The sequence below is a fragment of the Streptomyces sp. NPDC085946 genome, from assembly GCF_044540485.1.
In the GTDB taxonomy this organism is placed as follows: Bacteria; Actinomycetota; Actinomycetes; order Streptomycetales; family Streptomycetaceae; genus Streptomyces.
The window spans coordinates 572,014-794,687 of the sequence record NZ_JBITSF010000001.1 but is presented as its reverse complement, the minus strand read 5'-3'; the positions used below and the strand labels follow the sequence as shown (position 1 = coordinate 794,687).

General features: G+C 74.0%; 199 protein-coding genes, 1 tRNA gene, 1 other RNA gene and 7 pseudogenes (2 of these 208 only partly in view). 110 read left to right on the top strand and 98 right to left on the bottom strand.

Annotated elements, in window-relative coordinates:
• A protein-coding gene (gene cobT, locus ACIF8T_RS03530) for a nicotinate-nucleotide--dimethylbenzimidazole phosphoribosyltransferase (protein WP_400030675.1) crosses the window boundary here: on the top strand, positions 1-745 show its 3' portion. The gene continues 401 nt to the left of window position 1, outside the view; only the last 745 of its 1,146 coding nucleotides appear in the window; its start codon lies off the left edge, out of view; the stop codon is at positions 743-745.
• Positions 746-818: 73 nt separating this feature from the next.
• On the opposite strand, the gene ACIF8T_RS03525 is transcribed toward cobT, so the two are convergent.
• Positions 819-1,583, bottom strand: coding sequence for a hypothetical protein (locus ACIF8T_RS03525; protein WP_400030673.1), 765 nt, complete (start codon positions 1,581-1,583; stop codon positions 819-821).
• A 60-nt stretch (positions 1,584-1,643) separates the two neighbouring features.
• Between ACIF8T_RS03525 and ACIF8T_RS03520 the strand changes: the two genes are divergently transcribed.
• Positions 1,644-2,435: an adenosylcobinamide-GDP ribazoletransferase gene (locus tag ACIF8T_RS03520; protein ID WP_400030671.1), complete on the top strand. Its 792-nt coding sequence runs from the start codon at positions 1,644-1,646 to the stop codon at positions 2,433-2,435.
• A gap of 92 nt (positions 2,436-2,527) precedes the next feature.
• Here the strand turns inward: ACIF8T_RS03520 and ACIF8T_RS03515 are convergent, their stop codons facing one another.
• The 5 genes from ACIF8T_RS03515 to ACIF8T_RS03495 all read right to left on the bottom strand — a co-directional run bounded on the left by ACIF8T_RS03515 (position 2,528) and on the right by ACIF8T_RS03495 (position 9,210).
• Positions 2,528-3,328 (bottom strand): endo alpha-1,4 polygalactosaminidase, encoded by an 801-nt coding sequence (locus tag ACIF8T_RS03515; RefSeq protein ID WP_400030669.1) that lies wholly within the window; start codon positions 3,326-3,328, stop codon positions 2,528-2,530.
• Positions 3,325-3,975, bottom strand: coding sequence for a spherulation-specific family 4 protein (locus ACIF8T_RS03510; RefSeq protein ID WP_400030667.1), 651 nt, complete (start codon positions 3,973-3,975; stop codon positions 3,325-3,327). The genes ACIF8T_RS03515 and ACIF8T_RS03510 overlap by 4 nt, the downstream gene beginning before the upstream one ends.
• Positions 3,972-5,483: a hypothetical protein gene (locus ACIF8T_RS03505; protein ID WP_400030666.1), complete on the bottom strand. Its 1,512-nt coding sequence runs from the start codon at positions 5,481-5,483 to the stop codon at positions 3,972-3,974. The genes ACIF8T_RS03510 and ACIF8T_RS03505 overlap by 4 nt, the downstream gene beginning before the upstream one ends.
• Complete coding sequence (gene pelF / locus ACIF8T_RS03500; RefSeq protein ID WP_400030664.1) at positions 5,480-7,000, bottom strand: GT4 family glycosyltransferase PelF; 1,521 nt, start codon at positions 6,998-7,000, stop codon at positions 5,480-5,482. The genes ACIF8T_RS03505 and pelF overlap by 4 nt, the downstream gene beginning before the upstream one ends.
• A gap of 176 nt (positions 7,001-7,176) precedes the next feature.
• Entirely contained in the window at positions 7,177-9,210 is a 2,034-nt protein-coding gene (locus ACIF8T_RS03495) for a hypothetical protein (RefSeq protein WP_400030662.1), read from the bottom strand.
• A 279-nt stretch (positions 9,211-9,489) separates the two neighbouring features.
• On the opposite strand from ACIF8T_RS03495, the gene ACIF8T_RS03490 reads away from it, so the two are divergent.
• The 8 genes from ACIF8T_RS03490 (at position 9,490) to ACIF8T_RS03455 (ending at position 21,270) form a co-directional block, all read left to right on the top strand.
• On the top strand, positions 9,490-11,034 hold the full coding sequence (locus tag ACIF8T_RS03490; protein ID WP_400030660.1) for a leucyl aminopeptidase: 1,545 nt from the start codon (positions 9,490-9,492) through the stop codon (positions 11,032-11,034).
• A 264-nt stretch (positions 11,035-11,298) separates the two neighbouring features.
• The gene (lpdA, locus tag ACIF8T_RS03485; protein ID WP_400030658.1) at positions 11,299-12,687 is read left to right on the top strand and encodes a dihydrolipoyl dehydrogenase; all 1,389 of its coding nucleotides are present in this window, start codon (positions 11,299-11,301) and stop codon (positions 12,685-12,687) included.
• 59 nt (positions 12,688-12,746) lie between these two features.
• A complete protein-coding gene (gene sucB / locus ACIF8T_RS03480; RefSeq protein WP_400030656.1) occupies positions 12,747-14,570 on the top strand; it encodes a 2-oxoglutarate dehydrogenase, E2 component, dihydrolipoamide succinyltransferase in 1,824 nt (607 codons plus the stop codon).
• A 256-nt stretch (positions 14,571-14,826) separates the two neighbouring features.
• Positions 14,827-15,450: a GntR family transcriptional regulator gene (locus ACIF8T_RS03475; RefSeq protein WP_400030654.1), complete on the top strand. Its 624-nt coding sequence runs from the start codon at positions 14,827-14,829 to the stop codon at positions 15,448-15,450.
• A 37-nt stretch (positions 15,451-15,487) separates the two neighbouring features.
• Positions 15,488-16,540 carry an ABC transporter permease gene (locus ACIF8T_RS03470; RefSeq protein WP_400031476.1) on the top strand — a complete coding sequence of 351 codons (1,053 nt, stop codon included), beginning with the start codon at positions 15,488-15,490 and terminating at the stop codon, positions 16,538-16,540.
• Positions 16,541-16,863: 323 nt separating this feature from the next.
• Positions 16,864-19,566: a pyruvate dehydrogenase (acetyl-transferring), homodimeric type gene (aceE, locus tag ACIF8T_RS03465; protein ID WP_400030652.1), complete on the top strand. Its 2,703-nt coding sequence runs from the start codon at positions 16,864-16,866 to the stop codon at positions 19,564-19,566.
• 77 nt (positions 19,567-19,643) lie between these two features.
• The gene (locus ACIF8T_RS03460; RefSeq protein WP_400030650.1) at positions 19,644-20,681 is read left to right on the top strand and encodes a helix-turn-helix transcriptional regulator; all 1,038 of its coding nucleotides are present in this window, start codon (positions 19,644-19,646) and stop codon (positions 20,679-20,681) included.
• 70 nt (positions 20,682-20,751) lie between these two features.
• Positions 20,752-21,270: a DUF4240 domain-containing protein gene (locus ACIF8T_RS03455; RefSeq protein ID WP_400031474.1), complete on the top strand. Its 519-nt coding sequence runs from the start codon at positions 20,752-20,754 to the stop codon at positions 21,268-21,270.
• A gap of 201 nt (positions 21,271-21,471) precedes the next feature.
• Here the strand turns inward: ACIF8T_RS03455 and ACIF8T_RS03450 are convergent, their stop codons facing one another.
• Entirely contained in the window at positions 21,472-21,702 is a 231-nt protein-coding gene (locus ACIF8T_RS03450) for a hypothetical protein (RefSeq protein WP_400030648.1), read from the bottom strand.
• A complete protein-coding gene (locus tag ACIF8T_RS03445) occupies positions 21,699-22,547 on the bottom strand; it encodes a peptidoglycan recognition protein (RefSeq protein ID WP_400030646.1) in 849 nt (282 codons plus the stop codon). Before ACIF8T_RS03445 ends, ACIF8T_RS03450 begins: the two co-directional genes overlap by 4 nt.
• A gap of 290 nt (positions 22,548-22,837) precedes the next feature.
• Between ACIF8T_RS03445 and ACIF8T_RS03440 the strand changes: the two genes are divergently transcribed.
• Positions 22,838-24,022 (top strand): MarP family serine protease, encoded by a 1,185-nt coding sequence (locus ACIF8T_RS03440; protein ID WP_400030644.1) that lies wholly within the window; start codon positions 22,838-22,840, stop codon positions 24,020-24,022.
• Between the two features lie 15 nt (positions 24,023-24,037).
• On the opposite strand, the gene ACIF8T_RS03435 is transcribed toward ACIF8T_RS03440, so the two are convergent.
• Positions 24,038-24,526, bottom strand: coding sequence for a GNAT family N-acetyltransferase (locus tag ACIF8T_RS03435; protein ID WP_400030642.1), 489 nt, complete (start codon positions 24,524-24,526; stop codon positions 24,038-24,040).
• A gap of 73 nt (positions 24,527-24,599) precedes the next feature.
• On the opposite strand from ACIF8T_RS03435, the gene ACIF8T_RS03430 reads away from it, so the two are divergent.
• The gene (locus ACIF8T_RS03430) at positions 24,600-25,505 is read left to right on the top strand and encodes a TIGR01777 family oxidoreductase (RefSeq protein WP_400030640.1); all 906 of its coding nucleotides are present in this window, start codon (positions 24,600-24,602) and stop codon (positions 25,503-25,505) included.
• A 157-nt stretch (positions 25,506-25,662) separates the two neighbouring features.
• Complete coding sequence (locus ACIF8T_RS03425) at positions 25,663-27,069, top strand: NAD(P)/FAD-dependent oxidoreductase (RefSeq protein WP_400030639.1); 1,407 nt, start codon at positions 25,663-25,665, stop codon at positions 27,067-27,069.
• Between the two features lie 31 nt (positions 27,070-27,100).
• On the opposite strand, the gene ACIF8T_RS03420 is transcribed toward ACIF8T_RS03425, so the two are convergent.
• Positions 27,101-28,585 carry a regulator gene (locus tag ACIF8T_RS03420; protein ID WP_400030637.1) on the bottom strand — a complete coding sequence of 495 codons (1,485 nt, stop codon included), beginning with the start codon at positions 28,583-28,585 and terminating at the stop codon, positions 27,101-27,103.
• Positions 28,586-28,862: 277 nt separating this feature from the next.
• Here ACIF8T_RS03420 and lipB point away from each other — a divergent pair, with 277 nt between their 5' ends.
• From lipB to ACIF8T_RS03400, 4 genes are all read left to right on the top strand, one after another.
• On the top strand, positions 28,863-29,660 hold the full coding sequence (gene lipB / locus ACIF8T_RS03415) for a lipoyl(octanoyl) transferase LipB (protein WP_400030635.1): 798 nt from the start codon (positions 28,863-28,865) through the stop codon (positions 29,658-29,660).
• Positions 29,661-29,780: 120 nt separating this feature from the next.
• A complete protein-coding gene (gene lipA / locus ACIF8T_RS03410; RefSeq protein WP_400030633.1) occupies positions 29,781-30,746 on the top strand; it encodes a lipoyl synthase in 966 nt (321 codons plus the stop codon).
• Positions 30,747-31,019: 273 nt separating this feature from the next.
• Positions 31,020-31,220, top strand: a complete 201-nt coding sequence (locus tag ACIF8T_RS03405; protein WP_400030631.1) for a hypothetical protein — start codon at positions 31,020-31,022, stop codon at positions 31,218-31,220.
• Positions 31,221-31,289: 69 nt separating this feature from the next.
• On the top strand, positions 31,290-31,991 hold the full coding sequence (locus ACIF8T_RS03400) for a DUF4191 domain-containing protein (RefSeq protein ID WP_400030629.1): 702 nt from the start codon (positions 31,290-31,292) through the stop codon (positions 31,989-31,991).
• 141 nt (positions 31,992-32,132) lie between these two features.
• Here ACIF8T_RS03400 and ACIF8T_RS03395 read toward each other — a convergent pair whose 3' ends face one another.
• Positions 32,133-32,600, bottom strand: coding sequence for an RDD family protein (locus ACIF8T_RS03395; RefSeq protein ID WP_400030627.1), 468 nt, complete (start codon positions 32,598-32,600; stop codon positions 32,133-32,135).
• Between the two features lie 209 nt (positions 32,601-32,809).
• Between ACIF8T_RS03395 and glnA (ACIF8T_RS03390) the strand changes: the two genes are divergently transcribed.
• Together glnA (ACIF8T_RS03390) and ACIF8T_RS03385 are read left to right on the top strand one after the other, a co-directional pair.
• Positions 32,810-34,219 (top strand): type I glutamate--ammonia ligase, encoded by a 1,410-nt coding sequence (gene glnA / locus ACIF8T_RS03390; protein WP_400030625.1) that lies wholly within the window; start codon positions 32,810-32,812, stop codon positions 34,217-34,219.
• Positions 34,220-34,360: 141 nt separating this feature from the next.
• Entirely contained in the window at positions 34,361-34,651 is a 291-nt protein-coding gene (locus tag ACIF8T_RS03385) for a hypothetical protein (protein WP_400030623.1), read from the top strand.
• Positions 34,652-34,875: 224 nt separating this feature from the next.
• Here ACIF8T_RS03385 and ACIF8T_RS03380 read toward each other — a convergent pair whose 3' ends face one another.
• Positions 34,876-35,190 carry a hypothetical protein gene (locus ACIF8T_RS03380; protein WP_400030621.1) on the bottom strand — a complete coding sequence of 105 codons (315 nt, stop codon included), beginning with the start codon at positions 35,188-35,190 and terminating at the stop codon, positions 34,876-34,878.
• A 184-nt stretch (positions 35,191-35,374) separates the two neighbouring features.
• Between ACIF8T_RS03380 and ACIF8T_RS03375 the strand changes: the two genes are divergently transcribed.
• The 7 genes and pseudogenes from ACIF8T_RS03375 (at position 35,375) to ACIF8T_RS03345 (ending at position 43,124) form a co-directional block, all read left to right on the top strand.
• Positions 35,375-35,734 carry an arsenate reductase family protein gene (locus ACIF8T_RS03375; RefSeq protein WP_400030619.1) on the top strand — a complete coding sequence of 120 codons (360 nt, stop codon included), beginning with the start codon at positions 35,375-35,377 and terminating at the stop codon, positions 35,732-35,734.
• 317 nt (positions 35,735-36,051) lie between these two features.
• On the top strand, positions 36,052-36,741 hold the full coding sequence (locus ACIF8T_RS03370; protein ID WP_400030618.1) for a hypothetical protein: 690 nt from the start codon (positions 36,052-36,054) through the stop codon (positions 36,739-36,741).
• A gap of 127 nt (positions 36,742-36,868) precedes the next feature.
• Positions 36,869-37,567 carry a hypothetical protein gene (locus ACIF8T_RS03365; protein ID WP_400030616.1) on the top strand — a complete coding sequence of 233 codons (699 nt, stop codon included), beginning with the start codon at positions 36,869-36,871 and terminating at the stop codon, positions 37,565-37,567.
• Positions 37,568-38,050: 483 nt separating this feature from the next.
• Positions 38,051-39,082, top strand: a complete 1,032-nt coding sequence (gene glnII, locus ACIF8T_RS03360; protein ID WP_400030614.1) for a glutamine synthetase — start codon at positions 38,051-38,053, stop codon at positions 39,080-39,082.
• 388 nt (positions 39,083-39,470) lie between these two features.
• Positions 39,471-40,073, top strand: a complete 603-nt coding sequence (locus ACIF8T_RS03355) for a winged helix-turn-helix domain-containing protein (RefSeq protein WP_400030612.1) — start codon at positions 39,471-39,473, stop codon at positions 40,071-40,073.
• 66 nt (positions 40,074-40,139) lie between these two features.
• Positions 40,140-41,141, top strand: a pseudogene (locus ACIF8T_RS03350) (NAD-dependent epimerase/dehydratase family protein); the annotation flags it as partial.
• A 444-nt stretch (positions 41,142-41,585) separates the two neighbouring features.
• A complete protein-coding gene (locus ACIF8T_RS03345) occupies positions 41,586-43,124 on the top strand; it encodes a DUF1996 domain-containing protein (protein ID WP_400030610.1) in 1,539 nt (512 codons plus the stop codon).
• An 84-nt stretch (positions 43,125-43,208) separates the two neighbouring features.
• On the opposite strand, the gene ACIF8T_RS03340 is transcribed toward ACIF8T_RS03345, so the two are convergent.
• The gene (locus ACIF8T_RS03340; RefSeq protein ID WP_400030608.1) at positions 43,209-43,664 is read right to left on the bottom strand and encodes a hypothetical protein; all 456 of its coding nucleotides are present in this window, start codon (positions 43,662-43,664) and stop codon (positions 43,209-43,211) included.
• 135 nt (positions 43,665-43,799) lie between these two features.
• On the opposite strand from ACIF8T_RS03340, the gene ACIF8T_RS03335 reads away from it, so the two are divergent.
• The 4 genes from ACIF8T_RS03335 to ACIF8T_RS03320 all read left to right on the top strand — a co-directional run bounded on the left by ACIF8T_RS03335 (position 43,800) and on the right by ACIF8T_RS03320 (position 48,192).
• On the top strand, positions 43,800-44,300 hold the full coding sequence (locus tag ACIF8T_RS03335; protein WP_400030606.1) for a tetratricopeptide repeat protein: 501 nt from the start codon (positions 43,800-43,802) through the stop codon (positions 44,298-44,300).
• A 50-nt stretch (positions 44,301-44,350) separates the two neighbouring features.
• Positions 44,351-46,273, top strand: coding sequence for a hypothetical protein (locus ACIF8T_RS03330; protein ID WP_400030604.1), 1,923 nt, complete (start codon positions 44,351-44,353; stop codon positions 46,271-46,273).
• Positions 46,274-46,341: 68 nt separating this feature from the next.
• The gene (locus tag ACIF8T_RS03325) at positions 46,342-47,436 is read left to right on the top strand and encodes a PDR/VanB family oxidoreductase (protein ID WP_400030602.1); all 1,095 of its coding nucleotides are present in this window, start codon (positions 46,342-46,344) and stop codon (positions 47,434-47,436) included.
• A 66-nt stretch (positions 47,437-47,502) separates the two neighbouring features.
• Positions 47,503-48,192: a TetR/AcrR family transcriptional regulator gene (locus ACIF8T_RS03320; protein ID WP_400030600.1), complete on the top strand. Its 690-nt coding sequence runs from the start codon at positions 47,503-47,505 to the stop codon at positions 48,190-48,192.
• A 12-nt stretch (positions 48,193-48,204) separates the two neighbouring features.
• Here ACIF8T_RS03320 and ACIF8T_RS03315 read toward each other — a convergent pair whose 3' ends face one another.
• The 7 genes from ACIF8T_RS03315 to ACIF8T_RS03285 form a co-directional block, all read right to left on the bottom strand.
• A complete protein-coding gene (locus ACIF8T_RS03315) occupies positions 48,205-48,561 on the bottom strand; it encodes a 5-carboxymethyl-2-hydroxymuconate Delta-isomerase (protein WP_400030598.1) in 357 nt (118 codons plus the stop codon).
• 49 nt (positions 48,562-48,610) lie between these two features.
• On the bottom strand, positions 48,611-54,025 hold the full coding sequence (pulA, locus tag ACIF8T_RS03310; protein ID WP_400030596.1) for a pullulanase-type alpha-1,6-glucosidase: 5,415 nt from the start codon (positions 54,023-54,025) through the stop codon (positions 48,611-48,613).
• Positions 54,026-54,281: 256 nt separating this feature from the next.
• A complete protein-coding gene (locus ACIF8T_RS03305) occupies positions 54,282-55,655 on the bottom strand; it encodes an alpha-amylase family protein (RefSeq protein ID WP_400030594.1) in 1,374 nt (457 codons plus the stop codon).
• Between the two features lie 235 nt (positions 55,656-55,890).
• Entirely contained in the window at positions 55,891-57,585 is a 1,695-nt protein-coding gene (locus tag ACIF8T_RS03300) for a glycoside hydrolase family 13 protein (protein ID WP_400030592.1), read from the bottom strand.
• A 180-nt stretch (positions 57,586-57,765) separates the two neighbouring features.
• Positions 57,766-58,677 (bottom strand): sugar ABC transporter permease, encoded by a 912-nt coding sequence (locus tag ACIF8T_RS03295; RefSeq protein WP_400030590.1) that lies wholly within the window; start codon positions 58,675-58,677, stop codon positions 57,766-57,768.
• A 13-nt stretch (positions 58,678-58,690) separates the two neighbouring features.
• Positions 58,691-59,695: a carbohydrate ABC transporter permease gene (locus ACIF8T_RS03290; RefSeq protein WP_400030588.1), complete on the bottom strand. Its 1,005-nt coding sequence runs from the start codon at positions 59,693-59,695 to the stop codon at positions 58,691-58,693.
• A 120-nt stretch (positions 59,696-59,815) separates the two neighbouring features.
• On the bottom strand, positions 59,816-61,087 hold the full coding sequence (locus ACIF8T_RS03285) for an extracellular solute-binding protein (RefSeq protein WP_400030586.1): 1,272 nt from the start codon (positions 61,085-61,087) through the stop codon (positions 59,816-59,818).
• Between the two features lie 421 nt (positions 61,088-61,508).
• Here ACIF8T_RS03285 and ACIF8T_RS03280 point away from each other — a divergent pair, with 421 nt between their 5' ends.
• Together ACIF8T_RS03280 and ACIF8T_RS03275 are read left to right on the top strand one after the other, a co-directional pair.
• Complete coding sequence (locus ACIF8T_RS03280; protein WP_400030584.1) at positions 61,509-62,543, top strand: LacI family DNA-binding transcriptional regulator; 1,035 nt, start codon at positions 61,509-61,511, stop codon at positions 62,541-62,543.
• 152 nt (positions 62,544-62,695) lie between these two features.
• A complete protein-coding gene (locus tag ACIF8T_RS03275; protein ID WP_400030582.1) occupies positions 62,696-63,655 on the top strand; it encodes a phosphatase PAP2 family protein in 960 nt (319 codons plus the stop codon).
• 91 nt (positions 63,656-63,746) lie between these two features.
• Here ACIF8T_RS03275 and ACIF8T_RS03270 read toward each other — a convergent pair.
• Positions 63,747-63,944, bottom strand: a pseudogene (locus ACIF8T_RS03270) (LysR family transcriptional regulator); the annotation flags it as partial.
• 30 nt (positions 63,945-63,974) lie between these two features.
• Complete coding sequence (locus tag ACIF8T_RS03265) at positions 63,975-66,974, bottom strand: bifunctional [glutamine synthetase] adenylyltransferase/[glutamine synthetase]-adenylyl-L-tyrosine phosphorylase (protein WP_400030580.1); 3,000 nt, start codon at positions 66,972-66,974, stop codon at positions 63,975-63,977.
• A 136-nt stretch (positions 66,975-67,110) separates the two neighbouring features.
• Here ACIF8T_RS03265 and ACIF8T_RS03260 point away from each other — a divergent pair, with 136 nt between their 5' ends.
• From ACIF8T_RS03260 to ACIF8T_RS03240, 5 genes are all read left to right on the top strand, one after another.
• The gene (locus ACIF8T_RS03260) at positions 67,111-67,719 is read left to right on the top strand and encodes a pyridoxamine 5'-phosphate oxidase family protein (RefSeq protein ID WP_400030578.1); all 609 of its coding nucleotides are present in this window, start codon (positions 67,111-67,113) and stop codon (positions 67,717-67,719) included.
• Positions 67,720-67,753: 34 nt separating this feature from the next.
• The gene (locus ACIF8T_RS03255; RefSeq protein ID WP_400030576.1) at positions 67,754-68,200 is read left to right on the top strand and encodes a VOC family protein; all 447 of its coding nucleotides are present in this window, start codon (positions 67,754-67,756) and stop codon (positions 68,198-68,200) included.
• 229 nt (positions 68,201-68,429) lie between these two features.
• A complete protein-coding gene (locus ACIF8T_RS03250; RefSeq protein ID WP_400030574.1) occupies positions 68,430-69,140 on the top strand; it encodes a hypothetical protein in 711 nt (236 codons plus the stop codon).
• Between the two features lies 1 nt (position 69,141).
• On the top strand, positions 69,142-69,570 hold the full coding sequence (locus ACIF8T_RS03245) for a phage holin family protein (protein ID WP_400030572.1): 429 nt from the start codon (positions 69,142-69,144) through the stop codon (positions 69,568-69,570).
• A complete protein-coding gene (locus tag ACIF8T_RS03240; protein WP_400030570.1) occupies positions 69,546-70,214 on the top strand; it encodes a DUF3618 domain-containing protein in 669 nt (222 codons plus the stop codon). Before ACIF8T_RS03245 ends, ACIF8T_RS03240 begins: the two co-directional genes overlap by 25 nt.
• Before the next feature lie 425 nt (positions 70,215-70,639).
• Here ACIF8T_RS03240 and glnA (ACIF8T_RS03235) read toward each other — a convergent pair whose 3' ends face one another.
• On the bottom strand, positions 70,640-72,001 hold the full coding sequence (glnA, locus tag ACIF8T_RS03235) for a type I glutamate--ammonia ligase (RefSeq protein ID WP_400030569.1): 1,362 nt from the start codon (positions 71,999-72,001) through the stop codon (positions 70,640-70,642).
• A 368-nt stretch (positions 72,002-72,369) separates the two neighbouring features.
• Here glnA (ACIF8T_RS03235) and ACIF8T_RS03230 point away from each other — a divergent pair, with 368 nt between their 5' ends.
• From ACIF8T_RS03230 to ACIF8T_RS03220, 3 genes are read left to right on the top strand one after another with little or no spacing between them, the layout of a single operon-like run.
• Positions 72,370-73,038: a DUF3105 domain-containing protein gene (locus ACIF8T_RS03230; protein WP_400030567.1), complete on the top strand. Its 669-nt coding sequence runs from the start codon at positions 72,370-72,372 to the stop codon at positions 73,036-73,038.
• On the top strand, positions 73,035-73,655 hold the full coding sequence (locus ACIF8T_RS03225) for a DUF305 domain-containing protein (protein WP_400030565.1): 621 nt from the start codon (positions 73,035-73,037) through the stop codon (positions 73,653-73,655). The genes ACIF8T_RS03230 and ACIF8T_RS03225 overlap by 4 nt, the downstream gene beginning before the upstream one ends.
• 39 nt (positions 73,656-73,694) lie before the next feature.
• The gene (locus ACIF8T_RS03220; RefSeq protein WP_400030563.1) at positions 73,695-75,449 is read left to right on the top strand and encodes an NAD+ synthase; all 1,755 of its coding nucleotides are present in this window, start codon (positions 73,695-73,697) and stop codon (positions 75,447-75,449) included.
• 240 nt (positions 75,450-75,689) lie between these two features.
• On the opposite strand, the gene ACIF8T_RS03215 is transcribed toward ACIF8T_RS03220, so the two are convergent.
• From ACIF8T_RS03215 to ACIF8T_RS03195, 5 genes are all read right to left on the bottom strand, one after another.
• Entirely contained in the window at positions 75,690-76,154 is a 465-nt protein-coding gene (locus ACIF8T_RS03215; RefSeq protein ID WP_400030561.1) for a hypothetical protein, read from the bottom strand.
• 191 nt (positions 76,155-76,345) lie between these two features.
• Complete coding sequence (locus ACIF8T_RS03210; protein WP_400030559.1) at positions 76,346-77,563, bottom strand: MFS transporter; 1,218 nt, start codon at positions 77,561-77,563, stop codon at positions 76,346-76,348.
• 141 nt (positions 77,564-77,704) lie between these two features.
• On the bottom strand, positions 77,705-78,757 hold the full coding sequence (locus ACIF8T_RS03205) for an endonuclease/exonuclease/phosphatase family protein (RefSeq protein ID WP_400030557.1): 1,053 nt from the start codon (positions 78,755-78,757) through the stop codon (positions 77,705-77,707).
• A gap of 178 nt (positions 78,758-78,935) precedes the next feature.
• Positions 78,936-79,616, bottom strand: a complete 681-nt coding sequence (locus ACIF8T_RS03200; protein WP_400030555.1) for a TetR/AcrR family transcriptional regulator — start codon at positions 79,614-79,616, stop codon at positions 78,936-78,938.
• Positions 79,617-79,661: 45 nt separating this feature from the next.
• Positions 79,662-81,257 carry an MFS transporter gene (locus ACIF8T_RS03195; RefSeq protein ID WP_400030553.1) on the bottom strand — a complete coding sequence of 532 codons (1,596 nt, stop codon included), beginning with the start codon at positions 81,255-81,257 and terminating at the stop codon, positions 79,662-79,664.
• A 185-nt stretch (positions 81,258-81,442) separates the two neighbouring features.
• On the opposite strand from ACIF8T_RS03195, the gene panB reads away from it, so the two are divergent.
• From panB to ACIF8T_RS03180, 3 genes are all read left to right on the top strand, one after another.
• Positions 81,443-82,318 (top strand): 3-methyl-2-oxobutanoate hydroxymethyltransferase, encoded by an 876-nt coding sequence (gene panB, locus ACIF8T_RS03190; protein WP_400030551.1) that lies wholly within the window; start codon positions 81,443-81,445, stop codon positions 82,316-82,318.
• Positions 82,319-82,479: 161 nt separating this feature from the next.
• On the top strand, positions 82,480-83,499 hold the full coding sequence (locus ACIF8T_RS03185; protein ID WP_400030549.1) for an ATP-binding cassette domain-containing protein: 1,020 nt from the start codon (positions 82,480-82,482) through the stop codon (positions 83,497-83,499).
• Complete coding sequence (locus ACIF8T_RS03180; protein ID WP_400030547.1) at positions 83,496-84,311, top strand: ABC transporter permease; 816 nt, start codon at positions 83,496-83,498, stop codon at positions 84,309-84,311. The genes ACIF8T_RS03185 and ACIF8T_RS03180 overlap by 4 nt, the downstream gene beginning before the upstream one ends.
• 28 nt (positions 84,312-84,339) lie before the next feature.
• Here ACIF8T_RS03180 and ACIF8T_RS03175 read toward each other — a convergent pair whose 3' ends face one another.
• The gene (locus ACIF8T_RS03175) at positions 84,340-87,678 is read right to left on the bottom strand and encodes an AfsR/SARP family transcriptional regulator (protein ID WP_400030545.1); all 3,339 of its coding nucleotides are present in this window, start codon (positions 87,676-87,678) and stop codon (positions 84,340-84,342) included.
• 223 nt (positions 87,679-87,901) lie between these two features.
• Here ACIF8T_RS03175 and ACIF8T_RS03170 point away from each other — a divergent pair, with 223 nt between their 5' ends.
• On the top strand, positions 87,902-88,702 hold the full coding sequence (locus ACIF8T_RS03170; RefSeq protein WP_400030543.1) for a site-2 protease family protein: 801 nt from the start codon (positions 87,902-87,904) through the stop codon (positions 88,700-88,702).
• On the opposite strand, the pseudogene ACIF8T_RS03165 reads toward ACIF8T_RS03170, so the two are convergent.
• Both ACIF8T_RS03165 and npdG read right to left on the bottom strand, forming a co-directional pair.
• Positions 88,692-88,929 (bottom strand): annotated as a pseudogene (locus ACIF8T_RS03165) (hypothetical protein). The gene ACIF8T_RS03170 and the pseudogene ACIF8T_RS03165 sit on opposite strands and share 11 nt — an antisense overlap.
• A 36-nt stretch (positions 88,930-88,965) precedes the next feature.
• A complete protein-coding gene (gene npdG, locus ACIF8T_RS03160) occupies positions 88,966-89,685 on the bottom strand; it encodes an NADPH-dependent F420 reductase (protein ID WP_400030541.1) in 720 nt (239 codons plus the stop codon).
• A gap of 222 nt (positions 89,686-89,907) precedes the next feature.
• On the opposite strand from npdG, the gene ACIF8T_RS03155 reads away from it, so the two are divergent.
• On the top strand, positions 89,908-90,510 hold the full coding sequence (locus tag ACIF8T_RS03155; protein ID WP_400030539.1) for a hypothetical protein: 603 nt from the start codon (positions 89,908-89,910) through the stop codon (positions 90,508-90,510).
• Between the two features lie 138 nt (positions 90,511-90,648).
• Here ACIF8T_RS03155 and ACIF8T_RS03150 read toward each other — a convergent pair whose 3' ends face one another.
• Positions 90,649-90,879 carry a hypothetical protein gene (locus ACIF8T_RS03150; RefSeq protein ID WP_400030538.1) on the bottom strand — a complete coding sequence of 77 codons (231 nt, stop codon included), beginning with the start codon at positions 90,877-90,879 and terminating at the stop codon, positions 90,649-90,651.
• Positions 90,880-90,938: 59 nt separating this feature from the next.
• Between ACIF8T_RS03150 and map the strand changes: the two genes are divergently transcribed.
• Both map and ACIF8T_RS03140 read left to right on the top strand, forming a co-directional pair.
• Positions 90,939-91,796, top strand: coding sequence for a type I methionyl aminopeptidase (gene map / locus ACIF8T_RS03145; RefSeq protein ID WP_400030536.1), 858 nt, complete (start codon positions 90,939-90,941; stop codon positions 91,794-91,796).
• A gap of 152 nt (positions 91,797-91,948) precedes the next feature.
• Positions 91,949-92,596, top strand: coding sequence for a heme oxygenase (biliverdin-producing) (locus tag ACIF8T_RS03140; protein WP_400030534.1), 648 nt, complete (start codon positions 91,949-91,951; stop codon positions 92,594-92,596).
• A gap of 95 nt (positions 92,597-92,691) precedes the next feature.
• Here the strand turns inward: ACIF8T_RS03140 and ACIF8T_RS03135 are convergent, their stop codons facing one another.
• Positions 92,692-92,880, bottom strand: a complete 189-nt coding sequence (locus ACIF8T_RS03135) for a hypothetical protein (protein WP_400030532.1) — start codon at positions 92,878-92,880, stop codon at positions 92,692-92,694.
• A gap of 113 nt (positions 92,881-92,993) precedes the next feature.
• Positions 92,994-93,638, bottom strand: a complete 645-nt coding sequence (locus tag ACIF8T_RS03130; protein ID WP_400030530.1) for a PhzF family phenazine biosynthesis protein — start codon at positions 93,636-93,638, stop codon at positions 92,994-92,996.
• Between the two features lie 111 nt (positions 93,639-93,749).
• Here ACIF8T_RS03130 and ACIF8T_RS03125 point away from each other — a divergent pair.
• Together ACIF8T_RS03125 and ACIF8T_RS03120 are read left to right on the top strand one after the other, a co-directional pair.
• Positions 93,750-93,866, top strand: a pseudogene (locus ACIF8T_RS03125) (iron transporter); the annotation flags it as partial.
• Positions 93,826-94,818, top strand: a complete 993-nt coding sequence (locus tag ACIF8T_RS03120) for a hypothetical protein (protein ID WP_400030528.1) — start codon at positions 93,826-93,828, stop codon at positions 94,816-94,818. The pseudogene ACIF8T_RS03125 and the gene ACIF8T_RS03120, both read left to right, overlap by 41 nt.
• 13 nt (positions 94,819-94,831) lie before the next feature.
• Here ACIF8T_RS03120 and ACIF8T_RS03115 read toward each other — a convergent pair whose 3' ends face one another.
• The 5 genes from ACIF8T_RS03115 to ACIF8T_RS03095 form a co-directional block, all read right to left on the bottom strand.
• Positions 94,832-95,560 (bottom strand): bifunctional DNA primase/polymerase, encoded by a 729-nt coding sequence (locus ACIF8T_RS03115; RefSeq protein ID WP_400030526.1) that lies wholly within the window; start codon positions 95,558-95,560, stop codon positions 94,832-94,834.
• 111 nt (positions 95,561-95,671) lie between these two features.
• Entirely contained in the window at positions 95,672-96,301 is a 630-nt protein-coding gene (locus tag ACIF8T_RS03110) for a TetR/AcrR family transcriptional regulator (RefSeq protein ID WP_400030524.1), read from the bottom strand.
• 50 nt (positions 96,302-96,351) lie between these two features.
• The gene (locus ACIF8T_RS03105) at positions 96,352-97,350 is read right to left on the bottom strand and encodes a small ribosomal subunit Rsm22 family protein (protein ID WP_400030522.1); all 999 of its coding nucleotides are present in this window, start codon (positions 97,348-97,350) and stop codon (positions 96,352-96,354) included.
• Positions 97,351-97,456: 106 nt separating this feature from the next.
• Positions 97,457-98,572, bottom strand: coding sequence for a serine hydrolase domain-containing protein (locus ACIF8T_RS03100; RefSeq protein ID WP_400030521.1), 1,116 nt, complete (start codon positions 98,570-98,572; stop codon positions 97,457-97,459).
• An 11-nt stretch (positions 98,573-98,583) separates the two neighbouring features.
• Positions 98,584-99,888, bottom strand: a complete 1,305-nt coding sequence (locus tag ACIF8T_RS03095) for a multidrug effflux MFS transporter (RefSeq protein WP_400030519.1) — start codon at positions 99,886-99,888, stop codon at positions 98,584-98,586.
• 86 nt (positions 99,889-99,974) lie between these two features.
• Here ACIF8T_RS03095 and ACIF8T_RS03090 point away from each other — a divergent pair, with 86 nt between their 5' ends.
• Complete coding sequence (locus tag ACIF8T_RS03090) at positions 99,975-101,042, top strand: Gfo/Idh/MocA family protein (RefSeq protein ID WP_400030517.1); 1,068 nt, start codon at positions 99,975-99,977, stop codon at positions 101,040-101,042.
• Here the strand turns inward: ACIF8T_RS03090 and ACIF8T_RS03085 are convergent.
• Complete coding sequence (locus ACIF8T_RS03085) at positions 101,029-102,669, bottom strand: alkaline phosphatase D family protein (RefSeq protein ID WP_400030515.1); 1,641 nt, start codon at positions 102,667-102,669, stop codon at positions 101,029-101,031. The genes ACIF8T_RS03090 and ACIF8T_RS03085 overlap by 14 nt on opposite strands.
• Before the next feature lie 134 nt (positions 102,670-102,803).
• Here ACIF8T_RS03085 and ACIF8T_RS03080 point away from each other — a divergent pair, with 134 nt between their 5' ends.
• Positions 102,804-103,595 carry an SDR family oxidoreductase gene (locus ACIF8T_RS03080; protein ID WP_400030513.1) on the top strand — a complete coding sequence of 264 codons (792 nt, stop codon included), beginning with the start codon at positions 102,804-102,806 and terminating at the stop codon, positions 103,593-103,595.
• 323 nt (positions 103,596-103,918) lie between these two features.
• On the opposite strand, the gene ACIF8T_RS03075 is transcribed toward ACIF8T_RS03080, so the two are convergent.
• A complete protein-coding gene (locus ACIF8T_RS03075; protein ID WP_400030511.1) occupies positions 103,919-104,905 on the bottom strand; it encodes an aldo/keto reductase in 987 nt (328 codons plus the stop codon).
• An 89-nt stretch (positions 104,906-104,994) separates the two neighbouring features.
• Positions 104,995-105,321, bottom strand: coding sequence for a nuclear transport factor 2 family protein (locus ACIF8T_RS03070; protein WP_400030509.1), 327 nt, complete (start codon positions 105,319-105,321; stop codon positions 104,995-104,997).
• A gap of 159 nt (positions 105,322-105,480) precedes the next feature.
• On the opposite strand from ACIF8T_RS03070, the gene ACIF8T_RS03065 reads away from it, so the two are divergent.
• On the top strand, positions 105,481-106,026 hold the full coding sequence (locus ACIF8T_RS03065) for a DoxX family protein (RefSeq protein ID WP_400030507.1): 546 nt from the start codon (positions 105,481-105,483) through the stop codon (positions 106,024-106,026).
• 46 nt (positions 106,027-106,072) lie between these two features.
• Positions 106,073-106,417, top strand: a complete 345-nt coding sequence (locus ACIF8T_RS03060; protein WP_400030505.1) for a MazG-like family protein — start codon at positions 106,073-106,075, stop codon at positions 106,415-106,417.
• 7 nt (positions 106,418-106,424) lie between these two features.
• On the opposite strand, the gene rnpB is transcribed toward ACIF8T_RS03060, so the two are convergent.
• The 4 genes and pseudogenes from rnpB to ACIF8T_RS03040 form a co-directional block, all read right to left on the bottom strand.
• Positions 106,425-106,840: RNase P RNA component class A (gene rnpB, locus ACIF8T_RS03055), an RNA gene on the bottom strand.
• A gap of 115 nt (positions 106,841-106,955) precedes the next feature.
• A pseudogene (locus tag ACIF8T_RS03050) lies at positions 106,956-107,702 on the bottom strand (DMT family transporter); the annotation flags it as partial.
• A gap of 52 nt (positions 107,703-107,754) precedes the next feature.
• Complete coding sequence (locus tag ACIF8T_RS03045; protein WP_400030504.1) at positions 107,755-108,585, bottom strand: AraC family ligand binding domain-containing protein; 831 nt, start codon at positions 108,583-108,585, stop codon at positions 107,755-107,757.
• Positions 108,586-108,609: 24 nt separating this feature from the next.
• Positions 108,610-109,179 (bottom strand): Uma2 family endonuclease, encoded by a 570-nt coding sequence (locus ACIF8T_RS03040; protein WP_400030502.1) that lies wholly within the window; start codon positions 109,177-109,179, stop codon positions 108,610-108,612.
• A gap of 108 nt (positions 109,180-109,287) precedes the next feature.
• Here ACIF8T_RS03040 and yaaA point away from each other — a divergent pair, with 108 nt between their 5' ends.
• Together yaaA and eda are read left to right on the top strand one after the other, a co-directional pair.
• Positions 109,288-110,070 carry a peroxide stress protein YaaA gene (gene yaaA, locus ACIF8T_RS03035; RefSeq protein ID WP_400030500.1) on the top strand — a complete coding sequence of 261 codons (783 nt, stop codon included), beginning with the start codon at positions 109,288-109,290 and terminating at the stop codon, positions 110,068-110,070.
• Positions 110,071-110,143: 73 nt separating this feature from the next.
• Positions 110,144-110,791: a bifunctional 4-hydroxy-2-oxoglutarate aldolase/2-dehydro-3-deoxy-phosphogluconate aldolase gene (gene eda, locus ACIF8T_RS03030; protein ID WP_400030498.1), complete on the top strand. Its 648-nt coding sequence runs from the start codon at positions 110,144-110,146 to the stop codon at positions 110,789-110,791.
• On the opposite strand, the gene ACIF8T_RS03025 is transcribed toward eda, so the two are convergent.
• From ACIF8T_RS03025 to ACIF8T_RS03015, 3 genes are read right to left on the bottom strand one after another with little or no spacing between them, the layout of a single operon-like run.
• Positions 110,766-112,154, bottom strand: coding sequence for a bifunctional RNase H/acid phosphatase (locus tag ACIF8T_RS03025; RefSeq protein WP_400030496.1), 1,389 nt, complete (start codon positions 112,152-112,154; stop codon positions 110,766-110,768). The genes eda and ACIF8T_RS03025 overlap by 26 nt on opposite strands.
• An 11-nt stretch (positions 112,155-112,165) precedes the next feature.
• Positions 112,166-112,909 carry a zinc ribbon domain-containing protein gene (locus ACIF8T_RS03020; protein ID WP_400031472.1) on the bottom strand — a complete coding sequence of 248 codons (744 nt, stop codon included), beginning with the start codon at positions 112,907-112,909 and terminating at the stop codon, positions 112,166-112,168.
• Positions 112,906-113,793 carry a Nif3-like dinuclear metal center hexameric protein gene (locus tag ACIF8T_RS03015; protein ID WP_400030494.1) on the bottom strand — a complete coding sequence of 296 codons (888 nt, stop codon included), beginning with the start codon at positions 113,791-113,793 and terminating at the stop codon, positions 112,906-112,908. The genes ACIF8T_RS03020 and ACIF8T_RS03015 overlap by 4 nt, the downstream gene beginning before the upstream one ends.
• Before the next feature lie 198 nt (positions 113,794-113,991).
• Between ACIF8T_RS03015 and ACIF8T_RS03010 the strand changes: the two genes are divergently transcribed.
• Both ACIF8T_RS03010 and ACIF8T_RS03005 read left to right on the top strand, forming a co-directional pair.
• Positions 113,992-115,230: a hypothetical protein gene (locus ACIF8T_RS03010; RefSeq protein ID WP_400030492.1), complete on the top strand. Its 1,239-nt coding sequence runs from the start codon at positions 113,992-113,994 to the stop codon at positions 115,228-115,230.
• A 97-nt stretch (positions 115,231-115,327) separates the two neighbouring features.
• Positions 115,328-115,495 (top strand): hypothetical protein, encoded by a 168-nt coding sequence (locus ACIF8T_RS03005; RefSeq protein ID WP_400030490.1) that lies wholly within the window; start codon positions 115,328-115,330, stop codon positions 115,493-115,495.
• Between the two features lie 204 nt (positions 115,496-115,699).
• On the opposite strand, the gene ACIF8T_RS03000 is transcribed toward ACIF8T_RS03005, so the two are convergent.
• The 3 genes and pseudogenes from ACIF8T_RS03000 to ACIF8T_RS02990 form a co-directional block, all read right to left on the bottom strand.
• Positions 115,700-116,557, bottom strand: coding sequence for a MaoC/PaaZ C-terminal domain-containing protein (locus tag ACIF8T_RS03000; RefSeq protein WP_400030488.1), 858 nt, complete (start codon positions 116,555-116,557; stop codon positions 115,700-115,702).
• 70 nt (positions 116,558-116,627) lie between these two features.
• A pseudogene (locus tag ACIF8T_RS02995) lies at positions 116,628-117,373 on the bottom strand (class I SAM-dependent methyltransferase).
• A 368-nt stretch (positions 117,374-117,741) separates the two neighbouring features.
• Positions 117,742-119,193 (bottom strand): DHA2 family efflux MFS transporter permease subunit, encoded by a 1,452-nt coding sequence (locus tag ACIF8T_RS02990; RefSeq protein WP_400030486.1) that lies wholly within the window; start codon positions 119,191-119,193, stop codon positions 117,742-117,744.
• 171 nt (positions 119,194-119,364) lie between these two features.
• On the opposite strand from ACIF8T_RS02990, the gene ACIF8T_RS02985 reads away from it, so the two are divergent.
• The 4 genes from ACIF8T_RS02985 (at position 119,365) to ACIF8T_RS02970 (ending at position 124,194) form a co-directional block, all read left to right on the top strand.
• The gene (locus ACIF8T_RS02985) at positions 119,365-121,104 is read left to right on the top strand and encodes an MFS transporter (RefSeq protein ID WP_400030484.1); all 1,740 of its coding nucleotides are present in this window, start codon (positions 119,365-119,367) and stop codon (positions 121,102-121,104) included.
• Between the two features lie 105 nt (positions 121,105-121,209).
• A complete protein-coding gene (locus tag ACIF8T_RS02980) occupies positions 121,210-121,860 on the top strand; it encodes a class I SAM-dependent methyltransferase (RefSeq protein WP_400030482.1) in 651 nt (216 codons plus the stop codon).
• A gap of 378 nt (positions 121,861-122,238) precedes the next feature.
• Positions 122,239-123,210, top strand: a complete 972-nt coding sequence (locus tag ACIF8T_RS02975; RefSeq protein WP_400030480.1) for an N-acetylmuramoyl-L-alanine amidase — start codon at positions 122,239-122,241, stop codon at positions 123,208-123,210.
• A gap of 159 nt (positions 123,211-123,369) precedes the next feature.
• A complete protein-coding gene (locus ACIF8T_RS02970) occupies positions 123,370-124,194 on the top strand; it encodes a hypothetical protein (RefSeq protein WP_400030478.1) in 825 nt (274 codons plus the stop codon).
• Between the two features lie 101 nt (positions 124,195-124,295).
• Here the strand turns inward: ACIF8T_RS02970 and ACIF8T_RS02965 are convergent, their stop codons facing one another.
• Genes ACIF8T_RS02965 through ACIF8T_RS02955 form a run of 3 tightly spaced genes read right to left on the bottom strand, consistent with a single transcriptional unit; the run spans position 124,296 to position 127,925 of the window.
• Positions 124,296-125,072, bottom strand: coding sequence for a hypothetical protein (locus ACIF8T_RS02965; RefSeq protein ID WP_400030477.1), 777 nt, complete (start codon positions 125,070-125,072; stop codon positions 124,296-124,298).
• Entirely contained in the window at positions 125,053-126,642 is a 1,590-nt protein-coding gene (locus ACIF8T_RS02960) for a substrate-binding domain-containing protein (RefSeq protein WP_400030475.1), read from the bottom strand. The genes ACIF8T_RS02965 and ACIF8T_RS02960 overlap by 20 nt, the downstream gene beginning before the upstream one ends.
• The gene (locus ACIF8T_RS02955) at positions 126,639-127,925 is read right to left on the bottom strand and encodes a hypothetical protein (protein ID WP_400030473.1); all 1,287 of its coding nucleotides are present in this window, start codon (positions 127,923-127,925) and stop codon (positions 126,639-126,641) included. The genes ACIF8T_RS02960 and ACIF8T_RS02955 overlap by 4 nt, the downstream gene beginning before the upstream one ends.
• A gap of 154 nt (positions 127,926-128,079) precedes the next feature.
• Here ACIF8T_RS02955 and ACIF8T_RS02950 point away from each other — a divergent pair, with 154 nt between their 5' ends.
• Positions 128,080-128,373, top strand: coding sequence for a hypothetical protein (locus ACIF8T_RS02950; protein ID WP_400030471.1), 294 nt, complete (start codon positions 128,080-128,082; stop codon positions 128,371-128,373).
• A gap of 28 nt (positions 128,374-128,401) precedes the next feature.
• Here the strand turns inward: ACIF8T_RS02950 and ACIF8T_RS02945 are convergent, their stop codons facing one another.
• From ACIF8T_RS02945 to ACIF8T_RS02935, 3 genes are read right to left on the bottom strand one after another with little or no spacing between them, the layout of a single operon-like run.
• On the bottom strand, positions 128,402-129,478 hold the full coding sequence (locus ACIF8T_RS02945; RefSeq protein ID WP_400030469.1) for a prenyltransferase: 1,077 nt from the start codon (positions 129,476-129,478) through the stop codon (positions 128,402-128,404).
• Complete coding sequence (locus ACIF8T_RS02940) at positions 129,475-130,221, bottom strand: class I SAM-dependent methyltransferase (protein ID WP_400030467.1); 747 nt, start codon at positions 130,219-130,221, stop codon at positions 129,475-129,477. Before ACIF8T_RS02940 ends, ACIF8T_RS02945 begins: the two co-directional genes overlap by 4 nt.
• Entirely contained in the window at positions 130,215-131,630 is a 1,416-nt protein-coding gene (locus ACIF8T_RS02935) for a glycosyltransferase family 4 protein (RefSeq protein WP_400030465.1), read from the bottom strand. Before ACIF8T_RS02935 ends, ACIF8T_RS02940 begins: the two co-directional genes overlap by 7 nt.
• A gap of 393 nt (positions 131,631-132,023) precedes the next feature.
• On the opposite strand from ACIF8T_RS02935, the gene ACIF8T_RS02930 reads away from it, so the two are divergent.
• Both ACIF8T_RS02930 and ACIF8T_RS02925 read left to right on the top strand, forming a co-directional pair.
• On the top strand, positions 132,024-132,611 hold the full coding sequence (locus tag ACIF8T_RS02930; protein ID WP_400031470.1) for a TetR family transcriptional regulator: 588 nt from the start codon (positions 132,024-132,026) through the stop codon (positions 132,609-132,611).
• Positions 132,612-132,891: 280 nt separating this feature from the next.
• Positions 132,892-134,247, top strand: coding sequence for an endo-1,4-beta-xylanase (locus ACIF8T_RS02925; RefSeq protein ID WP_400030463.1), 1,356 nt, complete (start codon positions 132,892-132,894; stop codon positions 134,245-134,247).
• A gap of 74 nt (positions 134,248-134,321) precedes the next feature.
• Here ACIF8T_RS02925 and ACIF8T_RS02920 read toward each other — a convergent pair whose 3' ends face one another.
• Positions 134,322-135,185, bottom strand: a complete 864-nt coding sequence (locus ACIF8T_RS02920) for a tetratricopeptide repeat protein (RefSeq protein ID WP_400030462.1) — start codon at positions 135,183-135,185, stop codon at positions 134,322-134,324.
• A 67-nt stretch (positions 135,186-135,252) separates the two neighbouring features.
• Between ACIF8T_RS02920 and ACIF8T_RS02915 the strand changes: the two are divergent.
• Both ACIF8T_RS02915 and ACIF8T_RS02910 read left to right on the top strand, forming a co-directional pair.
• Positions 135,253-135,477, top strand: a pseudogene (locus ACIF8T_RS02915) (ECF transporter S component); the annotation flags it as partial.
• Positions 135,478-135,781: 304 nt separating this feature from the next.
• Positions 135,782-136,198 (top strand): transglycosylase SLT domain-containing protein, encoded by a 417-nt coding sequence (locus ACIF8T_RS02910; protein WP_400030460.1) that lies wholly within the window; start codon positions 135,782-135,784, stop codon positions 136,196-136,198.
• Positions 136,199-137,062: 864 nt separating this feature from the next.
• Here ACIF8T_RS02910 and ACIF8T_RS02905 read toward each other — a convergent pair.
• Complete coding sequence (locus tag ACIF8T_RS02905) at positions 137,063-139,117, bottom strand: phosphatase PAP2 family protein (protein ID WP_400030458.1); 2,055 nt, start codon at positions 139,115-139,117, stop codon at positions 137,063-137,065.
• 383 nt (positions 139,118-139,500) lie between these two features.
• Between ACIF8T_RS02905 and ACIF8T_RS02900 the strand changes: the two genes are divergently transcribed.
• Entirely contained in the window at positions 139,501-140,862 is a 1,362-nt protein-coding gene (locus ACIF8T_RS02900) for an MFS transporter (protein ID WP_400030456.1), read from the top strand.
• Between the two features lie 190 nt (positions 140,863-141,052).
• Complete coding sequence (locus tag ACIF8T_RS02895) at positions 141,053-141,724, top strand: O-methyltransferase (protein ID WP_400030454.1); 672 nt, start codon at positions 141,053-141,055, stop codon at positions 141,722-141,724.
• A gap of 10 nt (positions 141,725-141,734) precedes the next feature.
• On the opposite strand, the gene ACIF8T_RS02890 is transcribed toward ACIF8T_RS02895, so the two are convergent.
• Positions 141,735-142,127: a hypothetical protein gene (locus ACIF8T_RS02890; RefSeq protein ID WP_400030452.1), complete on the bottom strand. Its 393-nt coding sequence runs from the start codon at positions 142,125-142,127 to the stop codon at positions 141,735-141,737.
• 116 nt (positions 142,128-142,243) lie between these two features.
• Between ACIF8T_RS02890 and ACIF8T_RS02885 the strand changes: the two genes are divergently transcribed.
• Positions 142,244-142,681, top strand: a complete 438-nt coding sequence (locus ACIF8T_RS02885) for a DUF1992 domain-containing protein (RefSeq protein ID WP_400030450.1) — start codon at positions 142,244-142,246, stop codon at positions 142,679-142,681.
• Here ACIF8T_RS02885 and ACIF8T_RS02880 read toward each other — a convergent pair.
• A complete protein-coding gene (locus ACIF8T_RS02880; protein ID WP_400030448.1) occupies positions 142,670-143,263 on the bottom strand; it encodes a hypothetical protein in 594 nt (197 codons plus the stop codon). The genes ACIF8T_RS02885 and ACIF8T_RS02880 overlap by 12 nt on opposite strands.
• A gap of 5 nt (positions 143,264-143,268) precedes the next feature.
• Complete coding sequence (locus ACIF8T_RS02875) at positions 143,269-143,940, bottom strand: hypothetical protein (protein ID WP_400030446.1); 672 nt, start codon at positions 143,938-143,940, stop codon at positions 143,269-143,271.
• Between the two features lie 184 nt (positions 143,941-144,124).
• On the opposite strand from ACIF8T_RS02875, the gene ACIF8T_RS02870 reads away from it, so the two are divergent.
• The gene (locus ACIF8T_RS02870; protein WP_400030444.1) at positions 144,125-144,619 is read left to right on the top strand and encodes a GNAT family N-acetyltransferase; all 495 of its coding nucleotides are present in this window, start codon (positions 144,125-144,127) and stop codon (positions 144,617-144,619) included.
• Between the two features lie 17 nt (positions 144,620-144,636).
• Here the strand turns inward: ACIF8T_RS02870 and ACIF8T_RS02865 are convergent, their stop codons facing one another.
• Positions 144,637-146,706, bottom strand: a complete 2,070-nt coding sequence (locus ACIF8T_RS02865) for a DHA2 family efflux MFS transporter permease subunit (protein ID WP_400031469.1) — start codon at positions 146,704-146,706, stop codon at positions 144,637-144,639.
• A gap of 173 nt (positions 146,707-146,879) precedes the next feature.
• Here ACIF8T_RS02865 and ACIF8T_RS02860 point away from each other — a divergent pair, with 173 nt between their 5' ends.
• Positions 146,880-148,022: a peptidoglycan-binding protein gene (locus ACIF8T_RS02860; protein ID WP_400030443.1), complete on the top strand. Its 1,143-nt coding sequence runs from the start codon at positions 146,880-146,882 to the stop codon at positions 148,020-148,022.
• Positions 148,023-148,050: 28 nt separating this feature from the next.
• Here ACIF8T_RS02860 and ACIF8T_RS02855 read toward each other — a convergent pair whose 3' ends face one another.
• Both ACIF8T_RS02855 and ACIF8T_RS02850 read right to left on the bottom strand, forming a co-directional pair.
• Positions 148,051-148,716 carry an HAD-IA family hydrolase gene (locus ACIF8T_RS02855; protein WP_400030441.1) on the bottom strand — a complete coding sequence of 222 codons (666 nt, stop codon included), beginning with the start codon at positions 148,714-148,716 and terminating at the stop codon, positions 148,051-148,053.
• 220 nt (positions 148,717-148,936) lie between these two features.
• Complete coding sequence (locus tag ACIF8T_RS02850) at positions 148,937-149,518, bottom strand: TMEM165/GDT1 family protein (protein ID WP_400030439.1); 582 nt, start codon at positions 149,516-149,518, stop codon at positions 148,937-148,939.
• Between the two features lie 423 nt (positions 149,519-149,941).
• Here ACIF8T_RS02850 and ACIF8T_RS02845 point away from each other — a divergent pair, with 423 nt between their 5' ends.
• The 4 genes from ACIF8T_RS02845 (at position 149,942) to ACIF8T_RS02830 (ending at position 153,875) form a co-directional block, all read left to right on the top strand.
• A complete protein-coding gene (locus tag ACIF8T_RS02845; protein ID WP_400030437.1) occupies positions 149,942-150,592 on the top strand; it encodes an HNH endonuclease family protein in 651 nt (216 codons plus the stop codon).
• Between the two features lie 82 nt (positions 150,593-150,674).
• Complete coding sequence (locus tag ACIF8T_RS02840; RefSeq protein WP_400030435.1) at positions 150,675-152,333, top strand: alkaline phosphatase D family protein; 1,659 nt, start codon at positions 150,675-150,677, stop codon at positions 152,331-152,333.
• Positions 152,334-152,580: 247 nt separating this feature from the next.
• The gene (locus tag ACIF8T_RS02835; protein WP_400030433.1) at positions 152,581-153,030 is read left to right on the top strand and encodes a DoxX family protein; all 450 of its coding nucleotides are present in this window, start codon (positions 152,581-152,583) and stop codon (positions 153,028-153,030) included.
• A 239-nt stretch (positions 153,031-153,269) separates the two neighbouring features.
• Positions 153,270-153,875, top strand: a complete 606-nt coding sequence (locus tag ACIF8T_RS02830; protein ID WP_400030431.1) for a DedA family protein — start codon at positions 153,270-153,272, stop codon at positions 153,873-153,875.
• A gap of 31 nt (positions 153,876-153,906) precedes the next feature.
• On the opposite strand, the gene ACIF8T_RS02825 is transcribed toward ACIF8T_RS02830, so the two are convergent.
• A complete protein-coding gene (locus tag ACIF8T_RS02825; RefSeq protein WP_400030429.1) occupies positions 153,907-154,137 on the bottom strand; it encodes a DUF2277 domain-containing protein in 231 nt (76 codons plus the stop codon).
• Between the two features lie 226 nt (positions 154,138-154,363).
• Here ACIF8T_RS02825 and ACIF8T_RS02820 point away from each other — a divergent pair, with 226 nt between their 5' ends.
• The gene (locus tag ACIF8T_RS02820; protein ID WP_400030427.1) at positions 154,364-154,702 is read left to right on the top strand and encodes a hypothetical protein; all 339 of its coding nucleotides are present in this window, start codon (positions 154,364-154,366) and stop codon (positions 154,700-154,702) included.
• A 53-nt stretch (positions 154,703-154,755) separates the two neighbouring features.
• Here the strand turns inward: ACIF8T_RS02820 and ACIF8T_RS02815 are convergent, their stop codons facing one another.
• From ACIF8T_RS02815 to ACIF8T_RS02805, 3 genes are all read right to left on the bottom strand, one after another.
• Positions 154,756-155,412, bottom strand: coding sequence for a DUF305 domain-containing protein (locus ACIF8T_RS02815; RefSeq protein WP_400030426.1), 657 nt, complete (start codon positions 155,410-155,412; stop codon positions 154,756-154,758).
• 80 nt (positions 155,413-155,492) lie between these two features.
• A complete protein-coding gene (locus ACIF8T_RS02810) occupies positions 155,493-155,888 on the bottom strand; it encodes a DUF6153 family protein (RefSeq protein ID WP_400030424.1) in 396 nt (131 codons plus the stop codon).
• A 54-nt stretch (positions 155,889-155,942) separates the two neighbouring features.
• Positions 155,943-156,014, bottom strand: a tRNA-Val gene (locus ACIF8T_RS02805).
• Positions 156,015-156,282: 268 nt separating this feature from the next.
• On the opposite strand from ACIF8T_RS02805, the gene ACIF8T_RS02800 reads away from it, so the two are divergent.
• The 4 genes from ACIF8T_RS02800 (at position 156,283) to ACIF8T_RS02785 (ending at position 159,869) form a co-directional block, all read left to right on the top strand.
• Entirely contained in the window at positions 156,283-157,128 is an 846-nt protein-coding gene (locus tag ACIF8T_RS02800) for a DUF4097 family beta strand repeat-containing protein (protein WP_400030422.1), read from the top strand.
• Positions 157,129-157,201: 73 nt separating this feature from the next.
• Positions 157,202-158,626: a hypothetical protein gene (locus tag ACIF8T_RS02795; RefSeq protein WP_400030420.1), complete on the top strand. Its 1,425-nt coding sequence runs from the start codon at positions 157,202-157,204 to the stop codon at positions 158,624-158,626.
• 37 nt (positions 158,627-158,663) lie between these two features.
• Positions 158,664-158,888, top strand: coding sequence for a zinc ribbon domain-containing protein (locus tag ACIF8T_RS02790; RefSeq protein WP_400030418.1), 225 nt, complete (start codon positions 158,664-158,666; stop codon positions 158,886-158,888).
• 171 nt (positions 158,889-159,059) lie between these two features.
• Entirely contained in the window at positions 159,060-159,869 is an 810-nt protein-coding gene (locus ACIF8T_RS02785; protein WP_400030416.1) for a DedA family protein, read from the top strand.
• Here the strand turns inward: ACIF8T_RS02785 and ACIF8T_RS02780 are convergent.
• Genes ACIF8T_RS02780 through ACIF8T_RS02770 form a run of 3 tightly spaced genes read right to left on the bottom strand, consistent with a single transcriptional unit; the run spans position 159,787 to position 164,329 of the window.
• Positions 159,787-160,599 carry an HAD family hydrolase gene (locus ACIF8T_RS02780; RefSeq protein ID WP_400030414.1) on the bottom strand — a complete coding sequence of 271 codons (813 nt, stop codon included), beginning with the start codon at positions 160,597-160,599 and terminating at the stop codon, positions 159,787-159,789. The genes ACIF8T_RS02785 and ACIF8T_RS02780 overlap by 83 nt on opposite strands.
• A complete protein-coding gene (locus tag ACIF8T_RS02775) occupies positions 160,599-163,121 on the bottom strand; it encodes a phosphoribosyltransferase (protein ID WP_400030412.1) in 2,523 nt (840 codons plus the stop codon). Before ACIF8T_RS02775 ends, ACIF8T_RS02780 begins: the two co-directional genes overlap by 1 nt.
• Positions 163,122-163,162: 41 nt before the next feature.
• Positions 163,163-164,329, bottom strand: coding sequence for an HpcH/HpaI aldolase/citrate lyase family protein (locus tag ACIF8T_RS02770; protein WP_400030411.1), 1,167 nt, complete (start codon positions 164,327-164,329; stop codon positions 163,163-163,165).
• 171 nt (positions 164,330-164,500) lie between these two features.
• Here ACIF8T_RS02770 and ACIF8T_RS02765 point away from each other — a divergent pair, with 171 nt between their 5' ends.
• Positions 164,501-165,403, top strand: a complete 903-nt coding sequence (locus ACIF8T_RS02765; RefSeq protein ID WP_400030409.1) for a TerD family protein — start codon at positions 164,501-164,503, stop codon at positions 165,401-165,403.
• A gap of 115 nt (positions 165,404-165,518) precedes the next feature.
• On the opposite strand, the gene ACIF8T_RS02760 is transcribed toward ACIF8T_RS02765, so the two are convergent.
• From ACIF8T_RS02760 to ACIF8T_RS02735, 6 genes are all read right to left on the bottom strand, one after another.
• Positions 165,519-166,256, bottom strand: coding sequence for a Tellurium resistance (locus ACIF8T_RS02760; protein ID WP_400030408.1), 738 nt, complete (start codon positions 166,254-166,256; stop codon positions 165,519-165,521).
• A 131-nt stretch (positions 166,257-166,387) separates the two neighbouring features.
• On the bottom strand, positions 166,388-167,530 hold the full coding sequence (locus ACIF8T_RS02755; RefSeq protein WP_400030406.1) for a DUF475 domain-containing protein: 1,143 nt from the start codon (positions 167,528-167,530) through the stop codon (positions 166,388-166,390).
• A gap of 75 nt (positions 167,531-167,605) precedes the next feature.
• Positions 167,606-168,181 carry a TerD family protein gene (locus ACIF8T_RS02750; protein WP_400030404.1) on the bottom strand — a complete coding sequence of 192 codons (576 nt, stop codon included), beginning with the start codon at positions 168,179-168,181 and terminating at the stop codon, positions 167,606-167,608.
• 99 nt (positions 168,182-168,280) lie between these two features.
• Complete coding sequence (locus ACIF8T_RS02745) at positions 168,281-168,856, bottom strand: calcium homeostasis/redox stress adaptation protein (RefSeq protein WP_400030402.1); 576 nt, start codon at positions 168,854-168,856, stop codon at positions 168,281-168,283.
• Between the two features lie 141 nt (positions 168,857-168,997).
• Positions 168,998-169,456, bottom strand: coding sequence for a peroxiredoxin (locus ACIF8T_RS02740; RefSeq protein ID WP_400030400.1), 459 nt, complete (start codon positions 169,454-169,456; stop codon positions 168,998-169,000).
• A gap of 106 nt (positions 169,457-169,562) precedes the next feature.
• Positions 169,563-170,000 (bottom strand): DUF3052 domain-containing protein, encoded by a 438-nt coding sequence (locus ACIF8T_RS02735; protein ID WP_400030398.1) that lies wholly within the window; start codon positions 169,998-170,000, stop codon positions 169,563-169,565.
• 370 nt (positions 170,001-170,370) lie between these two features.
• Here ACIF8T_RS02735 and aceE (ACIF8T_RS02730) point away from each other — a divergent pair, with 370 nt between their 5' ends.
• Together aceE (ACIF8T_RS02730) and ACIF8T_RS02725 are read left to right on the top strand one after the other, a co-directional pair.
• The gene (gene aceE, locus ACIF8T_RS02730) at positions 170,371-173,118 is read left to right on the top strand and encodes a pyruvate dehydrogenase (acetyl-transferring), homodimeric type (protein WP_400030396.1); all 2,748 of its coding nucleotides are present in this window, start codon (positions 170,371-170,373) and stop codon (positions 173,116-173,118) included.
• Positions 173,119-173,189: 71 nt separating this feature from the next.
• The gene (locus tag ACIF8T_RS02725) at positions 173,190-174,002 is read left to right on the top strand and encodes a potassium channel family protein (RefSeq protein WP_400030395.1); all 813 of its coding nucleotides are present in this window, start codon (positions 173,190-173,192) and stop codon (positions 174,000-174,002) included.
• Between the two features lie 59 nt (positions 174,003-174,061).
• On the opposite strand, the gene ACIF8T_RS02720 is transcribed toward ACIF8T_RS02725, so the two are convergent.
• Both ACIF8T_RS02720 and ACIF8T_RS02715 read right to left on the bottom strand, forming a co-directional pair.
• A complete protein-coding gene (locus ACIF8T_RS02720; protein ID WP_400030393.1) occupies positions 174,062-174,370 on the bottom strand; it encodes a small hydrophobic protein in 309 nt (102 codons plus the stop codon).
• 243 nt (positions 174,371-174,613) lie between these two features.
• Positions 174,614-176,233, bottom strand: a complete 1,620-nt coding sequence (locus tag ACIF8T_RS02715; RefSeq protein WP_400030391.1) for an MFS transporter — start codon at positions 176,231-176,233, stop codon at positions 174,614-174,616.
• A gap of 110 nt (positions 176,234-176,343) precedes the next feature.
• Here ACIF8T_RS02715 and ACIF8T_RS02710 point away from each other — a divergent pair, with 110 nt between their 5' ends.
• The 3 genes from ACIF8T_RS02710 to ACIF8T_RS02700 all read left to right on the top strand — a co-directional run bounded on the left by ACIF8T_RS02710 (position 176,344) and on the right by ACIF8T_RS02700 (position 179,216).
• Positions 176,344-177,012, top strand: a complete 669-nt coding sequence (locus tag ACIF8T_RS02710; RefSeq protein ID WP_400030389.1) for a TetR family transcriptional regulator — start codon at positions 176,344-176,346, stop codon at positions 177,010-177,012.
• Between the two features lie 73 nt (positions 177,013-177,085).
• Positions 177,086-178,303 (top strand): alpha/beta hydrolase, encoded by a 1,218-nt coding sequence (locus tag ACIF8T_RS02705; protein ID WP_400030387.1) that lies wholly within the window; start codon positions 177,086-177,088, stop codon positions 178,301-178,303.
• Between the two features lie 67 nt (positions 178,304-178,370).
• Positions 178,371-179,216 (top strand): DUF4429 domain-containing protein, encoded by an 846-nt coding sequence (locus tag ACIF8T_RS02700; RefSeq protein ID WP_400030385.1) that lies wholly within the window; start codon positions 178,371-178,373, stop codon positions 179,214-179,216.
• A gap of 142 nt (positions 179,217-179,358) precedes the next feature.
• Here the strand turns inward: ACIF8T_RS02700 and ACIF8T_RS02695 are convergent, their stop codons facing one another.
• On the bottom strand, positions 179,359-180,375 hold the full coding sequence (locus ACIF8T_RS02695; protein ID WP_400030383.1) for an aldo/keto reductase: 1,017 nt from the start codon (positions 180,373-180,375) through the stop codon (positions 179,359-179,361).
• Entirely contained in the window at positions 180,372-180,845 is a 474-nt protein-coding gene (locus tag ACIF8T_RS02690; RefSeq protein WP_400030381.1) for a MerR family transcriptional regulator, read from the bottom strand. Before ACIF8T_RS02690 ends, ACIF8T_RS02695 begins: the two co-directional genes overlap by 4 nt.
• A 124-nt stretch (positions 180,846-180,969) precedes the next feature.
• Here ACIF8T_RS02690 and ACIF8T_RS02685 point away from each other — a divergent pair, with 124 nt between their 5' ends.
• Positions 180,970-181,788 carry a serine hydrolase domain-containing protein gene (locus ACIF8T_RS02685; RefSeq protein WP_400030379.1) on the top strand — a complete coding sequence of 273 codons (819 nt, stop codon included), beginning with the start codon at positions 180,970-180,972 and terminating at the stop codon, positions 181,786-181,788.
• Here ACIF8T_RS02685 and ACIF8T_RS02680 read toward each other — a convergent pair.
• On the bottom strand, positions 181,785-182,438 hold the full coding sequence (locus tag ACIF8T_RS02680; protein WP_400031467.1) for a pirin family protein: 654 nt from the start codon (positions 182,436-182,438) through the stop codon (positions 181,785-181,787). The genes ACIF8T_RS02685 and ACIF8T_RS02680 overlap by 4 nt on opposite strands.
• Before the next feature lie 62 nt (positions 182,439-182,500).
• On the opposite strand from ACIF8T_RS02680, the gene fasR reads away from it, so the two are divergent.
• The 5 genes from fasR (at position 182,501) to ACIF8T_RS02655 (ending at position 187,404) form a co-directional block, all read left to right on the top strand.
• A complete protein-coding gene (fasR, locus tag ACIF8T_RS02675) occupies positions 182,501-183,706 on the top strand; it encodes a fatty acid biosynthesis transcriptional regulator FasR (protein WP_400030378.1) in 1,206 nt (401 codons plus the stop codon).
• Positions 183,707-183,795: 89 nt separating this feature from the next.
• Positions 183,796-184,710, top strand: a complete 915-nt coding sequence (locus tag ACIF8T_RS02670) for an ACP S-malonyltransferase (protein WP_400030376.1) — start codon at positions 183,796-183,798, stop codon at positions 184,708-184,710.
• 15 nt (positions 184,711-184,725) lie between these two features.
• The gene (locus tag ACIF8T_RS02665) at positions 184,726-185,727 is read left to right on the top strand and encodes a ketoacyl-ACP synthase III (RefSeq protein WP_400030374.1); all 1,002 of its coding nucleotides are present in this window, start codon (positions 184,726-184,728) and stop codon (positions 185,725-185,727) included.
• 77 nt (positions 185,728-185,804) lie between these two features.
• Positions 185,805-186,053 carry an acyl carrier protein gene (locus ACIF8T_RS02660; RefSeq protein WP_030341284.1) on the top strand — a complete coding sequence of 83 codons (249 nt, stop codon included), beginning with the start codon at positions 185,805-185,807 and terminating at the stop codon, positions 186,051-186,053.
• Between the two features lie 79 nt (positions 186,054-186,132).
• The gene (locus ACIF8T_RS02655) at positions 186,133-187,404 is read left to right on the top strand and encodes a beta-ketoacyl-[acyl-carrier-protein] synthase family protein (protein WP_400030372.1); all 1,272 of its coding nucleotides are present in this window, start codon (positions 186,133-186,135) and stop codon (positions 187,402-187,404) included.
• Positions 187,405-187,538: 134 nt separating this feature from the next.
• Here the strand turns inward: ACIF8T_RS02655 and ACIF8T_RS02650 are convergent, their stop codons facing one another.
• Positions 187,539-188,033, bottom strand: a complete 495-nt coding sequence (locus ACIF8T_RS02650) for a DUF3145 domain-containing protein (RefSeq protein WP_400030370.1) — start codon at positions 188,031-188,033, stop codon at positions 187,539-187,541.
• A 258-nt stretch (positions 188,034-188,291) separates the two neighbouring features.
• On the opposite strand from ACIF8T_RS02650, the gene ACIF8T_RS02645 reads away from it, so the two are divergent.
• Both ACIF8T_RS02645 and ACIF8T_RS02640 read left to right on the top strand, forming a co-directional pair.
• Positions 188,292-189,185, top strand: a complete 894-nt coding sequence (locus ACIF8T_RS02645; protein ID WP_400030368.1) for an SGNH/GDSL hydrolase family protein — start codon at positions 188,292-188,294, stop codon at positions 189,183-189,185.
• A 15-nt stretch (positions 189,186-189,200) separates the two neighbouring features.
• Entirely contained in the window at positions 189,201-190,181 is a 981-nt protein-coding gene (locus tag ACIF8T_RS02640) for an aldose epimerase family protein (RefSeq protein WP_400030366.1), read from the top strand.
• A gap of 131 nt (positions 190,182-190,312) precedes the next feature.
• Here ACIF8T_RS02640 and ACIF8T_RS02635 read toward each other — a convergent pair whose 3' ends face one another.
• Complete coding sequence (locus ACIF8T_RS02635) at positions 190,313-192,787, bottom strand: glycoside hydrolase family 3 protein (protein WP_400030364.1); 2,475 nt, start codon at positions 192,785-192,787, stop codon at positions 190,313-190,315.
• Positions 192,788-192,851: 64 nt separating this feature from the next.
• Here ACIF8T_RS02635 and ACIF8T_RS02630 point away from each other — a divergent pair, with 64 nt between their 5' ends.
• Together ACIF8T_RS02630 and ACIF8T_RS02625 are read left to right on the top strand one after the other, a co-directional pair.
• Entirely contained in the window at positions 192,852-193,442 is a 591-nt protein-coding gene (locus ACIF8T_RS02630) for a TetR/AcrR family transcriptional regulator (RefSeq protein ID WP_400030362.1), read from the top strand.
• Between the two features lie 272 nt (positions 193,443-193,714).
• Complete coding sequence (locus tag ACIF8T_RS02625) at positions 193,715-195,073, top strand: pyroglutamyl peptidase (protein ID WP_400030360.1); 1,359 nt, start codon at positions 193,715-193,717, stop codon at positions 195,071-195,073.
• Here ACIF8T_RS02625 and ACIF8T_RS02620 read toward each other — a convergent pair.
• The 3 genes from ACIF8T_RS02620 to ACIF8T_RS02610 form a co-directional block, all read right to left on the bottom strand.
• Positions 195,045-195,659: a LysE family transporter gene (locus ACIF8T_RS02620; protein ID WP_400030358.1), complete on the bottom strand. Its 615-nt coding sequence runs from the start codon at positions 195,657-195,659 to the stop codon at positions 195,045-195,047. The two genes, ACIF8T_RS02625 and ACIF8T_RS02620, sit on opposite strands and share 29 nt — an antisense overlap.
• Positions 195,656-196,450 (bottom strand): EI24 domain-containing protein, encoded by a 795-nt coding sequence (locus ACIF8T_RS02615; protein WP_400030356.1) that lies wholly within the window; start codon positions 196,448-196,450, stop codon positions 195,656-195,658. The genes ACIF8T_RS02620 and ACIF8T_RS02615 overlap by 4 nt, the downstream gene beginning before the upstream one ends.
• A gap of 116 nt (positions 196,451-196,566) precedes the next feature.
• The gene (locus ACIF8T_RS02610) at positions 196,567-197,004 is read right to left on the bottom strand and encodes a MarR family winged helix-turn-helix transcriptional regulator (protein ID WP_400030354.1); all 438 of its coding nucleotides are present in this window, start codon (positions 197,002-197,004) and stop codon (positions 196,567-196,569) included.
• Between the two features lie 104 nt (positions 197,005-197,108).
• Here ACIF8T_RS02610 and ACIF8T_RS02605 point away from each other — a divergent pair, with 104 nt between their 5' ends.
• Together ACIF8T_RS02605 and ACIF8T_RS02600 are read left to right on the top strand one after the other, a co-directional pair.
• Positions 197,109-198,131, top strand: a complete 1,023-nt coding sequence (locus ACIF8T_RS02605) for an NADP-dependent oxidoreductase (protein WP_400030352.1) — start codon at positions 197,109-197,111, stop codon at positions 198,129-198,131.
• Positions 198,132-198,225: 94 nt separating this feature from the next.
• Entirely contained in the window at positions 198,226-198,645 is a 420-nt protein-coding gene (locus ACIF8T_RS02600; protein WP_400030350.1) for an organic hydroperoxide resistance protein, read from the top strand.
• 72 nt (positions 198,646-198,717) lie between these two features.
• On the opposite strand, the gene ACIF8T_RS02595 is transcribed toward ACIF8T_RS02600, so the two are convergent.
• Together ACIF8T_RS02595 and ACIF8T_RS02590 are read right to left on the bottom strand one after the other, a co-directional pair.
• Positions 198,718-199,863, bottom strand: a complete 1,146-nt coding sequence (locus tag ACIF8T_RS02595) for a serine hydrolase domain-containing protein (RefSeq protein WP_400030348.1) — start codon at positions 199,861-199,863, stop codon at positions 198,718-198,720.
• A 319-nt stretch (positions 199,864-200,182) separates the two neighbouring features.
• On the bottom strand, positions 200,183-201,169 hold the full coding sequence (locus ACIF8T_RS02590; protein ID WP_400030347.1) for a hypothetical protein: 987 nt from the start codon (positions 201,167-201,169) through the stop codon (positions 200,183-200,185).
• A 246-nt stretch (positions 201,170-201,415) separates the two neighbouring features.
• Between ACIF8T_RS02590 and ACIF8T_RS02585 the strand changes: the two genes are divergently transcribed.
• From ACIF8T_RS02585 to ACIF8T_RS02550, 8 genes are all read left to right on the top strand, one after another.
• Complete coding sequence (locus ACIF8T_RS02585) at positions 201,416-202,573, top strand: mandelate racemase/muconate lactonizing enzyme family protein (RefSeq protein ID WP_400030345.1); 1,158 nt, start codon at positions 201,416-201,418, stop codon at positions 202,571-202,573.
• On the top strand, positions 202,570-203,574 hold the full coding sequence (locus ACIF8T_RS02580) for a zinc-binding dehydrogenase (RefSeq protein WP_400030343.1): 1,005 nt from the start codon (positions 202,570-202,572) through the stop codon (positions 203,572-203,574). The genes ACIF8T_RS02585 and ACIF8T_RS02580 overlap by 4 nt, the downstream gene beginning before the upstream one ends.
• A 154-nt stretch (positions 203,575-203,728) precedes the next feature.
• Complete coding sequence (locus ACIF8T_RS02575; protein WP_400030341.1) at positions 203,729-204,697, top strand: hypothetical protein; 969 nt, start codon at positions 203,729-203,731, stop codon at positions 204,695-204,697.
• A 140-nt stretch (positions 204,698-204,837) separates the two neighbouring features.
• Entirely contained in the window at positions 204,838-205,950 is a 1,113-nt protein-coding gene (gene chvE / locus ACIF8T_RS02570; RefSeq protein WP_400030339.1) for a multiple monosaccharide ABC transporter substrate-binding protein, read from the top strand.
• Between the two features lie 32 nt (positions 205,951-205,982).
• Complete coding sequence (gene mmsA / locus ACIF8T_RS02565; protein ID WP_400030337.1) at positions 205,983-207,533, top strand: multiple monosaccharide ABC transporter ATP-binding protein; 1,551 nt, start codon at positions 205,983-205,985, stop codon at positions 207,531-207,533.
• Complete coding sequence (gene mmsB, locus ACIF8T_RS02560) at positions 207,530-208,774, top strand: multiple monosaccharide ABC transporter permease (RefSeq protein ID WP_400030335.1); 1,245 nt, start codon at positions 207,530-207,532, stop codon at positions 208,772-208,774. Before mmsA ends, mmsB begins: the two co-directional genes overlap by 4 nt.
• Before the next feature lie 58 nt (positions 208,775-208,832).
• Entirely contained in the window at positions 208,833-209,978 is a 1,146-nt protein-coding gene (locus tag ACIF8T_RS02555; protein ID WP_400030333.1) for an aldose epimerase family protein, read from the top strand.
• 119 nt (positions 209,979-210,097) lie between these two features.
• Positions 210,098-211,822, top strand: coding sequence for a pyridoxal phosphate-dependent aminotransferase (locus tag ACIF8T_RS02550; RefSeq protein WP_400030331.1), 1,725 nt, complete (start codon positions 210,098-210,100; stop codon positions 211,820-211,822).
• A 44-nt stretch (positions 211,823-211,866) separates the two neighbouring features.
• Here the strand turns inward: ACIF8T_RS02550 and ACIF8T_RS02545 are convergent, their stop codons facing one another.
• The 3 genes from ACIF8T_RS02545 to ACIF8T_RS02535 form a co-directional block, all read right to left on the bottom strand.
• On the bottom strand, positions 211,867-213,303 hold the full coding sequence (locus tag ACIF8T_RS02545; RefSeq protein WP_400030329.1) for a family 43 glycosylhydrolase: 1,437 nt from the start codon (positions 213,301-213,303) through the stop codon (positions 211,867-211,869).
• Positions 213,285-214,280 (bottom strand): arabinan endo-1,5-alpha-L-arabinosidase, encoded by a 996-nt coding sequence (locus ACIF8T_RS02540; RefSeq protein WP_400030327.1) that lies wholly within the window; start codon positions 214,278-214,280, stop codon positions 213,285-213,287. Before ACIF8T_RS02540 ends, ACIF8T_RS02545 begins: the two co-directional genes overlap by 19 nt.
• 95 nt (positions 214,281-214,375) lie before the next feature.
• On the bottom strand, positions 214,376-214,879 hold the full coding sequence (locus ACIF8T_RS02535; protein WP_400030326.1) for an ATP-binding protein: 504 nt from the start codon (positions 214,877-214,879) through the stop codon (positions 214,376-214,378).
• Positions 214,880-215,009: 130 nt separating this feature from the next.
• Between ACIF8T_RS02535 and ACIF8T_RS02530 the strand changes: the two genes are divergently transcribed.
• A complete protein-coding gene (locus ACIF8T_RS02530; RefSeq protein ID WP_400030324.1) occupies positions 215,010-215,846 on the top strand; it encodes a Scr1 family TA system antitoxin-like transcriptional regulator in 837 nt (278 codons plus the stop codon).
• Positions 215,843-216,025, top strand: coding sequence for a DUF397 domain-containing protein (locus tag ACIF8T_RS02525; protein ID WP_400030322.1), 183 nt, complete (start codon positions 215,843-215,845; stop codon positions 216,023-216,025). Before ACIF8T_RS02530 ends, ACIF8T_RS02525 begins: the two co-directional genes overlap by 4 nt.
• Positions 216,026-216,061: 36 nt before the next feature.
• On the opposite strand, the gene ACIF8T_RS02520 is transcribed toward ACIF8T_RS02525, so the two are convergent.
• Positions 216,062-216,262: a hypothetical protein gene (locus ACIF8T_RS02520; protein ID WP_400030320.1), complete on the bottom strand. Its 201-nt coding sequence runs from the start codon at positions 216,260-216,262 to the stop codon at positions 216,062-216,064.
• A gap of 203 nt (positions 216,263-216,465) precedes the next feature.
• Between ACIF8T_RS02520 and ACIF8T_RS02515 the strand changes: the two genes are divergently transcribed.
• Positions 216,466-217,320: a helix-turn-helix domain-containing protein gene (locus tag ACIF8T_RS02515; RefSeq protein WP_400030318.1), complete on the top strand. Its 855-nt coding sequence runs from the start codon at positions 216,466-216,468 to the stop codon at positions 217,318-217,320.
• A 312-nt stretch (positions 217,321-217,632) separates the two neighbouring features.
• On the opposite strand, the gene ACIF8T_RS02510 is transcribed toward ACIF8T_RS02515, so the two are convergent.
• Both ACIF8T_RS02510 and ACIF8T_RS02505 read right to left on the bottom strand, forming a co-directional pair.
• Positions 217,633-218,283: a DUF4360 domain-containing protein gene (locus ACIF8T_RS02510; protein WP_400030316.1), complete on the bottom strand. Its 651-nt coding sequence runs from the start codon at positions 218,281-218,283 to the stop codon at positions 217,633-217,635.
• Positions 218,284-218,469: 186 nt separating this feature from the next.
• Complete coding sequence (locus ACIF8T_RS02505; RefSeq protein WP_400030314.1) at positions 218,470-218,928, bottom strand: RrF2 family transcriptional regulator; 459 nt, start codon at positions 218,926-218,928, stop codon at positions 218,470-218,472.
• 75 nt (positions 218,929-219,003) lie between these two features.
• Between ACIF8T_RS02505 and ACIF8T_RS02500 the strand changes: the two genes are divergently transcribed.
• Entirely contained in the window at positions 219,004-221,760 is a 2,757-nt protein-coding gene (locus tag ACIF8T_RS02500; protein WP_400030312.1) for a beta-galactosidase, read from the top strand.
• A gap of 41 nt (positions 221,761-221,801) precedes the next feature.
• Here ACIF8T_RS02500 and ACIF8T_RS02495 read toward each other — a convergent pair whose 3' ends face one another.
• Positions 221,802-222,674, bottom strand: the 3' portion of a protein-coding gene (locus ACIF8T_RS02495; protein ID WP_400030311.1) for an alpha-N-arabinofuranosidase. 645 nt of this gene lie beyond the right edge of the window; only the last 873 of its 1,518 coding nucleotides appear in the window; the start codon falls outside the window, past its right edge — the gene reads right to left on this strand; its stop codon occupies positions 221,802-221,804.

Genomic DNA, 222,674 nt, shown 5'->3' with positions numbered 1-222,674 from the left:
GGTGCGGCGCGGCAGCGGGCGCATCGACGTCGAGGACGCGCTGACCGCCGAGGAGGCCGAGGCCGCGTTCCGGGCCGGGGTCGCGGTCGCCGACGAGGAGGCCGACTCCGGTACGGACCTGGTGGTGCTCGGCGACGTGAGCGTCGGCGGGACGACGGCGGCGGGCGTGCTCGTCGCGGCGCTGTGCGGGACGGACGCGTCCGTCGTCACCGGGCGGGGCGGACTGGCCATCGACGACCTGGCCTGGATGCGCAAGTGCGCCGCGATCCGGGACGCGCTGCGGCGGGCCCGGCCGGTGCTCGGGGACCAGTTGCAGCTGCTGGCGACGGTGGGCGGGGCCGACCTCACGGCGATGACGGGCTTCCTGCTGCAGTGCGCGGTGCGCAAGGTGCCGGTCGTGCTGGACGGCGTGGTCGCGGCCGCGTGCGCCCTGGTCGGCCAGCGGATCGCGTTCCGGGCGCCGGACTGGTGGCTGGCCGCGCACGACAGCGGGGAGCCGGGCCAGGCCAAGGCGCTGGACCGGATGGCGCTGGAGCCGCTGCTCACCCAGGGGGTGACCGTGGGCGAGGGCGCGGGCGGCCTGCTGGCGCTGCCGCTGGTGCAGGCCGCGGCGGCGCTGGCGGCCGAGCTGCCCGAGCAGACGGAGGAGCCGGAGGCGGACGGCGAGCGGGCGGACGCGGAGGGGTCGGCGGGTCCGGCGGGTCCGGAGGCGCCCGGGGTCGCCGGGGAGCCCGCGTCGGCGTAGGGCCCGCGTCGGCGTAGGGCCCGGCGCGGCCGCCCGGCACCCGCTCGCGGCACCGCCCCGGCCCGCCTGGGCGTCAGCGGCGTTCGAGCGGGCGGGCCGGTCCCGGGTCGGGCTTGCCGCCGATCCAGTCCTGGAAGGCCTGCCGGGGGCCGGCCCAGCGGCGGTCGTGGCGGTAGGCGCGCAGGGTCGCCCGGGCCCGCGCCCGGTGCCGGCGGCGGTAGAAGCGCCTGGCCCAGGGCGAGCCCGGGCGGGCCAGGCGCACGGCGCCGACCAGGGCGACGACGGGGACGATCACCCCGAAGACCGCGAGGCGGGTCTTGCCCTTGACCAGGGCCACCAGGGAGAAGAGGAAGTTGGCCGCCGTGGTGAGGAGGAAGCCGGCGCGGTCCTGCTCCTCGTCCGGGGTGACGTCGTTGACGCCGAAGGGCGAGAAGCCGATCAGGAGCAGGCCGACCAGGGCGGCGGTGATCACGACGACCTCGACGCTCTTGCGGCCGGCCTCGGTCCAGTAGACGTCGGCCAGGTGCAGGACCAGGGCGAACTCGTCCAGCACGAGGCCCGCGCCGACGCCGAACAGCACGGCGGTGAAGGCCGCCCCGAACCCGTGGTTGCCGCCGGCCACCGCGCCGAAGCCCCCGACGATCACGAGGACGACGCCCGGCACGACGTGGTGGACGTGCACCCCGCCCGTCTCGACGTTGCCGAACGGCCCCTTGCCCGCCCGGATGAGCCGGGTGACGACCCGGGTCACGACGAAGGTCAGGACGAACGCGGCGAGGGCGAGGAGCAGCGGAAGCTTGCCCGGCTCGATGATGTTCCGCTGCCACCAATCTCCCATATGTGCACTTTATCCGCGGCCGCCGCGGGGCCTCTGCTGACCGCCGGGTAACCTGCGCCGGTGCCCCAGACCTCGCCGACCTCGCCCTTCGACGGCCTCCGTTTCGCCTTCGGCACCCTCACCGTGCTCCCGGTCCGGGTGACCCGCTGGGACCGGGACGCCGCGCGCGGCGGCATGCTCTGCGCCCCGCTGGCCGGACTGGTGGTCGGCGCCGCCGCTGCCGCCGCCGGGCTCGTCCTGCTGGCGCTCGGGGCGGGCCCGCTGCTCGCCGCCGTCGCCACCGCCGCGGTGCCCGCCGTGCTCACCCGGGGGCTGCACCTCGACGGCCTCGCCGACACCGCCGACGGGCTGGGCAGCGGCAGGCCCGCCGAGGACGCGCTCAGGATCATGAAGCAGTCGGACATCGGGCCGTTCGGCGTCCTCACGCTTCTCCTCGTGCTGCTCGCCCAGGTCGCCGCGCTGGCGCAGGCGTACGGCGGTTCCTGGGCCCGGGGCGCGCTCGCCGCCGTCGTCGCGGCGGCCGCCGCCCGGCTGGCGCTCACCCTGGCCGCCCGCACCGGGGTGCCGGCCGCCCGGCCGGAAGGACTCGGGGCGGCGGTGGCGGGCGTGGTCCCGGTGCGCGGCGCGGTGCTCGCCGCCCTGGCCGTCCTGGCGGTGTGCGCGGCCGGGGGCGCGCTGCTCGGCCGGCCCGACGCGGTCCGCGCGGCGCTCGCGGTGGCCGCCGCCCTGGGCGCCGCCGAACTGCTGCTGCGGCACTGCACGCGGCGCTTCGGCGGGGTCACCGGCGACGTGTTCGGGGGGCTCGCGGAGACGGCCGCGACGACGGCCCTCGTGGTGCTGTCCCTCGGCTGACGCCGCCCGGCCGGGGCGCCGGCGCCCCGGGGCCGCGGACGCCGCCCGCGCCACCGGCCCCGGCCGCCGCACTCACGAGCGAGCGGGGACGTTCACGCCGGACAGGTCCGGCGCCAGGCCCCCAGCTCGTACTTCTTGAGCAGCGAACTCAGCCCCAGCCGGCGGGACTCGGCGCAGAAGCGGCCGGTGGGCAGCTCGTACTCGGCGTGGAAGACCGCCTTGCCCGCCTCGACGAACGGGGTGAGGGCGGCGCACTCCCCGTACTGGGCGCACTGCTCGTTGACCGCGAAGTCGAAGTCCCCCACCAGCTCCGGGATCTGGTCCAGGTCGTTCTTCAGGCCGACGGCCAGGCCGCGCTCGTGGGCCAGCTCCGCGATCAGGCGGTTGTAGCGCAGCTGGTCGCGGGCGGTGAGCGGGAAGCCGGTGCGGTTGCGGTAGCCGTCCATGTTGTCCGGCTCGACCGCGTCGAAGCCCTTGTCCCGGCACATGTCGAGCCGGGCCGCCATGAGCGGCTCCAGGACGTCCGTGCGGCGGATGTCCAGCCAGCGCTCGCCCTCCCAGCCGTTGCCCCGGCCCAGCACCGACCGGGGGAACTTCCCGGCGTCCGGGCGCCAGTCCTCGGAGGCGCCGGTGGACAGGTAGCAGATGACCTTGCGGCCGTCGCGGTGCAGGGCGTCGACCGTGGCCCGGGAGTGGTCGAAGCCGTCGATGTCGTACACCGGCACGTCGACGGAGGTGTCGAGCCGGCCTCTGAGCTGCCACTGCCAGGCTGTGCCGGGGCGGGGCTGCCAGCGCGGGCCGCCGCCCGCCCGGTCGTCGGGGTCGTCGGGGGCCGTGGTGCAGCCCGCGAGCAGCAGCGCGAGCAGGGCGGTCAGGAGGAGGGGGCGTCTCACGGGTCGGTCTCCAAGGTGTGCGGCAACGTACCCCAAGGATGATCGCCGGTGCCGGGCACCGCGCAGTGCACCGTCGCGCCCCGCGCCCGGGCCGCCCCGGCGAGGTCGACGCCGGGCGGCACCCCGTACACCAGGTGGCACAGCCGGGCCCCGCCGCCGGCCGGCCACGGCCGCGGGGCCTGCGCGCGGTACGCCGCCCAGCTGCCCTCGAAGGTGACGAGGACGTCGGCGATCCGGGCGTAGGCGGGGTGCGGTGCCGTGCCGTGATTGAGGACGAGCGTGCCGCAGCCGACGCCCCAGGCGCCGACGGCCAGCCGCTGGTAGTGCGGGAACTCCTCCGGCCCGGCGGCGGCCCGGTCGAGGAAGGCGCCGTCGGTGCCGTACCAGTCGCGGTACCGGGTGAGGTCCCGTACGACGTCGGCGTAGGGGCGGCGGCCGTAGCCGGTGTCGGCGTAGCCGAGGACGCGGACGCCCGCGGCGCGCAGGCGGGCGGCGACCCCGGCGAACGCCGGGTCGGGGCGGTCGCCGGGGCCGCTGGCCGGGTTGAGGACCACCCCGTAGAGGCGGGGTGCGGCCGCGACGACGGCGTCCCACTCGGCGGGCCGGACCGAGGGGTGCTCGTAGTAGGGGATCAGGAGTGCGCTCATCGGTGGGCGGTTGCCCTCCCCAGCAGGACGCACACCAGGACGGCCTGGACGGCGGCCGCCGCGCCGTGCACGGCGAGCCCGGCCGGGTGCGGGTCGCCGGTGCGGGTGACGAGGAGCAGGGTCTGGGCGAGGGCCGCCGCGCAGCACACCGCGGTCGCGCCGAGCACCGCGCCGAAGGACTGGAGCAGCAGGCCCGTCCACAGCACCGCGCCCAGCAGGAGCAGTCCGGCGAGCCGCACGCCGCCGGGCACCGGGGCGTCCGGCCACAGGGCGGCGGTGGCGAGGGCCAGCGCGCCCAGGGCGGCGAGGTAGCCGGTGAGGCACTCGGCGACCCCGGCCGCCGTCCGGCGCCGGAAGGAGCGCGGGGTGCCGGCGGTGCGCAGCCCGGCGAGCGCGCCGCTGCGGAAGCGGTACAGCAGCCACTCGGCGGGTCCCATGCTGAGGGTGAGCGCCACCGCGGCGGGCGCGGCGACCGCGCTGTGCGCCCGGCCCGCCAGGACGTCGCCGAGCGCCGCGTACAGCACGAGGACGCCGGTGCCGAGCCCGAACAGGGCGTACGGCAGGGAGCCCGCGAGCCGGGGCCCGGCCGGGGGCGGGACCGCGGGGGCGGTGCCGGGCGCGCCGAAGGGCAGCAGGGCGGTCAGGCCCGCCGTCCAGCCGCCCGGCCCGGCGAGGGCGGGCGCCGCCTCGCGCAGCCCGAGCACGACGACCGCCGCGAGCGAGCCGAGCAGCAGGGCCAGGCGCGCGGCGTCCGGCACGGGGTGGGCCAGGGCCAGGACCGCGCCCGCCGTCATCGGGGCCAGCGCGGCCAGCAGCAGCCGTTCGCGGCCCATGACGAGCAGGACCGTCGCCGCGGCGAGGTAGCAGGACTGCCCGGCGGCGAAGGCGACCGCGGCCGGGGCGGCGGTGCCCGCGCAGGCCAGGGCGACCAGGGCGCCGAGCAGCGCGCCCGCCGGGGCGCCCAGCAGCAGGCAGCGGCGGGCGGCGGCGCGGTCGCCGAGGCCCAGCCAGGAGTACGCCCGGTGGGCCAGGCCCTGGTTCCAGGTCCAGCCGCACAGGGCCCCGGCCAGCAGCGGGACCGTGCCCGCCGGGAGGCCCAGGTCGCCGCGCGGCCCGGTGAGCCAGGGCGCGCCGAGGACGTAGGCGAGGCCGGGCAGGGCGAAGACCACCCCGCGCAGCAGGCAGCCGAGCAGGCCGGTCCGCCAGGGGTCGTGGGCGGGGCCGCCGGGCTCGGGGTGGCGCCGCTCGACCCGCGCGTACAGGGTCTCGGCGAGCGCGAAGGAGTCCCGCACGCCGTACCGCTCGCGTATCTGCTCGTCCGACAGGCCGTCGGACTCCAGCAGCGCGGCGATCTCGTCGGGGTGGACGGCCGCCGCCACGAACTCCTCCAGGCGGGCGGCCAGTTCGTCGACGGGGTCGGGCCGGGCCCAGCCGGGGGCGGCGCGCTGCGGGGGGACGGCGGGCACGGTGTCCGGGCGGGAGTCCGGCGGCCGGACGTTCCCGCTCACCAGCCGGTCCCGTCCGTGGCGACGGCCGCGTACCAGGGGTCGCGCAGTTCGAGGGTCCAGTCGGCGACGGTCTCCACGGCCGGCCGGTAGACCTCCGGCCGGCCGGCGAGCTCCTGGTAGACGGTCCGGAAGGCGTCGACGGAGCGTTTGAGGGTGAAGCGGTCGATGACGCGCTGGCGGGCCGACGCGCCCAGTGCCGCGCGCCGTTCACCGTCGCGCAGCAGGGTCAGCGCGGCGGCGGCCATCTTCTCCGGTTCGCGCGGCGGGACGACCAGGCCGGTGTCGCCGACGGCCTCGCGCACGCCGCCGACGTCGGTCGACACGGTCGTCCGGCCGCAGGACATCGCCTCGATGATCGAGAACGGGAAGCCCTCGGAGATCGACGACAGCATGACGACGTGCCCGGCCGCGTAGGCCCGCCACACCTCGGTGACGCGGCCCTCGAAGACCAGCCCGTCGGTGACGCCGAGTTCGGCGGCGAGCTTCTCCAGCCGGGTGCGGTACGCCTCGCCGCCGGGCGGGACCGGGCCGAACAGCCTCAGCCGGGTCCCGGGCAGCCCGGCGCGCACCAGGGCGTAGGCGCGGATCAGGGTCTCCAGGTCCTTGATGGGGTCGACGCGGCCGCACCAGGTGAGGGTGGGCACCTCCGGTTCGGGGCCGGCGTGCGGGAAGGCGTGCGGGTCGACGCCGTTGTACACGGTCCGGATCCGGCCGGGGTCGGCGCCGCCGCGCTCCTCCCAGCGGCGGTTGTACCGGTTGCACGGGGTGATCAGGTCGGCGGCCCGGTAGCCCAGGGAGTTGAGCGCGCGGTAGAAGCCGAGCAGGCACGCCTTCACCGGCCAGCGCTGCGCCTCGCGGCGGTGTCCGAGGTAGCGCTCGCGCAGGTAGATGCCGTGCTCGGTGAGCAGGAACGGTACGCCGTCCAGGTGGCGGGCGGCGAGCGCGGGCAGGGTCGCCAGGCCGCTGCTGACGGCGTGCGCGACGGACTCCTCGGGGATGCGCACGCCGAGCGGGCGCAGGGCGTGCTCCAGCAGGTCGGTCGCGGTCAGCGCGTCGTGCAGGGTGGGCCGGGCGGCGGCCGTCGGCAGGTGCGGCAGGGTCCAGATCCGCATCAGGGACCGCAGCGCGGACTCGGTGCGCAGGGCCGCCGCGAGGTGTCCGTCCCGGGCGAGCGCGGCGAGGTCGTACAGCGCCTCGCCGAAGTCGCAGGGCGGGGCGGGGTCGAGGAAGGAGAGCAGGAAGCGCTCGTAGGCGTCGGTGAAGCGGCGGCGGGTCCGGCCGTACGGCGGCCGGGTGCGGCCGGGGCGCGGCCCCCAGGTCGGTACGGGCGTGTGACCGCGGACGTTGGCCGGCAGCTCCCAGGTCACGGGTTCGCGGCCGGTGCCGGTGAGCGGGACGAGGTGGAAGTCGACCTCCGGCATGCCCCTGACGAGCTGGTCGCACCAGGTGCTGACCCCGCCGTGGACATGGGGATAGGTGCCTTCGGTGAGCATGGTGACATGACGGCCGGTACGCATCGCTGCGCGGCTTCCCCCTTCGGTGCGGATGACATGCGTGCGGGGAACTGCGGCCCGGGGCCCGGGTGCGGGCCGTCGTGGCCGGTCGCGCCCCCCGGGGGGCGCGGAGCCGCGTCCCGTGCACGGCCCGCGCCCCCCGAGGGGTGCTCCCCCTTACGGCAGCTTCAGCGTCGGCCTCACGGCAGCTTCAGCGTCAGCGCGCTCTGGAGCGCGGCCGGGGCCGCCCAGGCCGAGCGCTCCCCCGCATAGGGGGTTCCGAAGGCGGTCGTGCCGAGCACGAGCTGCTGCTTCGTCCCCTCCGGCGCGGTCACCGGGATCCGGGTGCCGGACGGCGCGGTGACGGTGACGGTGATGCCGATCCGGTACGCCGTGACCCGGCCGCCCGCGAGGGCGGCCTGCCAGGCGGCGCGGCGCTGCAGCTCGGTGCCGACGGCGCTGTGCCGGGGGTTCTCCAGCGGCGTGTTGTCGGCGAACAGGGCCCGGTAGTCGGCCAGTACGCGGTCCAGGACCGGGTAGAGGATCCGGTCCTCGGCCAGGTTGGACTGGTGGACGTAGTGCGGGCGCGGGTCGTTGGCCAGGGCGTGGCCGAGGGCGGTGCGCGCCTCCTGCGGGACGATGTGGGTGGCGTAGCCCGTGGCGGGGTCGAGCGGGGCGTCCAGGCACGTCGAGGCGGGGTTGTCCTCGCAGACGCCGCTGCCGCCGTCGGCGCGGGAGGTGTAGACCCAGTTGTACTCGTCGGCCATCTCGGCCGCGGTGCCCACGTTGTAGTAGACGTTCATCGGGTGGCGCGGCACGGTCAGGGCGCCGCCGACCGCGCGCTGCGCGGGCTCGCGGGAGTTGTCCGAGGCGATCCACTTCACGCCGGTGTCGGCGAGCGCGCCGGCCAGGTTCGGGTTGTCGGCGGGCTGCTGCGGCAGCGTCCGCAGGCCCGAGTGCTCCCCGGTGACCAGCTCGGTGCGGTCGACGGGCAGGCCCTTGGCGGTGGCCCAGGCGTGGTTGTCGCGGATCTGCGCGGCGATCTCGGCGCGGCTCATGTACCGCGTCGAGCCGTCGGCGTTCTCCGCACAGCTCCACGGCACCGTGGAGGTGTCCTGGACGCAGCCGAGGAAGGGGTGGGTGTAGGTGTGGTTGATCCAGCGGTACTGCGCCCGGTCGGCGAGCAGCCGGTCGGTGAGGGCGTCGCTCCCGCCGTGCTCGGCCTTCCACTCCTCGCCGGAGCCGGCGTTGTAGACCATGTCGAGGGTGAAGCCGCGCTCGCGCTGCCACTGCGCGGCGTGCACCGCGTCGGCGGCGGTCATGCGGATCGGCACGGTGGTGTCCTCGCCGCCGCCCGCGCAGTCGATGTCGCCGGGGGTGCAGTTGCGCTCGGTGTCCCAGCGGGCGTCGGGCGCGAACACGTCGTCGACGTGCACGGCGAAGTAGTTGCGGTCCCGGCCCAGGTGCACGCCCTGGGTGAGCCACTCGACGATGCCCCGGGCCAGCAGCCGGAACTGCTGCTGGTGCTGGTTGTAGGCGAACGTCACCACGAGCTCGCGGCGTCCGTCGTGGGCGTACTCCCCGACCAGGCTGCCGCGGCCGGAGCCCGCCGGCACGGGGACGTCGACGTAGCTGGTGAAGCCGCTGCGCGGCCGCGCCACGTACCCGTAGCTCTCCTGCACGCCCGGCGCGTTGTCCTCGAAGGCGACCGCCCCGTCGAGGTAGTCGAAGGGGCCGGCCTTCCCGGCCGCCGTGACGGACGCCTCGCGCCCGTCGAGGGCGCCCGCCCAGCCGCCCTCGCTGGTGTAGTCCAGGCCGACCTCCGGGTGCGCCCAGGTGTAGGCGTCCACCTGCGGGATGCCGTACGTCCGCTCGTACGCCTCCAGGGCGGCCTGCTCGGCGGAGCCGGCGCCGAACGGGGCCTCGTCGGGCAGCACCACGCCCTGGTACTTGGCGCGGGGCCGGCCGTCGACCGTGTCGCTGAGGAACGCGGCCGTGACGGCCGGGCGGCCGGGGTCGCCCAGGTCGACGGTCGTGTACGGGATGCCCGTGCTCCTCAGCTGGGCCGTGATGGCCCGCACGGGGCTGCCGCCGTCGTCCACGACGAGCACCCGCAGATCGATCCGCGGCTCCCCGGCGGCGGACGCGCCGGGCGCCCCCAGTCCCAGGGCCAGCAGGCTCGCCGCCGTCCCGGCGACCGCCGCTCTTCTTCCGCCGCGCGCACGCTGTGCCATGTCCGTCCCTCCCCCACGGCCGGCGAGCGGGGCGCTCACCGGAACGCGACGAGTGTGTCCCACCTCACCGGTCCGGGGATCAAGAAGCGGCGACGACGCCACGGACAGGTGAACACCCGCAGGAATGAGCGAGCACGGGGACGCGCGTAGTCTCGTGCCGGGTGTTTACCTGCCCAGGTAAAGACCACACCGCAGGAGGGCTCTAGGGTCGGTTGTCGGGCCCGGTCGACCCACCCGCACTCGGCCACACCACACTTACGGAAGCGAGATTTCACCACCGTGACTGCTCTCACTCTCAGCACCGCCGCGGCGCCCGGCCTGCGGGCCGACGCGATCGTGATCGGTATCGCCAAGGGCGCCGGCTCCCCGTCCGGGAACCTGGTCGTCGCACCGGGCGCCGAGGCCGTGGACAAGGCGTACGACGGCAAGCTGGCCGGCGTCCTGGAGACCCTCGGCGCCTCCGGTGGCGAGGGCGAGGTGACGAAGCTGCCCGCGCCGTCCGGTTTCAAGGCCCCGCTCGTGGTGGCGGTGGGTCTGGGCGCGCAGCCCGAGAAGGACGCCTCCTACGACGGCGAGGTCCTGCGCAAGGCCGCCGGCGCCGCCGCCCGTGCGCTGGCCGGCTCCGCGAAGGCCGCCTTCGCCCTGCCGGTGACGGACCCCGCCGACACCGCCGCGATCGGGGAGGGCGTGCTGCTCGGCGCCTACACCTTCGACGCCTACAAGGGCAACGGCGGCACCGGCAAGGACGCCGCGAAGAACGGCAAGGCGCCGCTGGCCGAGGCCGTGCTGCTGGGCGGCAGGCCCCGCGACAAGGCGTACAAGGCGGCGGTCGAGCGCGCCACCGCCGTCGCCGAGGAGCTGAACCGCGCCCGCGACCTGGTCAACACCCCGCCGAACGACCTCGACCCGCAGGCGTTCGCCGCGATCGTGCAGGCCTCGGCCAAGGAGCACGGCCTGAAGGTGCAGGTGCTCGACGAGAAGGCCCTGGCCAAGGGCGGCTACGGCGGCATCCTCGGGGTCGGCTCCGGCTCGGCCTCCGCCCCGCGCCTGGTGAAGCTGTCGTACACGCACTCCAAGGCGAAGAAGCACCTGGCCTTCGTCGGCAAGGGCATCACCTACGACTCGGGCGGCATCTCGCTGAAGCCGGCCGGGCACAACGAGACGATGAAGTGCGACATGAGCGGCGCCGCCGCCGTGTTCGCCGCGGTGGTGGCCGCCGCCCGCCTCGGCCTGGAGGTCAACGTCACCGGCTGGCTCGCGCTGGCCGAGAACATGCCGTCGGGCTCCGCCGTCCGCCCGGGCGACGTGCTGCGCATGTACAGCGGCAAGACGGTCGAGGTGCTCAACACCGACGCCGAGGGCCGGCTGGTGCTCGCCGACGCCCTGTGGGCCGCCTCCCAGGAGAAGCCGGACGCGATCGTGGACGTCGCGACGCTGACCGGCGCGATGATGCTGGCGCTGGGCAGCCGCACCTTCGGGATCATGGGCAACGACGACGCCTTCCGCACGGCGGTGTACGAGGCCGCCGAGGAGGTCGGCGAGCCCGCGTGGCCGATGCCGCTGCCCGAGCACCTGCGCAAGGGCATGGACTCCCCCGTCGCCGACATCGCCAACATGGGCGAGCGGATGGGCGGCGGCCTGGTCGCCGGGCTGTTCCTGCGCGAGTTCGTCGGCGAGGGCATCACCTGGGCGCACCTCGACATCGCCGGGCCGGCGTTCAACGAGGGCGGGCCGTTCGGCTACACCCCCAAGGGCGGCACGGGCACGGCGGTGCGCACCCTGGTGCGGGTGGCCGAGCTGACCGCGGCCGGTGACCTGGGCTGATCGTTCGCCCGGGTGCCCGGCCCGGCCCGTTCCGCGGCGGTCGCGGGGGCGTGGGGGCTGGACGCGCAGTCCCCCGCGCCCCCGGGGACGCCGAACGTGGGGTGTCTCACACCCCGGCCCCGCGTCTCGTCCGCCCCCCACAGGTGCGAAGATGGGGCCCGGCAGGACAGGGCCCCACCCAAGGGCCGAAGAACGAGCGGCCGGACACCAGCCGCCGACCGGTCACTGAGGACCGGCGTGGCGCACATGCATGGAGGACGTGACGTGGCGAACGACGCCAGCACCGTTTTCGACCTAGTGATCCTCGGCGGTGGCAGCGGTGGTTACGCCGCGGCCCTGCGCGGGGCTCAGCTGGGCCTGGACGTCGCCCTGATCGAGAAGGACAAGGTCGGCGGCACCTGCCTGCACCGGGGTTGCATCCCCACCAAGGCCCTGCTGCACGCGGGCGAGATCGCCGACCAGGCCCGCGAGAGCGAGCAGTTCGGTGTGAAGGCCTCCTTCGAGGGCATCGACATGCCCGCCGTCCACAAGTACAAGGACGACGTCGTCGCCGGCCTGTACAAGGGTCTCCAGGGGCTCGTCGCCTCCCGCAAGGTGACCTACATCGAGGGCGAGGGCCGGCTGTCCTCGGCCACCTCGGTGGACGTCGACGGCCGGCGGATCCAGGGCCGCCACATCCTGCTGGCGACCGGCTCCGTGCCGAAGTCGCTGCCGGGCCTGGAGATCGACGGCAACCGGATCATCTCCTCGGACCACGCCCTCGTCCTGGACCGCGTGCCCGAGTCCGCGATCATCCTCGGCGGCGGTGTCATCGGCTCCGAGTTCGCCTCCGCGTGGAAGTCCTTCGGCACCGACGTCACCATCATCGAGGGCCTGAAGCACCTCGTCCCGGCCGAGGACGAGAACTCCTCCAAGCTGCTGGAGCGCTCCTTCCGCAAGCGCGGCATCAAGTTCAACCTGGGCACCTTCTTCCAGAAGGCCGAGTACACCCAGGACGGCGTCAAGGTCACCCTCGCCGACGGCAAGGAGTTCGAGGCCGAGCTCCTCCTCGTCGCCGTCGGCCGCGGCCCGGTCTCGCAGGGCCTGGGCTACGAGGAGGCCGGGGTCGCGATGGACCGCGGCTACGTCCTCGTCGACGAGTACATGCGGACGAACGTCCCGACCATCTCCGCCGTCGGCGACCTGGTGCCGACCCTCCAGCTCGCGCACGTCGGCTTCGCCGAGGGCATCCTGGTGGCGGAGCGCCTGGCCGGTCTGAAGGTCGTCCCGATCGACTACGACGGTGTTCCGCGCGTCACCTACAGCCACCCGGAGGTCGCCTCCGTCGGTCTCACCGAGGCCAGGGCGAAGGAGATCTACGGCGCGGACAAGGTCGTCGCTCTGAAGTACAACCTGGCGGGCAACGGCAGGAGCAAGATCCTGAAGACCGCGGGCGAGATCAAGCTCGTCCAGGTCAAGGACGGTGCCGTGGTCGGCGTGCACATGGTCGGCGACCGCATCGGCGAGCAGGTCGGCGAGGCGCAGCTGATCTACAACTGGGAGGCCCTGCCGGCCGAGGTGGCCCAGCTCATCCACGCCCACCCGACGCAGAACGAGGCGCTCGGCGAGGCCCACCTGGCGCTGGCCGGCAAGCCCCTCCACGCGCACGACTGACCCTCGGTCACGACACGCGACGACCAGACTTCCGCAATTCGTTAGGAGCAACCGAAACCATGGCGGTTTCCGTAACCCTTCCAGCGCTCGGCGAGAGCGTCACCGAGGGCACTGTCACCCGCTGGCTGAAGGCCGAGGGCGAGCGCGTCGAGGCCGACGAGCCGCTGCTCGAGGTCTCCACCGACAAGGTCGACACCGAGATCCCCGCCCCGGCCTCCGGCGTGCTGGCCTCCATCAAGGTCGCCGAGGACGAGACGGTCGAGGTCGGCGCCGAGCTGGCCGTCATCGACGACGGCACCGGTGCCCCCGCCGCCGCCCCGGCCCCCGCGGCCGAGGAGGTCGCCCCGCCGGCCCCGGAGCCGGCCCCGGCCGCCCAGCCGTCCACCGAGCAGGCCGCCCCGGCTCCGGCGCCCACCGCCGAGGCCGCCGCCGGCGGCGGCTCCGCCGAGGGCACGGACGTGGTCCTGCCCGCGCTCGGCGAGTCCGTCACCGAGGGCACCGTCACCCGCTGGCTGAAGTCGGTCGGCGACAGCGTCGAGGCCGACGAGCCGCTGCTCGAGGTCTCCACCGACAAGGTCGACACCGAGATCCCGGCGCCCGCCTCCGGCGTGCTCCTGGAGATCGTGGTCGGCGAGGACGAGACCGCCGAGGTCGGCGCCAAGCTCGCCGTCATCGGCGCCCCGGGCGCGGCTCCGGCCGCCGCACCGGCCGCCCCCGCCGCCCCGGCCGAGCCCGAGCCCGCCCCGGCCCCGCAGCAGGCCGCCCCGGCGCCCGCTCCGGCCCCGGCTCCCGCTCAGGCCCCGGCTCCCGCCCCGGCCCCGCAGGCGCCCGCGGCTCCGGCCCCGCAGCAGGCCGCCCCGGCGCCCGCTCCGGCCCCGGCCGCCGCCCCCGCGGCCCCGGCCGCCGCCCCCGCGGCTCCGGCCGCCGCCCAGCCGGCCGACGACGGCGCCTACGTCACCCCGCTGGTGCGCAAGCTCGCCTCCGAGCACGGCGTGGACCTCTCCAGCGTCAAGGGCACCGGCGTCGGCGGCCGCATCCGCAAGCAGGACGTCATGGCCGCCGCCGAGGCCGCCAAGGCCGCCGCCGCGGCTCCGGCTCCCGCCCCGGCCGCCGCCGCCGCCCCGGCCGCCGCGAAGAAGGCCCCCGTCCTGGAGGCCTCCCCGCTGCGCGGCCAGACCGTCAAGATGCCGCGCATCCGCAAGGTCATCGGCGACAACATGGTCAAGGCCCTGCAGGAGCAGGCCCAGCTGTCCTCGGTGGTCGAGGTCGACGTGACCCGCCTGATGAAGCTGCGCGCCCGGGCCAAGGACGCGTTCGCGGCGCGTGAGGGCGTCAAGCTCTCCCCGATGCCGTTCTTCGTCAAGGCCGCGGCCCAGGCGCTGAAGGCCTACCCGGTCATCAACGCCAAGATCAACGAGGCCGAGGGGACCATCACCTACTTCGACACCGAGAACATCGGTATCGCGGTGGACTCCGAGAAGGGCCTGATGACCCCGGTCATCAAGAACGCCGGCGACCTCAACCTCGCCGGTATCGCCAAGGCCACGGCGGAGCTCGCGGGCAAGGTCCGCGGCAACAAGATCACCCCGGACGAGCTGTCCGGCGCGACCTTCACCATCAGCAACACCGGGTCGCGCGGCGCGCTCTTCGACACGATCATCGTGCCGCCGGGCCAGGTCGCGATCCTCGGCATCGGCGCCACGGTCAAGCGCCCCGCCGTCGTCGAGACGGAGGAGGGCACGGCCATCGGCGTCCGCGACATGACGTACCTGACCCTGTCCTACGACCACCGCCTGGTGGACGGCGCCGACGCGGCCCGTTACCTGACGGCCGTCAAGGCGATCCTGGAGGCGGGCGAGTTCGAGGTCGAGCTCGGCCTGTAACCGCCGGTCAGCCGCACGCGTGGGTGCCCCGTCCGGATCCTTCCGGGCGGGGCACCGACGTATCCGGAGGGGCGCGGGAACCACGCGACCGGCCGGCCGTCGGCCCGCCCTCGCCGGGCGGCGGCGGGGACCGGCCCGAGGGCGCCGGAGGCACCATGTGCGACTCGTCTCACCTGCGTGAAAGCACCCCCATCGGCCCCACCCGCGGAGCGAACCGGCCTTATTGTCTAAACGTCAAGCGCCCTAAGGAGCCCTCATGACCGCCCCCGTCATCCACTCGCTGCGCGAACAGATCCGCGAGCACATCCTGGAGGGGATCATCAGCGGGCGCTGGCAGCCGGGCGAGCGGATCGTGGAGCGGCGGATCGCGACCGAGCTGGAGGTCAGCCAGACCCCGGTCCGGGAGGCGCTGCGCGAGCTGGAGTCGCTGCGGCTGATCGAGTCGGCGCCGAACAAGGGCGTGCGGGTGCGCAACCTGACGGCTGCGGACCTGGAGGAGAGCTACCCGGTCCGGGCCGGCCTGGAGGCGATCGCGGCCGAACTGGCGGCGGAGCGGCTGGCGGAGGACTGCTCGGCGCTGGAGCCGCACGTGGCCGCGCTGTACGAGGCCGACCGGGCGTCCGACGGGACGGCGCAGGTGCGGCACACCGTCGGTTTCCACCGGGAGCTGGTGCGCGCCGCGGGCAACTCCGTGCTGCTGCACACCTGGGAGGGCCTGGGCATCGAGGTCTTCACCGCGCTGTCCATCCGCTGGCTGGGCACCGTCCAGCAGTCGTACGCCGAGGAGCACGAGGAGCTGCTGGCCGCGTTCCGCCGCCGCGACCCCCGTATCGCCGAGATCGTCAAGGCGCACGTGCTGGGCTGCGCGCCGCGGGCCTGACCGCCCCACGTGCCCTAATGTGACCGGCATGTCCGACATGCCGCACGGTGGGCACGACGAGCCGTCCCCTCGCGGGCGGCCCTGGCCCCGTTTCAAGGAGTCGCCGTTCCTGCCGGCCACGGTCCTGGTGCTGATCCTCGGCGCGGCGGCGGGACTCTTCGCCTGGTCGTACACGTACGCCATGGCCAACCCGACGCCGCGCTCCATCCCGGCGGCGGTGGTGGGGCCGTACCAGGAGCCGCGGGGCAGGGCCTTCCTCGCCGGGGTGGAGGAGGCGCTGAACGCCTCCGTGAAGGTGCGCCCCTACGCCGGCCCGGCCGCCGCCCGCGCGGCGGTCGAGGAGCAGGAGGTCTTCGGGATCTTCGAGGTCCGCGACGGCGGCCGCTCGGTCGTCCTGGACGTCTCCGCGGCGTCCGGCGCCTCCGTGGCCGAGGTGCTGTCGGAGGCGGCGCTCGGGGCCGGCGAGCGCACCGGCGTCCGGGTGACCGTCCGGGACGTCAATCCCCTCCAGCCGGGCGACCCGCGGGGGCTGGCGATCTTCTACGTCTCGCTGGCGGCCGTGATCATCGGTTTCGTCGGGTCGATCCAGCTGAGCGTGCACGCGCGGGCGCTGAACCCGCTGGAGCGGATCGCGTTCACGGCGGCGTACGCGCTGCTCGGCGGGTTCGCGATCGCCGCGGCGGTGGACTGGCTGCTCGGGACGCTGGACCTGCCGTTCACGGAGTCGTGGCTGATCCTGGCGCTGACGATGTTCACCAGCGGTATGGTCTTCACCCTGTTCAACACCCTCATCGGCCGCTGGGCGATGCTGCCGACCTGGGGCCTGATGGTGCTGGTGGGCAACCCCTCCTCGGGCGGCGCGGTGTCCTGGCCGCTGCTGCCGTCCCCGCTGGGGGCGATCGGCCGCTGGCTGCCGCCGGGCGCCTCGGTCAACGCCCAGCACACGGCGGTGTACTTCCCCGGCCACCAGCACGCCTTCCCCTTCCTGGTGCTGGCCGGCTGGTCGCTGCTGTCCTGCGCGGTCTTCCTCACCTGGTCGCACCGCCACCCCGGCGGCCGGGCCAGGCAGCCCTCCCCCGCGGCCTCGTGAGCGTCCCTCGGGGCTCCGGCACCCTGAACAGCAGAGCGATCCGTCGCTCAGACGCGCCGCGACCTGCGCAAACCCCTCCCCAGAGCGTCACCCGGTGCCACCACCGGAGGCACCGCGTGCCGACTTTCTGGCGATCGGCAAGTTTTCACCCTCAACCCTTTGATCGATCATCGATCAGGGAGTTACAGTCGCCGACGGGCCACGCGGCGCCAGCCGCACGGTGCCACAGCACCAGAGCCTCACGCCCTGTCCTGCCAAAGACCAAGGGCACCCCCGAACCCTTACCGATGAGGGAACCCCCTTCGACTGAGGAAGGCGGCGACATGACCGACCCCCACGCCATCCAGCCGAGCGAGCTCGACCAGCTCCCGGACCGCGACCCCGAAGAGACCGCCGAATGGCAGGCCTCGCTGGACGCGGTCGCCAAGGCGGCCGGCCCGCACCGTGCCGCGTACCTGATGCGACGCACGCTGGAGCGCGCGGAGGGCAACGGCGTGCCGCTGCCGAAGCTCCTGGAGACCGACTACGTCAACACCATCCCCACCGCCGCCGAGCCCGCCGTGCCCGGTGACGAGGAGATGGAGGCCCGGATCACCGCGTGGAACCGCTGGAACGCGGCGGCCATGGTGACCCGCGGCAGCAAATACGGCGTCGGCGGCCACATCGCCACCTTCGCCTCCGCGGCCTGGCTGTACGAGACCGGCTTCAACCACTTCTTCCGGGGCAAGGAGGCCGACGGCTCGGGCGACCAGCTCTACATCCAGGGCCACGCCTCCCCCGGCATCTACGCCCGCGCCTTCCTCGACGGCCGGCTGAACGAGCAGCACCTCGACAACTTCCGCCGGGAGTCGGGCGGCAACGGCCTGCCCTCCTACCCGCACCCGCGCCGCCTGCCCTGGCTGTGGGAGTTCCCGACCGTCTCCATGGGTCTGGGCCCGCTCTCCGCCATCTACCAGGCGCGCTTCAACCGGTACCTCACCAACCGCGGCATCAAGGACACCTCCGCCTCGCACGTGTGGGCGTTCCTCGGCGACGGCGAGATGGACGAGCCGGAGTCGACGGCGGCCCTCGCGCTCGCCGCGCGTGAGGAGCTGGACAACCTCACCTTCGTCATCAACTGCAACCTGCAGCGCCTCGACGGCCCGGTGCGCGCCAACTTCAAGATCGTGCAGGAGCTGGAGGCCCAGTTCCGCGGCGCCGGCTGGAACGTCGTCAAGACGCTGTGGGGCTCGGCCTGGGACGAGCTGTTCCGGCTCGACACCACCGGCGCGCTCGTACGCCGCCTGCGCGAGGTGCCGGACGCGCAGATCCAGACGTACCAGACCCGTGACGCGGCCTACATCCGCGAGGACTTCTTCGGCAAGGACCCGGCGCTCGCCGAGATGGCGAAGCTGCTGAGCGACGACAAGATCCTCGAGGTCTTCCACTTCTCCCGCGGCGGTCACGAGCCGCGCAAGGTGTACGCGGCGTACCGGGCGGCCCTGGAGCACAAGGGCGCGCCGACCGTGATCCTGGCGCAGACCGTCAAGGGCCACACCCTCGGCGAGGGCTTCGCGTCGAAGAACGCCAACCACCAGATGAAGAAGCTGACGGTGGACGAGTTCAAGGCGATGCGCGACCGTCTCGGCCTGCCGATCAAGGACAGCGACTTCGTCGACGGCGTGGTGCCCTACGGCCACCCGGGCGCCGACTCCCCCGAGGTCCGCTACCTCCAGGAGCGCCGCGCCGCCCTCGGCGGCCCCGCCCCGGCCCGCCGCGTCCACCCGGTCGCCCCGCTGCCCGCGCCCGCCGAGAAGGCCTTCGCCTCCTTCGACAAGGGCTCCGGCTCGCAGAACGTGGCCACCACCATGGCGTTCGTCCGCCTGATCAAGGACCTGGTGCGCGACAAGGAGACCGGCAGGCGCTGGGTGCCGATCGTCCCCGACGAGGCCCGCACCTTCGGCATGGAGTCGCTCTTCCCCTCCCTCGGCATCTACTCGCCCAAGGGCCAGACGTACGAGCCGGTCGACCGCGACCAGCTCATGTACTACAAGGAGGCCAAGAACGGCCAGATCCTCAACGAGGGGATCACCGAGGCCGGTTCGATGGCCGACTTCATCGCCGCCGCCACGTCGTACGCGACGCACGGCGAGCCGATGATCCCGTTCTACATCTTCTACTCGATGTTCGGCTGGCAGCGCACGGCCGACCAGATGTGGCAGCTCGGCGACCAGCTCGGCCGCGGCTTCCTCGTCGGCGCCACGGCCGGCCGCACCACGCTGACCGGCGAGGGCCTCCAGCACGCCGACGGCCACTCCCCCGTCATCGCCGCGACCAACCCGGCCGCGCTGACGTACGACCCGGCCTTCGCGTACGAGGTGGCGGCCATCGTCAAGGACGGTCTGCGCCGGATGTACGGCGAGGCGGCCCCGGGCGAGGACCCGGACGTCTTCTACTACCTGACCGTCTACAACGAGCCGCTGCCGCAGCCCGCCAAGCCGCAGGGCCTCGGCATCGACGAGGGCATCGTCAAGGGCCTGTACCGCTTCAACACGGCCGAGTCGGCGGGCATCACCCCGCCCGCGAACGCCCCGCGCGTCCAGCTCCTCGGCTCCGGCACGGCGATCCACTGGGCGCTCAAGGCGCAGCGGATGCTCGCCGACGAGTGGGGCGTGGCCGCCGACGTGTGGTCCGCGACCTCCTGGAGCGAGCTGCGCCGGGACGCGCTGGAGGCCGACGCGGCGCTGCTGCGCGGCGAGGAGCGGGTGCCGTACGTCCGCCAGGCGCTGCAGGGCGCCGAGGGCCCGGTGCTGGCGGTCTCCGACTACATGCGCCAGGTCCCCGACCAGATCGCGCAGTGGGTGGAGCAGGACTGGTCCTCGCTGGGCGCCGACGGCTTCGGCCTGTCGGACACCCGTGAGGCGGCCCGCCGCCACTTCGGCGTGGACGCCGAGTCCATCGTCGTCGCGGCCCTCGCCCAGCTCGCCAAGCGCGGCGAGGTCAAGGCGACGGCCGTGAAGGAGGCCCGCGAGAAGTACGGCCTGTAAGGGCCGGAGCAGGTGAGGGGGGTACGGCGGTCGCCGTACCCCCCTTCGCTGTCGGTGCGGCCCGGCATGATGGCCGCATGCGTGCTGCCCGACTGATCAAGATGGTCCTGCTGCTCCAGTCCCGGTCCCCGATGACGGCCGCCGAGCTGGCGCGGGAGCTGGAGGTGTCCGAGCGGACCGTCCTGCGGGACGCCCAGGCGCTGTCGGAGGCGGGCGTGCCGGTGTACGCGGACCGGGGGCGGGCCGGCGGGTACCGCCTGATCGGCGGGTACCGCACGCGGCTGACCGGGCTGCACCGGGGCGAGGCGGAGGCGCTGTTCCTGTCCGGGGTGCCGGGGGCGCTGCGCGAGATGGGGCTGGAGGACGCGGCCTCGGCGGCCCGGCTGAAGGTGTCGGCGGCGCTGCTGCCGTCCCTGCGGGACGCGTCGAGGACGGCGGCGCAGCGCTTCCACCTGGACGCGCCGAGCTGGTTCCGGGAGCCGAGGACGCCCGAGCTGCTGCCGGCCGTCGCGGACGCGGTGTGGGACGACCGGCGGATCACCGCCCGCTACCGGCGGGGCGGCGCGCGGCCGCAGGAGGCCGACGGGGCCGGGGCGCCCCGCGGCGCGGGCTCCGGTGACGCGGCGGACGAGGTGGTGCGCGAGCTGGAGCCGTACGGGCTCGTGCTGAAGGCCGGTGTCTGGTACTTGTGCGCGCGGGTCGCCGGGCGGGAGTCGTTGCGGGTGTACCGGATCGAGCGGTTCACGGCGGTGGAGGCCGGCGAGGAGCGCTTCGAGCGCGATCCGGAGTTCGACCTGCCCGCCTTCTGGGAGGAGCGGGCCGAGCAGTTCGCGCGGTCCCTGCTGCGGGCCGAGGTGGTGGTGCGGCTGTCCGAGGCGGGCGCGCGCGCCCTGCCGCACGCCGTCGGCCCGCCGTCCGCCCGGGAGGCGCTGGCCGCCGCGGACGGCCCGGACGCGGACGGGTGGGTGACGGTGACCGTCCCCGTGGAGTCCGAGGAGGTCGCCCACACCCAGCTCGCGGCGCTCGGGCCGGAGGTGGAGGTGCTGGCGCCCGCCGGTCTGCGGGCGCGGTTCGCCGAGGACGCGAGACGGCTGGCGGCGCTGTACGGCCCGTGACGGTCCGCCGCACTCCGGGTGCGTCCGCCGGGGTGCGTCCGCCGCCTCCAGGGCCGATGCTGGACCCGTGATGGACGAGACCGAGTTCTGGGAGCTGGTCGACGACACCCGCGAGGCCGCCGAGGGCGACCCCGAGGAGCAGGCGGACCTGCTCGTGGCGCGGCTCCTGGAGAAGGATCCCGAGTCCGTCCTGGACTTCGCCCGTCACTTCGAGGTCCGCTACAACCGCGCCTACCGCTGGGACCTGTGGGGCGCGGCCTGGGTGCTGCTCGACGGGGCGAGCGACGACGCCTTCGACTTCTTCCGGTGCTGGCTGATCGGCCAGGGCCGCGAGGTCTTCGAGGGCGCCCTGCACGACCCGGACGCGCTCGCCGACCTGCTGGAGGAGTTCGACGAGGAGATCGACGGCGACGGCGAGGAGCTCGGCTACGCCGCCGACGAGGCCTACGAGCAGCTCACCGGCACGGTCGCCCCGGATCTGGACGTCGCCCCCGCCCCGGCGGAGCCGGAGGGCACCCCCCTGGACCTGGAGGACGAGCGGCAGCTCGCCGAGCGCTATCCCCGGCTCTGGGAGCGTTTCCGGGGCTGACGGGGCACCGGGCCGCGGCCGCGGCCGGGACGCGCCGCCCGCGCACCCGCGGCGCCCGGTCCCCGGACGGCTCACGCGGCCGGCCCGGTCACACGGCCGATCCGGTCACACGGCCGATCCGATCACACGGCCGGTCCGTCACACGGCCCGGTCACGCAGTCGACCCGGTCACACGGCCGATCCGGTCACGCGGCGGCCCGGTCACACGGTCCGGCGGCGGGTGCCCTCCGCCCGGAGGTACGCCTGCGTCCGGCCGGCCCGCACGCCGTGGTGCAGGGGTGCCGCGTTGGCCTGGTCGAGGGCGGACGCGGTGACCGCGGCCGGTCCGAGGACGACGGCCGCGACGGCGCGGAGGACCGCCCAGGGGCCGTGCGCGTCGCGGTCCCGCCCGGCCGCCCGCCGCGCGCTCCGGGTACCCGTGCTGCTGTTCATGTTCCCCACCTCCGGTCGGCTGACGGGGACGACCGTAGGACGCGGTCCTGCGAGGAGCCTGCGGCCCGGCTGTGGCGTTCCTGTGGGCCGTGCGTCCGGCCCTGCAGGCGGGCCGCGAGCCGCCTGATCTCCGGCAGGCGGGCCCGCAGGGCCGCGCCGGGGCAGCTGGTCATGAAGGCGTCGTCGTGGCCCGTGACGGCGGGCAGCGTGACCGTGGTGCCCCGCGCGTAGCGGCTGTGGGCGTTGCTGGAGACCAGCCGGACGCCCGCCCGCGGGTCGATGCCGCCCAGGCCCAGCTTCCAGGCGGCGACCGCGGCGATCGCGCGGGTCATCGCGGGCGGCACGGCCACCCCCTCGGTGAAGGTGCCCAGGGCGGCGATGCCGGTGGTGCGGTGGTTGAAGCCCTGGGTGTGGGCGCCGGTGACGGGCCGGTCGGTGCCGCCGGCGCGGCCCTCGTAGACGGTGCCGCAGCGGTCGACGAGGAAGTTGTAGCCGATGTCGTCCCAGTCGCGGCCGCCGGTCTGGCCGGTGTACAGGCCGCGGATGATGCCGGGCGCGTCGGCGCAGTCGTAGCCGTTGGGCGAGTCGGTGTGGTGGACGAAGACGGCGACGACCCGGTCGTCGTAGCGCGGCGGCGGCTGGTCGCGGGCGGCGTCGCCCAGCCAGGCCGCGCGCGGCGCGATCCGCGGCCGGGGGGCCTGGTACGGGGCCGTCGCCGTGTGCGCGGTGCTCCGGCGGCCGGAGGGCTCGGCGGCCCGTTCCACGCCGTACGCGCACAGCACCAGTGCGACGGCCGCCGACAGCCCGGGCAGCACGCCCAGCGCGGTCGCCGCGGTGCGCGGCATGCGGGGGACCGCGCGCGGGGCGCCGGCCGCGCGGGGTATGCCAGGTGGTCGGGGGGCGCGGCGCTCGCGCGCTCCCCGCGGTCTTCGGACGACACGCATGGACCCACTGTCGGCCGGATCCGGTCCGTCCGCGATGTGTGCTGTGCCACCTGGTGGAACCATCGTCCGGGTCCGCGGCGTTTTTCGGATGCACGTGCGTGCGACGGCTTCCGGCGGGCACGCGTGCGGGTGGCTGATCACCGGGCCCGTCCCCCGCGTACACAGGGGTCCGAGGAGAAAGGCGGCGGTGCGTGGACCTGCTCGACATCCTGCTGTTGCTGGTCATCGTGGCCTACGCGGCGTCCGGCTACCGGCGCGGGCTGGTGGCCGGCTGCGTCTCGCTCGCCGGGTTCGTGGGCGGCGCGGCCGTCGGCGTGTGGATCCTGCCGTGGGTGATGACCGCGGTGGACCCGGGCACGACGGCGGCGACGGTGACGGCCGTGCTCACCGTGCTGCTGCCGGCCGTGGTGGGCCACGAACTGGCGGGGCGGCTGGCGCTGCGGCTGCGGCGGGAGCTGGACCGGGGGCCGCTGCGGGTCGCCGACGGGGTCGGCGGGGCCGCGGCCAACGCGGCGGCCGTGCTGATCGTGGCCTGGGTCGCCGCGAGCGTCCTCGGCGCGTCCTCGTCCGCGCCGGTCACCTCGGCCATACGCGACTCGCGGCTGCTCGGCGCGGTGCAGCAGGCGATGCCGGACACCACCCCGGCCTGGTTCTCGCGCGCCACCTCGGCGCTGACGGAGGCGGGCTTCCCGCAGGTCTTCAACCCCTTCGAGAACGAGTCGACCGCCGAGGTGGCCCGCCCCACCGGCGACAGCGTCACCCCGGCCGCGACCGACGCCGCCAGGCTGAGCACGGTGAAGGTCGAGGGCGCCGCCGGCACCCAGGGCCGCGAGGGCAGCGGCTTCGTGTACGCGCGGGAGCACGTGATGACCAACGCGCACGTGGTGGCGGGCATCGACGAGCCGACCGTGCGGGTCGGCGGGGTGGGGCGGTCGTACGAGGCGCGGGTGGTGCTGTTCGACCCGCGGAAGGACGTGGCCGTGCTGTACGTCCCGGACCTCGCGGCGCCGGTCCTGCGGTTCGACGACCGTGCCGAGCGCGGCGCGCGGGCGGTCGTCGCGGGCTATCCGCAGGACGGCGACCTGAACCTCCAGGCGGCGACGGTGGCGAACCGGGTGCGGGCCACGGGCCAGAACATCTACAACGACGGCACGGTCACCCGCGAGATCTACTCGATCCGCTCCACCGTCCGCCCCGGCAACTCCGGCGGCCCCCTGCTGACCACCGACGGACGGGTGTACGGCGTGGTGTTCGCCCGCTCCACCTCGGACGCCGAGACCGGCTACGTGCTGACCGCGGCCGAGGTCGCCTCCGAGGCCGAGCGCGCGGCGGACGCGACGGCGCCGGTGGACACGGGCGAGCTGGTCACGTCGTAGGCCGCTCGGGGCGCCTCACAGGAACATGCCCATGGAGACGTCGTCGACGTAGGCGCCGTCGAGGAGGAACTCCTCCGGCAGGACGCCCTCCACCACGAACCCCTCGGACTCGTAGAGCCTGCGGGCCGCCGTGTTGTGCCCGAGGACGCGCAGCGTCAGCCGGCGCGCGCCGCGCCGCCGGGCCTCCTCGCGCGCCGCCCGCAGCAGCGCCCGCCCGACGCCCGCGCCGCGCGCCTCCCGCGCGACGACCAGCCCCTGGATCTGCCGGACGTGGGCGTTGCAGGGCAGCGGCGTCGGGAAGCCCAGCTTGAGGTAGCCCGCGACCACGCCGCCGATCTCGGCGACGAGGTGGTCGCGCGGCTCGGACCGCTCGCCGAAGAAGGACGGGTACGGCGGCTCGGGGCGCGGCTGGACGGAGTGCAGCGTGGACCACTCGGCGCGGTCCAGGCGCCCCAGCGTCTCGTCGTCGTCGGGCCGTGCGGGGCGTATGTGCGGTACGGGCATGCCGGCCACCCTACGACGGCCCGCCGGGGCGCCTTTCGGTGATCGGCGGGCGGTCGCGGGCAGGATGGGCGGCATGGAACGGATCCGAATCGCGGTGGCCGGCGCGTCCGGTCTCATCGGCAGCGCCCTGGTGCGGTCCCTGACCGCGGACGGACACGAGGTGGTGCGCCTGGTGCGCGGCGCGCCCCGTTCGGCGGACGAGGTGCGCTGGGACCCGGAGGGCGGCTCCGTCGACCCGGCGGCGCTCGCCGGATGCGACGCGGTGGTGAACCTGGCGGGGGCCGGGGTCGGCGACCGGCGCTGGACGGAGGAGTACAAGGCCCGGATCCGCACGAGCCGGGTGCACGGCACGGCGGCGCTCGCCGGGGCGGTGGCCGCCCTGGACCCCGGCGAGCGGCCGCGGGTCTTCGTCAACGGCAGTGCGGTGGGCTACTACGGCGAGACCGGCGACCGGGCCGTCGACGAGAGCGCGCCGCCCGGCGAGGGCTTCCTGCCGGAGCTGTGCGTGGAGTGGGAGGGCGCGGCGGCGCCGGCCCGGGAGGCGGGCGTGCGGACGGTGTTCGCACGGACCGGGCTGGTGGTCTCCCGCGACGGCGGCGCGTGGGGGCGGCTGTTCCCGCTGTTCCGGGCGGGACTGGGCGGGCGGCTCGGCGACGGGCGGCAGTACTGGTCGTTCATCGCGCTGCACGACGAGGTCGCCGCGCTCCGGCACCTGATCGACCGTGCGGACCTGTCGGGGCCGTTCAACCTCACCGCCCCGCGGCCGCTGACGAACCGTGAGATCACCGCCGCCATGGCCCGGGTGCTGAACCGGCCGGCCCTGTTCAGCGTCCCGGCGCCCGTCCTGCGCGGCGTGCTCGGCGAGATGGCCGGGGACGTGCTGGGCAGCGCGCGGGTGCTGCCCGCCCGGCTGCTGGAGTCGGGGTTCCGGTTCGCGTTCCCGGAGATCGACGACGCGATCCGTGCGGCGCTGGGATAGCCGAGGGACCGTATGCGACCGTCGTGCGACCGTGCCCTGCCGATGCGCGACTCCCCCTGACCGTCCGGGCACCTACGCTCGACCGGAACTCGGGTATCCCAGGAGCCCGTTGGGGGCATCACGTCTCCAGCGCCGGCACAACCTCGAGGAGGGGCACGTGCTTGAGCCCGCGTATCAGGCCGACGTCGTCGTGGTGGGGGCCGGGGTCGCCGGACTCTCGGCGGCGCACCGGCTGACCAGCGCTGGAGTGACGACCGTGGTACTGGAGGCCGCCCAGGGCGTGGGCGGCCGGATGGCGACCGAGGAGGTCGACGGCTTCCGGCTCGACCGGATCGGGCGGCTGCTGACGGCGCCGTCGGCGTTCTGTCCCGGTCCCCGGCTGACGCCCGCGCTCGGCGGGCTCGCGCTGCGCGCCTTCGCGCCCGGCGTGCTGCTGCACAGCGGCGGCCGCCACCACCGGGCGGGCGCGCGGACGGGCTCGCGGGGCGCACTGCACGCGGTGCGGGCCCTGGCCGGCGCCCCGCGGCCGGCGGCCGCGACACGGGCGGCCCGGGGGCCGGCGGCCGTGCCGGGGCGGCCGGTCTCCGTGCCCAGGAGCCGGTCCGGGGCCCCGCTGGGCACCGGCCTGGACCAGGCCCGGCTGGGCGCCGCGCTGACCCGGCTGGCGGGCACGCCCGTCGACCGGCTGATGGCCCGCCCGGAGCTGCCCGCCGGGCAGGCCCTGGCGGCCCGCGGGCTGCCCGCCCGCACCGTCGACGGCTTCCTGCGCCCGCTGCTCGCCGCGCTGCTGTGCGACCCGGACCTCACCACCTCCAGCCGCTGCGCCGACCTGGCGCTGCGCGCCTTCGCGGGCGGGCGGCTGTGCCTGCCGGAGGGCGGCGCGGGGGCCCTGCCGGAGCTGCTGGCGCGCACGCTGCCGCCGGGCACGGTGCGCACCGGGGTCCGGGTCACCGCCGTCTCCACCACCGCGGTGAGCACCGCCGAGCACGGCGAGATCCACTGCCGTGCGGTGCTCCTGGCGACGGACGCGCGGGCCGCCGCCGAGCTGCTGCCCGGCCTGCGGGTCCCGGACTTCCACCCGGTGACGGTCGTGCACCACACCACGGACGACCCGCCGGCGACCGGGGCGGCCCTGCTGCTCGACGCGGACCGGGGCGGACCGGTGGCGCACACGGCGGTGGTCAGCCGCGTCGACCCGTCCCGCGCCCCCGCGGGCCGCGCCCTGGTCTCGTCGACCGTCCTCGGCCCGCCGCCGCCCGACGTCGACACCGCCGTGCGCCGGCACCTGGCCCGCCTGTACGGCACCTCGACCGCACGCTGGGAGACCCTGGCCGTGCACCACACCGCCGAGGCCGTCCCGGCCATGCGCCCGCCGCACGACCCGCGCCGCCCGGTACGGCTGATGGCGGGCCTGTACGTGTGCGGCGACCACCGCGACACCAGCACGGTGCACGGCGCGCTGCACTCGGGCCACCGCGCCTCGGCCGCGATCCTGGCCGACCTGGGCACGACCGGCTCCCGGCACCTGTCCGACCCGCTCCCCAGCGTCCCGAGGGCCGCCTGAGGCCCCCGCCGGACGGCCCGGCCCCCGCCCGTCAGTTCAGGGCCGCGACCTTCTCGCGGTAACTGCGCACCGGTGCCGCGTCCTTGTACGGCTCCAGGCGGCGCTCGAAGTCGCGGACGTACTCCACCGCCCGGACCGACCGCATCTCCGCCGCCTGCCCGGCCGCCTCGGCGGCCAGCTGGCAGGCCTGGTCGAGTTCGCCGAGGCCGAGGCGGGCGGTGGCGAGGACGACCCGGCAGAACAGGCGGCTGCGGGCGTAGGAGGGGGCGCGCAGCTGCAGGGAGCGTTCCGCGTGCTGGGCGGCGGCGCGGAACTGCTGGAGGTCACGGTGGCAGTGCCCGAACTCGTCGGCGAGCTGCGCCTCGTCGAAGAACCGTGCCCAGTGCGGCACGTCGTCGCCCGGCCGCGCGGTCTCCAGGGCGCGCTCGGCGCGGACCAGCGCGGCGGTGCACGCCCGCACCTCGCCGAGCACCCCGTGCCCGCGCGCCTCGGCGGCGTGCAGCAGCGCCTGCGCGACCGGCGGCACGGAGGTCCCGACGCCCTGCTGGGCCACCCGGGCGAGCTGCACGGCCTCCCGCCCGTGGCCAAGGTAGACGGCCTGCCGGCTCATGGTGACCAGCACGTACGCGCCGTACGCCCGGTCCCCGGCGGCCTGGGCGAGCCGGAGCGCCTGCACGAAGTACCGCTGGGCGAGCCCGTGCGCGGCGATGTCGTACGACGTCCAGCCCGCGAGCCGGGTCAGGTCGGAGGCGGCCGCGAAGAGCCGGCGGCCGGTCTGCTCGCCGTAGGTGCCGCGCAGCATCGGCTCGCACTCGTGCTCCAGGTAGCGCACCAGGGCCTGCCGGGCGTGGCCGCCGCCGTAGGCGTCGTCGAGGGTGCGGAAGAGCTCCCCGACCGAGCGCAGGGCGGCGATGTCGCCGCCGGTGACCTTCTGGCCGGGGGCGCGGTCGGTGTGGCCGCGGGGGCGGGGCGGGAGCGGCACCGCGCCCTCGGCCGGCGCCGCGGGCGCGGGCCGGACGGCGGGGCGGCCCTGCGCGGGGACGCGGGTGAGGGCCGGCTCGCCGCGGGCCACCTTGTCGTCGGGGCGGCCGATCAGCCAGTCCCGGCTGGGCACGACGAGCCCCGCCGGGGTGAAGGCGATCTTGCGCAGTTCGGCGTGGCTGCCGGAGTCCTTGCGCCACAGGCCGCTGACGATGTCGACGGCCTCCTCGGGCGTGGCGGCGAACTCCAGGCCCGCGTAGACGGGGGCGCAGGCGTCCAGGCCGAGGTCCTGCGCGGTCAGGCGGCGGCCGAGGCGGCGGGTGAAGACCTCGGCGATCAGCGCCGGTGTGGTGCCCCTGGGCTGCTGCCCGCGCAGCCAGCGGGTGACGGAGGTCTTGTCGTATCTCAGGTCCAGGCCGTGTTCGAGACCGAGCTGGTCCACCCGACGGGCGAGTCCCGCGTTGGAGAACCCCGCTTCTGCGATGAGCGCGGCGAGCTGGCGGTTGGGGGTGCGCTGCGCGGGTCGTTCCGTCATCTGCGGTGCGGTCTCCTGCCTTCCGTGCTTGCGAGGTGCCCGGAGCGCCTGTGAGCAGCCCTTTTGATCTCGCGGACGGCGCGAATGTAGCGGAGAGTGAGCACCTGGTCGCACACTTCCGCAGGCATTCATCCGATCGTGTGAGGATTGACCGCAAGGCTGACGGGGACGGCCGGCCGAAGGCGGGGCGACCGCCGGAGGACGGGCGGCCCGGGACCGGTCGTACAGTGGCGTGGGCGCGCTACGCGCCTTACGACCTTCTAGGGAGGCGCTTGCCGTGAGTGAGTTGCGGTTCGTCCGCATGGGTTTCGGTGCCGAGGCCGTGGACTACCAGGCGGCCTGGGACGAGCAGCGCCGGGTGCACGCGGCGCGGTTCGCCGACGAGGTGCCCGACACGGTCCTGCTCGTCGAGCACCCCCCGGTCTACACGGCCGGCCGGCGCACCGCGGACAGCGAACGCCCGCTGGACGGCACCCCGGTCATCGACGTCGACCGCGGCGGCAAGATCACCTGGCACGGCCCCGGCCAGCTGGTGGGCTACCCCATCCAGAAGCTCCCGCGCCCGGTGGACGTCGTGGCCCACGTCCGCCGCCTGGAAGAGGCCCTCATCCGCACCCTGGCGGAGTTCGGCCTGGAGACCACCCGGGTCGAGGGCCGCAGCGGCGTGTGGGTGCTGGGCGACCCGGTCGAGCAGCGCCCCGCGCTCGGCGGCCTGTCGCTGGACTTCGACCCCCGGCTGCACGACGACGAGTTCGACCCGCGCCTGAACGGCCCGGAGTACGCGCCCTCCAACGCGGGCCAGCGCCGCGAGGACCGCAAGATCGCCGCGATCGGCATCCGCGTGGCCAAGGGCGTCACCATGCACGGCTTCGCGCTGAACGTGAACCCGGACAACTCCTGGTTCGACCGGATCATCCCGTGCGGCATCCGCGACGCGGGCGTGACCTCGCTGGCGGGCGAGCTCGGCCGGGACGTCACGATCGAGGAGGTGCTGCCGGTGGTCGAGCGGCACCTGCGGGACGTCCTGGAGAACGCGGAGCTCAAGCCGCGGGAGATCGAGGCGGCCCCCGCCTAGGCCCGGCGCCCCGGGGGGGGGGGAATGCACCCCCACGGCCGGGGGTTGGCCCACGCGCAGGGCCGTACACACCACGGGCGTACTCTGGTGTACGCCGAAGAATCGAAGTAGGGAGCCGACGTGTCCGCAGTCGCACCCGACGGACGCAAGATGCTGCGCCTGGAGGTCCGCAACAGCCAGACCCCCATCGAGCGCAAGCCCGAGTGGATCAAGACCCGGGCGAAAATGGGTCCCGAGTACTCCAAGATGCAGAGCCTCGTCAAGAGCGAGGGGCTGCACACGGTCTGCCAGGAAGCCGGCTGCCCGAACATCTACGAGTGCTGGGAGGACCGCGAGGCGACCTTCCTCATCGGCGGCGACCAGTGCACCCGGCGCTGCGACTTCTGCCAGATCGACACCGGCAAGCCCGAGGCCCTCGACCGCGACGAGCCGCGCCGCGTGGGCGAGTCCGTGGTCACCATGGACCTGAACTACGCCACGATCACCGGCGTCGCCCGCGACGACCTGGCGGACGGCGGTGCCTGGCTGTACGCCGAGACCGTGCGCCAGATCCACCAGCAGACCGCGGGCCGCGAGGGCGGCCGGACCAAGGTCGAGCTGCTGGCCCCGGACTTCAACGCGGTCCCCGAGCAGCTCGCGGAGGTCTTCTCCGCCCGCCCGGAGGTCTTCGCGCACAACGTCGAGACCGTCCCCCGGATCTTCAAGCGCATCCGCCCCGGCTTCCGCTACGAGCGCTCCCTGAAGGTCATCACCGAGGCCCGCGACTTCGGCCTGGTCACCAAGTCCAACCTGATCCTCGGCATGGGCGAGACCCGCGAGGAGGTCAGCGAGGCGCTGAAGCAGCTGCACGAGGCCGGCTGCGAGCTGGTGACCATCACGCAGTACCTGCGCCCGTCCGTGCGCCACCACCCGGTGGAGCGCTGGGTCAAGCCGCAGGAGTTCGTGGAGCTGAAGGAGGAGGCCGAGCAGATCGGCTTCTCCGGTGTGATGTCCGGCCCGCTGGTGCGCTCCTCGTACCGCGCCGGGCGCCTGTACCAGATGGCCGTCGAGAAGCGCGGTACGTACGTGGCGGCCCAGGCCGTCTGAGCCGGGGCAACCCGTCCTGGTACCCCGTCGGCGATTAGGGCATGCGTGTGAATTCGCGCACAAGCACCTACTCGCCGGTAGCGACCGATACGACGCGGTCCTGACCGTCCTCGCAGATGAGGGCGTACGTCAGGGCCGCGTCGGCGTTCCCCGGCCGCGCACCCGGGTTTCATGGGCGTTTGACCGGTCGGTCACGCCCTGGTAACACCAGTCAGTGACCCTGGCATCACGCCACGTACCCGTACCCGCCGTAACCGAGGGGGGACCTCCACCATGCAGGCCGCGCCGGTTCGCGCCACCGCGATCCCGTCCTTCACCACCGCACTGCGCGCCGTCGAGTCGCTGCTGATGAGCAGCGGCCAGCGCACCGCCCGCCGCAACGCCTGGACCTCCGTGCTGGAGGACCGCCGCCGCGCCAAGGACCGGGTCGAGGCGCAGCGCGTCCTCGACCAGACCCTGTCGGTCCGTCCCTGACCCGCCCCCGGGCGGCCCGCGCGGGCACTGCCGTCGTCGGCGCCCGCGGGGCCACGTAGACTTCGTGGCATGGCGAGGAAGGAAACCGCAGCGGACGCTGCGAACCCCGGGCGACTGAAGCAGATCGCTCTGACCTACAAGATGACCCGCAGGGCCGACAAGAAGATCGGTCTTGTGCTCGCGGCTGTCGGAATCGTCACCTTCGGTGTCTTCCTCGCGATCGGTTTCTTGATCGGTCACCCCATCTATCTCGGCATCCTGGGCCTGCTGCTCGCCTTCCTCGCGACGGCGATCGTCTTCGGGCGCCGGGCCGAGCGGGCGGCCTTCGGGCAGATGGAGGGCCAGCCGGGCGCCGCCGCGGCGGTGCTCGACAACATCGGCCGGGGCTGGACGACCACCCCCGCGGTGGCGATGAACCGCAACCAGGACGTGGTGCACCGCGCGGTCGGCAAGGCCGGCATCGTGCTGGTCGCCGAGGGCAACCCGAACCGGGTGAAGTCCCTGCTCGCCGCCGAGAAGAAGAAGATGAACCGGATCGTCGCCGACGTCCCGGTGCACGACCTGATCGTGGGGACCGGCGAGGGCCAGGTGGAGCTGAAGAAGCTCCGCACCACCATGCTGAAGCTCCCCCGCGTCCTCACCGGCCCGCAGGTCACCGCGACCAACGACCGGCTGCGCGCCCTGGGCGACCTGATGAGCAACATGCCGCTGCCGAAGGGGCCGATGCCGAAGGGCATGAAGCTGCCGAAGGGCGGACCGCGGGCCCGCTGACGGCCCGCACCGCCGCAGGACATGACGAAGGGGCGCCCGGATCACTCCGGGCGCCCCTTCGTCATGTCCTGGCGGGAGTCGCCGTGTCCTGCGGGAGCCGCCGTGCGCCGTGGAGATTCGCCGCGCCCCGCGGGAGAGGAGCTACATGCGGACCTCGACCGTGCGGGCCAGCCGGTCGTGCAGGCCGCGGCCGTCGCGGTCCCAGATCAGCGCCGGGACGGCGAGGCACAGCAGGACCGAGCGGAGCAGGGCGCGCAGCGGGTTCACGCGGCCGGTGTCGACGGCGAGCACCCGCAGGCCGAACAGGCGCTTGCCGGGCGTGAAGCCGACCGTGCCGACGGTGAGCACGCTCAGCACGAAGAAGATGAGCAGCGCCCAGTTGCTGGTCGCCTGGTCGTAGCCGTGCGTGAGGAGACCGTATGCGATCAAGAGGCACAGGCCCCAGTCGACGGCGAGCGCCCCGAGCCGGCGGCCGGGGCGGGCGATGGAGCCCGGTCCCTCCTCCGGCAGACCCAGCCGCTCACCGCGGTACCCGAGGTCGGCACCGGCGTCCTCGATGGCCGCGCGCGGTCCGGAGAGCCACGATCCGATTGCTTGCCTGTTGTCCACCCGTCCACGGTACTGCGCCCCCTCATGCCCGGGGGACGCCGGGGTGCGTCGGGGCTACCGTGGGAGGTGGGCCGGTTAACTTGTGCGAAACAAATGGGTCACGCCCGAGAAATCACCCGTCCCTAGGGTCGGAGTCAGCGTGTGCCACCCGCACTGGCCGCACGAACGATTACCACCCCGGCGGGACGGTCGGGAGTAGGAGGAGCTGGATGTTCCAGAACGCCGACGAGGCCAAGAAGTTCATCGCGGACGAGGACGTCAAGTTCATCGATGTCCGCTTCTGCGACCTGCCGGGCGTGATGCAGCACTTCACGATCCCGGCCACGGCGTTCGACCCGGACGAGGAGCTCGCCTTCGACGGATCGTCGATCCGCGGCTTCCAGGCCATCCACGAGTCCGACATGTCGCTGCGCGCCGACCTGTCCACCGCGCGGGTCGACCCGTTCCGCCGGGACAAGACGGTCAACATCAACTTCTTCATCCACGACCCGATCACCGGCGAGCAGTACTCCCGTGACCCGCGGAACGTGGCGAAGAAGGCCGAGGCCTACCTCGCCTCCACCGGTATCGCCGACACCGCGTTCTTCGGCCCCGAGGCCGAGTTCTACGTCTTCGACAGCGTGCGCTTCAAGACGTCGGAGAACGAGTCGTTCTACCACATCGACTCCGAGGCCGGCGCCTGGAACACCGGTGCCCTGGAGGACAACCGGGGTTACAAGGTCCGCTACAAGGGCGGCTACTTCCCGGCCCCGCCGGTCGACCACTTCGCCGACCTGCGCGCCGAGATCTCCCTGGAGCTGGAGAAGGCCGGCCTGCAGGTCGAGCGCCAGCACCACGAGGTGGGCACCGCCGGCCAGGCGGAGATCAACTACAAGTTCAACACGCTGCTCGCCGCCGCCGACGACCTCCAGCTCTTCAAGTACATCGTGAAGAACGTCGCCTGGCGCAACGGCAAGACCGCGACCTTCATGCCGAAGCCGATCTTCGGTGACAACGGCTCGGGCATGCACGTCCACCAGTCGCTGTGGAGCAACGGCGACCCGCTGTTCTACGACGAGCAGGGCTACGCCGGCCTGTCGGACACCGCCCGGTACTACATCGGCGGCATCCTCAAGCACGCCCCGTCGCTGCTGGCCTTCACCAACCCGACGGTGAACTCGTACCACCGCCTGGTGCCGGGCTTCGAGGCGCCGGTGAACCTGGTGTACTCGCAGCGCAACCGCTCCGCGGCCATGCGCATCCCGATCACCGGCTCGAACCCGAAGGCCAAGCGCGTCGAGTTCCGCGCGCCCGACTCCTCCGGCAACCCGTACCTCGCCTTCTCGGCCCTGCTCCTCGCGGGCCTGGACGGCATCAAGAACAAGATCGAGCCGGCCGAGCCGATCGACAAGGACCTGTACGAGCTGGCTCCCGAGGAGCACGCGGGCGTCCCGCAGGTCCCGACCTCCCTCGGCGCGGTCCTCGACTCCCTCGAGGCCGACCACGAGTTCCTCCTCCAGGGCGACGTGTTCACGTCCGACCTGATCGAGACGTGGATCGACTACAAGCGCACGAACGAGATCGCTCCGCTGCAGCTGCGTCCGCACCCGCACGAGTTCGAGCTCTACTTCGACGTGTGACCGAACCGGCTCACCGCGTTCCGGGGCCGCCTCCCATCAGGGGGGCGGCCCCGCCGCCGTGTGGGCCCGATCCGCTTCCCCCCCGCCCGCCGCGGGCGAGCATCATGGGGTGGGGACGGCTGTTCGAAAGGGGTCACGGGGATGTCCGGACGGGACGACGACGAGCGGGAGTTCGACCTGCGGTGGGCGGACGAGGCCGCGCACAAGGAGCCGTCCGCCCGGGCCCGGATGCTCGCCGCGCGCTGGAAGGACCGGCCGCCGGGGCCGGTGCCGTTCCGGGCCGCACCGGAGCACACGGGGTCCCGCCTCAGCCGGTCGCGCCGCCCGGGGTCCGGCCGCCGGTCGCCGTGGAGGTCGACGGCCCTGGTGCTGACCTGCCTGGCCGCGCTGATCGTGCTGCTGGGCTGCCTCGACATCCGGCCGCCCTACTAGGGTCTGTCTGACCATTCCCGCCTGTCTCGCGACGCCCTCCGGGTGACGACGGGAAGGGTCAGACAGCCCTTGGAGCGCTCCGGCCCGGTCGCGCCGGTCGGTAATGGAGGCGACCGGCCCGTGCCGTGCGTCCTACGATCGCCGCTGGAACGGCGGGCCGGGCGGGACCCCGGGCGGTGGCGACGTGGGTGCCGGGTCCCGTGGCACGGGGCCCGGCGGGCGGCTCAGCGCGCGTACCGCATCAGCGCGCGCACCATGTGGCACGTCGTGTCCGACGGCGGGTGCACGCCGATCGTCTCCGCCGTGCTCCGGATCGTCTCGTTGCGCGCCTGGTTCGGCACGTAGACGCCGGAGTCGAGCAGGGCGATGGCGAGGCGCATGGCCTTCAGACGGCGGTTGTGGGTGACGTACCACTCGCGCGGACGGCCCGGCGGCAGCGGCCGCTTCTCCACGGGGGCGTACGGCTGGTCGAGCAGGACGGGACGCTTCGCGGTGGACTGGGTGGGCAGCGGCTTCGGCTTGAGTGCGGCAGCGGGCACAGGCATCCTCCTGTCGCGGTCAGGGCATCCACCGGGGACCTCGGCGACCCCGGTGCTGCCCTCGAACACTGCTTCCATTCTACTGTCCGGCACTGACAAAAGCCCCTGGCCACAAGGGTTTTCGGGGGTGCTGTGACGCAGGTGGGAGACGGGTTTCCGGGGCTCCGGGCGTACCGTGGGCGGCATGGAGATCTGGATCAACCCGGCCTGTTCCAAGTGCCGCAGCGCGCTGACCCTGCTGGACGCCGAGGGCGCCGACTACACCGTCCGCCGCTACCTGGAGGACGTGCCGAGCGCGGACGAGATCCGCGAGGTGCTGGAGCGCCTCGGCCTCGAACCGTGGGACATCACGCGCACCCAGGAGGCCGCCGCCAAGGAACTCGGCCTGAAGGAGTGGCCGCGTGACGAGGCGTCGCGCGAGCGCTGGATCACGGCGCTGGCCGAGCACCCGAAGCTGATCCAGCGGCCGATCATCACCGCGGACGACGGCACGGCGGTGGTGGCCCGCACCGACGAGGCGGTACGGGAGGCTCTGTCCCGTTAGCGGGGCTTGTCCGGCGGCGGGTGCCGGGGCGGTGCGCGGTGTTACCCTCCGCGGCCATGACCTTCGGCGATCAAGGAATGCCGCACGGGCCCTCCGGGCCGCCCAGCCCCCACACGCCGTCCTGGCCCCCCGGGCAGCCCGGTCCTTCCGGGCAGGCCGGGCCTCCCGGACCGCCCGCGTGGCACGGACCGCCCGCACCGCACGGGCCGTTCGCGCCCCACGGGCCCTTCGGACCCCCCGCCCCGGCGCGGACGGAGCCGCACGGCACACCCGGGCGGCGCCGGGCCCGGCGCGCGGGGGCCGTGGCGGCGGGCGGCGTGCTCGTCGTCGCCCTCGCCGCCGGCACCGCGCTGTACGCGGGCGCGGACGACGGCGCCGGCCCGGCCGCCGCCCCGCCCACCGGCGCCGGTCCGGGCGGCGCGGCCGTCCCCTCGGTCGAGGCCGCCCTCCCGTCCGGCGCGCCGAGCGCCCTGCCCTCGCTGCTCGCCCGCCCGGTCATCCGCCCGGAGCAGGCGTTCCCGGGGCAGCACGTGCGGCTGGAGGACGGCTCCCGGTACGCCCGCGTCGACCTGGCCACCACCCCCGACTGCGCCCGCGGCATGTCCCCGCAGCTCGCCGAGCTGATCGAGCAGAGCGACGCGTGCCTGCGCCTGACCGCGGCCCTGTTCACGGACGTGGACCGGCGCTCGCAGGTGACGGTCACCGTGCTGAGCTTCCGGCGCGTCGAGGACGCCTCCCGGGTGTTCGCCATGGCGTCCATGGACCCGGTGACGTACCAGGTCGTCTCCCTCGACCCGCCGCCGGAGGCGGGGCTGCCGACGGTGCCGCCGGGTTCGGCGGGCGTCTTCCGGCGGCTGATGACCGTGCGGTCCGTGGTCTTCGCCAACGGCCAGTGGGGCGACGGCGCCGAGACGCGGGAGGCGCAGCTCACCCGGCAGACGGAGGACCTGCTCCGGCACGTCTCCGACGGGGTGGCGGCGTACGAACAGGGCGAACCGCGGGCCTGAGCCCGGCCGGGAGGGACAACTCCCCTGTGACGCAGGTTACTTCGCCGATCCCGGCGACCGCTGAGTCAGCCCGTTCGGTATCTCGTACATAGCGGCGTACCCTCCCCCACCTCTTCAGGAGGCGCGCATGTCGCGTAGGAGAACCCTCAGTGTGCAGAAGAAGCTCGCCCTGCTGGTGAGCGCGGCGGCCGTGGCGGGAGGCGGTGCCTTCGTCATGGCGAGCACCTCCAACGCCGCGCCGACCCCCAAGGCGGCCGCCGAGTCGACCGTCTGCCAGGGGCTCGCCACCGCGCTCGGCAACAACCAGCGGTTCATCGAGGACCAGCGGGCCGCCCCGGACGCGCAGTCCCAGGCGCGGATCGCCAACCGCGAGGCGGTCATCGAGCAGATCAAGGTCCAGCAGAAGGCGTCCGGGTGCGTCGTCGGGGAGTCGGCTCAGGGCTCCCAGACCGCGCAGCCGGGGCAGGGCGGCCAGGGCCAGGGTGCCGGCCAGCAGGCCGGGAACGGCGGCGCGCAGCAGTCCGCGCAGCCCTCGCAGTCCGCCGCTCCGGGTGACGGCGGCGGTGCCGCGGCCTCCGGCCGGCAGGTCTGCAACGGCTCCACGGTCACCCTCTCCGGCGAGGGCGGCGCCCCGGCCGCCTCCAGCAACCAGTTCCCCGTGGGCACGAAGCTGAAGGTCACCAACCTGGACAACGGCAAGTCCACGACGGTGGAGATCACCTCCGTCTCGGGCAGTTGCGCCCTGCTCAACAACGCGGCCTTCGAGCAGGTCCGCGAGCCCGGCAAGTTCCTGATCCGCCGGGCGCTGATCGAGAAGGTGGGGTGACGCCCGGACCGCCGGGAGACCGCTGAGACGGCGGCCCGGCACGGCGCCCGTGTCCTGCTGCCCCCGCCCGGGGGCGGGGAGGCGGGAGCGCCGTGTCCGGGCCGCCGCGGCGCGCACGGGCACCCCCGGCCGGGCCGTCCGGCGCGCACCGGCCCTCACCAGGGGCGACGCGGCGAGGGCCGGGGCACGGGCGCCTCCTCCCGGCCCGCGCCCCCGTCCCCTCGCATACGACCCGCCGCACCGGTGCCTCCGCCCCCGCACGGGCACGCCTCCGGGCCGGCTTCCGTGCCGCGGCGCGCACCACCTGCGCCCTCACCGCGTGAGCCGCGCCACAGAACCACCAGGTAACACGGGGTTCACATACGGGCAATGGCCGGGAAATCGCCTGTTGACAGGCTGCCCGGCATCCACCGCGGCGCCCCAGTGCCGCAGCGCCGCAGCACCCGCAAGTGCGCCTAGACCCACCCCCGAAGGATGTGGCCCGTGACCTTCAAGGCTGAGTACATCTGGATCGACGGCACCGCGCCGACGGCCAAGCTGCGTTCGAAGACGAAGATCATCACGGGCGCCCCCGCCGGTCTGGACGCGCTGCCGATCTGGGGCTTCGACGGGTCCTCCACCAACCAGGCCGAGGGCCACGCCTCGGACTGCGTGCTCAAGCCGGTCTTCAGCTGTCCGGACCCGATCCGCGGCGGCGACGACGTGCTGGTGCTGTGCGAGGTCCTCAACACGGACATGACGCCGCACTCCACCAACACGCGTGCCGCGCTGGCCGAGGTCGCCGAGAAGTTCGCCGCGCAGGAGCCGATCTTCGGCATCGAGCAGGAGTACACGTTCTTCAAGGACGGCTACCCGCTCGGCTTCCCCAAGGGCGGCTTCCCGGCCCCGCAGGGCGGCTACTACTGCGGCGTCGGCTCCGACGAGATCTTCGGCCGTGACGTCGTCGAGGCCCACCTCGACAACTGCCTGAAGGCGGGCCTGGGCCTGTCCGGCATCAACGCCGAGGTCATGCCCGGGCAGTGGGAGTTCCAGGTCGGCCCGCTGGCCCCGCTGGAGGTCTCCGACCAGCTGTGGGTGGCCCGCTGGCTGCTCTACCGCACCGCCGAGGACTACGGCATCGCCGCCACCCTGGACCCCAAGCCGGTCAAGGGCGACTGGAACGGCGCCGGCGCGCACACCAACTTCTCCACCAAGGCGATGCGCGAGGGCTACGACGCGATCATCACCGCGTGCGAGGCGCTCGGCGAGGGCTCCAAGCCGCTCGACCACGTCAAGAACTACGGCGCCGGCATCGACGACCGCCTGACCGGTCTGCACGAGACCGCCCCGTGGGACAAGTTCTCCTACGGCGTCTCCGACCGCGGTGCCTCCGTGCGCATCCCGTGGCAGGTCGAGAAGGACGGCAAGGGCTACATCGAGGACCGCCGCCCGAACGCCAACGTCGACCCGTATGTCGTGACCCGCCTGCTCGTCGACACCTGCTGCGCGGCGCTGGAGAAGGCCGGCCAGGTCTGATCCGGCCCACGGCTCGCACCGAGGGGCGCCCACCGAGACGGTGGGCGCCCCTTCGCGTCGCCCGCACCACGCCGTCCGGACACCACCGGCCTGTCCAAGCAGTGAGAGAGGGCTCTCGCGGACGGCGGCCTTCTGCTTCAATGGGGTCATGGCCAGCTTCCAGAAGCACGCAGCGACGGGTCGCCATGACCTGGAGCCCTTCTGGCCTTCCCGTCAGCACCACGACTTCGACCGGGTGTGTTGCCGCGCGACGAACGCGCCGGCCCTCTAAAGCCGTCACCCCCGGTCTTCGGCCGGCGCGAACCGTGTACGTCTCCCGGCGCACCCGACCACGAACTCGGGTCGCCGTCCCTTCCGACGCACCTTCGCGCGAAAGAGCTGACCTCTCATGGCGACCACTCGTTCCCTCTCCTCCGCCACCCTGTCCGCCGCTCCGCTGAGCACCCCCGCCCCCGGCCCGCGGCACCGGCTGCGCGCCGTCGACCGGGACGAGGTGGTGACCGTCGCGGACCTGCTGCCGCCGGGTGCCACCTGGCTCCCCGCGCCGCAGCACACCCTGCCCGCGCTGCCCGGGCAGCCGCCGATGATCGGCTACCTGGTGCTGGTCCCGGCCGACCAGCAGCCGCCGTTCCCGGTGGCCGTGCCGGACCGCGCGGAGCCGGACCGCTCGGCGCCGGCCGGCGCCGAGCCGGCCGGGGACCCGCTGATCCGCATCGACCCCGTCCAGCGCACGGCGGAGGTGGCCGGACGCGCCCTGGACCTGACCTACCTGGAGTTCGAGCTGCTGGCCCACCTCGTCGCCCACCCGAGCCGGGTGCACACCCGCGACCAGCTCGTCGGCACGGTGTGGGGCTACGGCCACGTCGGCGACGGCCGCACGGTCGACGTCCACATCGCCCGGCTGCGCCGCAAGCTCGGCGCCGAGTACCGGGGGACGATCCAGACGGTGCGCCGGGTCGGCTACAAGTACGTGCCGCCGGCCGGCCGGTGACCGGACGCGTCTGCCGACGGCAGACTCCCGTTCCGTCCGCCGCCGCCCCGGGGCACAGTGCGGGGCATGAGGCTTCTGGTGCTGGGCGGTACGGAGTTCGTGGGGCGGGCCGTCGTGGAGGCGGCCCTCGGGCGCGGCTGGGAGGTGACCGTCTTCCACCGGGGACGGCACGAACCCCCGGCCGGGGCGCGGTCGTTGCGCGGTGACCGCACCGCGCCCGGCGGCCTGGCCGCACTCGCCGGTGACCCGGGCGCGTGGGACGTGGTCGTGGACACCTGGTCGGCGGCGCCCCGCGCGGTGCGGGACGCGGCGCGGCTGCTGCGGGACCGCGCACGGCGGTACGTCTACGTGTCGAGCTGCTCGGTGTACGCGTGGGCCCCGCCCGCCGGGTACACCGAGGACGCGCCGCTGGTGCAGGACGCCTCGGCCGACGCGGAGCAGACCGCGTACGCCCGCGACAAGCGCGGCGGCGAGCTGGCCGCGGTCGGGGCGTTCGGCGCGCGGCGCTCGCTGCTGGTCCGGGCCGGGCTGATCCTCGGCCCGTACGAGAACGTCGGGCGGCTGCCCTGGTGGCTGGCCCGGGCGGCCCGCGGCGGCCCGGTGCTCGCGCCGGGGCCGCGCGACCTGCCCGTGCAGTACGTCGACGTCCGGGACCTCGCCGCCTGGACGCTCGGCGCGGCGGAGCGGGAGCTGAGCGGGCCGTACAACCTGGTCGCGCCGCGCGGGCACGCCACGATGGGCGGGCTGCTGGAGGCGTGCGCGCGGGTCACCGGCGGCGCGGCCGAACTGCGGTGGACCGCGCCCGAGGTGGTCCTGGCGGCGGGGATCGAGCCGTGGGTCCAGCTGCCGGTGTGGGTGCCGCCGGGCAGCGACCTGCACGACGCCCTGCACGGCGCGGACGTCTCCCGGGCCGTCGCGGCGGGGCTGCGCTGCCGGCCCGTCGCCGAGACCGTGGCCGACACCTGGACCTGGCTGCGCGGCCTCGGCGGCACCGCGCCGCTGCGCCCGGACCGCCCGGCCCATGGCGTCGACCCGGAGACGGAGGCCCGGGTGCTGGCCACCGCCGGGGCGCACCCGGCACCATCCCCCGACCGGGTGTCCCGGCCCCGTGACCCCCCGCGCGCTGCTCGCCGACGGCGGCGGCGGGGCGGGCGGCCTGCCGAAGGGCCGGGTGTGCGACGCGGAGCGGTCCGCGGACGCCGTGCGGCGGGTCGCGGCGGGCGGCACGGCGACGGGCCCGCGGGCCGTCCGGCAGCCGCCGAGCCGGCGCGTGCCGGCGGTTCCCGCGCGTCCCGACCGCGGCCGGTGACACCGGACCCGCTCCCTCACCCGCCGTACGGGACCGGCAACTCCCGGTGCTCCAGGGGGCGTTGAGGACAGTGAGCGGGCACGGACTTCCCGGCGATTTCCGGGACGGCTGAACACCTCCGGGGCGGGCTCCGTATGGGAGGGAGCCGCTTCACTCCTGTCGGGCGCCTCGATGCCCCCGAAAAAGGAAGTCAGAGGAGTTCCATGGGACGCAACACAAGAAAACGCCGTACGCCGCTGGCCACCAAGGCCATAGCCGCATCGGCGGCCCTAGCGCTCGGTGGGGGCGGGCTGATCTGGGCGAACTTCTATGCCTCTGCGCACGAGGAGAACTCGTGGCAGCAGAACCGGACCAGGGCGGCGGGCGCGCGGATCGCGACGATCCAGTGCCCGGACGTCGGCCAGAAGCTGCGCAAGGTGCCGCGGAAGGCGCGCAAGGGCGTCGCGAGGGAACTGGCGCTGCTGGACAAGCAGATCACCGAGGCGTACGCCCGGCTGGCGTCCACGCGGCAGGCGCAGACCGGCGACCCCGCCTTCGTGCAGAACGCGATCCTCGGCCCGCTGAAGTCCAAGCGCACCGCAGCCCTGGACCGGATCGGGATCAACATCCGGCGCGTCGGAGGAACCGCGCCGGGTGACCTGGGCCGGTTCGCCGGGTGCAAGGGCATCCCCGTCGAGCAGCCGGAGACCAACGACGGCGGGGGCGGCGGCCAGAACGACGGGGACCAGAACGACGGCGGCCAGGACCAGAACAACGACGGCGGCCAGGACCAGGGCCAGGACGGCGGCCAGGAGCAGGGCAACGGCGGCCAGGGCGGCAACGGCCCGGTGGCCGCGGACTTCGTCGACATCAACGACGTCCAGCCCAACTCCCGCAACCTGCCGAACGGCCTGCCGGCGAACGGGGACTCCGGCTCGACGGGCAGCTTCACCACGGAGTGCGGCACCAACGGCAACGACAACCACAACACGGACAACGTGATCGTCGCGCCCGGTGTCACCAACGGCGCCCACCACCTGCACGACTACGTCGGCAACCAGAACAACGACGCCTTCGCCAGCGACCAGGACCTGGCGAACGCCGAGACCACCTGCCGGAACCAGGGCGACAGGTCGTCGTACTTCTGGCCGGTGCTGCGCCTGCAGGACGGGACGCAGGACTTCGACCAGAACAACGCCGGCGGCGGCACCGAGGGCAACGTCGGCAAGATCCTGGAGCCGGCCGAGGCCCAGCTGAAGTTCGTCGGCAACCGGACGGGCGACGTCGTCGCGATGCCGACGGCCCTGCGCATCATCACCGGTGACGCCAAGTCCTTCACCAACGGTCTCGCCAACGCCAACACCGCCTGGAGCTGCACCGGCTTCGAGGACCGGCAGGTGACCGACAAGTACCCGCTGTGCCCCGAGGGCAGCCAGGTCGTGCGCACGACCAACTTCCAGAGCTGCTGGGACGGCCAGAACATCGACAGCGCCAACCACCGCACGCACGTGGCGTTCGTGCAGCCGGACGGCAGCTGCCCGAACGGCTTCCAGGCCATCCCCCAGCTCCAGGTGCGCCTGGTCTACGACGTGCCCGCCCCGGTCGTCGAGAACGGGCAGGTGCGCAACCCGTACGCGGTGGACACCTTCCCGGAGCAGCTGCACAAGCCGATCACCGACCACAACGACTTCATCAACTTCTTCGACGAGGACCTGATGAACGAGATGGTCGAGTGCATCAACTCCGGCCAGGACTGCCAGTGACAGGACGACCGGCAACCGGTCACCCGTGAGCCGGCGGTGGGACCTCCCACCGCCGGCTCCGGCGTGCCGGGACGGTGCCGGGGCTCAGCCGTCGTGGTGGCCGGAGTGCGCGGCCCCGTCGCCCTCGCCGCCGCCCGCCGCGTGACCGGAGTGGTCGGTGCCGGTCTCCATGTCGCCGCCGAGGGTGCCGCGCAGCTCCTCGACCGTCCGCTCCTCGCCGACGGCGACCCACTTGCGACCGACCAGGTAGAAACCGCCGTAGTCCTTGGCCTGGTCGAGCCACTCGCGCTGGCCGCGGTCGGTGGAGAAGGTGGCGAGGATGTACTTCTCGTCGCCCTTCTCGCAGATGGCCTGGCGGATGGTGTCGGCGTCGGTCTGCAGGTCGGGCTCGCACTTCACCTCGGCGGCCAGGTGTTCGAGGCTGCCCGTCGCCGTCTCCGGCACGGCGGCCGCGCCGCTGCCGCCGGCTCCGCAGGCCGTCAGCGCCAGCGCCGCCACCGCGCCGGCCAGCGCGGCGCGCATCGGTCGGGTCCACGTCATCTGCTGTTCCTCCGGTCCTTCGGCGACATGCCGCACGGGGCCCCGGCGCGGGGCCCTCGTCCTCGATACGGCTGCGGGGCGGGGAACGCTCAAAAACCCGCACCGGTGCGGGCACGTCTGTGCGAGGGTGTCCGGGTGGACGACGACTGGGAGAAGCGCACGGCCGCCGCCTGGGCCGACTTCGAGGACCGTCCCGACCAGGACGGCGCGCGGTTCCGCGCGCGGATCGACGCGCTCGTCGCCGAACTGCCGGACGGCAGCCCGCTGGGCCCGTTCGAGCGGGCCTGCGCCTTCGACTCCACGGGCCACTCGGACCGGGCGGTCCCGCTGTACCGGGAGGCGCTGGCGCGCGGACTGGGCGGCTACCGGGCGCGGCGGGCGAGGATCCAGCTGGCCAGCTCGCTGCGGAACACCGGCCGGGCCGAGGAGGGGGTGGCCCTGCTGACACCCGAACTGGACGCGCCCTCCGACGAGCTGGACGACGCCGTGCGGGCGGTGCTGGCGCTGTGCCTGTCCAGCCTGGGCCGTGACCGGGAGGGTCTGTCGCTGGTGCTGGGCGCCCTCGCCGGCCACCTGCCGCGCTACCGGCGGTCGATGGCGGCCTACGCCCGTCGTCTGGCCGAGCCGGAGGCCTGACCCCGGGCGCGGTCAGGTGACCATCCCCCGATTCGCTCGTTCTGCTGAACGTGCAGTCACAGGATGTCGCCCAGCGCCCCGCACCCTCCTCCCCGGCCGGCCCGGCCGTCGACGTCGAACAGGCCGAGGCCGCACTCGTCGAGCACTATCCGCGGCTCGCGCGGATCGCCTACCTGGTGCTGCCGCCGGGCCTGGGCCGCAGCAGGCGCGTGATGACCGCGCACGCCCTCACCCAGCGCGCCCTGCCGCGGGGCCGCACGCCCGCTCCCGTGATCCCCGCCCAGTCCACCGGGCGGGACGGCGACCCGGGTTACGCCGTGGTCCGCCTCCAGGTGGTGCGGACGGCGCTGGAGGCCGGCCGCCCGCTCGGGCGCCGGGCGTGGCCCAAGCGGTCCCAGCTCCCGCCGCTGCTGCCGCAGGTGTGGGGGCTGCGCGTCTTCCCGCGGTCCGGCGGCGCCGACGAACTCGCCCTGGACCAGCGGCTGTCCGGGCTGTCCGGCCCGGCCCGCGCCGCGTACGTGCTGCGCGGGCTGGAGCGGCTGCCGGACGGCGACGTGCGCGCGGTGCTCGCGGCCGCGGGCGTGGCCGACCCGGCCGCCGCGCTGGACGAGGCCGACGAGGTGCCCGCCCGCTACCCGCTGCTCGACTCCCCCGAGTTCGACCCCTGTTCGCTCCAGGCCCGCCCCACCGACCTGATGCGCCGCCGCCGGCACGGCAAGGCCGCGCTGGCCGCCGGGGCGGCCCTGCTGGTGTGCGGCGCGCTGCTCGGCCTGCCCGGCGAGGGCTGGGGCCCCGACGGCGCCGCCGCGCCGCCGTACGCGGGCAACCCGGCCGCGCAGGCCGCCCTCGACCCGGGGAGGCTGACCCGCGTGCCGCCCGGCGCGTGGCGGACCTCGGCGCGCACCGACTTCTCGGTGTGGCCGGCCCGCGGCGCGCTCACCGGCGACACGGCGCTGCTGCGCCGCGCGCTGGCCGTCTGGGCCCGCCCCGGCGAGACCGTCCACGTCTCGGCGACCCCCGGCACCCCGTCCGGCGGCCCGTCCGGCCCGCCCCAGCTGCTCTACGCCGGGGTCGTCGACAACGCGCGCGTGGTGATCCTGTACGACGGCCTGCGCATCGCCCGGTACGCCGAGCCCAGGGACGGCACGCTCGGCGCCGCCCTGGACTTCGCCCGGGTCGACGGGGCCGGCCGGGCCGAGGCGGGCGCGGTGGTCCTCGGCCGGGCCGACGGCAACGTCCGCTACCTCACGGCCCCGTGGGTGCGCGCGGCCCACGAGCGGGACCTGCGCAGGCCGGGCTCCGGGGCCATGGACCTCACCCTGACCGACGGGGTGACCGCGCCGCTGGCCAGCCCGGCCCTGCGCGGCGGCGCCTGCACCTCGTGGAACGTGCTCCAGCTGGCCGACGGCACCGGCACGCGGCTGCTGACGGACCTCGGCGAGCTGGTCCCGGCCCGGCTGACCGCCGGGCGGCCCGGGTCGGCCGGCGACGCGTCGGGCGCCGCGGCGCTGCGCACCTGGGCGCCGTACGCCTGCTCGCTGAGCGCGGTGCGCGGGACGGGCGTGCGGAGCGTGAACGCCTGGCGGTTCGCCCGGCAGCCGCTGCCCGACGCGAGCGGGTCGGCGGCGTGGGTGTGCACGCGGGCGGAGACCTGGCGGGGCGAAGGGGCACGGGCGCTGGCGCAGTTCCACACGCCGGGCGGGACGTACGGGGCGGTGGCGGCGAAGGCCGCGGACGTGCCGGCGTGCGGGCCGCGCGATCCGCACGTGCTCGCCGGGGTGATGTGGAAGTCGGAGGCGGGCTCCTGGTACCTGCTGGCCGCCGGCAGCCGCGGCACCGTGTCGGTCGCCGCGAGCGGCGGGGTCAGCGGCTCCGCGCGGGGCCGCCTGCTGGCGGTGCGGGCCGCGCAGGGCGCGCGGGCCGAACTGAAGGGGACCCTGGAGGACGGACGGGCGATCAGCGGACTGCGCTAGCCGGCCCTGCCGTCGGCAGCTGTCGTCGAGGGGTTCCGGCCCGACTTACCCGTCAGTACGCTGACAACATGTCCAACAAGCGGACGTCCGCAGCCCTGTCCGGGGGCCGCCCCCTGCCGGTCCCGCCGCTGCGGGCCGTCGTCCTCGCCGCCGGTGCGGCGCTGCTCGTCCGGCGGGCGCTGCGCCGCCGGACCCCGGCCCCTCCGCCGCGCGGGCCGGCCGCGGCACCGGCCCGGTCCGGGCAGGCGCCCCCGCCCCTGCGGCTGCCGGTCGCCTCGCACGAGCGGATCGCCGACGGGGTGGTGCGCCTGCGCCTGGAGGGCCGCGACCTGCCCCGCTGGGAGCCCGGCGCCCACCTCGACCTGGTGCTGCCGTCGGGGCTCGTCCGGCCGTACTCGCTGTGCGGCGACCCGGAGGACACCTCGTCGTACACGGTCGCGGCGCGGCTCGTCGCGGACGGGCGGGGCGGCTCGCGCGAGGTGCACGAGCAGGTCCGGGAGGGCACGGAGCTGGAGGTGCGCGGCCCGCGCAACCGGTTCCCGCTCGTCGCGGCGCCCTCGTACGCCTTCGTGGCCGGGGGCATCGGCATCACCCCCCTGCTGCCGATGGTGCGGGCGCTGCCGGAGGGGACCGAGTGGCGGCTGATGTACGGCGGGCGGACGCGGGCCTCGATGCCGTTCCTGGAGGACGTCGGGAAGCTCGCGCGGCCCGGCTCCCGGGGGCGGGTGACCGTCGTCGCCGAGGACGAGGAGGGGCGGCCCGATCTCGACGCGTTCCTCGCGGACGTGCCGGAGGGGGCCGCCGTGTACTGCTGCGGTCCCGAGGGGCTGATGGCGGCCGTGCGGGAGCGCCGCCCCGAGGTGCGCCTGGAGCGGTTCGCACCCGGGTCGGCGGACGGCGACGGGTCCTTCGAGGTCGAACTGCGGCGCAGCGGGCGGACGGTGACGGTGCCGGCCGGCTCGACCGTGCTGGAGGCGGTGCGCGCCGAACTGCCGGACACCGCCTACTCCTGCGCCCAGGGCTTCTGCGGCACCTGCCAACAGCGGGTGCTGGAGGGCGAGGTGGACCACCGCGACGAGCTGCTGACGGACGCGGAGCGCGACGACTCGATGCTGATCTGCGTGTCCCGGGCGCGGGGCGGCCGTCTGGTGCTGGACATGTGACGGTCGCGGCCGGCCCCGGTCGATCCGGCCCGTCCACAGGCCGGATTCGATCGGTAAGGTGTTCGTATGACGACCGGGGTACGCCGCAGGATGGGAGTCGAGGAGCGCCGCCGGCAACTGATCGGCGTGGCTCTCGACCTGTTCAGCCGCCGCTCGCCCGACGAGGTCTCCATCGACGAGATAGCGTCGGCCGCGGGCATCTCCCGTCCGCTGGTCTACCACTACTTCCCCGGCAAACTCAGCCTGTACGAAGCCGCGTTGAAGCGCGCCTCGGACGATCTGGCGGCTCGGTTCGCGGAGCCCCGTGAGGGGCCGCTGGGGGCGCGGCTGCTGCGGGTGATGAGCCGGTTCTTCGACTTCGTGGACGAGCACGGCCCCGGTTTCTCGGCCCTCATGCGCGGCGGCCCGGCGGTCGGCTCGTCCACCACGAACGCGCTGATCGACTCCGTACGGCAGGCCGCGTATGTCCAGATCCTTTCGCACCTGGGCGTGACGGACCCGCCCGCGCGGCTGGAACTGGTCGTCCGTTCCTGGATCTCGCTCGCCGAGTCGACGGCGCTGATCTGGCTGGACGGCCGGCGCATCCCGCGCGCCGAGCTGGAGAGGCAGCTCGTGCACGACTTCGCGGCGCTGATCGCGATCAGCGCCTCCTACGACGAGGAGATGAACGCCCTGCTGCGCGGCATCCTCGAGGACGAGCCGGCCGACGGTCCCTTCACGGACCTGGTCGGCCGGCTGACGGCGCTGGCGTCCTAGACCGGCCGGGCTCTAGGCGTCGTACTTGCGGTAGGACGGGTCGAGGTCGCGCACCTCGGCGGAGGCGTGCAGGGCGAGGCCCTCGGCGGGCTTCACGTGCTGCCGCAGCAGCTCCAGTACGGCCTCGGTGAGCCGGGCCCTGGTCTCCTCGGTGCGTCCGGCGAGGAGACCGATGTGGACGTGCACGATCGCGTGGTCCTCGGTGTCCGGGCCGACCGTGGTGTCCTCGGTGCGGCGGAACTGCGTCTTGCAGGCCGGAGGCTTGGCCGCCGCGATCTCCACCACGGTGGCGTGCAGCGCCTTCGCGAACCCCGGCCGGTCGAAGTGCTCCGCGAGACGCTCGGAGTAGTCGACGGTGATCTGCGGCATGGGTGCTCCTGTTCTAGGGCGGACAGGAGCACCCTAACCGCAGCGTCCGTCAGCCGGCCCGGGTGAAGACCGCGACCGTGCGGGCCGGGACGGCGAAGGTGCCCGTCTCCCGCGCGTAGGCCGCCTTCTTCACGACCGCGTCCGAGCCCGCCGCCTGCACCGGGTGCAGCCGGTACCCGTCGCCGGCCAGCGAGGCGACCCGCTGCTCCTGGCGCTCCGGCGTCGCGTTGAAGACGACGACGAGGTCACCGAGCCGCATGGTGATCACGCCGGGCGTCTCGTCCCTGCCGGACAGCGGGAAGGAGAGGCGGGACTGCACCCGCTCGGCCGTGCCGAGGGAGAAGTCCTTCTCGGTCGCGCGAATGGTGAGCAGGTCCCAGTAGGCGGCCGAGGCGCCCTGGATCTGCGGGCAGCCGACCTGCACCGAGCCGAGCAGCGGCTTGGCGTACGGCCACTTGGACCGGTTGTCGGCCGCCATCGGCAGGCCGCGGCCGAAGCCGTTGCCGTCGGCGCAGTTCCAGTGGATGGCGTTGAACCAGTCGCCGCTGTCGTAGGAGTTGCGGTCCAGGGACTTGGAGCGCAGCAGGTCGGTGCCGGCCTGGGAGAGCGCCGGGCCCTGCGAGAGGGTGGCCGTCGCCATGGCCAGGACCTGCATCCGGGCCCGGTCGGAGGCGCTCACCGACGCGGGCAGCTTGAAGGCGAGCGCGTCGAACAGCGTCTCGTTGTCGTGCGCGTCGGCGTAGGCGAGGGCGTCGCCGGGGGCCTCGGCGTATCCGGCGGGGGCGCCGTTGTAGTCGACCTCGGAGCCCTTGACCTCCTTGCCGCTGGTGTCCGTGAAGGTGTACCGCGCGAGGTTGCCGCTCAGGCCCACCTTGATCAGGTCCTGGTAGTGCAGCAGGCGGGCCTTCTGCTCGGCCGGGGTGCCGTTGTCCTTCGAGGAGTTGGGCTCGGTGTACAGCCCGGAGGCGAAGCCCTGCACGCCCGGGTCCTCGTCGAAGGGACCGCCGCCGCGCACGGCGTCGCGGGCCCGGTCGGAGAAGGTCGCGACGCCGGTGCCGGCCATGTTCTTCTGGGTGGCCTGCTCGAAGCGGGCGTCGTCGGCGACCTCGCCGAAGTTCCAGCCCTCGCCGTACAGGATGATCTTCTTGCCGTCCACGCCGTCCTTCTCGACGGTCAGCGCGTCCAGCGCCTCGCGCACGGCGAGGATGTTGGCCTTCGGGTGGTGGCCCATGAGGTCGAAGCGGAAGCCGTCGACCTTGTACTCCTTGGCCCAGGTGACGATCGAGTCGACGACCAGCTTGCCCATCATGGCGTTCTCGGTGGCGGTGTTGGCGCAGCAGGTGCTGGTGGCCACCGAGCCGTCCGCGAGGAGCCGCTGGTAGTAGCCGGGCACGATCCGGTCCAGGACGGAGGTCGGCGCCTGCCCGCTCGCGGCGGTGTGGTTGTAGACGACGTCCATCACGACGCGCAGGCCGTCCTCGTTGAGCGCCTTGACCATCTCGCGGAACTCCACGGTGCGGGCCGTGCCGTCCGGGTCGGTGGCGTAGGAGCCCTCGGGGACCGTGTAGTGGTACGGGTCGTAGCCCCAGTTGTAGGCGTCCTTGGCCGCGGCCTTCGCCACGCACTCCTGCTGCTTGTCGGAGTCGGCCGGGTAGGAGGCCAGGTCGCAGTCGACGGTGGCCTGGTCGGCCTTCCGCTCGGGGATGGTGGCGATGTCGAAGGCGGGCAGGAGGTGGACGTAGGAGGTGCCCGCGTCGGCGAGCTTCTTCAGGTGCCTGCTGCCGTCGCTGTCCTTGTCGGCGAAGGCCAGGTAGGTGCCCCGGTTCTTCGCCGTCCTGTCCTCGACGGAGAAGTCCCGGATGTGCAGCTCCTGGATCTGGGCGTCCTTGAGCGGCACGGCCTTCGGCTTGGCGTACGTCGACCAGCCGGCGGGCCGCAGCGCCCGGTCGCGCAGGTCGACGGCGAGGCTGCGCTCGGAGTCGGCGGTCAGGGCGACCGAGTACGGGTCGGTGACCTTGTTGACGACGACCTCGCGGGCGGCGGGCGCCCAGACCTTCACGACGTACCGGTAGGGCTGGTTCTTCCAGGACTTCGGGCCGGTGACGGACCAGACGCCGGTGGTGTCGTCGCGCTTCATCCGCACCACGGAGTCGCCGATCTCCAGCGACACCTGCTGCGCGGTCGGCGCCCACACGGCCAGCGTCGGGCGGCCGTCGCGGAAGACCGGGCCGAGGTCCGCCTCGGTCGCGCCGGCGTACAGGTCGTCGAGGACGCCGGCGATCTGCACGCCCGTGGCCGCGAGGACCGCTCCGTTCGCGGCCCGCTGGGAGGCGACGACCTGGCCGCGCAGGGCCTCGCGGACCCGGTCGCGGTCGCGCGGGTCGACGGACCAGGCGGTGTGGTCCTTCAGGTGCGGGAACGCCGCCTTCTGGGCGTCGGTGAGGCTGCTCTTCGTCAGCCGCAGCCAGCGCTCGTCGGTGCTGGTCAGGACGCCGCCAGCGGCCTTGATCGAGCCGGTGCGGGAGGACAGCAGCTGGGTGGAGGCGGCCGCGTCGGAGCCGTTCCAGGCCAAGGTGTCCCGGTCGATCCAGACCGCCTCGGCGGTGGTCAGGTCGACGGCGGCCGCGGAGCCCGCGGGCTGCGGGAGCAGGTGCTTCTCCTGGCCGCTCAAGAGCCACACCTCGTGGCCGGCGGCCTTGAGGTCCAGCGCCTGGTCGGTGGGCAGGTCCTTCTCGTCGCCCTTGTGGATGATGTAGCTGAGACTGGTGGCACCCTCGGTGAGCGGCACCTCGAAGACCGCGCCATAGGCATCAGTCTTCACCGGCTCCAGGGGGTTCGACCACTCGGTGGGGTGCGCCGCGCCGGACCAGACGTGCAGTCCCCAGCCGTCGTAGTCGCCGTCGGCGCGGTGGTAGTGCAGGACGGCCTTGCTCTTGTCCTGCTCCGGGTACTCGGCCGTGGGCCGCTCGGTGCGGACGGTCTCCTCGCCCTGCTCGATCCAGACCTCACCGGTCCTGGTGACGTCGATGGAGCGGTCGGCGGAGACGTCCTTGTTCCCGTTCTCGTCGATGACCAGGAAGCCGACGTTCGAGGCGCCCGGCTTCAGCTTGACCCAGGCGAAGGCGCCGTAGGCGTCGCGGCCGGTGAAGGGGTGGCTCTTCGGCCACTCGGTGGCCTCGCCCTCGGCGAGGTCGCCCCAGGCGTACAGGCCCCAGTCGGCGTAGTTCCCGTCCTCGCGCTTGTAGTGGACGATCGCGTAGTCGCGGGAGGAGGCGGTGGGGACCTCCTCGGCGGGCGGGGTGCCGGTGGTGGAGGCGGCGGTGGCGCTCGCCGTGCGGCCCCGGGAGTCGATCACGACGGCCTTGTAGCGCAGGGCGGTGCCGGCCGGCACGTCCTCGCCGACGGTGTGGGTGACCTTGTACGGGGCGTGGTCGGCGGAGCCGAGGGTCTTCCACCGGCCGTTGCCGGTCTGGGCGGCGAAGACGACCCGGCTGAGCTGCCCGCCTCCCCCGATGTCGGCCGTGACCTCGACGGTGCCGGTGGCGCCGGCGGCCGGGGCCTTCAGGGTGACGGTGGGCTCGGCGGCGGGGGCGGGGAGCCGGCCGGCGGCCTTCAGGACGACGGAGGAGCCGGCCGGGACGGTGACGGTCACCTCGCGGTCGGCGCCGGACGTCACGGTGGCGTCCGTGCCGTAGAGGCCGCGGAACGTCATGTCCGGGGAGCCGGTCGGGAAGGTGGCCGTCTTCGCCTCGTCGGCGTTGTTGAAGGCGACGAGGTACTCGGTGCCGGTCCTCGCGTCGGTGCGGGAGACGGCGTAGACGCCGGGGCCGTCGGCGGCGTGGCGCTCGGTCTGGACGCCGTCCGCGAGGGCCGGGTGGGCCTTGCGGAGCTCGGCGAGGGCGCTGATCTGCCGGTAGAGCGGCGCGCTCGTGTCGTAGGCGTCCTCGGCGTGGGTGCGGTCGGTGCCGAGCCGGTCGTCGTCGAGGTAGTCGGCGACCCGCGAGGCGAACATGGTCTGGCGGGCGTCCTTGTCGCCGCCGGCGCCGGTGAAGCCCTGCTCGTCGCCGTAGTAGACCACCGGGTTGCCGCGGTTGAGGAACATCAGCTCGTTGGCGAGCTTCGCCTTCTTCACGAGCTCCGCGTCTGAGGCGCCGGTGTCGTCCTGCTTCAGGAAGGTGCCGAAGCGGCCCATGTCGTGGTTGCCGAGGAAGGTGACCTGCTCGTAGGCGTTGGCCTTGTCGGTCGTGTACTTGTAGTCGTCGCCGAAGACCGACGCCAGCTTCTTCGCGCTGCCGCCCTGGGAGGCGTAGGCGCGGACCGCGTCCTGGAAGGGGAAGTCGAGGGTGGAGTCGAGGCGGCCCTCGGTGACGTACGGGGCGGTGACGTTCGTGTCGGCGGAGTAGACCTCGCCGAACATGAAGAAGTCGTCGCGGCCCCGCTTCGCCGCGTAGGCGTCCAGGGCGGTCGCCCACTGGGTCCAGAACTCCATGTTGACGTGCTTCACGGTGTCGATCCGGAAGCCGTCGATGTCGAAGTCCCGCACCCAGCGCCGGTAGATCCGCTCCATGCCCTCGACGACCTCGGGACGCTCGGTCCACAGGTCGTCCAGGCCCACGAAGTCGCCGTAGGTGGCGGACTCGCCGGCCCAGGTGGAGTCGCCGCGGTTGTGGTACATCGCCGGGTCGTTGAGCCAGGACGGGACCTTGGCGTTCTTCCGCGCGGCGGGGACGACCGGCGTGCGCGGGAAGGAGTCGCGGCCGACGGCCGGGAAGTCCTTCCCGCCGTCGGCGTAGTCGGCGTCGTCGAAGGGCTCGCCGTTCTTCGTCAGGTACGGGAAGGCGCCCTTGGAGAGGTAGTCGTAGGACTTCTCCTCGTAGTCGACGACGTCGGCGGTGTGGTTGGTGATGACGTCGAAGAAGACCTTCATGCCCTTGGCGTGGGCCTTGTCGATGAGGGTCTCGAGGTCCTCGTTGGTGCCGAAGTGCGGGTCGACCTGGGTGAAGTCGGTGATCCAGTAACCGTGGTAGCCGGCGGAGGCGTCGGCGCCCTCGCCCTGCACGGGCTGGTTCTTGAAGATGGGGGCCATCCAGATGGCGGTGGTGCCCAGGCCCTTGATGTAGTCGAGCTTCTTCGTCAGGCCCTTGAGGTCGCCGCCCTGGTAGAAGCCCTTGTCGGTGGGGTCGTAGCCGGTGGTGAGGCGGGAACCGGTCAGGCCGCCGCGGTCGTTGGCCTTGCTGCCGTTGGCGAAACGATCCGGCAGGACGAAGTAGAACTGCTCCCGGGTGAGGTCGTGGCGCGCGGCCGACCTGGCCAGCGCGGCGTCCGACGGGGGCGCGGGCGGGGTGTCCGCCCGCGCGGCGAAGGGCTGGACGAGGGCGGCGGCGAGGGCGGCGCCGGTGACGACGGCGACCCCTCTCGCTCGCCCGGTACGGCGCCGCGCGGGCACCGGCCATCTGGGTATCACAGGCGTGAACTCCTTGCGACTGCGGCTCATTCGGGTCCGACCCCTACGCCACGGCACGGCCTTCTCGGCCGTGTCGCCGGGCGCCCGCGCGACGGTATCGCCGACGAAAGCCTTACAGCAAGAGGCGTGAAACCGTTGGCAAGGGATTGCACATCGGATCGTGATCCGGGGGCGGGGAGGGGCTCGGGGGCGGTGCGGCACCGGGGGACCCGGCGGGCCCGGCGGGGGTGCGTGCCGGGCCCGGCCGGGTCCGCGGTCAGCAGGTGGTCTTGCCCGCGTAGACCGCGAGGGCCGTGTGCGCGCCCAGGGTCGCGGTGAGCTGGCCCGAGCCGTTCACCGTCACCGTCGTGTTGTTCTGGACGTTGCAGTAGGTCCCGGCCGGCAGGGACGTCTGGTAGGTGCGGGTCAGGGAGCCCGACTCGTGGTTGACGGCCACGAAGCCCTTGCTGCCCCGGCCGAAGGCGATGGCGTCGGCCCCGTTGTCCCACCAGTTGGTGACGGCCTGGCCCCGCGTGGCGTTGCGGAAGGCGACCATCGACTTGATCTCCGGCCAGGCGTGCTGGCACTTCCAGCCGCTCTGCCAGCAGGCGTCCACCCGGCCCCCGTTCGGCGGCCCGGCGTCGTGGTCGGTGAACTCGTAGCCGGAGTTGATGTCCGGGGCGCCGTAGGGCCAGGCCAGCATGAAGACGTTGGCCAGGGTGTAGGTGGCGTTGTCCTTGTAGCTGAGGGTGGAGCCGTTGCGCTCGGTGTCGTGGTTGTCGACGAAGACGCCGGAGACGGAGCTGTTCATGTAGCCCCAGCCCTCGCCGTAGTTCTTCAGGTAGGCGAGGTTCTCGTTGGTGAAGACCCGCTTGAGGTCGTAGGCGTAGCGGAACTCCTGGACGTCGCCGTTGCCGGTGTACTCGGTCGGCTGGACCGCCTCGCCCGCGCCGTGGATGACCTCCTGCTTCCAGTACGCGGAGGGGTTGGTCAGGCGGGACTTGATGTTGGCCAGGTCGGCGGCCGGCATGTGCTTGGCCGCGTCGATGCGGAAGCCGTCCACGCCGAGGGAGAGCAGGTCGTTCATGTACCGGGCGATGGCCCCGCGGACGTAGTCCTCGCCGGTGTCGAGGTCGGCGAGACCGACCAGCTCGCAGTTCTGGACGTTGCCGCGGTCCTGGTAGTTGGTGATCTGCGCGGTGCAGTTGTCGAAGTCGTACGAGGAGTACAGGCCGGGGTAGTTGTACTTCGTGTACGACGAGCCGCCGGTGCCGGTGCCGCTGCCCGCCGACATGTGGTTGATCACCGTGTCGACGACGACCTTCACACCGGCCGCGTGACAGGTGTTCACCATGTTCTGGAAGGCCGCGCGGTCGCCGAGCCGGCCCGCGATCTTGTAGCTCACCGGCTGGTACGACGTCCACCACTGCGCGCCCTGTATGTGCTCGGCGGGCGGGGAGACCTGCACGTAGCCGTAGCCGGCGGGGCCGAGGGTGGTGGTGCACTCGCGGGCGACCGAGGCGAAGTTCCACTCGAAGAGCACCGCGGTGACGTCCTTGGTGCCGGGCGGGGAGGCCTGCGCGGTAGCCGGGGTCATGACAAGGGCGGCCGCCGCCAGGGCGAGGGCCCCCGAAAGGGTTCTGCGTGCCATGTGGGGTTCCTTCTTCATCGAAGGCAGGGGGAGGCAAGGCGGTTGAAGGTCCTTGCTGAAACCTTCGGAAACCTTGCGGTGACGCAGATGTTAAAGGCCCGCCGCCCCAAAGGGCAGCGGGCCGTGTGGAATTCACTGAAAAATCTTGCGGAGAGCCGGCCCGCGCGGCCCTGGACGGGACCGCGCGGACCGGCTCCGCGGGGCCCGCGGGGCCCCGCTCACCGCCGGGCGCGCGTCAGGCGGTCGTCCACCACACCGTGGTGTCGGCCGGCACCTTCGCCTCGCCGTCCGCCTCGGCCACCTCGTCGCTGGCCAGCAGCACGCGCCCGTACGCCGGGATGCGCACCGACTCGCCGGTGGTGTTGGCGACGCACACGAACTCCCCGCGGCGGAAGGCGAGCACGCCCTCCGGCGCCCGCAGCCACTCCACCGAGTCGCCCGCGCCCAGGTCGGCCTGCTCGCGGCGCGCGGCCAGCGCGGCCCGGTACAGCTCCAGGGTCGAGCCCGGCACCCCGGTCTGCGCCTCGACGCTCAGCCCGCCCCAGCCCTCCGGCTGCGGCAGCCAGCTGCCGCCGTCGCCGAAGCCGTACGAGGAGCCCTCGCGGGTCCACGGGATCGGCACCCGGCAGCCGTCGCGGAAGCCGTCCTGGCCGGCGCCCCGGAAGTACGCCGGGTCCTGGCGCACCTCGTCCGGCAGGTCGACGACGTCCGGCAGGCCGAGCTCCTCGCCCTGGTAGATGTACGCCGAGCCGGGCAGCGCCAGCATGAGCAGGGTCGCGGCCCGCGCCCGGCGCAGGCCCAGCTCGCGGTCGCCGGCCAGGCGGATCTGGGTGCCCAGGCCCGCCGGGTTGGCGAAGCGGGTGGCGTGCCGGGTGACGTCGTGGTTGGACAGCACCCAGGTGGAGGGGGCGCCGACCGGGCGCATGGCGTCCAGCGTCCGGTCGATGACCGTGCGCAGCTCCTCGGCGTCCCAGTGGGTGCTCAGGTACTGGAAGTTGAAGGCCTGGTGCAGCTCGTCGGGGCGCACGTAGTGCGCGGTGCGCTCGACGGTCGGGGTCCAGGCCTCGGCGACGAAGATGCGCTCGCCCGCGTACTCGTCGAGGATCAGCCGCCACTGGCGGTAGATCTCGTGGACGCCGTCCTGGTCGAAGAACGGCATGACATCGTTGCCCAGCAGCTTCACCTGGTCGTGGGATCCCAGGTCCGGCAGGCCGTCGGCCTTCACCAGGCCGTGCGCGACGTCGATGCGGAAGCCGTCGACGCCCATGTCCAGCCAGAAGCGCAGGATGGAGCGGAACTCGTCGCCGACCGCCGGGTGGTTCCAGTTGAAGTCGGGCTGCTCGGGCGCGAAGAGGTGCAGGTACCACTCGCCGGGCGTGCCGTCGGGCTCGGTGACCCGGGTCCAGGCCGGGCCGCCGAAGATGGACTCCCAGTCGTTGGGCGGGAGTTCGCCGTTCGCGCCCTTGCCGGGACGGAAGTGGTAGCGCTCCCGCAGGGGCGAGCCGGGGCCGTCGGCGAGCGCGCGCTTGAACCACTCGTGCTGGTCGGAGGAGTGGTTGGGCACGAGGTCGACGATGATCCGCAGGCCGAGCCGGTGGGCGTCGCGGATCAGGGCGTCGGCGTCCAGCAGGTTGCCGAACATCGGGTCGACGGCCCGGTAGTCGGCGACGTCGTAGCCGGCGTCGGCCTGCGGGGAGGCGTAGAAGGGGCTGAGCCACACGGCGTCCACACCGAGGTCGCGCAGGTACGGCAGCCGGGAGCGGACGCCTTCCAGGTCGCCCATGCCGTCGCCGTTGCTGTCGGCGAAGCTGCGGGGGTAGACCTGGTAGATCACCGCGTCGCGCCACCAGTCGCGGCGCTTGGTGACGGTGGCGACGGCCGATTCGGTGGGGGTCGTGGGGGCCGGGGCGGCGGAGTGCTGCTGACTCATGTCGTCCTTGATGCGATGAGGGTCCCCCGCCCGCCGAGCCGGGGGCGGGGGAGCGATCGGGTCGTGGAAGCGTGGGTGCGGCGGCTGAGGGACGAGGCGGCCGCGGTGACAGCGGGGTCGGATGGGCACCGCGGCCGCCACCCGCGCGGCGGACCGCGCGGGAGCCTCGGGCGAAGGGGGTCAGCCCTTCGTGCCACCCGCGGTGAGGCCGGTCACCAGGTTCTTCTGCACGAGGTAGAAGAACGCGGAGACGGGTATCGCGATCAGGACCGCGGTGGCGGCCATCAGGTTGCGCTGGGCGTCGTGCTCGCTGACGAAGCTCTGCAGGCCGACGGCGAAGGTGTACTTCTCGTCGTCCAGCATGAACACGGTGGCGAAGGCGACCTCACCGAAGGCGGTGATGAAGCTGTAGAACGCGGCCACCGCCAGGCCCGGCCGGGCGAGCGGCAGGATCAGCCGGAAGAACGTGCCGAAGGGCGACAGCCCGTCGACGCGCCCGGCCTCGTCGATCTCGAACGGGATGGTGTCGAAGTAGCCCTTCAGCAGCCAGGCGCAGTAGGGCACCGCGGTCGAGCAGTAGACCAGGATCAGACCCAGGTAGGTGTCGACGAGCTGAAGGTCCGACAGGATCTGGTACATCGGCACGATCAGGACGGCGATCGGGAACATCTGCGTGCACAGGAGCACCCACATGAACTTCTTGTAGCCCGGGAAGCGCATCCGGGACACCGCGTACCCGGTCGTGGCGGCGATGACCACTCCGATGACCGTGGTGCCCAGCGACACGATCAGCGTGCTCTGGAGCCAGTGGAAGAAGTTGGTCTCCTGGAGCACGAAGGTGTAGTTGTCCAGGGTCATCTTCGACCAGATGCGCCCGGGGTGCAGGTAGTCGTCCTTGTCCGGGCCGAGGGACAGGAAGACCAGCCAGGCGATCGGGAAGAGCGCGATCAGGCTCGCGAAGGTCAGCAGGCCGTGGGAGAGGAGGCTCCCGGCCACGCTGCGGTCGCCGCGCCGGCGCGCGGTGGCGGGCCCGGGGGCGACGGCGGGGGCCGGGGCCTCGCCGGCGGACTGCTGGACGGTCGTGGTGCTCATGGGAACTCCTGCCTCAGATCGCGAGCTGCTGCTCATCGCGGTTCAGCCAGCGGCGGTAGAAGGAGGTGAAGACGATCAGGATGCCCAGCAGCAGGATGCCGTAGGCGGCCGACTGCGCGAAGTCGCGCGGCTGCTGTCCGAAGCCGAGCTGGTAGGCCCAGGTGACGAGGATCTGCGCGTCCGGGGCGGTGTTGCCGAACAGCAGGAAGATGATCGCGAACTGGTTGAACGTCCAGATCACGCCGAGCAGCACCACGGTGGAGCTGACCGACCTGAGGCCCGGCAGGGTGACGTAGCGGAACTGCTGCCAGCGGCTGGCGCCGTCCATCTCGGCGGCCTCGTAGAGGGAGGAGTCGATGGACTGCAGGCCGCCCAGGAGGGAGAGCATCATGAACGGCACGCCGCACCAGGTGTTGACCATGATCGCGGCGAAGCGCTGCCAGAAGGTGTCCTCCAGCCACGCCGGGTTCGGCAGGTGCAGCACGTCCAGGGCGGAGTTGATCAGGCCGGTGTCGGCGAGCATGAACCGCCAGCCGAAGACGGTGGTGAAGGTCGGCACGGCCCACGGCAGGATGAGGATCAGCCGGTAGAAGGTGCGTCCGCGCAGCTTCTGGTTGAGCAGCAGGGCGAGGCCCAGGCCGATGGAGTAGTGCAGGGCGACGCACAGGGCCGTCCACACGATCGTCCAGATGAAGTGGGACCAGAAGCGTTCGTAGGCGGTCTCGCCCCACAGGATGTCGGCGTAGTTGTCGAAGCCGATGTACTGGTAGGTGGCCTCGATCTCGTTGACGCCGATCGTCCGGGCCGTGTTCAGGCTGGTGGCGTCGGTGAGCGTCAGGTAGAAGCCGTAGGCCAGGGGGTACAGCACGAGGACGCCGAGCACGACGGCCACGGGCGCGATCATCGCGTAGGCGTACCAGTGCTTCTGGTAGCTGTGCCTGAGGCGCCGGCCCAGCCCGGACCGGGGACCGCGGTCACCGCTCCGCTTGCCGGTCGCTCGGTCGATGGCGACTGTCATGTTCGACAACCTTCTTCGCGAACTGGAGATCAGCTGGAGATCAAGGGGTACGGCACACAGGCCGATGGCCGCCGGATCCTTCCCCCTCTGCGCTGCGGAGGATCCGGCGGCCACTCGGGCTTACTTGCTGTAGTCCGGGAGCAGCTTGGCGATCGCGGTCTCGGCGCTGCTGAGCCCCTGGTCGAGGGACTTCTTGCCGCCGGCGATCGCGAGCAGCTCGTCGTCCAGCGGCGTCCACAGCGAGCTGTACTCGGGCAGCTCGGGACGCGGCTGGGCGGCGGCGAGCACGCCCTGGTAGCCGGCGATGCCCGGGTCGGCCTTGACCTCGTCGGTGTAGGCGTCGTCGCGCGTCGGCAGCGTGTTGTTCTTGAGCGCGATGGTCTCCTGCGCCTTGGCCGAGGTCATGAAGTTCACGAACTTCAGCGAGGCCTCCTGGTGGGCCTTGTCCGAGCCCGCGTACACGGAGAGGTTGTGTCCGCCGGTCGGGGCGCCCGCCTTGCCGGAGGAGCCGGCCGGGACGGTGGCGATGCCGAGGTTGGCCTTGTCCTTGAACGCCGAGCCCTTGTAGAAGTTCGTGATCTCCCAGGGGCCCTGGATGATCGAGGCGACCTTGCCGCTGACGAACGCCTCCTGGATGTGGGCGTAGGCGTCGGCGGTGGTGTCGGCCTTGTGCAGGCCCTTGCCCTTGAACAGGCTCTGCCAGGTGCCGTAGGCCTTCTTGGCCTCGGGCGAGGTGACGGTGATCTTCTTGGCGTCGACGTCGACGGTGTCGGCGCCCTCGCCGTAGAGGAAGGAGTGGGCGTAGTAGGACTGGGTCGAGCCCCAGTAGCCGTCGACGCCGGTCTTCTCCTTGATGGTGGCGGCGGCCTTCTTCAGCTCGTCCCAGGTCTTGGGGGCCTCGACGCCGGCCTTCTCGAAGAGCTCCTTGTTGTAGACCAGGGCGAGGGTGTCCGTGGTGAACGGCACGCCGTAGGTCTTGCCCTCGTACTGGGCCTGCTTGATCAGGTTGGACTTGAACTTGTCCTGCTCGGCGAGGGCCTCGGTGCCGTCCAACGGCAGGAAGAAGCCCTTCTTGGCGAAGGCGGGGGTCCAGCCGACCTCGGAGCGCAGCACGTCGGGGGCGCCCTTGGAACCGGCGGCGGTGTCGAACTTGTTCTGCGCCTGGTCGAAGGGGACGTTGACGTACTTGACCTTGATGTCCTTGTTGGCGGCCTCGAACTCCTTGACCAGGGCCTGGTAGGTCGGCGCCTCGTTGGTGGCGTTGGAGGTGTCCCACCAGGTGATGGTGACCGGGCCGTCGGCCTTGCCTCCGCTGTCGCCGTCTCCGCCGCAGGCCGTCGCCGCGAGGGCGAGGGACGCCACCAGCGCGGTGGCCGCTATGCCACGCCGCATGAGTTCTCCTTGAGGGTGAAAGCCCGTGTGGTGCAGGGGGCCCCGTCTGCCGCTCCTGCCGACTTGCCGACTGCGCCGTTGCCGCCGCCGGGCGACGTGAACGTAACAGTCATGTAAGCGTTGCGAAAGACCTTGCAGAAAAAAAGTGCAAGGGATGCCGAGTGTTATCCGGGCGTGACGTCTCCGCCACCGCTTCGCGACCCGGGTTTCCGGCTGATCCGCGCGGGCGGGAGCGCCTGTGCAAGACTCTGCAAGCACTTGCCATCCGTTTCCGCCGGGGGAATCATCCGTTGCGGACCGGACGCCGACCACGACATGAGGGATCGCGATGACCCAGCAACGCGCAGCGGGCCGTGCGACGGCGCGCCCCAGGCGTCCGTTCGGTGTGCAAGGAGAAGTACGGCCGCTACAGTCCCCTCCTGTGACCACCAGGCTTGCCGACATCGCTGCTCAGGCGGGGGTGAGCGAAGCGACCGTCAGCCGCGTCCTCAACGGGAAGCCGGGCGTCGCCGCCACCACCCGCCAGTCCGTGCTGGCCGCCCTCGACGTGCTCGGCTACGAACGCCCGGTGCGGCTGCGGCAGCGCAGCGAGGGCCTGGTGGGCCTGATCACCCCCGAACTGGAGAACCCGATCTTCCCCGCCCTGGCGCAGGTCATCGGCCAGGCGCTGACGCGGCAGGGCTACACGCCGGTGCTGGCGACCCAGACCCCGGGCGGCTCGACGGAGGACGAGCTGACCGAGATGCTGGTGGACCGCGGGGTCGCGGGCATCATCTACGTCTCCGGCCTGCACGCCGACACCACCGCCGACATGCAGCGCTACGAGCGGCTGCGCGCGCAGGGCGTGCCGTTCGTGCTGGTCGACGGCTTCTCCCCGAAGGTGCAGGCGCCGTTCATCTCCCCCGACGACCGGGCCGCGATGAACCTGGCGGTGACCCACCTGGTGTCGCTGGGCCACACCCGGGTCGGCCTGGCGCTCGGTCCCAAGCGGTTCGTGCCGGTCCAGCGCAAGATCGAGGGCTTCGTCCGCACCATGCAGGACCAGCTGGGCCTGAGCGCGGAGACCGTCGAGTCGGAGCTGGTCCAGCACTCGCTCTACACGCTGGAGGGCGGCCAGGCGGCGGCGACGGCGCTGATCGAGCGCGGCTGCACGGCGATCGTCTGCGCCAGCGACATGATGGCGCTGGGCGCGATACGGACGGCCCGGCAGCACGGTCTGGAGGTGCCCAGGGACATCTCGGTGGTCGGCTTCGACGACTCCCCGCTGATCGCATTCACCGACCCGCCCCTGACGACGATCCGCAAGCCGGTCCCGGCGATGGGCCAGGCGGCGGTGCGCACGCTGCTGGAGGAGATCGGCGGGACGCCCGCGCCGCACAGCGAGTTCGTGTTCATGCCGGAACTGGTGGTGCGCGGGTCGACCGCCTCGGCCCCCGGGGACCGGTCCCGCCCCTGAAACGCCCGCAATCGTCCTCAAGGGGGAGAACTCGCCGCCGGGGACCGTGCGGTGGGAGGAGACGGGGGCCTTCTCCCGCGGGAGAACATGCGGCCCGTACCGGACGAGAGGATGATCGGGGGATCAGGTCTTTTCTGGCAGACTCTGTGCCTATGGGTGACACGACCGTGACGACACTGGAAGGCCGGGAAGCGGCCGTTCCACATCCCGTCGCGGAGGAGACGGGGCAGGGCCGTCTGCGCCGGATGCGCGCCCCGCGCCGGCCCCGCCTCTGGTTCGAGATCCTGCTCATCGCGGTGAGTTATTGGACGTACTCCCTCATTCGCAACGCCGTCCCCGAACAGCGCGTCGAGGCGCTGCGCAACGCCGACTGGATCTGGCGGACCGAGCAGCAGCTCGGCATCGCCGTGGAGCAGACCGTCAACCACGCCGTGAACTCGGTGACTTGGCTGATCGTCGGCATGAACTACTACTACGCGACCCTGCACTTCGTGGTCACGCTGGGTGTCCTGGTGTGGCTGTACCGCAGTCATCCCGGGCGCTACGCGGCGACCCGCCTGGTGCTGTTCTCGACGACGGGTGTCGCGCTGGTCGGTTACTACCTGTACCCGCTCGCCCCGCCGCGGCTGATGAACGGCGGTCGCTTCGTCGACACGGTCCTGGTGCACGGCACCTGGGGGTCGATGGCGTCCGGCGACCTGAAGAACATGTCCAACCAGTACGCGGCGATGCCGTCGATGCACATCGGCTGGTCGCTGTGGTGCGGGCTGACGATCTTCGCGCTGGCCACGGTGCCGTGGGCGCGGGTGCTGGGCCTGCTCTACCCGGCGGTCACCCTGGTGGTCATCGTCGCCACCGCCAACCACTTCTGGCTGGACGCGGTGGGCGGCCTGGCCTGCCTCGCGTTCGGCTTCGCGGTGGCGTGGACGTGGTACGGCAGCCTGCCGCACACCCTGCCGAGGCGGGTGCCGGAGCGCAGGCCGGGCGGGAGCCCGGTTCCGCACGTGCCCGAGCCGCACGACGGCACCGCGAGGGCCGCGCGGCCGGGCCGGGTCCCGCCCGCGCACGACCGGTCCTCCCCGGCGCACCCGGGCCGCCCGGCACAGCCGTGAGGGCCGCCCCGCCGCCGGGGGCCCGCGTCCCGGCCGCCTCGCGCAGGGCCGCGAGGAACGCCCGCAGGGCCGGCCGGGGCGGGGCCGAGGCGCGGACGGCCGCGTGGACGCAGCGCAGCGGCTCCGGTGCCCGTACCGGCCGGACGACCAGGTCCGGGTGCCGGCCGCCGAGGCCGAGCCGCGGGACGAGGCTCACCCCGGGCCCGGCCGCGACGGACCCCTGGGCCGTGCCGTGGTCCTCGCCCTCCGCCGCGGACCTCGGCCGGAAGTCGGCCGCCGCCGCGCGCACCCCCGGCGCACCGGACCGGGAGCCGGCGGCCTACGCGCCGTAGAAGAGCTCCTCCACCACGCCGCGGGCCCGGCGGGCCGTGCGCCGGTAGGCGTCCAGCATGTCCCCGGCGTGGCCGGGCCCGTACCCCAGGTACCGCCCCACCGCCGCCAGTTCGCGGGCGTCGGTGGGGAAGGTGTCCGCGGCCCGGCCGCGCACCAGCATCACCGCGTTGCGCACCCGGGTGGCCAGCACCCAGGCCTCGTCGAGGATCGCGGCGTCCTCCTCGGACATCAGCCCGGCCGTCCGGGCGGCCGCCAGCGCCTCGCGGGTGCGGGTGGTGCGCAGGCCCGGCTCGGCGTGGCCGTGCCGCAGCTGGAGCAGCTGCACGGTCCACTCCACGTCGGACAGCCCGCCCGGGCCGAGCTTGGCGTGCAGCTTCGGGTCGGCGCCGCGCGGCAGCCGCTCGGACTCCATCCGGGCCTTCAGCCGCCGGATCTCCCGCACGGCCTCGTCGCCGAGCCCGTCCGCCGGGTAGCGCAGCGGGTCGACCAGCTCGATGAACCGGCGGGCCAGGTCCTCGTCGCCGGCGACCGGTTCGGCCCGCAGCAGCGCGTGCGACTCCCACACCAGTGACCAGCGCCGGTAGTAGGCCTCGTACGACTTCAGGGTGCGCACGAGCGGGCCGGACTTGCCCTCGGGGCGCAGGTCGGCGTCGATGAGCAGCGGCGGGTCGGCGCTGGGGAGCTGGAGCAGGCGGCGCATCTCGGAGACGACCCGGTGGGCGGCCTCGGAGGCCTCCCGCTCGTCCGCGCCGTCCCGCGGCTCGTGCACGAACAGCACGTCCGCGTCGGAGCCGTAGCCCAGCTCGTGGCCGCCGAACCGGCCCATGCCGATGATCGCGAACCGGGTCGGCAGGGTGTCGCCCCAGCCGTCCCGGACGACCGCGCGCAGCGTGCCCGCGAGGGTCGCCGCCGTCAGGTCGGAGACCGCGCCGCCGACCCGGTCCACCAGCGCGCCCTGGTCGGCCTCGGCGGGCCGGTCCTCGGTGCCGTAGGAGTCGACGATGTCGGCGGCGGCCGTGCGGAACAGCTCACGGCGGCGGACGCCCCGGGCGGCCGTCACCGCCTGGGCCGCCCCGTCGGCACGCCGGACCGCGGCGAGTATCTCCTGCTCCAGGTGGGCGCGGGAGCGGGGTTCCAGGCCGCCGCCGTCGCCGCCGCCGAGCAGCGCGACGGCCTCCGGGGCGCGCATCAGCAGGTCGGGGGCGAGCCGCCCGGCCGACAGCACCCGGGCGAGGTTCTGCGCCGCGGCGCCCTCGTCCCGCAGCAGCCGCAGGTACCAGGGCGTCTTGCCGAGCGCGTCGGACACCTTGCGGAAGTTGAGCAGGCCCGCGTCCGGGTCGGCGGAGTCGGCGAACCAGCCCAGCAGCACCGGCAGCAGCGTCCGCTGGATGGCGGCCTTGCGGCTCACCCCGGAGGCCAGCGCCTCCAGGTGGCGCAGCGCCGAGGCCGGGTCGGCGTACCCGAGCGCGACCAGCCGCTCGCGCGCCGCCTCGGTGCTGAGCCGGGCCTCGCCCGGGGCGAGCTGGGCGACCGCGTCGAGCAGCGGCCGGTAGAACAGCTTCTCGTGCAGCCGGCGCACGACGGTGGCGTGGCGCCGCCACTCGCGGTTGAGGTCGGCCACCGGGTCGGCGCGCAGTCCCAGCGAGCGCCCGATGCGGCGCAGCTCGGCCTCCTCCTCGGGCACGAGGTGGGTGCGCCGCAGCCGGTACAGCTGGATGCGGTGCTCCAGGGAGCGCAGGAAGCGGTACGCCTCGTCCAGCTGGGCCGCGTCGGCGCGGCCGACGTACCCGCCGGCGGCCAGGGCCTTCAGGGCGTCGAGCGTGGTGCCGCTGCGCAGCGAGCCGTCGGCCCGCCCGTGCACGAGCTGGAGCAGCTGCACGGCGAACTCGACGTCCCGCAGGCCGCCCGGCCCCAGCTTGAGCTGGCGGTCGACCTCGGCGACGGGGATGTTCTCCACCACCCGGCGGCGCATCTTCTGCACGTCGGCGACGAAGTTCTCGCGTTCGGCGGCCTTCCAGACCAGGGGCTGGACGGCGGCGACGTACTCCTCGCCGAGCCACAGGTCGCCCGCGACCGGGCGGGCCTTCAGCAGGGCCTGGAACTCCCAGGTCTTGGCCCAGCGCTGGTAGTAGGCGAGGTGGCTGGAGAGGGTGCGCACGAGCGGGCCGTTGCGGCCCTCGGGGCGCAGGTTGGCGTCGACGGGCCAGATCGACCCCTCCACCGTGGTCTCCGAGCAGATCCGCATCAGGTGCGAGGCGATCCGGGTCGCGGCGCGCAGCGCCTTGCCCTCGTCGGCGCCCTCGACGGCCTCGCCGACGAAGATGACGTCGACGTCGGAGACGTAGTTCAGCTCGTGCCCGCCGCACTTGCCCATCGCGATGACCGCCAGCCGGCACAGCGCGGCGTCGTCGGGGGCGGCGGCCTGCGCCAGGGACAGGGCGGCGCGCAGGGTGGCGGTGGCGAGGTCGGCGAGCTCGGCGGCGGTCTGGGCGACGTCGGTGGTGCCGCACACGTCGCGGGCGGCGATGGACAGCAGGCAGCGGCGGTAGGCGACGCGCAGGGACACCGGGTCGGCGGCGTCCGCCAGGCACCGCTCGAACTCCTCCACCCCGGGGTGCAGGTCGCGCGGCTCGTACGTGACCAGCGCGCGCCAGTCGCCGGGGTGCCGGGCGAGGTGGTCGGCGAGCGCGGCGGAGGCGCCGAGCACGCCGAGCAGCCGGTCGCGCAGCGGCTTGGCGGCGATCACCGTGTCGAGCAGTTCGCGGCGGGGCGTGGGGCCGGGCTGCGCCTCCAGGAGCCGGACCAGGCCCTGCAGCGCGAGGTCGGGGTCGGCGGTGGCGCCGAGCGCCTCCAGCAGCACCGGGTCGTTGCGGATGGGCGCCAGCTCCGGGCTGTCCAGCAGGCGCTCGGCGGCGGAGGCATCGGTGAAACCGTGCCGCAGCAGACGCGTGAAGGTACTGCTCCTGCGTCCCGGCCCCGCCGTCATCCCCGGCCTCCCTCGGATCAAGGTCGTACGGCCCGAGCCTAACCGCACTGCCCGGGGGAAGCGCCGGTGAGTTCCGCCCGGCTGCGGAGTCCGTCCCGGCGAGGCACCATCCGCTCAGGAGGAGGGCGAGACACCCATGACCGACCCGATGTCCGATCCCACGACCGACCCGGTCCCCGGTCCCACGACCGACCCGGTCCCCGGTCCCGCTGCCGGTCCCGCGGCCGGCGCCGGAGCCGGCCGGGTCCCCGAGACGCGGATCGATCCGCGCTACAGCGATCCGTCCGCCACCGCCACGCCGTGGTCGCGGGCCGAGGAACTCCTCGCCCGGGCCGAGCTGTTCTGGATCTCCACGGTGCGCCCGGACGGACGACCGCACGTGACCCCGCTCCCGGCGGTCTGGTCCGGCGGCGCCCTGCACTTCTGCACCGGCCCCGCGGAGCGCAAGGCGAGGAACCTCGCGGTCGACCCGCACGTCGTGCTGACCACCGGCACCAACACCTGGAACGCGGGCTACGACCTGGTGGTCGAGGGCGAGGCGGAGCGCGTGGCCGACGACGGCCGGCTGCGGGAGCTGGCCGCCGCCTGGGAGGAGAAGTACGGCGGCTTCTGGCACTTCGAGGTGCGGGACGGCTTCTTCCACCACGGCCCCGGCCGCGCCCTCGTCTTCGCCGTGGCGCCGCGCACGGTTTTCGGCTTCGGTAAGGGGGAGCCGTTCAGCCAGACGCGCTGGCGGTTCGGCTGAGGCGGACCGTCCGCCGCCGACGGAGGAGCAGACCATGGAGTACACGCTCGAAGTGATCCCGCTGCCGGTGAGCGACATCGACCGGGCCCGGGACTTCTACCGGGACAAGGTCGGCTTCCACGTCGACATCGACCAGGAGGTCGTGCCCGGCCTGCGGATCGTCCAGCTGACGCCGCCGGGCTCCGGCTGTTCGATCGCCCTCGGCGACGGCATCTGGGAGATGTCCCCGGGCACCCGCCCGGCGCCCGGCTCGTACCAGGGGCTCCAGCTGTGCGTCGCCGACATCGGGGCGGCCCGCGCGGAACTCGTCGAGCGCGGCCTCGACGTCTCCGAGCCGGTCCGCCACGCCCCGCAGGACGGCGCGACGTTCCTGTACTTCCGGGACCCGGACGGCAACGGCTGGTCGGTCCAGGAGTACCGGCGCCGCGCCGCGGAACCGCTGCACCGGGTGCTGGCGGAGCAGGCGGCCGGACGGGAATAGGCACGGCGCCCGTCCCCGGCCGGACAGGGGACGGGCTCCCCTCCCGCACGTCTTCCTCCGCAGCGTCTTCGCGAACTCCCCACCGCTGCAACGTGTCAAAGCCGAACAACTGGCCACTCGGGGCGAAACGGACGGTCGCGTGCGACGACCGGCGCAGGGCCCGCGGCCCGCGCCGGGCCGTACGGCGCACGGGACCGCACGCAGGAAATCCGATGAGGGGAAGTCGCCCATGAGTGAGTCCGTACAGACCGGAACCGGAGGTACCGGAGAGAAGGTCAAGGCGGAGACCTCCGCGACCGCCGACCAGGCCAAGCAGGCCGCGAGCCAGGTCGCGGGCACTGCGGCGGAGCAGGCCCGGGCCGTGGCGGGCGAGGCGCGGCAGCAGGTCGGCACGGTCGTCGGCGACCTGCGCAGCCGTGCCATGGACGAGGCCGAGGGGCAGACCCGGCGCGCGGCCGGCACGCTGCGCCAGTGGGCGCAGGACCTGTCCGGGCTCGCCGAGAACGCCCGGGACGACTCGCCCGCGCGCAGCCTGGTCTCCCAGGCCGCCGACCGGGGCAACCGGGCGGCCGACTACCTGGAGAAGCAGGGCGTCGACGGCCTCCTCACCGACCTGCAGGACTTCGCCCGGCGCCGTCCCGGCGCCTTCCTGGGCGGCGCGCTGCTGGCCGGGCTGGCCGTGGGGCGCCTGGCGAAGGTGGCGGGCAGCGCGTCCCGCTCCGGCGGGTCCGGGCAGGGGCAGGCCGGAGGCGCGCCGCAGCCGGGCGAACTGTACGCACCGGGCTCGCAGGCCCTGCCGGGCACGCCGACGGGTGCCGTACCGGCGTCCCCGCCGCAGGCGCCGCCCGGCGTGACGCAGGTCCCGCCCGCGCCCCAGGTCCCGCCGGCCGTCGGGACGCCGTCGGACGGCACTCCGGGCCGCCCGTACCCGGAGGTGTGAGATGGCGTCGTCCTATCCCCCCACCCCCGCCGGTCCGGCCGAGCCGCAGGGCGGGGACAGGTCGGTGGGGCAGCTGCTGTCCGACGTGACCTCGGACGTGCAGGCCCTGTTCCGCCAGGAGGTCGAGCTGGCCAAGGCCGAGGTCAGGGAGGAGGCGACCAGGGCGGGCAAGGCCGCCGGGATGTACGGCGGGGCCGGGTTCGCCGGCTACATGGTCATGCTCTTCCTGTCGCTGGCCGCCGTGCTCGGCCTGTCCAACGTCATGGACGGGGGCTGGGCCGCCCTGATCGTCACGGCGGTGTGGGCCGTCGTCGCGGCCGTGCTGTACCAGAAGGGCCGCGCGCGGATGCGGACCGTCAACCCGAAGCCCGAGCGAACCGTAGAGACCATGAAGGAGAACGCCGAATGGGCACGTCACCCGACGCAGTGAGGGCCGAGATCGAGGCCACCCGAGGCCGGCTGTCCGCGGACGTGGACCGGCTCGCCGACCGGACCAGCCCCCGGCGCGTGGCGCGCCGCCGGGCGGACCGGATGCGCGGCGCGGTGTCGGGCCTGCGCGAGCGGGTCATGGGCACGGCCTCGCACACCGCGCACAACGTGGCCGGCACCGCGCAGTCGGCGGCCGGCTCGCTGCAGGAGGGCACCGGCCGGGCGGCCGAGTCGGCCCGCGAAGCGGTCGGCCAGGCGGGCCAGGCCGTCCAGCAGGCGCCGGAGATGGCCCGCCGCCAGACGCAGGGCAACCCGCTCGCCGCCGGTCTGGTCGCCTTCGGCGTCGGGATGCTGGCCTCCTCGCTGCTGCCGGCCTCGCGGGCCGAGCAGGAGAAGGCCTCGGACCTGATGCAGAGCGAGGCGCTGGAGCCGGTGAAGCAGGCCGCCGTCGAGTCCGCGCAGCACCTGAAGGAAGGCGCCCGGGAGGTCGCGCAGTCCGCGGCCGCGGAGGTCAAGGACAGCGCGGCGCAGGCCGCCCGCACCACCCAGGAGGAGGCCCGCGGCCAGGCCGGCCAGGTGACCGAGCAGGCCCGCGACTCCGGCGGCCGGCTCGCGGACGAGGCGCGTCAGCGCGGGTCCGGCTGACCCGTCCGCGCCATGGGGCGGCGGGCGGCGGCCGCCGCCCCGCGAACCCGTCCGGCCGGTCCGGGCACCGGCCACGGCGGCGGGACCACCGCGCACGCCCGCGGGAGCGCGGCCGGACGCGGCCGCCCGCCGGGGCGGGGCCGGCCTCCGCCGCGGCCGGCCCTCCCCCGGACGGCGGCAGCCGCCGGCCGGTGCCCGCGCTTCGCCGGGCCCGGCCGGGGTGTCCCTGCGGGATCCGCCGCGCGTCCGGTACGCGCGGAGCGGCGGACCGACGGCCCGCGCGGCCGTGGTCAGCCGGGCCGGGGCGGCGGTCCGCCGCCGGACGGCCCGGAGAGGCCGGAGCCGCCGGGACGCCGTGGGGGCCGGCCGTCACGCACGGTCGGCCCCCACGGGGCGGACACGGCCTCACACCGGCCGGCCCGCCCTCACAGCACCGGCAGGTTCTTGCGCAGCTCGAACGCGGTGACCTCGGAGCGGTACTCCTCCCACTCCTGGCGCTTGTTGCGCAGGAAGAAGTCGAAGACGTGCTCGCCGAGGGTCTCGGCGACCAGGTCGCTGCGCTCCATCAGGGTCAGCGCCTCGCCGAGGTTCTGCGGCAGCGGCTCGATGCCCAGCGCGCGGCGCTCGGCGTCGGACAGGGCCCAGACGTCGTCCTCGGCGCCCGGCGGGAGCTCGTAGCCCTCCTCGATGCCCTTGAGGCCGGCGGCCAGCAGGAGGGCGTAGGCGAGGTAGGGGTTGGCGCCGGAGTCCAGGGAGCGGACCTCGACGCGGGCGGAGCCGGTCTTGCCGGGCTTGTACATGGGGACGCGGACCAGGGCCGAGCGGTTGTTGTGGCCCCAGCAGATGTAGGAGGGCGCCTCGCCGCCGGCGCCCGCGGTGCGCTCGGTGCCGCCCCAGATGCGCTTGTAGGAGTTGACCCACTGGTTGGTGACCGCGGAGATCTCCGCGGCGTGCCGCAGCAGGCCCGCGATGAAGGAGCGGCCGACCTTGGAGAGCTGGTACTCGGCGCCGGACTCGTAGAACGCGTTGCGGTCGCCCTCGAACAGCGACAGGTGCGTGTGCATGCCGGAGCCGGGGTGCTCGGAGAACGGCTTGGGCATGAAGGTCGCCTGGACGCCCTGCTCCAGCGCGACCTGCTTCATGACCAGGCGGAAGGTCATGATGTTGTCGGCCGTGGAGAGCGCGTCGGCGTAGCGCAGGTCGATCTCCTGCTGGCCGGGCGCGCCCTCGTGGTGGGAGAACTCCACCGAGATGCCCATCGACTCCAGCATGGTGATCGCCTGGCGGCGGAAGTCCATGCCGATGTTCTGCGGGGTGTGGTCGAAGTAGCCGGAGTTGTCGGCCGGGGTCGGGCGCGAGCCGTCCAGCGGCCTGTCCTTCAGGAGGAAGAACTCGATCTCCGGGTGGGTGTAGAAGGTGAAGCCCAGGTCGGAGGTGCGGGCGAGGGCGCGCTTGAGGACGTACCGTGGGTCCGCGAAGGACGGGGAGCCGTCCGGCATGAGGATGTCGCAGAACATGCGGGCCGTGCCCGGGGCCTCCGCGCGCCAGGGCAGGATCTGGAAGGTCGACGGGTCCGGCTTGGCGATCATGTCGGACTCGTAGACGCGGGCGAAGCCCTCGATGGCCGAGCCGTCGAACCCGATGCCTTCATCGAAGGCCTGTTCGAGCTCCGCCGGGGCCACGGCCACGGACTTGAGGAAGCCCAGCACGTCCGTGAACCACAGGCGTACGAACCGGATGTCGCGCTCCTCCAACGTCCGGAGCACGAACTCCTGCTGCTTGTCCATCTTCCGCTTCCCCATCCTTGCTGGTCAGGCCGCCTGTCTCCGGTACCGCGGGAGGCGGTCGGGCACCTGAGCATCCCACCACAACACCATTTCGCGCGCGTTGCGGACCTTGATCGGCCGGCCGACCCCGGTCTGAACGCCTCGCCTACGGCAGGTGTACCGCTCTGCCGCCCATCTTGCCTGCCCGGCCCGGCATCCGTACCGGCCGGAGCCCTCCCTGGCAGGGTAGCGGTCACGGGCGCAGGGTACTGGTCACGTGTTCGACCCGGAAACTCCCGGCCATTCCTGTGACCGCCCTGCGAGCGATCCCCTCTCCCCCATTACCATCAGCGGACTCGTCCGTCCCTTTCCGCAGAAGGACACACCCCATGGGTTCCGCCAAGAAGAGCAGCAACGTGTCGCGCAAGGCCCGGATAGAGGAGATGCGGCGCGCCGAGCAGTCCCGCGAGCGCCGCAACCGCGTCCTCGCCATCGCGACCAGCGCGGTGGTCGTCGCCGGGCTCGTCGTCGGCGGCGTCTTCCTCGTGCGGTCGCAGTCCGGCGACGGCGGCGGCAGCGCGGCGAGCGAGGACAAGACCACGGGGAAGTTCGTCACCGGCGCGGACGGCGTGCGGACGTGGAAGGGCACGCTGGCCCGCAACCACGTCACCAAGGCCGTGAAGTACGCGGTGCAGCCCCCGGTCGGCGGCGACCACAACCCGGTGTGGATGAACTGCAACGGCGACGTCTACACCGAGGAGATCGCCAACACCAACGCGGTGCACTCCCTGGAGCACGGCGCGGTGTGGGTGACGTACAACGACAAGGCGCCGAAGGCCGAGGTCGAGGCGCTCGCGGCGAAGGTGAGGAAGACGCCGTACACGCTGATGAGCCCGGTCGGCGACCAGAAGGACCCGATCATGCTGACGGCGTGGGGCCACCAGCGGACGGTGACCGGCGCGAGCGACCCGGACGTGGACGCGTTCCTGGAGACCTACGTCCAGGGCAAGCAGACGCCGGAGCCGGGCGCCGCCTGCACGAACGGCCTGTCGAAGTGAGGCACGCTCCCCTGGTGGCGGGCGCCGCGGCGGCGGTGCTCGTCGCGGCCGGCGCGATCACCTACGCGGTCGCCGGCGACGAGGGCGCGGACCGCACCCCCGCCGCCGGCTCCGCGGACGCCGGGTTCGCCCGCGACATGGCGGTGCACCACCAGCAGGCCGTGGAGATGTCGTACATCGTCCGGGACCGCACCGAGGACGAGGAGGTGCGGCGGCTCGCGTACGACATCGCGCAGACCCAGGCCAACCAGCGGGGCATGCTGCTCGGCTGGCTCGACCTGTGGGAGCTGCCCAAGGTGTCCGCCGAGGCGCCGATGACCTGGATGGGGATGGGCGACACGGCCGCCGGCAAGGACGGCGCGCTGATGCCGGGCATGGCGACCAACACGGAGCTGGAGAAGCTCGGCACGCTCAGCGGGAAGCGGGCGGAGGTCCTCTACCTCCAGCTGATGACGGACCATCACCGCGGCGGCGTGCACATGGCCGAGGGCTGTGTCGCCCGCTGCACGGTCGGCGTGGAGAAGCGGCTCGCGCGGGGCATGGTGGAGGCCCAGCGGTCGGAGCTCGACCTGATGGCGGACATGCTGGAGGCGCGGGGCGCCGGGCCGCGCCGGTAGCACCTGTCTTCGCGTCGCTCTGACGATTACACTGGGCGCGTGCCTCAACTACGCCTCGCCCTGAACCAGATCGACAGCAGCGTCGGCGACCTCGCCGGGAACGCCGAGACCATCGTGCGCCGGGCCCGGCACTGCGCCGGGCAGGGGGCGCACCTCGCGGTGTTCCCGGAGATGGCGCTGACCGGGTACCCGGTCGAGGACCTGGCCCTGCGGCCGTCCTTCGTGGCGGCCTCCCGCGCGGCCCTGCGGGGCCTGGCGGCCCGTCTCGCCGCCGAGGGCCTCGGCGAGCTGCCGGTGGTCGTCGGCTACCTGGACCGCTGCGCGACCGCCCAGCCGAAGTACGGCCAGCCGGCGGGCGCCCCGCAGAACGCGGCGGCGGTGCTGCACCGCGGCGAGGTGGTGCTGGCCTTCGCCAAGCACCACCTGCCGAACTACGGCGTCTTCGACGAGTTCCGCTACTTCGTGCCCGGCGACACCATGCCGGTGGTGCGGCTGCACGGCGTCGACATCGCCCTGGCCATCTGCGAGGACCTGTGGCAGGACGGCGGCCGGGTGCCCGCCGCGCGCTCGGCCAGGGCCGGCCTGCTCGTCTCCGTCAACGCCTCGCCGTACGAGCGCGACAAGGACGACACCCGGCTGGAGCTGGTCCGCAAGCGCGCCCAGGAGGCGGGCTGCACCACGGCGTACCTGGCGATGACCGGCGGCCAGGACGAGCTGGTCTTCGACGGCGACTCCATCGTGGTCGACCGGGACGGGGAGGTGGTCGCGCGGGCGCCGCAGTTCGAGGAGTGCTGCGTGGTCCTGGACCTCGACCTGCCGGCCGCGGCGGCGGACGCGCCGGACGGCGTGGTGGACGACGGTCTGCGCATCGACCGGGTCGTCCTGTCCGAGGAGCCGCTGCCGGCCTACGCGCCGGAGCACACCGGCGGCTACGCGGACCGGCTGGACGACGACGAGGAGGTCTACTCGGCGCTCGTGACGGGCCTGCGGGCCTACGTCCGCAAGAACGGCTTCTCGTCGGTGCTGATCGGCCTGTCCGGCGGCATCGACTCCGCCCTGGTCGCGGCGATCGCGTGCGACGCGCTGGGGGCGGGCAACGTGTACGGCGTGTCGATGCCGTCGAAGTACTCCTCGGAGCACTCGAAGGACGACGCGGCGGAGCTGGCCCGCCGCACGGGCCTGAACTACCGCACGGTGCCCATCGAGCCGATGTTCGACGCGTACATGGGGTCGGTGCGGCTGACCGGCCTGGCGGAGGAGAACCTCCAGGCGCGGCTGCGCGGCACGCTGCTGATGGCGCTGTCCAACCAGGAGGGGCACATCGTGCTGGCGCCCGGCAACAAGTCGGAGCTCGCCGTCGGCTACTCGACCCTGTACGGCGACGCGGTGGGCGCGTACGGCCCGATCAAGGACGTGTACAAGACGTCCGTGTTCCGCCTGGCGGAGTGGCGCAACCGGGCGGCGCGGGAGCGCGGGCAGACCCCGCCCGTCCCGGAGAACTCGATCACCAAGCCCCCGAGCGCGGAGCTGCGCCCGGGCCAGGTCGACGCGGACTCGCTGCCGGACTACCCGGTGCTGGACGCGATCCTCGACCTGTACGTCGACCGGGACCGGGGCGCGGACGAGATCGTGGCCGCCGGGTTCGACGCGGAGCTGGTCGCCCGGACCCTGCGGATGGTCGACACGGCCGAGTACAAGCGGCGCCAGTACCCGCCGGGCACCAAGATCTCGGCGAAGGGCTTCGGCAAGGACCGGCGGCTGCCGATCACGAACGGCTGGCGGGAGTCCGTCTAGGACACCGGGCCGGCGCCGCGCCGCCGGCCCGGTCCCGTCCCGCCCGCCGGGCCTCACCGCGGCAGCGCCCGCGGGCCGCACGCGGCGCGGTGCGGGCCCGCGGCGAGGAGCGCCGGGTGCGCCCGGAGCCCGCCCGGCAGGCGAGCCGGGCGCCGGCGGCGAGGCCGTGGGGGTGCCGTCCTCCCGGCGGCAGGAGGCCCCGGCGGGAACGCGGCGGAGACGCCGGTGGCCCGCCGCCGGTCACCGCCCGGCCCCGCGCACCCGCCACTCCTGCGTGTACGCCGCCGCGAGGGCGAGCAGCGCACCGGACAGGGCGAGCAGGAAGGCCGCCTGGTTCATCCAGGAATAGTCCGGGTCGCTGGGGTAGGACGAGCCGTCCTCGCGTACGCAGTCGAAGCGCAGCGGCAGGTACGAGGAGCGGTGGTGGGACAGGCCGCGGACGGTCTCGGGGGCGAAGCCCTCCTGGCAGGCCGGTGCGGGCACGGAGCCCGCGCCGTCGCCGAACGCCGCTTCGGACGCCAGGACGCCGAAGAAGCCCAGGAGGTAGACCGACGCGGCGGCGCAGAAGGCCAGCCACGCGGCCCGGCGCATCAGGTGTTCCGGCCAGGGCAGGGGCCGTCCGGGGAGCGCCATCGCGACGACGCCGGCCAGGGCGACGGCCGCGCCGAGGGCGCAGAGGGCGGACAGACCGAGACCGATGATCATGCCTGAGGCGCCCCGGCGCGCGGGCGGTGAACGGGCGCGAGCCCGGCCGGGAGGAAGCGCGCGGCGGGCGGCTGGGAGGTTCGCATCCGGCCACCCCACCAGAGCCGGGGCGACGGGGCTGTGACGGAAGCCACTCCTCCGGCCACAGCGCTGTCACAGGACCCCTGGTCCGGCCGCCGGCGCCCGCCCGGTCAGCCCCGCACCGTCTCCGCGTCCCGCGGCACGTGCCCGGCCACCACCCGCTCGCGGCCGGTCAGCGGACCCCGGCGGCGGTCCACCGCGTACGCCACGGCGGCCACCCCGAGTCCCAGGACCGCCAGGACCGCGCCCGCCGAGGCCGGGGACGTCGTCCCGAGGCCCGCCGCCAGGGCGAGGCCGCCGATCCAGGCGCCGCCGGCGTTGGCGAGGTTGAAGGCCGCCTGGTTGGCGGAGGAGGCCAGGGAGGGGGCCGACGCGGCCTTCTCCATGACCATCAGCTGGAGCGGCGAGCCGGTGACGAAGGCGGCCGTGCCGAGCAGCGTCACCGCCAGGGCCGCGCCGACCGGGTCGCGCATCAGCAGCGGGAACAGCGCCAGCACCGCCGCCAGGGCGGTCAGGCCGCCGAAGAGCGTGCCGCGCAGGGAGTGGTCGGCCAGGCGGCCGCCGAGCAGGTTGCCGACCGTCGCGCCGACGCCGAACAGGGCCAGCAGCAGCGTCACGCTGGTGTCGGCGTACCCGGCGGAGTCGGTGAGCATCGGCGTGATGTAGCTGTAGGCGGCGAAGAGCGCGCCGAAGCCCGCGACCGTCGTGCCGAGCGCCAGCCACACCGGCAGCGACCGCAGCGCGGCCAGTTCGCCGCGCAGGCCGGTGGCGGCGGCCCGGGCGGGGTCGCGGGGGATCAGCAGGGCGAGCGAGGCGATCGCCGCGAGGCCGATGGCGCTGACGCCGAGGAAGGTCGCCCGCCAGCCGAGGTGCTGGCCCATGAGGGTGGCCGCCGGCACGCCGACGATGTTGGCGACCGTCAGGCCCAGGAACATCAGCGAGACGGAGCGCGCCCTGCGTTCGGGGGTCACCAGGCCGGTGGCGACCACCGCGCCCACGCCGAAGAACGCGCCGTGCGGCAGGCCGCTCAGGAAGCGGGCGGCCAGCAGCCACCGGTCGTCGGGGGCGAGGGCCGACAGGGCGTTGCCCACCACGAACAGCGCCATCAGGGCGATGAGGACCGTGCGGCGGGAGAGCCGGGCGGTGACCGCCGCCAGCAGCGGGGCGCCGACGACGACGCCGAGCGCGTAGGCCGACACCAGGTGGCCGGCGGCCGGGATCGAGATGCGCAGGTCGTCCGCGACGTCGGGGAGCAGCCCCATCATGACGAACTCGGTCGTGCCGATGCCGAAGGCGCCCACGGCGAGGGCGAGCAGGGCCAGGGGCATGAGGAACCTTTCGAGACTGCCGGGGGGCGACGTTCCGTACGTCGTATGTTCAAGTACGGAACAAAGTCTCTCAGGCCTGGTGTTCCGCCCGGTGACGTCCCGGTTGCCGGGACGTGCCGGCCGGGCGGCTGACCTGGTGTTTCAGGAGGCCGTTGTGGCGACCCTCACACGGGCCGCGACCGGCAGGTGGTCGCTGCCCGTCTGCGGCAGCGTCCAGGAGCTCACCGGCTCCAGCCCCTTGACCAGGATCTGGTCGATCCGCGCCATCGGGAACGAGGCCGGCCAGCTGAACCCGAAGCCGCTGCCGGCGGCGCCCTGCGTGGAGCGCATCTGGGAGGTGACGGCGTTCAGCGCGCGGTCGTTCATGGTGCCGTTCAGGTCGCCGAGCAGCACGCTGTGCGGCAGGGGCTCGCCGGCGATGGCCTCCCCGAGGGCGTCCGCGCTCTTGTCGCGCTGGCGGGCGGTGAACCCGGCCTCCAGCTTCACGCGGACCGACGGCAGGTGGGCGACGTACACCGCGACCTGTCCCAGCGGCGTGGTGACGGTGGCGCGCATCGCCCGCGTCCAGCCCAGCTTGATGTCGACGGCCCGCACCTCGCTCAGCGGGTACTTGCTCCACAGCCCGACCGTGCCCTGCACCGAGTGGTACCGGTACGTCGGCGCCAGCGCCTTCTCGTAGGTGGGGACCACCTCCGCCCGGAGCTCCTCCAGGGCGAGCACGTCCGCGCCGGACGCGGCCACGTCCCGGGCGGTGCCGGCCGGGTCGGCGTTGTCCGCGTTGACGTTGTGCGTGGCCACGGTCAGGTCGCCGTCGCCGCCGGCCTTGTCGGTGAGCAGCCCGCCGAAGAGGTTCAGCCACACGACCGCCGGCACCAGCACCGCGATCAGCGCGCTCGCCGAGCGGCGGACCAGGGCGAGGAGCAGCAGCACCGGGACGAACACGCCCAGCCAGGGCAGGAACGTCTCCAGGAGGCTGCCGAGGTTGCCGACCGCGTTGGGGATGTGGGAGTGGACCAGCATCACCCCGGCCAGCAGCACCGCGCACGCGGCCACGAACAGGCCGCGCCGCCAGATCCGCGGATCGCCGCGCCGGCCGGCCGCCAGGCGGGAGAACAGGCGCCGAAGCCGGGTGCCTGGGCGCTCGGGCCCCGAGCCGCCGCCTGCCGTCTCCGTCATGTACGCCTGCTGCGCCATACCGTCGCCTCACAACCTGCCGTGCGCACCGTCGTCCCTGTGCCTGTTAGACCCTAGGGGATGATCGGCTCCGTTCCTGCCGTCACTCGACGGCCGTACGGGGGCGAGGACGTACGACCCGCTCGCCGGAGTTCCGGACGCGGGCACGGAAAGCGCCCACTGTGACGAAACGCGCACACTAGGGCGCGGGCGGCGGCGAACTGACGGGCGGTGAACTGACGGCCGGTGAGCCGCCGCCCCGCGCGCCGCCCGGGCGCAGCCCGTCGAGGAGGGTGTCGACGACCCGCGCGGCGAGGTCGTCGGGCAGGTCGGCGTCCGGGTCCAGCACGGCCCGTACCAGCAGGGGCCCGAGGAAGAGGTCGTAGAGCAGTTCGACGTCGACGTCCGCGCGCAGTTCGCCGTCGCGCTGGCCGCGGCGCAGGACCTCCAGGCCCGTCCTGCGGCGCGGGGCGACGACGCTCCTGCGGTACGCCTGCCAGATGGCCGGGCTGCTCTTCATCTGGACGTGCACGTTGTGCAGGATCGCCGAGGAACGGTTGGCCAGGCCGCGGCGGCGCAGCGCCTCCAGCAGGACCACGAGGTCGTCGCGGGCCGAGGTGCCCGGCAGTTCGGGGTCGGGCGGGTCGGCGGCGCGCATGACGTCGACGAAGAGTTCCTCCTTGCCGCTCCAGCGGCGGTAGATGGCGGCCTTGCCGACCCCGGCGGTGCGCGCGATGCGCTCGATGGAGAGCTCCGCGAGCGGCACGCCCTCCTCCAGGAGCTTCATGACGCCCTCGATGATGGCGCGTTCGACGGCCTCGCTGCGGGGGCGTCCCCGCGCGGGACCGTCCTGCCGGGGGTGGCTGCCGGCGAGGCTCACGTCACTGCGTCCTTCCGTCGGTCGGGGTGCTGCTCGGACGGCGGACTACTCCGCCGACACCAACTGTGCCTCCTGCGGGTCCGTCTCGTCCGCCGGCCGCCTCCCCGGGAGGAACAGGGCCACCACGATCGCACCGGCCGCGGCGATCGCCGCGCCCCACAGCGCGGTGACGTGCATGGCGTGCAGGAACGCGTCGTACGCGGGCTCGACCAGGTCCCTGCCCCGCGGGCCGAGCCCGGCCGCGACGCCCAGCGTGGCCTCGACGGACTCGCCCGCGGTGTGGCGCAGGCCGGGCGGCAGCGCGCCGAGGCTGTCCTCGATGCCCGAGCGGTAGGCGGCGGACAGCACCGAGCCGAGCACGGCGATGCCGAGGGCGCCGCCGACCTGCCGGAAGGTGTTGCTGAGCGCGGAGGCCGAGCCGGCCTTCTCGCGGGGCAGGGCCTGCATGATGACGACACTGACCGGGGTCATGATGTGCGCCATGCCGGTGCCCATGAGGAAGAAGAGGACCTCCAGGGCCCAGATGGGCGTGTCCGCGTCCAGGACGGCGAAGGCGGCCAGCGTCGCGGCGACGACCAGCATGCCCGCCGTGGTGGTGGCCTTGTGGCCGAAGCGGCCGACGACCAGCCGGGCCCGCGGCGCGAAGACCATCTGGGCGGCGGCCAGCGGCAGCATCAGCAGACCGGTCTGCAGCGGGGTGTAGCCGCGCACGCTCTGGGTGTAGAAGACCGAGAAGAAGGTCACGCCCATCAGCGCGAAGAAGGTCAGCGTCATGGCGACGATCGCGGCGGAGAAGACCTTGTCGCGGAAGTACGTGACGTCGATGGACGGGTGGTCGCTGCGCTTCTCGTGCACGACGAAGGCGACCAGGACGGCGAGGCCGGCGCCGGCCGTCGACAGCACGACCGGGTCGGTGAAGTCGGCGCGTTCGCCGCCCTCGATGATGCCGTAGACGAGCAGCACCAGGCCGACGACGGACAGCACGACGCCGACCGGGTCGATGCGCCCGGGGTTCGGGTCGCGGGAGTCGGGCACCAGCCACAGCATCAGCGCGAGCGCCACCAGCACGATCGGCACGTTGACGAGGAAGACCGAGCCCCACCAGAAGTGGTCCAGCAGCACCCCGCCGGTGATGGGGCCGACGGCGATGGCCAGGCCGACGCCGCCGGCCCAGATGCCGATGGCCTTGGGCTGCTCCTCGCGCTCGAAGACGTGCATCAGCACGGCCAGGGTGGCCGGCATGACGAACGCGGCGCCGGAGCCCATGACCGCGCGGAAGGCGATCAGCTCGCCGGGCGAACCGGAGAAGGCGGCGAGCGCGGAGCCGGCGCCGAACACGGCGAGACCGCCGAGCAGCACCTTCTTGCGGCCCAGCCGGTCGCCGAGCAGACCGGCGCTGAACAGCAGGCCCGCGAAGACCAGGGTGTAGGCGTTGATCGCCCACTCCAGCTGGCTCTGGGTGGCGCCGAGGCCGGTCGGGGCGGGGGTCGAGATCGTCTTGACGGCGACGTTCAGGATCGAGTTGTCGAGCACCACGATCAGCAGGCTCAGCATCAGCACGCCGAGGATCGCCCAGCGGCGCCGGTGCACGGCCTCCGGTATCCGGGGGCCGTCGCCGGGTCGGTCAGCGGGAGTAGTCATGCCGCCGAGCGTAGGCGATTTACGATACGGCCCCGTTCCGTATCGGAATACTTTTACCCGACTCTTACGCGCCGGTCCGGGCGTGACGGGGGTCCCCTAGCCGCCGTCGGCACGAGGTGCCACCATGGACGTGGTCCGGGGACGCCGTCAGGGCGCCTCGAGATGACGTGTTAGGAGCCGTTGCCATGACGCAGCTCTCGGCTGCCCAGACCGCGCAGCACAAGCCCTCCGACGGCGGCAAGGCGCTGTACGGGGGGAAGAGCACCCGCCGCATCACCGTCCGGGACATCGCCCTCGCCAAGGAACGCGGCGAGAAGTGGCCCATGCTCACCGCGTACGACGCCATGACCGCCTCCGTCTTCGACGAGGCCGGCATCCCGGTCCTGCTGGTCGGCGACTCCGCGGGCAACTGCCACCTCGGGTACGACACCACCGTGCCCGTCACCCTCGACGAGATGACCGTGCTGTCCGCCGCGGTCGTCCGCGGCACCCGGCGCGCCCTGATCGTCGGCGACCTGCCCTTCGGTTCGTACCAGGAGGGACCGGTGCAGGCGCTGCGCTCGGCGACCCGCCTGGTGAAGGAGGCGGGCGTGCAGGCCGTGAAGCTGGAGGGCGGCGAGCGGTCGCACGAGCAGATCCGGCTGCTGGTCGAGTCCGGCATCCCGGTGATGGCGCACATCGGCCTGACCCCGCAGTCCGTGAACGCCATGGGCTACCGGGTGCAGGGCCGCGGCGAGGAGGCCGCCCAGCAGCTGCTGCGCGACGCCAAGGCCGTGCAGGACGCCGGCGCGTTCGCCGTGGTGCTGGAGCTCGTCCCGGCGGAGCTGGCGGCCGAGGTGACGCGGACCCTGCACATCCCGACCGTCGGGATCGGCGCGGGGGCCGAGACGGACGCGCAGGTCCTGGTGTGGACGGACATGCTGGGGCTGACCGGGGGCCGGGTGCCGAAGTTCGTGAAGCAGTACGCCGACCTGCGCGCGGTCATGGGCGGCGCGGCGCGGGCGTTCGCCGAGGACGTCGTCGGCGGAACGTTCCCGCAGGAGGAGCACTCCGTCCACTGAGCCCCTGAGCCACTGCGGCACCACAGGCAGCCCCGCCGATCCTCCCCCGTCGGCGGGGCTCGCCCTTTTCCGCGCGGCCGCCGCCGGGACCGCCGGCGGGCCCGCGGTGCTGTCGGCGGCTTGTCGGCGGTCTGTCGGCCGGCGCTGGCACCGTCGTCGGCATGACGCGAATCGACAAGAACCCCGGCGGCTCCGCCGTCACGGTACGGGGGCTGGTCAAGCACTACGGCACGACCAAGGCCCTGGACGGGGTCGACCTGGACGTACGGGAGGGCACCGTGATGGGGGTGCTCGGACCGAACGGGGCCGGGAAGACCACCCTCGTACGGATCCTCTCCACCCTCCTCGCCCCCGACGCCGGCGAGGCCGTCGTGGCCGGGTACGACGTCGTACGGCAGCCGCGGCAGCTGCGGCGGGTGATCGGGCTCACCGGCCAGTACGCCTCCGTCGACGAGAAGCTCCCGGGCTGGGAGAACCTCTACATGATCGGGCGGCTGCTCGACCTGTCCCGCAAGGAGGCACGCGCGCGGGCCGACGCGATGCTGGAGCGGTTCTCCCTCACCGAGGCCGCCCGGCGGCCGGCGGGCACCTACTCCGGCGGGATGCGGCGCCGGCTCGACCTGGCCGCCTCGATGATCGGCCGGCCGGTCGTGCTGTACCTGGACGAACCCACCACGGGACTGGACCCCCGCACCCGCAACGAGGTGTGGGACGAGGTCAAGCGCATGGTCGGGGACGGGGTGACCGTGCTGCTGACCACGCAGTACATGGAGGAGGCCGAGCAGCTCGCCTCCGAGCTGACCGTGGTGGACCGGGGCCGGGTCATCGCGGGCGGCCGCGTCGACGAGCTGAAGGCGAAGGTCGGCGGGCGCACGCTGCGGATCCGCCCGGCCGACCCCGGGCAGGTCCGGCCGCTCGCCGCCGCCCTGGACGGGCTGGGCCTCACCGGCCTGGCCACCACCACCGTGGACGCCGAGCGCGGTGCCGTGCTGGTGCCGATCCTCAGCGACGAGCAGCTGACGGCCGTGGTCGGCGCGGTCACCGCGCGCGGCGTCACCCTCGCCTCCCTCACCACCGAACTGCCCAGCCTGGACGAGGTGTTCCTGTCCCTCACCGGCCACCGCGCCGGTGCTCCGCAGGACGCCCGGCCCGCCGACTCCCGTGAGGAGGTCGCCGTATGAGCGCCGCCACCGCCGCCGCCACGCCCGCCGACCCCCGGATCCCGCTGCGGTCCCACCTCCGGCACACCGGGGCGCTGGTCCGGCGCAACCTGCTGTGGATCCGGCAGGACCCGGAGTCGATGTTCGACGCCGTGCTGTTCCCGATCGTCTTCACGCTGCTCTTCGTGTACGTCTTCGGCGGCTCGATCGGGCAGGCGCTGGGCGGCGGGCAGGACGCGTACGTGCAGTACATCGTGCCCGGCCTGATGGCCATGATGGGCATGAACATGGCCCAGGGGGTGGGGACCGGCTTCAACCAGGACTTCAACACCGGCGTGATGGACCGCTTCCGGTCCCTGCCGATCGGCCGGGGCTCGGTGCTGTTCGCCAAGGTCGCGGTGGAGCTGGTCCGGATGCTGATCGCGACCGTGATCCTCATGGTCGTCGGCGTCCTGGTCGGCTTCGACATCACCGACTGGCCGGGGCTGCTGGCCGCCGTGGGGCTGTCCGCGCTGTTCGGCACCGCCCTGATGTGGATCTTCCTCACCCTCGGCGTGGTGATGAAGAACGCGCAGTCCGTGCAGGCGATGGGCTTCCTGGTGCTGATGCCGCTGCAGTTCGGCTCGTCGATCTTCGCGCCGCCGCAGTCCATGCCGGGCTGGCTCCAGGCCTTCACCGACTACAACCCGCTGTCCTCGCTCGCGGACGCCGCGCGCGGGCTGATGGTGGGCGGGCCGGTCGCCCACGACCTGTGGATGACCGTGGCCTGGTCGGTGGCGATCACCGCGGTGATGGCGCCCGTCGCCGTCCACAAGTTCCGCACCAGGAGCTGACCGGCCGCGCCCGGACCGTCGACGCGCGTCAGACCAGGGCGGCGGCCTCCTCCGCGGAGAGGCCGCGGCCCTGCGCGTACGCGGCCTCGTAGGCCGGGTCGCCGAGCAGCGCCCGCGCCCGCCGCTCGGCGTCCTCGCGCACCAGGCGCTCCTGCCGGGCCGCGAGGTGCCCCGGCGGCAGCAGGGCGTCGGCGGCGCCGAGGCAGCGGGCCGCGTCGGGGGCGCGGCGCCCGCCGTCCAGGCCGCTCAGCGCCACGGCGGCGACGGCCAGGTAGGCGGAGTGCATGTGCGGCGCCATCGCCGCGGTGAGCGGGTCGTGGGCGCGCCGCAGGGCCTTGCGCATGGTCTCCAGGCACTGCGCGTAGCGGCCGTCGACCGCGTCCAGCCAGCCCTCCGCACCGAGGATGAACGCGTCGAAGACGACGTAGTGGGCGATGCGGAACTCCTCGCGCAGCAGCCGCAGTTGCTCGCGCCCCTCGGCGGTGCGTCCGGTCATGCCGAGCCAGCCGGCGAGGAAGAGGCGGGCCGCGGGCAGGGCCTCGTTGTGGCCGCACCGGGTCCGGGCGATGACGTCGCGCAGCAGCCGCTCACCGCGCTCGCTCTCCCCCGCCTCCAGCAGCACGGCGCCCAGCCGGGCGCTGAGCACGGCCGTCTGGGCCTGGGCGCCGAGGCGTTCGGCGTACTCGATGGCCGCCTCGTAGTCGGCGGCGGCGGCCCGGCACTCGCCCTTGCGCTCCCGGGCCTCGCCGCGGACGGCGAGCGCCTCGGCGGTGCCCCAGGCGTCGCCGAGCCGCCGGTGGAGCTCCAGGGCCTCGTCGGCGTCCCGGGCGGCGTCACCGGCCCATGCGGTGCGGTTGGCCAGCAGGTTGGCGCGGAGCTGGAGGTTGGTGGCCAGCTCCCAGTCGAACCCGGGCGTCTCCCGGCTGGTGCGGACGGCGGCGTCGACGGCCGTGCGCAGCCGGTCCATGTCGCCGGTCAGCATCACGGCGAAGGCCCAGAACGCGCCGGGCGGGCGGCAGGTCTGCGGCAGGCCCGGCGCGTACGCGGCGCCGATGGCGCGCAGCTTGGCCTGGGCCCGCGGGTTCTGCCAGTCGTCCAGCTCGGTGTCCATGCAGGCCAGGTGGGCCAGGTGCACCCCGCGCCGGGCCTCGGCCAGCACCTCCCCGGTCATCGGGGGCGGCGCGTCGGTGCAGCGCCGCTCGACGGGGGCCGCCGGGCGCACCGGCTCGGCGAACGGGTCGGGTCCCAGGGCCATGACCTCACGGCACCAGTTGCGGGCCTCGATGCGCAGGTCGCGCATGTGCCAGTACCAGACCAGGGACAGCACCAGGCACAGCGCCTCCTGCTCGTCGCGCCGGGCGACGGCGTGGCGCAGGGCGGTGCGCAGGTTCTCGTACTCCCGCTCCAGCCGTCCGATGGCGGCGGACTGGCGGTGGCCGCGCAGCAACGGGTCGGTGGTGCGGGCCAGTTCCCGGTAGTACGTCAGGTGCGCGCGCTCGGTCTCCTCGCGCCGCCCCGCCTCGTCGAGCCGGGCGCCCGCGTACTCGGCGACGGTCTCCAGCAGCCGGAAGCGCATCTCGCCGTCGCCCGCCGGCGCGGCGACGACCAGGGACTTGTCGACGAGCGAGCCGAGCACCTCCAGCGCGGCCGGGCCGCACACGGCCTCGGCGGCGGCCAGGTCGCAGCCGCCCGCGAAGACGGACAGCCGCCGCAGCACGTCGCGTTCGCCCTCGTCGAGCAGGTCCCAGGACCAGTCGACCACGGCCCGCAGGGTCTGCTGGCGGGGCAGCAGGGTACGGCTGCCGGAGGTGAGCAGGCGGAAGCGGTCGTCGAGCCGGTCGGCGATCTGACGGGGCGTCAGCACGCGCAGGCGGGCGGCGGCGAGCTCGATGGCCAGGGGCAGGCCGTCCAGCCGGCGGCAGATCTCGGCGCAGGCCGCGGCCGTCTCGCCGTCGGCGTCGACCCGGAAGCCGGGCCGCGCGGCGGCGCCCCGGTCGGCGAGCAGCCGCAGCGCGACCGGCTCGGGCAGCGGCTCCACCGGCCGCAGCAGCTCCCCCGGCACCCCGAGGGGTTCCCGGCTGGTGGCGAGCACCGTCAGGCCCGGGCAGCGCTCCAGCAGCGCCTCGGCGAGGCGGGCCGCCGCGTCGACGACGTGCTCGCAGTTGTCCAGGATCAGCAGCATCCGGCGCCGGCCGCAGTGCTCGGCGAGCCGCTCGACCGGGTCGTCGTTCCGCTCGGCGACGGCGTGCCGCATGCCCTCCGCGCCGGCGCCGTACAGCACGGTCTCGCGGGCGCCGACGGCGGTGAGGACGGCCTCCGGCACCGCGCCCGGGTCGTCCACCGGGGCGAGCTCGGCCAGCCAGACGCCGTCCGGTACGGCGGCCCGCACGCTCTCGGCGGCCTCCTGCGACAGCCGCGTCTTGCCGGCCCCGCCCGGCCCGAGCAGGGTGACCAGCCGGGCCGCCGCCAGGTCCGCCCGGATGGCCTCGATGTCGGCCTCCCGTCCGACGAAGGAGGTCAGCCGCGCCCGGAGGTTGCCGGGGGCGGCGGTCCTCCCGCCCGTGCGCTCGGCGGACCCGGGGGCCTCGGGGGCGGGCTCCCGGGCGGCGGAGGCGGAGGAGCCCGGCTGCCGGCCCGCCCCCGGCTCCAGCAGCTCCGCGTGCAGGGCCCGCAGGTCCGGTCCCGGGTCGGTGCCCAGGCGGTCCGCGAGCAGGCGGCGCACGTCCTCGTACGCGGCCAGCGCCTCGGCGGTGCGGCCCGCGTCGCGCAGGGCGCGCAGCCGCAGGACCTGGAGCGGCTCGTCCAGGGGGTGGCCGTCGCACAGGGCGGTCAGCTCCGGCAGGGACTGTCCGGCGTGGCCGAGCGCGAGGGCGGCGGCGTGGCGGGCGCGCAGCACGTCCAGGCGGCGGGTCTCGCAGCGGGCCGCCTCGGCGGTGCGGTCGGGGAGGTCGGCGAGGGCGGGGCCGGACCAGAGGGCGAGGGCGTCGTCGAGGACGGCGGCCGCCTTGGCGGGGTCGCCGTCGGCCAGGGCGCGCAGGCCCTCGCCGGCCAGCCGCTCGAAGCGGTGCAGGTCGACGTCGTCGGAGGCGGCGGTGAGCCGGTAGCCGCCGTCGGCGGAGACGACCGCGTCCGCGCCGAGGGCCCGGCGCAACCGCCCGACCAGGGCCTGGACGGCGCCCGGCGCGTCGGCGGGCGGGGCGCCGTCCCACACCTCGTCGACCAGCAGGCCCACCGGCACGGCACGGCCGGCGCGCAGGGCGAGGACGGTCAGCAGGGCACGCAGACGGGCTCCGCCGAGGGGGACGGCCGTGCCGTCGGGGCGGAGGGCCCGGGTGGTGCCGAGGATGCGGTAGCGCACGGGGTCCATTGTCTCTGCCGGGCCGGACCGGGGGTCCGGGGCGTGGGGTGGGCCGGGGCGGGGGTTCGGCACGCCGTCCCGGTGGGGGGCGAGGCGAGCCGGCCGCCGCTGCCGGCGGACGCCGGCGGGGCCCCGGGCCCCCACCCTCCCCGGAACCGCCCGTGCGCGCGAGACGTTTTCCCGGTGCGCCCGGTACGGTCGGGCCGTCGTGTCCGAGAATCCAGGGAGCCCGATGACCACCGCAGCCACCCGCCGGGGCGACCGGCGCATCAGCCCCGTGTTCCTGGGCATCGCCGCCGTCACCGCGGTCACGGGCTGGGCCACCTGGACCGGTTTCGCCGCGCAGCCGGGCGTGGCCGTGTTCCTCTTCGTGACGGCGGCGTGGATCGTCTCCCTGTGCCTGCACGAGTACGCGCACGCGCGCACCGCCCTGCACGGCGGCGACATCACGGTCGGCGCGAAGGGCTACCTCACGCTGAACCCGCTGAAGTACACGCACGCGCTGCTGAGCATCGTGCTCCCGGTGCTCTTCGTGATCATGGGCGGGATCGGTCTGCCCGGCGGTGCCGTGTTCATCGAGCGCGGGCGGATCCGGGGGCGGTGGCGGCACAGCCTGATCTCGGCGGCGGGCCCGCTGACCAACGTGCTGTTCGCCGTCGTGTGCACGGCCCCGTTCTGGCTGGACGCGCTGGACGGCGTGCCGGCCGACTTCCGGTACGCGCTGGCGTTCCTGGCCCTGCTCCAGGTGACGGCCGCGATCCTGAACTTCCTGCCGGTGCCGGGCCTGGACGGCTACGGCGTCATCGAGCCCTGGCTGTCGTACGGCGTCCGGCGGCAGGTGGAGCCGTTCGCCCCGTTCGGCCTGCTGTTCGTGTTCGCGCTGCTGTGGCTCCCGGGGGTGAACGCGGTCTTCTTCGACCTGGTCGACACCGTCCTGAAGGCGCTGGGCGTCTCCGACTTCGAGACGTACTGCGGCCAGGACCTGTACCGCTTCTGGCAGGGCGCGAGCGGGATCTGCTCGGTCAGCCCGTGAGCGACCCGCGGCGGCCGGACCGGCCGCGCTTGAGGTAGTACCAGGCCATGTTCGACGACAGCCCGGCCAGCAGCACCCAGACGATGCCCAGGAAGCTGCCCTGCACGAAGGAGACCACGGCCGCGGCCACGGCGAGGACGCAGACGACGACGGCGTAGAGGGCGAGGCGGGGCATGGCGGCGGGCTCCTGTCGGGGGACACTGCGGGCGACCTCCAGTGTCCCCCATCCGCCCGCCGCGCGGCGGGCGGGGACGCCCCGGGGCTCACACGTCGGTGATGCGGAGCCCCGCGTGGGCCTTGTACCGGCGGTTGACGGAGATCAGGTTCGCGACCAGCGCCTCCACCTGGTGGGCGTTGCGCAGCCGTCCCGCGAAGATGCCGCGCATGCCGGGGATGCGGCCGGCCAGCGCCTGCACGGTCTCCACGTCGGCGCGCGCCTCGCCGAGCACCATCACGTCGGTGTCGATCTCGTCGATCTCCGGGTCCTGGAGCAGCACCGCCGACAGGTGGTGGAAGGCGGCCGTCACCCGGGAGTCCGGCAGCAGGGCCGCGGCCTGCTCGGCGGCGCTGCCCTCCTCGGGCTTCAGCGCGTAGGCGCCCTTCTTGTCGAAGCCGAGCGGGTTGACGCAGTCGACGACGAGCTTGCCCGCCAGGTCCTCGCGCAGCGCCCGCAGGGTGTCCCCGTGGCCCTCCCACGGCACGGCGACGATCACGAGGTCGCTGCGGCGGGCGCACTCGGCGTTGTCGGCGCCCTCGACGCCGTGCCCGAGCTCCTCGGCGGCCTCCCGGGCGCGCTCCGCGGCCCGGGAGCCGATGATCACCTTCTGGCCGGCCTTGGCGAGCCGGTAGGCCAGGCCCTTGCCCTGCGGTCCGGTGCCGCCGAGCACGCCGACGACGAGCCCGGAGACGTCGGGCAGGTCCCAGGGGTCCTTGGCCGGGGCCTTCTGCTCGGGGCCGGGGGAAGCACTGTCGGTAGAGGTCATGGGCCGACTCTACGTCCGGCGCGACGCGGCCTCACATGAGGTCCGTCACGGGCGCCGGCGCTCGGTGACCGTGCCGCGCGCGGGCCGGCGCCACCGCGGCGGCCGGGGCGGATCCGCCGGGTGTTCGACGCCGGTACGGGTGATCCGTCCCCTTGCCCGGGTCGGGCGAATGCGGGGTGAACATCCGGCCGTGACCGGCCGGTTGCGGCACGATCCGGTCCCATGGATGCGGTACGGGTCGCGTTGCTGAGGGAAGTGCTCGCCGGGACCGAGTGGCTGGACGCCACCCGGCGGTTCGCCGGGGCGCTGCGGGGTTCGGTGGTGTCGCACGGGGGCGGGCTGCTGCTGGTGGGCACGGAGGAGTACGAGCCGTGGCACCTGGCGGCGCACCTGGTGGACGAGGCCGCGTGGTCGGGCACGCCGGAGCTGGCCCCGACGCTGGTCCGGCACGCCGCGCGCCCTTCGGACCCGGCGCACCTGGCGGTCGGCCCGGGCCGGCTCACGGCGGCGCGGCGCGGCGAGACGCTGCTGGTGGTGGCGCCGCGTGGGCCGGGCGCCCCGCTCCTGGAGCGGGTGTGCGACGCCCGGCGGGCGGGGGCGACCGTCCTGGCGCTCGGGGCCGGGCAGGGGGAACTGCCCGCGCTGGCCCACGAGATGCTGACCGTGACCGACGCCGCGGAGCTGGACCTCGACACCGTCCAGCACCTGGTCGGCGCGGCGGCCGGGGAGGACGCGGTACCGGCCCCCCGGGGCCGCCGCCGGCTGCGCGACCGGGTGACCCGCCTGGCCGAACAGCTGACGGCACCGCCGCCCGCGCGGTGGTGAGCGTCCGGACGGCGGTGAACGGCCGGCCCGCGGCGAGGGTCCGCCCGTCGGCGGGGACGGGATCGGCGGTGAGCGGGCGGGCGGCGGCGGGCGCCCGAAGGGCCGGGCGTCCCGCCCGCTCCCGGCCCGGGCCGCCGCTCAGCCGCCGTCGCGGCCGCCCGCCGGGGTGTCGTGCCACTTGGGGTCGTTCTCCCACTGGAGGTTGCGCTCGCGGGCCGTCTCCATCGCGTGCTCGGCCTCGGTGCGGCTCGTGTAGGGCCCGAAGCGGTCCTTGGCCGGGCAGTCCGGCCCCTCCTCGACCTTCTTGTGTTCCAGGCAGTAGTACCACTCGCCCGGCTTCCCGGCCGTCCGCTTCTTGAACAGGGGCATGTCCGGCTCCTTTCGCCACCGTCATGGTCCCCCGTGGCCGCTGTCTTAGACTCGCTGGCATGTCTGGCCAGTCGCTGCTCGTCCCAGGGGAGCTGTCCCCCACCCGTTCCGTGCCCGGGAACATCCGCCGCCCCGAGTACGTCGGCAAGCCCGCACCGGCGCCGTACACCGGCCCCGAGGTGCAGACCCCGGAGACCGTCGAGGCGATGCGGGTCGCCGGGCGGATCGCGGCGCAGGCGATGGCGGAGGCCGCCCGGCACATCGCGCCGGGCGTGACGACCGACGAGCTGGACCGGGTGGCGCACGAGTTCCTGTGCGACCACGGCGCCTACCCCTCGACGCTCGGCTACCGCGGCTTCCCCAAGTCGCTGTGCACGTCCGTCAACGAGGTCATCTGCCACGGCATCCCCGACTCGACCGTCCTGCGCGACGGCGACATCGTCAACCTCGACGTGACGGCGTACATCGGCGGGGTGCACGGCGACAACAACGCCACGTACCTCGTCGGGGACGTGGACGAGGAGAGCCGGCTGCTCGTGGAGCGCACCCGCGAGGCGCTCGACCGGGCGATCAGGGCGGTCAGGCCGGGCCGGCAGATCAACGTCATCGGCCGGGTCATCGAGTCGTACGCCAAGCGCTTCGGGTACGGGGTGGTCCGGGACTTCACCGGGCACGGCATCAGCACGGCGTTCCACTCCGGCCTGATCGTCCCGCACTACGACAGCCCGCACGCGACGACGGTCATGCAGCCGGGCATGACCTTCACGATCGAGCCGATGCTGACCCTCGGGACCCACGAGTACGACATGTGGGACGACGGCTGGACGGTCGTGACGAAGGACCGCAAGCGCACCGCCCAGTTCGAGCACACGCTGGTGGTGACGGACACGGGCGCGGACGTCCTGACCCTGCCCTGACGCCGCGGGACCCCCGCCGGCCGGCCCGCCCTCCCCGGAGGGCGGGCCTTTTCGCGTCCGCGCGCCGTTCCGGCCGGGGCCGGGTAGCGTTTTACCGACAGATCGTCGGCAAGGCATTGACTAAGGCAACCCTAACCAAAGAAGATCGCCCCATGGACTCCTTCTCCACCCTCATCCGCACCGCCTCGCACGAGCAGCACGCCGAGGCGGAGAACTCGACGTTCATGAGCGACCTGCTGGGCGGCCGGCTGGGGGTGGAGGCGTACGCGCGCTACACCGAGCAGCTGTGGTTCGTCTACGAGGCCCTGGAGCAGGGCGGCGAACGGCTGGCGTCGGACCCGGTCGCCGGGCCCTTCGTCCGCCCGGAGCTGTTCCGCCTGGCCGCCCTGGAGCGGGACCTGGCCCACCTGCGCGGGCCGGACTGGCGGTCCGGCCTGACCGCGCTGCCCGCCACCCGGGCGTACGCCGACCGGATCGCGGAGTGCGTGCGCGACTGGCCGGCCGGTTACATCGCCCACCACTACACCCGCTACCTCGGCGACCTCTCCGGCGGCCAGATCATCCGCGACCGGGCCGAGCGGACGTGGGGGTTCGCGAAGAAGGGCGACGGGGTCCGCTTCTACGTCTTCGAGGGGATCGCCAACCCGGCGGCCTTCAAGCGGGAGTACCGGGAGACGCTGGACGCGGTGCGCGCCGACGAGCTGGAGAAGCAGCGGATCGTCGCCGAGTGCAAGCGGGCGTTCGCGCTGAACACGGCGGTCTTCCGGGCGCTGGGCGAGGAGTTCCCGCTGTCCGCGTGAGCGGGGCGGGCGGCACACGCGGCCGGCCCCGGGCCCGGCTCGCCCGACGCGAGGGGGCCCGGGGCCGGCCCGGGTGAAGTCTCCGCCGGTGGCGGTCAGTTGTCGAAGACGCCCTTGTGGCAGAGCGCGCCCTGGTACTCCAGCTCGGCGGTCTCCGTGTGGATGGAGCCCGAGTACGGGCTGCACGGGATGGGCTCGTCACCGTCGGCGGCGGCGGTGGCGGCGCCCGCGGCGGTCAGGCCGACGGCCAGGACGACGGCGGCCAGGGTGGATCGGATGCGCATGGGGTTCCTCTCACGATGCCGAGTGGTCACGCCCAGTGGTCCCCGGTCGCCGGTCCGTGCACACGCTGTTCCACCCGGACGGACGCGCCGGTTCCACCCGCCGCGCGCCCCGCTCAGCGCTCCAGGTACACGCGGCCGCCGACCTCGATCCACCCGTGCGGCTGCGGTGCGGTGAGGATCTGGGAGCCCGCGCCCTGGGTGATGTTCAGGGCGCGGCCCAGCAGGTCGGTCAGGAGCAGGGCCGCCGCGCCGGTCGCCTCGTCCTCCTCGATGCCGTCGTCGCGGCCGGGGAAGGCACGGGCGCGGATCCGCCCGGCGGGCTCGTCCTCCCAGGCCCAGGCGTAGATCCACTCCCCCGGCGGCGGCACGGGCAGGTCGTCGACCTCGGCGGCGGTGGCGTACCGGCGCAGGGTGCGCGGCGGCGCCCACTGCGCCCGCGCCTCGATCCAGCAGAACTCGCCGTCCTGCCGGGCGCCCACCACCCCGGCGGGCACGACGAGTTCGGGCACGTCCAGCAGCCAGGCCGCGCCGACGCAGGGGTGGCCGGCGAAGGGCAGGCGCAGGGTGGGGGTGCGGATGTCGATGATCCCGCGCTCCGGGTCGTCGACGAACACGGTCTCGCTGAAACCGAGTTTCGCGGCGAACGCCTGGCGCTCCTCGGGGTCGGGCAGCAGGGAGCCGTCGCGGACGACGCCCAGTTCGTTGCCGTATCCCCCGCGGGGCCCGCAGAAGACCCGCAGCACGTCGTAGTCAGTCACGGGGGCATTCAAACATCGCGCGCGCGGCCGCGGCCGCCCCAGGTCAGGGCGGTCCCGGACCGCGGCGTCCGCCTCCTCCGGCTTCCCCGTGCGGTCGGTCGGCCCCGGCCGTACCCGGTCCCGGCGCCCGCGCTCCTCCTCGCCCCGGTAGGGTTCGCCTCCGGGAAGGCGAAGGTGAAGGAAGGCGATGAGCAGGGATCGCGGCCCTCGAAGGCTCCGCAGGCTTGACCGCACCGCCCTCATGGCGGCCTCGGTGACCGCTTGGTCGTTGACGGCGAGCGGATGCGTGGTGGTGCACGGGGAGAGGGAGGTGCTCCCGGCCACCACGCGCGCCGAAGCCGCCGAGGCGCTCCGGGAGTTCACCGCCGCGTACAACAAGGCCGACAAGGCCTACGACGGTTCGCTGGACGCCGCGCACACGACCGGCGCGCTCGCCGACATCGACGCGGCGCGGCTGAAGGCCGGGAAGGCCAACAACCCGGGCGGCAACCCGAACCACACGCCGCTGGAGCTGTCGGACGCCGAGTTCACCATCCCCGAGAAGGCGGGCTGGCCCCGCTGGTTCCTCGCGGACGCGGCGGCCAACAAGGGCGGACAGGCGCGCTGGCTGCTGGTGTTCACCCGCGGCGGCCTGGAGGAGACCTGGCAGGTGGCGTACCTGACCCTGGTGGCACCGGACGACGTACCGGAGTTCCGGACGGACCGGGACGGGTGGGCCGAGGCGGTGCCCGCCGACGCGACCGGGCTGGCCGTCGCGCCCGGCGACCTGAGCCGGGCCTACACCGCGTACCTGAAGAGCGGCGGGGACACCTTCGCGGCGGGGACGCACACCAGCGCGTGGCGGCAGCTGCGCCGGAAGGCCACCAGGCCGGGCCTGGCCACCCAGTACATCGACGAGCCGCTCACGAACGGCGCGTACGCGCCGCTGGCGCTGCGCACGAAGGACGGCGGGGCGTTGGTGTTCTTCACCACGCGCCACTACGAGAAGCGGACGGCCGCGGCCGGCACCTCGGTGCCCGCGCCCGGCGAGGACGTGCTGGCCCTGACGAAGGGCGAGATCAAGCAGTCGCTGACGATGGAGTTCGTCTCCAACGAGGTCGCCCTCGACCCCGGGGCGAGCGGCGGGAAGGTGACGGTCCTGGGGCGGATCCAGGGGCTGACGTCGGCGCAGGGCGGGTAGTGCCCCGCCGGGCTCAGCGGCGCAGGGGCCAGGCCGAGCCGGCGGACTCCTCGCCGGCGTACCGGGCGCAGGAGTCGGTGAGGACCTCCAGCAGGCTCAGCGGGTCGGGCAGCGCGTGCTCGGGGCCGCGCACCCAGTGCACCGTCCGGTCCTCGCCGGGCAGCCGGGCGGGCGGGACGAGGACGTAGGAGCCGCGGCAGTGCCAGCGCAGGCCGGGGTGCTCGTCCATGGTCTCGGGGTGGCAGTCCAGCTCGCACGGCCACCACTCGTCCTCGTCCTCGGGGGTGCCGCGGGTGAGGGTGAAGAACAGCATGCGGCCGTCGTCGCTCTCGGCGACGGGGCCGACCTCGACGCCGGCGGCGAGGAGCCGTGCCAGCGCCTCCCGGCCGGCGTCCAGGGGCACGTCCAGGACGTCGTGCACCATGCCGGTCGCGGTGATGAAGTTGGCCTGCGGCTGGTGGCGGGCCCAGTTCTCGATCTGGGCGCGGTCGGTGGTGGACTGCGTCTGCCAGGCGAAGGACACGGGGTGCCGGGCCGGGGTCGGACAGCCGACCCGGTCGCACGAACACCGGTAGCCGGACGGGTGGGCGGCGGGCGCGAGGGGCAGCCCCGCGTCGGCGGCGGCGAGCAGCAGGGCCTCGCGGCCGTCGTCGCCGGCGGCCTCCTTCGGGCGGCGGCCTCCGCGCAGCCACTGGGAGAGTTTGCCCTGCCGGCCGCTGCGGCCGCCGAACGTCGCGCTCATCTATCCCCTCGTCTCGCTGTCGTGCGGAACAGCATGCCTCATGGTCCCATCATCCTGCGCGCCGGGGGGCCAGAGCCCACATCCCGGGTGGTAAGCACCAAAACGACCGGATCAGCGCGCGGCGATGCCGCCCAGGGCGTAGTCGACGAGGGTGTCGGTGTAGGCGTGGCTGATGGGGCCCGTGTACTGGAGCCAGCGCTGGGCGAGCGGGGAGACGAACAGCTCCAGGGCGATGCGCGGGTCGACGTCGGGCCGGACCTGGCCGGCGGCCTGCGCGGCGCGCAGCCGGTCGGCGTACAGCCGCAGCTGCGGTTCGAGCAGCGTGGCCACGAACTCGCGGCCGAGCCGCTCGTTGACGACGCCCTCGGCGGCCAGGGCGCGGGACGGCGCCTCGAACCGGGGGTCGCGCAGTTCGTCGACGGTGGCGCGCAGCACCGCCTTGAGGTCGGCGGCGAGGTCGCCGGTGTCGGGGATGGCGTACGGCTCCTGCCCGGCGGCCTCGGCGGCCTGCCGGCTCAGGTCGAGGAACGCCTCCAGCAGGACCTCCGCCTTCGACGGCCACCAGCGGTAGATCGTCTGCTTGCCGACGCCGGCGCGGGCCGCGATGCCCTCGATGGTGGTCTTCGGGTAGCCGACCTCCGCGACCAGGGCGAGGGCGGCGTCGTAGATGGCGCGCCGGGACCGCTCGCTGCGGCGGGTGGCGTCGGGGGCGGGGCGCTCGGGTGCGGACTGTTCGGCCATGGGTCCGACGGTAGCAAGGGGATGAGACGGGACGTCTCGCCGCAGGGGCTTCAGCGCCGTTGCTCGTCCGCCGGGGGCCAGGCGTCGCCCCAGTCCGCGTCGCGGGCCGCCTTGTACAGGTCGCCGTGGCGCTTGGTGACCGTGGCGCGGCGCAGCGCGGGTTCCGTCTCGCACAGGTCGAGGAGGACCTGGCCCTTGCGGATCTGCGGCCGGCGGACGACGCGGGCGGGGACCGGGGCGACCGGGAAGCGGGCGGCGGCGACGTAGCTGAACTTCTCGTCCTCGTAGGCGAGGGAGCCGCCCTTGACCTGGCGGTGCAGGGAGGAGCGGCTGACCCGGGCCGAGAAGTGGCACCAGTCGGTGCCGGGGGCGATGGGGCAGGCGGCGCCGTGCGGGCAGGGGGCGGCGATGCGGAAGCCGGCGGCGACGAGGCGCTCGCGGGCCTGGAGAACACGGGCGTAGCCGTCGGGGGTGCCGGGTTCGACGATCACGACGGCCCGGGCGGCGGACGCGGCGGTGTCGACGAGGGCCGCGCGGTCGGCGGGGGTGAGTTCGTTGAGGACGTAGGAGACGGTGACGAGGTCGGTGCTCTCCAGGGTGAGCGCCTGGCCGATCCGGGCGCGCTGCCACCGGGCCGCCCGGAGCCCGGGGTGGCCGGCGGCGAGTTCCCGGCCGAGCGCGAGCGCCGGTTCGGCCCAGTCCAGCACGGTGACGGGCCGCTCGCCGGGCCAGGTGGCGTGGACCGCCCAGGTCGCGGCGCCGGTGCCGCCGCCGACGTCGACGTGGCCGCCGGGCACCCACCCGGGTGCCGCCGCCGCGAACGCCTCCAGGGCCGTGCGCACCGCCTCGAAGGTGGCCGGCATGCGGTACGCGGCGTACGCCGCCACGTCCGAGCGGTCGCGCAGCACCGGCGCGTCCGTCGGGGTCCGCCCCCGGTAGTTCGCGATCAGCCGCTCCACCGCCTGCGCCGCCGCCTTCGGCGGGAGCCCGTCCAGCAGCCCGGCCAGGGCGGCTCGGAGGGCGTCGGCGGAAGAGACGGGGGCGTTCACGTGCGGAATTCTACGGGGCCGCCCGTACGCCCCGGACCGCCGCCCGTACGCCCCGGACCGCCGCCCGTACGCCCCGGACCGCCGGTCACGTGCCCGGGACGGCCGGTCACCTGTCCCGGACGGCCCGCGCCAGCCGGGTCGCCGCCGTCGCCCGGGCCCGGTTCAGCGGCTCGCGGCGCCTGGGGTGCACGGCGTTGGTCAGGAGCACCAGGAAGGTGTCCGTCGCCGGGTCCAGCACCAGGGACGTGCCCGTGAACCCGGTGTGCCCGGCCGCGCCGCGCCCCGCCAGCTCCCCCATGAACCACGGCTCGTCGAGGGCGAAGCCCAGGCCGGGCGGGGTGAACAGCAGGTCCACGAAGTCGGGGCCGAGGATGCGGGCCGGACCGTACGAGCCGCCCGCGAGCAGCGCGCGGCAGAACACGGCCAGGTCCCGCCCGGTGGAGAACAGGCCCGCGTGGCCCGCCACCCCGCCCAGCGCCCAGGCGTTCTCGTCGTGCACCTCGCCGCGCAGCATGCCTCGGTCCGCCTTGGCCCACGGCCGCCGCTGGTCCTCCGTCGCCGCCGCCCCGGGGCACGGCCCGAACCGGGTCGCCGTCATGCCCAGCGGGCGGGTGATGCCCTCGCGCAGCAGGACGTCGAGGGGGCGGCCGGTGAGGCGTTCCAGGAGGTGCTGCAGGAGCAGCATGTTCAGGTCCGAGTAGCAGTACGTGCCGGGTGCCGCGGCGGGCGGCTCGGCGCGCAGCCGCGCCAGGCGCGCCGCGTCGTCGGCGCAGTCGTACAGCGGCAGTTCGGGCCGCAGCCCGGAGGTGTGGGTGAGCAGCTGCCGCACGGTGACGCCGTGCCGGGCCGCCCCGCGGAAGTCCGGGAGGTAGGCGCCGACGCGGGCGTCGATGCCCAGCGTGCCGCGCTCGATCTGCTGCACGGCGGCGACCGCGGTGAACAGCTTGGTCAGGGAGGCCAGGTCGAAGGGGGTGTCGACGGTCATCGGCACGCGGTCGGCGGCCGGCAGTTCCACGCCCGTGTCGGTCCGTTCGTCGTAGGCGGCGTACCGCACGGCCCAGCCCGCCGCCTCCGCCACGGCGATGACCGGCCCGCGGCCGGCGACCACGACGGCGCCCGCCACCCGGGGGCGTTCCCCGGCGGTGAGGGCGCGGACGTCCTGGACGAGCCGGCCGAGCTCCTCGGGGTCGAGCCCGGCGCGTTCCGGCGGGCCGCCGCGCAACCGGGGGGCGCTCAGCTCTCCTCCCCCGGGCCGGTGGCCGCCCCGGCCCGCCCGCCGCGGGGCCGGCACAGGGCCGCGAAGCAGGCCAGCGCCAGCAGGGCCGAGGCCAGCTGGACGACGGCCATCGGCAGGGCGGTGTCCTCGCCGGCGATCCCGACGAGCGGGGAGGCGACGGCGCCGATCAGGAAGGACGACGTGCCGAGCAGCGCGGACGCGGAGCCGGCGGCCTGCCTGACCCGCATCAGGGCGAGGGTCTGGGTGTTGGGCAGGGTGACGCCCATCGCGGACATCAGCACGAACAGCGCGGCGGCGACCGGCCCGAGCCCGACCTCGCCGAAGACGCCCAGGGACATCAGCAGCAGGGCGGTCGCGGCGGCGACGACGACCAGGAGGCCGGCGGCCAGCACCCGGTCGAGGCGGACCCGGCCGACGAGCACCTTGCCGTTGATCTGGCCGACGACCACCAGCCCGACGGAGTTCAGGCCGAACAGCAGGCTGAACGTCTGCGGGGAGGCGCCGTGGATCTCCTGGATCACGAACGGGGAGGCCGCGATGTAGGCGAACAGCGCGGCGAAGGCGAACCCGCCCGCGAGCAGGTACCCGGTGAAGACCCGGTCGGCGAGCAGGCCGCGCATCGACCGCAGTGCCTCGCCGACGCCTCCGCCGTGCCGTTCGGCGGCGGGCAGCGTCTCGGGCAGCCTCGCCCAGACCAGGGCCGTCAGCAGCGCGCCGACCACCGTGAGGACGACGAACACGCCCCGCCAGTCCGTCACGCGCAGGATCTGCCCGCCGATGAGCGGCGCCACGACCGGGGCGACCCCGGAGATCAGCATGAGGGTGGAGAAGAAGCGGGCCATGGCCACGCCGTCGTACAGGTCGCGCACGATCGCCCGGGCGATGACGATGCCGGCCGCGCCCGCGAGGCCCTGTGCCAGCCGGAAGGCGACGAGGAGTCCGACGGTGGGCGCGAGCGCGCACAGCACCGTGGCGACGACGTACACCGCCAGGCCCGCGAGCAGCGGGCGGCGGCGGCCCCACCGGTCGCTCATCGGGCCGACCACCAGCTGACCGAGCGCCATGCCGGCCAGGCAGGCGGTGAGGGTGAGCTGGACGGTCGCGGCGGGCGCGCCCAGCGCGCGGGTGACCTCCGGCAGCGCGGGCAGGTACATGTCCATCGCGAGCGGAGGGGTGGCGGTCAGGCCGCCGAGGAGGAAGGTGACGAGCAGGCCCGTGCGGTGCGGTGTGCGGGTGGGTGGCCCGGCCTGCGCCGCGGTCGCCTGCGGCATGTTCGATATGGGCGCCCCTCCGTCGGGCATGTGTTCCTCCCTCTCCGAACCGATCGCCACCTATGCTCTCAGCTCGTAACGACTGCTTGGTGTCACAGGGCGAAGGCGGGGCGGCAATGACGGCGGACAGCGTGCGGTGGGGGATCCTCGCGACCGGGGGGATCGCCGCCGCCTTCACGGCGGACCTGTTCGACCTGCCGGACGCGGAGGTCGTCGCGGTGGCCTCCCGGTCCGAGGCGTCGGCGCGGGCCTTCGCGGAGCGGTTCGGCATCCCGCGGGCCTACGGCGACTGGAACGCCCTGGCGCGGGACGAGGACGTCGACGTCGTGTACGTCGCGACGCCGCACGCGGCGCACCGGGCCGCGGCCGGGCTGTGCCTGGCGGCGGGGCGGAACGTGCTGTGCGAGAAGCCGTTCACCCTGAACGTGCGCGAGGCCGCGGAACTGGTCGCGCTGGCGCGGGAGCACGGGCGCTTCCTGATGGAGGCCATGTGGATGTACTGCAACCCGGTGATCCGGCGCGTGGCCGAGCTGGTGCGGGACGGGGCCGTCGGCGAAGTCCGGTCCGTGCAGGCCGACTTCGGGATCTCCGGGCCGTTCCCGCCGTCGCACCGGCTGCGGGATCCGCTGCAGGGCGGCGGCGCGCTGCTCGACCTCGGCGTCTACCCGGTCTCCTTCGCGCAGTTGCTGCTCGGCGAGCCCGCGGACGTCGCGGCGCGCGCGGTGCTCTCCGAGGAGGGCGTCGACCTCCAGACGGGGGCGGTGCTGGCGTGGGAGAGCGGTGCGCTGGCCTCGGTGCACTGCTCCATCGTCGGCGACACCCCGACCGTCGCGTCGGTCACCGGGTCGCGGGGCCGCATCGAGATCCCGCACGGCTTCTTCCACCCGGACCGCTTCGTGCTGCACCGCACCGGCCGTGACCCGCAGGAGTTCACGGCCGACCCGGCGGACGGCCCGGCCGCCTCCTTCCGGCACGAGGCGCGCGAGGTGATGCGCGCCCTGCGCGCCGGGGAGACCGAGTCGCCGCTCGTCCCGCTGGACGGCACCCTGGCCGTGATGCGGACGCTCGACGCGATCCGCGACCGCATCGGCGTCCGCTACCCGGGGGAGGCCGCCGCGGAGCCCGCGGACGCCACGGACTTCACCGACCCCACGGACCCCTCGGCGGAGCTCACGCCGGCGTAAGCCCCGGCGCCCCCGCCTCCGTCACGAACGACGCGGCCGTCGTGAGCGGCGCCCCGGGCCGGGTGACGTAGGGCACCGTCTTGAAGTCGGCCCGCGCCAGCCGCTGTCCGAGCGCGACGGTCACGTAGCCGCGCTGCCCGTCGTAGTGCTTCATGTGGGGGTTGCGGGCCAGGTAGTCCGCCCGGTTGGCGGGCCGGGCCGCGCCGTCCTTGCCGCTGGAGATCGACGTGGTGACGATCTCGGTGCCGACCGTGCGGGAGTCCGGGTCGTCGAAGTCGCGCTTGACGTCCAGGGCGTACGAGACGTGGACGTCGCCGGTGAGCACCATCAGGTTGCGCACGCCGGCCGCCTCGGCGCCCCGCAGCAGCCGCTCGCGGGAGGCCGGGTAGCCGTCCCAGGAGTCCATGGAGCGGGTGGTGTTGCCCGGGGTGGGGTGGTTGCGGCGGGCGAAGGTGACCTGCTGCGGGACCACGTTCCACAGGGCGCGCGAGCCGTGCCAGCCGTCGGTCAGCCAGCGCTCCTGGGTGAAGCCGGGCAGCGTCCGCGACGGGGCCTCGGACTCGGGCGTCGGCGTCTTCCAGCCGTCGCCGTTCGCCTGGTCGGTGCGGTACTGGCGGGTGTCGAGGACGTCGAACTGGGCGAGCCGGCCCCAGTGCAGGCGCCGGTGGAGCCGCATGTCCGGGCCGTCGGGGAGCTGGGGGCGGCGCAGGGGCTGGTTCTCCCAGTAGGCGCGGTAGGCGGCGGCGCGGCGCAGCAGGAACTCCTCCGGCGGGACGCCGTTCTCGGGCGCGTCACCGGCGTAGTTGTTCTCGGTCTCGTGGTCGTCCCAGGTGACGACGAAGGGGTGCGCGGCGTGCGCGGCCCGCAGGTCGGGGTCGGTCTTGTAGAGGGCGTACCGCAGGCGGTAGTCCTCCAGGGTCACGGTCTCGCGGCCGAAGAGGGCCGGCAGCGTGCGGTCGGTGTAGGCGCGGGCGCCGCCGGCGGCGTCGACGGCGTACTCGTAGAGGTAGTCGCCGAGGTGGAACACGATGTCGACGTCGTCGGCGGCGAGGTGGGCGTACGGGGTGAAGTAGCCGTCGTGGTACGCCTGGCAGGAGACGGCGGCGAGGGTGAGCCCGGCCGGGCGGGCGCCGGGCAGGGGGGCGGTGCGGGTGCGGCCGGTGGGGCTGGTCCAGCGGCCCGCGCGGAAGCGGTAGTAGAGGACCCGGTCCGCCGGCAGGTGGTCGACCTCGACGTGCACGGTGTGGTGGAACTCGGGGTGCGCGGTGGCGGCGCCGCGCCGGGCGATCCGGCGGAACCGCTCGTCGTGCGCCAGCTCCCAGTGCACGGTGACGCGTTCGGCCGGCAGGCCGCCGTCGGGCCGGTAGGGGGCGGGGGCGAGCCGGGTCCACAGCAGGACGGAGCCGGGCAGCGGGTCGCCGGAGGCGACGCCGAGGGTGAACGGGTCGTCGGCGATCCGGGCGGCGTCGAGCTCGGCGGCGGCCGCGGCGCCCGCGGCGGGCAGGTTCACCGCGAAGGCCAGCGCGGCCGCGGCGCCGGTGGTGGTCAGGAAGCGGCGGCGGCCGATGTGCCGCGCGGCGGCGCGGAGTTCGGGAGCGTGCTGGGACGGGTGTGCTGCGGGTGTCATCCGGTCCTCCCCTGTCGCATGGGTGCAGGGGGCATTGGAGTGGCCGGGGACGACTCCCGATGGGCAGGTACACAACAATCACATGACGGACGGATGAGGATCGGACGGCGGACCCTCCCGTACGCTGCGGCCCCATGGACGCCATGCACACGGACAAGCCGGACCCCTCGCCGGACGAGCGGCCGGGGATCGCCGTGGTGACCGGCGCCGGCTCGGGCATCGGCCGGGCGGTCGCGGTGGAACTGCTGCGCGCGGGCTGGTCGGTGGCGCTGGCGGGCCGCCGCGCGCAGACGCTGGAGGAGACGGCGGCCCTGGTGCCCGCGGGCACCTCGCTCGCCGTGCGGACGGACGTGTCACGGCCCGAGGACGTCGACGCCCTGTTCGCGGCCGTGGCGGAGCGCTTCGGGCGGGTCGACCTGCTGTTCAACAACGCCGGGACCTTCGGGCCGGGCGGCGTGCCGGTCGAGGAACTCTCCTACGACGCCTGGCGGCACGTGGTGGACACCAACCTCACCGGGGCGTTCCTGTGCGCGCAGGCGGCGTACCGGCGGATGAAGGAGCAGGACCCGCGGGGCGGCCGGATCATCAACAACGGCTCGGTCTCGGCGCACGCGCCCCGCCCGCACTCGGTGGCCTACACCGCGACCAAGCACGCGCTGACGGGCCTGACCAAGTCGCTGTCGCTGGACGGCCGGCCGTACCGGATCGCCGTCGGCCAGATCGACATCGGCAACGCGGCGACCGACATGACGGCCCGCATGCGGCAGGGCGTCCTCCAGGCGAACGGGGAGGTCGCCCCGGAACCGGTCATGGACGTCGCCGACGTGGCGCGCACCGTGCGGCACATGGCGGAGCTGCCGCTGGAGGCGAACGTGCAGTTCGCGACCGTCCTGGCGACGACGATGCCGTACGTGGGGCGCGGCTGAGCGGGCGCCGTCCGCCGCGCCGCCCGGCCCGCGCATCCGGAATTCGAACATCCGCCCCATTGCGGCCGGTCGGGGACCTGTGCTCAACTCTTCTGCACCAAAGCTTCACAGTTGGAGCAGAAGGCTTCCGCAGGCCGCATTCCGGGGGGAGGCGGCAGCCGTTCCACCGCACCGGCAGGGGGCGGGACCCCGCGCACGGCGCGGGGGTACGCACCGGTGCGTGGAACGGCTGCCGCACAGTCCGTGCGGATCGGCCGCGGCGGACTCACCGTCCGCGGCTCACCGCCCGGGGAATCGCCCTCCACGGCTCACCGCCCGGGGAATCACCGTCCGAGGATCCGCTCCACCTCGGCCATCTGCGCGGCGGTGAGCGGCCCCTTCTCCAGCGCCCCCGCGTTCTCCTCGGCCTGGGCGACCGAACGGAAGCCCGGGATGGGCACGGTGTGCGGGCCGCGCGCCCACAGCCAGGCCAGCGCGCCCTGCGCGAGCGTCCGGCCGCCGGCGGTGAGGACGGAGCGCAGCGCCTCGACGCGGGCGTACCACCGCGGGTCGGCCCCCGATCCGTCGGCGAACCCCCGCAGCCACGCGGGCGGCCTGCTGCGGATGTCCCCGGCCTCCAGGGCCCGGCCCGGCACCCGCCGGCCGGTGAGCAGCCCCATGGCCAGCGGGCTGCGCACGACGCCGGCCAGGCCCGCCTCCTCGCACAGCGCCAGCATCTCGGGCGCGTCCTGGAGGACGTTGAGGGCGTGCTGGACGGCGGCGCAGTGCGGCCCTTTCGCGAACACGGCGGCGCGGGCGGGGTCGTCGGTGCTCCAGGCGTAGGCGCGGATCAGGCCCTCCGCGACCAACTCCTCGCACACGTCCCGAAGTTCGGCGGCCCGCCCGGGGTCGGCGTCGGCGAGGTGGAGCTGGTACAGGTCGACGTGGTCGGTGCCCAGGCGCCGCAGGGAGGCGGTCAGCGCCCGGCGGACGTACGCCGGGGAGTCGTCGCTCCCGGTCAGGGTGCGGGTGTCCGGGTCGAAGACGTTGCCCCACTTGGTGGCGACGACGACGTCGGCCCGGCGTGCGCCCAGCGCCCGGCCCAGCACGCGCTCGCTGTGCCCGGCGCCGTAGACGTCGGCGGTGTCGAAGAAGGTGACGCCCAGGTCGAGGGCGCGCCGCACGGCCCGTACGGACTCGTCGTCGTCGACCCTGCCCCAGCCCAGCGGCTGCCCGTCGGCGGACCGCCACTCGCCGCCGATCGCCCAGCAGCCGAAGCCGAGGGCGCTGACCTCGATGCCGCTGCGTCCGAGTACTCGTGTGGTCTCCATGACCGGGACGCTAGGGGTTGGAGCGCACGCGAGGGCAAGACCCCAGGCCGCCCGGTCCCAGGCCTGCCCGGTCCCAGGCCTGCCCGGTCTCAGGCCTGCCCGGTCTCGAAGCGCGCGATCCGGCCGTCCTCGTCGACGGTGAAGGTCCAGCGGGTGCGCATCTCGCCCCAGGTGTCGTTGCGGTAGCGGGCGAGGAGACGGCGGCCGCCGTCGGACTCCCGCTCGACCTCCAGGTGGCCGTTCACGGTGAAGATCTCCCGGTCGGTCCACTCGGCCAGATCGCGGTCCGTGCCGTCGTCCGCCATGGTCGCGCCGGGGGCGAGCAGCGCCCGGAACGCCTCGCGGTCGTGGTGGTTGACGGCCCGCACGAAGGCGCGGACGGCCGGGTCGCTGAGACGGGTGGTCTGAATGGTCATGCCCGTCAGCCTCGTACCGGCCACCGCGCCCCGCCACCGGCGCCACCCGAACGGCGGCCCGGACGGGCCCGCCCCGGGCGGCGGTGCGACGGTGGAGACGCGAAGGGGAGCGCGGGCCGTGCACCCGCTGTGTTCCTGCCGACCGTTCCGGGAGACGACGTGACGAGCTACGACCGACGTGATCTGGGCCTGCTGCTGCTCCGGCTGGGAACGGGCGGTGTCCTCGCGGCGCACGGCGCGCAGAAGCTGTTCGGCTGGTTCGGCGGACACGGCATCGCGGGCACCGGGCAGTTCATGGAGTCCGTCGGGTACGCCCCGGGCCGGGCCAGCGCGACCGCGGCGGGCCTGGCGGAGACCGGCGGCGGCACCCTGCTGGCCCTGGGCCTGGCGACCCCGGCGGCGGGCGCGGCGGCGGCCGGCGCGATGGCGGGCGCGGCCGCGGTGCACACCCCGAACGGCTTCTTCAACCAGGAGGGCGGCTACGAGTACGCCGCCACGCTGGGCCTGGCCGCCGTCGGCCTCGCGGTCAGCGGCCCCGGCCGGCTCTCCCTGGACCACGTGCTCGGCCACCGCTTCGACCGCGGCTGGATGGTGCCGGCGGCGCTGGCCGCGACGGCGGCGGGCACGGCACTCGTGGTCGGGGCGCGCGCCCAGCGGCTGCGGCGGGCGAAGGAGGGCGAGCAGGACCCGTTGTTCGAGGAGTAGGGGGCCGGACGGCCCCGCTGTCACACCCTCCTGGCAGGCTCGGCCCATGAGCGACCACCCGACACCCGCGACGCCCCCCGCCGGCCTCTGGGACACCGTCGACGCCCTGTGGGCCTCCCTGGAGGCCGCCTCCCCGGTCGACGGCAGGGAGGGCGTGCTGCTGCGCGTCCTGAAGCTGTCCGAGGAGGTCGGCGAGGTCGCCGAGGCGGTGATCGGCGCGACCGGCCAGAACCCGCGCAAGGGCCTCTCCCACACCTGGGACGACGTCCGGTCGGAGCTGTGCGACGTGGCCGTGACGGCGCTGGTGGCCCTGCGCTCCCTCACCTCCGAGGCCGGCGAGGTGTTCGCCCGGCACCTGGCGCGGGTGGCGGAGCGCCAGCTGAAGGGGTGAGCGGCGGCAGGCGAGTCGGGCTGTACGCCGGGTTCTGTTCCCGGGGTTCCTCGCGGAGCCCCGGGCGACGGCCATCCATCTAGGACCGGCGTTGCCGCCGGCCTCGTGCGGTCTACCCGCGGACTCGGGCGGGCAGCCCTCGATCGTCCGCGCAGAGACGCCTTCTCTTGCGAGGGGGCGTCTCCTCTTGACCTTGCTCCGGGTGGGGTTTACCTAGCTGCCCAGGTCACCCTGGGCACTGGTGGTCTCTTACACCACCGTTTCACCCTTACCGAGGACCGAGGTCCCCGGCGGTCTGCTTTCTGTGGCACTGTCCCGCGGGTCACCCCGGGTGGCTGTTGGCCACCACCCTGCCCTGTGGAGCCCGGACGTTCCTCGGGGAACCCCCTCACGGGGACTCCACGCGGCCGTCCGCCCGGCTCGCCTGCCGTGCGGACCATCGTACCCGGCGCGGCACCGCCCCCGGTGCCGCCGCCGTGGCCAGGACCGAGCCCGCCAGGATCAGGGCGAAGGCGGCCAGCACGGTCCCGGTCAGGCGCTCGTCCAGGAAGACGGCCCCCGCCGCCACCGCGACCGCCGGGTTGACGTACGTGATCACCGACGCACGGGTCGGGCCGACCTCCCTGATCAGTTCCAGGAAGGCCACGAAGGCGATCGCCGTGCAGACGGTGCCGAGGGCGGCCAGGGCGGCGAGGACCTCGGTCGCGGGCAGGGCCGTCGGGCGGGTCGCGATCGCCGCCGGGGCGTAGACCAGGGCGGTCAGGGCCAGGCAGGGCGTGATGAGGTGCAGGGTCGGGACGTCCCTGAGGTGGCGGCCGGCGATCAGGGGTGCCGTGGCGTAGCCGACGGCCGTCAGCAGGACCTCCGCCAGGGAGAGGGCGTTGCCGCCGCTCAGGTGCGGGACGGTGAGGACGCCGACGCCGCCGAGGCCCAGCGCGAGACCCGTGATCCGGCGGGCGCCCAGGGCCTCGGCCGCGCCGAAGAAGCGGGCCAGCAGGACACCGATGACGGGCACGCCGGCGATCAGCAGGCCCGCCGTGGAGCTGGACAGGTGGCGTTCGGCGTCGGTCAGCGTCCACCACGGGCCGACGATCTCGATGACGGCGAAGGCCAGCATCGGCTTCCAGTGCGCGCGGACCGTCCCGCCCAGGCCGCCCTGCCGCAGGGCGAACGGCAGCAGCAGCACCGCGCCGAGCGCGCAGCGCGTGAACACCACCATGGACGGGGACAGCGCGTCCACCGCCACCTTGATCAGCAGGTAGGGGATGCCCCAGACCACTCCCATCAGGGAGAACAGGAACCAGCCGCGTGCAGTCATGCGGCGAGTCTCGGCCGGGTCAGGGCGCGCTGTCTTGAACGCTGTTGCGGTACGCCGCCGGGGTCACCCCGAGCACCCGGCGGAACCAGCGCGTCAGGTGCGCCTGGTCGGCGAAGCCGACGAGCGGGGCGACCTCGGCGGGCCGCAGTCCGCCCTCCAGCAGGCCGCGGGCCCGGGCCACCCGGTGCTGGGCGAGCCAGGCGTACGGCGGCACGCCCGTCGCCGTGCGGAAGGCGCGCAGCAGCTGGTAGCGGGACAGGCCGAGGCCGGCGGCGAGGACGGCGAGGGAGGGCGGGTCGAGCAGCTCGTCGGCGAGCCGGTCGCGTACGGCGCGGGCGATCCGGTCGGCGCCGGGCACGGTGTCGCCGGCCGCGCGGGCCGTGGAGTGGCGGCGGGCGAGCGCGGTGAGCAGCCAGGGCAGCCGGGACTCGGCCTCCAGGGGGTCCGGACGGGCGCTGAGGTCGGTGTGGGCGCGGCGCAGCGCGGCGGCCAGCTCCGGGTCGTCGATGACGGGCTCGCGGAAGTGCGGGAGGCCGCCGAGGACCCCGTCGGCGAGGAGGGCGGGCCCGGCGTACAGGGCGCGGTAGGCGTAGCCGGCGTCGGGGGCGGCGGGGCCGCCGGTGTGCATCTCGCCGGGGTCGAGGACGACGATCCCGCCGGGCCCGGACCGGATGCGGCCCCCGCGGTACTCGATGACCTCCAGTCCGCCGACCGTCACGCCGACGGTGTACTCCTCGTGCGCGTGCGGGGCGTAGACGTGCCGGTCGAACCGCGCGGTGAGCAGGTCGAGCGGCGGACCGCCGCGCCCGAGCCGCGCCCGCGTCCAGCGGGCGTCCTCCCGTGTGTTCACCTCGCACCCCCGCGGGACAGGGGATCAGAGGAAGTCGGCGGTGTCCAGGTCGAAGGCGAAGGGGGCGGGGAGGGTGAGGGGCTTGCCGAAGGGGAGGGTGGTGAGCCGGCGGCAGTCGTCCTTCTCGGGCTCGCCGAACAGGGCGACCGACGCGGCCTCCCGGTCGACGAGGAGGGAGAGGGGGATGCCGCCTCGGGCGTAGCAGCGGCGCTTGGCCCCGCGGCCGGCCCGCGGCTTGGCGGAGGTCACCTCCAGGACCACGGCGACGCCGTCGCAGGGCATCCAGGAACCCGCGTCGCCGAAGAGGTCACGTTCGACGGGCGCGAAAGCGGCGTCCGGGATCACGTGGTCCCGGGGACAGGCTCCCCCGCTCCTCAGCGTCAGGCCCTTGTTGCCGGAGACGTCCATGTCGGTCCGGGCCTTCTTGATCACTTGCCGGACGATCCGGCTGATGTACTTCTCGTGCTCCCCGTCCGGCGGCGGCGTCACGACGATCTCCCCCTCGATCAGCTCGGCCCGGAAGCCCTCCGGGGTGTCCAGGGCGAGGAAGCCCTCCAGCAGGACCTCTTCCTGCGTGAGCGGCTCGTGGGCCACACCGCCGTCAGGCGGCGGCGCCGCCCGCGCCGGAGGCCGCGCCGGAGCGGAATCCGGCTTCCCGGGCCGGCGCCGTACCCTGTCCGGAGTTCGACCGAAGGAGTACGCGTGCTTGTCCTGCTGCCACCGTCCGAAGGCAAGGCCGCTTCCGGCCGGGGTGCCCCGCTGGAGGCGGGGGCGCTGTCGTTGCCGGGGCTGGCGGCCGCCCGTGCGGCCGTGCTCGACGAGTTGGTCGAGCTGTGCGCCGCCGACGAGGAGAAGGCGCGCGAGGTGCTGGGGCTGAGCGAGGGGCTGCGCGGCGAGGTCGCGAAGAACGCCGGGCTGCGCACCGCCGGGACCCGGCCCGCCGGGGAGGTCTATACCGGCGTGCTGTACGACGCCCTGGGGCTGGCCTCCCTCGACACCGCCGCCCGGCAGCGCGCCGCCCGCTCGCTGCTGGTGTTCTCCGGGCTGTGGGGGGCGATCCGGGTGACCGACCGGATCCCGTCGTACCGCTGCTCGATGGGGGTGAGGCTGCCCGGGCTGGGGGCGCTGGGCGCGTACTGGCGCACGCCGATGGCGTCCGTGCTGCCCGAGGCGGCCGGGGACGGGCTGGTCCTGGACCTGCGGTCGGCGGCGTACGCGGCGGCCTGGAAGCCGAAGGGCGAGCTCGCCGGGCGGACCGCGACCGTGCGGGTGCTGCACGCCCCGACCCGCAAGGTGGTCAGCCACTTCAACAAGGCGACGAAGGGCCGGATGGTGCGGAGCCTGCTCACCGCGGGGGTCGCGCCGAAGGGCCCCGCCGAGCTGGTCGAGGCGCTGCGGGACCTCGGGTACGAGGTGGAGGCCCAGGCACCCGCCCGGGCGGGCCGGACCTGGGCGCTGGACGTGCTGGTGACGGAGGTGCACTGACCACCCCGGCGGCGCGTTGCAACATGCGCAACGCCCTTTGCGCATGTTGTTGGAGCGAGGGCAGGATGAGGACATGGTCTCTCCGCCGCCCTCGTCCGTGCTGGACCTCGCGCCCGTCGTGCCCGTCGTCGTCGTCGAGGACGCCGCCGATGCCGTACCGCTGGCGCGGGCCCTGGTCGCCGGAGGGCTGCCCGCGATCGAGGTGACCCTGCGGACGCCCGCCGCGCCGGACGCGATCCGGGCGGTGGCCGACGGGGTGCCGGGGGCGGTGGTCGGCGCGGGCACGGTGATCACGCCGGGCCAGGTGGCGGACTGCGTGGCGGCCGGGGCCCGGTTCCTGGTCAGCCCGGGGTGGACGGACGCCCTGCTGGAGGCGATGCGGGCATCGGGCCTGCCGTTCCTGCCGGGCGTGTCCACCACCACGGAGGTCGTGGCGCTGCTGGAGCGCGGCGTGCGGGAGATGAAGTTCTTCCCGGCGCAGGCGGCGGGCGGTACGGCCTACCTGCGGTCGCTCGCCGGGCCGCTCCCCCAGGCCCGCTTCTGCCCGACGGGCGGCATCGGCCCGGCCTCGGCGCCCGACTACCTGGCCCTGCCGAACGTCGGCTGCGTGGGCGGCAGCTGGATGCTCCCGCCGGACGCGGTGGCGGCCCGCGACTGGGCGCGCGTGGAGCGGCTGGCCCGTGAGGCGGCGCGGCTCAGCGCAGGTGCGAGGTGTCGTTGAGGAGCCGGACGCTGGCGTTGCCGTCCGCGTAGTACGCCACCACCGACAGGGACGCCGCCGACAGCTCCATGCGGAACAGGGACTCGGGCGGGGCTCCCAGGGCGAGCCGCACCAGCGTCTTGATCGGGGTGACGTGGGTGACCAGCAGGACCGTGCGGCCCGCGTACGCCGCGATCAGCTTGTCGCGGGCGGCGGCGATCCGGGTCGCCGCCGCGGCGAAGCTCTCGCCCCCGCCGGTGGGGACCGCCTCCGGGGAGGCGAGCCAGGCGTCCAGGTCGTCCGGGTGGCGCTCGCGCACCTCGCCGAAGGTGAGGCCCTCCCAGGCGCCGAAGTCGGTCTCGCGCAGCCCGTCCTCGATGCCCACGTCGAGGCCGAGGCGGCCCGCGACGATGCCGGCGGTCTCACGGGTGCGGGCGAGCGGCGACGCCACGACCGCCTGGACGGTGCCCCGCCGGGCCAGCGCGGCGGCGACCCGCTCGGCCTGCTCCCGGCCGGCGGCCGAGAGGGAGGGATCGCTGCCGCCGCTCCCGGAGAACCTCTTCTGCGGGGTGAGCGGGGTCTCCCCGTGCCGGAGCAGGACGAAGGTGGCGGGCGGGCCCAGGTCCGCCGGAGCCCAGCCGGCGGAGGGGGCGGCCGTCGTGGCGGGGGTGGTCGTCGTGGCGGGGGCAGGGGTGGTGGCCAGGTTCCCGGCGGCCCGCACGTCGGCCGCCCCTCCGCCCTCGCCGGACGCCGGGCCGCAGGCGCCGGGCGCGTCGCCGCCCCTGCCGGTGGACGCGCCGCTGGACACGCCGGAGGACGTGCTCGCCGTGCTCCGCGCCCCCGTCAGCGCCGCCCGGGCGCGGGCCGCTCCCGCGACCGGGTCGCCGGGCGGCCCGGGGAGCCGTGATCCGGACGACCTCGCGGACGAGGCCGCGCCGAGGTCCGCCGTCGGCCCCGACGGCGTCCACCGCTCGCCCCGGCCGCCCGCGTCCATCGCCTCGTTGGCCAGCCGGTCCGCGTGCTTGTTGCTCGCCCGCGGGATCCACTCGTACGTCACCCGCCCGGGCGGGAACACCCGGGCCGCCTCGGCCGCGAGCGGCTTCATGTCGGGGTGCTTGATCTTCCAGCGGCCCGACATCTGCTCGACGACGAGCTTGGAGTCCATCCGGACGTGGACCGCGGCGGACGGGTCCAGCGCGTGGGCGGCGCGCAGGCCCGCCAGCAGGCCCCGGTACTCGGCGACGTTGTTGGTGGCGACGCCCAGGTACTCGGCCGCCTCCGCCAGCGTCTCGCCCGTCGCCGCGTCGCTCACCACGGCCCCGTAGCCGGCGGGCCCGGGGTTGCCCCGCGACCCGCCGTCCGCCTCGACGATGAACTCCCGCACCGCGACGGCCCCTACAGACCCGACTCGGCCGTGCGCACCAGGATGCGGCGGCAGTTCTCGCAGCGCACGACGGTGTCGGGCGCGGCCTTGCGGATCTCGCTGATCTCGGTGATCGCCAGCTCCTGGCGGCAGCCCTGGCAGGTGCGGGCGTACAGCTTCGCCGCGCCGACGCCGCCCTGCTGCTCGCGCAGCTTCTCGTACAGCTTGAGCAGGTCGGCGGGGACGGAGCCGGCGACGACCTCGCGCTCCTTGGTCACCGAGGCGGCCTCCGCGTCGATCTCCTCGAACGCGGCGTCCCGGCGCCCGGTGGCGTCGTCGATCTTCCCCTGGACGGAGGCGACCCGCTCGGTGAGCTCGGCGACCCGCTCCTGCGCGGACTCCCGGCGCTCCATGACCTCCAGGACGACGTCCTCCAGGTCGCCCTGGCGCTTGGCGAGGGAGGCGATCTCGCGCTGGAGGTTCTCCAGGTCGCGGGGCGAGCCGACCGCGCCGGAGTCCAGGCGCTTCTGGTCGCGGGCGGCGCGCTGGCGCACCTGGTCCACGTCCTGCTCGGCCTTGGTCTGCTCGCGGGCGCAGTCGCTCTCCTCGGTCTGCGCGGCCACCAGCAGGTCGCGCAGCTGCGTGAGGTCCTTGGTCAGCGACTCGATCTCGGCGTGCTCGGGCAGCGAGCGGCGCTTGTGCGCGAGCTGCTGGAGGCGGACGTCGAGGTCCTGGACGTCCAGGAGGCGGATCTGGTCGGCGGGCGCGGCGTTCAGTTGGGGGCTCCTGCGGTCGGGTCGGACGGGGCGCGCGTGGCGCCCGAGGGAAGGGTGGGGGCGGACGCCGCGTGGGCGGTCCAGGGATCGGTGACCGTCGTCGAGACGTGGACGCGAAGGCCCCATCCGTGCCGGTCGGAGATCTCGTCGAGCTGGCTCGCGGCCAGCTCGCACCAGGGCCACTCGGTGGCCCAGTGCGCCGCGTCGAGCAGCGCGAGGGGGCTGTGGGCGCGGGCTTCGGAGGCCGGGTGGTGACGCAGGTCCGCGGTGAGGAAGGCGTCGACGCCGGCCGCCCGGACGTGGTCGAAGAGGCTGTCGCCGGAGCCGCCGCTGACGGCGACCGTGCGCACCGGGGCCTCGGGGTCGCCGGCGACGCGGATACCCTGCGCGGTGGCGGGCAGCCGCTCGGCGGCGCGGGCCGCGAACTCGCGCAGCGGCAGCGGGTGGTCCAGCTCGCAGACGCGGCCGAGGCCGCGGCGGCCCGCCGGGTCGGTGGGGTCCGGCACGAGGGGGCCCACCACCCGCACGTCCAGGGCGCCGGCCAGCGCGTCGGAGACGCCCGGGTCGGCGGTGTCGGCGTTGGTGTGGGCCACGTGCAGCGCGATGTCGTTCTTGATCAGGGTGTGCACCACGCGGCCCTTGAAGGTGGACGCCGCGACGGTCGTGGTCCCCCGCAGGTACAGCGGGTGGTGGGTGACGAGCAGGTCGGCGCCCAGGTGCACCGCCTCGTCGACGACCTCCTGGACGGGGTCGACGGCGAACAGGACCCGGGAGACCTGCTGCCCGGGGTCGCCCACGACGGTGCCGACCGCGTCCCAGGACTCGGCCCGCTCGGCGGGCCACAGGTTCTCCAGCGCGGCGATGACTTCAGACAGACGGGGCACGGAGGCAAGGCTACCTGGAGGTCCCGGGCCGCTGAACCGCCGTCGCCGTCCCGGGACGGCCCCCGGCCCGCCCAGCACAGACGCCTCCGTTCCCTCAGGCGAATCGTTCCTGGAACACCCTTATGTGTGAAGCCGCAGAGAGCCGCTCCTCCGCCTGTGCGTACGAAAACTAGGTTCGTCGCCGGAGGTGACCGAACGATGACGGCCTGTGCGACCGAGCCCCCGGCGGCGGACGAGGACGGCGTCTCCCCGCAGGCGGCGTGCGTGCTCACGGCGGACGGCGGCTACGCCGCGCGCCTCGCCCGCGACGGCGACTCCCGGTACCCGGAGCGCTGGACCCTCGACGGCCCCGAACCGTACGCGGTGCCGCTGCCGGGCGACCGGCCCGAGGAGCCCGGCACCGAGGTGCAGCCGATGGGCGACGGGCGGGTCCTCGTGCACCGGCCGGTGGCCGGGCGGCACGTCTTCTCCCTGCTGTACCCGACCGGTCCCGGCACCGGCGAGCTGCCCCTGGGCGCGGTCGAGTGCCCCGACGAGGGCACCCGGCTGCGGCTGCTGCCGCCCGCGCCCGGCGGCGAGCGGGCCTATGCCCTCGCGGTGGGCCGGCGGTCGACGGCGGTGTGGCAGGTGGCGGGCGGCGCGTTCGGCCCGGAGCACGTGGCCGAGCTCCCCGGCCGCTGCTCGGGCGGCGCGTGGCTGGACCGCACCGGACGGCTGCTGGCCCTGGACCGGGGGACGGGCGGACCGGTCAAGACGGTCGTCGTGGACCTGGAGCGGGGCGGGGAGATGTCGCCGCTGCTGCAGATCGCCGCCGGCAGCGACGACCGGCTGCTGCTCGCCGACCCCGACAGCGGCCTGCTGGTGATCCGCTCGGACGCGCCGTCGCCGGGCGCGGGCCGGCTGGGCTGGGGGGTGCTGGGCAGCACCCTGCCGGTGCGCTTCCCGGACAGTCTGCGGGTGAACGACTGCACGCTCACCCCGTTCGCCGTCCAGCCGGGGCAGGTGCTCACGCCGGAGAGCTGCGCGGTGGCCTGGCGGGTGGACGGCCCGCTCGGCACCTGGATCGCCGTGTGGCGGCCGGTGGGGCGGCAGTTGCACCACCTTCCGGCGCCGCCGGGGTGGCTGGCGGGCACCGGCCGGTTCACGGCGGCCGGCGAACTGCTCCTGCCGTACGCCACGCAGGCGGTGCCGTGCGGGCTGGCGCGGCTGCCCGCGCCCCCGGCGGGCCCGTCGGCCGAGCCGTCGGCTCCCGGGTGGCAGAAAGGTTTCGAACCGTCCGCCGAAGCACCGGACCGCCTGCCGGCCGATCCGCCCGCGGCCCCCGGGGAGCCGTCCGGGACCCCGCCCTGCCCGGCGCCCGAGCCCTCCCGGGCGCCCGCCGCGCCGCGTCCGGTACCGCTGCAACAAGCCCCGTTGGGGCGGCTTGTAACGAAGTAGTGCCGGTTGGCGTGCCCGCCTGGATTCGGGCGGAGGTGTGCCGGTTAAACTCGCCCGGCTGTAGGAAAGATCATGTTGACGGGGTGAATTCCTTCCGATGAGTGACGCCAGCACACACCAGCCGCGCCACGCCGACGTCCAGGAGATCGCCGCCGGCCACGGCCGGCACCGCGGCCCGGTCTCCACGCGGGACGGTGAGACGGCTCCGCGCGGTCGCCACCGCAAGCCGGTCCAGGAGGCCGAGCACTCCGGGACGGCGGCCTGACGGCACGTCCGGCACCGAGCGGTACGCGGCCCCGCCCGTCGCACGACGGGCGGGGCCGTCGCACGTACGGCACCGGTCGCCGCGTCCGCGGCAGGTCCGCCTCGGTGCGCCCGGCGCCCTCGGCCGGCCCGGACGCGACCGCGGCCGGCGCCCGGGCGGGCGCGTGCGCCGCACGGCCCGACGGCCCGCGCGGCGGCCGGCGGTTCACCCGTCCCGTACGACCGTGCCGGTGAGCACGGGCGCGTCGTCCCGCTCGACGGCGCCCACCGCGACCCGCACCCCGGACGGGCCGGGCCACAGCCGCATCCGCAGCGTCTCCCCCGGGTACACCACCCCGGCGAACCGGGCGTCGTACGCGCGCACCCGGGTCACGTCCCCGCCGAGCAGGGTGTCGACGACCGCCTCGAGCGTCATGCCGTACGTGCACAGCCCGTGCAGGACGGGCCGTTCGAACCCGGCGCGCCGGGCGAAGGCGGGGTCGGCGTGCAGCGGGTTGAGGTCGCCGCAGAGCCGGTAGAGCAGGGCCTGGTCCTCCCGCACGCGGCGTTCGACGACCCGCTCGGGCTCCCCGGCGGGCGGGGCCGGGCGCAGGGCCGGCCCCCGTTCACCGCCCCATCCCCCTTCGCCCCGGACGAAGACCCGCGCCTCGTCGGTCCACAGCGGGCCGTCGGCGTCGGCGACGTCGGTGCGCAGGACGAGCACGGCCGCCTCGCCCTTGTCGTACACAGCGACGACGCGCGAGGCGGCGGTCGCGCCGCCCCGGACGGGGACCGGGCGGTGCAGGCGCAGGCGCTGCCCGCCGTGCAGGACGCGGGCCGGGTCGACGTCGACGCCGGGCACGGACAGCGCGCGGATCACCCCGGGGGGCCCGCCGCCCGCGACGGTGGCGAAGCCGGGCAGGACGTACGGCCGGGACTCCAGGGTGCAGCGCGGTTCGCCGGGGTCGGTGGCGGGGCGGCCCGCGCCGATGCCCAGGTGGTAGAGCTGCACGTCCCCGGCGTCCCAGGAGAGCGTGCGGGTGCGGGGCCCGGCGGCGAGCGCCCGGGCCGCGTCGATGGGCATGGGGTTCCTCCTCGTCTCCGGTGCCGCGGCCCCGGCCGGCACGGCCGCTGAGCCGCGCCGGGTCAGGGGGTCAGGACGGCGTGCCGCGCCGGAACAGGGCCGTCCACAGGAAGTCCTCCCCGAAGTGCGCCGAGTCCTCCGGCTCGTCCCGCATCCGCCGCAGCTCGACCTCCGTCAGCTCCGAGAAGATCTCGCGCAGCGACCGCGCCGAGTAGGCGAGTCCGCCCTGGAGGCCGCCGCCGCGGTAGAACTCGGCGTCCGGCAGCTCCGAGCCCATCCTCCCGGCGGCGAAGCAGGTCAGGGCGAACAGGCCGCCGGGGGCCAGCACCCGTTCCAGAGGGCCAGATAGCCGACGCGGCGGTGCGGGGGCAGGTGGTGGAAGCACCCCGAGTCGTAGACCAGGTCGTACGGCCCGGCGAGCGGGGCGCCGGGGGCGGTCAGGGCGAAGGCGTCCCCGCGGTGGAAGCGCACGGTCCGGACAGCGGTCTCCCGGGCCCGCTCCCGCGCCCACGCGACGGCCGCAGGCGACAGGTCGACCGCGTCCACCTCGCACCCGCGGGCGGCGAGGTACAGCGCGTTGCGCCCCGGCCCGCAGCCGAGGTCCAGGACGCGGCCGCCCTCGACCAGTCCGCGGTCGAGGTAGGACACCAGGTTCTCGTCGGGCTTGGCCACGAAGAACGGCACCGTCCGGGACCGGTCGGCGTAGAAGCCGTCCCACCAGGCGGCCCCCCGGTCCGTCCACCGGTCGGCCTCCGGCGCGAACAGGCCGTCGAGCAGGGCCATGACGTCGTCCACGGTGCGTATGTGCCGGTCCATCCGGTCCCCCTTCCGCGTCCGGCGATGCTATGCCGCCGCAGGGTGAAAGCCCAGGTGGGAGGCGGGTGTTGGAGCCGAGCGGCAGGCGCCGGGGAGGGCTGTGCCGGGCGCGCGGCCGGGCCGGCGGGGCCCTCACCCCGGCACCGGGCCGACATCGCGGCGGCACCCCGCCCACGGGGCGGGAAGGCGCCCCTGCGCGCGGCTCGGCGGCTGCTTTTCCGCGGACCCGCGCGCCGCTCGGCGGCTGCTCTTCCGCGGACCCGCGCGCCGCTCGGCGGCTGCTCTTCCGCGGACCCGCGCGCCGCTCGGCGGCTGCTCTTCCGCGGACCCGCGCGCCGCTCCGCACCTCCTGGCCGGATCCGCGGCCCTCAGGCCCTCCCCCGCCCGGCGCCTCGGCGAGCCGCCCCCTCGCGCGGCAGCCACACCGCCATCATGAGCACCCCGGCCGCCAGCACCGCCGCCCCGGCGCGGAAGGCCAGCGCGTACCCCTCGGTCAGGGCCTGCGGTGTCGCGCCGTCCGCCGAGCGGGTCGCCGCCAGCGTGGACATGACGGCGAGACCGAGCGAACCGCCCATGGTGCGGGAGGTGTTGACGAGGCCGGAGACCAGGCCGGCCTCCCCGGGCGCCGTGCCCGAGGTGGCCAGCGCGGCCAGCGGGGTCCCCGCGAGTCCCGCGCCCAGCATCATCAGCACGCCCGGGAACAGGATCGCCGTCAGGTACGTCCCGTCCACGTCCATCGCCGACTGCCAGGCGAAGCCGGCCGCCGCCACCGCGGTCCCCAGGACGGCCACGGTGCGCGGCCCCGCCACCCGCATGCACCAGGGGGCGAGCTTGGCCCCCAGGACCACCGCCAGCGAACTCGGCACCAGCGCGAGCCCGGCCTCCAGGGGCGAGTAGCCCAGCACGTTCTGCGCGTACAGCGTCATGAAGTACCACATGCAGAACATCGCGGAGCCGGACAGGAACATCGCCGCGTTCGCCGAGGAGACCGACCGCAGCCGCAGCAGTCCGAGCGGCATCAGCGGCGCCCCGGTGCGGGCCTCCACGACGAGGAACAGCGCGATCAGGAGGAGTCCGGCGAACAGCGGCACCAGCGCGGCCGCCGCGGTCCACCCGCCGGCCTCGGTCTGCGAGATGCCGTACGCCAGGGTGGCGAGCCCGGCCGTCACCAGCAGCGCGCCGGGCAGGTCGAGGCGGCGGCGGTCCCCCGCCCGGCCCTCCGCCAGGTACCGGGCGGCCCCGAGCAGCACCACCGCTCCGACGGGCACGTTGATGAGCAGCACCCACCGCCAGGACAGCGCGTCCACCAGCACCCCGCCGACCAGGCCGCCGGCCGCCCCTCCCCCGGCGCCCACCGCGGTCCAGGTGCCGATGGCCCGGGTCCGGGCGGCGCCCTCCGGCACGGACGCGGTGAGGATGGTCAGCGTCGACGGCGCGAGCACGGCGGCGCCGAGGCCCTGCACGGCCCGCGCCAGCAGCAGCTGCCAGTCGTCCCGGGCCAGCCCGCCGCCGAGCGAGGCCAGGGTGAACAGGGCGAGCCCGACGAGGAACATCCGCTTGCGCCCGTAGAGGTCGCCGGCCCGCCCGCCGAGCAGCATGAACCCGGCGAAGGCGATGGCGTAGGCGTTGACCACCCACTGCAGGCCCTGCTCGTCCAGTCCGAGGCCGGTCCGCATGGACGGCAGGGCGACGTTGACGACGGAGACGTCGAGCACGACGAGGAACTGCCCGGCGCAGGCGAGCGCCACCACCAGCCAGGTGGGGGGCGCGGGACGGCGGGACAGGCGGGTGGTGCCGGCGGCTTCGAGCATGCTCGCCATGGTCTCAACCACTCCGGACGCTCTCAATCGGTATGTCGTCCGGCCGGTGCCCGGTCCGGGGTCCTCGGTCCGGGGTCCTCGGTCCGGCGGAAGGCCAAGAGGTGGTCAAGAAATCGTTAGAGCCCCGAAGCAACGGAATAGTTGCCCGGGCGCACCGAGTTCATGTTGCACATGACTGACACGCCGACCGACCAGCCCACCCGGAGAGCCGGCGGAGCCGTCGTCCCGGTGCTCGCCTTCGCGGGCATCACCGTCGCGGTGATGCAGACCCTGCTCGTCCCCGTCATCAAGGACCTGCCCCAGCTGCTGGACACCGCGCCCAGCGACGCCACCTGGGTGCTGACCTCCACCCTGCTGTCCGGCGCCGTCGCCACGCCGATCATGGGCCGCCTCGGCGACCTGTACGGCAAGCGGCGCATGCTGGTCACCAGCCTGGCGGTGATGGTGGCCGGGGCGCTGCTCAGCGCGGTCACCAGCGACCTGCTCACGATGATCGCCGGCCGGACCCTCCAGGGCTTCGCGATGGGCGCCATCCCGCTCGGCATCGGCCTGATGCGGGACATGCTGCCCCGCGAACGGCTCGGCTCGGCGATGGCGCTGATGAGCTCGTCCATCGGCGTCGGCGGCGGACTCGCGCTGCCCGCCGCGGCCCTCGTCGCCCAGCACACCGACTGGCACACCCTGTTCTACGGCGCCGCCGGACTCGGCGTCCTCGCCATCGCCCTGACCCTGGCCGTCGTCCCCGAGTCCCCGCTGCGCGCCGCGGGGACCTTCGACCTGCCGGGGGCGCTGGGCCTGTCCGCCGGTCTGGTGCTGCTGCTCCTGCCCGTCACCAAGGGCAGCGACTGGGGCTGGACGTCCGGCACCACCCTCGGCCTGTTCGCCGCCGCGGTCGTGGTCCTGCTCCTGTGGGGCCTGATGGAGCTGCGCGTGAAGGCCCCGCTGGTCGACCTGCGCACCACGGCCCGCCGCGAGGTGCTGCTGACCAACCTCGCCTCGATCATGGTCGGCGTCAGCTTCTACGTCGTCTCCCTGGTCCTCCCCCAGCTGCTCCAGCTGCCCACCGCCACCGGCTACGGCCTCGGCCGGTCGATGGTCGTCGCGGGCCTGTGCGTGGCCCCGCTGGGCCTGACGATGATGTTCACGGCGCCCGTCTACGCCCGCCTGTCCGCCCGGTACGGCCCCCGCACCACCCTGATCATCGGCCTGCTGGTCATCGCCGTCGGGTACGCGGGCGGGCTGGGCCTGATGCAGGCGGCCTGGCAGACGGTCGTCACGTCGGTGGTGCTGGGCGCGGGCATCGGCCTGGCGTACTCCTCGCTGCCGGCGCTGATCGTCGGCGCGGTCCCGGCCTCGGAGACGGGCGCGGCCAACGGCCTGAACACCCTGATGCGGTCCATCGGCACCTCGGTGTCCAGCGCCGTCGTCGGCATGGTGCTGGCGAACACCGCCGACCAGGTGGGTGGTGTCGCGGTGCCGACCATGCACGGCTTCCGGATCTCCTTCCTCATCGCGACCGCGGCGGTGGCCGCCGGACTGGCGCTGGCCCTGTTCCTGCCGCGCCGCCGCCCCTCGGACAAGCCGCAGCTGCGCGCGAGCAGCGAGGAGGACGCCAACCTGGAGCGCGCCGAGGAGGCGCTGCGGGGCTTCACCGGCCGGGTCACGGACGCCGGCGGCGCTCCCGTGGCCCGCGCCCGGGTCACCCTGATCGACCGCCACGGCCGTCACGCGGGAGCGACCCTGTCCGCGGCGGACGGCAGCTACGTCCTCGCGGTGCCCGCCGGCGGCCCGTACGTCCTGGCCGCCCGCGCCGCCGGCCACGCCCCGCTCGCCTCCTCGGCGACGCACGCGGGCGACGACCGCCCGGTCGAGGTGGACCTGTCCCTGCCCGGCGAGACGGTCACCGCCTGACGCCGGCCCCGGACGCCCGCACCCCCGTCGCCCGCGCGGCGGGGGTGTGGTGCACCATGGGCCCCCCAGAGACAGGCACCGACAGGTACGACCGAAAGGCCCGCCATGACCCCGGCCCCGAAGCCCGAGATCCTGGCCGCGTTCGAGGCCGCGAAGGGGTTCATGCCCACGGACGAGGGGCTGGCCCTGTACGCGGCGGCCGTGACGGCCGGACGGCTCGGCCTGCCCCTGCTGGAGGTCGGCACGTACTGCGGCCGCTCCACGGTCCTGCTCGCCGACGCGGCCCGCGAGGCCGGGGTCACCGCGCTGACCGTGGACCACCACCGGGGCAGCGAGGAGCAGCAGCCGGGCTGGGACTACCACGACCCGGAGACGGTCGACCCCGAGATCGGCCTGATGGACACCCTGCCCGCCTTCCGCCGGACCCTGCACCGGGCCGGTCTGGAGGACCACGTGGTGGCCCTGGTCGGCCGCTCGCCGCAGATCGCGGCGCTGTGGCGGGCGCCCCTCGGGCTCGTCTTCATCGACGGCGGGCACACCGACGAGCACGCCACGGCCGACTACGAGGGCTGGGCGCCCCGGGTGGCCGAGGGCGGGCTGCTCGTCGTCCACGACGTCTTCCCCGACCCGGCGGACGAGTTCACCGGCCAGGCCCCGTACCGGGTCTACCTGCGGGCGCTCGCGTCGGGCGCCTTCACGGAGGTCTCGGTGACCGGCTCGCTGCGCGTCCTGCGGCGCACGGGCGAGGGGATCTGAAGGGCGCGCCGCGCCCCTCAGGGACGGGACGCCGTCCCGCCGGCCCCGCGGCGTCATGGCGCCGCTGAACGCCTGGCGGAACGGATCGGCCGTCCCGGCGAGCGCGGCCGCGCCCTGCGCGAACGGGGTGAGGGGGCCGAAAGAGCCGGACGGGGCGGCCGGGGCGGCCGGTCCGCCGCCTCCTGCGTCGGCGACGGCGGGCGACCCGCCGAGCAGCGCGGCGAGGGCGACGAGCAGGACGGTGCCGCGGCGGAGGACGGGTGATCGCACGCCCGCTTCGACGAGCCGTCCCCGCCCGCCCCGGTCACAGGCCCGCGGCAAGTGGTCCGAAAACACCGCGGCAGGGGGTCGCCGGGGCCGGCCGCTAGGGTGGCGGGCGTGTCGTACACAGGCCCGGACTTCGATGCTCCCCCGCCCCGCCGCTCCCGGCGCGGCCCCCTGACCGTGGCGGTCGCCGCCCTGGTGCCGGGGGCGCTGCTCGGGTGGCTGGTGTACGCGGCGGTGGGCGGCCCGGACGACGGCGGTGCGGACGGGGCCGGTTCGGGCGGGGCGTCCGCACGGACCTCCGCGCCCGCGACGCGCACCCCCTCGCGGACCTTCCCCACGGGCATCCCGGACGACGGCGCGTCAGGTGCCGCGCCGGACTCCCCGCCGGCCTCCGCGACCGCCGCGACCGGTCCCCTCAAGGGCAAGGTCGTCGTCATCGACCCGGGCCACAACCCGGGCAACGCCGCGCACACCGCGGAGATCGGCCGGACGGTCGACATCGGCACGCACCGCAAGGAGTGCGACACCACCGGCACGGCCACCGACGCCGGTTACGCGGAGGCCGAGTTCACCCTGGACGTCGCCCACCGCCTGCGCGCGCTGCTCCGGGCGCAGGGCGCGACGGTGCGGCTGACGCAGGACGGCGACCGGCCCTGGGGCCCCTGCGTGGACGAGCGGGCCCGGATCGGCAACGAGGCCCGCGCGGACGCGGCGGTCTCGATCCACGCCGACGGCTCCGCGGCCGGCAACCGCGGCTTCCACGTCATCCTGCCCGGCGCGGTGCACGCGGGCGCCGCCGACACCCGCCGGATCGTGGGCCCCTCCCGCGCGTTGGGCGAACGCGTCGCGGGCGGCTTCGTACGCGTCACCGGCAGCGCGCCCTCCAACTACACCGGCGACGGCACCGGTCTCGTCACGCGGAAGGACCTGGGCGGTCTCAATCTGTCAACGGTTCCCAAGGTGTTCATCGAGTGCGGCAACATGCGCGATAGCAAGGACGCGGCGCTGCTGACCAGTGGCGCCTGGCGGCAGAAAGCGGCGCAGGGGATCTCTGAGGGAATCGTGAGTTTCCTGCGCGGGTAGCGGTCCCCGGCCCGATCCCGGCGGACAGCTTGATCGGGCGGACGATAGTGTCGTCCGTACGATGAGGGGCCACCCCCGCGCTTCACACCGGGGCCCCGAGGGCGACAGGGTGACAGCGACGCCTCCACCGACGACGAGACGACCTACGAAGGACCTGAAGTGAATATCCGCTCCCTCACTAGAGGCGACGGCGTGGTGATCGGAGCAGCGGTGTTGCTGTTCATCGCGTCGTTCCTCGACCTCTACTCCATCGAAGGCGCCCCGGACAGCGTCGACCTCCCCAACCTGTGGAGCAGCGGGCCCGTCGTGCTCGGCGTCGTCCTCGCGGGCATCATCGGCGCAGCGCTCGTCGTCGTCACCCGGGGCATGTCGCAGCCGCTCAAGGTGGCGGGTCTGGACCTCGGCCAGTTCGGCGTCGCGTTCACCGTCTTCGCCGCCTGGTGCGCGCTCGGCAACATCTTCGACCCGGCGGGCGGCGCCGACAACTTCGAGGGCGCCACCAGCGACGGTCCCGACGCCGGCACCGGTCTGGTCCTCGCGCTCGTCGCCACGGTCCTGATGGCCGCCGCCGCCCTCGCCACCCCGCTCGTGCCCGCCCTCAAGGGCGCCCTGATCCCGGCCTCCCGCCCCGCAGCCCCGCAGCCCTACGGCGGTCAGCCGCAGGGCGGTTACGGCTACCCGGGCGCGCAGCAGGCCCCGTACGGCGGTCAGCCGCAGCCGGGCCAGCCGCAGCCGGGACAGCCCTACGGCGGTCAGCCGCAGCAGGCCCCGCAGCCGCCGGCGGCGGACTTCTCGCCGTTCTGGTTCGCCGTGCCGGTGCCGCGTCCGCTGTTCCCGGAGGACGGCTCGCCGACGCCGATCGCCGAACTGGCGCCGGGCACCTGGTACCTGGCGGTCGAGCAGCGCGGCGCGGCCCTGGTCGCCCAGACGCAGGACGGCCGCCGCGGTGTGCTGCAGGACACCTCGGGCATCCAGCGCGGCTGAGCCCCGACGCACGGCGATGGCCCCCCGCCCTTCCGGGCGGGGGGCCATCGCCGTGCGGCCGCCGCGGCCTTCCGCCTGACGCGGCGTCGATCTGCCGCCGGTCAGCGGAAGATGGCGATCGGGTCCAGGGTCAGCTCGCCCCGGGTGCGGTTCCAGGTGCGGACCTTGCCCAGGCAGCGGGCCTGGAACTCCTCCTCGTCGGCGTACTCCGCGTTCTGGAAGCCCTCGCGGACCCCGGCCGCCTCGCACGTGATCTTCACGTGGGCGCGCGGCCGGCCGTCGCCGTAGGGGGCGCGCAGCACGATGTCGCCGCCGTCCGCGCTGCGCGCCGTGAAGCGGCCGGTGACCGAGACGAACTCCGACATGACCTCGGTGAGCGCCACCCGGTCGGACGCGCCGCGCTCCCGCAGGATTTCGGCCAGGGCCCGGTTGGGTTCCAGGGAGCCGGTGGTGAGGTCGGCGTGGACGACCACGTCCTCCTTGCGCATGGTGTCCATGAGCAGCCGGATCACCGTGATCGGGGTGCTGTGCTGGATGTAGGCGGTGACGCGCTCCTTGGTGACGTCCCGGTTCGCCTTGCCGCCGCCGAGGCCGAAGCGGGCGCGCAGGCCGACGCCGCTGGTGACGTTGATGCGGTCGGCGACCTCCTGCTCCAGCGCGGCGGAGAAGCCGCCCTGTTGGTAGAGGTCCATCACGCGCTGCTCGTGCAGGAAGAAGCACATGCCGTGCACCGTGCGGCCGCCGCGCCGGCGTCTGCGCAGCCGGCCGGCACGGATCAGCCCGTACCGCAGCAGGACGGCGCAGCAGGCGGCCGTCGCCGCCCAGACGACCAGCCACGGCCACCACAGGGCCCACCACTCACTGTCGATGACACCCACGGATCTCCTTGAACGCGTCGGAAAGGGAGGAGAGTCCGGCGTCGACCATGCGGCCGCCGGTCGCCTCGGCGGCCCGCCGCAGGGCGCGCGCGTCGGCTTCTCCGAGCAGGACGGGGAAGGTGGGCACCGCCTCGGCCGCGTCGCCGAGCGCGCGGTGGCGGCGCAGGAACTCCTGGTAGGTGATGCCCGCGTTGTTCTCGCCGTCGGTCATCAGCACGACGGCGACCGGACGGCCGGGCTCCGCGCGGACGGCGCCGGCGGCGATGCGGTAGCCGCGGTCGAGGGCCGACCACAGGGCGGTGGCGTCGTCGTACCCGCCGCGCGCGACCGTCCGGCCGAGGGCCTCCAGGTCGGCGTCGCCGCGGACGGTCACGGTCCGCTCCTCCAGGACCCGGCCGCCGAACCGCACCACCGTGAGCCGCTCGCCCCGGTAGAAGCGGGCGAACTTGCCCGTCGCGCTGTCGTCGGCGCCGCTGAGGCCCGCGAAGGCGGCGCGCAGCCCGGCCATGCGGGCGCCGCGCATGGAGGTGGAGAAGTCCAGGACGAAGACGACCTGGTCGGCGGTGTGCCGGCCGGGGTCGCCGTAGTCGGTGACCAGCCGCTCGACGACGGACAGGCGGTCGGGGAAGGACAGGGCGTTGCCGACGTCGGTGCGCAGCGGCGGGGCGGGCGTGACGTCCTGGTCGACGGGCCGCCGGTGGGTGGTCTCCATCAGCCGGCGCTGGACGTCCGTGCCGAGCAGCCAGTCCACGACCTTGCCGTACGCCTCCCGTTCGCCGCCGTCCAGCAGCAGCAGCGGGAAGTCCGACAGGACCATGCCGTCGTCGGGGTGCACGATCTCCAGGGGGGTGCGCAGGGTGCCGGAGGCGTTGAGGGCGAGGAGTTCGGCCTCGTGGGCGATGAGCGCGTTGGTGTCGTCCTGGTGGCCGGGGTAGCGGTCGACGAGGTCGCGGGAGCTGGGGGCGGTGAGGGTCTGGCCGGAGCGGAAGCCGCGCAGCCGGTCGCAGGCGACGTCCTGCTCGCGCAGGGCGCTGCCGGTGCCGGCCGCGGCGGTGGCGACGCCGACCAGCGCGGCGCGGCCGGTGTCGCTGCGCCGCGGGTCGGCCATGCCGAACCGCACGGTGCCGTCGGCGGCGGCGTCGGCGACGTCGGCCCAGGAGATCCGGCCGCCGGGGGCCCTCGCGCGCAGCGTCCGCGCGGTGGCGGGGGCGAGGCCGACGACGACCGGGGAGCGCATGATCGCGGTGGACTCGGGCCGGGTGAGCGTGCCCCCGGAGTCCTGGACGCGCAGCAGGAAGGAGCGGTCGGAGGCGAGCCAGGCCAGGTCGTAGCCGGAGCGGCCGGCCGGGTACTGGCCCGTCAGGTCGGCGCCGGCCCGGTAGTCGACGTCCAGCTCGACGCCCGTGTCCTCTTGGAGGTCCCGCAACAGGGGCTCCACGTCGGCCAGTTCGGGGCTGGCGAGGACGCGCAGGGTGACGGGTTCCGGCTCGCCGGTGCAGGAGGCGGTGAGGGGGGTGAGCAGGGCGAGGGCGAGCGCGGCCGTCGTCAGACGGCGTCCGGCCGGGCTCACGGCTCGTCCCGTACGGGCGGCGGGCAGTCGCCGACGGAGTCGATGATCTCCTCCAGGACGTCCAGGGCCGGTTCGTAGGCCTTCGTCTCGTCGGGGTTGTCGGCCGGGACCTGGACGCCGTGCTCGCTCAGGTACGCGCTGAGCTCCTCGCTGCTACCGTGGTCACCGGAGAACCGGACGCGGAAGCCGAGTTCGACGGCCCGGCGGCGCAGCGCGGCGTCCGACCGGACGGCCTCCACGAGCCGGTCGCCCTCGCCGGTCAGGGAGATGAGCTGCGGCTCGGTGAGGACGTAGGGGGTCGGGTAGAGCAGGACGCGGTCGGTGTCCTGGCGGCCGTGTTCGTCGTGGTGGGTGATCTGGTGGGCCAGGTACTGGTGCTCGTAGATCAGCGAGACCGGCGCGATGCTCTCGCCGAGGTCGGAGAAGTAGCTCTCGGCCTGCTCGTCGGCCCACATGCCCTGGAGGTTGAGGAGCGGCGCGATGTCGGCGGCGAGGTCGCGCGGGGCGGTGCCGGCGCGCCGGGCGTCCCGGGCGTGCTGGGTGCCCGGGGTGCGGTTGCCGTTGACGACGAAGGCGAGCAGGCTCAGGTAGGTGCCGGCGGCGTTGGACTCGCAGACGTTGGAGGTGCGGACCAGGACGCGGCCGCTGTTGCTGCGGTCGCCGCTGACGGCGCCGAAGCCGATGCCGTTCCAGGTGTCGGCCTGCGGGCCGGAGCCGTCCCGGGGGTCGTCCGGGTCGTCCGCGCCGTCGAGCAGGCCGGTGAAGGCGCGCATGTCGAGGTCGTAGTAGAGGGTGGCGTCGCCGCCCGGTGCCCGCTGCGGGGTGGCCACGCCCGCCCGGACGAGGGTCTCGGCGTAGTCGCGGAAGGTGGCGAGGACCAGCGGGCTGACGAAGGGGCGCACCGAGTGCACCGAGCGGTCCTGCCGGTCGAGGACGAGTTTGGCGGCGGGCTGCCCGGAGGGGAAGACGGCGTCCATGCCCTTCAGGGTCTGGGTGGCGATGCCGCGCGAGCCGAGGCGGTGGATGTCGACGCGCAGGCCGTGTTCGAGCAGGCGGCGCCGCACCTCGGGGTCGCGGAAGAAGTCGGACTTGGAGGCCATCCTGGCCTCGACGACGGTGATGCGCTCGAACGGGCGCAGCACGTTGCCGGAGGCGGACAGGGCGACCAGTCCGGCCAGGGCCAGGGGCAGCGCGACGGCCACGTGCCGGGGGACACGGCGGCGTCCGAGGCGGCGGGTGGTGAGTCTCGGTTCCTCGATCGTGGTGGTTCCGGCGTCGGACAACGGCCCTCCAGCCTCTCAACGGGGCAGGATTATCGGGGACCTTGCCCGACACGGACCAGCGGTAGCACCAACTCCGTTCGTACGAAGGGTGAATACCGGCACACGGGGCCTTCACACCGTGTTTGGTACGCCCTCACGCGGCAACCCGGAGGGCATGTCCCCTCGATATCGCAGTGGTTCGGGTTCCGCAGGGGCGGTCGTCGCGGTCATCGCGGACATCATGGCCGTCATCCTCGGACTGTGGATTCTGATGTACCTGCTCGAGGCCAACCCCGGCAACGAGCTGGTGCAGTTCGTCCGCGACGCGGCCAACGTGCTGGCCGGCTGGTCGCGCGACCTGTTCACCTTCGACGCGGACTGGGCCCGGGTGGTGTTCGGTTACGGACTCGCCGCCGTGGTCTACCTCGTCGTCGGACACGCCATCGCCAACCGCATGCAGCGGCACTGACCCGCGGCCCGGGCGTGCCGCCGGGGCGTCACGCCCCGGCGCAGCAGTCCGGGTCCAGGCCCCTCGGCAGCTCCTCGCCGCCGAAGACCTGGCAGGTGGCCTCGTGGCCGCCGAGCGCGGCGACGGCCAGCAGCAGGGAACCGGCCGTCCACGTGGTCAGCTCCCGCGGCCAGATCGCGTCGTCGTCGAAGACGTAGCCCGTCCAGTACAGGCCGCTCTGCGCATCGCGCAGGTGCTGGATGGACTGCAGGACGTCCAGCGCCCGGTCGGACTCGCCCATCGCCCACAGGGCCAGGGCGAGTTCGGCCGACTCGCCGCCCGTCACCCACGGGTTGGGGTCGACGCAGCGCACCCCGAGGCCGGGCACCACGAAGCGGTCCCAGTGCTCCTCGATGCGGGCCTTGGCCTCCGCGCCGGTCAGCGCGCCGCCGAGCACCGGGTAGTACCAGTCCATCGAGTAGCGGTCCTTGTCCAGGAACCGCTCGGGGTGGCGGCGCAGGGCGTGCCGCAGCATCCCCGCGGCCAGCTCCCAGTCGGGCTGCGGCTCCTCGCGCTGCTCGGCGATGGCCAGGGCGCAGCGCAGCGCGTGGTGGATCGACGAGGAGCCGGTGAGCAGCGCGTCGGTGGTGGCCGTGCCGTCGTCGTCGAGCCGCCAGCCGATCTGGCCGCCGGGCTGCTGGAGGCGCAGCACGCACTCCACGGCCGCGTACACCACCGGCCACATCCGGTCCAGGAAGGCGTCGTCGCCGGTGCTCAGGTAGTGGTGCCACACGCCCACGGCCACGTAGGCGACGAAGTTGGTCTCCCGGCCCCGGTCGGTGACGTCGCGGGCGTCGCCGTCGGCGTAGGCCGCGTACCAGGAGCCGTCCTCGTTCTGGTGGCGGGCCAGCCACAGGTAGGCCCGCTCGGCGGCGTCGTGCTCGCCGGCCGCGTCCAGCGCCATGGCCGCCTCGACGTGGTCCCACGGGTCGAGGTGGTGGCCGCGGAACCAGGGGATCGCGCCGTCGTCGCGCTGCACGCCGAGGATGCCGCGCACGGTCGCGGCGGCCTGCCCGGCGGTGAGCACCCCGGGCAGGACCAGGTGTTCCGTGCGGGGAGTGGTCACCGGGCGGCCGCCTCGGCGCCGGCCCGCGGCAGGTGCGGCTTGGTCGCGTACGCCACGAAGCTCTTGCCGATGAGCGGGTTCAGCGCCTGCTCGGCGACCCGGGTCGCCAGCGGCTTCTTCATGATGTCCCAGACCAGCAGCTTGTGGTACGCCCGCACCGGCAGCGCCTTGTCGTTGTCGACGCCGAACGCGCACTTCAGCCACCAGTAGGGCGAGTGCAGCGCGTGCGCGTGGTGGGTGCCGTACGGCCTCAGGCCGGCCTCGCGGATCTTGGCCAGCAGCTCGTCCGCCTTGTAGATGCGGATGTGGCCGCCCTCGACCTCGTGGTACGCGTCGGACAGCGCCCAGCAGACCTTCTCGGGGCCGTAGCGGGGCACGGTGATCGCGATGCGCCCGCCGGGCTTGAGCACCCGCACCATCTCCGCGAGGACGCCCTTGTCGTCCGGGATGTGCTCCATCACCTCGGAGATGATCACGACGTCGAAGGACTCGTCGGGGAAGGGCAGCGCCAGGGCGTCGCCCTCCATCGCGGTCGCGGTGGCGCCGGCGGGTGCCTCGCCCGCCTCCTTCATCGCCGCGAACCACTTCGCGACCTCGCGGATCTCCTCGCCGTTCTGGTCCAGTGCCACCACCTGGGCGCCGCGCCGGTAGCACTCGAACGCGTGCCGGCCGGCACCGCAGCCGAGGTCCAGGACGCGGTCGCCCGGGGCGAGCGGGAACCGGGAGAAGTCGACGGTCAGCACGTGGCCCTGCTTTCGGGAGAGACGCCTTCAACATCGGAGGGGACCGCGGCGGGGGCCGCGGGCGTGGCGGCCGTTCCGGCCGGGAGCGGAGAGCGGCCGGGGCCGGACGCCCCGCGGGCGATCGCCTCGCGGTACCGCTCGACCGTGCCCTGCGCGGCCCGCGCCCAGGTGAACCGCGCCAGCACCCGCTCGCGCCCGGCGGCGCCCAGCCGGGCGCGCAGCGCGTCGTCGCCGAGCAGCCGGCCCAGTCCGGCGGCCAGCGCGCCCGCGTCGCCCGGCGGCACCGCCAGGCAGGTCTCCCCGTCCGGCCCGGCGACCTCGGGGATCGCGCCGCCGGTCGTGGCGAGCAGCGGGGTGCCGGTCGCCATGGCCTCGGCGGCCGGCAGCGAGAACCCCTCGTAGAGGGAGGGCACGCAGGCGACCTGCGCCGAGCGGACCAGGTCGACGAGCTCCGCGTCCGAGATGCCCTTGACGAACTCGACGGCGCCCTGCAGGCCGTAGCGCTCCATCGCCCGGGCGACGGGGCCCTCCGCCGGGCGCTTGCCGACGACGACGAGGTGGGCGTCGGGGTGCTCGGTGCGCACCTTGGCCAGCGCCTCGACGAGGAAGACCAGGCCCTTCAGCGGCACGTCGGCACTGGAGGTCGTCACGATCCGGCCCGGCACCCGCGGCACCGACGGGTCCGGCGAGAACAGGTCGGTGTCGGCGCCGATGTGGACCACGTGCACGCGGTCCTCCCGGACCCCGAGGTGGTCGACGATCTCGGCGCGGGAGGTCCCGGACACGGTCAGCACCGACGGCAGGCGGCGCGCGACGCGCTTCTGCATGCGGGTGAAGGCGTACCAGCGGCGCACGGAGTACCGCCGCTGCCAGGTCCCGGCGGCGTCCAGCTCCAGCTGCCGGTCGACGGTGATGGGGTGGTGGACGGTGGTCACCAGGGGCGCGCCGAGGTCGCCCAGCAGCCCGTAGCCGAGGGTCTGGTTGTCGTGGACGACGTCGAAGTCGCCGCGGCGGGCGCGCAGGTGGCGGCGGGCGCGCAGCGAGAAGGTCAGCGGCTCGGGGAAGCCGCCGGTCCACATGGTGGCGACCTCCAGCGCGTCGACCCAGTCGCGGTACTCGTCGCGCCCGGGGGTGCGGAAGGGGTCCGGCTGGCGGTAGAGGTCGAGGCTGGGCAGCTCGGTCAGGCGCAGGCCGTCGTAGCCCTCGTCGAGGACGGGGTAGGGCTGGGCGCCGATGACCTCGACCCGGTGGCCGAGCCGGGCGAGTTCGCGCGACAGGTGCCGCACGTAGACGCCCTGGCCACCGCAGAACGGGTTCCCTTTGTACGTGAGGAGCGCGATGCGGAGCGGTCGCAAGCCGTCGGCCGCGGTGCCCTCCAGGGGCCCGGCCGGACTGGCCTCAGCGGTCACTCTGGGCCCCCTTCTCCCTGCACTGTCCCGCGAGATTACGCCGGGACGCTAACCTAGAACAAGTTTCAGACTTGATCGTTCGGAGCCTCTGAATCTACCGGCAGGTAAGGGCGCTGTGACCAGTGGATCAGGTGATTCACGCCACGGCCGGCGCCGTGCCGTGCCGTCCGATCACTCGCGCTCACCGACTGTCACGGAACGGGGTCCATGCCTGTGGAAGCCAAGGTGAACAAGGCGGACAGCCCGGACGGAGGCGCCGGGGCCGCCGTGGAGACGGGCGCCGTGGGCACGGGCACCACGGGCGCGGGCGTGGACGCCGCGGACACGAGCACCGCGGGCACGGACACCGCGGGCGCGAGCACCACGGGCGCGAGCACCGCGGGCGCCGGGGCCGTGCGGTCCGCCGCTTCCTCGCTCACCGAGCGGCAGGAGGCGCGGCGCCGGCGGATCCTGCAGGCGAGCGCGCAGCTGGCCGGCCGGGGCGGGTTCGACGCGGTGCAGATGCGCGAGGTCGCGGAGTGCTCCCAGGTGGCGCTCGGGACGCTGTACCGCTACTTCCCGTCCAAGGTGCACCTGCTGGTCGCCACGATGCAGGACCAGCTGGAGCACCTGCACGCCACGCTCCGGAAGAGGCCGCCGCGGGGCGAGAGCGCGGCCGAGCGGGTCGCGGAGACGCTGATGCGGGCCTTCCGCGCCCTGCAGCGCGAGCCCCAGCTGGCCGACGCGATGGTGCGGGCCCTGACCTTCGCCGACCGCAGCGTGTCGCCCGAGGTCGACCAGGTCTCCCGGCAGACCACGGCGATCATCCTGGACGCGATGGGCACCCGGCACCCGGCCCCCGGGCAGCTCGCGGCGGTCCGCGTGATCGAGCACACCTGGCACTCGGCCCTCATCACCTGGCTCTCCGGGCGCGCCTCCATCGCCCAGGTGAAGGCCGACATAGAGACGGCCTGCCGCCTGATCGACCTCAGGGACGCCTGACCGACCCGGAGCGGACGAAAGTTTCGCCGCCGTCCCGGTCGTCGCCATCCGGCCGTCGGGGTGTCCGAAGTGAGCAGGGTGGGCCGGTAGATGCCGGTAAGGCGGCGCTCGTGTTTCGGCCATCCCTGGCGGCGCCGTGCGCGGACGGTTGACGCCCCCCACTGCCCTTCGTACGGTCTGCGCAGCGATCGGCCGATGAGCCGAAACTTTCGGACCCCCTCAGGGGCCCACCCGCACTCGTGTCCGCACGTCCGCACGTCCGCACACCCAAGGGAATGACATGGGCATGATCAAATGGGGCCGGCGTTCCCGCGCCGCCCTGAGCCTCACCACGACCGCGCTGCTCACCACCACCGCCCTCGCCGCGCTGTCCACCGGCGCCGAGGCCGCCGACACGCTGGGCTCCGCCGCGGCCGGCAAGGGCCGCTACTTCGGCACCGCGGTCGCCGCGAACTACCTGGGCGAGGCGCCGTACGTCTCCACGCTCAACACCGAGTTCACCTCGGTGACGCCGGAGAACGAGATGAAGTGGGACGCCGTCGAGCGCTCCCGCGGCACCTTCACCTACGGCTCCGCCGACCAGATCGTCAACCACGCCCTGGGCCGGGGCATGCAGGTGCGCGGGCACACGCTGGTGTGGCACTCCCAGCTGCCGAGCTGGGTCTCCGGCCTGGGCGCCTCCGACCTGCGCTCGGCGATGAACAACCACATCACCCAGGTCATGCAGCACTGGAAGGGCAAGATCCACTCCTGGGACGTGGTCAACGAGGCGTTCCAGGACGGCAACAGCGGGGCCCGGCGCAGCTCGCCCTTCCAGGACAAGCTCGGCAACGGCTTCATCGAGGAGGCGTTCCGCACCGCCCGGGCCGCGGACCCGGCCGCCAAGCTCTGTTACAACGACTACAACACCGACGGCGTCAACGCGAAGAGCAACGCCGTCTACAACATGGTCAGGGACTTCAAGTCCCGCGGCGTGCCGATCGACTGCGTCGGCTTCCAGTCCCACTTCAACAGCGCCTCGCCGGTCCCCTCCGACTACCAGGCGAACCTCCAGCGCTTCGCCGACCTCGGCGTCGACGTGCAGATCACCGAGCTGGACATCGAGGGCTCGGGCACGTCCCAGGCCACCAGCTACTCCAACGTCGTACGGGCCTGCCTGGCGGTGACCCGCTGCACCGGCATCACGGTGTGGGGCATCACCGACAAGTACTCGTGGCGGGCGAGCGGCACGCCGCTGCTGTTCGACTCCAACTACGCCAAGAAGCCCGCGTACACCGCCGTGCTGACCGCGCTCGGCGGTTCCTCCGACGGCGGGGGCGGCACCCCGGGCGCGGCCTGCACCGCGACGTACACCAAGAGCGCGGAGTGGAGCGACCGTTACAACGGCACGGTCACCGTCAGGGCGGGCAGCGCGGCGATCAGCACCTGGTCGGTGACGGTCACCCTGACGCCTCCGCAGAAGGTCTCGACGACCTGGAACGGCACGCCTAGCTGGGACTCCAGCGGCAACGTCATGACGATGCGGCCGAACGGCAACGGCAGCCTGGCGGCCGGGGCGTCGACGAGCTTCGGCTTCACGGTCATGAAGAACGGCAGCAGCGCGGCTCCGTCGATCGGGGCGTGCACGGCGTCCTGAACGGGTCGGGCCGCCTGACCGGCAAGACGCCCACCGACGGGCCCGCACCGCGCGCGAGCGGCGGTGCGGGCCCGTCAGCCGAGCGTCGTCAGGCCGCTCCAGCCGCGGCCGGCCGGGGTCCGGGCGGCCCACTGCTCCAGCAGGCGACGGGCCTCCTCCGGCGGGGCCGCGAGCGCGACCCGCTGGGCGCCCGCGCGCACGTTCCGCTCCTGGTGGCGCGTGCCCTCGCCGCAGCACGCGCAGAGCGTCTCCACGCCGCTCGCGGGTTCCGCGCCGAAGCCGTGCCCGGTGAACGACTCGACCAGCGCCGCCAGGTCGGCCGCCGCCGCGGCGTCCACCGTCACCTCCAGGGTGGGCAGGCCGGACGCCTCGAAGAGCAGCAGTTCGTCGAAGACCGGGTAGGTCACGCCGTCGACGACCCGCTCCCCCTTGGGTTCGCCGTCGTGCACGACGATCTCCCCGTACCGCCGCCCGCCGGTCACGGGCACGTTGACGACCCGCCCCCGGGCGGGGCACAGCCGCTCGACCCACACGACCTCGCGCTGCCCGCCGGTGTCGAGGCGGACGCAGGCGTGGCCGAAGCGGCCGGTGATCTCGCCCTCGCCGTCGGGGAGTTCGATCCCGAAGCCGGCCCAGGCGTCGCGGGCGGTGGCCCAGTCGCGCCGGATCGTGGCCGCGATGCCGAGGTTCCAGAAGGCCGGGTCGCCTTCTCCGCGCGGGGCACGGGCGGCCGCCTCGCGGCCCAGTTCGTACGCCTTGGCCCAGTTGCGCAGGAACTTGTGGGCGAGCGCCGCGTCGTACCACCACACCGCGCTCGGTCCCTCGTCGGGGAAGTGCGCGAGCACCCGCTCGAACAGGTCCGCGGCGCGCAGCCACTCCTCGGCGTCCCACGCCGTGTACGCCTGCTCGACGAGGCCCTTCGCCTCGGACGTGCGCACGCCTGTCCACCCCCGCGTTCGATCCACCGGAACCGCAGGAGAGTACCCCGGCCCGGACGGCACGGCGATCGCCCCGGACCCGGAGGCGGGGACGCCCGCCGACCTGGCCCGCTTCCCCGCCTGCTGCCCGGCCACCTCGCTCGGCCGGGACCTCGGACGGGCGGTCGTCACGGTCGTCCTGACCCTGGCCCTGGGCACGCCGGTCCTCAAGGCGCTGCGCCGCACCACCCGGCGGGCGGCGTTCGAGACGCCGGTCACGTTCGAGGGACCCGGCGGCGCCCCGCCGGGGTGAAGCACCCCACATGACGCGGATCACGTACGAAGCCGGGCCGTAGTCCCGGCGATCTCGGCGCGCCCGCCGCGCACCGCTCTGACCTGCACGTTGAGAGCCGGGTCACACAACGGACCTCCCTCCCACATGCGACCACCACTAGTAAAAGGGGTCATTGCGGACGCCCCTCGGTCCTGCTTGTCTGAACGACGTCGCCAGGCGCCGACGAGCCCTCAGGGCCGCGGCGCCGCCGTGTGCCCCCGCCCCGCACCGCGTGGTTCCGGCATGCCGCGACCGTCCCGCTCCCGTCGAAAGGCACGCCCCTGTGACCGCCGTTTCCGTCCTCCGCCGCATCGCCACCCCGAAGAAGGCCCTCACCGGCGCCGCCCTGGCCGCCGTCACCGCCGGCACGCTGATGGCCGCCGCGCCCGCGCAGGCCGCGACGACCGGGGCGTCCTCCGCCCGGGCGATCGCCGAGAAGATGATCGGCGACTCGGCCCAGTTCCAGTGCTTCTCCAAGATCGTCGAGCACGAGAGCGGCTGGGACGTGAACGCCACCAACGCCTCCAGCGGCGCCTACGGCCTGGTCCAGGCCCTGCCGGCCTCCAAGATGGCCTCGGCGGGCGCGGACTGGAGGACCAACCCGGCCACCCAGATCGAGTGGGGCCTGGACTACATGAAGGACCGCTACGGCAGCGCCTGCGACGCGTGGAGCTTCTGGCAGTCCAACGGCTGGTACTGATCCGGGCCCACACCCCCTCAGCCGGAGGCGGCGGTCCCCCGATCCCCTGGGGCCGCCGCCTCCGCCGTACCCCGGTGCGGCCGGTGCGGCGCGGCCCGCGCCGGTGACGTCCCCGCCCCGTCGGGCCTCCTCGCCACCGTGGCCCCGGCCGACCCCACCGTCACCCGGCCCTCGCCGTCCCCGCCGGCGGCACCCGAGGGCCGGGTGCGCGCGTACTGCGGCCGGACCGCGTCCCCTCCTGGCCACGCCGCCCCTGTACGCCCCGCGGTGGACCGTCCTCGCCGCCGGCGGCGGTGACCTGACCGCCCTGCGGGCCCGGGCCGGCCTCGCGGCCCGGCACGGCGGGCCGGCGTACGGCCCCTTCCGGTACGGCGGCACGCACACCGCCCACCACAGCCCGATCTCGCCGTACCCGATGGCCGCCGCCGGGGCCCGCGCCGTCACGGCCGCCGCCGGTCTCGCCGCGTCCCGGCCGACGGCGGTGCCGACCGGCCGGACCGGCGTGCGCGCCCCGCCCCGCTCGCCCCGCTCGCCCCGTGGTGCGACGCGGTCTCCGGCCGGACCGCCTTCGCGCCCGGCGTCGCCCTCGCCCTCGCGCCCGGCGTGCTGCCGACCGGCCGGCCGGCGCCCGTCCGGCGGGACGCGCACCGGCGGGTGGACCGGGTGCGGGACGCCGGGCCGCTCGTCCCCGCGCCCGGCACGGCGGTGCGCACGGGCGGTGCCGGCCCGGTGCTGCGGGTGGCGCGGCCGGGCGCGGGACCGCGCGGACCGCCCGCTCGCCGCGGCCGCGGTCCGACGGCGGGTGCCCGAGCCGCGCCGGGGAGTTCACCCGGCTGACCGTCTCCGCCCCCGGGGAGGACCGGATCAGCTCGCAGTACGGTCCCTCACCGGCTCCGGCGGCGGCTCGCTGCCGACCCGCGCGGCCGCCGTCACCGTCCGCGCCCGCGGCCCCTGGAGCACGTACGTCAGGCCGAAGCCCGCGCCCACCACCAGCGCGCCGCCCACCGCGTCCAGCACCCAGTGGTTGCCGGTCGCCACGATCGCCGAGGCCGTGAAGAAGGGGTGCAGCAGCCCCAGCGCCTTCATCCACCCCCGCGGCGCGACGACCGCGATCACCAGGCCGCACCACAGCGACCAGCCGAAGTGCAGCGAGGGCATCGCCGCGTACTGGTTGGTCAGGGCGGTGAGCGTGCCGTAGTCCGGCTGGGTGAAGTCCTGGACGCCGTGCACGGTGTCGATGATCCCGAGCGTCGGCATCAGGCGCGGCGGGGCGAGCGGGTAGAGCCAGAAGCCGGCCAGGGCGAGCAGCGTGGTGAAGCCGAGGGCGGCGCGGGCCCAGCGGTAGTCGACCGGGCGGCGCCAGTAGAGCAGGCCGAGGACGGTCAGCGGGACCGCGAAGTGGAACGACGTGTAGTAGAAGTCGAAGAAGTCCCGCAGCCAGCCGACCTTCACCACGGCGTGGTTGACGGCGTGCTCGATGTCGAGGCGCAGCACGCGTTCGAGGTCGAGGATCTGCCGGCCGTGGTGCTCGGCCCGGGCCCGCCCGGCCTCGTTGCTGCCGCCGGTCGCGGCGAGCCGGACCTGGGAGTAGGCGGCGTAGGTGACCCGTATGAGCAGGAGCTCCAGCAGGAGGTTCGGGCGGGTCGGGACGCGGCGCAGGAACGGCAGCAGGGGGACGTGCCGGAAGCGGGCGGGGACGGGAGCGGCGTGCTCCGCGGGGACGGGTGCCCGGTACTGCGGCGAGGTGCGCGACAGGAACGGCACGGCGGTGGCGGCGGCCAGCGCGGCCAGCAGGACGACGTTGTCGCGCAGGGGGTGCAGGACCGCCAGGTCCGGCAGCAGCATCTTCGCCGGCAGGGTGGTGACCAGCACGACGGCGACCGGCCAGACGTACCGGTCGCAGGCGCGCCGGCCGGCCCGTCCGACGACCGTGAGCAGCACCCACAGCAGTTGGTGCTGCCAGGCGGTGGGCGAGACGGCGATGGCGGCGCAGCCGGTGATCGCCACCGCGAGCAGGAGCTGCCCGTCGCGGGCGCAGCGCACCGCCCGGCGCAGGCCGAGGACGACGACGGCCGCGCCGAGCAGCAGGAAGAGGGCGGTCTCCAGCGGTCCGGACAGGCCGAGCCGCAGCAGGGCGCCGTGCAGGGACTGGTTGGCGAGGTCGTCGGCCCGGCCGCCGAGTCCGGCGCCCGCCATGTGGTGCACCCAGTAGGTGGCGGAGTCGCGCGGCATCGCGGCCCAGGCCAGCGCGGTGCACGCGGCGAAGGTGACGCCGGCGGCGAGCGCGGCCCGTCTGCGGCCGGTGAGCCACAGCAGCGGCGCGAACAGCAGCAGGGTGGGCTGGAGGGCGGCGGCGACGCCGATGAGCGGGCCGCCGGTCCGCCGGCCGGGCACGACGGAACAGCCCAGCAGCACGAGCAGGACGGGGATGATGCTGGTCTGGCCGAGCCAGAGGGTGTTGCGCACCGGCAGCGACAGCATGAGCAGGCTGATGGCGACCGGAGCGGCCAGCAGCGCGGTGCGGCGGCCGACCGGCTGCGGCAGGGCGCGGGCCGCGATCACGCCGAGCGCGGCGACCAGCAGCAGCGTGCCGAAGGTCCAGCCCCAGCCGAGGGCCTGCTCGGCCGACCGGGTGAGCGGCTTGAGGACCAGGCCGCCGAACGGCGTGCCGGTGAAGCGCGTCGAGTCGTACAGCGACCCGGTGACGTGCAGGACGCCGTCCGGGCCGACCCAGGTCTCCAGGTCCGTCAGCCGCTCCCCGCGCGGCGAGCCGAGGACGGCGGTCACCTGGCGCACGGCGAGGACGGCGGCGACCAGCCACAGTCCCAGCCGCGCCGCGCGCAGGCGCGCCCCGGCCTCTCCGGCGGCCGTCGCGCCGAACGTCTCGGCCGGTCGTCCGCTGTGCTGCGCATCCGCCACGCCCTGCCGGCCTCCCGCCCGTCCGTCCCGCGCGTCCGCGCGCGGGGTCCCTCCGCGCACCTTATGAGGCGCGCACCGCTCCCGGAGGAAGACGCGACAGCGCCCGGTGCGCCTGACGTCCGTCCGTCTTTGTCCGGATGTCGACGGTGCGGGGGCGCCGGGGTTGCCCGCCGCCGACGCGAGATGACTCACACGCGCGACGTCGCGCGGGCGCCGCGCGGCCCGCGGACGTGCCTGCACAGGGGCCATTTAGATGCAGTGTGCAATGAATTTGGCACCCCGCGTAAAGGGGCGGACGGCGCCTATGGTCGCTTTTCGGACCGCCGACAGCGTCGCCGCGCGGACCGCGCCCCTGTCCCCGTCGAAAGTAGGCGAGCCGCGTTGTGTCGACTGCCGCAGTAGCCCCGCACCCGTTCCCGGAGCCCCGCACCGCGCCCCCCGGCGCCACCGTCACCGACCCCGCGCTCGTCCGGCGCGCCGTGAAGGCGGCCGCCCTGGGCAACGCGATGGAGTGGTTCGACTTCGGCGTCTACAGCTATCTCGCGGTGACGCTCGGGAAGGTCTTCTTCCCCTCGGGCAACCCCACCGCCCAGTTGCTGTCCACGTTCGGCGCCTTCGCCGCGGCCTTCCTGGTCCGCCCGCTCGGCGGCCTGCTCTTCGGGCCGCTCGGCGACCGCGTGGGCCGCCAGAAGGTCCTCGCACTGACCATGATCATGATGGCCGCGGGCACCTTCGCGATCGGCCTGATCCCGTCGTACGCCGCGATCGGCGTCGGCGCCCCGGTCCTGCTGCTGGCCGCCCGCCTGGTGCAGGGCTTCTCCACCGGCGGCGAGTACGCGGGCGCGTCCACCTTCATCGCCGAGTACGCCCCCGACCGGCGACGCGGGTTCCTCGGCAGCTGGCTGGAGTTCGGCACGCTCGCTGGGTACATCGGCGGCGCGGGCCTGGTCACGGCGATGACCGCCCTGCTGTCCTCCGAGGACCTGCTGTCCTGGGGCTGGCGCGTCCCGTTCCTGATCGCGGGCCCGATGGGCCTGATCGGCCTCTACCTGCGGATGCGGCTGGAGGAGACCCCGGCGTTCGCGGCCGAGATGGAGAAGGCGGAGGCCGCCCGGCCGAAGGTGCCGCTGCGCCGGGCGGTGACCGGGCAGTGGCGGGCCCTGCTGCTGTGCGTGGGCCTGGTGCTGGTCTTCAACGTCACCGACTACATGCTGCTGTCGTACATGCCGAGCTACCTGACCAGCGAGCTGCACTACGACGAGACGCACGGGCTGCTGGTCGTGCTCGGCGTGATGGCGCTGATGATGGTCGCCCAGCCGTTCGTGGGCGCGCTGACCGACCGGGTCGGCCGCCGCCCGGTGATCGCGACGGGCTGCGCGGGCTTCCTGCTGCTGTCCGTCCCGGCCCTGCTGCTGATCCGCCAGGGCAGCCTGGCGGCCGTGGCGCTGGGCATGGCCGCGCTGGGGCTGCTGCTGGTCTGCTTCACGGCCGCGATGCCGGCGGCGCTGCCCGCCCTCTTCCCGACCCGGGTGCGCTACGGCTCCCTGTCGATCGGCTTCAACGTCTCCGTGTCCCTGTTCGGCGGCACCACCCCGCTGGTGGTCACCGCCCTCATCGGCGCGACCGGCGACATGATGATGCCCGCGTACTACATGATGGCCGCGGCCGTCGTCGGCGGCGTGGCGGTCTGGCGCATGACGGAGTCCGCGGGCCGGCCGCTGCCGGGGTCGCCGCCGGCGGTGTGACCGCGCCGGGCCGGAGCCGCGGGCGGTCGTGCCGCCGGGTCCCCCGGTCCGACCCCGGCGGCGCCGGGCCCCGGCCGCCCGCCGGGGCGACACACCCGGCGGAACCCCCTGACACGGGCGGACCCCGCGACTATCCTCACCACCGACGACTAGTTAGCCAATCTAACTAGGCATACGAAAGGCACGGTGCATGAGCGAGTCGCAGCTCTGGCAGGACGTGGACGACTACTTCACCGCCCACCTCGCCCCGGACGACGACGCGCTGGCCGCCGCCCTGCGCGACAGCGAGGCCGCCGGCCTCCCGCAGATCGCCGTCACGGCGTCCCAGGGCAAGCTGCTCCAGCTCCTCGCCGAGATCCAGGGCGCCCGCCACATCCTGGAGATCGGCACGCTCGGCGGCTACAGCACGATCCGGCTGGCCCGCGCCCTGCCCGCCGACGGCCGGCTGATCTCCCTGGAGTACAGCCCCAAGCACGCCGAGGTCGCCGTCCGCAACATCGCCCGGGCCGGACTGGACAAGCTCGTCGAGGTGCGGGTGGGCCCGGCCCTGGAGTCGCTGCCGCGGCTGGCCGACGAGAACCCGCCCCCGTTCGACCTGGTCTTCATCGACGCCGACAAGGCCAACAACCCGCACTACGTGGAGTGGGCCCTGAAGCTCACCCGCACGGGCAGCCTGATCGTCGTCGACAACGTGGTCCGCGGCGGCCGGGTCGCCGACCCGGACGACACCGCGCCCGACGTGCGCGGCACCCGCGCCGCCCTCGAACTCATCGGCAGCCACCCGAGGCTGAGCGGCACGGCCGTCCAGACGGTGGGCGGCAAGGGCTACGACGGCTTCGCGCTGGCCCGGGTGCTGGCCTGAGGCCGCCGCCTCAGACCTCGTGGTAGAAGCCGACGTTGACGCTGCGCGGGCCGGTGCGGTCCTGGATGACGACCTCGCCGCTGCCGCCCCGGGGCAGCGCCACCGTGCCGCCGTAGGGGACGGGCTGCGCGTACTCCCCGACCGTCAGCCGGACCTCGGAGGACGGGTCGGGGTGCGAGCCGTGCAGCCAGGTCAGCCGCCAGGCGCCGTCCGGACCGCACAGGAACTCCAGGTGCACCCGGGAGACGAACAGCCAGTCGTCCGGCGTCGCGAGCCGGCACACCGACCGGTCCCGGCCCACCCGCAGCACGGCGCCCGGCTCGCTGGGCGCGTCGGCCATGAGCATGCCGGCCGTGGCACCCGCGTCCGCCTCGGAGACGGCGGCCATGGTGAGTTCGAGCACGTGCGCTCCTCCTGAAACGTCCCGGTGGCCGGGAACGGCCCCGCGCGGGGACCGGGTCGTCCGCCGCCGCCGCATGATAAATCGCCCGGCACCGTCCCGTCCGGCACAATGGCCTCATGACCGAGCGAAAGCCGCCCGGTGTTCCGTTCGAGTCCTGGGCCGAGAAGCAGATCCGCGACGCCGAGGCGCGCGGGGAGTTCGACGCACTGCCCGGCGCGGGCCGGCCGCTGCCGCGGGACCTGGAGTCGTCGTACGACGAGCTGTGGTGGGTGAAGCGGAAGCTGGTCCGCGAGGGCGTGTCGGTCCTGCCGCCGGCGCTGGCCCTGCGCAAGGAGGCGGAGGACGCGCTCGCCGCGGCGCTCGCGGCGCCTTCCGAACGGACCGTCAGGAAGATCCTGGCCGACGTCAACGTCCGGATCCGCGACATGATGTTCAAGCCGCCGCCCGGCCCCCCGCTGGGCATGAAGCCGTACGACGTCGACGAGGTCGTGCGGCGGTGGCGGGAGCGCCGGGCGGCCGGTGGACCGGCGGGTCCTCCTGGTTCACACGTGTAGCAGCCGTTCCGCCAGTTCGCGGTAGTCCCGCAGGGCCAGGCGGAGTTGTTCGGTGTCGGCGTTCGTGGTGGGCCTGCCCCCGCCCGCGTCGGCGGACTGCCAGGACCGGCGCAGCGTACGGCGGCGCTGCGTCACGGCGTCCGTGAAGCGGGAGGCGAGCTCCTCCAGCACGTGGTCGGCCTCCTCGACGGCCGCCTGCGGCTTGTCGACGAACTCGGCCACGGCGTGCTGGAGCCGCGCGGCGAGCGTGTCGGACTCCTCGTGGGGCAGCAGCCGGGCGCCGTCGCCGGAGGCGGACCCGCCCGGGGTGCGGTCACCGTGCGTACCGGTGGCCTCGTGGCCGCCGAAGGCCGTGCGGCCCGCGTCCGCGGCGCCGGTCCCGCCCGCGCCGCGCGTGTCCGCCGTGCCGCGGAGGTCCTGCGCGCCGGCGGGGGACGGCTCGCCGCGGCCCGTGCCGGAGGAGGCGCCGTGGCCCGTGCCCAGGGCGGACTCCCCCCGGGCGTCGGGGGCGCGGTCCTCGGGCAGCGGGGTGGCGCGCTCGGCGAACGCGCCGTCGCCGGGCTGCCGGGTCGTGTCGGACATGTGCCTCAACTCTCCTTCGCCTGACGTCGGTGCAGCGCCCATGGCAGGTGTCCGCGGGCCGCCGGTGCCTTGCGTCCGCCGTGCGCGTCGGCGCGGTGGCGGCCGCCGTCGTGCCGGTCCGCCCGCACCAGTTCCTCGAACAGGGCGCGGGCCTCGACCATGGCCTCGCGCATCTCCTCGGTGCCCGCGCCGCCGCCCTGGCCGCCGTTCACCTGGGCCTGCACCACGCGGTGCACGCGCCGGTAGCCCTCGACGTGGTGGGCGTGGTGCACGGACAGCGCGGACAGCTGCTCCTCGTAGCGCCCGCCGTCCGGGAAGCCCCGGGCCCCGGCCACCTCGGCCAGCAGCCGGTCCGCCTCGGTCACCGCCTCCCGGGGCGAGTCGACGAACCGCTCCTGGGCGGCCGTCCAACGCGCCTCGAACTGCTCCCGCTCGGCGGGTTCCAGCGGCCGCGCGCGCAGGTCGCCGTGGCGCTCGACGCGCTCGGCGAGTTCGCGCTCGGCGGCCTTCGCGTCCCCGCCGTGGCGGGCGACGGCACGGTCGTACTCCGGCCCGAAGCGGCGCTTCAGGCTCGTGCCGCCGCCACGCGAGCCGCGGGAGCGCAGGGTCAGGACGGCCGCGAGGACGACGACGGCCGCCACGATCACGATCAGAGCGATGATCACGCCTGTGGACATGAATGCCTTCCGGGTTCTCGACCCAGCCGGCTCTCCTCGCGAGCCGGCTCGTTGCTCGGGTTGCCCCGTAAACAGGCCTCAAACGGCGTCAGGAGGCCGCCGGGAGGCCGTGCGGGCCCTGGACCGGCCGTGCCGCGGAAATCCGGTTGCACGGCGCGTAGGGCGGCTACGCAGAATGCGGACCATGAGCTGGACCGTCGCCCCGGAACCCTACGACTCCCCCGTCGCCGCCGCGCTCTGGCGCGCGTACTACACGGAGGTCAGCGACCGCTGGTACCTGCTGCACGAGGGGCGCCGCACCGAACCGGACGAGCTGGAGCGGGAGATCGCCGCCGTCCCGGGCACCGACCTCGCGCCGCCGCGCGGGCGGCTGCTGGTCGCGCGGTACGGCGGCGAGCCCGCCGGCAGCGCGGGCGTCCGGCTGCTGGACGGCGGGACGACCGCCGAGCTCACCCGGGTCTTCCTGTACCCGGGGATGCGCGGCAGGGGCGGCGCGGCGCTGCTCGTGCGCGCCGCCGAGGACGCGGCCCGCGCGCTCGGCGCCACCCGGATGGTCCTCGACACGCGCGGCGACCTGGTCGAGGCCCGCGCCCTGTACGCCCGCCTCGGCTACCCGGAGACCGAGCCGCACAACGACGCCCCGTACGCCGACCACTGGTTCGCCAAGCCCCTGGGCTGACGGCGGGCGCACCGGTGTCAGCCGGTGCGCGCCGCCGGCCGCTCGTCGTGCGGCCGCTCCCGCTCCGAGCCGCACAGCTCCCCGGAGAGGTCCTTCACCAGCTGCACGAGGTCGGTCGGCCGGTCCGGCCCCCACCAGTCGCCGAGCAGTTCGGCGAGCGAGTCCTCGCGGGCCCGGGCCAGCCGGTCGGCGACCTCGTGCCCCGGGTCGGTGAGGAAGAGGTCGAGGCCCACGCGGTACGCCAGGCGCCGCTCCTCGACCTGGCGGGCCGCCTCCATGATCACGGTCAGCGGGACGGGCGCGCGCTCGGCGAGCACGGCCGGTTCCACGGAGCCGTGCCGCTTGATCCGCAGCAGCAGCCAGCTCGCGGCGGGCAGCAGGTCGTACCCCGCCCGCGCGGTGATCTCCTGGTAGATCCGGCGCCGGCCCTCGCGGGAGCCGAGCACCGACAGCGCGCGGCACACCTCGTCGTACGACGACCGCTCGACCGGGTTGCTCGCGAAGGTCTCCGTGCCGTCGGGCGCCGTGACGGAGCCGCGCAGCCGGTCCTCCTTGAGGAACCAGGCCAGGACGAAGGCGAGGAACGCGACGGGCGCGGCGTACAGGAAGACGTCGGTGATGGCCGAGGAGTACGCGTGCAGGGCGGCCGGGCGCAGGGCGGGCGGCAGGGCGGCGATGCCGCGCGGGTCGGCCTCCAGCGCGTCGGCGGAGACGCCGGGCGGCAGCGGGGCGCCGCGGAAGGCGTCCGCCAGCTTGTCGCCGAGCCGGCCGGCGAAGACCGTGCCGAAGACGGCGACGCCGAAGGAGGCGCCGATCGAGCGGAAGAAGGTCGCGCCGGAGGTGGCGACGCCGAGGTCCTCGTAGGCGACGGCGTTCTGCACGATGAGGACGAGCACCTGCATGACCAGGCCCAGGCCCACGCCGAACACGAAGAACCAGGCGCTCATCTCGGCGGTGGAGCTGTTCTCGTCGAGCCGGTGGAGCAGGAGCAGGCCGGCCGTGGTGACGGCGGTCCCGGCCACCGGGAAGACCTTCCAGCGGCCGGTGCGGCTGACGATCTGCCCGGAGACCGTCGAGGACAGCAGCAGCCCGAACACCATCGGCAGCATGTGCACGCCGGACATGGTCGGGCTGACGCCCTGCACGACCTGGAGGAAGGTCGGCAGGTAGGTCATCGCGCCGAACATCGCGAAGCCCACGACGAAGCTGATGACGGCGGAGAGGGTGAAGATGCGGACGCGGAACAGCTTCAGCGGCAGCACCGGCTCGGCCGCCCGCCGCTCGGCGGCCACGAAGGCGACGGCGAGGACGACGCCCAGCACGGCGAGCCCGACGATCTGCGGGGAGCCCCAGCCCCAGGTGGTGCCGCCGAGGGAGGCGACGAGCACCAGGCAGGTGGCGACCGAGGCGATGAGGAAGGTGCCGAGGTAGTCGATGACGTGCGGCACGGAGCGGCGCGGGATGTGCAGGACGGCCGCGATCACGGCGAGCGCGACGACGCCGACGGGCAGGTTGACGTAGAACACCCAGCGCCAGCTCAGGTGCTCGGTGAACAGCCCGCCCAGCAGCGGCCCGAGCACGCTGGTCGCCCCGAACACGGCGCCGAAGAGCCCCTGGTAGCGCCCGCGTTCCCGGGGCGGGACCAGGTCGCCGACGATCGCCATCGACAGCACCATCAGCCCGCCGCCGCCCAGGCCCTGCACGGCCCGGAAGGCGATCAGCTGGGGCATGTCCTGCGCCGTGCCGCACAGCGCGGACCCGACCAGGAAGATCACGATGGCGGTCTGGAACAGCCTCTTGCGCCCGTACTGGTCCCCCAGCTTGCCCCACAGCGGCGTCGCGGCCGTCGACGCCAGCAGGTACGCCGTGACCACCCAGGACAGGTGCTCCATGCCGCCGAGGTCGCTGACGATGGTGGGCAGCGCCGTCGACACGATGGTCTGGTCGAGGGCGGCGAGCAGCATGCCGAGGAGCAGGGCGCCGATCGACACCAGGACGTTGCCGGGCACGTGCTCCTCGCCGGTGTCCGGCCGCGGGCCCTTCGGCGCGGGCTGCTTCTCCGTCATGCCGTGCGCATCCCCGGCCATGGAGACCTCCTCCGGCTCTCGCGACACCCTCCCATGGTGATGTGTGTGACCGGTTATGGCCCGTTGAGTCCTGTTGGAAGCCGGTATTCCGGGGGCTCGCCGCCCTCGATGTGGAGGACCTCTGCATAATCTCTGGAGTTCGTGAGGGGGAGCGAGTGAGGGGAGGGAAACGCGTGGAGCAGTCGAAGGGTCACCCGTGTCCGGAGTGCGGGACGCCCAGACGGCCGGACAACACCCCCACCTGTCCCTGCGCCCGGCGCGCCTCCGAGGCCCTGCGCGAGACCCGCACCGCCGAGGCGGCCGCGGCCGAGGACTTCGACCCGCTGCGGATCCGTCCGTACGTCGAACTGGACGGCGGGACGACGGCCGGCGGCGCACCGGAGGACGGCACCACCGCCCCCGCCGCCCCGGCACACGCCCCGTCGCCCGCGTCCGCCCGGCCGCCGGCGCCCCGGTCCCCCGCGCCGCAGCCGCCCGCCGACGCGACGATGCCGCTGCGCCCCGTCGCCCCGGACACTCCCGGGACCCCCGCGCCGCCCGGCGTCCCGGGCGGCTCCCCGGACGCCACGTCCGTGCTGCCGACCCCCCTGGCCCCGCCCGCGACCGAGCCGAGCGCCCGGGACCTGAGCCTGTTCGACCGCGGGTCCGGCGAGGACGCGGGGACGGTTCCGCACGGGGCCGGGGAGGAGCGGCCGCGCCGCGGGCGCCGTACGGCCGCGGTCGCCGTGGCCGGGGCCGTGGTCGCGGTGGTGGCGGCCGCCGGGCTGGCGAGCGGGCTGCTCTCCTACGAGTCGCCGTCCCGGGACGCCGCCGCGCCGGACGGCGTCCGCGCGAGCGTCCCGGACACCTCGTCGGGCCCGCCGTCCGCGGTGGCGCCCCCGGCCACGGCGTCCGAGGAGCCGGAGTCGGCGTCGCCCTCCCCGTCGCCGTCCGCCTCGGCGAGCGGCAGCCCCTCGCCGTCGCCCTCGCCGTCGGCGTCCAGCGCCTCGCCGAGCACGACCCGGCCGGCCGAGCCGACGTCGGCGGCCCCCACCCCCACCGGCACCCAGGAACCCACCGAGGCCTCCGACGAGGACGACCGGCGCCGCGACGGGCCCGTCCTGCGGCGCGGCGACCGCGGCCCGGAGGTCACGGAGCTCCAGCTGCGCCTGCGCCAGCTGTACCTCTACAACGACGAAGCCAGCGGCTACTTCAGTCCTCGGGTCGAGGAGGCGCTGCGCAACTACCAGTGGGCGCGGGGCATCAGCGCGGACGAGCTGGGGGTGTACGGGCCGGCGACGCGGACCAGGCTGGAGTCGGAGACGCGGGAACCCTAGCCCGCGCGGCAGGGGCGGCGGTCCCGGCTCACCCCTGCGCGAGGTGCAGCCGCACCGACCCGTCGGCCCGCGCCTCCACCCGCACCCGGGTGAGGTCCCGCACCACCGCGTCCGGCGCGTGGGCCGCGGCCCGGGGCCCGATGCCCACGACCGTCATGCCGGCGGCGCGCCCCGCCGCGATCCCGGCGCCGGAGTCCTCGAACACCACGCAGTCCGCGGGCGCCACGCCCAGCTCCGCGGCGCCCTTCAGGAACCCCTCCGGGTCGGGCTTGCTCGCGCCGACCGACTCCGCGGTGACCCGCACCCCGGGCAGCTCCAGCCCGGCGGCGGCCATCCGCGCCGTGGACAGGGCCACGTCGGCCGAGGTCACCAGCGCGTGCGGCACGTCCCGCAGCGAGGCGAGGAACTCCCGCGCCCCGGGGACCTCGACGACGCCGTCGGTGTCGGCGGTCTCCTCGGCGAGCAGGCGCGCGTTGTCGGCGAGGTTCTGCTCCATGGGCCGGCCGGGCAGCAGCAGCGCCATCGACGCGTAGCCCTGCCGTCCGTGGACCACCTTCATGACCTCGTCGCCGTCGAGGCCGTGCCGCTCGGCCCAGCGCCGCCAGACCCGTTCGACCGCGGCGTCGGAGTTGACCAGGGTGCCGTCCATGTCCAGCAGGAGGGCGCGGGCGGTGAGCACGACGGTGGCCGTCATCGGCAGCTCCAAGACGCGGGGAAGGAATCGGCCCCGGCTGCGGGGAGGCGACGGGGCCGGACCGGCGGGACCCCGTACAGGCCCCGGAGGACAAGGCGGCCCCGCCCGCCGGTCAGGGAAAACGGGCGGGAGCCACTTTGTTTCTCCACGGTACAAAATGGAGGCGGTGTGCGCCAGTGCCGCCCCCGGACGTTCACCGGCCGTTCGGCCGCGCCCGGCCTCAGCCGGTCACCGCCTCCCACAGGCTCCACAGGCCGAGCCCCAGCATCAGCGCCGCCGCGATCTGCGTGATCAGCCGCAGCGGCACCCGCTTCATCAGCGCCTTTCCGCCGACGATGCCGAGTCCGGCGACCGCCCACAGCGCGAGCACCGCGCCCAGGCCGACGGAGAGGGGGTCGTCGTAGCGGGCGGCGAGGTTGGCCGTCATGATCTGGGTGAGGTCGCCGAACTCGGCGACCAGGATGAGCATGAAACCCGCGCCGGAGACCTTCCAGAAGGACTGGTTCTCGGGCTTGCGGACCTCCTCCTCTTCCTCGCCCTTCCTCATCAGCAGCACCGCGGCGCCGCCCAGGAAGAGCACGCCCGTCAGCGCGTGCACGATCTGCTGCGGCAGCAGCGTGAGCACGCTGCCGGCCGCGACCGCGAGCGCGACGTGCAGCGCGAAGGCGGCGGCGACGCCGGCGAAGACGTAGGAGGCGCGGTACCGGGTGCCGAGGACGAGGCCGGCGAGGGCGGTCTTGTCCGGCAGTTCGGCGAGGAAGACGACGCCGAAGACGACGGCCGTCACGGTCAGGCTGATCACTGTTCCTCAATCGGTCGGGGCTGCCCCGCCGAGAGTTCCGGGTCCTTCGCGATCCCGCGGGGATCCTCCGGTCACGACACCTCGGCACGGCAGCACACGGGGGCCCGTGCCGTGCGGCACGGGCGGTGCACTGCTTGCCGAAGGTCTCGCTGGCCGACCCCGTGGTCCGAGGTCCGCCTCCGGGCGCCGGCTCAGGCGAGCTGAGCAGTATGTCGACGGTCCGGCGAAGAGCTACTCCCCTTCTGCGCCGTCCATGGTACGCGAGGCCCGCGCCGGCCCCGGGATGCGAAAGTTCACGCACACCCGTTGTCGTGTCATGCACGCGTCACTAGCTTCTTACCGGACGCACACCCCACCGCAACACGGCACGGCGAGCATTCCCCCGCTCGCCCTCCAACGCCCGCACCCTATCGAGGAGTTCGCATGGCAGTTTCGTCGCTCTACGCGCGTCGACGGATCGGCACAGTCGCGGCCCTGACCGGCCTCGCCGCCTTCGTCGGGCTGCTCAACGGCCCGACCGCCTCCGCCGCCCTGCCCACGCCGGTCAGCGCCACCACGGCCCGCTCGTACCTGGCCTCCCTCACCGTGGCCGCCGAGGACCGCACCGGCTACAGCCGCGACCTCTTCCCGCACTGGATCACCATCAGCGGCGCCTGCAACACCCGCGAGACGGTCCTCAAGCGCGACGGCTCCAACGTCGTCACGGACTCGGCCTGCGCCTCCACCAGCGGCAGCTGGTACTCCCCCTACGACGGCGCCACCTGGACCGCCGCCTCCGACGTCGACATCGACCACCTCGTGCCGCTCGCCGAGGCCTGGGACTCCGGCGCCGGCGCCTGGACCACCTCGCGCCGCCAGTCCTTCGCCAACGACCTGACCCGCCCGCAGCTCCTCGCCGTCACCGACGACGTGAACCAGTCCAAGGGCGACCAGGACCCGGCCACCTGGATGCCGTCGCGGACCACCTACCGCTGCACCTACGTCCGCGCCTGGGTGCAGGTGAAGTACTACTACGGCCTCTCCGTGGACTCCGCCGAGAAGTCCGCGCTGCAGAACCACCTCGCCGCCTGCTGACACCGGCGGGTTTCGGGGCCGGAATCTCCCCGCCGGGCTCCGTCGTTCCGTAGCGTACGGGGCGACGGAGGAGGGGATCGCCATGACCGGACTGCGCCTGGGCCCGTTGCTGAGGTACACCGACGGCTCGTCCGCGACCGTGTGGGTCGAGACGAGCCGTCCCTGCACGGCCGAGGTGCGCTGCGCGGACGGCGCCGCCGGCACGGCCCGCACCTTCCAGGTGGCCGGCCACCACTACGCCCTGGTCCCGGTGACCGGACTGACACCGGGGACCTCGACGGCGTACGAGGTGTTCCTCGACGGCACGCGCGTGTGGCCGCTGCCCGGCTCGCCCTTCCCGCCGTCGGTGATCCGCACCCTCGCGGACGACGGCGAGGTGCGCGTCGCCTTCGGGTCGTGCCGCTGGGCCGCGCCGCCCGCCGACGGCAGCGACCCGGTCGGCCCGGACGCCATGGACGCGCTGGGCGCCCGCATCGCGGCCGACCCGGCCGGGGAGCGGCCCGACGTGCTGCTGCTGCTCGGCGACCAGGTGTACGCGGACGAGACCTCCGACGCCACCCAGCGCTGGCTGGCGGACCGCCGCGACCTGAAGGAGCCGCCGGGCACGGGGGTCGCGGACTACGAGGAGTACACGCACCTCTACTACGAATCCTGGCTGGACCCCGGCATCCGCTGGCTGCTGTCCACGGTGCCCAGCTGCATGATCTTCGACGACCACGACGTCATCGACGACTGGAACACCTCCGCCGCGTGGCTGTCCGACATGCGGTCCACGCCGTGGTGGCAGGAGCGGCTGCTGAGCGGCCTGATGTCCTACTGGGTCTACCAGCACCTGGGGAACCTCTCGCCGCGGGAGCTGGCGGCCGACCCGCTGTACGCGGCCGTCCGCGAGGCCCCGGACGGCACGGACCTGCTGCGCGCCTTCGCCTCCCGCGCCGACGCCGACGCGGCCACGGCCCGCTGGAGCTACCGGCGCGACTTCGGCCGCGTACGGCTGGTGATGGTGGACAGCCGGGCGGCCCGCGTCCTGGCCGAGGACGGCCGCGCGATGCTCGACCCGGCCGAGGAGGCCTGGGTCCGCGAACAGGTGATGGACGGCCGCGGGACGTACGACCACCTGCTCATCGGCACCTCGCTGCCCTGGCTGCTGCCGCACCTGATCCACGACGCCGAGGGGTGGGACGCGGCGCTGTGCCGGGGCGAGCGGGGCCCCCGCTGGGCGCGGATCGGGGAGAAGCTGCGGCGGGCGGCCGATCTGGAGCACTGGGCCGCGTTCCCCGGCTCCTTCGCCGACCTGGCGGCGCTGATCGCCGAGGCCGGGTCGGGGCCGGACGCGCCGGCGACCGTGTGCGTGCTGTCGGGAGACGTGCACCACGCCTACGTGGCCGAGCCGTCCTGGCGGCAGGGCGGGCCCGACGCCCGGGTGGCGCAGCTCGTCTGCTCCCCCGTCCACAACTCCGTCCCCCTGTCGATCCGGCTGGCCTTCCGCGTCGGCTGGCACGCCGGGGCGCGCGCCCTGGGCCGGTGCCTCGCCCGGCACGGGCGCCTGCACCGGCCGCCCGTGCGCTGGCGGAAGACGGGCGGCCCCTGGTTCGGCAACCAGCTCATGTCGCTGACGCTGCGCGGGCGTTCGGCGCTGCTGCGCCTGGAGGAGGCGCGCGCGGTCCGCGGCGACCGCCCGCTGCTGCGGACCGTCGAGGAGAGCGACCTCTCCCCCCGTTCCGAGCGGGTCACCCGCTGATCCCGGGCGACCGCCACCGGCCCGTCCAGGTGTGGTTTCGGTCACACTTCCGGATGCCGACGCGGTGGCCGGAGCGGCGCGACGTGCGGCGGTGACCTGTGGGGAAGGTCAACCGGAGGTGAACCGATGGCCAAATGTTGAACTTGCAAGCATCAATTAGGTACGCCTAACGTGGGGTCACCCACTCGGTTACGTCCCCGGACCGGCCCACCCCCACCGGCCGGCCTGACCGAAGGAGTCACCCCCCATGTCCGGACGCCTCGACAGCGCCCAGCCCTACGCCCTTGGCCTGTTCCGTGTGGTCATAGGCCTGCTCTTCGCCTGCCACGGCGCCATGTCCCTCTTCGGCGCCTTCGGCGGCGTGGACGGCGACGGCGGCACCGCCCAGGCCGGCGCCTGGCCCAACTGGTACGCGGCCGTCATCGAACTCGTCGGCGGCACCCTCGTCCTGCTGGGCCTCGGCACCCGCGCGGCGGCCTTCGTCTCCTCGGGCGCCATGGCGTACGCGTACTTCAAGGTCCACCAGCCCGAGGCCCTGTGGCCGATCGAGAACCACGGCGAGGGCGCGGCCCTGTACTGCTGGGCCATGTTCCTGCTGGTCTTCACCGGCTCCGGCGCCTTCGGCGTCGACCGGCTGCTCGCCCGGCGCGCGTCGGCGCAGAAGCCCGCCGCGGAGCAGACGCCGGTGACCGCCTGACACCGGACGGCGAGCGACGGTGCCCTCCCCGCGGCGCGGGGAGGGCACCGTCGCGTGCGGCGGCCGGGCGCGCACGGCGACGGCCGGATGAACGCACCGTGCCGAACACACGAGCCCCCCGTGAACCTCCTGTCACACCTCCCGCGTACGCTGTATGGCTGTCATCGGCCAATCCCTGCCGTTCCCCCCGCGCCATCCGCGGCACGGTCTGGCCCACGGGGGAGCGACGGGGAGTAGCGGTGCTGGAGAGTGTGGGGTCGCTGAGCGGCAGTCCGTGGATCTACGCGGTGGTGGCCCTGTCCGTCCTGCTCGACGTGTTCCTGCCGGTGCTGCCCAGCGGGGTCCTGGTGATCACGGCCGCGACCGCGGCCTTCGCGGGCTCCGCGACCGACCTGCTCGACATCCTGGTCCTGGTCCTCTGCGCGGCCACCGCCTCCGTCCTCGGCGACCTGGTGGCCTACCGCCTCGCCTGGCGCGGCGGCGCCCGCCTGGACCGGGCGATCGCCCGCTCCCGCCGCCTGACCACCGCGCAGGAACGTCTCGGCGCGACCCTGGCCCGCGGCGGCGGCGCCCTGGTCGTCCTCGCCCGCTTCGCGCCCGCCGGCCGCTCGGTGGTCTCCCTCGGCGCGGGCGCCGCGCGCCGCCGCGTCCGGGAGTTCCTCCCCTGGTCCGCCCTGGCCGGCCTGTCCTGGGCCGCCTACAGCGTCACCCTCGGCTACCTCGGCGCCCATTGGCTCGGCGCGACCTGGCTGGCCACGGCGGTGTCCGTCGCGGCCCTGTGCGGAGCGGGGGCGGGGGCGGCCTACCTGATGCGCAGGCAGCCGCGGGCTTCGGAGGCGTCGTAGGGGCGGCCCGCTCCCCCGGGCGCACCCGGGCCTATCCGGCCCGGCGCGCTCCGGCCCCCCGCACCTCCAGGCCGTCCAGCAGGTCGGCCGTGGCGTCCGCGATCAGCCGCACGGCGCGGTCGAACACCTCCTGGTTGTGCGCGGCCGGCGCCCGGAAGCCGGACACCTTCCGCACGTACTGCAGGGCGGCGGCCCTGATCTCCTCCTCCGTGGCCTCCTCGGCGAGCACGGGCGGGCGCAGCGTCTTGATGCTCCGGCACATGTCCCCAGTCTCGCCTCCGCACCCGCCCCCGGCCAACACCCCGGCCGCCCGGGGCGATCGGCGCGGCGGCGACCGGCGAGACGGCCGCCCCGCGGGCCGGGGCGCCCTCCCCGCTCCCCGAACCCGGCGCCGCCGGCGGCGCGTTGCCGCGGGAGGCGTCCGCCCTTCCCCACGAACCCCACGACTGAACTCGCCTGTTGAAATCGAACAGGCGTATCATTAGGCCGTGGCTACGACCTATGAATTTCCGAGTGACCTCCTCGCCGGTCAGGAGGAACTGCATCAGGTCCGGGCCGAGTTGTCGGCCCTGCTGAAGCGGCTCCCCTGGTCGGTGGAGCCGGTGGACGGCTTCAGCGACGACAACGGCTGGCGCAAGGTGGAGCGTCCCGCCTCCCCGGGCTGGACCGCCGACGAACAGGCGGAGGTGGAGAAGCTCCGCCGGCGCGAGCACGAACTCGCGGTGTTCGTCAGCACCCACCGCTACTGGTCGGAGCTCACCGGCGCCGACCGGGTGAACGCCCGCTCGCGGCTGAAGCACGTCCACGAGGACGCCGGGGAGAGCTGAGGGCGGTGGGGCCGGCACCGGCACCGGCCCCACCCCGGCCGTCCCCGCCGCGGTCAGCCCTTGCCGAGCAGCTCCTTCATCTCGCGGATCTCGGCGGTCTGCGCCGTGACCACGTCGTCGGCGAGCTCCTTGGCCGGACCGTACCGGCCCTCGGCCCGCTGCTCGGCGGCCATCTCCACGGCCCCCTCGTGATGCTCGACCATCAAGGTCAGGAACATCGTGTCGAAGGCCTCGCCCGACGCCTTCGCCAGCCCGGCCATGTCCTCCTCGCTCATCATCCCGGCCATCCCCGCGTGGGCCTCGTGGCCCCCGTGGCCCGTGCCGGACGCCGCCTCCGGCACGTCCTCGCCCCACGCCTCCAGCCAGCCGGTCATGGTCCTGATCTCCGGGTCCTGCGCCTTCTCGATCCGCGCGGCGAGCTCCTCGACCTCGGCGGAGGAGGCCCGGCCGGCGGCCAGCCGGGCCATCTCCAGGGCCTGCCGGTGGTGCGGGATCATGCCCTGCGCGAAGGCGACGTCCTGGGCGTTGTGCGCGCCGCCCGCGGCGTCGGCACCGGCCGCGGCGCTCGCCCCGGTGCTCGCCGAGGGCGCGGTGCCGTGCCCCGCGTGGCCGCCGCCGTCGCCGCCGCAGGCGGCCAGGACGAGCGCGGCGGCGGACGCCACCGCCCCGAGGGCCGCACGGCGCGTCAGGGTACGGAGGGTGCTGGTCATACGTGAACTCCTGTGGTCTGCGTGGTGGTCCGGGCGCGCTGCCGCGCCGCGCCCGGCGGGCGCGGTGCGGGTGCGGGCCTCTAGATCCGCAGGAGCTGGAGCTCGGCCAGGTCGGGCGGGGCACGGCCGCCGTCGGGGTCCGCGCTCGGGCAGGACCGGCCGGGCCCGGCCGGTGCGGGGGCGGGAACCGGGTCGGCGGCCGGCACCGGCAGCACCGGCCCGCCGCCCACCGCCGCCGACGCGCAGGACGGGTCGGCGTGCCGGGCGTGTCCGCCGCAGTGCCCGTCGGGGCACGCGTCGTGGTGCGCCGCGGCGACCGCCGCGGACCGGGCGTGGGAGTGCTCCGGGGCACCGCCGCCGGGCGCCAGCCCGTGCATCGCCAGCACCCCCGCCAGCAGCCCGAGCACGCACACGGCCCGCCGCCACCGCGACGGCGGTCGCCGGTCCTGCTGCTTCGGGCTGTGCACGGGCCCCATCCTAGAAAAACGCCCCGGGCCGACGACGGCCCGGGGCGTTCCTCGTGATCCCGGTGGGCGCGGACGGTTTCGAACCGCCGACATCCTGCTTGTAAGGCAGGCGCTCTACCCCTGAGCTACGCACCCGCTCCCCCGGGCTGTGCACCCAGGACGAGTCGACAGCCTACATGGCCGCGGGCGCTGTCCCCCACACCCCGTCCGCGCGGCCGGCCGGGCGGTGCGGGGGCCGGCCCCACCCCGGACCCGGGTGTGCGCCGCATCCTGCCGCCCGCCCCGGGTCCGTACGGTCGAGGGGCCCGCACCGACCACCTCGCCGCCCCGGCGAAACGGTCCCCCCGCGCCGCCGGGGGACACCGGCCGTCCCGGGGGAGCCGCCGTCCCAGGGGGAACCGTCATGGCCCGCACCGCCACCCGCACCGCCACCCGCTCCGCGTCCGCCCACACCGGTACCGGCACCGGCACCGCACGGTCCGGCCCGGCACGGGGCGTCCGCACCGCCGCCGTCGCCGCCGCCGTGCTCGTGGCCGTCGCGGGCCTCGCCGCCTGCGGCGCCTCCGCCGGGGACGACGAGGACCCCGACCACCGGACCTTCGCCCTGCAGGGGCGCACCCTGACCATCGACTCCGACGACTCGGCGCTCGACATCGTCGCCGCGGACACGCACCGGGCGGGCGAGGTGAGGGTCACCCGGTGGTTCCGGGGCTCGGTCGTCGTCGGCGGGACCCCCGAGGTCACCTGGTCCCTGCGCGACGACCGGCTCCGACTGCGCCTGAAGTGCTCCGGTCTGCTCACCGACTGCGCGGCCGGCCACCGCGTCGAGGTGCCGCGCGGCGTCGCCGTCGAGGTCGAGGACGGCGACGGCAGCGTGCGGGCCCGGGGCTTCCGCGACCCGCTGAGCGTCCGGACGGCCGACGGGTCGGTCCACGTCACCGACTCCACCGGTCCCCTGGACCTGCGCACCGCCGACGGGTCGATGCGCGCCGAGGTCTCCTCCCGGACGGTGCGCGCCGAGACGCAGGACGGCTCGGTCAGCCTCGCCCTCGGTGTCGTCCCCGACCTGGTGCGCGGCCGCAGCGCCGACGGCAGCGTGACCATCGCGGTGCCCCGGGCCGCGTACCGGGTGACCACCGGGGCGCAGGACGGCGGGGTCGACGTGTCCGTGCCCCGGGACGACACCAGCTCCCACGTGATCGCCGCCCGCACCGAGGACGGCCGAATCACCGTCAGGACCGCGAACTGAACGGCCCGTGTGTTCGTCCATAACCGGTGGGAGAATGAACCGGGCAGGGCGGACGACAGTGCGGGAGAGGGATGTGACGGCGACACCAGCACAGCCGGACCCGCCGTCGGCGCCGTGCGTCCGCCGCGTGCGCCGTCCCGGACACCGCCGGGCGGCCCGCCCGCGCCGCACCCCCGGGCCGCTCCGTGACCTGCTGACGCTGGCGGCACTGCCGCTGGCCGTCGCCCTGGCACTGCCCGCCGCGTTCGCCGGCGGCGGCACCCGGCGCTGGTTCGGCGGCCGGGCGGAGAACGAGCGGGCCGAGGCGCAGGCCGCCAAGGACGCGGCGGCGGCCGCGTTCTACGACCTCGACACCGCGCAGCGCGACCTGCGGATCTCGATCGAGACGATCAGTGCCGTCGACGACTCCCCCGCGGCGCGGCGCGCGGTCGCCGGTTTCGAGGCGCTCGGCCGGCGCATCGACGAGGCCAGCCGCCGGTACATCGACGCCGTCGACGCCCACGACCTGGACCGCGACGACCTGGAGGCGTCGGCCGCGTCCCGCGCCCGCGCCGAGCTGACCGCGGCGAAGGAGGAGCTCGGCCGGGTCAGGCAGGAGCTGGACCGGTTCGCCGACGGCCTCGGACCGCTGATCGGCAAGGCCGAGACCCAGCTCGCCCGGCTCGCCCCCGCGGTCGAACGCGCCCGGCAGGCCCTGCTCGCCGCCTCCGGCGCCCTCGACACCGTACGGGGGGCGGGCCTGCGGGCGGACGACCTCGCCGCCCGGCTCGCGGCGCTCTCCCCGGACCTGACCAGGCTGAACCAGGGCGCCGGGCAGCACGGCGTGCCGCAGACCCTGGAGCGGGCCGAGCGGGTCACGCGGGAGGCCGAGGCCGTCCGGGTCGCGGCCGAGCGGCTGCCCGAGCGGGCCGCCGAGACCGATCACCGGCTGGTCTCCCTGCGGACCCGCGCCCAGGCCCTCACCACGCGCGCCGAGCAGGTCGAGCCGGTCCTGAGCGAGCTGCGCCGGCGGTTCACGGTGGCCTGCTGGCAGGACCTCCAGCACGTGCCGGACCGGGCCGCCGAGGCCGTGCGGCAGGCCGAGCGGAAGCTGGCCGAGGCGCAGGCCGCCCGGGACGACCAGCGCTGGCCGGACGCCACCGCCCTCCTGTCGACCGTCCGGGCGCTGCTGAACTCCACCGACGAGGCGGTCTCGGCCGCCGGCGACCGCCTGCGGCGGCTGAACGCCGTGCAGAAGGACCCCCGGCAGGAGATCGACCGCACCCGTTTCGCCCTGCGCGACGCCCAGCGGCTGGCGATGGCGGGCCGCACCACGCCCGACCCGCGCCACGCCCGGCCCCTGGACGACGCGGTGGCCCGCCTGGACCGCGCGATCGCCACCCTGGAGGGCCGCCACCCCGACTACTGGCACTTCCTCACGGAGACGGAGGCCGTGCGGCGGACGGTGGCCGAGGTGGTCGCCCGGATCCGCGAGGAGCGGGGCGCGGGCCGGCACTGACCGGCCGCGCCGCCCGGGCGCCGGTTACCCTGTGCCCATGCCTCGCTACGAGTACCGCTGCCGTACCTGCGGCGACACCTTCGAACTCAGCCGTCCGATGGCGGAGTCCTCCGCCCCGGCCACCTGCCCGGGGGGCCACGACGACACCGTGAAGCTGCTCTCCACCGTCGCGGTGGGCGGCACCTCCACCGCCCCGGCCGCCGCTCCCGCCCCCCGCACCGGCGGAGGCGGCGGCTGCTGCGGCGGGGGTTGCTGCGGCTGACCCGGGCCACCGGCGGACCTGAGCAGTCACCGGCCGGGGCCGCGCCCCGCCGGCGACCGGCGGCCGCCGCCCCGCGCCGTTCGCCGCCCCGGGCGGGGCCGGCCGCGCCGCGCACCCGCCCCGCGGCCGTCCTCAGCCTCTCTTCAGCCTTCGTTTCCTACCGTGCTGGGCATGACAGCCATCGCAGCGCAGACGACGGCCGGGGCGGCACCCGTGCTCGCCGCGGGCGGCGGTGCCGCCCCGCAGTGGATCATCGACCTCATGGACGCGCTGGGCGCGCCCGGTGCCGGGCTGGCCATCGCGCTGGAGAACCTCTTCCCTCCCCTGCCCAGCGAGGTGATCCTGCCGCTCGCCGGGTTCGCGGCGAGCAGCGGCCGGATGAGCCTGATCGCCGTCCTGGTGTGGACGACGGCGGGCTCGGTGATCGGCGCGCTCGCGCTGTACGGGATCGGCGCGCTGCTCGGCCGGGACCGGACGGTGGCGCTGGCGGCGCGGCTGCCGCTGGTGAAGGCCGCGGACATCGAGCGGACCGAGGCGTGGTTCCTGCGGCACGGCACCAAGGCGGTGTTCTTCGGCCGGATGATCCCCGTCTTCCGCAGCCTGATCTCCGTGCCGGCGGGCGTCGAGCGCATGCGGCTGCCGGTGTTCCTCGGGCTCACCACGCTGGGCAGCGCGCTCTGGAACACCGTGTTCGTGCTGGCCGGTTACGCCCTCGGGGACAACTGGCCCGAGGTCACCCGGATCGTCTCCACGTACTCCAAGGGCGTCCTCGCCGTGGCCGCCCTGGCCGTGCTGGCGTTCGCCGGTGTGCGCCTGCTGCGGCCGGGGGCCGGCCGGCGCCGGCGGGGGCGCGCGGACGACCGGCCCCGGGACCCGGAGGACGCGGAGGACCCGGGCGTCACCCCGCCTGCCGCACCGCCCGCAGGAACTCCCGCAGGATCCGCTCCCCGGCCAGGACGCCCCGCTCGGGAAGCGCGCTGATCGCGGGCGCCGTCCAGCCGCTGTCGGCGAGTTCGCCGTGGCCGGGGCGCCAGCCGCGGTCGGCGGCCAGCAGGAGGTCGGCGTCGAGGAGGGAGTCGCCGGCGGCCAGGGCGAGGGTGGCGCCGCTGCGACGGGCGACCTCGCGCATCGCCGCGCTCTTGGTGAGCGGCTTGGGCACCGCGTAGATCTTGCGGCCCTGCAGCGAGACGGTCCAGCCGCGGTTCTCCGCCCACACCGCGAGCTCCTTCACCCAGTCCTCGGGAAGCAGTTCGCGCTCGACGACGAGGTAGACGAACAGGTCCTCGGCGATGCGGTGCTTGCGGACCCAGGCCGGGTCGGCCTCCCGCATCAGGTGCTCGCTCACCTCGTCGAGCGAGGCGCACTCGTCGGCCAGCCGGGCCGTCACCCGCGCCTGCCAGTCCGGGTCGGAGACGCCGTCCACCAGCAGGTGCCCGCCGTTGGCGCAGATGGCGTACTTCGGGGCGGGGCCCGGCAGGTTGATGCGCTGGTACTGCTTGCGGGTGCGGGTCGTGGTCGGCACGAACAGCGCCGTGTCGCCGAGGTCGGTCAGGAGCTGGGCGGCCGTCTCCGTCAGGTAGGACAGCGGCCTGCTCTCGTGCACCTCCACGCACAGCAGCCGGGGCGCCCGGGCGTCCGGCATGGTCAGCGCCAGGGCGGCGGCGGAGTAGATCAGCGTGCGATCGAGGTCGCTGGCGACGAGCACCGGCATCAGACCGCCACCGCCTTGCCGTCGGCGCCGGTCGCGCCCCGCGTGTACCGGGGGTGGATCAGGCCGACGCAGGTGTAGGGCAGGCCGTCGACCTCCTCGACGGGCACGCCGCGCTGCTCGGCCAGCAGGCGGACGTGGTCGAGGTCGCGGCCCGCGCCGGCCCGGGCCAGCACCTTCCAGGGCACGCGGCGCAGCAGGACCCGGGTGGTCTCGCCGACTCCGGGCTTGACCAGGTTGACGTCGTGGATGCCGTACTCCTCACTGATGCGCTCGACGGCCGCCCAGCCCTCCCAGGTGGGGGTGCGGTCGGTGGCGAGCAGTTCCTTCGCCTGGGCGTCGGCCTCGCCGGTGACCTCCTCGAAGCGGGCGGACACCGCGTCGAGGAAGGCCACCGAGACGTCGGCGCCGGCGAGTTCGCGGTAGAACTTCGCGCCGTGGAAGTCGTGCGGACCCACCAGGTCCGCCCGCAGCACCGTGCGGGAGACCAGGCCGGACACCGTGGAGTTGAGGCAGGCGGAGGGGATGAGGAAGTCCTCGCGGGTGCCGTACGTCCGCACGCACGCGCCCGGGTCGGCCAGCACCGCGATCTCCGGGTCGAAGCCGGCGGCGCCGCCGGACTTCTCGAACTCGGCGACCGCCTGGGCGAGTTCGCGGGTGATGGCGCCCTTGCCGGTCCAGCCGTCGACGAAGACGACGTCGCGCGGGTCGTGGTGCTCGGCGAGCCAGCGCAGCGCGTTGGCGTCGATGCCGCGGCCGCGGACGATGGAGACGGCGTAGTGCGGCAGCTCCAGGCCGTGCCGGTACCGGGCCCAGCGGCGCATCAGGATGCCGACCGGCGTGCCCGCGCGGGCCAGGGAGACCAGGACGGGGCGGGGGGACCGCTCGGCGAGGACGGCCTCGGTGACCACGCCGACCGCCCGGGCGATGCGGGCCGCCGAGGTGTCCAGCGCCGCGTGGAAGAGCTGCTGGTACTGCTCGGTGGGCTGGTACTCCACCGGCAGCGACTCGGCGTAGTGCGCCCCGCCGCTCTGGATCGCCTCCTCGCGCTCCTCGGTCGGCGCCTCCAGCGTCACGTCCGAGAGGTCCTGCAGCAGCCAGCCGACCTCCTCGGGCGCGTACGAGGAGAAGGCGGGGCCGCGCAGGGGTTCGGGCAGCATGGAGGTCCTTTCGGGGACGTACAGGGGCTCGGGGACGTAGCTCGGGACGACCGCGAGGAGGACCTGCGGGGTGTGCGCGGCGAGCCGGGCCAGCAGGCCGTCGGGCGCGTGCAGCCGCGCGGTGTCGGCGACCGAGTCGACGACGGCGACCACGGCGTCGAAGCCGGCGCCCGCCACGTTGTAGGCGTAGCGGTCGCCGGGGCCGTCGGCGGGGTCGTCGTGCGCGGGGAAGACCAGGCGGGTGCGTATCGCGTAGCCGGGGTCGTCGACCGGCAGGACGGGCGAGCGGGTGGTGGTGGAGAACCGCACCTCGGCGTCGACGGCCCGCTCCAGCTCGCGGGCGAGTCGCAGCGGCGCGTACATGAGCTCCTCGAAGCCGAGGACGAGGACGCGGCGGGCGCCGGCGGGCAGCGCCCGCGCGAGCCGCGCGGCCATGGCGGGCAGGGCGCCCTCCAGCCGCTCGCGGTGCGCGGGGGTGAACCCGTGCCGTCCCCCGTCGGGCAGCCCGCGCGGCCAGCCCAGCTCGACGCGCGTGACACGGCCGTCCGCGCCCCCGGAGGCCGCCGGGCGCGCGTCGCCGGCCTCCGTCTCGTACCGGGCGACCAGCTCCTGCCCCTTCGCCAGCACGTCCTCCGGCAGCCGCACCGTGCCCGAGGCGGCGGCGACCAGGTCGACGCGGGCGCCGATCTCGCGGGCGAGGTCGTCCAGGCGGCCGGCGTCGGCGGGCGACCGCATGTCGACCAGGGCGACCACGACGTACCGCCCGCGCGGGTAGCGCTGGTGCAGGTCGCGGATGGTGTTCAGGACCGTGTTGCCGGTGGAGAACTCGTCGTCGACCAGGACGAGCGGGCCGTCGCCGACCAGCAGCGCCGGGTCCTCCGGCAGCAGCAGGTGCGAGGTGGCGTGCGAGTGGGACTCCTCGAAGCCGCCCGCCGGGGCCACGCCCGGCACCGGCCGGCGGGTGGAGTGCAGGTACGGGGCCACGCCGATGCCGTCGGCCACCGCGTGGCCGAGACCGGTCGCCGTCTCCGCGTAGCCGAGGACGACCGCCTCGCGCGCCTCGCCGGGGCCCAGCAGCTCCCGCACCCGGCGCCCGAGCGCCAGCCCGTGGCCGTAGACGACGGACGGCGACTGCGGTACGTGCTTGCCGAGCACGTGGGACACGAGCAGGTGCGCCCGCTTGGGGTTGCGGCGCAGCGCGAGCCCCAGCAGGCCGGTCAGCGCGTCGTCACCGGCCAGTTCGACGCCGAGCCGCTCGGCGACCCACCGGCCGGACCAGACGCCGCCCGCCCCGTCCGCCGGGCCGTCCGCCGCCGCGTCGCGCGTCCCTCCGGGACGCACCCCCTCGTTCACTGCTCTCTCCATGCGTTGTCGTGCCGGCTTCCGTGGTCCTCGCGTGCCGGCGGTCAGCCGGGCAGTCCGGCCGCGAGCAGCTCCACGAAGCCGACGTCCTCGTTCGCCACGCCGAAGACCTCGGCGCGCAGCAGGGTCCGCTCCGCCCAGGCGCGGTGCGGCTTCACCTCGTTCATCTTGTTCGTGTACGCCGACCTGAGCACGCCCCCGCCGCAGCGTTCCGGCCGCAGGATGTCCTGGGCGTCGCTGAACTCCTCGTGGCTGACCACCGACAGGGCGTGCACGGGCAGGACGTGGGAGGGGTGGATGCAGGTCTTGCCGAGCAGGCCGTTGGCGTGGTCCAGGGAGATCTCCCGCAGCAGGCCGTCCATGGCGTGCTCGATCAGCTTCTCGCGCAGCTCCACGGCCTGCACCTCCAGGAACGGGCTCTGCCGCAGCATCGGCTTGAACATGCGCTCCTGGACCCGGAAGTACTCCCACACCGGCCCGGTCACCGTGAAGCCGCTGCCGTCGGCCCGCCCCAGCATGTTCACCACGTCGGCGATCACGGAGGCGACGACCTGCACGTCGTACGCCGTCATGTCCGGGGCCCGGCGCAGCCCGTAGGAGGAGCAGAAGTCCGTCACGCCCAGGCGCAGCGCCAGCACGCGGTCGCGGTACTTGTCGACCGCGCGGGAGATGCCCTCCAGGGTCGCCACGCGGGACTCCCGGTACAGCAGCTCCGGCGACTCCAGGACCGGCATGGCGAACAGCCGCCGCCCGCAGGCGGCCTCCGCGTCGGCGAGCGCCTCCAGGAAGGGCACGCCGCGTTCCTCGGTGAACTTCGGCAGCACGAATCCGGACAGCAGCCGCACGGCGGGGCCGAGGCGCCGGACCAGGTCGGGGATCTGCTCGGGGGCGCGGACCCGGACGAACAGCAGCGGCAGCGCCGCCCCGGGCCGTGCGGCGAGGTCCGCGAACTGCCTGACGAGGTTCTCCTCGCCGGCCGGGACGTCCGCGTCGTCGATCGAGTCCTCCAGGCACAGCACCATCGACACCACGCCGCGACCGGCCTGCTTGACGATGTCGTCGGCGAGCTGCGGCCGGGTCGCCGGGCTGTAGAGCGTCGCGCCCAGGGCCGCGGCGAGCAGCCGGGCCGGGGAGTCCGGGGTGAACTCGACCGGCTCCCGGTAGAAGAGACGCTTCCGCACCTCAGGGGCGATATGCCCGAAATGACGCATTGAACTCCCCCGTGGTGGCTGGGCGGCCTGTGATGTCGAAAGGTGGCCGGTAATAGTACGTAGAGATCTGTGTCCGGGGTTCCCGTCGGTCATGAATTCCAGGTAACCCGGCTGTGTCGACGACATACCCCCGCGTTGTCGTGACCAGGACGGAGAGGGCAGGATGACGGCATGACGCACGCGATGCTGAAGGGGTCGAACGTCCCGCTCGAAGCCACCACGGTACGTGCCGTGCTGCGCTGGACGCCCGGGCAGGGGGTACCGGACGTCGACGCCTCCGCGCTGCTCCTCGGTCCCGACGGCCGTGTGCGCTCCGACGAGGACTTCGTCTTCTACAACCAGCCCCGGCACCCCTCCGGGAAGGTCTGGCGGCTCGGCAAGAAGCGGGTCGCCGAGGGCCTCACCGACACGATCCAGACAGATTGCGCCGGTGTCGAGTCCGAGGTCGGCCGGATTCTCCTGGTCGCTTCGGCGGACGGCGTCACCTTCGACCGCGTACGGGACCTGCGCATCCTGCTGTACGACGCGGCCCGCGCCGACGGGGAACCGCTGGCGTACTTCGACGTGAAGCCGGAGACGGGCCAGGAGACCGCGCTGATCTGCGGCGAGCTGTACCGGCGCGGCGAGGCCTGGAAGTTCCGCGCGCTGGGCGAGGGCTACTCCAACGGCCTGAAGGGACTGGCGACCGACTTCGGCATCTCGGTCGACGAGTCGGAGGCGGCGCAGGAGGAGTCCGCGGCGGCCGGCCCCACCCGGCCCGGCCCCGCGCACCCCGCGCCGGACCTGTCCCGCCCGCTGCCCCCGGAGCAGCCCCCGGGCGTCCCGGCCCAGCCCACGTACGGCTACCCGCAGCAGCCGCCCGCGACGACGCAGCAGCCCCCGGCGACCACGCAGCAGCCCCCGGCGACCACGGCCCCCTCCTACGGCTACCCGCACCCGTCCGCGTACGGGTACCCCCAGTCCCCGTCCCCCGCGACCGCGGGGGCCCGGCCCGGCTACGGCTACCCCGCAGCGCCCGCCCCCGACCCCGACTTCAGACTCCCGCCGCAGGGCCCCCAGTTCCTCGGCCGGTAGCCGGGCCGCGCCCCTTCGGGGGCGCGGGGAACCGCGCGACGGGCCACCAGGAGCCCGCCGGACGACGGACGCGCCCCGGCCCCCCGAGGCACACCCGGCCCGGCGGCAGCGCCCCTCAGCGCTGGGCCTTCGTCTTGTACCCCCGCCCCCACTGCAGCCCCCACCCGTACAGCCGGTCGAGCTCCGCCTGGAAGCCGTAGACGAACTTCACCTCGCGCCGCACGACGATCTCCTGCTTCACGTTCTCGATCAGCACCACCGCGCAGGACCGGGCCTGGGGGTGCCGTTCGTCCAGGCTTATCTCGATGCGCGGGCCGTTGCTCGGGTACAGCGTCACGACGGCGTGCGTACGGTCGAACGCGGGTGTCTGGTCGTAGATGTACGCGAAGACGAGCAGCCGCTTGATGTTCTCGCGGTGGTCGAGGTTGACGTAGATCGTCTCGCCGGACCCGGAGCCGAACCGGTCGTCGCCGCTGAGCTTGACGTACGGCGGGGCGTTGACGTCGCCGAGGTAGCCGCCGAGGGGCTGGACGACGCCCTTGGTGCCGTCCTGGAGCTCGTACAGGCAGCCCAGGTCGAGGTCGACGTTGACCATGCTCTGGCTGTGGCCGATCACCTCCGGCGGCTTGAGCGCCTTGAAGGGGTGGCGCAGCAGGCTCTCGCGCTGCGCGCCGCCGAAGTCGGAGGTCCGCATCCGCCAGGACAGGTTGATGCGCAGGTGGCCGGTGGCCGCGCCCTGCTTGGTCAGGGAGACCTGACTGTGCCGTTTGGTCAGTTCGATGGCGTTGCTCGCGGCGTTGCCCGAGTCGAAGTCGGCACCGCGTCCGCGCCAGAGTCCGTCGAAGAGTCCCATTCCCGCCCCCAGGTTCATGTGAAGGGCCCGCGGGTCACGGGAACCCACGGGCCTCGACGACCGGCGGGGCGGCCCCGAGGAGTCGTCCTCGGTGGCCGCCCCGCACAGAGCGTTCCTCACGCGGAGGGCCGTCACACCCCGGACGACACCTCGGTCTTGTCGTCCGAGTCCGTGCCTTCGGCCGCCGCCAGCCGCTTGTTGCGGCGCACGGAGGACCAGAAGGAGGCGCCGATCAGGACGACGCCGATGAGACCGGTGACGATCTCGTTGATCTCGTACTGGATGGTGACGAGCAGGATCAGCGCCAGGGCGCCGATGGCGTAGTGGGCGCCGTGCTCCAGGTAGACGTAGTCGTCCAGGGTGCCCTGGCGGACCAGGTAGACGGTGAGCGAGCGGACGTACATGGCGCCGATGCCCAGGCCCAGCGCCATCAGCACGATGTCGTTGGTGATGGCGAACGCGCCGATGACGCCGTCGAAGGAGAACGAGGCGTCCAGGACCTCCAGGTAGAGGAACATGAAGAAGGCGGCCTTGCCGGCCAGCGCGACCGCCGACTTGGGCCTGCCGGTGCGCTCGGCCTCCTCCTCGGCCTCGTGCTCGCGCTCCTCCTCCTCTTCGAGCTTGTCCTCGAAGTAGCCGGACAGCCCGCCCACGATCATGTACGTGATCAGGCCGGCGATGCCGGACAGCAGCACCGTCTCGGCCTTGTCCACGTGCGCGCCGCCGTGCTGGTGGGCGTGGGTGGCGAAGGTCAGCGCCGAGATCAGCAGGACGATCAGCGCGATGCACACCGAGAGCATGTCGACCCTGCCGAGCTTGGCCAGCGGCCGCTCCAGCCAGGTCAGCCACTTGATGTCCCGGTCCTCGAAGATGAAGTCCAGGAAGATCATCAGCAGGAACATGCCGCCGAAGGCGGCGATCGCCGGGTGGGCGTCGGTGACGAGCTCCTGGTAGCGGTCCTTGTCGCTGAGCGCCAGGTCGACCGCCTCGATCGGGCCGAGCTGGGCGCTGACGGCGACGATCACGACGGGGAAGACCAGCCGCATGCCGAAGACGGCGATCAGGATGCCGATGGTGAGGAAGATCTTCTGCCAGAAGGCATTCATCTTCTTCAGGATCCCGGCGTTGACCACCGCGTTGTCGAAGGACAGCGAAATCTCGAGGATCGAGAGGATCGCCACGATGCCGAACGCGGTCCACCCCCCGAACAGGACCGCTGCGACCAGGCCGAGCGCGGTGACCGCGAACGACCACCCGAAGGTTTTCAGAACCACTGGCTACCCAATCGTGTGTTGGGGGTACCCCCAAGCGAAGCTTGGCGGGGAATTTGCCCCACGCCGTACCCGGCTTTACGAAACATTGACTCCGAAGTCTAGAGCGATCCCCCGCAGGCCCGACGCGTACCCCTGTCCCACGGCCCGGAACTTCCATTCGCCCTGATACCGGTAGACCTCGCCGAAGATCATCGCCGTTTCGGTGGAGGCGTCCTCGCTCAGGTCGTAACGGGCGAGCTCCTGGCCGTCCGCCTGGTTCACCACGCGGATGAAGGCGTTGCTGACCTGGCCGAAGGTCTGGCCGCGCTCGTCGGCCAGGTGGATCGAGACCGGGAAGACGATCTTGTCGACCTGCGGCGGCACCTTGGAGAGGTCGATCAGGATCGACTCGTCGTCGCCGTCGCCCTCGCCGGTGAGGTTGTCACCGGTGTGCTCGACCGAGCCGTCCGGGCTCTTGAGCTGGTTGTAGAAGACGAACCACTCGTCCCCCAGCACCCGGCCTCCGCTGCACATCAGGGCGCTGGCGTCGAGGTCGAACGGGGCTCCGGTGGTGGAACGCGCGTCCCAGCCGAGCCCGACCATCACCTGCGTGAGGTTCGGTGCGGCCTTGGACAGGGAGACGTTGCCCCCCTTGGCGAGCGTGACGCCCATGATGCTGGTCCCCTCCCGAGGCGATGCTTCTGTGGCTGTCCTACGCGTCCGGCGCCGCACCTAAACCGTGCGACGCCGGACAGAGACCTTCGGAACGGCTCAGACGTTCACGCCGAAGTCCTGCGCGATGCCGCGCAGGCCCGAGGCGTAGCCCTGGCCGATGGCGCGGAACTTCCACTCCGCGCCGTGCCGGTACAGCTCACCGAAGACCATCGCGGTCTCGGTGGAGGCGTCCTCGCTCAGGTCGTAGCGGGCGATCTCGGCGCCGCCGGCCTGGTTCACCACGCGGATGAACGCGTTGCGGACCTGGCCGAAGGACTGCTGGCGGTTCTCGGCGTCGTAGATGGAGACCGGGAAGACGATCTTCTCGACGTCGGCCGGGACGCCGGCGAGGTCGACCTTGATCTGCTCGTCGTCGCCCTCGCCCTCGCCGGTGAGGTTGTCACCGGTGTGCTCGACCGAGCCGTCCGGGCTCTTGAGGTTGTTGAAGAAGACGAAGTGCGCGTCGCTGGCGACCTTGCCGGAGCTGTTCAGCAGCAGCGCGCTCGCGTCCAGGTCGAAGTCGGTGCCGGTCGTGGTGCGGACGTCCCACCCCAGACCGACGATGACCGCGGTCAGGCCCGGCGCCTCCTTGGTCAGCGATACGTTGCCGCCCTTGCTGAGGCTGACTCCCACGAGTCCTCCATTGGTGTCCAGGGGCGGGGTGCCCCGTAGTGCTCGGATGTCGGATCAACGAGTCGATCCTAGTGACGGGTTCCCGCCCCCCGCAGGCCCCGGAGCCGAAGAATCACAGGGTGTCGGGGGGCTCCGGGAACGTCACAGGGTGTCGAGCGCCTTCACGTAGTCGTTCAGGTCGCGGGCGTCCGGCAGGCCGTTGACCACGGTCCACCGCACGACGCCCTCCTTGTCGATGACGAAGGTCCCGCGCACGGCGCAACCCTTGTCCTCGTCGAAGACGCCGTACGCGCGCGAGACGTTGCCGTGCGGCCAGAAGTCCGACAGCAGCGGGTACTCCAGGCCCTCCTGCTCGGCGAAGACGCGCAGGGTGTGGATGGAGTCGTTGGAGACCGCGAGCAGCTGGGTGTCGCGGTCGGAGAACTGCGGCAGGTTGTCGCGCAGCTCGCACAGCTCGCCCGTGCACACGCCGGTGAAGGCGAAGGGGTAGAAGAGCAGCACCACGTTCTTGTGACCGCGGAAGTCGGAGAGCTTCACGGTCGCGCCGTGGTTGTCCTTGAGCTCGAAGTCGGGGGCCTTCTCGCCGACCTGGATCGCCATCGCGCTGTTCGTCCCTTCGGAGGGTTGTTCGGACGGAACCACCCTACGCAGGGAGCGTCACAGGCCGGCGGGCGGGCCGACGTGGTCGGCCCGCCCGGTCCTGCGGCTAGCGCTTGGCCTTCGCGGCCTTCGGCGTCGCCAGCCGGCTGCCGCTCCAGTCCTTGCCGACGCTGACGCTCTTGGACGCCGTGAGGCCGGCCGTCGTGGCGGCCTCCGAGATGTCGCTCGGCTCCACATACCCCGCACGGCCGGTCTTCGGCGTGAGGAGCAGGATCGCGCCGCCTTCTTCGATGTACGTGGTGGCATCCACCAGCGCATCCGTCAGGTCGCCGTCGTCGTCACGGAACCACAGCACAACGGCGTCGGCCACGTCGTCGTAGTCCTCGTCGACCAGGTCGCCCTCGATGGTTTCCTCGATGGCCTCGCGGAGCTCCTGGTCGACGTCGTCGTCGTAGCCGATCTCCTGGACCACCTGCCCGGGCTGGAACCCCAGCCTGCCGGCAGGGTTCGTCCGCTCCTCCGCGTGGTCCGCGGTCGCGCTCACGGGTTGCCTCCTGATCATGTTCTTGGATGGGGGTACCCCCCAGTTCGTGGGGGAGTCTCAGCCACGCGCGTGCGCGAAGCATTGGCCGTAGTCCACACGGGCGGGACGGATCGCGCAAGTACCCGGCCGTTCAGACCGCCGAAACGGTGACGATCCTGGCCGTGTCACCGCAACTCCCTGCACACCATCATGGTCCCAGGTGACACACACCACACCTTTCTGCCCCCCTTTGCGCGTTTGGGAACCGCCCGCCGCCGGCGGGTACCGGTTACCCCTCAGTAAAGGTGACGTTTGCCGTCCCGAGGTACACGATGGGGAACGGTGCAGGCACACCCCCCGAACAGCGGCCCTCTGACAGGTAAGGAACAGCGTGGCTTCCGCATCCGATCGCAACCCGATCATCATTGGCGGCCTTCCGAGTCAGGTTCCTGACTTCGATCCCGAAGAGACCCAGGAGTGGCTCGACTCCCTCGACGCCGCCGTCGACGAGCGCGGCCGGGAGCGGGCCCGCTACCTGATGCTGCGGCTGATCGAGCGGGCCCGCGAGAAGCGCGTGGCCGTGCCCGAGATGCGCAGCACGGACTACGTCAACACCATCCCCACCAAGAGCGAGCCGTTCTTCCCGGGCAACGAGGAGATCGAGCGCAGGATCCTCAACGCCACCCGCTGGAACGCGGCCGTGATGGTCTCGCGGGCCCAGCGGCCCGGCGTCGGCGTGGGCGGCCACATCGCCACGTTCGCCTCCTCCGCCTCCCTGTACGACGTCGGCTTCAACCACTTCTTCCGCGGCAAGGACGAGGGCGACGGCGGGGACCAGGTCTTCTTCCAGGGCCACGCCTCCCCGGGCATCTACGCGCGCGCGTACCTGCTGGACCGGCTCGGCGAGCAGCACCTGGACGGCTTCCGCCAGGAGAAGTCGCAGTCGCCGCACGGCCTGTCGTCGTACCCGCACCCGCGCCTGATGCCGGACTTCTGGGAGTTCCCGACGGTCTCGATGGGCCTCGGCCCGATCGGCGCGATCTACCAGGCGCGCATGAACCGCTACATGCACGCGCGCGGGATCGCCGACACCTCGAAGTCACACGTCTGGGCGTTCCTCGGCGACGGCGAGATGGACGAGCCGGAGTCGCTGGGCCAGCTCACGCTCGCCGCGCGCGAGGGCCTGGACAACCTGACCTTCGTGGTCAACTGCAACCTCCAGCGCCTGGACGGCCCGGTGCGCGGCAACGGCAAGATCATCCAGGAGCTGGAGTCGGTCTTCCGGGGTGCCGGCTGGAACGTGATCAAGCTGATCTGGGACCGCACCTGGGACCCGCTGCTCGCGCAGGACCGCGACGGCATCCTGGTCAACAAGATGAACACGACCCCGGACGGGCAGTTCCAGACGTACGCCACCGAGTCCGGCGCGTACATCCGCGACCACTTCTTCGGCGACGACCACCGGCTGCGCGCGATGGTCGAGAACATGACCGACGACCAGATCCTGCACCTGGGCCGCGGCGGTCACGACCACCGCAAGATCTTCGCGGCCTACAAGGCGGCCGTGGAGCACAAGGGCCAGCCGACGGTCATCCTCGCCAAGACGATCAAGGGCTGGACGCTGGGCCCGAACTTCGAGGGCCGCAACGCCACGCACCAGATGAAGAAGCTGACGGTCGACGACCTCAAGCGCTTCCGGGACCGCCTGCACCTGCCGATCTCCGACAAGGAGCTGGAGTCCGGCCTGCCGCCGTACTACCACCCGGGCCGGAACTCGGAGGAGATCCAGTACATGCACGACCGCCGCAAGAGCCTGGGCGGGTACGTGCCCACGCGCGTGGTCCGCTCCGAGCCGCTGGCGCTCCCCGACGACAAGACGTACGCGAGCGTGAAGAAGGGCTCGGGTCAGCAGTCCATCGCGACGACCATGGCCTTCGTCCGGCTCCTCAAGGACCTCATGCGGGACAAGGAGATCGGCAAGCGGTTCGTGCTGATCGCGCCGGACGAGTACCGCACGTTCGGCATGGACTCCTTCTTCCCGAGTGCGAAGATCTACAACCCGCTGGGCCAGCAGTACGAGGCGGTCGACCGCGAGCTGCTGCTCGCCTACAAGGAGTCGCCCAACGGCCAGATGCTGCACGACGGCATCTCGGAGGCCGGCTGCACGGCCTCCCTGATCGCCGCCGGATCGGCCTACGCGACCCACGGCGAGCCGCTGATCCCGGTCTACGTCTTCTACTCGATGTTCGGTTTCCAGCGCACCGGCGACCAGTTCTGGCAGATGGCCGACCAGCTGGCGCGCGGTTTCGTGCTGGGCGCGACCGCCGGCCGCACGACCCTGACCGGTGAGGGCCTCCAGCACGCGGACGGCCACTCCCAGCTGCTCGCCTCGACCAACCCGGCGTGCGTGGCGTACGACCCGGCGTTCGGCTTCGAGATCGCGCACATCGTCAAGGACGGCCTGCGCCGCATGTACGGCGGCTCCGAGGAGCACCCGCACGGCGAGGACGTCTTCTACTACCTGACCGTCTACAACGAGCCGATCCAGCACCCGGCCGAGCCGGAGAACGTGGACGTCGAGGGCATCCTCAAGGGCATCTACCGCTTCAGCGAGGGCACGGCCGGCTCGATCCCGGCGCAGATCATGGCGTCGGGCGTGGCGCTGCCCTGGGCGATCGAGGCGCAGCGGATCCTCGCCGAGGAGTGGAACGTCCGGGCGGACGTCTGGTCGGCGACCTCCTGGAACGAGCTGCGGCGCGACGCCGTGGCCTGCGAGGAGCACAACCTGCTGCACCCGGAGGAGGAGCAGCGGGTGCCGTACGTGACGCGGAAGCTGGCCGGGGCGCAGGGTCCGTTCGTGGCCGTCTCCGACTGGATGCGGTCGGTTCCCGACCAGATCGCGCGCTGGGTGCCGGGCACCTACCAGTCCCTCGGCGCGGACGGCTTCGGCTTCGCCGACACCCGGGGCGCGGCCCGCCGCTTCTTCCACATCGACGCGCAGTCGGTCGTGGTCGCGGTGCTGACCGAGCTGGCCCGCGAGGGCAAGGTGGACCGCTCGGTGCTCAAGCAGGCGATCGACCGGTACCGGCTGCTGGACGTGTCGGCGGCCGACCCGGGGGTCGCGGGCGGCGACGCGTAGCGCACGGGCCGTCGTCAAGGGGTGGTGCACCTGCGGGTACACCACCCCTTCGCGTTTCCTACGATGCGGCCATGAAGCAGCAGTCGGCCCAAGCCCGCTGGGAGCAGCACGCGCAGCGGCCCCTCTTCGCCCTGGCCCTGGCCTTCGCGGTCGCCTACGCCGTGCCGATCGTCCGGCCCGACGCGAGCCGCGCGGTGGTGGACGTGTGCGAGGCCGTGGAGTGGGCGGTGTGGGGGGCGTTCGCCCTCGACTACGCCGTCCGGCTCGCCCTCGCCGAGCGGCGCGGGGACTTCGTGCGGTCCCACTGGCTCGACCTGGTGGCGGTGCTGCTGCCGCTGCTGCAGCCGATGCGGTTGCTGCGGCTGGTGTCGACGCTGCTGCTGGTCGGGCAGCGGGCCCGGATGGCCTCGCAGATACGGCTCACCACCTACGTCGCCGGATCGGTGGTCGGCCTGCTGATGTTCGGGTCGCTGGCGGTGCTGTCGGTGGAGCGGGACTCGCCGGACGGGAACATCAAGACGCTGGGTGACGCGGTGTGGTGGTCGTTCACGACGATGACCACCGTGGGGTACGGCGACCACGCGCCGACCACCGGGCTCGGGCGGATGCTGGCCGTCGGGCTGATGCTGTCCGGGATCGCCCTGCTGGGTGTGGTGACCGCGAACATCGCCGCGTGGTTCATAGCGCGCTTCGACGACGACGTGGAGGAGCGGCGCCAGACGCAGGCGATACGGGAACTGGCCGAGGAGGTGCGGGCGTTGCGCGAGGAGGTGGCGGCGCTGAGGAGCGCCCCGGCGGCGGAGCAGGCGGGGCCGCCGCCGGCGGGGGTGCTGAAGGGCGTGCCGTCGGCGGGCCGTGCCCGCCGGCCCGCGGAAGGCCCCTGACGCACAGGAGGACCCCCGGCCGCACCGCCGGAGGCCCTGCCCTTTCTTCTTGCTCCGGGTCAGAACATGCCGTGACCCGGAGTCGCCGCTCCGGCCAGCCAGACGACGGCCAGGAGCGTGTCCACGGCGCCGAGGGCGACGGCGACCACGGCCGGCAGCGGCCGGGCGCCCGCCCAGGTGCGTCCCATGGAGAGCCAGCCGCAGACGATCGCGACGGGGCCGAGGATGATCCCCAGCGTGAAGAACCCGGCGACCGCGCAGACGACTCCGATGATTCCGAGCGTCGCGCGATCCGGCCCGGTCCGTGACCACGTCCGGCCACGTGAGCGGGGGTGCCTGCGCGTTCCGTGTCCGAAGCTCGCCATCATCAACTCCCCGAACCCCTCAGACAGTTGGATGCGTTGCGGGGTTCGGTGAAGCGAGTACCCCCGATACGGCGGTCAATCCCGCTGCCTGCGCGCTGCCCCCCTCCGGCAGCGCGCCGCAGCCGGCGTCCCCCATGTCCTGCGGAGGACTTGACCCACTGTGACCTGCGGCGCGTGCCGAAGGGGAGGGATCACCGGCCTTGTTCACCCTGATAGGCGAACTCGGCCGGGACCGGCGGCGCTCCGTCAGATGTGCCCGACGCCCGCGCCCGCCTCGGCGTTCTCCCCGCGCTTGGTGAGGAACGCGACGAACACGGCGACGGCCGCGACGCCCGCGGCGGTCAGCGACGCCAGGCTCATGCCGTCGATGAACGTGCCGTGCGCGACCTCGGTGATCTTCGCGGCGATCTGCTCGGGCGTGCCCGGGGCGACCGGCGGCACACCGACCTGGACCGCCTCGGAGGCCTGGCCCAGCTGTTCGGGCGTGAGCTGCGGGAGACCGGCCTCCTTCCAGTTGCCGGCCAGGTCGTTGTCGACCTTGGAGGCCATCACCGCGCCCAGCACCGCCGTGCCGAGGCTGCCGCCGATCTGCATCGCGGCCTGCTGGAGGCCGCCGGCGACACCGGAGAGCTCCATCGGCGCGTTGCCCACGATGACCTCCGTGGCGCCGACCATGACGGGCGCGAGGCCGAGGCCCAGCAGGGCGAACCAGACGGACATGATGCCGCTGCCGGTGTCCGTCTCCAGCGTGGACATGCCGTACATGGCGATCGCGGTGAGCGCCATGCCGCCGGCCAGCGGGACGCGCGGGCCGAACTTGGTGATCATCGCGCCGGCGAGCGGCGAGCCGACGATCATCATGCCGGTGAGCGGCAGCAGGTGCAGGCCGGCGTCGATCGGGCTCATGCCGTGCACGTTCTGGAGGTAGAACGTCACGAAGAACAGGCCGCCCATGAAGGCGATGGCCATCAGGACCATCAGGACGACACCCGCGGAGAGCGGGACGGAGCGGAACAGGCCCAGCGGGACGAGCGGTTCCCTGACCTTGGTCTCCCAGACGGCGAAGAGCGCGAAGCCCACCACGGAGGCGGCGAGGAACGCCCACGTCCTGCCGTCGCCCCAGCCCCACTCCGGGGCCTTGATCAGGGCCCACACCAGGCAGAACATCGCGGCCGACAGCAGGACGATGCCGAGGATGTCGAAGGAGCGCGGGGCGTTCTGCGCGCGGTGGTCGAGCAGGATGACGACGCCGAGGACGACCGCCAGGATGCCGACCGGCACGTTGATGAAGAACACCGACTGCCAGTTGACGTGCTCGACGAGGACACCGCCGAGGATCGGGCCGCCCGCGGTGGAGGCGCCGATGACCATGCCCCAGATGCCGATGGCCATGTTGAGCTTCTCGGCGGGGAAGGTGGCCCGCAGCAGGCCGAGGGCGGCCGGCATCAGCAGCGCGCCGAACAGGCCCTGCAGCACGCGGAAGGTGACGACCAGCGCGATGCTGCTGGACAGGCCGATGGCACCGGAGGCGGCCGCGAAGCCGACCACGCCGATGAGGAAGGTCTGCCGGTGGCCGAAGCGGTCGCCGAGCTTGCCGGCGGTGATCAGGGAGACCGCGAGGGCGAGGAAGTAGCCGTTGGTGATCCACTGGACCTCGGCGAAGGTGGCGCTGAGGTCCTTCTGGATGGCCGGGTTGGCGATGGCCACGATGGTGCCGTCGAGGGCCACCATCATGACCCCCACTGCGACGGTGATGAGCGTGAGCCAGGGGTGTCCGCGCAGCCCCTTGCCCGGCGTCGCGTCCGACGGGGAGGCCGGCGCCCTGCCCCCCGACCCCGTCGTGTCGATGGTGGTCTGACTAGTCATACCTTGAGGCTAATGACAGTCACTGACAGTTGACAAACCAATTCACAAGTCGGTAACTGACACGACACTCACCTATACCCTGAACTGGGCGAACAGTTCGAGGAGGGTTCATGGAGACGGTCGGGACCGTGCGGGCGGCACCGCGGCCGGGCCTGCGGGAACGCAAGAAACGGGCCACCCGGGACGCCCTGCTGCGCGCCGCCCTGGAGCTGTTCGCCACCCGCGGGTACGAGGCCACGACCGTCGACGACATCGCGGCGGCCGTCGACGTCTCGCAGCGCACCTTCTTCCGCTACTTCGCCAGCAAGGAGGAGGCGGCGTTCTTCGTGCCGCGGCTCGCGGAGTCGCACGTCGTCGCGGCCCTGCGGGCGCGCCCGGCCGCCGAGACGCCGCTGGAGGCGCTGCGCCGGGCCGTGCTGGACAGCTGGGACGCCATCGGCGCGGACATCGAGCGGCTCGTGCCGATCGACCTGCACCTGCGCGTCTACCGGGTGATCGAGTCGACGCCCGCGCTGCTCGCCGCCCACCTGCGGCGCGCGGCGGAACTGGAGGAGGAGCTCGCGCGGATCATCGCCGAGCGCGAGGGGCTCGACATCGACCGGGACCCGCGGCCGCGGATCCTGGTGGCCGTCGTCGGCGGGGTGATCCGCGTGACGGAGCGCATCTGGTCGGCGAGCGGCGACCTCAGCATGGAGGCGATGCGGGAGCTGGCCAGGACGTACCTGGACCAGGCGGGTCCGGCACTGGCGGGGAACTGGCGTCCGGGCCCAACCCCGTAACGGCGGCACCGAAACGTGATCCGCGTCACTTGGGTCACCCGAGACCCTCCCGTTCTCCTAGTGTGTCCTTTCAGTGACTTCCTTCGACACCTCCTCGCAATCGACCGTGTGGCGCGCGCTGCTCGCGCTGGCAGTGGTGTTCGTGATGCTGGCGACGACCGGCTGGACCGCCCTGCGCGGCCAGCGCGGCGAGACACCGCTGCACGCCTCGCTCAGCGCCTGGGAACACGGCCGGATCGACGGACGCCCACTCCCCGACGCGCGGTCCGCCCCCGCCCGCCTCGCCCGCTTCTTCGCCTCCCTCACCGAGCAGCAGCGTGCGAGCCTGGCCCGCCGCTACCCGCTCACCGTCGGCAACATGAACGGCGCCCCGGTCGAACTGCGCTACCGCGCCAACCGCGTCGCCCTCGGGCAGGCCCGCGAGGCCGAGCGCGAGCGGATGCGCGACGGCCACCTCACCCCGGCCGGGCAGCAGGCGGCGGGCCGCCGCATGCACCGCTTCGAGGCGCTGATGCACGGCGGCCGCCGCATCCTCGCCTTCGACCCGGACGGCTCCGGCCGGGTCGCCGAGGTGTTCGGCGACCTGCGCGGCGCCGAGCGGATCTCCGTCGTCGTCCCCGGTGTCGACACCGGCCTGCTCACCTTCCAGCGCACCCACCGCAAGTACTCCGCGCCCGTCGGCATGGCCGAGTCCCTGTACGCGGCCGAGCGCACGGCGAGCCCGGCGACCCGTACGGCCGTGATCGCCTGGGCCGACTACACCGCCCCCAGCGGGCTCGGCATGGACGCGGCCACCGCGATGCGCGCCGAGGTCGGCGCCGGACGGCTGGACGCGCTGGTGCGGGCGCTGCCCGGGGACGCGCCCGTGTCGCTGTTCTGCCACAGCTACGGCTCCGTGGTGTGCGGGCTCGCCGCGCACCGGCTGCCGGGCCGGGTGGCGGACATCGCGGTGGCGGGCAGCCCCGGCATGCGCGTCGAGGCGGCCTCCCAGCTGCGCACCTCGGCCCACGTGTGGGCGATGCGGGACGCCGACGACTGGGTGCAGGACGTGCCGTACCTGGAGGTCGGCGGGCTCGGTCACGGGGCGGACCCCGTGTCGGCCGGGTTCGGCGCGCGGGTGCTGTCGGCGCGGGGCGCCGAGGGACACGGCGGCTACTTCGAACCGGGCACGGAGAGCCTCGCCAACTTCGCCGAGATCGGCGTCGGCGCGTACGACGCGGTGGACTGCGCGCGGGACGACGGCGTGTGCCGGGCCGGGCTGTCCGGCGCGGCGGCAGCCGGACGCGCGTAGAGGCAGCAGGAAGTGCGGTATGCGCGGGGAGGGGACGAAAGGGCGCGTGCCGCATACGATGAGCCGCATGGGTGATGTACTGGCCGGATTTCAGGCTGCCTGGGAGTTCGAGTCCGACTCCGTGCTCATCCGCTACGAACGGGGGATTCGCACACCGAAGCTCTTGCAGACGCTGGGGGAACGCCGCGTCCCCCTCCAGGCCCTGGCCCGGGTGACGCTGACGCCCGGCAAGCGCGGCACCGTCGTCCTGCACGCCGAACCCCGGCCCGGGGCCGACCCGTTGATGGAGGCGGCGGCGGGACAGCTCAAGGAGGGCAGCGATCCCTACCGGCTGGTGCTGCCGGCCGAGCGGGAGGTGCTCGCCGAGTACTACGCCGACGAACTGCGCACGCGGCTCACGGAGTCCGGGCCGGCCGAGCGCCACCTGGTGGCCGCGCCCGAGGCGCCCCTGCAGTTCAAGGCGTACGACGGGAAGGCGTCCTTCGACGGGACGGCCGTGTCGTTCCGGTGGTTCTGGACCGGGGCGTCGTCGGCGAAGTGGAAGGCCGGCGACCAGACCTTCCCGGTCGCCGACCTCAACGGGGTGGAGTGGCGCTCCCCCGAACTGTTCGAGGGATACCTGCGGTTGTCGCGGCGCGAGGTGCCCGAGCCGCCCGCGCAGGCCGACCACGACCCGGGGGCCGTGGTGTTCGGGCTGGGGTACGGGCCGGTGCACGAGTCGCTGCCGTTCGCCGCGGCGGTGCTGGCGGCGGTGCGCAGGGCGCAGCCGGTGGCCGCGGTGCCGACCGGGGTGCGGCGCGACCCCGCGGACATCGCCGAGCGGATCCGGCACCTCGGGGAGCTGCACCGGGCCGGCCTGGTGACGGACGAGGAGTTCTCCGTGAAGAAGGCGGAGTTGCTGGCGCAGCTCTGAAGGGTGTCGCAGGAGGCTTGGTTCCGGGCATTTTGCAACACCCTTCAGCGGCCGCGCCCGCCGGGTGCCCTTCGCCGCCGGGTGCGGCGGGTCGCCCGCGCGGTTCCCCGCGCCCCCGCGGGCGCCGCTCCGCCGGCGCCGCTCACTCCCGGCCCGCCGACGTGAACGCCATGTCCGCGTAGCGGTCGCCCGCGACCCGGGCGGCTATGGGCTCCAGCAGGGCGAGCTCCTCCTCGGTCAGGACGATGCCGGTGGCCGCCGTGTTCTCCTCCACCCGGCCCGGCTTACGGGTGCCCGGGATCGGGACCACCGGCAGCCCGTGGACCGCCGCCCGCTGCTGGACCCAGGCCAGGGCGATCTGGCCGGGGGTGGCTCCGTGCCGCCCGGCGACGGTCCGGACCGGGTCCAGCAGGGCCGCGTTGGCCGCCGCGTTGCCGCCGGTGAAGCGGGGCTGCTGACGCCGGAAGTCGTCGGCCGACAGGTCGGTCTCGGCGTTCACGAAGGAGCCGGTGAGGAAGCCGCGGCCGAGCGGCGAGTACGGGACCAGCGCCACTCCCAGCTCCCGGGCCGCCGGCACCACCTTCGCCTCGATGTCCCGGCTGAACAGCGACCACTCCGACTGCACGGCGGCGACCGGATGGACGGCGTGCGCGGCGCGCAGTTCGTCCGCCGTCACCTCGCTCAGCCCCAGGTGCTTCACCTTGCCCTCGCGCACCAGCTCGGCCATCACGCCGACGGTCTCCTCGATCGGCACGTTCACGTCGCGCCGGTGCATGTAATAGAGGTCGATCACGTCGACGCCGAGCCGCCGCAGGCTGGCCTCGACGGCCTGGCGGATGTACGGCGGGTCGTTGCGGATGATCCGCTTCGTCGGCTCGTCCGGCGGGATCGCCAGGGCGAACTTGGTGGCGACGACCACCTCGTCGCGGTGCGCCCGGAAGAACGGCGCGAGGAACCGCTCGTTCTCCCCGGCGCCGTACGCGTCCGCCGTGTCGTACAGCGTGACGCCGAGCTCCAGCGCCCGTTCCAGGGTGGCGCGTGACTCCTTCTCGTCCGCCGGGCCGTAGGCGAAGCTCATGCCCATGCAGCCCAGGCCCTGGATCCCCACCTCGGGGCCGCCGGTGCCGAGCGCCGTCCGCGCGATCCTGCCGTGCGTCATCGGGACCTCTCCGACGCCAGGGCGCGCCCGGCGTCCGCATAGAAGGTGATCTTCCGGTCGAGCACGGCGAGCGTGCCCTGGAGTTCGGCGATCCGCGCCAGGACGTCCTCGCGGGTCGCCTTGAGCAGGTCGAAGCGCTCGCCGTAGGTGTGGTCGCCCTCGCGCACCAGTTCCGCGTACCGGACCATGTCCGCGACCGGCATGCCGGTCAGGCGGAGCTTGCCGACGAGGTCCAGCCAGTCCAGGTCCCGGTTGGTGTAGCGCCGCTGGCCGGTGTGGGACCGGTCGATGTGCGGCATCAGCCCGATGCGCTCGTACCAGCGCAGGGTGTGGGCGCTCAGGCCGGTGAGGGCGGCGACCTCGCTGATCGTGTACTGGTCCTGGCCGTCCGGCCGGCGGTTCCGCGGCCGCGGTCCCGCGCAGCTGTCGGTACGGGTACTCGTCGTGGTCTCGGTCTCCATCACCGTCATGGCCACCACGCTAGGACCTTGGAGTGCGCTCCAAGCAAGCACCGGCGGCGAGAATCCGGCAGGACGCGGCCGGCGACCGGCCCCTCGGTGCGGCCGCGGCGGCGCGCCGCTTAGGCTCACGGTCATGTCCTTGAAGAGCCTCGCACTGATCGAGAACTGGCCGGTTCCCACCGCCGCGGCGGGCGTCGTACGGGCGGACGGCACCGTCCTGGGCACCCACGGTCCGGCCGGGCGGCGCTTCCCGCTGGCCTCGGTCACCAAGCCGCTCGCCGCGTACGCGGTGCTCGTCGCGTACGAGGAGGGCGCGGTCGAACTCGACGAGCCGGCCGGGCCGCGGGGCGCGACCGTACGGCACCTGCTGGCGCACACCTCCGGGCTCGCCTTCGACGAGCACCGGGCGACGGCCGCGCCCGGCGAGCGGCGGCTGTACTCCAACGCCGGGTTCGAGCAGCTCGGCGACCACCTCGCCCGGGCGACCGACATCCCCTTCGGCGAGTACCTGCGGCAGGCCGTGCTGGAGCCGCTGGGGATGACGTCGACGACGCTGGAGGGCTCCCCGGCCAAGGACGGCGTGTCCACGGTGGAGGACCTGCTGCGCTTCGCCGCCGAGGTGCAGGCGCCCCGGCTGCTGGACCCGCGGACCGTCGCCGGGGCGATGACCGTGCAGTACCCCGGCACGAAGGGCGTCCTGCCCGGGTACGGCCACCAGAACCCCAACGACTGGGGGCTCGGCTTCGAGATCCGCGACGGCAAGTCGCCGCACTGGACGGGCGCTTCGTCCTCGCCCCGCACGTTCGGGCATTTCGGGCAGTCCGGTACGTTCCTGTGGATCGACCCGGACGCGGGGGCGGCCTGCGTCGCGCTGACGGACCGGGCGTTCGGCCCGTGGGCGATCGAGGCGTGGCCGGCGTTCACGGAGGCGGTGCTGGCGGAACTCCGCTAGCCCGCCATCTCCCAGATCAGCAGCTCGGCCCGCGTCACCGCCACCGCCTCCAGGCCCCCGGCGTCCGTGACGCGGGCCGCGTCGCCGGGGCCCAACTCCGCGCCGCCCAGGCGGATCCCGCCCCGGACGACGTGGACGTACGCGAACGCCGCGGCCGGCAGGACCGTCCGCTCCCCCGCCGCCGGCCGCCGCACGTGCAGGACCGCGCCCGCCTCCGGCACGGCGTACGGGGTGGCGTCGGCGACGCCGCGGACGACCTCGTAGCCGGGGTCGCCGCCGGGGTCGCGCGGGGTCAGCCACATCTGGAGGAAGGTCAGGGGCGCGGGGCCGTCGTTGCGTTCGACGTGCCGCACGCCCGACGCCGCGCTCAGCCGCTGGAGGTCGCCGGGGCGGACCACCGTCTCGCGGCCCGTGGAGTCGCGGTGGGTCAGCTCGCCCTCGACCACCCAGGTCACGATCTCCGTGTGGCTGTGCGGATGCTCGTCGAAGCCGGCGCCGGGCGCCAGCCGCTCCTCGTTGCAGGCGACGACCGCGCCGAAGCGGAGGTTGTCCGGGTCGTAGTGGGGGCCGAAGGAGAAGGCGTGCCGCGTCTCGATCCCGGCCGCGGGATCACCGCCCTGGTAGCGCTCGCCGGCGCGCCGTACGTCCATCACGAGGTCCACGGTAGACCCGGCGGCACGCACGCCCGTCCGGATAAGGCAGTCTTGTCCCCGTGCCCGAACCCGAAACCAGCATGAACGACACCGCAGCCGTCCTCGCCCACCCGCACGCAGCGACCCTGAAGCGACTGGAGAAGTCGTCCGGATCCCTCGCCGCGCAGGCCATTACGCGGATGGACGAGACGCTGCCCTGGTACCGGGCCATGCCTCCGGAGAACCGTTCCTGGATCGGGCTGGTCGCCCAGGCCGGCATCGCCGCCTTCACCGAGTGGTTCCGGCGCCCCGACGCCCCCCAGGCCATCTCCACCGACGTCTTCGGCACGGCACCGCGCGAGCTGACCCGGGCCATCACCCTGCGGCAGACCGTGGAGATGGTGCGCACCACCATCGAGGTCATGGAGAGCGCGATCGACGAGGTCGCGGCGCCCGGCGACGAGTCGGTGCTGCGCGAGGCGCTGCTCGTGTACGCCCGCGAGATCGCCTTCGCCACCGCCCAGGTGTACGCGCAGGCCGCCGAGGCACGCGGTGCCTGGGACGCGCGGCTGGAGTCGCTGGTGGTGAACGCCGTGCTGAGCGGGGAGGCCGACGAGGGGGCCGTCTCGCGGGCCGCCGCCCTCGGCTGGAACTCCCCCGAGCACGTGTGCGTGGTGCTGGGCACGGCGCCCGACGGGGACTCCGAGCTGACCGTGGAGGCCATCCGGCGGGCCGCCCGGCACGCCAAGCTCCAGGTGCTGACCGGGGTGCTCGGGGACCGGCTGGTGGTCATCGCGGGCGGCAGCGACAACCCGCTGGCCGTCGCCAAGTCGCTGATCGGCCCGTACGCGGCCGGGCCGGTGGTGGCGGGCCCGGTGGTGCCCGACCTGCTGGCCGCGACCCGGTCCGCGCAGGCCGCGGCGGCCGGTCTCAAAGCGTGTTCGGCCTGGCAGGACGCCCCGCGGCCGGTCCTCGCGGACGACCTGCTCCCGGAGCGCGCGATCGCCGGTGACCCGTCGGCCCGCGAGCAGTTGGTGGAGGAGATCTACAGACCGCTGGAGGAGGCCGGGGCCGCGCTGCTGGAGACGCTCAGCGTCTACCTGGAGCAGGCCAGCAGCCTGGAAGGCGCCGCGCGGATGCTGTTCGTTCACCCCAACACCGTGCGCTACCGGCTCCGACGTGTGACTGACGTCACCGGTTGGTCCCCTTCCGATGTACGCTCTGCCTTCACACTGCGAATCGCCCTGATCCTGGGGCGTCTGGCGGACGGCGATCTACAGCTCTAAGGTTTTGTCGGAGCTCCACAAAACCCCTTCCTGTTCTTCGTCCTTGTCCCCACGGGCGGCCGCGGCCGTCCCCAAGAGAGAGTGTGAAGGTGCTCGTACTCGTCGCTCCCGGCCAGGGCGCCCAGACGCCCGGCTTCCTGACTCCCTGGCTCGAACTGCCCGGCGCCGCCGACCGCGTCGCCGCCTGGTCCGATGCCATCGGACTCGATCTCGTCCACTACGGCACGAAGGCCGACGCGGACGCGATCCGGGACACGGCTGTCGCCCAGCCGCTCCTCGTCGCGGCCGGACTGCTGTCCGCCACGGCACTCGGTGACATCTCACCGGGCGCGGTCGCGGGCCACAGCGTCGGTGAGATCACCGCCGCCGCCTTCGCCGGCGTCCTGGACGACGCGGCCGCGCTGGGCCTGGTCCGCAAGCGGGGCCTGGCCATGGCCGAGGCCGCCGCGATCACCGAGACCGGCATGTCGGCGCTCCTCGGCGGCGACCCGGAGGTGACCGTGCCGCACCTGGAGAAGCTCGGCCTGACCCCGGCGAACATCAACGGCGCGGGCCAGATCGTCGCCGCCGGCACCAAGGAGCAGCTGGCCGCGCTGGACGCGGACAAGCCCGAGGGCGTGCGCAAGGTCGTCGCGCTCAAGGTCGCCGGCGCCTTCCACACCCACCACATGGCTCCCGCGGTCGACGCGCTGGCGAAGGCCGCCGAGGCCCTGTCGCCCGCGGACCCCAAGGTCCCGTACGTCTCGAACAAGGACGGCCGGGCCATCGCCTCCGGCGCCGAGGTGCTGGAGCGCCTGGTCGGGCAGGTCGCCAACCCGGTGCGCTGGGACCTGTGCATGGAGACCTTCGAGGAGCTCGGCGCGACCGCGCTGCTGGAGGTCTGCCCGGGCGGCACCCTGACCGGGCTCGCCAAGCGCGCCCTGCCCGGCGTGAAGACGCTGGCCCTCAAGACCCCCGACGACCTCGACGCGGCACGCGAGCTCGTCGCAGAGCACAGCGCCTGACAAGGAGCCGACCGCATGGCGAAGATCAAGCCCGGCAAGGGCGCCCCGTACGCGCGCATCCTCGGTGTGGGCGGCTACCGCCCGACCCGGGTCGTGCCGAACGAGGTGATCCTGGAGACGATCGACTCGTCCGACGAGTGGATCCGTTCGCGCTCCGGCATCGAGACGCGGCACTGGGCGTCGCCCGAGGAGACCGTCGCCGCGATGTCGGTCGAGGCCTCCGGGAAGGCCCTCGCGGACGCCGGGATCGACGCCGAGCAGATCGGTGCCGTGGTCGTCTCGACCGTCTCGCACTTCAGCCAGACGCCGGCCGTCGCGACCCAGATCGCCGACATGCTGGGCACCGACCGGGCCGCCGCCTTCGACATCTCCGCCGGCTGCGCGGGCTTCGGCTACGGCCTGACCCTCGCCAAGGGCATGGTCGTCGAGGGCTCGGCGGAGTACGTCCTCGTCATCGGCGTGGAGCGGCTCAGCGACCTGACCGACCTGGAGGACCGGGCCACGGCCTTCCTGTTCGGCGACGGCGCGGGCGCGGTCGTGGTCGGGCCGTCCCAGGAGCCGGCGATCGGCCCGACCGTCTGGGGCTCCGAGGGCGACAAGTCCGAGACCATCAAGCAGACCGTGCCGTGGACGGACTACCGCGACGGAACGGTCGAGAAGTTCCCTGCGATCACGCAGGAGGGCCAGGCGGTCTTCCGCTGGGCCGTGTTCGAGATGGCGAAGGTCGCCCAGCAGGCGCTGGACGCGGCCGGGATCACCTCGGACGACCTGGACGTCTTCATCCCGCACCAGGCCAACGTGCGGATCATCGACTCGATGGTGAAGACCCTCAAGTTGCCGGAGCACGTCACGGTCGCCCGTGACATCCGCACCACCGGCAACACCTCGGCCGCCTCGATCCCGCTCGCGATGGAGCGGCTCCTGGCGACCGGCGAGGCGAAGAGCGGCGACACCGCGCTCGTCATCGGTTTCGGGGCGGGTCTCGTCTACGCAGCGACTGTCGTTACCCTCCCCTAGGCACTCCGTGCCGGATCCTGCGGTCCGGCACGGGACGCACTGCCCAACCCTCTGGAACACAACGAAGGAGCGCCACCATGGCCGCCACTCAGGAAGAGATCGTCGCCGGTCTCGCGGAGATCGTGAACGAGATCGCCGGCATCCCGGTTGAGGACGTCCAGCTGGACAAGTCCTTCACCGACGACCTGGACGTCGACTCGCTGTCCATGGTCGAGGTCGTCGTCGCCGCCGAAGAGCGCTTCGACGTCAAGATCCCGGACGAGGACGTCAAGAACCTCAAGACCGTCGGCGACGCGACCGACTACATCCTCAAGCACCAGGCCTGAGTCTGCTCGGGCCGGTGACCGGCCCCGCCACCCGGCGGTGGCGCCGCTGATCCTCGTCAACGTTGGAGAAAGAATTCCCGTGAGCTCGACCAATCGCACTGTGGTCGTCACCGGTATCGGCGCAACCACACCGCTGGGTGGCGACGCAGCCTCTACCTGGGAGGGCCTGATCGCCGGACGTTCCGGCGTCAAGCCCCTGGAGCAGGAGTGGGCCGCCGAGCAGGCGGTCCGCATCGCGGCCCCGGTCGCCGTGGAGCCGACCGAGGTCATCCCCCGGCCGCAGGCCCGCCGCCTGGACCGCTCGGCGCAGTTCGCGCTGATCGCGGCCCGGGAGGCCTGGGCCGACGCCGGTTTCGAAGCCAAGGCCGGCGAGGGCGCCGACGTCGACCCGGACCGGCTGGGCGCCGTCATCGCCTCCGGCATCGGCGGCGTGACGACCCTGCTGGACCAGTACGACGTGCTGAAGGAGAAGGGCGTCCGCCGCGTCTCCCCGCACACCGTCCCCATGCTGATGCCGAACGGCCCGTCGGCCAACGTCGGCCTCGCCGTCGGCGCCCGCGCGGGCGTGCACACCCCGGTCTCCGCCTGCGCGTCGGGCGCCGAGGCCATCGGCTACGCCGTCGAGATGATCCGCACCGGCCGCGCCGACATCGTCGTGGCCGGCGGCACGGAGGCGGCGATCCACCCGCTGCCCATCGCCGCGTTCGGCAACATGATGGCGATGTCCAAGAACAACGACGACCCGCAGGGCGCCTCGCGCCCCTACGACGTCGCCCGCGACGGCTTCGTCCTCGGCGAGGGCGCCGGCGTGATCGTCCTGGAGTCCGCCGAGCACGCCGCCCGGCGCGGCGCGCGGGTGTACGCCGAGGCGGTCGGCCAGGGCGTCTCCGCCGACGGCCACGACATCGTGCAGCCGGAGCCGGAGGGGCGCGGCATCGCGCACGCCCTGCAGAACCTGCTGGACAGCACCGACCTGGACCCGGCGGAGATCGTGCACGTCAACGCGCACGCCACGTCGACGCCGGCCGGTGACATCGCCGAGCTGAAGGCGCTGCGGAAGGTCTTCGGTGACGACACCGACCACATCGCGGTGTCCGCGACCAAGTCGATGACCGGTCACCTGCTGGGCGGTGCCGGCGGTGTCGAGTCCGTCGCGACGGTGCTCGCGCTGTACCACCGGGTGGCGCCGCCGACCATCAACGTCGTGAACCTCGACCCGGAGGCCGAGGCCAACGCGGACGTCGTCCGCGACGAGGCGCGCAAGCTGCCCGCCGAGGGGCGGATCGCCGCGCTCAACGACTCGTTCGGGTTCGGCGGGCACAACGTGGTGCTGGCGTTCCGGACGGTCTGACCCCCGAACGCGTGCGGCCCGGACTCCCCGTGGGGGTCCGGGCCGTCGTCGTGCCGGTCGTGTGCCGCGTGCGGGTCGTGCGCGGCTGGTCACGCGGTTCCCCGCGCCCCTGAGGGGCCGCCCCCGAGGGCGTCTCAGACCACTTGGTGCAGCCAGCGGACCGGGGCACCCTCGCCCGCGTAGCGGAAGGGTTCCAGTTCGTCGTCCCAGGGCTTGCCGAGGAGCTTGGAGATCTCGGCCTCCAGGTCGGTCTCGCCCTGCCGGGCGCGGCTCAGGGCGGCGCGCAGGCGGTCCTCGGGGATGAGGATGTCGCCGTGGATGCCGGTGACGGCGTGGAAGATGCCGAGGTCGGGGGTGCAGCTGTAGCGTTCGCCCTCGGCGGTGGCGCAGGGCTCGGCGGTGACCTCGAAGCGCAGCAGGTGCCAGCCGCGCAGCGCGGAGGCCAGCTTGGAGGCGGTGCCCGCCTGGCCCTGCCAGGAGAACTCCGAGCGCCAGGTGCCGGGCGCGGCGGGCTGCCGGATCCAGTCGAGGCTGACGCGCGTGCCGAGCACCCCGGCGACGGCCCACTCGACGTGCGGGCACAGCGCGCGCGGCGCGGAGTGCACGTACAGGACTCCACGTGTCGTCACCGGAACCTCCGGGCAGAGCGGGACATCGGGGAAACGGGGCGGAACGGCCGCGGCCGGGCGGACCACGTTGATGGCGAGGCTACCGTGCGGCGGCGCAAGGAGTGTGACGTACCGTCGGTCCCGGTGCCGGGAAACGTCCGCCATTCACCCGGGGGGACGCTTGTACGGGTGTGAGCCGCCGCACCTCGCCGGGCGGGAACCTCCGTGCGTTGTTATGACTGGGAGAAGCGCACGCCACGGCGAAGGGATGGAGCAGGGATGCGGAAGCGAAGCCACCGCGCGCGGGCCGTGCTCGCGGTCCTGACCGCGGCCGTCCTCGGTACCGCCGGATGCGACGCCGTCGGCGGCGACTCCTCCGCGCCGCCCGGCGCGGGCGCGGGCAAGGGCTCGCCGAAGCCCGTGCCGGTGTGGGACACCACTCCCACGTCGGTCGCGGCCGTCGGCGACTCCATCACCACCGGGTTCGACGCCTGTGCGGTGCTGGTGGACTGCCCGTCGGTGTCCTGGGCGACCGGCAGCAGCGAGCGGGTCGACAGTCTGGCCGTACGGCTGCTCGGGAAGGCGGGGGCCGCCGAGCGGAGCTGGAACCACGCCGTGCGCGGGGCGCGGATGGCGGACCTGCCCGGGCAGATGGCCCGGGCCGTGCGCCACCGGCCGCAGCTGGTGACGGTGCTGGTCGGGGCGAACGACGCGTGCCGGGACACCACGGCGCAGATGACCCCGGTCGCCGACTTCCGGGCCGACTTCGAGGAGGCGATGCGCACACTCCGTGAAGCACTGCCCAAGACCCAGGTGTTCGTGGCCAGTGTGCCGAACCTGAAGCGGCTGTGGTCCGAGGGCCGGACCAACCCGCTGGGCAAGCAGGTGTGGAAGCTGGGCATCTGCCCCTCGATGCTGGGCGACGCGGACGCCATGGACGCGGCGGCGACGCTGCGGCGCGACACCGTGCAGAAGCGGGTGGAGGACTACAACACGGTGCTGCGGGAGGTGTGCGCCGGGGACGACCGGTGCCGCTCCGACGGCGGCGCGGTCTACGACTACCGCTTCGGCACCGGCCAGTTGAGCCGGTGGGACTGGTTCCACCCGAGCGTGGACGGGCAGGCCCGGCTGGCGGAGATCGCCTACCGCGCGGTCACGGCGAAGAAGGCCTGACCTAGAGTGCCGCACATGAGCGAAGTCTTCGGCACGCTGTCCGGCGGCACCCCGGTCCACCGCTGGACACTGGAGCGGGCGGGTGTACGGGTGCGGATCCTGTCGTACGGCGGGATCGTGCAGTCGGTCGAGGTACCGGACCGGTGGGGGGAGCGCACCGGGAGCGTGGTGCTGGGGTTCGCCGGCCTCGACGGCTACCTCGCCCATCCGGACCCCTACCTCGGCGCCCTGATCGGGCGGTACGCCAACCGGATCGCCGGCGGCCGCTTCCCGCTGGACGGGCGCACCTACGCGCTCGCCCCGAACGAGGGGGCCAACGTGCTGCACGGCGGGGCGCGCGGCTTCGACAAGCGGGTGTGGGACGTGGTCCCGGTCGAGCACGGGGTGCGCCTGACCCGGGTCAGCCCGCACGGCGAGGAGGGCTTCCCGGGCCGGCTGGAGGTCGCGGTGACCTACACCCTCGACGAGGCGGGCGCGCTGCGCATCGCGTACGAGGCGGTCACGGACGCGCCGACGGTGGTGAACCTCACCAGCCACGCGTACTGGAACCTGGCCGGGGCCGGTGCGGGGAGCGCGGGCGGGCACGAGCTGCGGGTCGCCGCCTCCCGGTACACCCCCGTCGACGCGGACCTCATCCCGACCGGCGCGCTGGAGGACGTCTCCGGCACGCGCTTCGACTTCCGCCGGCCCCGCAAGGCCGGTTCCGGGTACGACCACAACTTCGTGCTCGACGAGGGGGTGACGGACGCTCCGCGGGAGGTCGCCGAGCTGTACGACCCGGCGTCCGGGCGGGTGCTGACGGTGGCGACCACCGAGCCGGGCCTGCAGGTCTACACCGGGGACCACCTGGGCGCGCCCTTCGCCCCGGGCGACGGCATCGCGCTGGAGACCCAGCACTTCCCGGACGCGCCGAACCGGCCGGAGTTCCCGAGCACGGTGCTGCGGCCGGGCGAGGTGTTCCGGTCGGAGACGGTGTACGGGTTCTCGGTGCGCTGAGACCGGCACGGCGCCGGTCTTCCGGGGCGCCGGCTTTCCCGTGCGCCGGTTTCCTGTTCGCCGGAAACGGGTGAGCCCCGGCCCGGTGTCAGGTGCCGGGCCGGGGCTGCTCAGGGGGAGCGGGTCCCGTCTCAGACGGTAACCGTCGCGGTGATCCGGCGGTCCGCGATCGAGCGGCCCGCCTGGATCTCGTACGAACCCTTCACAAACGACCACGAGGCGGTCGTCTCGTCCCAGATCTCGAAGGCGCGGCGGGGCAGCTCGACGGTGACCTCGACGCTCTCGCCGGGCGCGGCCTCGGCCCCGGCGAAGCCGGCCAGCAGGCGGGCCGGGCGGGCGGGGTCGGGCTCGGCCGGCGCCAGGTAGAGCTGGACGACCTCGCGCCCGGCCCGCTCGCCCGTGTTGCGGACCCGGACGGTCGCGGTGGTCCCGGTGACCTCCAGGGACTCGTAGGTCCATTCGGTGTACCCGAGGCCGTGGCCGAACGGGTACGACGGGGTGCGGCCCGCCTTCTCCCAGGCGCGGTAGCCGATGAACACGCCCTCGGAGTAGTGCAGTTCGCCGTCCTCGGGGACCACTCGGGTGACCGGGGCGTCCGCCAGGGAGCCCCAGGTGGTGGGCAGGCGGCCGCCGGGCTCGTGGGTACCGGTGAGGACGTCCGCCAGGGCGGCGCCGCCCTCCTGGCCGGGGAACCAGGTCAGCAGGACGGCGGCGACGTCCTCGCGCCAGGGCAGCTCCACCGGGGAGCCGGCGTTGACCACCACGACGGTGTTCGGGTTGGCGGCGGCGACGGCCCGGACCAGGTCGTCCTGGCGGCCGGGGAGACACAGGTCGGTGCGGTCGAAGCCCTCCGACTCCACGCGGTCGGTGGTGGCGACGACCACCACGGCGGTGTCGGCGCCGCGGGCGGCCTCGACGGCCTCGGCGATCAGCTCGTCGGGGTCGCGCTCGGGCGCGGCGTGGGCGAGGGCGAAGGTGACGACCTTCATGGGCATGTCGGCGGGGAGGGCGACGACGTGGGTGAGGGAGACCTCGACCGGTTCGCCCGCGGTGAGCTCGACCCGGGCGCGGGGCTCGGGGGCGCCGAAGAACGCCGCGAAGGGGTCGTCCTCGGCGGGGCGCTGGACGTCGTCGAAGTACGTGGTGCCGCCGACGGTGAGGGTGAAGGCGCCCATGCCCTTGACGCCGAAGGTGTGCGCGCCGCTCTCGCGCGGGACGAAGGTGCCCGTGAGCTCGACGGTGCGGAGCGTCTCGTGGGTGACGCCCTCGGGCAGGTCGGAGCCCATCCACTGGACGAGGCCGCCCGGGGCCGAGCGGGTGCCGATCACGTTCCCGTCGGCGTCGCGGCAGACGGCGCGCAGCGCGAAGCCGGGGCCGGCGACGGCCAGTTCGGTGGCGGGGTCGGCGCCGACGGCGTAGGTGAGGGTGCCCTCGGGGAGGGCGGCGGTGAGGCCGTCGAGCGGGGAGACGGTGCGCGCGGGGAAGACGGTGGCGGAGCCGCCGCCGAGGACGCGGGCGTCGCGGGCGGCGGCGCCGATCAGCGCCACCCGGCCGGGCTTCAGCGGGAGGGCGCCGCGGTTGCGCACCAGGACGAAGGAGCGGCGGGCGATCTCGCGGGCCACGGCCGCGCCGTCGACCTCGGCCGGGAGGTCGGTCACGGCGGGCGGCGCGTCCTTGAGGACGCCGACGCGGGCGGCGAGCCGCAGCACGCGGCGGACCGCCGCGTCGACCTTCGCCTCCGCGACCCGCCCGTCCCGGACGGCCCGGGCGAGGGCCTCGCCGTACACGGTCCGCGGGCCGGGCATGGCGACGTCGAGGCCGCCGTCGAGGGCACCGGCGGTGGAGCGGGCCGCCATCCAGTCGGAGACGTTGAAGCCGTCGAAGCCCCACTCGCCGCGCAGCACCTCCTCGACCAGGTGGTGGTGCTCGGTCATGGTCGTGCCGTTGACCGCGTTGTAGGCGGTCATGACGCCCCAGGGGCGGGCGCTTTCGACGATGGCCTCGAAGGGGGCCAGGTACAGCTCGCGCAGGGCGCGCTCCGGGACCCGGTTGTCGACGGTGAAGCGGTCGGTCTCGGCGTCGTTGGCGACGAAGTGCTTGACGGTGGTGCCGACGCCGCCGGACTGGACGCCCTGGACGTACCCGCTGCCGATCCGCCCGGTGAGGTGGGGGTCCTCGCTGTACGCCTCGAAGTGGCGGCCGCCGAGCGGGGAGCGGTGCAGGTTGACGGTGGGGGCGAGCAGGACGTGGACGCCCTTGCGGCGGGCCTCCTGGGCGAGCAGCACCCCGGCCCGGCGGGCCAGGCCGGGGTCCCAGGTGGCGGCGAGCGCGGTCGGTGAGGGCAGCGCGACGGACGGGTCGTCGGCGCTCCAGCGCACCCCGCGCACGCCGATCGGGCCGTCGGACATCACCAGCGACTCCAGCCCGATCTCCGGGAGCGCGGGCAGCGTCCACATGTCCTGGCCGGACAGCAGCCGTGCCTTGGCGTCCAGGTCGAGGGTGCGCAGCGCCGCCTCGACCACCGCCTCGCGGGCCTCGTCCCGCGCTGCTTCCTCTGTCTGCGTCACGTCGGCACCTCCACGTCGACAGCCGGTGAACGTCTCCATCGTGCACCGGCCACCTGTGACGCGGTAGGTTTCGTTATGCTGACGTAACAATCGAGTGCCCCGGATGTCGTACGGTGACGCCATGACGATCAGGGCCAGAAGCGAGGAGCGGCGCGCGGAGATCGTGCGGGCCGCCCTGGAGGTGATCGCCGAGCGCGGTTACCGGGCGGCGAGCCTGGCCGCGGTCGCGGAGCGGGTGGGGCTCACCCAGCAGGGGCTGCTGCACCACTTCCCGACGAAGGAGGCGCTGCTCGTCGCGGTGCTGGAGGAGCGGGACCGCTGGGACGCGATCCCCGGCGGCCGGCTGCGGCTGGACCTGCTCGCCTCGCTGGTGGAGTACAACGCGATGCGGCCCGGCATCGTCCAGACCTTCTCGGCGCTGCTCGGGGAGAGCGTCACGGAGGAGCATCCGGCGCGCGCCTACTTCACCGAGCGGTACGGCTCGGTGCGCGCCGCCCTGGCGGAGGTGCTGCGCGCCGAGTACGGCGACCGCCTGCCGGGCGGCCTCACCCCCGAGCGGGCCGCGCCCCTGGTCGTCGCGGTCCTCGACGGCCTGCAGTACCAGTGGCTGCTGGACCCGGAGGCGGTGGACATGGCGGCCGCGTTCCGCGACTTCCTGACGCTGCTCGGCGAACCGGCCGGCAAGGCCCCTTAGGACGCCCCGGAGCAGGAGGGGCCGGGGCAGGAGGGGCCGGGGCACGGAGGCGGGGTCGTCCGGAGTGACGCACGCGGTTCCGCTCTGACGGGGGTCAGGGGGAAGAACGCGGTGCGGGGGCCGGCCGCCGACCTCGGCCGTCGCGGCCTTCTGGCCGCCCTGCGGGAGGCGGCGGGGACGATCCCTGAGCGACGCGCCGTGGCGCGGGCCTCTTCCGTCACGTGATACTGCGGCACGTGCCGCACGTCCCCGACGGAAGGACCCGAACTCCCGTGAGTGTCATACGCGTTGGAACCGGAGTGCTCGGGCTGGCGCTGGTGGCGTCGCTCGCCGTCCCGGCGACGGCCGGTGCCGCCGCCGTGGTCCCCTCCCCCACCGTCGAGGAGCAGCGCCTCGACCGGCCCGTGCCGCAGGAGATCCTGCGCCGCTCCGGATTCGACACCGTGGCCCCGGAGTTCGCCCGGGCGCTGGCCGCGGCGCGCTCGTACGCCGAGGCCCGCCGGGTCGTCGTCCGCGCGGGGTCCGCGCTGTGGCGGCGGGCCGTCGACCGGGCGCAGGGGCGGGGCCCGGCGGGCGGCGAGCTGAGCCGGGACGACGACCGGCCGCTGTACTGGGCACGGCTCGGGATGACGCGTGAAGTACGCACCTTCGAGCCGGGGTTCGGCCTGGACGACGCGCAACGGGGCAGGCTGCTGGCCGCGTTGGAGCGCGCCTCGCGCGGCCAGGACACGATCCGGTTCCCGCGCGGCAAGGGCCTGAAGCGGATCCTGGTCACCGGGTTCGACCCGTTCACCCTGGACCGGGACATCCGGATCTCCAACCCGTCCGGCGCCACCGCGCTCGCCCTGGACGGCACGGTGATCGAGACGGCCGACGGCCCGGCGCGCATCGAGACCGCCGTGTTCCCGGTGCGCTGGCAGGACTTCACGGACGCGACGGTGGAGCGGACGCTGCGGCCGCACCTGCCGGAGGCGGACCTGTTCGCGACCGTCAGCCAGGGGCGGGTCGGCCGGTTCGACGTCGAGCGGACCAACGGGGCGTGGCGGGGCGGCTTCCCGGACAACGACAACGCCTCCCGTACCGGGACGGTCCCGGTCGAGGACCCGCGCACGCAGCCGCAGTGGACGACGACCACCCTGCCGTACCGGGAGATCACGGCGGCGGACACCGGCCGCTTCCCCGTGTACGACAACACGGGCGTGACCGAGGTCCCGGCGGGCGGCACCGAGCCGGTGGTCCGGCCGGACGGGCCGAGTCCGGGCTCGACGGCGCGGGCCGGGGGCGGCGGGGACTACCTGTCCAACGAGATCGCCTACCGGGCGACCCTGCTGCGGGACCGCCTCGGGCTGGGCGGCACACTGCCGGGCGGGCACGTGCACACCCCGGTGCTCCAGTTCGGCGCCGGGAACACCACCGAGGTCACCGACGAGGAGTTCGTGCGCAACCGGCGGGACATCGTCGCGCAGGTGCGGGCGATCGTCGCGGTGGCCGCCGGGGCCAGGGGCTGTCGTTCGGATCACGCCGCGGACGCGGGGCCCGGCACGCTCACCGGCGCTGACGACACACAGTCGATTCCCCGCGACCTGGTCCGAACGACAGCCCCTAGTGGGACGGAGCGAACGCGAGGCTGACGCCGAGGCCAGCCAGGGCGGCGCCGATGACCTTGTTGAGGACCTTCTGGCCGCGCAGCATCAGCGTCCGCATCCGGTCCTGCGAGAAGAACACGGCGACGGCGGCGAACCACAGCAGGTGGGCCAGCGACATGAACAGGCCGTAGCCCACCTGCTGCGGGACGGGCGTGCCGGGGCCGACGACCTGGGCGAAGGTCGAGACGACGAACAGGGTCGTCTTCGGGTTGAGGACGTTGGTCAGGAAGCCGGTGCGCAGCGCCGCGAAGGGGGTCAGGCCCGTGCCGCCCTCCAGGTCGACCGTCACCTCGCCGCGGGTGCGGAAGGTGCGGACACCGATGTACACGAGGTAGGCGGCGCCGACCAGCTTGATGACGGTGAACAGGAACGCCGACGACGCGATCAGCAGGCCGACGCCGAGCATCGTGTACGTCACGTGCACGAGGACGCCGGCGGCGACCCCGAGCGCGCCGAGCACGCCGGTGCGGCGGCCGTAGAGGTAGCTGTTGCGCACCACCATGGCGAAGTCGGCGCCGGGGGCGACGACGGCCAGGACGGTGATGACGGCGACGGCGAGGACCTCGGTCACCGGGTGACGCCCTTCCGCTCGCGGTCCTCGTCGTCCTCCTCGGCGGTCCGCTCGCCGAGCAGGTCGCGCGCCATGAGGGTGGCGCCGGCGACCGCGCCCGGCATCAGGAACACCGCGACGAACGGGACCAGGAACGCCAGGGCGAGCGGCGTGCCGAAGCCCCAGACGAGGGTCCTGCGGGCGCGCAGCAGGGCGAGGCGGTCGCGCAGCACGACGCCGCGGCGCTGGAGGGCGACGGAGGTGAGCTCCTCGGTGAGGAAGAAGCCGGTGACGAAGAAGCCGATCACCGGGACGGCCGTCTGGCCCACGACCGGCAGGAACCCGCAGGCGAACAGCAGCACGCCCCAGACGGCGGCCCGCAGGACGATCCGGAGGCCGTCGCGGGCGGAGATCCACAGGTCCCGCCAGAGCGGCAGGCCCGACTCGGGGGCGGTGCCGTCCGGGGAGACGTCCCGGTCGACCTTCTCGGAGAGGTTCTCGTAGAAGGGCTGGCCGACGAGCAGGGTGACCGCGGTGAACGTCACGACGGACAGCAGCAGGGCGAGGGCGAACAGCACGGCGGTGAGGAACCCGCGGAACAGGCCCGCCCAGGGGCTGGACCAGTCGTCGGCGAACGGGGTCGCCCAGGCGACGGCGTCCTCGCCCCACACCGCCAGCGCGACGAGCACCGCCCCGTAGAGGACGAGGGTGATCAGGCCGGGCAGCAGCCCGAAGCCGTACTGCCTGCCGTGCTGGGCCACCCACCGCTGGCCCTTCAGCAGATACCGGAATCCCACCCCAAGATCGCGCATGGGGGCACTTTATCGGGGGGTGCCGCGCCGGTCACCGGTGCGGCCGGATCCCCGCGCGCACCGGCGTCCCGCGGGCCCGGCTCCTTTGCGCGCGGCCGGCGTCCCGCCGCCCGGTGTCACTCGCCCAGCATCCGCCGCAGGCCGTCCCGCAGCGCCACCCGCTCCCGCTCGGAGAGTCCCGCGAGCGGCTCGCGGGCGAAGCGCAGCGACTCGCGCAGGCTCCGCGCCACCCGGCGCCCCTCGTCCGTGGCCGCCGCGACCTTGACCCGCCGGTCGGCGGGGTCGGGCCGGCGCTCGACCAGGCCGCGCGCCTCCAGCCGGTCGACGATCCCCGTGACGTTCGACGGCTCGCACTTCAGGCGCTGGGCCAGCCTGCGCATCGGCAGCGGCTCCAGCGACAGCAGGCTCAGCAGCCGCGCCTGCGCCCCGGTCAGGGCGTGCTCCGCCGCGGCCTCCTCGTAGTCGGCGTGGAAGCGGGCCACGACCTCGCCGATGAGCTCGACGACCTCCAGGGTCAGCGGGTCGGGGCGGCGGGCGGTCGGTGGTGTGGCCATGGTCTCCAGGGTACCCGTTTGTTTGACAACCTGAAATTTTCAGGTGCATCGTTGTTTCAGGTACTGAAACATCAGCAGCACCGCGTGAGGAAAGGCGCCCCCCGATGACCGACTCCCCCACCCTCCCCGCCGTCAGCCGTGCGTGGCACCTGCTCAGCCGGCCGGTCGGCTGGCCGAAGCCCGAGGACTTCGCCCTGGTGGAGGCGGAGCTTCCGACGCCGCGCGAGGGCCAGGTCCTGGTCCGCAACAAGTACCTCTCCGTCGACCCGTACATGCGCGGCAGGATGAGCGCGGCCAAGTCCTACGTCGCCCCGTTCGAGCTCGGCAAGGCCATGCAGGGCGGTGCCGTCGGCGAGGTCGTGGCCTCCGACGTCGAGGGCCTGGCCGTCGGCGACCACGTCCTGCACTTCCTCGGCTGGCGCGAGTACGCGGCCGTGGACGCCCGCAGCGCCGTGAAGGTGGACCCCGGGGCCGCGCCGCTGTCGGCGTACCTCGGCGTGCTCGGCATGACCGGCCTGACCGCGTACGCGGGCCTGCTGCGGACCGCCGCCTTCAAGGAGGGCGACGCGGTGTTCGTCTCCGGCGCGGCGGGGGCCGTCGGCTCCCAGGTGGGGCAGATCGCCAGGCTCAAGGGCGCCTCGCGGGTCATCGGGTCCGCCGGGTCCGCGGAGAAGGTGAAGCTGCTCGTCGAGGAGTACGGGTTCGACGCGGCCTTCAACTACAAGGACGGGCCGGTGGGCGAGCAGCTGCGCGCCGCCGCCCCCGACGGCATCGACGTGTACTTCGACAACGTCGGCGGCGACCACCTGGAGGCCGCCATCGGCTCCCTCAACGAGGGCGGCCGCATCGCGGTCTGCGGGATGATCTCGGTCTACAACAACACCGAGCCCGCCCCGGGCCCGCGCAACCTCGCCCGCCTGATCCAGACCCGCGGCCGCATCGAGGGCTTCCTCGTCGGCGACCACTACGACCTCCAGCCGCAGTTCGTCCAGGAGGTCGGCCCGTGGGTCGCCTCGGGCGCGCTGAAGTACCGGGAGACCGTCGTGGAGGGCATCGAGAACAACCTGGAGGCGTTCCTCGGGGTCCTGCGCGGCGACAACACCGGGAAGATGATCGTCAAGCTCTAGCCTTCACCGGATTTCCGGCATGCGGTAGCTTTTTTCCGAAACCGCCGGCGGCCTGGGCGCGAGTCGCGGCGGACGCGAGGAGGAAGACACCCGCATGTCCATCCAGCAGAGCGACGTCCTGTACACCGCGGTGGCCACCGCCGAGAACGGCCGCGACGGCCGGGTCGCCACCGACGACGGCAGGCTCGACCTGGTCGTCAACCCGCCCAGGGAGATGGGCGGCAGCGGCTCCGGCACCAACCCGGAGCAGCTGTTCGCCGCCGGCTACAGCGCCTGCTTCCAGGGCGCCCTCGGGGTGGTCGCCCGCCAGGAGGGCGCCGACGTCTCCGGTTCGACCGTCACCGCGAAGGTCGGCATCGGCAGGAACGACGACGGGTTCGGGATCATCGTGGAGATCTCGGCCGCCCTACCGAACGTGGACGCCGGCACCGCCCGGGCGCTGGTCGAGAAGGCGCACCAGGTGTGCCCCTACTCGAAGGCGACGCGCGGGAACATCACCGTGACGCTGGCCTGACGGCGCTCGTCGCGCACGGCGGAGGCCGCACCCCCGGACGTGGGGTGCGGCCTCCGCCCTGTCCGGCGCCGGTCAGACGGCGCGTGCCGCCCGGTGCACGGCGAGCGCCAGGCGGTCGTTCTCCGGCGCCGCGCCGCCGGGGAAGGCGAAGCGGCGCCGCGTGTAGCCGTAGGCGAGTCCGGCGCGCGGGTCCGCGAACGCCTGCGAGCCGCCCGCGCCGCTGTGCCCGATCGTCCCCGCGCCCAGGAACGGGTACCAGGTGTCGGCCGTCGCCTGGAAGCCGAGGCCGTACGCCTTGTACGCCCGGGCCACCAGGTCGTGGCCGACCGAGTGGAGCTGGCCGAACTCCGCGACCGTGTCCGGCTTCAGCAGCGGCGCCTTCCCGTCGACCTCGCCGATCGCCGCGGCGTACATCCCGGCCAGTCCGCGCGCGGAGGCCACCCCGCCGACCGAGGCCGGGCCCTTGGCGCGGACCACCCGCTCGTTGGGCAGGGACTCCAGGTCCGTCGGCTCGGTCCCGTTCCGGTTGAAGGCGATCGAGGCGAGGGTGTGCGGGCCGGTGGGCACCGACTCCAGCGCGGCCCGCTGCTGCGGGGTCGGGTCCATCGGCCGGGTGCTGCGGAACCGCGGCTCCAGGGCCGCCGGCAGACCCAGGTGGAAGTCCAGCGCGTACGGGGACCGGATCCGCTCCTCGTACACCTCCTGGAGGGTGCGGCCCGTGGCGCGGCGGACGACCTCGCCCGCCAGGGCGCCGATGACCAGCGCGTGGTAGCCGAACGCCGTGCCCGGGCGCCAGAACGGGCGCTGGTCGGCGAGCCGTTCGGCGATCACCCGGTCGTCGGCCAGCTCGGCGAGGGTGAAGCCGGTGTCCGCGCCGACCAGGCCCGCGCGGTGCGCGAGGAGGTCGCGCAGGGTCAGCGCGCCCTTGCCCTCGGCGGCGAACTCCGGCCAGTAGTACGTCACCTTGCGGTCCGGCTCCAGCGTGCCGTCCTGGACGAGGAGGGCGACGACCAGGTAGGCGGCGCCCTTGGTGGACGAGTAGACGCCGTACAGGGCGTCCGGTCCGGTCCCCGCCCACAGGTCGACGACTCTGCGGCCGTGCACGTAGGCGCACAACTGGCCTTCGTAGTCCGGCCGTTCACCGGCCACGAACGCGGCGAACTCCTCGCGCACCTGCTCGAAGCCGTCGGCCACCGTGCCGTGGATCTCCTGCGTCATCCGCTCTCCTCACCTGAACCGCTGGGTGCCACTGTGATCAATGCCCGTGTCACCTGCGGGAACTCCCCCTCCGGGTGGCCCCGGAAGAGTGGTTCCGCGCCGACCGGGACGGCCGCCGTGCACCGGGCGGTCCGGCAGGCCGCGCGGGCACGGCTCCCGTGGTGCGCACGCGTACCTCCTCCAGGGCTTGCCGAGACCGGTACGGCGAGGTGTACCGCTTCGACTCGGCCGGCGACAAGGCCGCGCCGGTGTCAGGGGCGTCCCGTGCGGCCCCGGAGACAGGCCGGGGGCGCCGCCGCCGGCCCCGGTCCCGGTCCCGTCAGGTGCACCACCACAGGAAGCGGTCGCACGTCGGCGTCGGCGTCGGCTCGGGCGCCGGGGCCGACGTCGTCGGGTCGGAGCTGGGCGCGGCCGTCTCGGCCGGGGCCGTCGGCTGCGTGACGGACGGCGGGCGGGTCGGGGAGGTGTCCGCCGAGGCCGACTGGGCGGCCTCGCCGGTCTCGCCCCCGGGGGTCTGCGACTCCTCGGCGCTCGCGGACGCCGACGCCGAGGCCGACGCCGACGGGGAGCCGGAGGCGCCGGGAGAGGAGGAGCCCGACGCCGTGGTGGTGCCCGGGGCGCCGGCGGCGTCCGCCGGCACGGCCGTCCCGCCGGCCTCCCGCGACGCCTCGCCGTCGGCGGACGCGCCCCCGGCCGACGCCGGCGCCGGCGTCGCTCCCGGTGCGTCCAGGCCGAGTTCGGCGAGGCTCAGCCCGCCGGCCGCCAGCACGAAACCGGCGGCGATCAGCAGGGTCCGGCGGCGCCTGCGGCGGTGTGCGGCGGCCTTGCGGTCCCGCCGGCTCGCCCCGCCCGGCCCGGCGTCCCGGCCCCGCCGCGCGGCCCGGCCCGCGGGCTCGTCGTCCTCGTCCTCGTCGGCGCCGCCGGTGCCGGTCTCGGCGTCGGCTTCGGCGTCGGTCCCGGTGCCGTCGCCGGCGCGGGGGTCGGCGTGGCCCTCGCCGGGGAAGCCGCCGGGCCCGTGGGAGCCGTAAGGGTCACGGGGATCGCCGGGGCCGGCGTCGCCGCCGTCCCCCTCCGGGACACCGCCGGCCGCGACACCGCCCGCCGCGACACCGTCCGCCGGGGCGGCCAGGTTCGCGGCCTGCGCGTCGCCGTACCCGTGGCCGTAGCCGCCCTGGTACGCCCCGTGCGGCTCCGGGTGGACGGCGCTCGGCTGCGCGTACGCGGGGAGTGCCGCGGCGGGGGTGCCGCACCCCGGGCAGGCGAGGGCGCCGTTGAGGTGCCGTCGGCACGGGTGGCAGTAGTCCATGACGCCGGAAGGTTAAGTTCCGGCCAGGTCACGTTCCTAGATCCAGCTGTGAATGTTCTGTGGGGAACCCTCGCTTCCCGCCCTGGCGAAACTGTCGAAACCGTTATGCGCGCGACCCATTGACACCCCCGCCGCCCTCTCCTTACTGTCACGCCAGCATTTCGAACGTGTGCCGAAATATCGAACACGCTCGAATGCCGCAACAGAGCCGACAAGCAGCAGACGACGCAGCAAGGGGCAACTGCCGTGCGCATCACCGGAATCAGCACGCACGTGGTCGGGACGCCGTGGCGCAACCTGACCTACGTTCAGGTGCACACCGACGAAGGGATCACCGGAGTCGGCGAGACCCGGATGCTGGGACACACCGACGCCCTCCTCGGTTACCTCAAGGAGGCCCAGGTCAACCACATCCTCGGCTCCGACCCGTTCGCCGTCGAGGACCTCGTGAAGCGGATGAAGTACGGCGACTACGGCCGGGCCGGCGAGATCGTGATGTCCGGTATCGCCGTGATCGAGATGGCCTGCTGGGACATCAAGGGCAAGGCCCTCGGCGTCCCCGTCTGGCAGCTGCTGGGCGGCAAGGTCACCGACAAGGTCAAGGCGTACGCCAACGGGTGGTACACGACCGAGCGGACCCCGGAGGCGTACCACAAGGCCGCGCAGCAGGTCGTGGAGCGGGGCTACCGGGCGCTGAAGATCGACCCCTTCGGCACCGGCCACTTCGAGCTCGACCACGCGCAGACGCTGTACGCCGTCTCCCTCATCGAGGCGGTCCGGGACGCCATCGGCCCCGAGGCGGAGCTGATGCTGGAGATGCACGGCCGCTTCTCCCCCGCCACCGCCGTCCGGCTCGCCCACGAGATGGCGCCCTTCAAGCCGGCCTGGCTGGAGGAGCCGGTCCCGCCGGAGAACCTCAAGGCGCTGAAGAAGGTCGCCGAGAAGGTCGACATGCCGGTCGCCACCGGTGAGCGCATCCACGACCGGATCGAGTTCCGCGAGCTGTTCGAGGACCAGTCCGTCGACATCATCCAGCCGGACGTCGGCCACATCGGCGGCATCTGGGAGACCCGCAAGCTCGCCGCGACCGCCGAGACCCACTACATGCTGGTCGCCCCGCACAACGTGGGCGGCCCGGTGCTGACCGCCGCGAGCCTCCAGGTCGGTTTCACCTCCCCGAACTTCAAGATCCTGGAGCACTTCAACGACTTCGCGGACGCGGAGATCAAGAAGGTCGTCAAGGGCGCCCCGCAGGTGGTCGACGGCTACTTCCACCTCTCCGACGCGCCCGGCCTCGGCGTCGAGCTGGACGTCGACGCGGCCGCGGAGTTCCCGCAGCAGCAGGCGCGCTTCGACCTGTGGGCCGAGGGCTGGGAGCAGCGCAAGCCGAAGGCCACGCAGTGAGCACCGCGGTCGTCGTCGAGGGGCCGGGCGAGCACCGGCTCGTCCCGCACGAGCCCCGGCCGCCCGGGGCCGGCGAGGCCCTGGTCCGCGTGCACGCGGCCGGCATCTGCGGCAGCGACCGCGAGGTGTACCAGGGCAACCGCCCCGAGGGGTACGTGCGCTACCCGCTCACCCCCGGCCACGAGTGGTCCGGGACGGTGGAGGCGGTCGGGGCCGGCGTCCCCGGCTCGCTCGTCGGCCGCAAGGTGGTCGGCGAGGGGTTCCGCAACTGCCAGGTCTGCGACCGCTGCCACGCTGGCGAGACGACGCTGTGCACGGCCGGCTACGAGGAGACCGGCTTCACCCAGCCGGGCGCGATGGCGGCCACGCTCACCCTGCCGGCCCGTCTCCTGCACGTCCTCCCGGACGACGCCGACCTGACCGCCGCCGCCCTGCTGGAGCCGGCCGCCTGCATCGCCGCCGCCGCGCTCAAGGCGAACGCGCGGCCGGGCGAGAAGGTGGCCGTGGTCGGCACCGGCACGCTCGGCATGTTCGCCGTGCAGTTCCTGCGGGCGACCTCGCCGGCCGAGCTGCTGGTGGTCGGCACCCGCGACGACCGCGCCGCGCTGTCCCGGGCCTACGGCTGCACCCGCTTCCTCACCAAGGACCAGCCCCTGCCCGACGACCTCGACGTGGTCATCGAGACCGCCGGGTCGGCGGACGCCGCCCGCACGGCGGCCGGGCTGCTCCGGCGCGGCGGGCGGCTGGTCCTGACCGGCATCCCGGCGCCCGGCGCCGACGGTCTGGACCCGACCGACCTGGTGGTGCGGCAGCTGGAGGTGCACACCGTCTTCGGGGCCCCGCCGGACGCCTGGGCGCACACGGTGCGGGTGTTCGCCGCCGGCCTGCTCGATCCGCTGCCGCTGGTGACGCACGAGCTGCCGCTCGCCGAGTTCCCGCACGCCATCGCGCTGGTGGGGTCCGGCGATCCGAAGGTGGGCAAGGTGCTGCTCCGCCCCTAGCCGTACGCCGGTACGGGGGCGACCTGACGGCCCCCGTACCGGCGTACGCCCACGGCCTCCGGCGCGGTCCCCGCGGGCTCCGCCCGCCGCGCCCGGGCCGTCCGCACCCCGAGCCGCGAACCTCGTCCGACATACCGAACACGAAGGACTTCCCGTGACCGACCCTTCCGCCCCGGCAGCCCGCAGGCCCGGTGAGCAGGCGCTCACCACCCTCGGCCTGGCCGCGCCCGCCCTCGACCCCGCCGACGCCTCGCCGCACACCTTCCCCGGCGGCGGCCGCTGGCGCACCGAGATCCCCTCGTGCGAGGGGCCCGAGGCGCTGGCGGTGGTCCTGAAGGAGGCCTCGCGGCTGGACGTGCCGATCCACCGGATCAGCCAGGGCAGCGGCGTGTGGATGCTGTCGGACGCCGAGATCACCGAGATGGTCGAGGCGACCGGCGAGCGCGACATCGAGCTGTGTCTGTTCACCGGCCCGCGCGGCACCTGGGACATCGGCGGCTCCACCCGCACCGACTCGCGCGGCGCGGGCCTGCGGGCCCGGGGCCACGACGCGGTCGCCGGGTGCGTGGAGGACGCCGTCCGGGCCACGGAGCTGGGCGTCAAGTGCCTGCTCGTGGCCGACGAGGGCGTGCTGTGGACGCTGCACCGGGCGCGCACGGCCGGTCTCCTCCCGGCCGACACCACGCTGAAGGTCTCGGCGCTCATCGGGCCCGTGAACCCGGCGAGCTACGCGGTCTACGAGCACCTGGGCGCCGACTCCGTCAACGTGCCCAGCGACCTGACCCTGGACCACCTGACGGAGATCCGCCGGGTCTCCGCCGCCCCCATGGACATGTACATCGAGGCCCCCGACGATCTCGGCGGTTACGTGCGGATGTACGAGGTGGCCGAGCTGATCCGGCGCGGCGCACCGCTCTACCTGAAGTTCGGCCTGTCCAAGGCGCCCGGGATCTACCCGTACGGCCACCACCTGCGGGAGCTGACGCTGGCCACCGCCAAGGAGCGGGTGCGGCGCGGCCGGCTCGCGCTGGACCTCCTGGCCCGCCACGGAGCGGACGGCGACATGGCCCCGCTGGGCTCCCGGCTGCCGGGTGATCTGCGCAGGTTCGAAACTCCGTCATAACGTTCCGGAAAAGCGGCTTCACAAAAGAAGACACAGCCGCGCACAATCCCACACACCTCCTCTCGGTCTCCCGGCACCACTCCCGGCGCGACCCCGCACCTCCCAGACCGAGCCCTGCACACACATCAAGGATGATGACCATGCGCAACCGCAGAGCCGCACTCGCCGCCATAGCCGGAGCCGCCTCCCTCGCCCTCACCCTGTCCGCCTGCGGGCAGAACAGCGAGGGCGGCAGCGAGGAGGGGGGCGGGGACGCCAAGGGCGCCACCATCGGCATCGCGATGCCGACCAAGTCCTCCGAGCGCTGGATCGCCGACGGCAACAACGTCAAGAAGGACCTGGAGTCCAAGGGCTACAAGACCAAGCTGGTCTACGGCGAGGACGACCCGGACCAGCAGGTCTCGCAGGTCGAGAACCTGATCACCCAGGGCGTCAAGGCGCTGATCGTCGCCGCCATCGACAACAAGTCGATGAACAACGTGCTCCAGCAGGCCAAGGACGCGGACATCCCGGTCATCTCCTACGACCGCCTGATCCTCGGCACCGAGAACGTCGACTACTACGCGTCCTTCGACAACGAGAAGGTCGGCGAGCTCCAGGGCAGCTACATCGTCGAGAAGCTGGGCCTGAAGGACGGCTCGAAGAAGGGCCCGTTCAACATCGAGCTCTTCGCCGGCTCCAACGACGACAACAACACCCGCTACTTCTTCCAGGGCGCGATGAACGTCCTGCAGCCCTACATCGACAAGAAGCAGCTCGTCGTCCGCTCCGGCCAGACCAAGCTCAACCAGGTCACCACCCTGCGCTGGGACGGCGGCACCGCGCAGAAGCGCATGGACGACATCCTCACCTCGGCCTACAAGACCGAGCGGGTCGACGCGGTCCTGTCGCCCTACGACGGCATCTCCATCGGCATCCTCTCCGCGCTGAAGTCCGACGACTACGGCTCCAAGAGCAAGCCGCTGCCGGTCGTCACGGGCCAGGACGCCGAGGTCGCCTCGGTGAAGTCGATCATCGCCGACCAGCAGTCGATGACCGTCTACAAGGACACCCGCGAACTCGCCAAGGTGGCCTCGAACATGGTGGACGCCCTGCTGAAGGGCGAGAAGCCCGAGGTCAACGACGACAAGACCTACGACAACGGCGCGAAGGTCGTGCCCGCCTACCTGCTGGAGCCGGTGGCCGTCGACAAGGCCAACTACCAGAAGGTCGTGGTCGACTCCGGTTACATCAAGGAAAGCGACCTCAAGTAACCCCCGCACCCTAGGGATTGGAAGGCACGACCATGGCGGGACCCGTCCTGGAAATGCGCTCGATCGTCAAGACCTTTCCCGGCGTCAAGGCGCTGTCGGACGTCACCCTGACCGTCCGGCAGGGCGAGGTCCACGCCATCTGCGGGGAGAACGGCGCCGGCAAGTCGACCCTGATGAAGGTCCTCTCCGGCGTCCACCCGCACGGCACCTACGAGGGCGAGATCCTCTTCGAGGGAGAGGTCTGCCACTTCAAGGACATCCGGGCCAGCGAAGAGCGCGGCATCGTGATCATCCACCAGGAGCTGGCCCTGGTGCCGTACCTCTCCATCGCGGAGAACATCTTCCTCGGCAACGAGCACGCCAAGCGCGGCATCATCAGCTGGACGGAGACGCTCCGGCACGCCACCGAGCTGCTGCGCCGGGTCGGTCTGAACGACCACCCCGACACCCGCGTCGCCGACATCGGCGTGGGCAAGCAGCAGCTCGTGGAGATCGCCAAGGCGCTGTCGAAGAAGGTGAAGCTGCTCATCCTCGACGAGCCGACCGCCGCGCTGAACGACGAGGACAGCGGCAAGCTCCTGGACCTGATCCTGGAGCTGAAGAAGCAGGGCATCACCTCGATCATCATCTCCCACAAGCTCAACGAGATCCGCAAGGTCGCCGACTCGGTGACGATCATCCGCGACGGGCGCACCATCGAGACGCTCGACGTGAAGGCCGCGGAGACCACCGAGGACCGGATCATCAGCGGGATGGTCGGCCGCGACCTGGAGCACCGCTTCCCGGAGCGCACCCCGCACGAGCCCCAGGAGGGCGCCGCGCCCGCCCTGGAGATCCGGGGCTGGACCGTGCACCACCCGATCGACCAGCAGCGCAAGGTCGTCGACGACGTCTCCCTGCACGTGCGGCGCGGCGAGATCGTCGGCATCGCGGGCCTGATGGGCGCCGGCCGCACCGAGCTCGCGATGAGCGTGTTCGGGCGGACGTACGGCCGGTACGCGGCCGGCACGGTCCTCAAGGACGGCAGCGAGATCCGCACGAAGTCCGTCCCCGAGGCGGTGAAGCACGGGATCGCGTACGTCACCGAGGACCGCAAGCACTACGGGCTCAACCTCATCGACACCATCAACCGGAACATCTCGCTGACCGCCCTGAGCAAGGTCGCCAAGCGCGGTGTGGTCGACGAGCACGAGGAGCGGCAGGTCGCCGAGGGCTTCCGGACGTCCATGAACATCAAGGCGCCGACCGTCTTCGAACCGGTGGGCAAGCTGTCCGGCGGCAACCAGCAGAAGGTCGTCCTCAGCAAGTGGATCTTCTCGGGTCCGGACGTGCTGATCCTGGACGAGCCGACGCGCGGCATCGACGTGGGCGCCAAGTACGAGATCTACACGGTCATCGACCAGCTGGCCGCCCAGGGCAAGGCGGTCGTCTTCATCTCCTCCGAGCTGCCCGAGCTGCTCGGCATGTGCGACCGCATCTACACCATGGCCGCGGGGCGGCTGACCGGCGAGTTCTCACGGGCCGAGGCCTCACAGGAATCGCTGATGCGTCAGATGACGAAGGACAAAGAGGTAACCCGATGAGCACGGATGTGACCGCCAAGACGCCGGCCCCCGCGCCGGCCGGCAAGAACGGGGCGGGCACGGGCGACGGCCTGCTCCAGCTGATGCTGGACGGCATGCGCCGCAACATGCGGCAGTACGGCATGCTGATCGCCCTCGGCCTGATCGTCGCCCTGTTCGCCGTGTGGACCGGCGGCGACCTGCTGCTGCCGCGCAACGTCTCCAACCTGGTGCTGCAGAACAGCTACATCCTGATCCTGGCGATCGGCATGATGCTGGTCATCATCGCGGGCCACATCGACCTGTCGGTCGGCTCGCTGACGGCGTTCGTCGGCTCGATGGCCGCCGTGTTCATGGTCAGGAACGACATGCCGTGGCCCGTCGCGGTGATCCTGTGCCTGGCCGTGGGCGCGCTGGCCGGCGCCGTGCAGGGCTTCTTCATCGCCTACGGCGGCATACCGTCGTTCATCGTGACCCTGGCCGGCATGCTGATCTTCCGCGGTCTGACGGAGATCTTCCTGGAGGGCCAGACCCTCGGCCCGTTCCCGGAGGGGCTGCAGAAGGTCGCCAACGGCTTCCTGCCCGAGGTCGGCCCGGAGACGAACTACCACAACCTCACGCTGCTGCTGGGCTTCGCACTGATCGCGTTCGTGGTCCTCCAGGAGGTCCGCGACCGCAAGCGGCAGCAGGAGTTCTCGCTGGAGGTGCCGCCCGCCAAGCTGTTCGTGCTGAAGCTGGTCGCGCTCTCCGCCGCGGTGCTCACCCTCACGCTGCTGCTGGCCAGCTACAAGGGCACCCCGATCGTCCTGCTGATCCTCGGCGCGCTGCTGGTCGGCTTCGGCTACGTGATGCGCAACGCGATCATCGGCCGCCACATCTACGCCATCGGCGGCAACCTGCCCGCGGCCAAGCTGTCGGGCGTGAAGGACAAGAAGGTCACCTTCCTGGTCTTCCTGAACATGGGCATGCTCGCGGCCCTGGCGGGTCTGGTCTTCGCCGCCCGCTTCAACGCGGCCTCTCCCAAGGCCGGCCTCAACTTCGAGCTGGAGGCGATCGCGGCCTCGTTCATCGGCGGCGCGTCGATGAGCGGCGGTGTCGGCACCGTGCTCGGCGCGATCATCGGCGGCCTGGTCCTGGGCGTGCTGAACAACGGCATGAACCTCGTCGGCATCGGCACCGACTGGCAGCAGGTCATCAAGGGCCTGGTGCTCCTGGCGGCGGTCGGGTTCGACGTGTGGAACAAGCGCAAGGTCGGTTCGTAAGTCCATCGGGCCCCGCCGGAAGGCGGGGCCCTCCCTCTTTCCGCAGCAGGAGCCGCACATGGACATGAGCAGACGCACCGTCATCGCCGGGGCCGCGGCCGCGGGCCTGACGGCGACCACCCTCGGCACCGCGCACGCCACAGGAGGCAGGAAGCCGGTGAAGACCCTGTTCGGCACGCTCGCCGACGGCACCAAGGTCCACCTCTGGTCGCTGGAGAACGGCGGCACCCGCCTGAAGGTCCTCTCCTACGGCGGCATCGTGCAGTCCCTGGAGGTCCCGGACCGCCGCGGCCGGTACGCCAACATCTCGGCGGGCTTCGACGACCTCGCGGACTACGTCGCCTCCAGCCCGTACTTCGGCGCCCTGATCGGCCGGTACGGCAACCGCATCGGCCAGGGCAGGTTCACGCTCGACGGCAAGGACTACCAGCTCTCCGTCAACGACGGCGAGAACAGCCTGCACGGCGGCGCGCAGGGCTTCGACAAGCGGGTGTGGGACGTCGAGCCGTTCACCCGGGGCTCGGACGTCGGCCTGCACCTGCACTACACCAGCGTCGACGGCGAGCAGGGCTACCCCGGCACGCTGCGGGTGAAGGTCACCTACACCCTCACCAAGCACGGCGACTGGCGCATCGACTACGAGGCCACCACCGACAAGGCCACCGTCGTCAACCTGACCAGCCACGTCTACTGGAACCTGGCCGGCGAGGGCAGCGGCACGATCGAGGACCACGAGCTGACGATCGCCGCGTCCCGCTACACGCCCACCGACGCGGGCCTGATCCCCACGGGCGAGCTGGCCGGGGTCGCGGGCACCCCCTTCGACTTCCGCAAGGCCAAGCCGATCGGCCGGGACATCCGGGTCTCCCACCCCCAGCTGGTCACCGCCCAGGGCTTCGACCACAACTGGGTCCTCGACAAGGGCATCACCGCCCGGCCCGAGCACGCCGCCACCCTGCGCGACCCGGCCTCCGGCCGCACGCTGCGCATCGCCACCAACGAGCCGGGCCTGCAGTTCTACTCCGGCAACTTCCTCGACGGCACGCTGACCGGCCCGTCCGGCCGGACCTACCGGCAGGGCGACGCGCTGTGCCTGGAGACGCAGCACTTCCCGGACTCCCCGAACCAGCCGTCGTTCCCGTCGACGATGCTGCGGCCGGGGCAGACCTACCGGACGACGACGGTGCACTCCTTCGGCCGCTGAGGCCGCGGCACCGACGGCCGTCACCGTTCCTTCACTTGCGTTGAACACCGCTCCGGCCGTCTCCGTATGAAGGGGCGGCCCGCGCTCCCCCGCGCGGGCCGCCCAGAGACGGAGGTTCCATGGCCGACAACGTCACCTCGCTGTTCCGCAGCACCGCGGCGCACAGCCCGTCGATGGCGGCGCTGACGCGAGAGGGCGGGGACGGGGCCGGGCCGGTGGACTTCTGCATCCCGTGCAACCCCTACTTCCCGACCCCGGCCATGTTCGACGAGATGGCGGGCCGGCTGCGGGACATCATCACGTACTACCCGTCGGGCGCCGACACGATCACGGCCGAGCTGTGCGGCCTGCTCCAGCTGCCGCCGCAGTGCGTCGCGATGGGCAACGGCTCCACCGAGCTGATCACCTGGATCGACCACCTGCTGGTCCGCGAGTCCCTCGCCGTCCCCGTCCCCACCTTCGGCCGCTGGACCGACCAGCCGATGGAGACCGGCAAGCGGGTCGACATGTTCCCGTTGCAGGAGTCCAGCGGCTTCGCGCTCGACCTGGCGCAGTACGCCGAGTTCATCCGGGCCCGGGGGACCCGGGTGGCCGTCGTCTGCAACCCGAACAACCCCGACGGCGGCTTCCTGCACCGGCACGCGCTCGTGCAGTTCATGGACGCGATGGCCGACCTGGACCTGGTCGTGATCGACGAGTCGTTCCTGGAGTTCGCCGACGCCGAGGCCGAACCCAGCGTCGTCCAGGAGGCGATGCTGCGGCCCAACGTCATCGTGCTGCGCAGCCTCGGCAAGAACTTCGGCCTGCACGGCATCCGCTTCGGCTACCTGGTCGCCAACCCGGCGCTGGCCGGCCGGGTCCGCTCCATGCTGCCGAAGTGGAACCTCAACTCCTTCGCCGAGCACGTGGTGTTCATGCTGAAGGAGCACGGCGCCGAGTACGCGCAGAGCCTGCTGCAGGTGCGGCGCGACCGCCTGGAGATGGCGAGCCAGCTCTCCGCGCTGCCCGGGCTGACCGTCTACCCCTCCCAGGGCAACTTCCTCTTCGTGCGCCTCCCCGTGGGCGCCGAGGGCACCGTGGTCCGGGACCGGCTGCTCACCGAGCACCGGATCCTGGTCCGCGAGTGCGGCAACAAGATCGGTTCGTCCAGCCGCTTCCTGCGTCTCGTGGTGCGCCCCCAGGTCGACGTGCGTCGCCTGGTGGCCGGCCTGGAACAGGTGCTCTACGGGGCGTCCAGGAGGGGAGCCGCCGTGCCCGGGCCGGCCACCGGGACCGGCTACAGCTCGGGCACGGCGGCGGTGGACCGCCTGGTGAGCCAGACCAACGGGTCCGGCATGCGGGACCTCGCCGCCCAGGCCGCCGGTGCCGGTGTCCCGGGGCTCACCGCCCCGGCCGCCGGCACCGGCATGCCGCTCCCCGCCGCCGCGTCCGCCGCCCCGGCGGCCGCGGCCGGCGGGATGCCGGTGCCGACGGCGCCCCAGCCCGCCCCGCAGCCCCTCCCGGCGGCGGCCCCGCCGCTCGCTCCGGCGGCCCAGGACCCGGCCCCGCCCCTGGCGCCCGCCGCCCCGTTCCCGGCGCAGCCGTTCGCGCCCGCGGCACAGCCGTTCGCGCCCGCGGCGCAGGCGCCGATGCCCGCGCCGCTCCCGGTGGCCACCGGCCCCACCCCGCCGGGCGTCCCCGCGCGCGGCGGCCTCACCGCCGCCCAGGTCCGGGGCATGACGGGTCCGGCGGCGGGCGCGCAGGCACTGTCCACGGCCCCGGCGACCGGCTGGCCGGGCCAGGAGGGCCGGCCGGACACCCGGCAGAACTGGCCGGACGCGGCGGGCATGAGCCAGGCGGGCTGAGCGGCCCCCGGGACGGCGGGCCGCCCGGGCTCCCGCCCCGCGTCCTACACCGGGTTCGGCCTCCACTGCTGGCACCCGTTGTTCAGCCAGGTCCACTGGCGTACGTCGGCGCCGTCGGCGGTGGAGCAGTCCGCCACGTCGGCGACCTTGCCGGTGGCCTGGTTGACGATCCGGACGAACCCGCCGTCGGTGGCGACGAACCGGAACCGCTGGCAGGTGTTGTCCAGCCAGGACCATTGCCGCAGGTCCGCCCCGTCGGCGCCGGAGCAGTTCTCCGTGTCCAGCACCTTGCCGGTGGCGGCGTTGACGAGCCGGTGGGTGTCGTCGCCGAGGTCCTCCAGCCGCCATCGCTGGTGGGCGCCGCCGTTGCAGGCGTACTGGGCGACGTTCGCGCCGTCGGCGGCCGAACCGCCGGTCACCTCCAGGCACTTGCCGCTGGCGCGGTTGGTGAGGGTGTACGTGGCGGAGACGCCGGCGGGCTCCCCGGAGGGTCCGGTCAGGGAGGCCCCGAGCCGGACGGGCGTCCCCAGGTTCGGGGTGCCGTCGGCGTTCCAGGTGAACTTCTGCGCCCGGGTCGTCCGCCCGTTGTCGCAGCCCTCCCCCGCGCCGTCGTTGGCGTGGTAGACGATCCAGCTCTCCCGGCCGTCCGGGGAGGTGAAGAAGCCGTTGTGCCCGGGTCCGTAGACCCCGTTCGCGTCACTGCGCTGGAAGACGGGCGTGGGTTTCTTCGTCCAGGAGGACGCCGACAGCGGGTCGGAGCCGGTCAGTTCGAGCTGCCCGAGTTTGTAGTCGGGCGTCCAGCAGCCGCTGGCGGAGTAGATCAGGAAGGTCCGCCCGCCCCGTTGCAGCACCTCGGGGCCCTCGTTGACGGTCCCGCCCTGCCGTTCCCAGTCGTACGTCGGCGTGGAGATCGTCGTGTACGGGCCGCTGACCGTGTACGGACCGGACATCGGCGCGATGACGAGGTTCTGCGTGCCGCCGGTGATCGCGCTGCCCAGCGCGTACAGCCGGCCGCCCGCGTTCAGCAGGCTCGCGTCCAGCATCCACGCGCTGTTGAGCTGCCCCTTGTAGGTGTACGGCCCCATCGGATCGGAACCGGCGCTCTCCAGCACGTGGCTGCGCTGGGTCGGGTTGTAGTCGGCGACGTTCTGCCCGGCGGTGTAGTACAGGTACCAGCGCCCGTTCACGTGGTGCAGCTCCGGCGCCCAGATGTTGCAGCACCGGGAGGCGGCGTCGCCCTTCCACACCTGCACGCTCGGCGCGGTGGCGAGCCCGGCGAGGGTGGCGGACTTGCGGACGGTGATGACGTCGGTCCAGCTCGTCGTCACCAGGTAGTAGTGGCCGTCGTGGTACGAGATCCAGGGGTCGGCGCCCTTGACCGCCTTGACGGGGTTGGCGAACGAGGCGGCGCCGGCGGGGGTCTGCCCCAGGGCGAGGACGCAGACCAGCGCGGCCAGCAGGGTCAGTAGGCGACGGGCCATCCGCTGCTCCAGTTCAGGAGGTTGATGCCGAGCTTGGGGGTGCCGCCGTCGTTGCCGTCGTAGTAGTGGTAGACGATCAGGTCGCCGTCGGTGTCCTTGAGGATCGACTGGCCGCCCGGGCCGATGACGCTGCCGTGCGACTCCAGCACCGGCGTGCCGCCGTTGTTCGTCATCGCCACGCCGTTCTTGTCGCGGTACGGCCCGGTGACGGAGGTGGCGCGGCCGACCTTGACCTTGTACGTGGAGCCGGTGCCGGCGCAGCAGGTGTCGTACGAGGCGAACAGGTAGTAGTAGCCGTTCCGTTTGACGACGAACGGCGCCTCGACGGCCTTCGTCCCGGTGGGGCGGGAGGCGAGGGAGTAGCGGGTGGTGTTCGAGGAGAGCTGCTTCCCGGTGGAGGGGTTGATCTGGATCATCTTGATCCCGGTCCACCAGCTGCCGAAGGACAGCCACCACTTGCCGTCGCCGTCGACGAACAGGTTGGGGTCGATGGCGTTGTAGTCGCTGGACGAGTTCGAGGTGTAGACGATGCCGTAGTCGCTCCAGCTGCCCGGCAGGCCCGTGGTCGAGCCCGCGAGCCCGATGGCCGAGGTGTTCGAGCCGAACTTGGAGACGGAGTAGTACATCAGGTACTTGCCGCCCTGGTACGAGATGTCCGGCGCCCAGGCCTCCGGGACGGAGGAGTACGTCGACCACCAGCCCGGGCGGCTGGAGAAGGCGTCGGCACCGGCGCTGAACGCGATCCGGTTCGCGGACGTCTTGGCGGCGATGCCGCCGCCGGTGGCGTAGAGCAGGTACTGCCCGGACGAGGTGCGGATCATCGTCGGGTCGTGGGTGACGACGGAGCCGGTGACGGTCCCCGGGTTGGGGTACGCCGACGCCGTGGTCGGCACCAGGGCGAGCAGGGCGGCGGCGGGGAGCGCGAGCAGGGCGGTCCTGGCGCGCGACGTGCGGGGGGCGCGGGAGGTGCGGCTCATGCGGGGTCCTCCTTGCGGTGGGGAGAGACGGCCGTCCGAAATACCGGACAGCGCTCGCAAGTTCGAACGGACCGTAGAATCGAACCACGTGCGCGTCAATGGTTCGCGCAGCCCCGGCCGTCGACCGGCGCCCCGCCCTTCGCCGGGGACAACCGCCCGGGCACGTCGATCTCGGCGCGGACGGTCTTGCGCGGCGGTTCGCGGTCCAGCACCTCCCAGCGGTCGGCGAGCGCGCCGACGACGACCAGCCCGCGGCCGTGTTCGTCGAGGGGGTGCGGGGGGCGTACGGCCCCGGGTGCCGGCGGGCGGCTTTCGGCACGGGTGTTGGTGACCTCGACGCGGACGCTCCCGACGACGAGGGAGAGCCGCAGCTCGAAGTCCCGGCCGGGCACGCGGCCGTGGGTCACGGCGTTGGCGGCGAGCTCGGCGACGACCGCCGCGGTCCTGTCGCAGACGTCGGAGCCGTGCGGGATGCCCCACGCGTGCAACTGCGTCGCCGCGAGGAGCCGGGCGAGGCGGGCGCCGCGCGGGGTGGCGCTGAGACGCAGGGTGAACACACGTACGGTAACCGGTCGCCGGGCGGCGGATGGTGCTGTCATGCGCCCAATCTGACGGCCCGGACCGGCACTTCACCAGGTCGGAGGCGCGTACGCCGCGGCAGCGTACGCGGTCACGCGCTGGACAGTACCGGTGACCACCCGTGACCATGCCTGCGGGAGGTGACCGACAGTGGTCGATGGCGTGACGGGAACGGGCGGCGAACCGGAGTCCTCCGACAGCCTGCGGACGTTCGGGGCGGTGGTCCAGGGCCTGCGCGAGCATGCGGGGCTGAGCAGGGAGGAGTTCGGAGAACTGGTCCGCTTCTCCAAACACACGGTGGCTTCGGTGGAGTTGGGGCGGCGGATGCCGGATCCGATCTTCGTGGAGCGGGCGGAGGAGGCGCTGGGGGTCACGGGGGCGCTTCGCAAGGCGGCGGGGCGCCTGGAGCGCCAGCCGGGGCTGGCGGCCTGGTTCCGGCACTGGGCCCGATTGGAGGCGCTGGCCATCACCCTGTGCACGTACGAGTGCCGGCTGGTTCCGGGGCTGCTGCAGACGGAGGCGTACGCGCGCCAGCTGTTCGTCGACGAGTTGCCCCCGCTGGACGATGAGCAGATCGAGGCGCAGTGGGCAGCGCGCGCCGAGCGGCAACGGCTGTTGCAGGAGCGCACGAACACCGCCTTCAGCTTCATTCTCGAAGAGCACCTGTTCCAGCGGCGCACGGGCGGCACGGACGCCACGCGGGAACTCATCGACCACGTACTGGAGATCGCGGAACTGCGGAACGTCGAGATCCAGGTCATGCCGCTGGTGCGGGAGTCGCATGCGGGACTGCATGGGCCGCTGCAATTGCTGGAGACTCCGGAGAACCAGTGGTTCGCCTACATCGAAGGTCAGCAGAGCGGTCAGTTGATCACCGATCGCAAGGTGGTCAGCGTGCTCCAGAGGCGGTATGCCAGGATGCGTGCACAGGCTCTTTCCCTTGACGACTCCGTGAGCCTGTTGCGGCGGATGCGAGGAGACCTATGAGCACCAGCGAACTGGCCTGGTTCAAGTCCACGTACAGCAGCAGCGGCTCCGGCGACTGCGTGGAGGTCGCCCTCGCCCCTGCCACCGTCCACGTCCGCGACTCCAAGGACAGGCACGGCCCCCGCCTCACCCTCTCCCCCATCGCTTGGACCGACTTCCTCGGCCACCTCGCCGAGTGACCCTCGGGCCGCCCGCCGGGCGGGCGGCCCGCACGGCTACCGGGGGTCGGCGGGCGGGGCGGGCGGCGTGAGGACGTAACCGGCCAGCAGACCGGCCACGCCCAGCAGGCACTCGACGTACAGCGCGGTGGACTCGGAGGCTCCTCCCCCCGCGGCGATCAGAACGACGCCGGTCACCAGAACGGCCAGGAACGTCGCGTAATGACGGTGCAGCACACCCCTGAGGGAAAACGGCATGGCCCCTCGCCTCCTCCATTCGGTGGGATCGCAATGCCGTTCATTCGACCAGCCGCCGGACCGGGCGTCCAGGAAAGTCCCGCTACGCCGAACTTCACCCGAGAACCGCGTGATTCACTGAAGTTCACCGAAAGTCCGCGGCGGTGCCGGGGGCGGTGCCATGATGACGCTCGCCGTGCCCGCGCTGGTCAACCGGGGGGACCGTGGACACCTCGTCGCATGCCGCCGCGCCGCCCGTGCGGCGGTTCGCCGCCCAGTTGCGCCGGTTGCGCATCTCCGCCGGCGAGCCGCAGATCAAGACGATCGCGGCGCGGGCGCAGTGCAGCCAGGCGACCGTGTCCGAGGCGCTCAACGGGCGACGGCTGCCCAGCGAGACGGTCACCCACCGCCTGGTCGTCGCGCTGGGCGGCGACTGGGAGCACTGGCGGGAGGTGTGGCGCGCGACCAGGACGGAGCTGGACGTCCTGCGGCGCGAGGGGCCGGGCACCGGGATGCCGCCGTACCATCTCGCCGCCGGGCCGTCGGCCGGGGACACCGCGCACCTGACGATGGTGCACTATCCGGACCCGCCCGCCTTCTACCGCGCCGCGGCCGACGGCATCCGCAGGGCCCGCTCCGAGATCCGGCTCACCTACGTGCGCCTGCACCCGCCCGGCCAGTGGGGCGCCGCGGAAGCCGACGCCTACTACAGGACCGTGCTCGACTGGGCCAGGAGCCACTCGGCGGAGTCCGCCAGCGTCCGGCGCGTCATCGGCGTGCCGGAGGTGGGCGGCGTGCCGAAGGCGGCCAACCTGGCCTGGCTGCGGGAACACCAGGCCGAGATCGCCGACATCTACGCCTACGAGGCCCGCGTCATGCCCTGGGCCGCCTCGTTCGGCTGGTACAACATGGGGCTCATCGACGACACCGTCAGCTACCTCTCCTTCTCCGGCGTCGGCCGCCAGCAGCTCAAGGGCTTCAGCGTCGAGGGCAGTGTGTTCCTGCGGTACTTCGCGGCCAGCTTCGACCAGGCGTGGGGGGCGTTGGAGCCCTTGGACGTGTATCTGACACGGCATTAGGCGCCTTCTTGCAAGCGCGGCGACGCCCTGTGCATCACCTGCTCGTTCGTGACTCCGGAGGGCAGGCGGGGCGAACGGAGCTACGCGCACAGCGGCGTCGGCCCGCACCCGGGTGATCCCGTCGAAGTCCTTCACGACCCGGCCGGGCCCCGCGACGGCTGCCTGTCCGAGGAGGGGGCCGAGAACTGGCGGCTCGGGGCCTTCTTCCTCTTCATCGGTGTGGGGCTCACCGGCTCCACGACCGTGTGCGCCCACCGGGGCGACGCGGCCCGCCCGCGGGTGACCGCCGGTGCAGGCCGCGCCCCTCGCCCGTCAGGACTCCGGGCACTCCTTCCACGCCAGGTGGTACACCGTGCTGATGTCGCCGTCGATGGAGTCCATGGTCATGAAGCTGACCTTGTCGGCCGACTGCGTGCCGGCGTTCACCCGCAGCTCCGTGTTGATGTTGAAGTTGCGCTGGACTCCGCAGGGGGCCCAGACCAGTTGGGCCCAGTCGGTGGTGTCGCTCGCCTGCCAGTTGTCGTTGTAGGGGCCGCCGAGGGGGTGGTTGCGGAACGCCGTGTTCGAGGAGCCCTGGAAGTAGTACGAGGCCCGCTGGGTGGCGCTCGCGCCGGGCTGGAGGGCGGCGAAGCCCCGGTAGTCGGCGCTGGCGATGGCGTAGGTGAAGCCCTGCGGGACGTGGACGACCAGGTTGAGCTGGCAGTTCTTGCGGAAGGCGGTGGGGTCGGAGCCGCCGCCCGCCTGGGCGAGGTAGTCGCTGTAGGTCACCGTGAAGGCGGTGTTGTCCTCGGAGACGGCGATCGCGGTGGTGCCCTGCGGGCAGCCCGAGCCGTTCACCGTGGCGACCTTGATGACGATCTTGTCCGGGGGCGGGTCGACGAACCCGGAGGACGGGGGCTGTGCGGGCAGTGCGGTGCCGAGGAGCGCGGCGATCGCGCCGCTCAGGAGCAGGCCGGCGGCCATGGTTCTCCCCTTCCGTGCCGTGGGGGGTGGACGGTGCAGAACAGTCATGGGCATGCCAAAGAGCAGCCCGTCGCGTCCCGTCCGTGACGAAGAGATGAAGGATCCGTGAAGGCCGGGAGCGGTCGCATCGTACGCAGCGGCCCGGCGGGCGGCCAGGTGCTTCTCCGGCCATTCGGCGGCGGCCCGCTACGGGTTCTCCCAGGCGGCCGGTTCCGCCGCCAGCCGCCGCACCTGCTCCGGCAGCGCGTCCGCCGCGAGGTCGGCGACCGTGACGCCCTCCAGGATGCGGCGCACGTTGGCCCGCAGCGCGATCCACAGCGGCAGCAGCGGCTCGGCGGTGCCCGTGTAGGACAGGCCGGTGGGACGCTCGCCGCGCACGGACACGATCGGGCCGTCCACCGCCCGGATCACGTCCGCCACCGTGATCGCCGACGCCTCCCGCGCCAGCCGGTACCCGCCGCCCCCGCCGCGCCGGCTGTCGACGATGCCGCCGCGCCGCAGATCGCCGAGGATGCCCTCCAGGAACTTGTACGGGATCTCCTGCGCGGCCGCGACGGCCTCCGCCTTCACCGGGTCCCGGCCCTGCCGGACGGCCAGTTCCAGCACCGCCCGTACCGCGTAGTCCGCGCGCGCAGAGATCCTCATATGACCATTGTGGGCCGCGCCGTAGACAATGGCCCACCGGCACCCCTCACCTCAGGCACCACAGGAGGCGCTCCCTTGGAGCTCAGCAGGCGGATGTTCACCGCACTCGCCGGCACGGCGACGCTCGGCCTCGCGCTGACCGGCAGCGGCAGGGCGGCGACCTCCGCGGGCGCGCCGCGCATCGCGCCCACGGGTCCGCCGCCCGCCCCGCCCCGCGCGGACGGCGAGCGGCACGAGATCGCGTTCGACCGGTACTCGCTGCTCGTCGACGGCCGGCGCCTGGTGCTGTGGCCGGGCGAGATGCACTTCTTCCGGCTGCCGAGCCCGTCCCTGTGGCGGGACGTGCTGCAGAAGATGCGCGCCCACGGCTACAACGCGGTGGACCTGCCCGTCGCCTGGAACCACCACTCCCCCGCCCCCGGCGAGCACGACTTCACCGGCGTGCGCGACCTGGACCTGCTGCTGCGCACGGCCGCCGAGACCGGCCTGTACGTCGTCCTGCGGCCCGGCCCGTACCTCGGCGCCGACCTCGACCGCGGCGGCCTGCCCGGCTGGCTGACCGCCACGGGGGGCCGGGCCCGCACCACCGACCCGGCCTACCTCCGGCACGCCGAGGCGTGGCTGTCCGCCGTCCACGCCGTCGCGGCCCGGCACCAGTTCACCCGGGGCACGGGCACGGTCCTGCTCTACCGGACCGAGGACGCGCCCGGCGCGGACGCCTACCTGGAGCGGCTGCGGCGCAGGGCCCGCGCCGACGGCATCGAGGTCCCCCTGCTGTCCGCCGCCCGGCTGCGCGGCGACGACGGCCGGGCCGACCCGTGGGGCGGGCAGGGCTACGGCCCGCTGCGGCGGACCCGGGATGCGGCCCACGAGCGCCGCACCCGCCTGGCCGACCTCGCCGGCGGCCCGCCCCGCCGGGTCTCCCTGGCCTTCGGCGGCACCTCCTGGGGCTGGCTGCCGGCCCCGGGCGCCTACACGTCGTACGACCGCGGCGCGGCGCTCGGCGAGGCGCGCACCCCGGCGGCCGGGCTCGTCCCGCTGCACCAGCTCGGCCACCTGCTGCGCCACGTACCGGACCTGGCGAAACTGGACCGGGCGGCGGAAGTGGCCGCGCCGGACCCGCGGCTGACGGTCCGTCACCTGACCAACCCCGACACCGGTGCCCACGTCTACGTCCTGCGCAACGACTCCGACGAGGCCCTCTCCGCCACGCTGCCGGGCACCGGGATCGACGTGCCGGTGCCGGTGGCGGCGCGGGACGCCAAGCTGATCGCCGCCGGGCTGCGGCTGGGCCGGCGGCGGCTGGCGTACGCCACCGCGCAGCCCATGCTGTCCCTGGCCGCCGGGCGGCAGGACATCGCCGTGTTCACGGGCCGCGGCGGGGAGATGGCGCAGGTCGTGCTGGACTGCGAGGCGGAGCCGGTCACGACCCGACTGGACGCGGAGCCCGGGTGGTCGTACGCCGACGGCCGGCTGCACGTGACGGCCCCGCTGGGCGCGGGCGGGCTGAGCCGGGTGCGGGTCGAGGGCGGCGACGACGAACGCCCCCTGCTGCTGCTGTTCGCCGACGACCCGACGGCCGTGCGGCTGTGGCCGTACGAGACGCCGTCCGGCGCGCTGCTGGTCTACGGCCCGGCCCTGCTGCGCGGCGCCGTCCTGCGCGGTTCCACCGTGCACCTGACCGGTGACACGGTCGCCGAGACCGGCCTGGAGGTGTGGGGGCCGCCCGGCCTCACCGACGTGACGTGGAACGGGCGGCCGGTGCGCACCAGGATCAGCGCCTCCGGCAGCCTGCTGGCCGAGCGGCCGATCCCGGGCGTGTCCGTGCCGGAGCTCCCCGCGCTCGGCGGCTGGCGGCGGCGGACCGAGAACCCGGAGTCGGCACCGGACTTCGACGACTCCGGCTGGACGCCCGCCGACCGCACGGCCGCGCCCGGCGGGCGGCCCGTGCTGTTCGCCGACGCGTACGGCTGCTTCCACGGCGACGTCTGGTACCGGGGCGAGTTCACCGGCGCGCGGGGCGTGGAGTCGGTGTCCTTCGAGTACACCACCGGCACGCAGGGCTTGCTGATGGCCTGGCTGGACGGGCGCCCGCTGGGCACCCACCGCATGCCGGTGCCGGACGAGGGCACCGCGGACCGGGCCGTCTGGACCGCCACGACCTCCTTCCCGCTGCCCGCGCCGCCGCGCGGCGAGCGCGCCGGCGCCGCACGGCGCGGCCGGCACGTGCTGTCCGTGCTGGTGCGGCCCATGCAGCGCGGCGCGGACGACCGGGGCGGCGACCTCTCCCGGCCGGTCCGCGGACTGGCCGCCGTGCGCTTCGCCGGCGCCTCCCCCCGGGTCGCCTGGCGGCTGCGCGGCGCGGCGGAGCCCGACCCGGTGCGCGGCCCGATGAACCACGGCGGGCTGTACGGGGAGCGCGCGGGCTGGCACCTGCCGGGCCACGACGACCGGGACTGGCAGGAGGCGGAGCTGCCGCGCGCCGACCGGCGGCAGGGCGTGACCTGGTACCGGACGCGGTTCCGGCTGGACGTCGACCCGGGCGTCGACGCCTCGCTGGGGCTCGTCCTCGGCGACGACCCGGAGCGCGCCTACCGCGCCCAGGTCTTCCTCAACGGCTGGAACATGGGCCAGTACGTCAACGACGTGGGCCCGCAGCACACCTTCGTCCTGCCGAACGGGATCCTGCGCACCCGGGGCGAGAACACCCTCGCCCTCGCGGTGCTGTCCGACGGGTCCTCCCCGGCCGGCCCGGCGGACGTCCGCCTGACCGTGCTGTCCGCGGCGGCCGGCGGCGTGCCGGTGGAACCGGTCGACGCGCCCGGGCGGTGAGGAGGGGGCCGGGTCCCGGTCCCCCTCCCCCGCGCGGGCGGTCAGGCGAGCCGGATCACGTTCCAGGACAGCGGCTCCAGGACGGCGGTCAGCGTGCCGTCCCGCAGGGCCGTGCCCCCGACCGGGTGCGGGGCGACCCGCTCCGGCTCGTCGAGCGTGTTGCGGGCGTCGGGGTCGGCGTCCGCGAGCGCGCTGTGCTCGACGACCCGCGTCAACCCCAGTGCGGGCAGGGCGACTTCGAGCGGCAGCGGCGCGGTGCGGCTGCGGTTGACGGCGAAGACGGTGACCGAGCCGTCCTCGGCGCGCACCGCGGTGGCGTGCAGCAGGTCGGCCTCGCCGTACCGTTCGGTGTCGTACGTCGGCGAGTCCACGCGGACGTCGAGGACCTCGCCGCGGCCGTACCGGGACGCCTGCGCGAACGGGAAGAACGTGGTCTGCCGCCAGGCCGGGCCGCCGGGCTCGGTCATGATCGGGGCGATGACGTTGACGAGCTGCGCGAGGCAGGCGACCGTGACGCGGTCGGCGTGCCGGAGCAGGGCGATGAGCAGCGAGCCGAAGACGACCGCGTCGGTGACGCTGTAGTTGTCCTCCAGCAGGCGCGGTGCCTGCGGCCAGTCGTCCGGCGCGAACGTCGTGGCCCGCTCCTGCCAGCGGGACAGGTACCAGACGTTCCACTCGTCGAAGGAGAGGTTGATCCTCTTCTTCGACTTCAGCCGCGCCCCGACGTGGTCGCAGGTGGCGACGACGTTCTCGATGAAGGACTCCATGTCGACCGCGGAGGCGAGGAAGGAGTCGACGTCGCCGTCGACCGGCTCGTAGTAGGCGTGCAGGGAGATGTAGTCGACCAGGTCGTACGTCTCCGCCAGGACCGTCGCCTCCCACGCGGCGAAGGTGGGCATGGACTGTCCGGAGGA

Bases quoted from the DNA above. Each gene is read 5' to 3' on its own strand.
- ACIF8T_RS03210 (WP_400030559.1), bottom strand. From the start codon at position 77,563: ATGCCCCTGGCCCTGCTCGCCCTCGCCGTGGGCGCCTTCGGCATCGGC.
- chvE (WP_400030339.1), top strand. From the start codon at position 204,838: ATGCGCAACCGCAGAGCCGCACTCGCCGCCATAGCCGGAGCCGCCTCC.
- npdG (WP_400030541.1), bottom strand. From the start codon at position 89,685: ATGACCTCTACCGACAGTGCTTCCCCCGGCCCCGAGCAGAAGGCCCCG.
- eda (WP_400030498.1), top strand. From the start codon at position 110,144: ATGGTCTCTCCGCCGCCCTCGTCCGTGCTGGACCTCGCGCCCGTCGTG.
- ACIF8T_RS02520 (WP_400030320.1), bottom strand. From the start codon at position 216,262: ATGCCGTTTTCCCTCAGGGGTGTGCTGCACCGTCATTACGCGACGTTC.
- ACIF8T_RS02885 (WP_400030450.1), top strand. From the start codon at position 142,244: ATGACCGAGCGAAAGCCGCCCGGTGTTCCGTTCGAGTCCTGGGCCGAG.
- ACIF8T_RS03175 (WP_400030545.1), bottom strand. From the start codon at position 87,678: ATGGACCCCGTGCGCTACCGCATCCTCGGCACCACCCGGGCCCTCCGC.
- ACIF8T_RS02545 (WP_400030329.1), bottom strand. From the start codon at position 213,303: ATGGCCCGTCGCCTACTGACCCTGCTGGCCGCGCTGGTCTGCGTCCTC.
- ACIF8T_RS03400 (WP_400030629.1), top strand. From the start codon at position 31,290: ATGGCGAGGAAGGAAACCGCAGCGGACGCTGCGAACCCCGGGCGACTG.
- ACIF8T_RS03255 (WP_400030576.1), top strand. From the start codon at position 67,754: ATGGAGTACACGCTCGAAGTGATCCCGCTGCCGGTGAGCGACATCGAC.
- ACIF8T_RS03510 (WP_400030667.1), bottom strand. From the start codon at position 3,975: ATGAGCGCACTCCTGATCCCCTACTACGAGCACCCCTCGGTCCGGCCC.
- ACIF8T_RS03155 (WP_400030539.1), top strand. From the start codon at position 89,908: ATGGATGCGGTACGGGTCGCGTTGCTGAGGGAAGTGCTCGCCGGGACC.
- ACIF8T_RS02695 (WP_400030383.1), bottom strand. From the start codon at position 180,375: ATGACGCACGGCAGGATCGCGCGGACGGCGCTCGGCACCGGCGGCCCC.
- ACIF8T_RS02760 (WP_400030408.1), bottom strand. From the start codon at position 166,256: ATGGGACTCTTCGACGGACTCTGGCGCGGACGCGGTGCCGACTTCGAC.
- ACIF8T_RS03275 (WP_400030582.1), top strand. From the start codon at position 62,696: ATGGGTGACACGACCGTGACGACACTGGAAGGCCGGGAAGCGGCCGTT.
- ACIF8T_RS02665 (WP_400030374.1), top strand. From the start codon at position 184,726: ATGGCGAAGATCAAGCCCGGCAAGGGCGCCCCGTACGCGCGCATCCTC.
- ACIF8T_RS03340 (WP_400030608.1), bottom strand. From the start codon at position 43,664: ATGACGTGGACCCGACCGATGCGCGCCGCGCTGGCCGGCGCGGTGGCG.
- ACIF8T_RS03265 (WP_400030580.1), bottom strand. From the start codon at position 66,974: ATGACGGCGGGGCCGGGACGCAGGAGCAGTACCTTCACGCGTCTGCTG.
- ACIF8T_RS02690 (WP_400030381.1), bottom strand. From the start codon at position 180,845: ATGACGGTGATGGAGACCGAGACCACGACGAGTACCCGTACCGACAGC.
- map (WP_400030536.1), top strand. From the start codon at position 90,939: ATGTCTGGCCAGTCGCTGCTCGTCCCAGGGGAGCTGTCCCCCACCCGT.
- ACIF8T_RS03075 (WP_400030511.1), bottom strand. From the start codon at position 104,905: ATGGAGACCACACGAGTACTCGGACGCAGCGGCATCGAGGTCAGCGCC.
- ACIF8T_RS02855 (WP_400030441.1), bottom strand. From the start codon at position 148,716: ATGACGGCCACCGTCGTGCTCACCGCCCGCGCCCTCCTGCTGGACATG.
- mmsB (WP_400030335.1), top strand. From the start codon at position 207,530: ATGAGCACGGATGTGACCGCCAAGACGCCGGCCCCCGCGCCGGCCGGC.
- ACIF8T_RS02660 (WP_030341284.1), top strand. From the start codon at position 185,805: ATGGCCGCCACTCAGGAAGAGATCGTCGCCGGTCTCGCGGAGATCGTG.
- ACIF8T_RS02600 (WP_400030350.1), top strand. From the start codon at position 198,226: ATGTCCATCCAGCAGAGCGACGTCCTGTACACCGCGGTGGCCACCGCC.
- ACIF8T_RS03150 (WP_400030538.1), bottom strand. From the start codon at position 90,879: ATGCCCCTGTTCAAGAAGCGGACGGCCGGGAAGCCGGGCGAGTGGTAC.
- ACIF8T_RS02895 (WP_400030454.1), top strand. From the start codon at position 141,053: ATGAGCGAGTCGCAGCTCTGGCAGGACGTGGACGACTACTTCACCGCC.
- ACIF8T_RS02870 (WP_400030444.1), top strand. From the start codon at position 144,125: ATGAGCTGGACCGTCGCCCCGGAACCCTACGACTCCCCCGTCGCCGCC.
- ACIF8T_RS03420 (WP_400030637.1), bottom strand. From the start codon at position 28,585: ATGACGGAACGACCCGCGCAGCGCACCCCCAACCGCCAGCTCGCCGCG.
- ACIF8T_RS03450 (WP_400030648.1), bottom strand. From the start codon at position 21,702: ATGAACAGCAGCACGGGTACCCGGAGCGCGCGGCGGGCGGCCGGGCGG.
- ACIF8T_RS02615 (WP_400030356.1), bottom strand. From the start codon at position 196,450: ATGCGCGATCTTGGGGTGGGATTCCGGTATCTGCTGAAGGGCCAGCGG.
- ACIF8T_RS03455 (WP_400031474.1), top strand. From the start codon at position 20,752: ATGGACGAGACCGAGTTCTGGGAGCTGGTCGACGACACCCGCGAGGCC.
- ACIF8T_RS02815 (WP_400030426.1), bottom strand. From the start codon at position 155,412: ATGACCAGCACCCTCCGTACCCTGACGCGCCGTGCGGCCCTCGGGGCG.
- ACIF8T_RS03115 (WP_400030526.1), bottom strand. From the start codon at position 95,560: ATGAGCGCGACGTTCGGCGGCCGCAGCGGCCGGCAGGGCAAACTCTCC.
- ACIF8T_RS02555 (WP_400030333.1), top strand. From the start codon at position 208,833: ATGGACATGAGCAGACGCACCGTCATCGCCGGGGCCGCGGCCGCGGGC.
- ACIF8T_RS02925 (WP_400030463.1), top strand. From the start codon at position 132,892: ATGGGCATGATCAAATGGGGCCGGCGTTCCCGCGCCGCCCTGAGCCTC.
- ACIF8T_RS03180 (WP_400030547.1), top strand. From the start codon at position 83,496: ATGAGCGCCGCCACCGCCGCCGCCACGCCCGCCGACCCCCGGATCCCG.
- glnA (WP_400030625.1), top strand. From the start codon at position 32,810: ATGTTCCAGAACGCCGACGAGGCCAAGAAGTTCATCGCGGACGAGGAC.
- ACIF8T_RS02845 (WP_400030437.1), top strand. From the start codon at position 149,942: ATGGCAGTTTCGTCGCTCTACGCGCGTCGACGGATCGGCACAGTCGCG.
- ACIF8T_RS03385 (WP_400030623.1), top strand. From the start codon at position 34,361: ATGTCCGGACGGGACGACGACGAGCGGGAGTTCGACCTGCGGTGGGCG.
- ACIF8T_RS03315 (WP_400030598.1), bottom strand. From the start codon at position 48,561: ATGCCGCAGATCACCGTCGACTACTCCGAGCGTCTCGCGGAGCACTTC.
- ACIF8T_RS03245 (WP_400030572.1), top strand. From the start codon at position 69,142: ATGGCGTCGTCCTATCCCCCCACCCCCGCCGGTCCGGCCGAGCCGCAG.
- ACIF8T_RS03095 (WP_400030519.1), bottom strand. From the start codon at position 99,888: ATGCCCGACGGAGGGGCGCCCATATCGAACATGCCGCAGGCGACCGCG.
- ACIF8T_RS02635 (WP_400030364.1), bottom strand. From the start codon at position 192,787: ATGGAGACGTTCACCGGCTGTCGACGTGGAGGTGCCGACGTGACGCAG.
- ACIF8T_RS03230 (WP_400030567.1), top strand. From the start codon at position 72,370: ATGGGTTCCGCCAAGAAGAGCAGCAACGTGTCGCGCAAGGCCCGGATA.
- ACIF8T_RS03185 (WP_400030549.1), top strand. From the start codon at position 82,480: ATGACGCGAATCGACAAGAACCCCGGCGGCTCCGCCGTCACGGTACGG.
- ACIF8T_RS03305 (WP_400030594.1), bottom strand. From the start codon at position 55,655: ATGGCACGCAGAACCCTTTCGGGGGCCCTCGCCCTGGCGGCGGCCGCC.
- ACIF8T_RS02840 (WP_400030435.1), top strand. From the start codon at position 150,675: ATGACCGGACTGCGCCTGGGCCCGTTGCTGAGGTACACCGACGGCTCG.
- ACIF8T_RS02540 (WP_400030327.1), bottom strand. From the start codon at position 214,280: ATGAGCCGCACCTCCCGCGCCCCCCGCACGTCGCGCGCCAGGACCGCC.
- ACIF8T_RS03405 (WP_400030631.1), top strand. From the start codon at position 31,020: ATGCAGGCCGCGCCGGTTCGCGCCACCGCGATCCCGTCCTTCACCACC.
- ACIF8T_RS03320 (WP_400030600.1), top strand. From the start codon at position 47,503: ATGACGACCGGGGTACGCCGCAGGATGGGAGTCGAGGAGCGCCGCCGG.
- ACIF8T_RS02715 (WP_400030391.1), bottom strand. From the start codon at position 176,233: ATGACTAGTCAGACCACCATCGACACGACGGGGTCGGGGGGCAGGGCG.
- ACIF8T_RS02990 (WP_400030486.1), bottom strand. From the start codon at position 119,193: ATGGCGAGCATGCTCGAAGCCGCCGGCACCACCCGCCTGTCCCGCCGT.
- ACIF8T_RS02535 (WP_400030326.1), bottom strand. From the start codon at position 214,879: ATGACAGCACCATCCGCCGCCCGGCGACCGGTTACCGTACGTGTGTTC.
- ACIF8T_RS03085 (WP_400030515.1), bottom strand. From the start codon at position 102,669: ATGACACCCGCAGCACACCCGTCCCAGCACGCTCCCGAACTCCGCGCC.
- ACIF8T_RS03010 (WP_400030492.1), top strand. From the start codon at position 113,992: ATGACGGCCTGTGCGACCGAGCCCCCGGCGGCGGACGAGGACGGCGTC.
- sucB (WP_400030656.1), top strand. From the start codon at position 12,747: ATGGCGGTTTCCGTAACCCTTCCAGCGCTCGGCGAGAGCGTCACCGAG.
- ACIF8T_RS02605 (WP_400030352.1), top strand. From the start codon at position 197,109: ATGACCGACTCCCCCACCCTCCCCGCCGTCAGCCGTGCGTGGCACCTG.
- ACIF8T_RS03375 (WP_400030619.1), top strand. From the start codon at position 35,375: ATGGAGATCTGGATCAACCCGGCCTGTTCCAAGTGCCGCAGCGCGCTG.
- ACIF8T_RS02550 (WP_400030331.1), top strand. From the start codon at position 210,098: ATGGCCGACAACGTCACCTCGCTGTTCCGCAGCACCGCGGCGCACAGC.
- ACIF8T_RS03240 (WP_400030570.1), top strand. From the start codon at position 69,546: ATGGGCACGTCACCCGACGCAGTGAGGGCCGAGATCGAGGCCACCCGA.
- pelF (WP_400030664.1), bottom strand. From the start codon at position 7,000: ATGCGTACCGGCCGTCATGTCACCATGCTCACCGAAGGCACCTATCCC.
- ACIF8T_RS03285 (WP_400030586.1), bottom strand. From the start codon at position 61,087: ATGCGGCGTGGCATAGCGGCCACCGCGCTGGTGGCGTCCCTCGCCCTC.
- ACIF8T_RS03005 (WP_400030490.1), top strand. From the start codon at position 115,328: ATGAGTGACGCCAGCACACACCAGCCGCGCCACGCCGACGTCCAGGAG.
- ACIF8T_RS02590 (WP_400030347.1), bottom strand. From the start codon at position 201,169: ATGGACTACTGCCACCCGTGCCGACGGCACCTCAACGGCGCCCTCGCC.
- ACIF8T_RS02810 (WP_400030424.1), bottom strand. From the start codon at position 155,888: ATGGGGCCCGTGCACAGCCCGAAGCAGCAGGACCGGCGACCGCCGTCG.
- ACIF8T_RS03430 (WP_400030640.1), top strand. From the start codon at position 24,600: ATGGAACGGATCCGAATCGCGGTGGCCGGCGCGTCCGGTCTCATCGGC.
- ACIF8T_RS03140 (WP_400030534.1), top strand. From the start codon at position 91,949: ATGGACTCCTTCTCCACCCTCATCCGCACCGCCTCGCACGAGCAGCAC.
- ACIF8T_RS02595 (WP_400030348.1), bottom strand. From the start codon at position 199,863: ATGACGCAGGAGATCCACGGCACGGTGGCCGACGGCTTCGAGCAGGTG.
- ACIF8T_RS03110 (WP_400030524.1), bottom strand. From the start codon at position 96,301: ATGGCCGAACAGTCCGCACCCGAGCGCCCCGCCCCCGACGCCACCCGC.
- ACIF8T_RS02505 (WP_400030314.1), bottom strand. From the start codon at position 218,928: ATGAGGATCTCTGCGCGCGCGGACTACGCGGTACGGGCGGTGCTGGAA.
- ACIF8T_RS03495 (WP_400030662.1), bottom strand. From the start codon at position 9,210: ATGGCACAGCGTGCGCGCGGCGGAAGAAGAGCGGCGGTCGCCGGGACG.
- ACIF8T_RS02880 (WP_400030448.1), bottom strand. From the start codon at position 143,263: ATGTCCGACACGACCCGGCAGCCCGGCGACGGCGCGTTCGCCGAGCGC.
- ACIF8T_RS03205 (WP_400030557.1), bottom strand. From the start codon at position 78,757: ATGGCGCAGCAGGCGTACATGACGGAGACGGCAGGCGGCGGCTCGGGG.
- ACIF8T_RS02800 (WP_400030422.1), top strand. From the start codon at position 156,283: ATGGCCCGCACCGCCACCCGCACCGCCACCCGCTCCGCGTCCGCCCAC.
- ACIF8T_RS02790 (WP_400030418.1), top strand. From the start codon at position 158,664: ATGCCTCGCTACGAGTACCGCTGCCGTACCTGCGGCGACACCTTCGAA.
- ACIF8T_RS02825 (WP_400030429.1), bottom strand. From the start codon at position 154,137: ATGTGCCGGAGCATCAAGACGCTGCGCCCGCCCGTGCTCGCCGAGGAG.
- ACIF8T_RS02630 (WP_400030362.1), top strand. From the start codon at position 192,852: ATGTCGTACGGTGACGCCATGACGATCAGGGCCAGAAGCGAGGAGCGG.
- ACIF8T_RS02720 (WP_400030393.1), bottom strand. From the start codon at position 174,370: ATGATGGCGAGCTTCGGACACGGAACGCGCAGGCACCCCCGCTCACGT.
- mmsA (WP_400030337.1), top strand. From the start codon at position 205,983: ATGGCGGGACCCGTCCTGGAAATGCGCTCGATCGTCAAGACCTTTCCC.
- ACIF8T_RS02640 (WP_400030366.1), top strand. From the start codon at position 189,201: ATGAGCGAAGTCTTCGGCACGCTGTCCGGCGGCACCCCGGTCCACCGC.
- ACIF8T_RS03300 (WP_400030592.1), bottom strand. From the start codon at position 57,585: ATGAGTCAGCAGCACTCCGCCGCCCCGGCCCCCACGACCCCCACCGAA.
- ACIF8T_RS02710 (WP_400030389.1), top strand. From the start codon at position 176,344: ATGGAGACGGTCGGGACCGTGCGGGCGGCACCGCGGCCGGGCCTGCGG.
- ACIF8T_RS02865 (WP_400031469.1), bottom strand. From the start codon at position 146,706: ATGGCCGGGGATGCGCACGGCATGACGGAGAAGCAGCCCGCGCCGAAG.
- ACIF8T_RS03475 (WP_400030654.1), top strand. From the start codon at position 14,827: ATGACCGCCCCCGTCATCCACTCGCTGCGCGAACAGATCCGCGAGCAC.
- ACIF8T_RS03090 (WP_400030517.1), top strand. From the start codon at position 99,975: ATGACGGCGGACAGCGTGCGGTGGGGGATCCTCGCGACCGGGGGGATC.
- ACIF8T_RS02775 (WP_400030412.1), bottom strand. From the start codon at position 163,121: ATGGAGAGAGCAGTGAACGAGGGGGTGCGTCCCGGAGGGACGCGCGAC.
- ACIF8T_RS03080 (WP_400030513.1), top strand. From the start codon at position 102,804: ATGGACGCCATGCACACGGACAAGCCGGACCCCTCGCCGGACGAGCGG.
- ACIF8T_RS02610 (WP_400030354.1), bottom strand. From the start codon at position 197,004: ATGGCCACACCACCGACCGCCCGCCGCCCCGACCCGCTGACCCTGGAG.
- ACIF8T_RS02980 (WP_400030482.1), top strand. From the start codon at position 121,210: ATGACCCCGGCCCCGAAGCCCGAGATCCTGGCCGCGTTCGAGGCCGCG.
- ACIF8T_RS03295 (WP_400030590.1), bottom strand. From the start codon at position 58,677: ATGAGCACCACGACCGTCCAGCAGTCCGCCGGCGAGGCCCCGGCCCCC.
- ACIF8T_RS03525 (WP_400030673.1), bottom strand. From the start codon at position 1,583: ATGGGAGATTGGTGGCAGCGGAACATCATCGAGCCGGGCAAGCTTCCG.
- ACIF8T_RS03195 (WP_400030553.1), bottom strand. From the start codon at position 81,257: ATGACTACTCCCGCTGACCGACCCGGCGACGGCCCCCGGATACCGGAG.
- ACIF8T_RS03460 (WP_400030650.1), top strand. From the start codon at position 19,644: ATGCGTGCTGCCCGACTGATCAAGATGGTCCTGCTGCTCCAGTCCCGG.
- ACIF8T_RS03435 (WP_400030642.1), bottom strand. From the start codon at position 24,526: ATGCCCGTACCGCACATACGCCCCGCACGGCCCGACGACGACGAGACG.
- ACIF8T_RS03070 (WP_400030509.1), bottom strand. From the start codon at position 105,321: ATGACCATTCAGACCACCCGTCTCAGCGACCCGGCCGTCCGCGCCTTC.
- ACIF8T_RS03445 (WP_400030646.1), bottom strand. From the start codon at position 22,547: ATGCCGCGCACCGCGGCGACCGCGCTGGGCGTGCTGCCCGGGCTGTCG.
- ACIF8T_RS02725 (WP_400030395.1), top strand. From the start codon at position 173,190: ATGAAGCAGCAGTCGGCCCAAGCCCGCTGGGAGCAGCACGCGCAGCGG.
- ACIF8T_RS02785 (WP_400030416.1), top strand. From the start codon at position 159,060: ATGACAGCCATCGCAGCGCAGACGACGGCCGGGGCGGCACCCGTGCTC.
- panB (WP_400030551.1), top strand. From the start codon at position 81,443: ATGACGCAGCTCTCGGCTGCCCAGACCGCGCAGCACAAGCCCTCCGAC.
- aceE (WP_400030652.1), top strand. From the start codon at position 16,864: ATGACCGACCCCCACGCCATCCAGCCGAGCGAGCTCGACCAGCTCCCG.
- ACIF8T_RS03060 (WP_400030505.1), top strand. From the start codon at position 106,073: ATGAGCGACCACCCGACACCCGCGACGCCCCCCGCCGGCCTCTGGGAC.
- ACIF8T_RS02525 (WP_400030322.1), top strand. From the start codon at position 215,843: ATGAGCACCAGCGAACTGGCCTGGTTCAAGTCCACGTACAGCAGCAGC.
- ACIF8T_RS03250 (WP_400030574.1), top strand. From the start codon at position 68,430: ATGAGTGAGTCCGTACAGACCGGAACCGGAGGTACCGGAGAGAAGGTC.
- ACIF8T_RS02875 (WP_400030446.1), bottom strand. From the start codon at position 143,940: ATGTCCACAGGCGTGATCATCGCTCTGATCGTGATCGTGGCGGCCGTC.
- ACIF8T_RS03470 (WP_400031476.1), top strand. From the start codon at position 15,488: ATGCCGCACGGTGGGCACGACGAGCCGTCCCCTCGCGGGCGGCCCTGG.
- ACIF8T_RS02950 (WP_400030471.1), top strand. From the start codon at position 128,080: ATGTCCCCTCGATATCGCAGTGGTTCGGGTTCCGCAGGGGCGGTCGTC.
- ACIF8T_RS02765 (WP_400030409.1), top strand. From the start codon at position 164,501: ATGACGCACGCGATGCTGAAGGGGTCGAACGTCCCGCTCGAAGCCACC.
- ACIF8T_RS02770 (WP_400030411.1), bottom strand. From the start codon at position 164,329: ATGCGTCATTTCGGGCATATCGCCCCTGAGGTGCGGAAGCGTCTCTTC.
- ACIF8T_RS02685 (WP_400030379.1), top strand. From the start codon at position 180,970: ATGTCCTTGAAGAGCCTCGCACTGATCGAGAACTGGCCGGTTCCCACC.
- ACIF8T_RS02750 (WP_400030404.1), bottom strand. From the start codon at position 168,181: ATGGGCGTCACGCTCGCCAAGGGGGGCAACGTCTCCCTGTCCAAGGCC.
- ACIF8T_RS03120 (WP_400030528.1), top strand. From the start codon at position 93,826: ATGAGCAGGGATCGCGGCCCTCGAAGGCTCCGCAGGCTTGACCGCACC.
- ACIF8T_RS02835 (WP_400030433.1), top strand. From the start codon at position 152,581: ATGTCCGGACGCCTCGACAGCGCCCAGCCCTACGCCCTTGGCCTGTTC.
- ACIF8T_RS03170 (WP_400030543.1), top strand. From the start codon at position 87,902: ATGACCACCGCAGCCACCCGCCGGGGCGACCGGCGCATCAGCCCCGTG.
- ACIF8T_RS02680 (WP_400031467.1), bottom strand. From the start codon at position 182,438: ATGGACGTACGGCGCGCCGGCGAGCGCTACCAGGGCGGTGATCCCGCG.
- glnA (WP_400030569.1), bottom strand. From the start codon at position 72,001: ATGGACAAGCAGCAGGAGTTCGTGCTCCGGACGTTGGAGGAGCGCGAC.
- ACIF8T_RS03325 (WP_400030602.1), top strand. From the start codon at position 46,342: ATGTCCAACAAGCGGACGTCCGCAGCCCTGTCCGGGGGCCGCCCCCTG.
- ACIF8T_RS02985 (WP_400030484.1), top strand. From the start codon at position 119,365: ATGACTGACACGCCGACCGACCAGCCCACCCGGAGAGCCGGCGGAGCC.
- ACIF8T_RS02700 (WP_400030385.1), top strand. From the start codon at position 178,371: ATGGGTGATGTACTGGCCGGATTTCAGGCTGCCTGGGAGTTCGAGTCC.
- ACIF8T_RS03215 (WP_400030561.1), bottom strand. From the start codon at position 76,154: ATGATCATCGGTCTCGGTCTGTCCGCCCTCTGCGCCCTCGGCGCGGCC.
- ACIF8T_RS03290 (WP_400030588.1), bottom strand. From the start codon at position 59,695: ATGACAGTCGCCATCGACCGAGCGACCGGCAAGCGGAGCGGTGACCGC.
- ACIF8T_RS02510 (WP_400030316.1), bottom strand. From the start codon at position 218,283: ATGGCCGCCGGCCTGCTCCTGAGCGGCGCGATCGCCGCGCTCCTCGGC.
- ACIF8T_RS03000 (WP_400030488.1), bottom strand. From the start codon at position 116,557: ATGCCCATCGACGCGGCCCGGGCGCTCGCCGCCGGGCCCCGCACCCGC.
- ACIF8T_RS03365 (WP_400030616.1), top strand. From the start codon at position 36,869: ATGTCGCGTAGGAGAACCCTCAGTGTGCAGAAGAAGCTCGCCCTGCTG.
- ACIF8T_RS03355 (WP_400030612.1), top strand. From the start codon at position 39,471: ATGGCGACCACTCGTTCCCTCTCCTCCGCCACCCTGTCCGCCGCTCCG.
- ACIF8T_RS03260 (WP_400030578.1), top strand. From the start codon at position 67,111: ATGACCGACCCGATGTCCGATCCCACGACCGACCCGGTCCCCGGTCCC.
- ACIF8T_RS02740 (WP_400030400.1), bottom strand. From the start codon at position 169,456: ATGGCGATCCAGGTCGGCGAGAAGGCCCCCGACTTCGAGCTCAAGGAC.
- ACIF8T_RS03135 (WP_400030532.1), bottom strand. From the start codon at position 92,880: ATGCGCATCCGATCCACCCTGGCCGCCGTCGTCCTGGCCGTCGGCCTG.
- ACIF8T_RS02780 (WP_400030414.1), bottom strand. From the start codon at position 160,599: ATGCCGGTGCTCGTCGCCAGCGACCTCGATCGCACGCTGATCTACTCC.
- ACIF8T_RS02645 (WP_400030368.1), top strand. From the start codon at position 188,292: ATGCGGAAGCGAAGCCACCGCGCGCGGGCCGTGCTCGCGGTCCTGACC.
- ACIF8T_RS03345 (WP_400030610.1), top strand. From the start codon at position 41,586: ATGGGACGCAACACAAGAAAACGCCGTACGCCGCTGGCCACCAAGGCC.